General features: G+C 52.7%; 218 protein-coding genes, 2 tRNA genes and 1 riboswitch (2 of these 221 cut by a window edge). Of the genes, 113 read left to right on the top strand and 107 right to left on the bottom strand.

The genetic code is table 11. The features are described from left to right. The 3 genes from V9K95_RS05740 to V9K95_RS05730 form a co-directional block, all read right to left on the bottom strand. Nucleotides 1–909 carry the 5' portion of a WD40 repeat domain-containing protein gene (locus V9K95_RS05740; RefSeq protein WP_336439612.1) on the bottom strand. 66 nt of this gene lie to the left of the window's left edge, so only the first 909 of its 975 coding nucleotides appear in the window; the start codon lies at nt 907–909; its stop codon lies beyond the left edge, outside the window. Next, the gene (locus V9K95_RS05735) at nt 909–2,018 is read right to left on the bottom strand and encodes a CobW family GTP-binding protein (RefSeq protein WP_336439613.1); all 1,110 of its coding nucleotides are present in this window, start codon (nt 2,016–2,018) and stop codon (nt 909–911) included. The genes V9K95_RS05740 and V9K95_RS05735 overlap by 1 nt, the downstream gene beginning before the upstream one ends. Before the next feature lie 105 nt (nt 2,019–2,123). Beyond that, nucleotides 2,124–2,891 (bottom strand): creatininase family protein, encoded by a 768-nt coding sequence (locus V9K95_RS05730; protein ID WP_336440188.1) that lies wholly within the window; start codon nt 2,889–2,891, stop codon nt 2,124–2,126. Nucleotides 2,892–3,188: 297 nt separating this feature from the next. Here V9K95_RS05730 and V9K95_RS05725 point away from each other — a divergent pair, with 297 nt between their 5' ends. Both V9K95_RS05725 and V9K95_RS05720 read left to right on the top strand, forming a co-directional pair. Next, nucleotides 3,189–3,677 (top strand): MarR family winged helix-turn-helix transcriptional regulator, encoded by a 489-nt coding sequence (locus V9K95_RS05725; RefSeq protein WP_115052221.1) that lies wholly within the window; start codon nt 3,189–3,191, stop codon nt 3,675–3,677. 247 nt (nt 3,678–3,924) lie between these two features. Then, nucleotides 3,925–4,944, top strand: a complete 1,020-nt coding sequence (locus V9K95_RS05720; RefSeq protein WP_115052222.1) for a substrate-binding domain-containing protein — start codon at nt 3,925–3,927, stop codon at nt 4,942–4,944. A 38-nt stretch (nt 4,945–4,982) separates the two neighbouring features. Here the strand turns inward: V9K95_RS05720 and V9K95_RS05715 are convergent, their stop codons facing one another. Further along, nucleotides 4,983–5,753 carry a gamma-glutamyl-gamma-aminobutyrate hydrolase family protein gene (locus V9K95_RS05715; protein WP_307279998.1) on the bottom strand — a complete coding sequence of 257 codons (771 nt, stop codon included), beginning with the start codon at nt 5,751–5,753 and terminating at the stop codon, nt 4,983–4,985. 247 nt (nt 5,754–6,000) lie between these two features. On the opposite strand from V9K95_RS05715, the gene V9K95_RS05710 reads away from it, so the two are divergent. Then, on the top strand, nt 6,001–7,110 hold the full coding sequence (locus V9K95_RS05710) for a TRAP transporter substrate-binding protein (protein WP_115052223.1): 1,110 nt from the start codon (nt 6,001–6,003) through the stop codon (nt 7,108–7,110). Between the two features lie 133 nt (nt 7,111–7,243). After that, nucleotides 7,244–7,993: an SDR family NAD(P)-dependent oxidoreductase gene (locus V9K95_RS05705; protein ID WP_115052224.1), complete on the top strand. Its 750-nt coding sequence runs from the start codon at nt 7,244–7,246 to the stop codon at nt 7,991–7,993. 6 nt (nt 7,994–7,999) lie between these two features. Here the strand turns inward: V9K95_RS05705 and V9K95_RS05700 are convergent, their stop codons facing one another. Next, the gene (locus V9K95_RS05700; RefSeq protein ID WP_336439614.1) at nt 8,000–8,899 is read right to left on the bottom strand and encodes a branched-chain amino acid ABC transporter permease; all 900 of its coding nucleotides are present in this window, start codon (nt 8,897–8,899) and stop codon (nt 8,000–8,002) included. A gap of 107 nt (nt 8,900–9,006) precedes the next feature. Here V9K95_RS05700 and V9K95_RS05695 point away from each other — a divergent pair, with 107 nt between their 5' ends. From V9K95_RS05695 to V9K95_RS05665, 7 genes are all read left to right on the top strand, one after another. Beyond that, nucleotides 9,007–9,561, top strand: coding sequence for a CGNR zinc finger domain-containing protein (locus V9K95_RS05695; protein ID WP_162802450.1), 555 nt, complete (start codon nt 9,007–9,009; stop codon nt 9,559–9,561). Beyond that, on the top strand, nt 9,551–10,048 hold the full coding sequence (locus V9K95_RS05690) for a hypothetical protein (RefSeq protein ID WP_336439615.1): 498 nt from the start codon (nt 9,551–9,553) through the stop codon (nt 10,046–10,048). Before V9K95_RS05695 ends, V9K95_RS05690 begins: the two co-directional genes overlap by 11 nt. A gap of 112 nt (nt 10,049–10,160) precedes the next feature. Next, entirely contained in the window at nt 10,161–10,307 is a 147-nt protein-coding gene (locus V9K95_RS05685; RefSeq protein ID WP_008124743.1) for a DUF3096 domain-containing protein, read from the top strand. 121 nt (nt 10,308–10,428) lie between these two features. Next, nucleotides 10,429–10,650 carry an aa3-type cytochrome c oxidase subunit IV gene (locus V9K95_RS05680; protein WP_115052228.1) on the top strand — a complete coding sequence of 74 codons (222 nt, stop codon included), beginning with the start codon at nt 10,429–10,431 and terminating at the stop codon, nt 10,648–10,650. Between the two features lie 155 nt (nt 10,651–10,805). Continuing rightward, a complete protein-coding gene (locus V9K95_RS05675) occupies nt 10,806–12,116 on the top strand; it encodes a Re/Si-specific NAD(P)(+) transhydrogenase subunit alpha (protein WP_336439616.1) in 1,311 nt (436 codons plus the stop codon). Next, nucleotides 12,116–12,526 (top strand): NAD(P) transhydrogenase subunit alpha, encoded by a 411-nt coding sequence (locus V9K95_RS05670; protein ID WP_115052230.1) that lies wholly within the window; start codon nt 12,116–12,118, stop codon nt 12,524–12,526. The genes V9K95_RS05675 and V9K95_RS05670 overlap by 1 nt, the downstream gene beginning before the upstream one ends. A 10-nt stretch (nt 12,527–12,536) precedes the next feature. Beyond that, complete coding sequence (locus tag V9K95_RS05665) at nt 12,537–13,937, top strand: NAD(P)(+) transhydrogenase (Re/Si-specific) subunit beta (protein WP_115052231.1); 1,401 nt, start codon at nt 12,537–12,539, stop codon at nt 13,935–13,937. A gap of 77 nt (nt 13,938–14,014) precedes the next feature. Here V9K95_RS05665 and V9K95_RS05660 read toward each other — a convergent pair whose 3' ends face one another. Both V9K95_RS05660 and rpsU read right to left on the bottom strand, forming a co-directional pair. Next, entirely contained in the window at nt 14,015–14,881 is an 867-nt protein-coding gene (locus tag V9K95_RS05660) for a tetratricopeptide repeat protein (protein WP_115053206.1), read from the bottom strand. Between the two features lie 127 nt (nt 14,882–15,008). Then, nucleotides 15,009–15,260 carry a 30S ribosomal protein S21 gene (gene rpsU, locus V9K95_RS05655; RefSeq protein ID WP_008124734.1) on the bottom strand — a complete coding sequence of 84 codons (252 nt, stop codon included), beginning with the start codon at nt 15,258–15,260 and terminating at the stop codon, nt 15,009–15,011. A gap of 28 nt (nt 15,261–15,288) precedes the next feature. Here rpsU and V9K95_RS05650 point away from each other — a divergent pair, with 28 nt between their 5' ends. The 6 genes from V9K95_RS05650 (at nt 15,289) to V9K95_RS05625 (ending at nt 22,260) form a co-directional block, all read left to right on the top strand. After that, nucleotides 15,289–15,579 carry a hypothetical protein gene (locus V9K95_RS05650; RefSeq protein ID WP_162802448.1) on the top strand — a complete coding sequence of 97 codons (291 nt, stop codon included), beginning with the start codon at nt 15,289–15,291 and terminating at the stop codon, nt 15,577–15,579. A 79-nt stretch (nt 15,580–15,658) separates the two neighbouring features. Continuing rightward, nucleotides 15,659–16,912 carry a sarcosine oxidase subunit beta family protein gene (locus V9K95_RS05645; protein WP_115052232.1) on the top strand — a complete coding sequence of 418 codons (1,254 nt, stop codon included), beginning with the start codon at nt 15,659–15,661 and terminating at the stop codon, nt 16,910–16,912. 21 nt (nt 16,913–16,933) lie between these two features. After that, nucleotides 16,934–17,293 (top strand): sarcosine oxidase subunit delta, encoded by a 360-nt coding sequence (locus tag V9K95_RS05640; RefSeq protein ID WP_115052233.1) that lies wholly within the window; start codon nt 16,934–16,936, stop codon nt 17,291–17,293. 3 nt (nt 17,294–17,296) lie between these two features. After that, complete coding sequence (locus tag V9K95_RS05635) at nt 17,297–20,275, top strand: sarcosine oxidase subunit alpha (RefSeq protein ID WP_336439617.1); 2,979 nt, start codon at nt 17,297–17,299, stop codon at nt 20,273–20,275. Continuing rightward, nucleotides 20,268–20,822, top strand: a complete 555-nt coding sequence (locus V9K95_RS05630) for a sarcosine oxidase subunit gamma (RefSeq protein WP_307279966.1) — start codon at nt 20,268–20,270, stop codon at nt 20,820–20,822. Before V9K95_RS05635 ends, V9K95_RS05630 begins: the two co-directional genes overlap by 8 nt. Nucleotides 20,823–21,084: 262 nt before the next feature. After that, a complete protein-coding gene (locus V9K95_RS05625; protein ID WP_115052236.1) occupies nt 21,085–22,260 on the top strand; it encodes an alpha/beta hydrolase in 1,176 nt (391 codons plus the stop codon). Between the two features lie 5 nt (nt 22,261–22,265). Here V9K95_RS05625 and V9K95_RS05620 read toward each other — a convergent pair whose 3' ends face one another. The 3 genes from V9K95_RS05620 to V9K95_RS05610 all read right to left on the bottom strand — a co-directional run bounded on the left by V9K95_RS05620 (nt 22,266) and on the right by V9K95_RS05610 (nt 25,109). Further along, nucleotides 22,266–22,748 (bottom strand): MaoC family dehydratase, encoded by a 483-nt coding sequence (locus V9K95_RS05620; protein ID WP_115052237.1) that lies wholly within the window; start codon nt 22,746–22,748, stop codon nt 22,266–22,268. Nucleotides 22,749–22,812: 64 nt separating this feature from the next. After that, entirely contained in the window at nt 22,813–24,108 is a 1,296-nt protein-coding gene (locus V9K95_RS05615; protein WP_336439618.1) for an Hsp70 family protein, read from the bottom strand. 92 nt (nt 24,109–24,200) lie between these two features. Beyond that, nucleotides 24,201–25,109, bottom strand: coding sequence for a LysR family transcriptional regulator (locus V9K95_RS05610; RefSeq protein ID WP_336439619.1), 909 nt, complete (start codon nt 25,107–25,109; stop codon nt 24,201–24,203). Between the two features lie 109 nt (nt 25,110–25,218). Here V9K95_RS05610 and V9K95_RS05605 point away from each other — a divergent pair, with 109 nt between their 5' ends. Beyond that, nucleotides 25,219–26,223, top strand: a complete 1,005-nt coding sequence (locus tag V9K95_RS05605) for an aldo/keto reductase (RefSeq protein WP_336439620.1) — start codon at nt 25,219–25,221, stop codon at nt 26,221–26,223. Nucleotides 26,224–26,266: 43 nt separating this feature from the next. Here V9K95_RS05605 and gnd read toward each other — a convergent pair whose 3' ends face one another. From gnd to cpdR, 5 genes are all read right to left on the bottom strand, one after another. After that, nucleotides 26,267–27,298, bottom strand: coding sequence for a phosphogluconate dehydrogenase (NAD(+)-dependent, decarboxylating) (gnd, locus tag V9K95_RS05600; RefSeq protein WP_336439621.1), 1,032 nt, complete (start codon nt 27,296–27,298; stop codon nt 26,267–26,269). 82 nt (nt 27,299–27,380) lie between these two features. Beyond that, nucleotides 27,381–27,983 (bottom strand): DsbA family protein, encoded by a 603-nt coding sequence (locus V9K95_RS05595; RefSeq protein WP_336439622.1) that lies wholly within the window; start codon nt 27,981–27,983, stop codon nt 27,381–27,383. 114 nt (nt 27,984–28,097) lie between these two features. Further along, the gene (locus V9K95_RS05590; RefSeq protein ID WP_336439623.1) at nt 28,098–28,973 is read right to left on the bottom strand and encodes an FkbM family methyltransferase; all 876 of its coding nucleotides are present in this window, start codon (nt 28,971–28,973) and stop codon (nt 28,098–28,100) included. 364 nt (nt 28,974–29,337) lie between these two features. Continuing rightward, nucleotides 29,338–29,412, bottom strand: a tRNA-Val gene (locus V9K95_RS05585). A 100-nt stretch (nt 29,413–29,512) separates the two neighbouring features. After that, nucleotides 29,513–29,875 (bottom strand): cell cycle two-component system response regulator CpdR, encoded by a 363-nt coding sequence (gene cpdR, locus V9K95_RS05580; protein ID WP_115052244.1) that lies wholly within the window; start codon nt 29,873–29,875, stop codon nt 29,513–29,515. Between the two features lie 264 nt (nt 29,876–30,139). Between cpdR and V9K95_RS05575 the strand changes: the two genes are divergently transcribed. Both V9K95_RS05575 and hisN read left to right on the top strand, forming a co-directional pair. Beyond that, nucleotides 30,140–31,030 carry an N-formylglutamate amidohydrolase gene (locus tag V9K95_RS05575; RefSeq protein ID WP_336439624.1) on the top strand — a complete coding sequence of 297 codons (891 nt, stop codon included), beginning with the start codon at nt 30,140–30,142 and terminating at the stop codon, nt 31,028–31,030. Between the two features lie 237 nt (nt 31,031–31,267). Further along, nucleotides 31,268–32,041: a histidinol-phosphatase gene (gene hisN / locus V9K95_RS05570; RefSeq protein WP_115052246.1), complete on the top strand. Its 774-nt coding sequence runs from the start codon at nt 31,268–31,270 to the stop codon at nt 32,039–32,041. Here hisN and V9K95_RS05565 read toward each other — a convergent pair. Then, nucleotides 32,031–33,014: an alpha/beta hydrolase gene (locus V9K95_RS05565; protein ID WP_336439625.1), complete on the bottom strand. Its 984-nt coding sequence runs from the start codon at nt 33,012–33,014 to the stop codon at nt 32,031–32,033. The genes hisN and V9K95_RS05565 overlap by 11 nt on opposite strands. A gap of 184 nt (nt 33,015–33,198) precedes the next feature. Next, nucleotides 33,199–33,621 (bottom strand): hypothetical protein, encoded by a 423-nt coding sequence (locus tag V9K95_RS05560; RefSeq protein ID WP_115052248.1) that lies wholly within the window; start codon nt 33,619–33,621, stop codon nt 33,199–33,201. A gap of 268 nt (nt 33,622–33,889) precedes the next feature. On the opposite strand from V9K95_RS05560, the gene V9K95_RS05555 reads away from it, so the two are divergent. Beyond that, complete coding sequence (locus V9K95_RS05555) at nt 33,890–34,357, top strand: Hsp20 family protein (protein ID WP_115052249.1); 468 nt, start codon at nt 33,890–33,892, stop codon at nt 34,355–34,357. 46 nt (nt 34,358–34,403) lie between these two features. Here V9K95_RS05555 and V9K95_RS05550 read toward each other — a convergent pair whose 3' ends face one another. Beyond that, complete coding sequence (locus V9K95_RS05550) at nt 34,404–35,453, bottom strand: threonine aldolase family protein (protein ID WP_336439626.1); 1,050 nt, start codon at nt 35,451–35,453, stop codon at nt 34,404–34,406. A 428-nt stretch (nt 35,454–35,881) separates the two neighbouring features. Here V9K95_RS05550 and gltB point away from each other — a divergent pair, with 428 nt between their 5' ends. Continuing rightward, a complete protein-coding gene (gene gltB, locus V9K95_RS05545) occupies nt 35,882–40,600 on the top strand; it encodes a glutamate synthase large subunit (RefSeq protein WP_336439627.1) in 4,719 nt (1,572 codons plus the stop codon). Between the two features lie 113 nt (nt 40,601–40,713). Next, entirely contained in the window at nt 40,714–42,168 is a 1,455-nt protein-coding gene (locus V9K95_RS05540; RefSeq protein ID WP_115052251.1) for a glutamate synthase subunit beta, read from the top strand. A 207-nt stretch (nt 42,169–42,375) separates the two neighbouring features. Here V9K95_RS05540 and V9K95_RS05535 read toward each other — a convergent pair whose 3' ends face one another. Further along, nucleotides 42,376–43,680, bottom strand: coding sequence for an SGNH/GDSL hydrolase family protein (locus V9K95_RS05535; protein WP_337345095.1), 1,305 nt, complete (start codon nt 43,678–43,680; stop codon nt 42,376–42,378). A gap of 67 nt (nt 43,681–43,747) precedes the next feature. After that, nucleotides 43,748–44,974, bottom strand: coding sequence for a lytic murein transglycosylase (locus V9K95_RS05530; protein ID WP_115052253.1), 1,227 nt, complete (start codon nt 44,972–44,974; stop codon nt 43,748–43,750). A gap of 296 nt (nt 44,975–45,270) precedes the next feature. Here V9K95_RS05530 and galU point away from each other — a divergent pair, with 296 nt between their 5' ends. Next, the gene (galU, locus tag V9K95_RS05525; protein ID WP_162802453.1) at nt 45,271–46,173 is read left to right on the top strand and encodes a UTP--glucose-1-phosphate uridylyltransferase GalU; all 903 of its coding nucleotides are present in this window, start codon (nt 45,271–45,273) and stop codon (nt 46,171–46,173) included. Between the two features lie 221 nt (nt 46,174–46,394). Here galU and V9K95_RS05520 read toward each other — a convergent pair whose 3' ends face one another. Further along, complete coding sequence (locus tag V9K95_RS05520; RefSeq protein WP_336439629.1) at nt 46,395–48,155, bottom strand: outer membrane beta-barrel protein; 1,761 nt, start codon at nt 48,153–48,155, stop codon at nt 46,395–46,397. Nucleotides 48,156–48,311: 156 nt separating this feature from the next. Between V9K95_RS05520 and V9K95_RS05515 the strand changes: the two genes are divergently transcribed. Next, the gene (locus tag V9K95_RS05515; protein WP_307279922.1) at nt 48,312–49,307 is read left to right on the top strand and encodes a KpsF/GutQ family sugar-phosphate isomerase; all 996 of its coding nucleotides are present in this window, start codon (nt 48,312–48,314) and stop codon (nt 49,305–49,307) included. Between the two features lie 176 nt (nt 49,308–49,483). On the opposite strand, the gene V9K95_RS05510 is transcribed toward V9K95_RS05515, so the two are convergent. From V9K95_RS05510 to hemH, 3 genes are all read right to left on the bottom strand, one after another. Beyond that, complete coding sequence (locus tag V9K95_RS05510) at nt 49,484–49,942, bottom strand: NfeD family protein (protein ID WP_115052256.1); 459 nt, start codon at nt 49,940–49,942, stop codon at nt 49,484–49,486. An 18-nt stretch (nt 49,943–49,960) separates the two neighbouring features. Further along, nucleotides 49,961–50,947, bottom strand: coding sequence for an SPFH domain-containing protein (locus tag V9K95_RS05505; RefSeq protein WP_307279917.1), 987 nt, complete (start codon nt 50,945–50,947; stop codon nt 49,961–49,963). Between the two features lie 103 nt (nt 50,948–51,050). Beyond that, nucleotides 51,051–52,079, bottom strand: coding sequence for a ferrochelatase (hemH, locus tag V9K95_RS05500; RefSeq protein WP_307286215.1), 1,029 nt, complete (start codon nt 52,077–52,079; stop codon nt 51,051–51,053). A gap of 265 nt (nt 52,080–52,344) precedes the next feature. Here hemH and V9K95_RS05495 point away from each other — a divergent pair, with 265 nt between their 5' ends. After that, nucleotides 52,345–53,823, top strand: coding sequence for an NCS1 family nucleobase:cation symporter-1 (locus V9K95_RS05495; protein ID WP_336439630.1), 1,479 nt, complete (start codon nt 52,345–52,347; stop codon nt 53,821–53,823). Between the two features lie 178 nt (nt 53,824–54,001). On the opposite strand, the gene V9K95_RS05490 is transcribed toward V9K95_RS05495, so the two are convergent. Continuing rightward, nucleotides 54,002–55,885 (bottom strand): 5'-nucleotidase C-terminal domain-containing protein, encoded by a 1,884-nt coding sequence (locus tag V9K95_RS05490; protein ID WP_336439631.1) that lies wholly within the window; start codon nt 55,883–55,885, stop codon nt 54,002–54,004. 178 nt (nt 55,886–56,063) lie between these two features. On the opposite strand from V9K95_RS05490, the gene V9K95_RS05485 reads away from it, so the two are divergent. Then, complete coding sequence (locus V9K95_RS05485; RefSeq protein ID WP_336439632.1) at nt 56,064–56,762, top strand: alpha/beta hydrolase; 699 nt, start codon at nt 56,064–56,066, stop codon at nt 56,760–56,762. A gap of 78 nt (nt 56,763–56,840) precedes the next feature. Here V9K95_RS05485 and V9K95_RS05480 read toward each other — a convergent pair whose 3' ends face one another. After that, complete coding sequence (locus V9K95_RS05480; RefSeq protein WP_115052262.1) at nt 56,841–57,221, bottom strand: hypothetical protein; 381 nt, start codon at nt 57,219–57,221, stop codon at nt 56,841–56,843. A gap of 116 nt (nt 57,222–57,337) precedes the next feature. On the opposite strand from V9K95_RS05480, the gene V9K95_RS05475 reads away from it, so the two are divergent. Together V9K95_RS05475 and V9K95_RS05470 are read left to right on the top strand one after the other, a co-directional pair. Beyond that, the gene (locus V9K95_RS05475) at nt 57,338–57,745 is read left to right on the top strand and encodes a VOC family protein (protein ID WP_115052263.1); all 408 of its coding nucleotides are present in this window, start codon (nt 57,338–57,340) and stop codon (nt 57,743–57,745) included. After that, nucleotides 57,742–58,206 (top strand): GNAT family N-acetyltransferase, encoded by a 465-nt coding sequence (locus tag V9K95_RS05470; protein WP_336439633.1) that lies wholly within the window; start codon nt 57,742–57,744, stop codon nt 58,204–58,206. The genes V9K95_RS05475 and V9K95_RS05470 overlap by 4 nt, the downstream gene beginning before the upstream one ends. A 39-nt stretch (nt 58,207–58,245) precedes the next feature. Here the strand turns inward: V9K95_RS05470 and V9K95_RS05465 are convergent, their stop codons facing one another. The 3 genes from V9K95_RS05465 to V9K95_RS05455 form a co-directional block, all read right to left on the bottom strand. After that, the gene (locus tag V9K95_RS05465) at nt 58,246–59,691 is read right to left on the bottom strand and encodes a homospermidine synthase (protein ID WP_115053209.1); all 1,446 of its coding nucleotides are present in this window, start codon (nt 59,689–59,691) and stop codon (nt 58,246–58,248) included. Nucleotides 59,692–59,844: 153 nt separating this feature from the next. Continuing rightward, nucleotides 59,845–60,744, bottom strand: a complete 900-nt coding sequence (locus V9K95_RS05460) for a heme-dependent oxidative N-demethylase family protein (RefSeq protein ID WP_307279903.1) — start codon at nt 60,742–60,744, stop codon at nt 59,845–59,847. Between the two features lie 18 nt (nt 60,745–60,762). Continuing rightward, the gene (locus V9K95_RS05455; protein ID WP_307279900.1) at nt 60,763–62,625 is read right to left on the bottom strand and encodes a M3 family oligoendopeptidase; all 1,863 of its coding nucleotides are present in this window, start codon (nt 62,623–62,625) and stop codon (nt 60,763–60,765) included. A 489-nt stretch (nt 62,626–63,114) separates the two neighbouring features. Here V9K95_RS05455 and V9K95_RS05450 point away from each other — a divergent pair, with 489 nt between their 5' ends. After that, nucleotides 63,115–64,929: a DUF882 domain-containing protein gene (locus tag V9K95_RS05450; RefSeq protein ID WP_115053212.1), complete on the top strand. Its 1,815-nt coding sequence runs from the start codon at nt 63,115–63,117 to the stop codon at nt 64,927–64,929. Between the two features lie 163 nt (nt 64,930–65,092). Next, nucleotides 65,093–65,506, top strand: coding sequence for a DUF559 domain-containing protein (locus tag V9K95_RS05445; RefSeq protein WP_115052266.1), 414 nt, complete (start codon nt 65,093–65,095; stop codon nt 65,504–65,506). On the opposite strand, the gene V9K95_RS05440 is transcribed toward V9K95_RS05445, so the two are convergent. Beyond that, the gene (locus V9K95_RS05440; protein ID WP_336439634.1) at nt 65,490–66,128 is read right to left on the bottom strand and encodes a 2-dehydro-3-deoxy-phosphogluconate aldolase; all 639 of its coding nucleotides are present in this window, start codon (nt 66,126–66,128) and stop codon (nt 65,490–65,492) included. The genes V9K95_RS05445 and V9K95_RS05440 overlap by 17 nt on opposite strands. Nucleotides 66,129–66,284: 156 nt before the next feature. On the opposite strand from V9K95_RS05440, the gene trhO reads away from it, so the two are divergent. Together trhO and V9K95_RS05430 are read left to right on the top strand one after the other, a co-directional pair. Continuing rightward, nucleotides 66,285–67,214 (top strand): oxygen-dependent tRNA uridine(34) hydroxylase TrhO, encoded by a 930-nt coding sequence (gene trhO / locus V9K95_RS05435; protein WP_115053213.1) that lies wholly within the window; start codon nt 66,285–66,287, stop codon nt 67,212–67,214. Between the two features lie 125 nt (nt 67,215–67,339). After that, nucleotides 67,340–68,056 carry a tellurite resistance TerB family protein gene (locus V9K95_RS05430; protein WP_115052268.1) on the top strand — a complete coding sequence of 239 codons (717 nt, stop codon included), beginning with the start codon at nt 67,340–67,342 and terminating at the stop codon, nt 68,054–68,056. Between the two features lie 76 nt (nt 68,057–68,132). On the opposite strand, the gene V9K95_RS05425 is transcribed toward V9K95_RS05430, so the two are convergent. Then, nucleotides 68,133–69,302 (bottom strand): pyridoxal phosphate-dependent aminotransferase, encoded by a 1,170-nt coding sequence (locus V9K95_RS05425; RefSeq protein WP_336439635.1) that lies wholly within the window; start codon nt 69,300–69,302, stop codon nt 68,133–68,135. A 92-nt stretch (nt 69,303–69,394) separates the two neighbouring features. On the opposite strand from V9K95_RS05425, the gene V9K95_RS05420 reads away from it, so the two are divergent. Together V9K95_RS05420 and V9K95_RS05415 are read left to right on the top strand one after the other, a co-directional pair. Then, complete coding sequence (locus tag V9K95_RS05420; protein ID WP_115052270.1) at nt 69,395–70,075, top strand: GNAT family N-acetyltransferase; 681 nt, start codon at nt 69,395–69,397, stop codon at nt 70,073–70,075. Between the two features lie 198 nt (nt 70,076–70,273). Next, entirely contained in the window at nt 70,274–70,483 is a 210-nt protein-coding gene (locus V9K95_RS05415) for a hypothetical protein (RefSeq protein ID WP_115052271.1), read from the top strand. On the opposite strand, the gene V9K95_RS05410 is transcribed toward V9K95_RS05415, so the two are convergent. The 4 genes from V9K95_RS05410 to V9K95_RS05395 form a co-directional block, all read right to left on the bottom strand. Then, entirely contained in the window at nt 70,477–71,526 is a 1,050-nt protein-coding gene (locus V9K95_RS05410; protein ID WP_336440190.1) for a nickel/cobalt transporter, read from the bottom strand. The genes V9K95_RS05415 and V9K95_RS05410 overlap by 7 nt on opposite strands. Before the next feature lie 11 nt (nt 71,527–71,537). Then, nucleotides 71,538–72,197 carry a DUF1007 family protein gene (locus V9K95_RS05405; protein WP_115052273.1) on the bottom strand — a complete coding sequence of 220 codons (660 nt, stop codon included), beginning with the start codon at nt 72,195–72,197 and terminating at the stop codon, nt 71,538–71,540. An 80-nt stretch (nt 72,198–72,277) separates the two neighbouring features. Next, nucleotides 72,278–73,186 carry a LysR substrate-binding domain-containing protein gene (locus tag V9K95_RS05400; RefSeq protein ID WP_115052274.1) on the bottom strand — a complete coding sequence of 303 codons (909 nt, stop codon included), beginning with the start codon at nt 73,184–73,186 and terminating at the stop codon, nt 72,278–72,280. After that, nucleotides 73,186–74,373, bottom strand: coding sequence for an amidase (locus tag V9K95_RS05395; RefSeq protein ID WP_336439636.1), 1,188 nt, complete (start codon nt 74,371–74,373; stop codon nt 73,186–73,188). Before V9K95_RS05395 ends, V9K95_RS05400 begins: the two co-directional genes overlap by 1 nt. Before the next feature lie 539 nt (nt 74,374–74,912). Between V9K95_RS05395 and odc2 the strand changes: the two genes are divergently transcribed. Continuing rightward, the gene (gene odc2 / locus V9K95_RS05390; protein WP_115052276.1) at nt 74,913–76,046 is read left to right on the top strand and encodes an ornithine/lysine decarboxylase; all 1,134 of its coding nucleotides are present in this window, start codon (nt 74,913–74,915) and stop codon (nt 76,044–76,046) included. An 83-nt stretch (nt 76,047–76,129) separates the two neighbouring features. Further along, a complete protein-coding gene (locus tag V9K95_RS05385) occupies nt 76,130–76,741 on the top strand; it encodes a GNAT family N-acetyltransferase (RefSeq protein WP_307279879.1) in 612 nt (203 codons plus the stop codon). Nucleotides 76,742–76,871: 130 nt separating this feature from the next. Here the strand turns inward: V9K95_RS05385 and V9K95_RS05380 are convergent, their stop codons facing one another. Next, nucleotides 76,872–77,480, bottom strand: coding sequence for an alpha/beta hydrolase (locus tag V9K95_RS05380; protein ID WP_336439637.1), 609 nt, complete (start codon nt 77,478–77,480; stop codon nt 76,872–76,874). Nucleotides 77,481–77,723: 243 nt separating this feature from the next. On the opposite strand from V9K95_RS05380, the gene V9K95_RS05375 reads away from it, so the two are divergent. Beyond that, the gene (locus V9K95_RS05375) at nt 77,724–78,287 is read left to right on the top strand and encodes an isochorismatase family protein (protein ID WP_115052279.1); all 564 of its coding nucleotides are present in this window, start codon (nt 77,724–77,726) and stop codon (nt 78,285–78,287) included. Then, entirely contained in the window at nt 78,284–79,279 is a 996-nt protein-coding gene (locus V9K95_RS05370; protein WP_336439638.1) for a GlxA family transcriptional regulator, read from the top strand. Before V9K95_RS05375 ends, V9K95_RS05370 begins: the two co-directional genes overlap by 4 nt. A 201-nt stretch (nt 79,280–79,480) precedes the next feature. Here V9K95_RS05370 and gndA read toward each other — a convergent pair whose 3' ends face one another. Together gndA and V9K95_RS05360 are read right to left on the bottom strand one after the other, a co-directional pair. After that, complete coding sequence (gndA, locus tag V9K95_RS05365) at nt 79,481–80,896, bottom strand: NADP-dependent phosphogluconate dehydrogenase (protein WP_336439639.1); 1,416 nt, start codon at nt 80,894–80,896, stop codon at nt 79,481–79,483. A 138-nt stretch (nt 80,897–81,034) separates the two neighbouring features. Beyond that, on the bottom strand, nt 81,035–81,868 hold the full coding sequence (locus tag V9K95_RS05360; protein WP_115052282.1) for a MurR/RpiR family transcriptional regulator: 834 nt from the start codon (nt 81,866–81,868) through the stop codon (nt 81,035–81,037). Between the two features lie 175 nt (nt 81,869–82,043). On the opposite strand from V9K95_RS05360, the gene V9K95_RS05355 reads away from it, so the two are divergent. The 5 genes from V9K95_RS05355 (at nt 82,044) to V9K95_RS05335 (ending at nt 88,687) form a co-directional block, all read left to right on the top strand. Continuing rightward, nucleotides 82,044–82,793, top strand: coding sequence for an N-formylglutamate amidohydrolase (locus tag V9K95_RS05355; RefSeq protein WP_442958532.1), 750 nt, complete (start codon nt 82,044–82,046; stop codon nt 82,791–82,793). Nucleotides 82,794–82,882: 89 nt separating this feature from the next. Then, nucleotides 82,883–84,436, top strand: a complete 1,554-nt coding sequence (locus tag V9K95_RS05350; protein WP_115052283.1) for an amino acid permease — start codon at nt 82,883–82,885, stop codon at nt 84,434–84,436. 74 nt (nt 84,437–84,510) lie between these two features. Continuing rightward, entirely contained in the window at nt 84,511–85,881 is a 1,371-nt protein-coding gene (locus V9K95_RS05345; protein WP_115052284.1) for a glutamine synthetase family protein, read from the top strand. A gap of 91 nt (nt 85,882–85,972) precedes the next feature. Further along, nucleotides 85,973–87,358: an aldehyde dehydrogenase family protein gene (locus V9K95_RS05340; RefSeq protein ID WP_336439641.1), complete on the top strand. Its 1,386-nt coding sequence runs from the start codon at nt 85,973–85,975 to the stop codon at nt 87,356–87,358. A gap of 162 nt (nt 87,359–87,520) precedes the next feature. Further along, nucleotides 87,521–88,687: an iron-containing alcohol dehydrogenase gene (locus V9K95_RS05335; RefSeq protein ID WP_336439642.1), complete on the top strand. Its 1,167-nt coding sequence runs from the start codon at nt 87,521–87,523 to the stop codon at nt 88,685–88,687. A gap of 552 nt (nt 88,688–89,239) precedes the next feature. On the opposite strand, the gene V9K95_RS05330 is transcribed toward V9K95_RS05335, so the two are convergent. The 6 genes from V9K95_RS05330 to V9K95_RS05305 form a co-directional block, all read right to left on the bottom strand. After that, the gene (locus V9K95_RS05330; protein ID WP_115052288.1) at nt 89,240–90,304 is read right to left on the bottom strand and encodes a polyamine ABC transporter ATP-binding protein; all 1,065 of its coding nucleotides are present in this window, start codon (nt 90,302–90,304) and stop codon (nt 89,240–89,242) included. 15 nt (nt 90,305–90,319) lie between these two features. Next, complete coding sequence (locus V9K95_RS05325; RefSeq protein ID WP_115052289.1) at nt 90,320–91,111, bottom strand: ABC transporter permease; 792 nt, start codon at nt 91,109–91,111, stop codon at nt 90,320–90,322. Then, entirely contained in the window at nt 91,108–92,022 is a 915-nt protein-coding gene (locus tag V9K95_RS05320; protein ID WP_115052290.1) for an ABC transporter permease, read from the bottom strand. The genes V9K95_RS05325 and V9K95_RS05320 overlap by 4 nt, the downstream gene beginning before the upstream one ends. A gap of 160 nt (nt 92,023–92,182) precedes the next feature. Beyond that, entirely contained in the window at nt 92,183–93,286 is a 1,104-nt protein-coding gene (locus V9K95_RS05315; RefSeq protein ID WP_115052291.1) for an ABC transporter substrate-binding protein, read from the bottom strand. Between the two features lie 398 nt (nt 93,287–93,684). Beyond that, the gene (locus tag V9K95_RS05310; protein ID WP_115052292.1) at nt 93,685–95,274 is read right to left on the bottom strand and encodes a DHA2 family efflux MFS transporter permease subunit; all 1,590 of its coding nucleotides are present in this window, start codon (nt 95,272–95,274) and stop codon (nt 93,685–93,687) included. A gap of 32 nt (nt 95,275–95,306) precedes the next feature. Further along, nucleotides 95,307–96,485, bottom strand: a complete 1,179-nt coding sequence (locus tag V9K95_RS05305; protein ID WP_115052293.1) for an HlyD family secretion protein — start codon at nt 96,483–96,485, stop codon at nt 95,307–95,309. Nucleotides 96,486–96,632: 147 nt separating this feature from the next. Between V9K95_RS05305 and V9K95_RS05300 the strand changes: the two genes are divergently transcribed. Beyond that, a complete protein-coding gene (locus V9K95_RS05300; RefSeq protein WP_307279834.1) occupies nt 96,633–97,331 on the top strand; it encodes a TetR/AcrR family transcriptional regulator in 699 nt (232 codons plus the stop codon). A gap of 4 nt (nt 97,332–97,335) precedes the next feature. On the opposite strand, the gene V9K95_RS05295 is transcribed toward V9K95_RS05300, so the two are convergent. Further along, nucleotides 97,336–97,740, bottom strand: a complete 405-nt coding sequence (locus V9K95_RS05295; protein ID WP_307279831.1) for a Fur family transcriptional regulator — start codon at nt 97,738–97,740, stop codon at nt 97,336–97,338. Between the two features lie 187 nt (nt 97,741–97,927). Between V9K95_RS05295 and aztA the strand changes: the two genes are divergently transcribed. The 5 genes from aztA (at nt 97,928) to zigA (ending at nt 103,150) form a co-directional block, all read left to right on the top strand. Continuing rightward, nucleotides 97,928–98,737: a zinc ABC transporter ATP-binding protein AztA gene (gene aztA / locus V9K95_RS05290; RefSeq protein ID WP_336439643.1), complete on the top strand. Its 810-nt coding sequence runs from the start codon at nt 97,928–97,930 to the stop codon at nt 98,735–98,737. Nucleotide 98,738: 1 nt separating this feature from the next. Continuing rightward, on the top strand, nt 98,739–99,605 hold the full coding sequence (gene aztB / locus V9K95_RS05285) for a zinc ABC transporter permease AztB (RefSeq protein WP_307279826.1): 867 nt from the start codon (nt 98,739–98,741) through the stop codon (nt 99,603–99,605). A gap of 17 nt (nt 99,606–99,622) precedes the next feature. Then, complete coding sequence (gene aztC / locus V9K95_RS05280) at nt 99,623–100,588, top strand: zinc ABC transporter substrate-binding protein AztC (protein ID WP_336439644.1); 966 nt, start codon at nt 99,623–99,625, stop codon at nt 100,586–100,588. 79 nt (nt 100,589–100,667) lie between these two features. Next, nucleotides 100,668–101,873 carry a zinc metallochaperone AztD gene (aztD, locus tag V9K95_RS05275; RefSeq protein ID WP_336439645.1) on the top strand — a complete coding sequence of 402 codons (1,206 nt, stop codon included), beginning with the start codon at nt 100,668–100,670 and terminating at the stop codon, nt 101,871–101,873. A 56-nt stretch (nt 101,874–101,929) separates the two neighbouring features. Continuing rightward, nucleotides 101,930–103,150 carry a zinc metallochaperone GTPase ZigA gene (gene zigA / locus V9K95_RS05270; protein ID WP_336439646.1) on the top strand — a complete coding sequence of 407 codons (1,221 nt, stop codon included), beginning with the start codon at nt 101,930–101,932 and terminating at the stop codon, nt 103,148–103,150. A gap of 290 nt (nt 103,151–103,440) precedes the next feature. On the opposite strand, the gene V9K95_RS05265 is transcribed toward zigA, so the two are convergent. From V9K95_RS05265 to V9K95_RS05245, 5 genes are all read right to left on the bottom strand, one after another. Further along, nucleotides 103,441–105,018 (bottom strand): TerC family protein, encoded by a 1,578-nt coding sequence (locus tag V9K95_RS05265; protein WP_115052301.1) that lies wholly within the window; start codon nt 105,016–105,018, stop codon nt 103,441–103,443. A 331-nt stretch (nt 105,019–105,349) separates the two neighbouring features. Next, nucleotides 105,350–105,901 (bottom strand): DUF924 family protein, encoded by a 552-nt coding sequence (locus tag V9K95_RS05260; protein ID WP_307279812.1) that lies wholly within the window; start codon nt 105,899–105,901, stop codon nt 105,350–105,352. A 30-nt stretch (nt 105,902–105,931) separates the two neighbouring features. Continuing rightward, the gene (locus V9K95_RS05255) at nt 105,932–107,767 is read right to left on the bottom strand and encodes a monovalent cation:proton antiporter-2 (CPA2) family protein (RefSeq protein ID WP_115052304.1); all 1,836 of its coding nucleotides are present in this window, start codon (nt 107,765–107,767) and stop codon (nt 105,932–105,934) included. A gap of 104 nt (nt 107,768–107,871) precedes the next feature. Further along, nucleotides 107,872–108,717 (bottom strand): amidohydrolase family protein, encoded by an 846-nt coding sequence (locus V9K95_RS05250; protein WP_336439647.1) that lies wholly within the window; start codon nt 108,715–108,717, stop codon nt 107,872–107,874. A gap of 16 nt (nt 108,718–108,733) precedes the next feature. Further along, the gene (locus tag V9K95_RS05245) at nt 108,734–109,519 is read right to left on the bottom strand and encodes an IclR family transcriptional regulator (protein ID WP_307279806.1); all 786 of its coding nucleotides are present in this window, start codon (nt 109,517–109,519) and stop codon (nt 108,734–108,736) included. Between the two features lie 261 nt (nt 109,520–109,780). On the opposite strand from V9K95_RS05245, the gene V9K95_RS05240 reads away from it, so the two are divergent. From V9K95_RS05240 to iolG, 12 genes are all read left to right on the top strand, one after another. Beyond that, nucleotides 109,781–110,893: a mandelate racemase/muconate lactonizing enzyme family protein gene (locus tag V9K95_RS05240; RefSeq protein ID WP_115052307.1), complete on the top strand. Its 1,113-nt coding sequence runs from the start codon at nt 109,781–109,783 to the stop codon at nt 110,891–110,893. Between the two features lie 83 nt (nt 110,894–110,976). Further along, complete coding sequence (locus V9K95_RS05235; RefSeq protein WP_307279802.1) at nt 110,977–111,711, top strand: SDR family oxidoreductase; 735 nt, start codon at nt 110,977–110,979, stop codon at nt 111,709–111,711. Between the two features lie 8 nt (nt 111,712–111,719). Continuing rightward, nucleotides 111,720–112,997 carry an L-fuconate dehydratase gene (locus V9K95_RS05230; RefSeq protein WP_336439648.1) on the top strand — a complete coding sequence of 426 codons (1,278 nt, stop codon included), beginning with the start codon at nt 111,720–111,722 and terminating at the stop codon, nt 112,995–112,997. Between the two features lie 181 nt (nt 112,998–113,178). Then, a riboswitch (cobalamin riboswitch) is annotated at nt 113,179–113,377 on the top strand. 111 nt (nt 113,378–113,488) lie between these two features. Beyond that, nucleotides 113,489–114,730, top strand: a complete 1,242-nt coding sequence (locus V9K95_RS05225; protein ID WP_336439649.1) for an aromatic ring-hydroxylating oxygenase subunit alpha — start codon at nt 113,489–113,491, stop codon at nt 114,728–114,730. Between the two features lie 5 nt (nt 114,731–114,735). Then, nucleotides 114,736–115,821 carry a hybrid-cluster NAD(P)-dependent oxidoreductase gene (locus V9K95_RS05220; protein ID WP_336439650.1) on the top strand — a complete coding sequence of 362 codons (1,086 nt, stop codon included), beginning with the start codon at nt 114,736–114,738 and terminating at the stop codon, nt 115,819–115,821. 154 nt (nt 115,822–115,975) lie between these two features. Continuing rightward, a complete protein-coding gene (locus V9K95_RS05215; protein ID WP_336439651.1) occupies nt 115,976–116,791 on the top strand; it encodes a TIM barrel protein in 816 nt (271 codons plus the stop codon). An 83-nt stretch (nt 116,792–116,874) separates the two neighbouring features. Beyond that, nucleotides 116,875–117,459 (top strand): carboxymuconolactone decarboxylase family protein, encoded by a 585-nt coding sequence (locus V9K95_RS05210; protein WP_336439652.1) that lies wholly within the window; start codon nt 116,875–116,877, stop codon nt 117,457–117,459. Between the two features lie 182 nt (nt 117,460–117,641). Continuing rightward, nucleotides 117,642–118,115 (top strand): YciE/YciF ferroxidase family protein, encoded by a 474-nt coding sequence (locus tag V9K95_RS05205; protein ID WP_336439653.1) that lies wholly within the window; start codon nt 117,642–117,644, stop codon nt 118,113–118,115. Between the two features lie 347 nt (nt 118,116–118,462). Beyond that, on the top strand, nt 118,463–119,392 hold the full coding sequence (locus V9K95_RS05200; protein WP_115053215.1) for a sugar ABC transporter substrate-binding protein: 930 nt from the start codon (nt 118,463–118,465) through the stop codon (nt 119,390–119,392). 86 nt (nt 119,393–119,478) lie between these two features. Continuing rightward, nucleotides 119,479–121,020 carry a sugar ABC transporter ATP-binding protein gene (locus V9K95_RS05195; protein WP_336439654.1) on the top strand — a complete coding sequence of 514 codons (1,542 nt, stop codon included), beginning with the start codon at nt 119,479–119,481 and terminating at the stop codon, nt 121,018–121,020. Between the two features lie 55 nt (nt 121,021–121,075). Then, entirely contained in the window at nt 121,076–122,089 is a 1,014-nt protein-coding gene (locus V9K95_RS05190) for an ABC transporter permease subunit (RefSeq protein ID WP_115052316.1), read from the top strand. A 52-nt stretch (nt 122,090–122,141) separates the two neighbouring features. After that, nucleotides 122,142–123,131 carry an inositol 2-dehydrogenase gene (gene iolG, locus V9K95_RS05185; protein WP_307279780.1) on the top strand — a complete coding sequence of 330 codons (990 nt, stop codon included), beginning with the start codon at nt 122,142–122,144 and terminating at the stop codon, nt 123,129–123,131. 50 nt (nt 123,132–123,181) lie between these two features. Here iolG and iolB read toward each other — a convergent pair whose 3' ends face one another. From iolB to V9K95_RS05155, 6 genes are all read right to left on the bottom strand, one after another. Further along, entirely contained in the window at nt 123,182–123,979 is a 798-nt protein-coding gene (iolB, locus tag V9K95_RS05180) for a 5-deoxy-glucuronate isomerase (protein ID WP_336439655.1), read from the bottom strand. 3 nt (nt 123,980–123,982) lie between these two features. Then, on the bottom strand, nt 123,983–124,204 hold the full coding sequence (locus tag V9K95_RS05175) for a DUF3329 domain-containing protein (protein ID WP_115052319.1): 222 nt from the start codon (nt 124,202–124,204) through the stop codon (nt 123,983–123,985). Further along, nucleotides 124,201–125,085, bottom strand: a complete 885-nt coding sequence (gene iolE / locus V9K95_RS05170) for a myo-inosose-2 dehydratase (RefSeq protein WP_336439656.1) — start codon at nt 125,083–125,085, stop codon at nt 124,201–124,203. Before iolE ends, V9K95_RS05175 begins: the two co-directional genes overlap by 4 nt. A gap of 31 nt (nt 125,086–125,116) precedes the next feature. Further along, nucleotides 125,117–126,967 carry a 3D-(3,5/4)-trihydroxycyclohexane-1,2-dione acylhydrolase (decyclizing) gene (iolD, locus tag V9K95_RS05165; RefSeq protein WP_336439657.1) on the bottom strand — a complete coding sequence of 617 codons (1,851 nt, stop codon included), beginning with the start codon at nt 126,965–126,967 and terminating at the stop codon, nt 125,117–125,119. A gap of 68 nt (nt 126,968–127,035) precedes the next feature. Further along, a complete protein-coding gene (locus V9K95_RS05160) occupies nt 127,036–128,976 on the bottom strand; it encodes a bifunctional 5-dehydro-2-deoxygluconokinase/5-dehydro-2-deoxyphosphogluconate aldolase (RefSeq protein ID WP_336439658.1) in 1,941 nt (646 codons plus the stop codon). Between the two features lie 121 nt (nt 128,977–129,097). Beyond that, nucleotides 129,098–129,940, bottom strand: coding sequence for a MurR/RpiR family transcriptional regulator (locus V9K95_RS05155; protein WP_115052323.1), 843 nt, complete (start codon nt 129,938–129,940; stop codon nt 129,098–129,100). Between the two features lie 126 nt (nt 129,941–130,066). Here V9K95_RS05155 and V9K95_RS05150 point away from each other — a divergent pair, with 126 nt between their 5' ends. Further along, nucleotides 130,067–131,176, top strand: a complete 1,110-nt coding sequence (locus V9K95_RS05150; RefSeq protein ID WP_336439659.1) for a Gfo/Idh/MocA family protein — start codon at nt 130,067–130,069, stop codon at nt 131,174–131,176. A gap of 6 nt (nt 131,177–131,182) precedes the next feature. Here the strand turns inward: V9K95_RS05150 and V9K95_RS05145 are convergent, their stop codons facing one another. Beyond that, entirely contained in the window at nt 131,183–131,824 is a 642-nt protein-coding gene (locus tag V9K95_RS05145) for a DUF1109 domain-containing protein (RefSeq protein WP_336439660.1), read from the bottom strand. Continuing rightward, complete coding sequence (locus V9K95_RS05140) at nt 131,811–132,365, bottom strand: sigma-70 family RNA polymerase sigma factor (RefSeq protein WP_115052326.1); 555 nt, start codon at nt 132,363–132,365, stop codon at nt 131,811–131,813. Before V9K95_RS05140 ends, V9K95_RS05145 begins: the two co-directional genes overlap by 14 nt. A gap of 274 nt (nt 132,366–132,639) precedes the next feature. On the opposite strand from V9K95_RS05140, the gene V9K95_RS05135 reads away from it, so the two are divergent. The 5 genes from V9K95_RS05135 to V9K95_RS05115 all read left to right on the top strand — a co-directional run bounded on the left by V9K95_RS05135 (nt 132,640) and on the right by V9K95_RS05115 (nt 136,649). Beyond that, nucleotides 132,640–132,933, top strand: a complete 294-nt coding sequence (locus tag V9K95_RS05135) for a pentapeptide MXKDX repeat protein (RefSeq protein WP_336439661.1) — start codon at nt 132,640–132,642, stop codon at nt 132,931–132,933. A gap of 93 nt (nt 132,934–133,026) precedes the next feature. Beyond that, nucleotides 133,027–133,899, top strand: a complete 873-nt coding sequence (locus tag V9K95_RS05130) for a cytochrome b/b6 domain-containing protein (RefSeq protein WP_336439662.1) — start codon at nt 133,027–133,029, stop codon at nt 133,897–133,899. After that, entirely contained in the window at nt 133,896–134,669 is a 774-nt protein-coding gene (locus tag V9K95_RS05125; RefSeq protein WP_307279745.1) for a molybdopterin-binding protein, read from the top strand. The genes V9K95_RS05130 and V9K95_RS05125 overlap by 4 nt, the downstream gene beginning before the upstream one ends. 91 nt (nt 134,670–134,760) lie before the next feature. Further along, nucleotides 134,761–135,429: an HAD family hydrolase gene (locus V9K95_RS05120; protein ID WP_336439663.1), complete on the top strand. Its 669-nt coding sequence runs from the start codon at nt 134,761–134,763 to the stop codon at nt 135,427–135,429. A gap of 143 nt (nt 135,430–135,572) precedes the next feature. After that, nucleotides 135,573–136,649, top strand: a complete 1,077-nt coding sequence (locus tag V9K95_RS05115) for a Tim44 domain-containing protein (protein WP_336439664.1) — start codon at nt 135,573–135,575, stop codon at nt 136,647–136,649. Nucleotides 136,650–136,753: 104 nt separating this feature from the next. Here the strand turns inward: V9K95_RS05115 and V9K95_RS05110 are convergent, their stop codons facing one another. Continuing rightward, nucleotides 136,754–137,386, bottom strand: coding sequence for a LysE family translocator (locus V9K95_RS05110; RefSeq protein WP_336439665.1), 633 nt, complete (start codon nt 137,384–137,386; stop codon nt 136,754–136,756). Between V9K95_RS05110 and V9K95_RS05105 the strand changes: the two genes are divergently transcribed. Next, nucleotides 137,328–138,296, top strand: a complete 969-nt coding sequence (locus tag V9K95_RS05105; RefSeq protein ID WP_336439666.1) for a putative nucleotide-diphospho-sugar transferase — start codon at nt 137,328–137,330, stop codon at nt 138,294–138,296. The two genes, V9K95_RS05110 and V9K95_RS05105, sit on opposite strands and share 59 nt — an antisense overlap. Nucleotides 138,297–138,314: 18 nt before the next feature. Here V9K95_RS05105 and V9K95_RS05100 read toward each other — a convergent pair whose 3' ends face one another. Beyond that, nucleotides 138,315–138,668 (bottom strand): hypothetical protein, encoded by a 354-nt coding sequence (locus tag V9K95_RS05100; RefSeq protein ID WP_115052334.1) that lies wholly within the window; start codon nt 138,666–138,668, stop codon nt 138,315–138,317. Nucleotides 138,669–138,745: 77 nt separating this feature from the next. Beyond that, a complete protein-coding gene (locus tag V9K95_RS05095; RefSeq protein WP_336439667.1) occupies nt 138,746–139,672 on the bottom strand; it encodes a Gfo/Idh/MocA family protein in 927 nt (308 codons plus the stop codon). Nucleotides 139,673–139,893: 221 nt separating this feature from the next. On the opposite strand from V9K95_RS05095, the gene V9K95_RS05090 reads away from it, so the two are divergent. Next, nucleotides 139,894–141,381, top strand: a complete 1,488-nt coding sequence (locus V9K95_RS05090; RefSeq protein WP_336439668.1) for a carboxypeptidase M32 — start codon at nt 139,894–139,896, stop codon at nt 141,379–141,381. A 3-nt stretch (nt 141,382–141,384) separates the two neighbouring features. Here the strand turns inward: V9K95_RS05090 and V9K95_RS05085 are convergent, their stop codons facing one another. From V9K95_RS05085 to V9K95_RS05045, 9 genes are all read right to left on the bottom strand, one after another. Beyond that, on the bottom strand, nt 141,385–142,392 hold the full coding sequence (locus V9K95_RS05085; protein WP_336439669.1) for an FkbM family methyltransferase: 1,008 nt from the start codon (nt 142,390–142,392) through the stop codon (nt 141,385–141,387). Nucleotides 142,393–142,438: 46 nt separating this feature from the next. Next, a complete protein-coding gene (locus V9K95_RS05080) occupies nt 142,439–143,197 on the bottom strand; it encodes a class I SAM-dependent methyltransferase (protein ID WP_115052338.1) in 759 nt (252 codons plus the stop codon). Between the two features lie 89 nt (nt 143,198–143,286). Next, nucleotides 143,287–144,144, bottom strand: coding sequence for a WcbI family polysaccharide biosynthesis putative acetyltransferase (locus tag V9K95_RS05075; protein ID WP_307279727.1), 858 nt, complete (start codon nt 144,142–144,144; stop codon nt 143,287–143,289). Between the two features lie 21 nt (nt 144,145–144,165). Then, a complete protein-coding gene (locus tag V9K95_RS05070; protein ID WP_336439670.1) occupies nt 144,166–145,218 on the bottom strand; it encodes a GSCFA domain-containing protein in 1,053 nt (350 codons plus the stop codon). Beyond that, complete coding sequence (locus tag V9K95_RS05065) at nt 145,215–146,072, bottom strand: WcbI family polysaccharide biosynthesis putative acetyltransferase (protein WP_307279722.1); 858 nt, start codon at nt 146,070–146,072, stop codon at nt 145,215–145,217. The genes V9K95_RS05070 and V9K95_RS05065 overlap by 4 nt, the downstream gene beginning before the upstream one ends. Before the next feature lie 374 nt (nt 146,073–146,446). Then, nucleotides 146,447–146,821 (bottom strand): VOC family protein, encoded by a 375-nt coding sequence (locus tag V9K95_RS05060; RefSeq protein WP_336439671.1) that lies wholly within the window; start codon nt 146,819–146,821, stop codon nt 146,447–146,449. 20 nt (nt 146,822–146,841) lie between these two features. Next, complete coding sequence (locus tag V9K95_RS05055) at nt 146,842–147,246, bottom strand: lysozyme inhibitor LprI family protein (RefSeq protein WP_307279718.1); 405 nt, start codon at nt 147,244–147,246, stop codon at nt 146,842–146,844. A gap of 99 nt (nt 147,247–147,345) precedes the next feature. Then, complete coding sequence (locus V9K95_RS05050; RefSeq protein ID WP_336439672.1) at nt 147,346–148,125, bottom strand: class I SAM-dependent methyltransferase; 780 nt, start codon at nt 148,123–148,125, stop codon at nt 147,346–147,348. Between the two features lie 258 nt (nt 148,126–148,383). After that, complete coding sequence (locus V9K95_RS05045; RefSeq protein WP_336439673.1) at nt 148,384–149,208, bottom strand: alpha/beta fold hydrolase; 825 nt, start codon at nt 149,206–149,208, stop codon at nt 148,384–148,386. A 219-nt stretch (nt 149,209–149,427) separates the two neighbouring features. On the opposite strand from V9K95_RS05045, the gene V9K95_RS05040 reads away from it, so the two are divergent. Then, nucleotides 149,428–149,667: a hypothetical protein gene (locus V9K95_RS05040; RefSeq protein ID WP_336439674.1), complete on the top strand. Its 240-nt coding sequence runs from the start codon at nt 149,428–149,430 to the stop codon at nt 149,665–149,667. A 245-nt stretch (nt 149,668–149,912) separates the two neighbouring features. On the opposite strand, the gene V9K95_RS05035 is transcribed toward V9K95_RS05040, so the two are convergent. After that, nucleotides 149,913–149,989: transfer RNA gene (locus V9K95_RS05035), tRNA-Met, on the bottom strand. 356 nt (nt 149,990–150,345) lie between these two features. Between V9K95_RS05035 and V9K95_RS05030 the strand changes: the two genes are divergently transcribed. After that, nucleotides 150,346–151,308: a Gfo/Idh/MocA family protein gene (locus tag V9K95_RS05030; RefSeq protein WP_115053217.1), complete on the top strand. Its 963-nt coding sequence runs from the start codon at nt 150,346–150,348 to the stop codon at nt 151,306–151,308. 164 nt (nt 151,309–151,472) lie between these two features. After that, the gene (locus V9K95_RS05025) at nt 151,473–152,597 is read left to right on the top strand and encodes a DegT/DnrJ/EryC1/StrS family aminotransferase (protein WP_307286208.1); all 1,125 of its coding nucleotides are present in this window, start codon (nt 151,473–151,475) and stop codon (nt 152,595–152,597) included. 30 nt (nt 152,598–152,627) lie between these two features. Here V9K95_RS05025 and mnmA read toward each other — a convergent pair whose 3' ends face one another. Continuing rightward, complete coding sequence (gene mnmA / locus V9K95_RS05020; RefSeq protein WP_307279708.1) at nt 152,628–153,818, bottom strand: tRNA 2-thiouridine(34) synthase MnmA; 1,191 nt, start codon at nt 153,816–153,818, stop codon at nt 152,628–152,630. A 302-nt stretch (nt 153,819–154,120) separates the two neighbouring features. On the opposite strand from mnmA, the gene sciP reads away from it, so the two are divergent. Further along, complete coding sequence (gene sciP, locus V9K95_RS05015; protein ID WP_008124404.1) at nt 154,121–154,396, top strand: CtrA inhibitor SciP; 276 nt, start codon at nt 154,121–154,123, stop codon at nt 154,394–154,396. 94 nt (nt 154,397–154,490) lie between these two features. Here the strand turns inward: sciP and V9K95_RS05010 are convergent, their stop codons facing one another. Beyond that, nucleotides 154,491–154,943, bottom strand: a complete 453-nt coding sequence (locus tag V9K95_RS05010; protein WP_115052347.1) for a paraquat-inducible protein A — start codon at nt 154,941–154,943, stop codon at nt 154,491–154,493. Between the two features lie 174 nt (nt 154,944–155,117). Here V9K95_RS05010 and V9K95_RS05005 point away from each other — a divergent pair, with 174 nt between their 5' ends. Together V9K95_RS05005 and V9K95_RS05000 are read left to right on the top strand one after the other, a co-directional pair. Further along, nucleotides 155,118–157,235 (top strand): carboxy terminal-processing peptidase, encoded by a 2,118-nt coding sequence (locus V9K95_RS05005; protein WP_336439675.1) that lies wholly within the window; start codon nt 155,118–155,120, stop codon nt 157,233–157,235. 31 nt (nt 157,236–157,266) lie between these two features. Next, the gene (locus V9K95_RS05000; protein WP_115052349.1) at nt 157,267–157,563 is read left to right on the top strand and encodes a GNAT family N-acetyltransferase; all 297 of its coding nucleotides are present in this window, start codon (nt 157,267–157,269) and stop codon (nt 157,561–157,563) included. A 51-nt stretch (nt 157,564–157,614) separates the two neighbouring features. Here the strand turns inward: V9K95_RS05000 and V9K95_RS04995 are convergent, their stop codons facing one another. After that, nucleotides 157,615–158,001 carry a flagellar export protein FliJ gene (locus V9K95_RS04995; RefSeq protein WP_115052350.1) on the bottom strand — a complete coding sequence of 129 codons (387 nt, stop codon included), beginning with the start codon at nt 157,999–158,001 and terminating at the stop codon, nt 157,615–157,617. 489 nt (nt 158,002–158,490) lie between these two features. On the opposite strand from V9K95_RS04995, the gene ctrA reads away from it, so the two are divergent. After that, nucleotides 158,491–159,192, top strand: coding sequence for a response regulator transcription factor CtrA (ctrA, locus tag V9K95_RS04990; RefSeq protein WP_008124398.1), 702 nt, complete (start codon nt 158,491–158,493; stop codon nt 159,190–159,192). 69 nt (nt 159,193–159,261) lie between these two features. Here ctrA and V9K95_RS04985 read toward each other — a convergent pair whose 3' ends face one another. The 4 genes from V9K95_RS04985 to chpT form a co-directional block, all read right to left on the bottom strand. Beyond that, nucleotides 159,262–159,648, bottom strand: coding sequence for a cupin domain-containing protein (locus V9K95_RS04985; protein ID WP_336439676.1), 387 nt, complete (start codon nt 159,646–159,648; stop codon nt 159,262–159,264). 53 nt (nt 159,649–159,701) lie between these two features. Next, the gene (locus tag V9K95_RS04980; RefSeq protein WP_336439677.1) at nt 159,702–160,298 is read right to left on the bottom strand and encodes a YdeI/OmpD-associated family protein; all 597 of its coding nucleotides are present in this window, start codon (nt 160,296–160,298) and stop codon (nt 159,702–159,704) included. Then, nucleotides 160,299–160,667 (bottom strand): response regulator, encoded by a 369-nt coding sequence (locus V9K95_RS04975; protein ID WP_336439678.1) that lies wholly within the window; start codon nt 160,665–160,667, stop codon nt 160,299–160,301. Nucleotides 160,668–160,800: 133 nt separating this feature from the next. Further along, a complete protein-coding gene (gene chpT / locus V9K95_RS04970) occupies nt 160,801–161,430 on the bottom strand; it encodes a histidine phosphotransferase ChpT (RefSeq protein WP_115052354.1) in 630 nt (209 codons plus the stop codon). A gap of 331 nt (nt 161,431–161,761) precedes the next feature. On the opposite strand from chpT, the gene V9K95_RS04965 reads away from it, so the two are divergent. Both V9K95_RS04965 and V9K95_RS04960 read left to right on the top strand, forming a co-directional pair. Further along, entirely contained in the window at nt 161,762–162,295 is a 534-nt protein-coding gene (locus tag V9K95_RS04965; RefSeq protein ID WP_336440191.1) for a DUF1134 domain-containing protein, read from the top strand. Nucleotides 162,296–162,413: 118 nt separating this feature from the next. Further along, nucleotides 162,414–163,463 (top strand): hypothetical protein, encoded by a 1,050-nt coding sequence (locus V9K95_RS04960; RefSeq protein ID WP_336439679.1) that lies wholly within the window; start codon nt 162,414–162,416, stop codon nt 163,461–163,463. Here V9K95_RS04960 and V9K95_RS04955 read toward each other — a convergent pair. From V9K95_RS04955 to V9K95_RS04945, 3 genes are all read right to left on the bottom strand, one after another. After that, entirely contained in the window at nt 163,431–164,243 is an 813-nt protein-coding gene (locus V9K95_RS04955) for a TrmH family RNA methyltransferase (RefSeq protein WP_307286199.1), read from the bottom strand. The two genes, V9K95_RS04960 and V9K95_RS04955, sit on opposite strands and share 33 nt — an antisense overlap. Before the next feature lie 23 nt (nt 164,244–164,266). Next, nucleotides 164,267–165,046 carry a HugZ family pyridoxamine 5'-phosphate oxidase gene (locus V9K95_RS04950; protein WP_115052357.1) on the bottom strand — a complete coding sequence of 260 codons (780 nt, stop codon included), beginning with the start codon at nt 165,044–165,046 and terminating at the stop codon, nt 164,267–164,269. Between the two features lie 95 nt (nt 165,047–165,141). Then, entirely contained in the window at nt 165,142–165,333 is a 192-nt protein-coding gene (locus V9K95_RS04945) for a hypothetical protein (RefSeq protein WP_115052358.1), read from the bottom strand. A 239-nt stretch (nt 165,334–165,572) separates the two neighbouring features. Between V9K95_RS04945 and V9K95_RS04940 the strand changes: the two genes are divergently transcribed. Further along, nucleotides 165,573–166,499, top strand: coding sequence for a cell wall hydrolase (locus V9K95_RS04940; protein WP_115052359.1), 927 nt, complete (start codon nt 165,573–165,575; stop codon nt 166,497–166,499). Nucleotides 166,500–166,555: 56 nt separating this feature from the next. On the opposite strand, the gene V9K95_RS04935 is transcribed toward V9K95_RS04940, so the two are convergent. The 5 genes from V9K95_RS04935 to V9K95_RS04915 form a co-directional block, all read right to left on the bottom strand. Next, on the bottom strand, nt 166,556–166,942 hold the full coding sequence (locus tag V9K95_RS04935; RefSeq protein WP_115052360.1) for a DUF930 domain-containing protein: 387 nt from the start codon (nt 166,940–166,942) through the stop codon (nt 166,556–166,558). 114 nt (nt 166,943–167,056) lie between these two features. Continuing rightward, nucleotides 167,057–167,737 (bottom strand): hypothetical protein, encoded by a 681-nt coding sequence (locus V9K95_RS04930; RefSeq protein WP_337345094.1) that lies wholly within the window; start codon nt 167,735–167,737, stop codon nt 167,057–167,059. Between the two features lie 19 nt (nt 167,738–167,756). Then, the gene (locus V9K95_RS04925; protein WP_336439681.1) at nt 167,757–168,347 is read right to left on the bottom strand and encodes a protein-S-isoprenylcysteine O-methyltransferase; all 591 of its coding nucleotides are present in this window, start codon (nt 168,345–168,347) and stop codon (nt 167,757–167,759) included. Beyond that, nucleotides 168,344–169,540, bottom strand: a complete 1,197-nt coding sequence (locus V9K95_RS04920; protein WP_336439682.1) for a hypothetical protein — start codon at nt 169,538–169,540, stop codon at nt 168,344–168,346. The genes V9K95_RS04925 and V9K95_RS04920 overlap by 4 nt, the downstream gene beginning before the upstream one ends. A 127-nt stretch (nt 169,541–169,667) precedes the next feature. Continuing rightward, on the bottom strand, nt 169,668–170,429 hold the full coding sequence (locus V9K95_RS04915; protein ID WP_115052364.1) for a 3-hydroxyacyl-CoA dehydrogenase: 762 nt from the start codon (nt 170,427–170,429) through the stop codon (nt 169,668–169,670). 314 nt (nt 170,430–170,743) lie between these two features. Between V9K95_RS04915 and V9K95_RS04910 the strand changes: the two genes are divergently transcribed. From V9K95_RS04910 to V9K95_RS04885, 6 genes are all read left to right on the top strand, one after another. Then, a complete protein-coding gene (locus tag V9K95_RS04910) occupies nt 170,744–172,351 on the top strand; it encodes an ABC transporter substrate-binding protein (RefSeq protein ID WP_336439683.1) in 1,608 nt (535 codons plus the stop codon). 115 nt (nt 172,352–172,466) lie between these two features. Continuing rightward, nucleotides 172,467–173,471, top strand: a complete 1,005-nt coding sequence (locus tag V9K95_RS04905; protein WP_115052366.1) for an ABC transporter permease subunit — start codon at nt 172,467–172,469, stop codon at nt 173,469–173,471. An 11-nt stretch (nt 173,472–173,482) separates the two neighbouring features. Next, nucleotides 173,483–174,394 carry an ABC transporter permease subunit gene (locus V9K95_RS04900; protein ID WP_115052367.1) on the top strand — a complete coding sequence of 304 codons (912 nt, stop codon included), beginning with the start codon at nt 173,483–173,485 and terminating at the stop codon, nt 174,392–174,394. A 2-nt stretch (nt 174,395–174,396) separates the two neighbouring features. After that, the gene (locus tag V9K95_RS04895; protein ID WP_115052368.1) at nt 174,397–175,254 is read left to right on the top strand and encodes an ABC transporter ATP-binding protein; all 858 of its coding nucleotides are present in this window, start codon (nt 174,397–174,399) and stop codon (nt 175,252–175,254) included. Beyond that, on the top strand, nt 175,251–176,084 hold the full coding sequence (locus tag V9K95_RS04890; protein WP_115052369.1) for an ABC transporter ATP-binding protein: 834 nt from the start codon (nt 175,251–175,253) through the stop codon (nt 176,082–176,084). Before V9K95_RS04895 ends, V9K95_RS04890 begins: the two co-directional genes overlap by 4 nt. Before the next feature lie 58 nt (nt 176,085–176,142). Then, a complete protein-coding gene (locus tag V9K95_RS04885) occupies nt 176,143–176,406 on the top strand; it encodes a hypothetical protein (RefSeq protein WP_115053220.1) in 264 nt (87 codons plus the stop codon). Between the two features lie 39 nt (nt 176,407–176,445). Here V9K95_RS04885 and choV read toward each other — a convergent pair whose 3' ends face one another. The 3 genes from choV to V9K95_RS04870 form a co-directional block, all read right to left on the bottom strand. Next, nucleotides 176,446–177,486: a choline ABC transporter ATP-binding protein gene (gene choV, locus V9K95_RS04880; protein ID WP_336439684.1), complete on the bottom strand. Its 1,041-nt coding sequence runs from the start codon at nt 177,484–177,486 to the stop codon at nt 176,446–176,448. Then, entirely contained in the window at nt 177,483–178,325 is an 843-nt protein-coding gene (choW, locus tag V9K95_RS04875) for a choline ABC transporter permease subunit (RefSeq protein WP_115052371.1), read from the bottom strand. Before choW ends, choV begins: the two co-directional genes overlap by 4 nt. Nucleotides 178,326–178,419: 94 nt before the next feature. Continuing rightward, the gene (locus V9K95_RS04870) at nt 178,420–179,361 is read right to left on the bottom strand and encodes a choline ABC transporter substrate-binding protein (RefSeq protein WP_336439685.1); all 942 of its coding nucleotides are present in this window, start codon (nt 179,359–179,361) and stop codon (nt 178,420–178,422) included. A gap of 187 nt (nt 179,362–179,548) precedes the next feature. On the opposite strand from V9K95_RS04870, the gene V9K95_RS04865 reads away from it, so the two are divergent. From V9K95_RS04865 to V9K95_RS04840, 6 genes are all read left to right on the top strand, one after another. Continuing rightward, nucleotides 179,549–180,130 carry a thymidine kinase gene (locus V9K95_RS04865; RefSeq protein WP_336439686.1) on the top strand — a complete coding sequence of 194 codons (582 nt, stop codon included), beginning with the start codon at nt 179,549–179,551 and terminating at the stop codon, nt 180,128–180,130. A 149-nt stretch (nt 180,131–180,279) separates the two neighbouring features. Beyond that, entirely contained in the window at nt 180,280–181,368 is a 1,089-nt protein-coding gene (locus tag V9K95_RS04860; protein ID WP_115052374.1) for a hypothetical protein, read from the top strand. A 3-nt stretch (nt 181,369–181,371) separates the two neighbouring features. Beyond that, complete coding sequence (locus V9K95_RS04855) at nt 181,372–182,523, top strand: hypothetical protein (protein ID WP_115052375.1); 1,152 nt, start codon at nt 181,372–181,374, stop codon at nt 182,521–182,523. 13 nt (nt 182,524–182,536) lie between these two features. Beyond that, a complete protein-coding gene (locus V9K95_RS04850) occupies nt 182,537–184,447 on the top strand; it encodes an AAA family ATPase (protein ID WP_336439687.1) in 1,911 nt (636 codons plus the stop codon). Next, nucleotides 184,447–185,733 carry a DUF6638 family protein gene (locus V9K95_RS04845; protein ID WP_336439688.1) on the top strand — a complete coding sequence of 429 codons (1,287 nt, stop codon included), beginning with the start codon at nt 184,447–184,449 and terminating at the stop codon, nt 185,731–185,733. The genes V9K95_RS04850 and V9K95_RS04845 overlap by 1 nt, the downstream gene beginning before the upstream one ends. Nucleotides 185,734–185,743: 10 nt before the next feature. Beyond that, on the top strand, nt 185,744–186,883 hold the full coding sequence (locus tag V9K95_RS04840; protein ID WP_336439689.1) for a DUF2333 family protein: 1,140 nt from the start codon (nt 185,744–185,746) through the stop codon (nt 186,881–186,883). 45 nt (nt 186,884–186,928) lie between these two features. Here the strand turns inward: V9K95_RS04840 and V9K95_RS04835 are convergent, their stop codons facing one another. Next, entirely contained in the window at nt 186,929–187,390 is a 462-nt protein-coding gene (locus V9K95_RS04835; RefSeq protein ID WP_115052381.1) for an Lrp/AsnC ligand binding domain-containing protein, read from the bottom strand. Nucleotides 187,391–187,499: 109 nt separating this feature from the next. Between V9K95_RS04835 and putA the strand changes: the two genes are divergently transcribed. The 8 genes from putA to V9K95_RS04795 all read left to right on the top strand — a co-directional run bounded on the left by putA (nt 187,500) and on the right by V9K95_RS04795 (nt 200,352). Further along, nucleotides 187,500–190,589: a bifunctional proline dehydrogenase/L-glutamate gamma-semialdehyde dehydrogenase PutA gene (putA, locus tag V9K95_RS04830; RefSeq protein WP_336439690.1), complete on the top strand. Its 3,090-nt coding sequence runs from the start codon at nt 187,500–187,502 to the stop codon at nt 190,587–190,589. An 85-nt stretch (nt 190,590–190,674) separates the two neighbouring features. Then, a complete protein-coding gene (locus tag V9K95_RS04825) occupies nt 190,675–192,354 on the top strand; it encodes a formate--tetrahydrofolate ligase (RefSeq protein WP_336439691.1) in 1,680 nt (559 codons plus the stop codon). Between the two features lie 234 nt (nt 192,355–192,588). Continuing rightward, nucleotides 192,589–194,772 (top strand): anthranilate synthase, encoded by a 2,184-nt coding sequence (locus V9K95_RS04820; RefSeq protein ID WP_336439692.1) that lies wholly within the window; start codon nt 192,589–192,591, stop codon nt 194,770–194,772. 15 nt (nt 194,773–194,787) lie between these two features. Continuing rightward, nucleotides 194,788–195,717, top strand: coding sequence for a cation diffusion facilitator family transporter (locus tag V9K95_RS04815; protein WP_115052384.1), 930 nt, complete (start codon nt 194,788–194,790; stop codon nt 195,715–195,717). 24 nt (nt 195,718–195,741) lie between these two features. Further along, nucleotides 195,742–196,323, top strand: coding sequence for an NUDIX domain-containing protein (locus V9K95_RS04810; RefSeq protein ID WP_307279621.1), 582 nt, complete (start codon nt 195,742–195,744; stop codon nt 196,321–196,323). Nucleotides 196,324–196,609: 286 nt separating this feature from the next. Further along, entirely contained in the window at nt 196,610–197,554 is a 945-nt protein-coding gene (locus tag V9K95_RS04805) for an alpha/beta hydrolase (RefSeq protein ID WP_307279618.1), read from the top strand. A 301-nt stretch (nt 197,555–197,855) separates the two neighbouring features. Further along, on the top strand, nt 197,856–199,559 hold the full coding sequence (leuA, locus tag V9K95_RS04800) for a 2-isopropylmalate synthase (RefSeq protein WP_336439693.1): 1,704 nt from the start codon (nt 197,856–197,858) through the stop codon (nt 199,557–199,559). A 178-nt stretch (nt 199,560–199,737) separates the two neighbouring features. Beyond that, nucleotides 199,738–200,352 (top strand): hypothetical protein, encoded by a 615-nt coding sequence (locus V9K95_RS04795; RefSeq protein WP_336439694.1) that lies wholly within the window; start codon nt 199,738–199,740, stop codon nt 200,350–200,352. A gap of 26 nt (nt 200,353–200,378) precedes the next feature. Here V9K95_RS04795 and V9K95_RS04790 read toward each other — a convergent pair whose 3' ends face one another. Further along, nucleotides 200,379–201,290 (bottom strand): metallophosphoesterase, encoded by a 912-nt coding sequence (locus V9K95_RS04790; protein WP_115052388.1) that lies wholly within the window; start codon nt 201,288–201,290, stop codon nt 200,379–200,381. Nucleotides 201,291–201,375: 85 nt separating this feature from the next. Here V9K95_RS04790 and V9K95_RS04785 point away from each other — a divergent pair, with 85 nt between their 5' ends. Next, nucleotides 201,376–201,846, top strand: coding sequence for an NUDIX domain-containing protein (locus V9K95_RS04785; RefSeq protein ID WP_336439695.1), 471 nt, complete (start codon nt 201,376–201,378; stop codon nt 201,844–201,846). A 1-nt stretch (nt 201,847) separates the two neighbouring features. Here V9K95_RS04785 and V9K95_RS04780 read toward each other — a convergent pair whose 3' ends face one another. Further along, a complete protein-coding gene (locus tag V9K95_RS04780; protein WP_336439696.1) occupies nt 201,848–202,828 on the bottom strand; it encodes a glutathione S-transferase family protein in 981 nt (326 codons plus the stop codon). Between the two features lie 372 nt (nt 202,829–203,200). On the opposite strand from V9K95_RS04780, the gene V9K95_RS04775 reads away from it, so the two are divergent. Further along, on the top strand, nt 203,201–203,707 hold the full coding sequence (locus tag V9K95_RS04775) for a GNAT family N-acetyltransferase (RefSeq protein ID WP_115052391.1): 507 nt from the start codon (nt 203,201–203,203) through the stop codon (nt 203,705–203,707). Nucleotides 203,708–203,709: 2 nt separating this feature from the next. Here the strand turns inward: V9K95_RS04775 and V9K95_RS04770 are convergent, their stop codons facing one another. The 4 genes from V9K95_RS04770 to V9K95_RS04755 are packed head-to-tail and all read right to left on the bottom strand — an operon-like array spanning nt 203,710 to nt 210,541. Then, entirely contained in the window at nt 203,710–205,785 is a 2,076-nt protein-coding gene (locus tag V9K95_RS04770; protein ID WP_307286192.1) for a hypothetical protein, read from the bottom strand. A gap of 9 nt (nt 205,786–205,794) precedes the next feature. Further along, nucleotides 205,795–208,623 carry a DUF4159 domain-containing protein gene (locus tag V9K95_RS04765; protein ID WP_336439697.1) on the bottom strand — a complete coding sequence of 943 codons (2,829 nt, stop codon included), beginning with the start codon at nt 208,621–208,623 and terminating at the stop codon, nt 205,795–205,797. Then, the gene (locus V9K95_RS04760; protein WP_336439698.1) at nt 208,620–209,534 is read right to left on the bottom strand and encodes a DUF58 domain-containing protein; all 915 of its coding nucleotides are present in this window, start codon (nt 209,532–209,534) and stop codon (nt 208,620–208,622) included. Before V9K95_RS04760 ends, V9K95_RS04765 begins: the two co-directional genes overlap by 4 nt. Continuing rightward, the gene (locus V9K95_RS04755; protein ID WP_336439699.1) at nt 209,534–210,541 is read right to left on the bottom strand and encodes an AAA family ATPase; all 1,008 of its coding nucleotides are present in this window, start codon (nt 210,539–210,541) and stop codon (nt 209,534–209,536) included. The genes V9K95_RS04760 and V9K95_RS04755 overlap by 1 nt, the downstream gene beginning before the upstream one ends. Nucleotides 210,542–210,664: 123 nt before the next feature. On the opposite strand from V9K95_RS04755, the gene V9K95_RS04750 reads away from it, so the two are divergent. From V9K95_RS04750 to V9K95_RS04740, 3 genes are read left to right on the top strand one after another with little or no spacing between them, the layout of a single operon-like run. Then, a complete protein-coding gene (locus V9K95_RS04750) occupies nt 210,665–211,273 on the top strand; it encodes a DUF1285 domain-containing protein (protein ID WP_336439700.1) in 609 nt (202 codons plus the stop codon). Next, the gene (locus V9K95_RS04745) at nt 211,270–211,911 is read left to right on the top strand and encodes a CoA pyrophosphatase (protein ID WP_336439701.1); all 642 of its coding nucleotides are present in this window, start codon (nt 211,270–211,272) and stop codon (nt 211,909–211,911) included. The genes V9K95_RS04750 and V9K95_RS04745 overlap by 4 nt, the downstream gene beginning before the upstream one ends. Continuing rightward, the gene (locus V9K95_RS04740; RefSeq protein ID WP_336439702.1) at nt 211,908–213,179 is read left to right on the top strand and encodes a CCA tRNA nucleotidyltransferase; all 1,272 of its coding nucleotides are present in this window, start codon (nt 211,908–211,910) and stop codon (nt 213,177–213,179) included. The genes V9K95_RS04745 and V9K95_RS04740 overlap by 4 nt, the downstream gene beginning before the upstream one ends. A 9-nt stretch (nt 213,180–213,188) precedes the next feature. Here the strand turns inward: V9K95_RS04740 and V9K95_RS04735 are convergent, their stop codons facing one another. Both V9K95_RS04735 and hemF read right to left on the bottom strand, forming a co-directional pair. Continuing rightward, on the bottom strand, nt 213,189–213,371 hold the full coding sequence (locus tag V9K95_RS04735) for a DUF1059 domain-containing protein (protein WP_115052399.1): 183 nt from the start codon (nt 213,369–213,371) through the stop codon (nt 213,189–213,191). 96 nt (nt 213,372–213,467) lie between these two features. Then, complete coding sequence (gene hemF / locus V9K95_RS04730; RefSeq protein ID WP_336439703.1) at nt 213,468–214,379, bottom strand: oxygen-dependent coproporphyrinogen oxidase; 912 nt, start codon at nt 214,377–214,379, stop codon at nt 213,468–213,470. 155 nt (nt 214,380–214,534) lie between these two features. Here hemF and V9K95_RS04725 point away from each other — a divergent pair, with 155 nt between their 5' ends. Then, nucleotides 214,535–214,807, top strand: coding sequence for a hypothetical protein (locus V9K95_RS04725; protein WP_115052401.1), 273 nt, complete (start codon nt 214,535–214,537; stop codon nt 214,805–214,807). A gap of 223 nt (nt 214,808–215,030) precedes the next feature. Further along, complete coding sequence (locus V9K95_RS04720; RefSeq protein WP_115052402.1) at nt 215,031–216,134, top strand: ABC transporter substrate-binding protein; 1,104 nt, start codon at nt 215,031–215,033, stop codon at nt 216,132–216,134. A gap of 21 nt (nt 216,135–216,155) precedes the next feature. Here V9K95_RS04720 and V9K95_RS04715 read toward each other — a convergent pair whose 3' ends face one another. Beyond that, nucleotides 216,156–216,632, bottom strand: coding sequence for a tRNA (cytidine(34)-2'-O)-methyltransferase (locus V9K95_RS04715; protein WP_336440192.1), 477 nt, complete (start codon nt 216,630–216,632; stop codon nt 216,156–216,158). A 352-nt stretch (nt 216,633–216,984) separates the two neighbouring features. Here V9K95_RS04715 and V9K95_RS04710 point away from each other — a divergent pair, with 352 nt between their 5' ends. From V9K95_RS04710 to V9K95_RS04685, 6 genes are all read left to right on the top strand, one after another. Continuing rightward, complete coding sequence (locus tag V9K95_RS04710) at nt 216,985–218,817, top strand: ABC transporter ATP-binding protein (protein ID WP_336439704.1); 1,833 nt, start codon at nt 216,985–216,987, stop codon at nt 218,815–218,817. A 146-nt stretch (nt 218,818–218,963) separates the two neighbouring features. Further along, nucleotides 218,964–220,814: an ABC transporter ATP-binding protein gene (locus tag V9K95_RS04705; protein WP_336439705.1), complete on the top strand. Its 1,851-nt coding sequence runs from the start codon at nt 218,964–218,966 to the stop codon at nt 220,812–220,814. Nucleotides 220,815–221,159: 345 nt separating this feature from the next. Then, complete coding sequence (gene petA, locus V9K95_RS04700; RefSeq protein ID WP_115052405.1) at nt 221,160–221,723, top strand: ubiquinol-cytochrome c reductase iron-sulfur subunit; 564 nt, start codon at nt 221,160–221,162, stop codon at nt 221,721–221,723. Nucleotides 221,724–221,744: 21 nt separating this feature from the next. Then, nucleotides 221,745–223,043 carry a cytochrome b gene (locus V9K95_RS04695; RefSeq protein WP_115052406.1) on the top strand — a complete coding sequence of 433 codons (1,299 nt, stop codon included), beginning with the start codon at nt 221,745–221,747 and terminating at the stop codon, nt 223,041–223,043. A 20-nt stretch (nt 223,044–223,063) separates the two neighbouring features. Then, nucleotides 223,064–223,933 carry a cytochrome c1 gene (locus tag V9K95_RS04690; protein WP_115052407.1) on the top strand — a complete coding sequence of 290 codons (870 nt, stop codon included), beginning with the start codon at nt 223,064–223,066 and terminating at the stop codon, nt 223,931–223,933. Nucleotides 223,934–224,016: 83 nt separating this feature from the next. Further along, a complete protein-coding gene (locus V9K95_RS04685) occupies nt 224,017–224,562 on the top strand; it encodes an adenine phosphoribosyltransferase (protein ID WP_115052408.1) in 546 nt (181 codons plus the stop codon). A 24-nt stretch (nt 224,563–224,586) separates the two neighbouring features. Here V9K95_RS04685 and V9K95_RS04680 read toward each other — a convergent pair whose 3' ends face one another. The 8 genes from V9K95_RS04680 to V9K95_RS04645 form a co-directional block, all read right to left on the bottom strand. Then, the gene (locus tag V9K95_RS04680) at nt 224,587–225,060 is read right to left on the bottom strand and encodes a MaoC family dehydratase (RefSeq protein ID WP_162802459.1); all 474 of its coding nucleotides are present in this window, start codon (nt 225,058–225,060) and stop codon (nt 224,587–224,589) included. Beyond that, nucleotides 225,057–225,521, bottom strand: coding sequence for a MaoC family dehydratase (locus V9K95_RS04675; RefSeq protein WP_336439706.1), 465 nt, complete (start codon nt 225,519–225,521; stop codon nt 225,057–225,059). The genes V9K95_RS04680 and V9K95_RS04675 overlap by 4 nt, the downstream gene beginning before the upstream one ends. Before the next feature lie 8 nt (nt 225,522–225,529). Continuing rightward, entirely contained in the window at nt 225,530–226,633 is a 1,104-nt protein-coding gene (gene ychF / locus V9K95_RS04670; protein ID WP_115052410.1) for a redox-regulated ATPase YchF, read from the bottom strand. Nucleotides 226,634–226,645: 12 nt separating this feature from the next. After that, entirely contained in the window at nt 226,646–227,365 is a 720-nt protein-coding gene (gene pth, locus V9K95_RS04665; RefSeq protein ID WP_307279560.1) for an aminoacyl-tRNA hydrolase, read from the bottom strand. 24 nt (nt 227,366–227,389) lie between these two features. Continuing rightward, a complete protein-coding gene (locus V9K95_RS04660; protein WP_115052412.1) occupies nt 227,390–228,028 on the bottom strand; it encodes a 50S ribosomal protein L25/general stress protein Ctc in 639 nt (212 codons plus the stop codon). Nucleotides 228,029–228,242: 214 nt separating this feature from the next. Beyond that, nucleotides 228,243–229,175, bottom strand: a complete 933-nt coding sequence (locus V9K95_RS04655; protein WP_008124277.1) for a ribose-phosphate pyrophosphokinase — start codon at nt 229,173–229,175, stop codon at nt 228,243–228,245. Nucleotides 229,176–229,319: 144 nt separating this feature from the next. Further along, nucleotides 229,320–229,925: a hypothetical protein gene (locus V9K95_RS04650; protein ID WP_336439708.1), complete on the bottom strand. Its 606-nt coding sequence runs from the start codon at nt 229,923–229,925 to the stop codon at nt 229,320–229,322. 62 nt (nt 229,926–229,987) lie between these two features. After that, on the bottom strand, nt 229,988–230,686 hold the 3' portion of the coding sequence (locus tag V9K95_RS04645) for a M24 family metallopeptidase (RefSeq protein ID WP_307279555.1). 453 nt of this gene lie beyond the right edge of the window; the window shows 699 of its 1,152 coding nt (coding positions 454–1,152); its start codon lies off the right edge, out of view; its stop codon occupies nt 229,988–229,990.

The raw sequence follows: 230,686 nt of genomic DNA, 5'->3' as shown, positions 1-230,686 counted from the left end.
AGTATCCCAATTCATGGTGGAAATGGCGCCACTGCCCTGCCGTCGCAATAGCACTTCTTTCTGGTCGCCAAAACGGCCCACAAGGATCATGCCATCGGAATAACCGATCGTGACAATATCCTCGACGGGATGGCAGGCAACGGAAGTCACAAGACTGTCGCCGCGTGTACCGAGTTCTAATGGCCCCTTGCCCATCGGACCGTCCTTGCCTGCAAAAGGCCAGACGATTGCTGCTGGAGCACCGGACGTTGCCAACCATTTGCCCTTCGGGCTCCATGACCAGCTTTTCACTTTGTTGGGATAGCCGGTCATGCGCATGTGACGATTATCATCAAGCCGCCATCCATGCAGTGCGTTCTCTTGCATCGAGGTAACAAGAAAGCGGTTATCTGGCGAGAACATCACCATGACATGCGCGCCCTTCCACTCGAGCTCCGTCGGCGTGCTATTGGTAGCTGGCCAATGCAAGGTCACACCATTATAGCGTGCGATTGCCAAGCGGAGACCCTTTGGGGCAAAGGCCAGACCCTCAACACTGCGCTCATGGGCCAGCTCCTTGAGGCGACCATCAACAGATCGAAACCATGCGGAGCGGCCCGATGCGAATGCTATTGCACCACCCGGTGCCGCAGCAAGAGCTGTTATCCACTTGCGCGGCAGATTGCTTACTTCTGTTGACAGCCCGTTTGAGCCGGTTAAGCAGACTCTGCCATCTTCGCCACCCGTAAGCAAAGCCTTACCATCGCTCGATGGAATCGCACAAAGAAGCCCATCATGGGCCTCCACTGCTTTGTGGCCATTATCGAGACGATGGATAGTTCCATCTGCCAAAGCGAAGAAGGGGATATCTTGAATGAAACGTGCGTCGATACAGTGGCCGACCAAATCCAGTGGAGCTATGGTTGGCATCAGGCAAGACAGCTTTCAAGGCCAGCTTTCAGCGCGGCATGGTCAAGTTCGCGTCCAATGAAAACAAGACGGCTGTCATGCTTTTCGCCATCTTTCCAGGCTCGCTGATGGTCTCCCTCGATAATCATGTGCACGCCTTGGATAACGTAGCGTTCATGATCATCCTTGAATGCAAGGATACCTTTAAGGCGTAAAATATTTGGACCTTGGTCCTGCGTTATCTTTTGGATCCAGGGGAAGAATTTGTCGGCAACCAATTCCCCTGTGCGCAGAGAAACTGACTGCACAGTGACATCGTGGATTGGCGATGCATGACTGTGATCGTGATCATGCGTATGGTCGTGATCGTGATGATGGTGATGATGATGCGCATGACCGTGATCATGGTCACAATCCGGGCCGCAGGCATGATCGGGGTGATCATGGTCGAGAAAATGCGGGTCGTTCTCCAGTGCACGCGTCAAGTCAAATGCCCCGCGATCCAAAACTTTCACAAGATCGATATTGGCGCGTTCAGTGCGGTGAACCACTGCGTGGGGATTGATCGCGCGTATCGTGGCTTCAACAACCGCCAACTCCTCCGGTGTTACCAGATCCGTCTTGTTCAGCAGAACGACATCGGCAAATGCGATCTGGTCTTCTGCCTCCCGGCTGTCTTTCAGGCGTAGCGGCAGATGCTTGGCGTCAACCAGTGCTACCACCGCGTCAAGTGTGGTCTTTTTCCGCACATCCTCATCCATGAAAAAGGTTTGTGCGACAGGGACCGGATCGGCCAAACCCGTCGTTTCAACGATGATCGCATCAAATCTGCCCGGACGGCGCATAAGGCCTTCAACAACGCGGATCAGATCTCCACGAACGGTACAGCAGATACAGCCATTGTTCATCTCGTAAATTTCTTCATCGGACTCAACGATCAGATCGTTATCAATTCCGATTTCACCAAACTCATTGACGATGACTGCATAGCGCTTGCCATGGTTTTCGCTCAAAATGCGGTTGAGCAACGTTGTCTTGCCTGCGCCAAGATATCCGGTCAAAACTGTGACCGGTATTTGGGCGGTCTTGGCAGCGTCGGTTGGCGCGGAAATGGTCTGAGATTCACTCATAGCGTGCCTCTTGTTGAGTATAGACCCTCGATATAGGTGATTAGGTCACCGTTTGCCATATCTGTAGCGAGCAAAAGGATGAGGCAATGCGATTGAGCGGCCGTATCAGGTCTTGAATACAGAAACATCAAACTTCGCAACATCTTCAATCAACTCAATGATGCCCTTCAAGCTATGGCTGATTATTGCCTCGCCGGCCTGCCCAGTGGCCAACAAAGCGTTGCCCGCAACGCCTTGCATGTTCAGATCAGACATTTTCCAGCCAAATGCGTGTGGCCCATAGGCTCGCAGGTGCTTGTAATCTGCGGCAAACTGGCTCTGGTTTGAGGTGAAGTTTTGCGCCTCGTTCATCTGAACAAGTTCAGGATGCAGGGCCAGCATCACCGAGGTTTCGATAAAACCACCATGGATATCGATGGCTTTTTCTTCAGGCGATATCAAACCGTCCGGTAGACCAAAGCGCGTCCAACTGGTCGCGACGGCAAGCATATCAAAGCGAACGCGCAGTTCTGTAGCGACGATTGTCGTAAGCGGGGAGTTGCCCCCGTGTGCGTTAAGCATGACAAGCTTGGATATTCCGCGTTCAGCTAAATTTTCACCGATCGCAATCCAACGATGTACAGCCTCGTCAAAACGTAGCGATGTTGTGCCTTTCACATCCATGTGTTCGATTGAATAGCCAACTGGTTCGGCGGTGAGGAACGTTATATCCAATTCGGGCGGTAGCAAGGGTTTGAGGCGATCGACCAATCCCTTAACAATCAACGTGTCCGTCTCGAATGGAAGGTGGGGTCCATGCTGCTCATGCGCTCCCAGCGGCAATAATGCGATTGTATTGTTTGAAGAGTTAGACATGTCCTGGTCACTTTGCATCGTCGTTATAAAAAGCAATCCTGTAGCCACTGAAACTATGCTTATGCGCCGAGCATTCACAGCCTTAATTTCTGCGTCGCGAGCAATTCGTCGGCAAATTTCATCAGTTTGTCACATAAGAATTGTAACGCGGCACTCAGGCAGTAGTTTAAATGTAACCATTGTCCGGAAACGGGTCGAAAACCCCACAGGGGCCAGACATTTTCCTGACGTCGATTTGTCTGTTAATGAGTTTTGACGCAATTGTGCTAGCCGTCTCACTATCGCGAACGGTTTATAAGCAAAAGAGGAATTGGAATGGTCAAGGATCGTAAGCCTCTTATTCTTCATCGCTTGCAGTCAACTGCAAGATTAACGCGTACCGCTTTGGCGATAAGGCTGCTGGGCCACGGTTTTTATGCTGGACAAGACGCTGTAATGCTCCAACTGGCGCACGAAGATGGGCTATCGCCCAGCGTTCTTGCCAAGAGACTTGGTGTGCGTCCTCCGACGATCACAAAGACGATCTCCCGCCTGCAGACCCAGGGATTTGTGAAAAAAGAGGGATCATCGACGGATCAGCGCCAAGCCCATATTTTCCTGACAGACACAGGAAATGAAGCCATCAAGTCGATTGAAAAATCCATTCGCAAGACCGAAAAAGACGCAATGAAAGGTTTTGACAAAAAGGAGCGTAAAGCTTTTGTCAAAATGCTCACAAGACTTGAAATGAATCTATCGGCTGCGGATCTCTTGCGTCAGACGGGTTCAGATGAGCACGATGATGACGACAATGACGATGAATAATTAACGGGCTCTATTTTGTCAGACATATAGCTTGCCTGCGGTTCTTGCCGCCTGTTCCCAGGCTGAAGACCGCAAGATTGGGCTGCGTGCTCCGATCTTTGCAAGATAGTTTTAGCCTTGAGCGATGGGCACGCAATTTTCCGCGTCAGTTTTGGAGCGGAAAGAACTTTGATTTATTGATCCGCGATGGCATAACCCCAAGAATGATATTCTGTTCAATGAATGGAATCGCGGGGAGAAAGTACTTTTGGCGCAGAAAATTAAGCTATCGACAATTGCCGACGCGTTGAAAGTGTCTACCGCGACGGTGTCGCTTGCCTTGAGAGACAGCCCGCTTGTTGCCGACCAGACCCGGGACAAGATCAAAGAGCATGCGAGAGCAATCGGCTACATCTATAACCGGCGGGCCGCCAGCTTGCGCACTTCGCGGTCGGGAATTGTTGGCGTAGTTGTTCATGACATCATGAACCCGTTTTTTGCCGAAATTTTGCGGGCTATCGAGGGCGAGCTGGATCGTTCTGGCCAAACGTTCATTTTGTCGAATCATTACGATCAAGTGGAGAAGCAACGGACATTCATCGAAACTGTCCTGCAGTTGGGCGGTGATGGTGTAATCATGTCTCCCGCCATAGGCACGCCTGCAGCAGACATTCGCATGGCTGAAGACAACGGTCTTCCAGTCGTACTGATCGCACGTACGGTGCAGGACGCGAATGTTCCGGTTTTCCGTGGAGACGATGCATATGGTATCGGGCTAGCGACCAATCATCTTATATCGCTCGGGCATACGCGCATCGCAATGGTCGGCGGTACTGATCAAACCTCAACTGGCCGTGACAGGTATGAAGGTTATCTGCATGCAATGCAAAAAGCAGGGCTCGATGCGAAACCAGAATGGCGGATTCCCGGGCCTCGGACTAAACAGGCCGGTTTCGATGCCGCGCCGCAATTTCTCGCGCTAAAGGACCATCCCACGGCAGCGGTCTGCTGGAACGATCTTTGCGCAATTGGCATGATGAACGGCATTGCTCGCGCCGGACTCGTCGCTGGCGTGGATATTTCAGTTACAGGTTATGACGATCTGGAAGAAGCCGCGATTGCGACTCCTGCCTTGACTACGGTTTGGAATGGCCAGCGGGAGGTGGGGCAACGTGCGGCGCGCGCTCTGCTTGACCAGTTAAACGGTGCAGACACCCATGCCCGTCAGGAACTTATCAAGCCTGAGTTGCGGATACGGCAGTCAACGTCAAAACCAAAGGAACGCTGATCTGCTTAAGCTAGAACGGCCAAGAGTAGCGATTACTGCTATTCGGCAGCTTGCAATCGCTCGCGGCTTGCTTTGTGCGCACGCACTGCATCGCCAAATGCAGCAAAAATTCTCCGGGAAGAATTATCGGTTTTTACCCAGTATTCGGGGTGCCATTGTACACCGACTGCAAAAGCGCGAGCGTTTTTGACAGAGACAGCCTCGATCGTCCCATCATCGGCCACAGCCTCAATTTCCAGTTGAGGTGCGGGTCTATCTATTGCCTGCCGGTGTACGGAATTTACTTGGATGGCATCACTGTTCATGACTGCCGCCAGACATGAACCCGCCTTGATGTGCACCGGATGGCGAATTGCAAACCGTTCCGCCTGAATTTCGGAAGCAGGAGCCCTGTGGTCCATGCGCCCATCCAACTGCTGGATTTCTGTGGCAAGAGTGCCGCCCAATGCCACGTTCAGTTCTTGAATGCCGCGACAGATTGCCAGAAGCGGGATGCCCCGGTCGATAGCGCGGCGGATCAGCGGAAGCGAGGTGGCATCGCGAGCGGGGTCATATGGCTCATGCGCTTCAGTGGGTTGGGCGCCATAGAGCGCTGGATGCACGTTGGACTTCGATCCCGTAATGAGTACGCCATCTACGCCGTCGAGAATCGCGTCAATATCCAGGCCCTCGCCAATTGAGGGTACAATAAGCGGAATAACATCGGCCGCTTGATAGGCAGCCATCAGATATTGATCGGGCGCTGCATGCCAGGTGTAATTTTCGAAATTTCGCACGTCTGACGATATGGCGACGAGAGGTTGCCGCATGATTTCACTCCAAAGGGTCCTAAATAGAATGTAGTTGAGTTCGAAGCCATTTCCAATGGTCATGACCAACCATATGCGGCGCGGACTATCACGAAGATAGGCAAAATTAGGTAGAACCGCCGTAACCGTCGGCTGGACTAGAACAAACGAGTGTGTATGTTTAGCGCAGGATCGGGAGAACAAGACTGAATGTCTGTTGATCTGGACCGGGAATAGTTCTGGGGTTCAAAGTTTTGGAGGAGAATTAATGGATCGTCGTTCATTCATGACGAAGGCGGGTTTTGCAGGTGTTGGTGCAGCGACAGCGGCAACCACATTGGCAGCACCGGCAATTGCGCAAACATTGCCCAAAATTACATGGCGCTGTGCATCATCATTCCCGAAATCGTTGGAGACGATTTACGGTGGAGCAGTCGACTTGTCAAAATATCTGCGAGAGGCAACGGATGGCAATTTCACTATCCAGCCATTTGCGGCGGGCGAAATTGTTCCGGGCCTTCAGGCGGCTGACGCGACAGCTGCGGGTACAGTCGAACTCTGCCATACGGTCGCTTATTATTATTGGGGCAAAAATCCCACTTGGGCGCTTGGAGCAGCTGTACCTTTCGCGCTCAATGCCCGCGGCATGAATGCTTGGCAGTATCATGGCGGCGGCATTGATTTGATGAACGAATTCTTCAACACCCAAGGACTGCAGGTCTATCCCGGCGGCAACACGGGCGTGCAGATGGGTGGCTGGTTCCGGAAGGAAATCAAGACCATCGAAGATCTCAAAGGTCTGAAAATGCGCGTTGGCGGCTTTGCTGGCAAGGTCCTAGAAACCCTTGGCGTTGTACCCCAGCAATTGCCCGGCGGCGACATTTATCCGGCTCTGGAAAAGGGCACAATTGATGCGGCGGAATGGGTTGGACCTTTCGACGATGAGAAGCTCGGCTTCCAGAAAGTTGCTCCTTATTATTATTATCCAGGTTGGTGGGAAGGTGGCCCAACGGTCAGCTTCATGGTCAACAAGTCAAAATGGGATGCGCTTCCGCCCGCGTACCAGTCATTGTTCCGTACCGCTGCGCAGGCCACGGATGCAAACATGTTGCAGAAGTATGACTATCTTAACCCGGGTGCGATCAAGCGGCTTGTTGCAGGTGGTGCGCAGTTAAGGCCATTCAGCCCAGAAATTTTGAACGCATGTTTCACGGCGGCCAACACTGTTTACGCAGAACTGGAAGCCAGCAACGCTTCGTTCAAGAAGATATGGGATTCGATCAAAGCGTTCCGCAATGAGCATTTCCTCTATTCCCAAGTTGCCGAGTACACATTTGATACTTTCATGATGGTGCAACAGCGCAACGGAAAACTATAAAACCACGATCTAGACGCCAGACCCCGGTTCTCGGAGCCGGGGTCTCGTTTCATTCAGCTTCTTTTGGTTGTCATGCCATGCTGGGCCGTCTATCAGTGAGACCACAATTGGGATGCCCAGCGGTACTTAATCAATGAATATTGATAGATCTATTTCGGTTGCAGGAAAAACCATTGCGGTGACAGGTGGGTCGTCCGGGCTTGGTTTACGGATGATCCAGGTTCTCGCAGCCAACGGAGCCAATGTGGTTTCGATCTCACGGACGCCAACATCCGAGAGCATGGTTCACTCGAATGTCGTCAACATTATCGCTGATATAACGATTGCGGCCGACATAGAGCGGGCATTCGACGAAACGGAACGGCTGTTCGGCCCAGTTTCAGTTGTGTTCAACAATGCTGGCGTCGCTGCCATCGAACGGGCATTGACGACCACCCGCGAGCAATTGCGCCATATCTTCGAGGTCAACGTGGAAGGGGCATTCTTTATTGCTCAGGAAGCCGCCAAACGCATGATTGCCAACAAAATCGGGGGTTCAATAATCAATCTGTCGAGTATTCTTGCCGACGCTCCGATTAAGGGATCTGCCGGCTATGCGATGTCGAAAGCGGCGGTAGCACAAATGACGCGATCGCTCGCGCTTGAATGGGCGCCGCATGGCATCCGCGTCAATGCCATTGCACCTGGCTGGTTTCCAACCAAACTCAACGAAACCATCATGGATGGTCCGGCAAAAGGTTTTCTCAAAGGCAAAAACCCAATGCGCCGCTTGGGAGAGCCTGAAGATATTGATGGTGCAGTGCTCTTGCTTGCTTCCGATGCAAGCAGCTACATCACGGGCACTGTTATCACGATTGATGGCGGCCATAGCCTTCAAGGCTAGAGTCCTTTAGACGCGCTCTTGTTCATCGACATTGGTGCGTATCGCCAATACCAGTACAAGCAATGAAAATATTGCAGCATCGCGCCAGAGCACTGAAAAATATCCGCCCCAGATGGATTCCACCATGCCGATGATGGCCGCTCCGAACGCAGCATGGAGCGGACGCGAAAAGCTCCCGGCGGCAGTTATAAACAGGATCTTGAGCCCAAAAATTATGCCCGTATTGAAGCTCACATTGCCGTAGTAGAGTGCTGCGAGAAATCCGGCGAGCGCACAGATTCCATAAGCGACTAGGATTGCGTTTGTTCGTACAGAGACGGGATCAATTCCGCATAGCGCCGAGGCGGTGGGCTCGTCGCTGACCGCGCGCCAGATGCGACCGGCCAGCGTGCGGTTCATGGTCAGTTCTGCAAGAAGAACAACAGCCAGTGCGATACCAATGTTCACAAGCTGTAATTGGGTAAGGCTTATGTCGGCTGCCTGCCCCAGAATAAAGACAGGCGAGGCCAGCATGGGCGGTAGCCAATAATCTCTTGTATCGGTAGCAATGCGCGACAACTCCATCAGAAAGATGGTTAGCCCCAATGTGGCGACGAGCACCGTATTGCGAGTACCAGCATCCAACGGAGTATAAATAAGCCTAGCGACCAAATAGCCGGCCGCGGTTACGTAAAGGGCCGCAATTATGAAGCCAAATCCCAAAGCGGCTGGCATTGTCATCCAAAGGACGGAAAAGCCAAAAGCTGCTGCAAGAATGAATGTCTGTCCCGAAAACGCGAAAATTGCGCCGAGCGAGAGATCTGTTCGGTGCGTCAATCCATGAATGAGGACATAGCCATAGGCGAGCAGTGCATAGAGCGCCGCATTGTGAATTCCGTTCAACAATAGTTGCAGAAAGTACGACATTCAGCACCATCCCATCACCAACTAGTCTAACTTGCAAAATTGATTTTACCAGTTAGAATTTCGATATGTGGATTGATTGGAATGCTCATAGGTTTAGCGGAGGTGTGTTGGCGCTTGATTTGGCGAATACGATTATCTTTCGCCAAGCCCCTGACCGCGCCCAAGACCGTTTTTCAAACAGTCTGGAGGTTGCAAGGTTTGCATGCGCTGCTGGCATTTTCCGCGCCGGGGAATGGGGCAGTGTTAATTTTATCCCACCGCAGTCGCCGTCTGGGCACTTAAATTTGATAGAATTGCGCGAGGCGATAAATAATCTGTTCCGAACAGCGGTACTGGAGGGAGGCTTTAAAGCCCAATATTTGTCGAATTTTTTGCGACTGGCCTCGGCTGTCATCGGCGATGACCAGAGTGAGCAGGATTTTACCTTGCCGCCATTTGCCCAGCACAGAGAGCTTTTATTATCCGCTGGAGCCGCGCTGTCTGGTCTCAATCTACTCGACCCCGCGCGGCTATCACGAATCAAAATATGTCCGAATTGCCATTGGCTTTACCTGGATGAGAGCCGTAATCGCAGCCGGCGCTGGTGTGACATGACCGTGTGCGGCAATCGCGCAAAAGCAAAACGGCACTATGATCGGAAGGGAAGAGGTCATGGCTTATAGAGTCCGAAGTGCCGGTTTGCTGCTCAGCATGATTATTGTCTTGGCTCTTGGGGCATGCCGCGATCCCGGACAGGGTGATTATCTTAACGTGTCGGGAAAAATCTTCGTGTTTAATTATCGTATCGCGCAGGCGACTTACGTTTTAACGCTCTCAAAAGTCAGGCCCCTTCCAAATGATTCCGTACTGGAGGCAACTTTTGAAAATCCGGCAGGCGGAGATCCTTTCATAGTACGGCAAAAAATCTGGCCGACCATGACAAAAGTGACCGTGGAAAGCCCTCCGGTGAAATGTGTGAAGGCCAATCGCGAGTATAAGGTCAGCATGCGCGTCATAGATGCGAGTGGTCAGCTATTGCAGACTATAGAGCGGAAGATGATCTCTGACGTTGATCAATCTGTCATGCCTGACAAACCGCTTGTTGTTGGTCCGTTTTATGATGCCAATCCCGGTAAAAGTCCTGCCGCGGTGGTGTGCCCCGGCACCTGATGAAGCCGCTATATCCACTGAATCTGCGAGAAAAAGATCGAAATGGATTGCATTCTTACGTGATTTGGTTTGCTCTGGGCATCAGGCACATCATTCAAAGGACGTTGCAAGCATGATTACACAGATCGCCATCGCCCCGTTGGTTGCACTTATAGCGGGCATCCTCATATTGATCGCCCCACGCCTCTTGAACTACGTTGTCGCGCTTTATCTGATTATCATTGGTGTTCTCGGCCTGTTTCCTAACCTTCTCAATTAGATAATCTTCAATCGCCGATAATATTATCTCAATTGAACAGCAGCGAGCGACTATCTGCGCATTGCGCTGATGCGTCGTTTTCGCTATTGCCATTAAGACGTCGATACGAAGAGGTTTGAAGATGGCTGAACATCACGATACCGCCCCTGCGGAACTGGGCGCTCCCATGGACTACAAAGAACATGAGAACACCTACAATCTGTTTCTTACGCTTTCAAAATGGGGTGTGATTTTCTGTGTTGCGCTGTTAGCTGCAATGGCTTTCGGTTTTTTCGCTGGCGGATTCTTCTCCGCTACCATTTTATTCATTGTTATATGTGTGGCTGCCTGGTTTTTGGTTTAGCCTGCTTGTCTTTTCGTTGCATCATTCGGGTGGATGCCCTTTGCAAACCAGTTAGCTGACTGTTTTCACCTTAAGGGTATTGCCCGGTAAAGTCGGACAGGCGTAGGCGATCTTGCTGAGCCTGTAGAGAGTTAACTTGCTTAGGGGGTGAGAGCTTGGCTCAGACACTATTCATACCGAAAGAGGCTGATGCCAGTGAGCCGCGGGTTGGCGGCTCGGCGGAAACGGTCAAAAAACTTATAAGTCTTGGTTTTTCAGTTATCGTTGAAAGCGGCGCGGGCGTTTTGTCCCGTATTCCCGATCGCGAGTTTGAGTCAGCCGGAGCCTCAATTGGCAAGGCAGCAGATGCGAAAAGCGCCGATATTGTTTTAAAGGTGCGCCGACCAAACTCGACCGAGCTTAAATCCTACAAAAAGGGCGCGGTCGTCATTGCTATGCTCGATCCCTATGGCAATGAAACCGCAATCAAAGAACTTGCCGATGCGGGCGTTACTGCTTTTACCATGGAATTCATGCCGCGTATCACGCGTGCTCAGGTCATGGACGTTCTTTCCAGCCAGGCAAACCTTGCCGGTTATCAAGCAGTGGTTGACGCGGCAGAAGAGTATGATCGCGCTTTGCCAATGATGATGACGGCTGCGGGTACCGTTCCTGCTGCAAAGGTTTTCATCATGGGTGTCGGTGTTGCCGGCCTTCAGGCGATCGCGACAGCGCGCCGTCTTGGAGCCGTTGTCACGGCAACGGACGTTCGACCAGCGGTCAAGGAACAGGTTGCTTCGCTTGGTGCGAAATTCCTGGCTGTTGAAGATGAAGAGTTCAAGGCCGCCGAAACAGCCGGTGGCTATGCCAAGGAAATGTCGAAAGAATATCAGGCAAAGCAGGCTGTGCTGGTTGCAGAGCATATCGCCAAACAAGATATTATTATCACAACGGCCCTCATTCCCGGCAGACCAGCACCACGGCTCGTAACGCGCGAGATGTATTCGCGTATGCGACCGGGTTCCGTCATCATTGATCTGGCGGTGGAACGTGGCGGAAACGTAGAGGGTGCTGTTGCCGGAAAGATCGTTGAGGTCGACGGCGTGAAGATCGTCGGGCATCTGAATGTCGCCGGACGGATCGCCGCCACAGCGTCACAGCTTTATGCCAAAAATCTGGTCGCCTTCGTTGAAACCCTGGTCGATAAAGAAGCCAAGGTAATCAAAGTCAATTTCGACGATGAGTTGGTTAAGGCGACTGTATTGACGCATGACGGCAAGGTTGTGCATCCGGCCTTCGCAGGTGGCGCTGCCACATCCTCGGTGCAAACTGCTGCCGCGAAAAAGGTCACGACCGTCAAAGCCACTACTGCCAAGGAGGCACCGGCGAAAGCTCCGGTCAAGAAAGCAGCATCAGCAAAAGCGGCTACACCGAAGAAAGCTGTGACGAAAACTGTTGCCCCCAAAACATCTGAAGGAGAGGCATGATGGCTGACGCAACGCTAGACAAAGCGCTCGAAACGCTTAATCAGGCCACGGAAATGGTGCGGCAGGCTGCCGAAACCATGCCCGACGCGGCTGGTGCTGCTGCACATGCGATTACCGGTGGTGCAGTTGACCCATTCGTTTTCCGCCTCGCGATTTTTGTTCTGTCAATTTTCGTTGGTTATTATGTGGTCTGGTCGGTAACGCCCGCGCTGCATACGCCGCTCATGGCCGTGACCAACGCTATTTCGTCGGTCATCGTTGTCGGTGCGCTGCTTGCTGTGGGCCTGTCCGCAAGTGGGGTGGCCACCGGATTTGGGTTCATCGCGCTCGTTCTTGCAAGCGTCAATATATTTGGCGGCTTCCTCGTCACTCATCGCATGCTTGCCATGTACAAGAAAAAAGAAAAGTGAGATTTGAGCAATGAGCGTTAATTTCGCAGCTTTTCTTTATCTCGTCTCCGGCGTCCTGTTCATCTTGGCGCTGCGCGGCCTGTCACATCCAACCACAAGCCGACAGGGTAATTTCTACGGCATGATCGGTATGGGCATATCGATCATCACGACGCTGACACTGGCCGAGCCTAGTTTTGGCGGTCTTGGCTTGATCGTTCTTGGTCTTGCCATTGGCGGCGGTGTTGGCGCCTATATCGCCAAGCGTATTGCCATGACGGCCATGCCGCAGCTTGTTGCAGCGTTCCACTCTCTCGTTGGTTTTGCCGCCGTGATGGTGGCAGCAGCGGCAGTCTACTCTCCTGAATCATTCGGGATTGGTGAAATCGGATCGATACACGCGCAGGCGCTTGTCGAAATGTCCATTGGTGTTGCTATTGGCGCGATCACCTTCACGGGTTCGATCATAGCGTTTCTTAAATTGGATGGCCGCATGTCGGGTAAGCCGATCATGTTGCCCGGCCGCCATTTCATCAATGCCAGCCTGTTGATCGCAATTGTTGTTCTCGTCATCGCCTTGGTCTTGACGGAAAGCCATGTGGTCTTCTGGCTTATCGTGATTTTGTCGCTCATTTTGGGTGGATTGATCATTGTGCCAATCGGCGGCGCTGATATGCCGGTCGTGGTATCAATGTTGAACTCCTATTCAGGATGGGCAGCAGCAGGTATCGGCTTTACGCTGGGCAATCTGGCATTGATCATCACCGGTGCGCTGGTTGGCTCATCCGGTGCGATCCTGTCTTACATCATGTGTAAGGGCATGAACCGGTCATTCATCTCGGTCATTCTTGGTGGCTTTGGCGGTGAGACTGGCGGTGCTGCTACTGGCGAAGTTGAGCAGCGTCCTGTCAAGCAAGGCTCTGCCGACGATGCCGCCTTTATCATGAAAAATGCTTCCAAGGTCATTATCGTGCCGGGCTATGGCATGGCCGTGGCGCAGGCGCAGCATGCTTTGCGTGAAATGGCGGACAAGCTCAAGGCCGAGGGCGTCGAGGTCAAATACGCCATTCACCCAGTTGCAGGCCGTATGCCAGGTCACATGAACGTTCTATTGGCCGAAGCAAATGTGCCTTACGATGAGGTGTTCGAACTTGAGGATATCAATTCCGAGTTCGCTCAAGCTGATGTCGCCTTTGTTATCGGTGCGAATGACGTGACCAATCCTGCAGCAAAGACTGATCCAAAGTCACCAATCTTTGGTATGCCAATCCTTGACGTGGACAAGGCTGGAACAGTTCTCTTTATCAAGCGGGGCATGGGTTCCGGTTACGCCGGGGTGGAGAATGAACTTTTCTTCCGCGACAATACGATGATGCTGTTTGCCGATGCGAAGAAGATGGTCGAAAACATTGTGAAAGCGCTCGACCACTAATCTGAAGCGCAATTAAATAATAAAAAACCCGCTATCTCGGCGGGTTTTTTATTGGTTTTGTGATCTTTTCTACCGCATCAAGCGCCGCGTGTACGGGCAAGCCCGTCTTTGGCCGGCTTGTAATTCGGATCAAGTTGTACGGCCTTTGCATAGGATTTGGCTGCACGGGCCTTCTCGCCGCGATGCTCATAGATGAGAGCCTGATTTGCCCAGCCTTCTGCGATGTCACCATCGAGCTTGATGGCCGTATTGAAATCGTCAAAGGCATTGTCGTCATCGCCGAGTGCGACATAGGAGATGCCACGACCATTATAAGGTTCTGCGGCATCAGGCTGTAGCGAGATCGCTGTCGAAAAGTCTTCGATAGCCTGTTTGTGCTGGTTGCGAGCCTGATAAATCAGTCCGCGATTATGATAGGCGCGAGCGTCAGTTGTGTTGAGCTGAATAGCTTGCTGGAAATCATTCAGAGCCTGATCGAGTTTGCCCGCCTGCCGGTATAGATTACCGCGGCCAATATATGCCGTATCATATTGCGGGTTGATCTGGATGGCTCTGCTGTAATCCGCTGCAGCTTGGGCTGTGTTGCCCATATTGCGATAGACCAGCGCCCGGTTTGCATAGGCTTGATAGAAGTTTGGGTTCAGCTGAAGGGCTGTGTTGAAATCCTTGATGGCATCATTGCTACGGCCCGCGCGCCCAAAGGCCGATCCGCGCACATTATAGGCTTCGGGATCTTTTGGATTATTGCGGATGACATCATTAAGCGAACTGATGTTTTCGGCAGAGCCTTGAGCTTTGTCGATCCCGGTCATATCTGTCGCAGTGGTGTTGCAGCCTGCAAGCGCTAAAGCCATTACGGATGCCAATAAGAGGCCAGCGATTCTTGTCGATCCCTTGATCGATTCAGGTTTGCGGTATGAAGCCATTTCCATTGAATGTGTCATATTCCAATTGTCCTGTTCAACCAAAGCCTTTGCAAGCGAAAATGTTCCTATTCCGACAAACGAAAAAAGGGCGGTGTGACACAAGCCACTCCACCCCTTGTCGCGTCAAGGCGTCGATAGTTGTCTATTAACGAGCCGCGGAAGCGCGGGCCGGAACTTTCTTAACAGGCATCGGCAAGAGGCCTTCACGCTGAGCCTGCTTACGAGCCAGCTTGCGAGCACGGCTGATTGCTTCTGCCTTCTGGCGAGCACGCTTGATCGACGGCTTTTCGTAATGATCATGCATCTTCATTTCGCGGAACATGCCTTCGCGCTGCATCTTCTTCTTGAGGACGCGGAGGGCCTGATCAACATTATTTTCGCGTACGAGTACCTGCACGGTTTTTCCTGTATCTCTTAGAATTTCGTTGAGCCTGATTTTTGACGCCTGTCCATTGAGCAGGGAACAAAAACCAAACTTCGCGACAGTCATCTATCGCAAACTGGGGTGGCCATTAGCAGAAACTTTTATCGATGTCCATGACAGAGTTGTAAACACCGGTGAGTATTTGTCTCAAAGCGCCAGCAATTATGTAATTTGGGATTATCTAACGCGAAGCGCCAATCTCCGTCGCAAAATGGCAAAAGAGCTTTGGCTGGATGCGATACTGATGCATAAAAGCATGGTTCTGGCTTTTAAAGTCGATGTCGATATTTGAACAGGATCAAGCGACGCCACTCATTAATAATCGCTTTGCAGTGGCTATTTTGCCAAGGCCCAATTGCTAGGAATGGATGATGCGGAAATATTCGGTATTTGCTTTGGCGAGGGAAGCGTTGCGTGCCCATAAGGGCTGGGATCAGCAATGGTCTTCGCCTGAACCCAAGTCAGAATATGACGTTATTATCGTCGGAGCGGGCGGTCACGGACTGGCAACTGCGTACTACCTGGCAAAAGAACATGGCATCACCAACGTGGCCGTTTTGGAAAAGGGTTGGCTGGGCGGTGGCAATACCGGCCGCAACACGACCATTATCCGCTCGAATTATCTATATGACGAATCGGCAGGTATTTACGAACATGCTGTGAAGCTCTGGGAGGGGTTGAGTCAGGATTTGAATTACAATGTGATGTATTCGGCGCGGGGCGTAATGATGCTTGCGCACAATATTCATGATGTTCAGGTCTTCAAACGGCACATCCATGCAAACCGGCTGAACGGCATCGATAATGAGTGGCTGACACCGGAGCAGGTCAAGGAGTTTTGCCCACCGATCAACCTTTCATCGGATGCGCGTTATCCCATCATCGGCGCTGCCTTGCAGCGGCGTGGTGGTACGGCGCGGCATGATGCGGTTGCGTGGGGCTATGCCCGCGCTGCCGCTGACCGAGGTGTTCACATCATCCAAAATTGCGAGGTTACGGGTATTCGTCGCGCTCCAAATGGCGCTGTGCTTGGCGTAGACACCAATCGTGGCCCAATCAATGCCAAGAAAGTTGGTGTTGTCGCCGCCGGTCACACCTCTGTTTTGATGAACATGGCAGGTGTTCGTATGCCGCTCGAGAGCTATCCGCTGCAGGCCCTGGTTTCAGAGCCGGTCAAGCCGCTTATTCCCTGCGTGATCATGTCGAATACGGTCCATGCCTATATCTCGCAGTCGGATAAGGGCGAGATGGTCATTGGCGCTGGTACAGATCAGTACACATCCTATTCGCAGACAGGCGGACTGCACATTATCAACCATACGCTCGATGCGATCTGCGAGATGTTCCCGGTTCTCACGCGCCTGAAAATGCTGCGGTCTTGGGGTGGCATTGTTGATGTGACACCCGATCGTTCTCCCATTCTCGCAAAGACACCTGTGCCAGGGCTTTACGTTAATTGCGGTTGGGGAACAGGCGGTTTTAAAGCCACTCCCGGTTCGGGCAATGTTTTCGCCCATACAATTGCGCGCGACGAGCCGCACAGGATCAATGCGCCGTTCACGCTTGAGCGGTTCACGACCGGGCGTTTGATCGATGAAGCCGCTGCTGCGGCTGTTGCACACTGATTTTCAAGAGAGATAGATATTATGCTTCTCATCAAATGCCCCTATTGCGAAGAAGAGCGTCCGGAACTGGAGTTCCGCAATGCAGGCGAAGCGCATCTTGTGCGCAATTCTTCGATCATTGAACAGTCCGACGAGGATTTCGCGTCTTATCTCTATTTCAGGCAGAACCCCAAAGGTTTGCAATTTGAACGCTGGCGCCACATTCATGGCTGCGGACGATTCTTCAATGCTGTTCGCGATTCAGTGTCGGACAAATTCCTGACCGTTTACAAGGCTGGTGAGCCAAAGCCTGAATTGGACGCACTTCTGTCCGCAAATGCTTCACAAGAAGTGGCATCGGTAAAAAAACGTGCGCCCCGCACAAAGAAAGCGGAGCTTTGATTTATGGCTCAATCCACTCATTCCGGCAGCAATCGCATTGCAGGCATTGGCCGCCTCACTCCTGCAAAAACAGTGCGATTTACCTTTGACGGTCAAAATTTGACAGGACTGGAAGGTGACACACTCGCCTCGGCTCTGCTTGCTAACGGCATCCACCTGGTTGGTCGTTCGTTCAAATATCACCGGCCACGTGGCATTCTTTCCGCAGGCAGCGAAGAGCCGAATGCTCTTGTTGATATCGAGCGGGACAAGTCACGCAAACAGCCAAACGTTCGTGCGACAGTCCAAGAAATCTACGATGGCCTGAAGGCAAAATCGCAAAACCGCTGGCCGTCGCTGACATTCGACATTGGCGCGATCAATGATGTTTTTTCGCCAATGCTGCCAGCTGGCTTTTACTACAAAACTTTCATGTGGCCGAAATTCGCGTGGAAAACGATATATGAACCGAAAATCCGCGCAGCCGCTGGACTCGGTGTCGTACCGGGCGAGCCCGATACGGATCGTTACTCCAATCGCTTTGCGCATTGTGACGTACTGGTAATTGGCGCTGGAGCCGCAGGCCTTGCGGCAGCTTTAAGTGCGGCGTCCACTGGCTTGCAAGTTATTCTTTGCGACGAGCAGCCCGAGGTTGGTGGCGCATTGCGCTATGAAAATGACGTTCAGATTGATGGCATCAGTGGTTACGAATGGGCTGTTGCAGCCTATGCCAAACTGCGCGAAATGAAAAATGTTCGGGTCCTTACCCGCACAACGGCGTTCGGTTACTATGCGCAAAACTTTGTTGGGCTGGTTGAACGACTTAGCGACCATTTAAGCCGCCCTGCTGCTGAAATGCCCCGTGAGCGTCTCTGGCAGGTTCGAGCAAGCAAGGTGGTTCTGGCAACAGGTGCCATTGAACGACATATGGTTTTTGCCAATAATGACCGCCCGGGCATTATGCTCGCATCTGCCGCCCGCCTATTTCTCAACCAGTATGGCGTTGCAGTTGGCCGAAAGGTGGGAGTCTATACCGCCAACGACTCGGCCTACGCAGCAGCGATCGACTTAAAGCGTGCCGGCATTGACGTGCCGGTCATTGTGGATACACGCAATAACCCATCATCCGCCATTATTGATGAGGCGCGCTCACTCGGCATAGAGGTGCTGACCGGCCATGCTGTCTACAGCGCTGGCGGCAAGCGTCGCATTTCCTCCATATCCATCAAGCCAAACGAGGGTGGAATAGAGCGAAAGATCACAGTTGACGCGTTGATCATGTCGGCGGGCTGGACGCCTTCGGTTCACCTCTTTTCGCAGTCGCGTGGCAAGGTGGCTTGGGACGCCGACAATGAGCGCTTCCTGCCGGGAACTTACGCGCAAAATTGCGTGTCCGTCGGTGCATGCAATGGTACCGACAATTTGCAGTCTGCCCTCGATGAGGCCATTGCGGCTGGCGGCGGGCAAGCTGGTACAATAGTTGCAACTGGTGGCACCAATTGGATCGCCGGGATGATCGGATCTGCTCCGGGAGCAGGGGCCGATACGACCGTTAAAGCTTTTGTGGATTTCCAGAATGACGTGACCGCCAAAGACGTCAGGCTGGCGGTTCGCGAAGGCATGCACTCCATAGAGCATATCAAGCGTTTTACTACCAATGGTATGGCGACGGACCAAGGCAAGACATCCAATCTGCATGGTCTGGCTATTGCTGCGGAAGCTTTGGACAAGCCGATTCCATCGGTGGGTCTCACAACGTTCCGGGCGCCATTCACGCCTGTCACTTTTGGCGCGATCGTCAATCATGCCCGCCATGATTTGTTTGATCCGACGCGCCACACACCCATGCATGCCTGGCACGAGGCTCAAGGCGCTCCGTTTGAGGATGTCGGACAGTGGAAACGTGCATGGTATTATCCTCAAGCTGGCGAGGACATGCACGCGGCAGTCAATCGGGAATGTGTTGCTGTACGCAATCAAGCGGGCATTTTTGATGCTTCAACATTGGGCAAGATCGAAGTTGTTGGGCCTGACTCGGCCAAATTTCTCGAACTCCTATATACAAATCCTTGGGAAAAGCTCGGAGTGGGCCGCTGCCGTTATGGCATCATGCTGCGGGAAGATGGTTTTATCTACGATGACGGTGTTGTCGGTCGTCTCGCAGAAGACCGGTTCCATGTGACAACGACAACGGGTGGTGCTCCACGCGTGATGCACCATATGGAGGATTACCTTCAGACTGAATTCCCACATCTGAACGTATGGTTGACCTCGACAACAGAGCAATGGGCTGTAATCGCCGTGCAAGGTCCGAAGGCCCGTGAAATCATTTCGCCGCTCGTGGAAGGAATTGATCTCTCGAACGAAGCCATGCCGCATATGAGTGTGCGGGAGGGTAAAATTTGTGGTGTTCCCACCCGCTTGTTCCGCATGTCGTTTACTGGTGAAGCTGGTTACGAAATCAACGTACCAGCGGACTACGGCAAAGCCGTTTGGGAAGCGGTCTATGAACAGGGTAAGCCGTTTGGCCTTACGCCTTACGGTACTGAAACAATGCACGTCCTGCGTGCGGAAAAGGGTTACATCATTGTCGGCCAGGATACTGACGGAACTGTTACCCCGCAGGATGCCGGTCTGACTTGGGCCATCGGCAAGAATAAAACGGACTATGTTGGTATTCGTGGTCTTCTGCGCCGTGATCTTGTTTCTGATGGGCGCAAACAGCTTGTCGGATTGAAGACAGTCGATCCGAAGATTGTGTTGGAGGAGGGTGCGCAAATCGTGGCCAATCCTAACCAGCCTGTTCCGATGACAATGATCGGCCATGTTACATCTTCCTACTGGTCAGAAAATTGCGGTCGTTCCATTGCACTGGCGCTGGTGATCGACGGAACAAAGCGATTAGGCGAGAGACTTTACGTGCCAATGCCAAATGGTGTGATCGAGGTTGAAGTAACCGGAATGGTCTTCTTCGATGAAAAAGGAGAACGGCTCAATGGTTGAGGTTATCGGCGCAACACGACTGCATCCGTTGCAGGCCGGTCATTCCAGCGCTTTATCCGTTTCGGTAACGCTGGCTGAAAATGCCACTCGCTTATCGCTTCGTGCCCGGGAAGATGCAATTCCTGCGATTTCGAAGGCTCTTGGCCTGTCATTGCCAACGAAGCCCAAGACGTCCACATCCGAGGGCACGAGATCAGCACTATGGTTGGGTCCTGATGAATGGCTCATCATTGATACCGCAGATAGCAGTGTCGTCGCAGATATTGCCAAAGCTAAAGTTCTACATTCTGCGGTAGATATTTCGCATCGCAATATAGGAATTTTGGTTTCCGGCAAGGGGGCCGATGCTGTGGTCAACGGTGGGTGTCCGCAAGATCTTTCACTGGCAGTATTTCCGGTAGGAGCTGCTTCGAGGACAGTCCTCGGCAAGATCGAGATTGTCCTTTGGCGCTTGGCTGAAAATGAGTTCCGCGTGGAATGCTGGCGGTCATTCTCAAACTATGCCTATGCGTTTCTTCAGGAATCTGCTCGAGACGTTGCCGTGTAACTAAGAGATAGGTTCATTTCGGGCCGACAGTAAAATTCGGTTTTCAGATGGATAATGGTAGAGCCTGTGCACTAAGCAAGGTGCCGGCAATCTGAGCGCATGCAAACAAGGACTGCGCTCGCGACATTTGCAATGATGTGCAATTTTCCGGATATGATGTAAACAGGCGCTGACTGCGTCGACAAACACAATTACGCCGTCGTTTTTTATGATGGGATGCGGATGACCACCGATTCGGTGGTCAGCTTGCATAGAGAAGCATATGGCGGTCAAGAAACGTCTGGTTATCAATTTCACCGGTTATGAAGGTTTGCATCCTGATGCAGTGCGTGGGCGTTATCTGAATAGTTCAGGTGACTTCAATAGGTTGTGGAACACAAAAACGATTGCCGGGCCAATGGTGGGCGAGGGGTCTGGTGTTGCTGCCATGCCCATTGAGACTACGGGAGCGAATTGGAGCACCGAAACCGAATTCTGCCAGTATGGCACTGCCGATATTTTCGATATCTATTCTGCACGAGGCGTCATCACCCGTTTTGCGACAGGCCTGATGGCCTTTCTTGATATTCTTTTATCGGGCACCTTCTATCGATACCTGCGCACCAGCTGGCGATTTTGCCTCTTCTTCATGTGGCCCTTTGCTCTTGCCTGCATAATAACGATGGTACTGCTTGGCGTCGGTTTGTCGCCCATCTGGGCAGACTTCAATCCTTGGCATTTGGTATGGAGTGTTCCCCTCGCGCTTGTAGCTTGCCGTATCCTTATTCGTTGGCCGGGAGATAAAATATTCTTTTCCTATCTGCTTGATGATTGGGCTGCGGCGTCTGATCGAATTCATGGTCGCAACAGTGAGTTGCTCCTGCGTCGTCGCGGTTTCGCCGATCACCTGATCAGGAAGCTGGAGGCAAGTGACGCGGATGAGGTCATTATAATTTCCCATAGCCTGGGAACTGTGCCAGCCGTAGAAGCAATCGCTGATGTCTGGCGCGCGCAACCGGAGCTATTGAAAAACAGACCGGTATCGCTGGTTGCAGCGGGCTCGTGTCTCCTGATGATCGCATTGCACCCCCGAGCAATAAGCTTGAAGGAAGATATCCGGATTGTCATGCAGGAAACGCCAGTACTTTGGGTGGAGTTCCAGGCCATTTCCGACATCATACATTTTTATAAGTCAGATCCGGCAGGGGCGCTGGGGATTGAACCGAAGGTAGCGCCCATTATTCGTCGAATAAGATTCAAGAATGTTCACAAGCCAGCGCGGTATGCGCGGGCAAAGAAGAATTTCTTCAAGATGCACCTGTTGTTTCTCAAAGGAGCACAGATACGCAACACCTACGACATGGGCATGTTTGTGCAGGGGCCCTTTATGTTTGCCGAATTGATGACCAAGTATGACGGAGAAGCGGCGCCACTTGATGAGAAGGGTAGGATAGGCTGAAAACCTCAATCCATTTCTGGTGGATGCTCGAGCACTGCAATTGTCAGCCAATTTGCCACTAATGCAGGCTTGATAAGGTTTTCGACGTCCAAAGTGACTTCGTAATTGTTGAGGACACGGCCTGAGGGGCGGATATCAGCATCCACAAGCTTGAAGCGTGCACGCACACGCCTGCCAGTATTGACTGGAGACATGAAGCGCACTTTGTCAAAACCGTAATTGATACCCATTGTGGCACCTTCAATCATCGGTAGTGCTTCATAGGCCAGGGTGGAAAGCAATGAAATCGTCAGGAAGCCATGGGCGATTGTGCCGCCAAACGGAGTTTCTTTTGCAGCACGCTCCGGGTCGACGTGAATGAATTGATGATCGTCGGTAGCGTCGGCAAACAGATTGATCATTTCCTGCGTGACGGTACGCCATTCGGAGCAACCGATTTCAGTCCCGACCGCTGCTTTCAATTGTTTGAGCGTTATCGCTTCTTTCATAATATCGACTTTCCAAACATATGCAGAATGTGGTTTGTTTCGATAGTCGGTTCCGCCCAGATTGTCATCCCTGAACTGTCCATTGAGCAATATCGTCGCGTTCACCGATCAGTGCGAGTCCGTGCGCAATAGAGAGGAGTTCACCCCCGCTCTCGATCCGGCCCTCGTCAAAGCGTTTGGTGAAAATGCTTCGAACAGCAGGGACAAAGGATGTTCCACCCGTCAAGAACACTTTATCGATTGAGGCCGGAGACGTGTTTGTTTTTGTCAGGACTTCATCCAGCGCGCCTTCAATCCTATCCAGATCTTCTGTTATCCAGCTTTCAAAATCTGAACGTTTGATCGTCTTTTTGCCGCCGGACCCGAGAGGGGCAAAATTGAACTCGGCTTCTTCCGCCGATGATAGTGCCATCTTCGTTGCGGACACTGCCTGATAGAGCGGGTATCCTTCGTCATGTTCGACGAGATCAACAAAAGTCTCAAGTTTTTCCGGATCAAAACTACTGCGGACAAGCTTCTTTAACTCGACGAATTCACGTGAGGTTTTGAAGATAGAAAGCTGGTTCCAGCGTCCAAAATTTGCATACCAAGACGAAGGAACTTCCAGCCTTTTGTCAAAACTCTTGAAATATGTTCCCTTGCCAATCTGTGGCGCAACGATCTGGTCTATCATGCGATAGTCGAAATGGTCGCCCGCAACGCCGACACCAGAATGACCGACAGGTGTTGCCTTCAATTTGCCTGCGAAGCTTTCAAACCGAATGATCGAATAGTCAGTCGTGCCGCCGCCGAAGTCAGCTACCAAGACTGTCGCATCTGATTTTAAATGTTGAGCGAAATAAAAGGCAGCAGCGACGGGCTCATAAACGAAGTGCATTTCAGGAAAACCAAAACGCGTGAGCGCCTCGCTATAGCGCTGCATTGCCAGTTCCGGTTTGGGATTGGCTCCCGCGAAATGGACGGGGCGACCGGTTACGATCCGGCTGACCTCGGACGGCCAATTATCGTCCGCATATACCCGCAACCGCTTTATGAAAACCTCCATGAGGTCTTCAAAAGTTTGCCGTTTCGCAAAGATCAATGTGCCTTGAAAGAGGGCACTTGCCGCAAATGTCTTTATGGATTGGAGAAAACGGCATTCGCCAGGATGATCAATGAATTGCCGTATCGCCGCGTGCCCGGCCTCAACCTTCAAAGAGGCAGCACCCGCCAGGGGATCCTTCATGAAAGACAGTGCCGTCCGCATGCTATCGGCTTCGCCAGCCCGACTAGTGAATGTCATTGACCGTGTGGTGGCTCCATCTGCCAATGCCATGACGGAATTGGTTGTGCCAAAGTCAAAACCCAGCGCCTGAGCCATGGCCGCGCTCCTTGTGCTGTTATATTTTGCTATTTTTTGCGCGCTCAATGCGCTTTCGATTTGGGAGGCGCGTCATCGCACATCATTGCGCGCTATGCAAGGGACAGCTTGTGATCGCTCTTTATGAAATCAACGAAAGCGCGTAACGGCGCAGGCATATGATTGCGGCTGGGATAATAGAGCCGAGGGCCGGTAAAACTGAGCCACCAGGATTGCATTACAGGCACAAGTTCACCGCTTTGGAATGCAGGCGTAATCGTTTCTTCGAAAGTGTATATCAAGCCAAGGCCAGCAATCGCCGCTCCGAGCTCAACTTCGATAGAAGATGCGAGCAAAGGACCCTTGGGAGTAACTTTCACAGTTTTTCCATTCTTTTCAAACTCCCATGCAAAGGAGACGCCGCTCGCAAAGCGATGGCGAATGCAGGCATGGTTGATGAGATCGCGCGGGTGCTCTGGCGTGCCGTGAGTGTCAAGGTAATCAGGTGCTGCGGCCAGAACAAACCGCTGCGTGCGCGGCCCGATTGGAATTGCGATCATGTCGCGTTCAATACTCTCATCATAGCGAATACCGGCATCAAAGCCCGCGGCGAGGATATCAATGAATGTATCGCTTGCGAGGATGTCGAGACTGATCCCCGGATGACTAAGAAGGAACCTGTTGACGATAGGTGGCAGGATACTACGGGCGACGATAATCGGCACGTTTAACTTGAGTGTTCCAGTGGGGCTGTCGCGGAAGCTGTTTAAGGCATCCAGCGCGCCAGCGATCTCGCCCATTGCGGGCTTTAAACGCTCCAGCAATTGCGTACAGGCGTCCGTTGGTGTGACGCTTCGTGTGGTCCTGTTCAAAAGGCGGACATTAAGCCGCTCTTCAAGGCGGCGTATTGCATCGCTGAGTGACGATGCGGAAACGCCGCGAACTTTTGCTGCAGCCCGAAAGCTGCGGGTTTCCGTGATCGCGACCAACGCGCTCAAATCAGAAAGGTCTGGTTTATTCATTGTACTCTTTTCCGAACAACCCGTGCATGATAAAGCGGATTATCGCACAAATTGAAATCTTTATAATTGCATTCGACAGCTCGTAAACAGGAAAATACGGAGTTTTAGAATGCAATATCATCAACTTGGTGCAACTGGCCCGAAGGTTTCTGAAATTGGACTCGGTTGCATGGGCATGTCAGGCATGTACGGACCCTCCGATCGTGCCGAGAGCATTGCTACCGTTCATGCCGCTTTGGATGCCGGTGTCAACTTGCTGGATACGGGCGATTTTTACGGTATGGGCCACAATGAAATGCTGATAGCTGAGGCATTGAAGGGCAGAAAGCGTGAAGATGCACTGATAAGCGTTAAATTCGGAGCGCTTCGCGATCCGAGTGCCGGATGGATCGGATTTGATGGAAGACCCGCGGCGGTCAAGTCTTCGCTGGCCTATACGCTTCAACGGCTGAATGTTGATTATATCGATGTTTACCGGCCAGCCCGGCTTGATCCTGATGTGCCAATTGAAGACACAATCGGTGCAATCGCCGATATGGTAAAGGCAGGTTATGTCAAACATATTGGCCTGTCCGAGGTTGGTTCGGCAACGATACGGCGTGCGGCTGCCGTTCACCCGATTGTTGATCTCCAGATTGAGTACTCGTTGATCTCACGCGGCATTGAGGACGGCATTTTGCAAACTTGCCGCGAGCTTGGCATCAGTATCACTGCCTATGGCGTGCTTTCACGCGGACTGATCAGTGGGCATTGGCAGAAGGATGCAGCGGCACCTACCGATTTCCGTGCGTATAGTCCCCGGTTCCAGGGCGAAAATGTCGACAAGAATTTGGCGCTTGTCGAGGCGCTCAAAGCGATTGCTGACAAGAAGGGCGCTTCTGTCGCACAGATCGCCATCGCATGGGTTGCTGCGCAGGGTAAGGATATCATTCTGATTGTGGGCGCTAGGCGTCGTGACAGATTGACTGAATCCTTGGGTTCCCTTGACGTTGCACTCACCGGTGAGGACTTGGAAGCGATCGAAAAAGCTGTGCCAAAAGGCTCGGCAGCGGGCGCCCGTTATGCCGCTGCACAGATGGCGCATCTCGATAGTGAAGTCAGCGCACATGGTTAGATAGATAGGGCCGGTCTGTCAGCCCTATCTAAATAGACACAGATTAGCCTGCGGTTTTGTTCGCGGGCTTTTCTTTATGCCCGCCGAACTCGCTGCGCATGGCGGAGAGAATCTTGTTGGCAAAGTCAGCATTGCCGCGCGATGAGAACCGTTCCTGCAAAGCAGCGCTGAGGACGGGCGTTGGCACAGCTTCATCTATGGCAGCGATGACGGTCCAGCGTCCTTCACCGGAATCGGAAACATGGCCTTCATAGCTCTCCAGGCCGGGATCACCATAAAGGGCATCAGCAGTCAAATCGAGCAACCATGAACTGATAACACTGCCACGACGCCACACTTCGGCGATCTCTGGCAAATCAAGCTTGTATTGATAATGTTCTGGATTTTGCAGTGGCGTGGTTTCCGCGTCAACTACATGCTCACGCATGCCGATGTCCGCATTTCGCAGAATATTCAGACCTTCGGCGTAAGCTGCCATCAACCCATACTCGATGCCATTATGGACCATTTTGACGAAGTGTCCGGCACCGTGCGGTCCACAATGCAGAAACCCCTGATCGGCTGTACTGGCAAGGTCTTTGGGGCGGCTTTCAGTGATCGGCAAGTCACCTTTGCCAGGTGCGAGAGCGGCAAAAATGGGAGAGAGATGCTCAACGGTGGGTTTTTCGCCGCCGATCATGAGACAATAGCCGCGCTCCAGGCCGAATACGCCGCCGCTGGTTCCCACATCAACATAGTGGAGACCTTTTGACTGCAAGGCTCCGCTGCGCCTGATGTCATCATGATAATAGGAATTGCCACCGTCGATCAGGATATCGTCCTTATCCAGCAATGGTACGAGTTGATCCAGAACTTTGTCGACAACAGCAGCGGGAAGCATAAGCCAAACAACCCGTGGTTTGGACAGTTTGGAAACGAAATCCTGCAGAGACGCACTTGCCGTAGCCCCCAGCGCTTCCAATGCAGCCATGCTTTCAGCGCGCGCGTCATAAACAACGCATTCGTGTCCGTGCTGCATCAGCCGTTGGGTCATATTGTTACCCATACGGCCCAATCCAATCATACCGAGTTGCATTTCTAAATCTCCGGGGGAAGGTTGAAAAATATCCTTGAAGGATGGCATTACGGGCCAGGTCGCTATGTTACCGGACGGCAGGCTATCTGCTTCCTGATTTATCAACGGCGGCGCGAAGCGTGTCAATGTCAGTCACCCGCGGATAGAGCTCCCGGCCCACGATGAAGGCGGGTGTGCCGGCTAGCCCTAGTGATTTTGCCTGCGCAGCGTTATGATCCAACCGCTCTTGTATGGTATCGAAATTTTGTTCCAAGGCATCCCTGACCCGGTCAGTGTGGATGCCAGCTGCTCGTAAGGTTTCATCTACCCGTTTCAGCGTGAGCCTGCCCGGCACCTTCATGAGAGCGCCGAATGCTTGTTCGTGTTGACCGCTATACCCAGCGGCCAAAGCCATTCTTGAAGCGTAAACTGAAGTATCTCCGAATATGGGCCAATCTCTCATAATCAGCCGTATCGACTTATTGTCTTTCAGCAGTTCTTCCAGTTGAGGATGAAGCTTTTTGCAATTGGGGCATTGATATTCGAAGAATTCGACGATTGTCACGCTGCCTTTCGGGTTGCCAAATACAGACCAAATAGGATGATCTTCCCGTGGCTGTTCTTTCGCCTCAGCTATCTTAGGTAAAAATACGCTGCTTAAAGCCACAGTCAGAAGATCACGGCGATTCAAAAATGGATTGGTCATCAGTTCCCCGGCCAGCATTATCTGCTCGCCATCATGGCGAAAGGAACGGCATATTTGGGGCGCCGGATTGAGAAAAACGAGTAAAAGCCGGTGGCTTGGATTCGTCCGCTTTTATCAGATCGGCAGCGCAACAATATCGATGTGATCGCTGTCCGCTGTGTGCACATCGTTCATTATCGCCGGAACATCCTGTCCCCGGTCAAGTAATGTGCCCTCTGCAGTGATAATGGAAATTTGATAGCCAAGGTCTATAAGGAATTTCAAATAGGTCTCGGGCGTGACGCTGGATATCCAGCCGATTAGATTTGGGCTGAATTCGCTGACAATAATGGGGCGAAATTTTCTCAATGTATTTATCATGCCGGTAAATGCGCGGTATTCTGCACCCTCGATGTCGATCTTGACGAAATCGACCCGATTCCAGTCATGCAAGACATCATCGAGCCGTACGCAGGGAATCAAGCGTTTGATTTCAAGTGACTGTCCCGATTGAAGCGTAGCGCTGACGCCGTTGGAACCGGATCCATTCAGGGCGAGTACATCGGTTTTATCACCGACCGCGCTCAAAAGAACATTAACGTGGCTGAAGGAATTCGCGTCGCGGCTTGCCACGAGCAAACGACCGTTTTCGACATTCGGCTCTACCGCCAGAACGCGTCCCTGGCTTCCGACCAGTTTCGCACAGAGCATGGTGAAGTAACCAATATTCGCCCCGATATCTATGACGTGCATTCCCGGCTTGACGTATTGTTCGAATACCCTCGTCACATTTGGTTCATAGGCACCACCAATGACATTGATCCCGACATCCGGATCATTTCGATCCGCATAAATCCATGCGTCATTGAGAAAGACCTTTTCGATCTGCCGATCAGGTGCTGGGTCAAGTAAGCGGCGGCTCTGAAACTCAAGTGAGTTGAGATACATGCGAACAATGCTTTCAAGCGGCTGACCTACATAAGTGTAGTGAGATTTTTCAACTTCGTTCATTGTTCGACCCAAAATCAAACGGAACGCATAATCTATGTCAGCGGTAGTCGTGATCATCATTGTTCTGGCACCCGATTATAAAGCGCCTAATCTCTTGAGAGGAGTGCGCGGGGGCAATATTCAACGCTGTGATAATCAAACGCAAGGGCGTTTGTATATTTCAGAACTCAAAGTAAACGCGGAAATTCTTTCATTCCTACTGATAGATAAGAGTAGTTCGAGGGACATGCGAGGGAGCGTAGCTGACCAAACGCTGACTATTCAGAGTCTTCCTTGCTGATGTTACAAGGAAAGGCGCAGTGCAGGGCAAACACGCGCATTACGGCATTCGCCTTAAGTATCAATAATAGAGAGGAAGGTCAGATGGTGGGCGTGACAGGGATTGAACCTGTGACCCCTACGATGTCAACGTAGTGCTCTCCCGCTGAGCTACACGCCCATCTGCCGGGCGCATACACCATATTGAATTGTGTCCGTCAATAGCTGTTAAAGGAACTTATCGGGCTTTCTTGCAGGAATATCGGATTAGCTCGGCGCAATCAGGCTGCGACGAGCATTTTTTCGATTTCATTGACGAGATCGCGCAAGTGAAATGGCTTGGATAGAACCTTGGCATCTTTTGGTGCCTGCGAATCGGCATTTAAAGCCACGGCAGCAAAACCAGTGATAAACATGATCTTCAGGTCCGGATCGATTTCAGATGCCCGGCGGGCCAATTCGATCCCGTCCATTTCCGGCATGACAATATCCGTCAGCAACAAGGAAAATGGCTCTTCACGGAGACGATCATAGGCGCTGGCCCCATTGTCGAAATGCGTGACGTGATAGCCAGCTTTCTCCAGCGCCTTCACCAGGAAGCGCCGCATATCATTGTCGTCTTCTGCAAGAAGTATTCTTTTCATCGGTCCGTCCGAATTATCTAGCGCCGATCATCCCCAGACCAGCGTTCTGTAAAATCTACAAAGCGCTTTTTTGGTAAAGATCACGTGAATGATTTGCTAGAAATAAGGCTGAACGCGCGAAATGTCGAGGTGGTCCGGCGCGGATAGATCATCTTAAGAAAGATCAGCGAATGTTGCTTGCACGATCAATTCCATTACAGGCAAACTTGATCTAGAGTATTCAGGCATTGCCCGCAGGTTCAGCAATAACATTTGAAGTGAATGATGACCGTCAACCGCGATTTCCCCGATAGCTCTCCATTTGAATTGCGGCAGCCATCCGATCAGCGCATTCCATTTGTTTTTAACTCACCCCATAGCGGCCGTTTCTATCCACCGACATTCATCCTGCAATCACAGCTTGATGCGCATACCATCCGCCGCTCGGAAGATTGCTTTGTGGATCAGCTCTTCGCATCAGCCGTAATGCTGGGGGCACCGTTAATGCTGGCGCATTTCCCGCGTGCTTATCTTGACGTCAATCGCGAACCCTATGAACTCGACCCTAAAATGTTTTTGGAGCCACTGCCTTCGTTTGCGAATGGACATTCTGCCAGGGTGGCAGGCGGCCTCGGCACGATTCCGCGGCTTGTTGGGGAAGGGCAGGAAATCTACGCGCAAAAATTTCATATTTCGGAAGCGCTCGGACGCATCGATAGTATCTACAAGCCCTATCATTTAATGCTCGGAAATGTGCTTGCGACGACATGTGCCCGTTTTGGCTATGGCATACTGGTCGATTGCCATTCAATGCCTGCCAGTATCCGCTTTCCAGAAAGCGGAATGCGCCCGGATTTCATCATAGGCGACCGATTTGGCACGAGTTGCGCGCCCGAATTAGCCAGCGCCGCCATACAATTGTTGCGCGAAATGGGTTATGTGGTTGCACACAACAAGCCTTATGCCGGCGGCTACATCACTGAACATTATGGCCGTCCCCTGAAGCATATGCACGCATTGCAGATCGAGGTTAATCGCGGCCTTTATCTGAATGAGAATACTTACGAAAAAAAACCCGGATTTGAGCAGCTCCAACGGGATATCGGACTGTTCCTTGCGGACCTGGTTTCCCTGCCGGATTTTTATTTTCTCGATACGCCCTTGGCGGCAGAATAGGGATCCACACCATATCTCAATAAAAAAGACCGCGCGTGAGCGCGGCCTAAGTCTAGGGAGGAAACGCCCAAGGAGGGCATAGACAGGTCGCCCCGTCCATTTTCTAGTTTATGCTGCGTCGCACAAATGTCAAGGTATTTGAGTGATTTTTTAGCATTCTTATATCATGCCTAAAAAACGCGCATAAATTGCGCGGTTTGATCACAAAAGAGAATAATAAAGTCATCAGGAGCTATTTTGGTCATCGATCTTACCTTTTTAAAGCAAATCGCCGAGGTTGCAGCCCAGCAGACACTGCCGCGTTTTCGCACAGTAGCGCTGGTCGATAATAAATATCAGACAGGGTTTGATCCGGTTACCGAAGCTGACAGGGAAGCCGAGCGAGCCATACGTAGCTTGATAAATGCAACTTTCCCCGAACATGGAATTTTAGGCGAGGAATTTGGTGGAGAGAATTTAGCGCAGCCAAACATTTGGGTCATTGATCCTATTGATGGGACGCGGGCCTTTATCTCCGGCCTGCCGGTATGGGGAACGCTGGCTGGACTGACAATCAATGGCGATGCGGTGGCGGGGGTAATGTCTCAGCCATTCACGCGCGAGCTTTTCATGTGCGATGGCGATGCCTCTTGGTACGAAGGACCTGACGGGGTTCGGCGTTTGCAAACGCGCAAGACCACCGAACTGGCCGAGGCAACATTGTTTACGACTACGCCAGCGCTCTTCAAGGGTGCGCAGCGGGAAGCCTATGACAGGATCGAGTCAACGGCGCGCCTCGCGCGTTACGGTACAGATTGCTACGCTTACGCAATGTTGGCATCAGGATTTGTCGACTTGGTGATCGAAACCGGACTTCACCCATATGATATCGTGGCGTTGATTCCTATCATCGAAAAGGCCGGTGGTGTTATCACAACCTGGGATGGTGGCGCGGCGGAAAAAGCAGGCGACATTGTTGCGGCGGCTACACCGGAACTGCACGCCAAAGCGCTGGCCTTGCTCAATCAGTAAGCTCTGTCTCGTCCGATAATTGCGTTGGTTCGTTGCCTGTTCCTGGAATGAAGGCATCGAATGCTGCAAAAAACTGTTCGCGATAGAAATCAGCCTCCTGCAGAATCTCATGCTTTGCACCATCAATTGTGAGAAGAGTGGTGTTGCGCAGCTGCACAGCATAACGCTCTATCGCCGGGGTTGAGACAATGGTGTCCGCGCCAGCTGCGATAATCAGTAATGGAATGCGTATTTTCTCGATAAATTCAGGGCGATTGACCCTGTTAATCGCTTTTGCGGCAGCAACAATCCAGCTTGCTGTCGGGCCACCAAGAGCGAGTTCCGGCTCTTGTTCGAGTACATCGCATTGGCGCTTGTAGCGGCTGGGATCTGATGTGACCGGGTTGTTTTCAAAAGGCCTGGCCTTGTATGGGCCGCTGAGCATGTAGGTTCTGCCAAGCCCAATGGAGCGCAGCGAGTTTGCGACGATCCTTGCCGTCATTCTTTGCAAGCGCGTCATGGGAATATCAAGCAGGGGTGATGTCAGGACCATGCGATGGATTCGGTTGGACATGGAGGGCGCTGCAAGCAGTGCTATGAGGGCACCGGTGGAGTGAGCCAGAACATAGAACGGGCCCTTGCAATCGGGCAGAAGCACGGTTTCAAAAAACCTTTCGAAGTCGGCAACATAATGTTCAAAGCTTTTTATATGGCCTCGCGCCGCATCGCGTAAAAGACGGCTTGAGGCGCCTTGGCCACGCCAGTCAAATGTGGCCACTGTAAAACCGCGCGCCGCAATATCCCTGGCGGTTTCGAAATATTTTTCGATACATTCGCTACGACCGTGCAAAATAATGACAGTTCCGCGGATCTGGGATGTGCTGGCGGGGATGATTGCATAACGCAGTTGCTTGCGATCCGGCAGATCAAAGCTATCGACACGGGTACCCGCGGGAATAGGGTTGGACGCAATTTCGACGAGTGATCGGATCATGTGCGGTCGGGTGCCTCAAAGAGCAAGTTGCCTCCGTGATAAAGCCGCTCCGACAGAACGTCAAACAATGCCTGAAACGGCAAAGCTAAAAATAAAGATCGACCGGAAACTCTGCCTAAGAGCTTCCGGTCAGTACATTGCAGATGGAAGGGACGTTACATCTGCAATGATTTCGGCTTTTTTATCAGTAGGCCGGATTGATCTCGATGCTGAAGCCGGAGCGGCGATCACGGTCACGTCCCACGCGGCGGGTTTCAAGAATTTCGCCTCTGCGGGACACGACGACAATCACCGGATTGCCGCGGCGAGAAGCTCTTACAAAATAACGGCCACGTTCGAAATCGATATCGCGAACCCGGTAACCGCGACGCTCCAGCATGCGGGCAACATCGCGTGGCCCAAAGCGTTCACGGCGGTCATCGCGCCAGTCAGAACGGTCGCGATCGTAACGGCCACGATCCTGAATGAGATAGCCATCCGACTCGTCCTGCTCCAGATAGATGGCAGGTGAGTTATCGCGATAATAACGTTCCTGAGCAAATGCCGAGGAGGCGAAGCCTGTGATCAAAACGGCGGCTGCAGTAAGAGCGATAAGGGGTCTTTTCATTGTCCTATCCTTTATATGCCGGACCGTATCCGACCTTGGGTGTAGTTATAAAATCATCGAGCTGAACGTATTCCGAAGATGATGTTCATTTTGCGTTCATTGAACGTCGCAGTTTCATACAAATAGACTTGAAACCAGGAATTGCGCTTACCAAATATGGTTTGCAGCCGCCATATCGGGGTTGCTGGTTCAACAGAATTTGCCACATCGGGGATTCTGACGTGAATCAAAAAACGCAAACATTGTCGCTCTAAAGGAGGGCTTACCCATGCGTCACGTTGATTTTTCACCACTCTACCGTTCAACCGTCGGTTTCGACCGGCTTTTCACGATTCTCGACAGTTTGGCTCAGCCGGAAGGTGCCCAAACTTATCCGCCCTATAATATTGAGCGGACAGGCGAGAACACCTACCGCATCACAATGGCCGTTGCCGGGTTCTCTGAGGATGAAATCCAGATTGAAGCCCACCGCAACCAGCTCAAGGTGACGGGCGAAAAAACTGCTGAAAAGTCGGAAGATTCCGAGACATTATATCGCGGTATTGCGTCTCGCGCATTTGAGCGCCGTTTCCATCTTGCCGATTTCGTCGAGGTAAATGGGGCCAGCCTGAAAAACGGCTTGCTGCACATTGATCTCAAGCGCGAAATTCCGGAAGAGATGAAGCCGCGCAAGATTGCGGTTACGGCTTTGTCCGATAACGAAGCCAAGCAGATAGAAGCAAAAGCCACTAACTAAGCGGCTACTGCCATGAGTGGAGAGCGGCGCAGCGATGCGCCGCTTTTTATGCGATCAGATCGCCAAATTGGCGGACTTCTTCTTGCGTCGTAGCAAAGCTAGTTACGAGGCGGATCATTGTTTCGTCATTTGCAAGCAGATTTTCTTCGTTGTGAGGCGGCTTCCACTCATAAAAAATGGCTCCGCTTGCCTGTAGGCTCGCCACAACACTCTTGGAGGCAATCGCAAAGACTTCGTTTGCCTGGGGTTGCCAAGCAAGTCTCATCTTTTTCGAACCAGCAATTTGTTCTGCAAGAAAGCGCGCCATCGTATTGGCGTGGGTCGCGAGCTCCAGCCATAATCCGCCAGCAAAATAGGCTTCGAATTGCGCTGCAACGAAACGCGACTTTGAAAAGAGCTGCGCGGATCTCTTTCGGATAAAGGGCACGTCCTTTGCCTGATCGGGGTTCATGAATATCAATGCTTCTGCACACCAGCAGCCGTTCTTGGTTCCTCCGAACGACAAAATGTCGACACCCTGTTTCCACGTCATATCCGCAGGGCTGCAGCCAAGGGTAATGAGCGCATTGGCAAAGCGAGCGCCATCCATATGGAGTGGCAGGCTATTATCCTTGCACAGTGCTGAAATCGCTGAAATTTCGCCGAGCTCATAGATGGTGCCGATTTCTGTGGATTGGGTAATTGAGACACCCATTGGCTGTCCGGCGTGCACATTGCCGGGGGCGAATCCCCGAATAGCTATTTTAAGATTATTAGTATCAATACGCCCGGTCGGACCGTCTACCGGCTGAAAACGGCCTCCAGCTGAGAGAAAGCCTGGTGCTCCGCCCTCGTCCTCAATCAGATGGGCCTCACGATGAGCGAAGGTTACGCCGCCTGGCCTGCCGATGGCAGCTTGGGCAAGCGAGTTGGCGGCAGTGCCAGTTCCGACGAAGAAAACGGCGACTTCCCGTTCAAAGATTGTGTTGAATGTTTCATCTATTGCGCGGTCGAGCGTGCTGGTGCCGTAAGCCGAGGCAAAGCCATCGGAATGCCGGTTTAAATTCGCGGCAATTTTGGGGTGGGCGCCAGCCCAGTTATCGGACGCAAAGTGCATGAAGCAAACCTCTCTTCAGGATGGATGAGCAGAGGCTTACGCCTTTAGAAGCATAGTGGAAAGCAGCCGTAACTGTTAATAATGGAGGAAGTAACTATTCAGCATTCTATTTTTAGCGGAAACACCTGCTCTCGTAACTAATGCGAGCAAATTGACAATTTGACGCAATCTTCTTTCGTGGAATGATGTTATTTTTTGCTTTTCCATCTTGTTTGTTTGGAATAATTCTGGCATACGCTGATACGACAGCATTGCTGTCCTATTTGCGGAGACTGATAATTGAGGACGGCTGTCAAGTGCTTTCGTCCTTCTTAAGGTGCCCGCAATCTACAATCGGAAGATATGCCGCATGAAGCGGGGCAGGAATTATGCTATTCCGTCCCATATGACTAAGACCGCCCTGTGAGGCTTCAATGGAGGAATTGACGATGTCGGATTTGACGCCATCTGTAACGACTGAACTCGCTCAGGCCGTACAGAATCGTGCGGTCAAAACCAATAAATTGTCGGGTTTCCCCAAAGCCCAAGGCATGTACGATCCCCGTAATGAACATGACGCATGCGGTGTGGGTTTTGTTGCCCACATGAAGGGCGTAAAGTCCCGCAAGATTATCGAAGACGGGCTTTTCATGCTCGAAAACCTGACCCATCGCGGCGCTGTGGGTGCCGATCCATTGATGGGCGACGGTGCTGGCATGCTTGTCCAGATTCCTGACGCGTTTTTTCGCGCGGAATGGGCAGAAAAGGGTGTCGAGCTTCCTCCGGTCAATCAATATGCCGTTGGCTATTTCTTTATGCCGCAGGACCCGGAAGAGCGTGCACATATCGAGCAGGTCGTAGCGGAAGTTATTGCTTCGGAAGGCCAGACACTCATCGGTTTCCGTGACGTGCCCGTTGATAATTCGTCTTTGTCAAAGGCTCCGCATATTGCTGCCACCGAGCCGTTTCATCGTCAGGTCTTCATTGGACGTAACCCGAATATTGAATCCAATGAAGACTTCGAAGGTCGCCTGTTTGTCCTGCGCAAGGTGATTTCAAACCGTATCTATCAAGAGAACGGTGGCAAGGAGAGCGACTTTTACGTTGTCTCAATGTCTGCCCGTACGATTGTCTATAAGGGCATGTTTCTCGCCTATCAGGTGGGTGCCTATTATAAGGATCTGAAGGACCCACGCTTTGTCAGCGCTGTCGCGCTTGTGCATCAGCGGTTTTCGACAAACACGTTCCCTTCCTGGAAGCTGGCGCATCCCTACCGTATGGTTGCGCATAACGGCGAAATCAACACGTTGCGTGGCAACGTCAACTGGATGGCTGCGAGACAGGCTTCGGTTGATTCCGAGTTTTTTGGCAACGACATTTCAAAGCTCTGGCCAATTTCTTATGAAGGCCAGTCGGATACGGCGTGCTTTGATAATGCTTTGGAGTTCCTGTTTCAGGGCGGGTATTCGCTTGCCCATGCAATGATGATGCTGATCCCCGAGGCATGGTCCGGTAACAAGCTGATCGCGGATGATCGAAAAGCATTTTACGAATATCATGCTGCGCTGATGGAGCCGTGGGATGGACCAGCTGCTGTCGCGTTCACGGATGGCCGTCAAATTGGCGCGACCTTGGACCGCAATGGTCTGCGTCCAGCGCGCTATCTCGTGACTGATGATGATTTCGTGGTCATGGCCTCGGAGGCGGGTGTGCTTCCTGTGCCGGAAGAAAAGATCGTCAAGAAGTGGCGGTTGCAGCCCGGTCGCATGCTGCTGATCGATATGGAAAAGGGTGAGATTGTTTCTGATGACACGATCAAATCCGAAATAGCCAATCGCCATCCATACAAGCAGTGGCTCAAGAACACCCAGTTGATCCTGGAAGAATTGAGCCCGGTTGAGCCGCGCGCCTTGCGCAAGGATGTCAGCCTTCTCGATCGCCAGCAGGCATTCGGCTACACGCAGGAAGACACAAGAATCCTGATGTCGCCCATGGCGACGACAGGTCAGGAAGCCATTGGTTCGATGGGTACGGATACGCCAATCTCGGCAATGTCTGACAAGTCGAAGATGCTTTATACCTATTTCAAGCAGAACTTCGCGCAGGTCACCAATCCGCCGATTGATCCGATCCGCGAAGAGCTGGTGATGAGTCTTGTTTCATTCATCGGTCCACGCCCAAATCTTTTCGATCTGGTTGGAACATCGCGCCGCAAGCGGCTGGAAGTACGCCAGCCCATCCTGACCAATGGAGATCTGGAGAAAATTCGCTCCATCGGCCATACGGAAGATCGTTTTGACACCAAGACGCTCGATACGGCCTATAATGTTGAAGAAGGCGCTGCTGGAATGGCCGGTGCCGTGGAGCGGCTTTGTGATCGCGCTGAAGCGGCGGTTCACGGCGGCTACAACATCATCATTCTTTCCGATCGCCAAGTTGGTCCGGACCGGATTCCAATCCCGGCGCTTCTCGCAACCGCGGCCGTTCACCATCATCTGATCCGCAAAGGGCTGCGTACGTCGGTTGGTCTCGTGGTTGAGTCGGGCGAGCCGCGTGAAGTGCATCACTTCTGCTGCCTTGCGGGTTATGGTGCGGAAGCAATTAATCCGTATCTGGCTTTTGATACATTGCTCGATATGCACAAGCGGGGTGAATTTCCGCCGGAAGTGGATTCGAGGGAAGTTGTATCGCGCTACATCAAGTCCATCGGCAAGGGCATCCTCAAGGTCATGTCGAAGATGGGCATTTCGACCTATCAGTCCTATTGCGGTGCTCAGATTTTTGACGCTGTCGGGTTGAAGTCGGAATTTGTTGATCGCTTCTTCTTTGGTACGGCGACGATGATCGAAGGCGTAGGACTTGAGGAAATAGCGGAAGAAACAGTGCGCCGCCATCGTGACGCCTTTGGCAATGATCCTGTTTTGTCCACTACACTCGATGTTGGCGGCGAGTATGCCTATCGCATGCGCGGTGAAGCACATTTGTGGTCGCCGGACGCGGTAGCAAAGCTGCAGCATGCCGTGCGTACGGACTCGGCCAGCACGTTTAAAGAATATTCCGATATGGTGAACAGCCAATCGGCGAGGGCCAAGACCATTCGTGGCCTGTTCAATATCAAAATGGCTGCCGATACCGGCCGCAAGCCAGTTTCGATTGATGATGTCGAGCCTGCCAAGGAAATCGTAAAGCGGTTTTCCACGGGTGCCATGTCGTTCGGCTCGATCAGCCGCGAAGCCCATACAACATTGGCTGTAGCGATGAACCGTATTGGTGGTAAGTCGAATACCGGTGAAGGCGGCGAGGAGCCCGATCGCTTCTACCCACTGCCCGATGGCAAGCCAAATCCGGAACGTTCCGCGATCAAGCAGGTGGCATCCGGGCGCTTTGGTGTCACAACCGAATATCTCGTCAATTCTGACATGATGCAGATCAAGGTTGCTCAGGGCGCAAAGCCCGGTGAGGGTGGTCAGCTTCCCGGACATAAGGTCGATGCGACAGTTGCCAAGACCCGTCACTCGACGCCGGGTGTTGGCCTGATTTCGCCGCCGCCGCATCATGACATCTATTCCATCGAAGATCTGGCCCAGCTGATCTACGATTTGAAGAACGTCAATCCCGAAGCGGATGTGTCGGTTAAGCTTGTTTCGGAAGTTGGGGTGGGCACAGTTGCTGCCGGTGTGGCCAAGGCGCGCGCTGATCATATTACCATTTCCGGTTATGATGGCGGCACAGGTGCATCGCCGCTGACGTCGCTCAAGCATGCCGGTAGCCCATGGGAAATGGGCCTTGCTGAAACCCAGCAAACGCTGGTGCTTAACGGGCTTCGCTCGCGCATAGCCTTGCAGGTCGATGGTGGCCTGCGAACCGGTCGTGACGTCATTGTCGGCGCACTTTTGGGAGCGGACGAGTTTGGCTTCTCTACCGCTCCATTGATAGCGGCAGGGTGCATCATGATGCGCAAGTGCCACTTGAACACCTGTCCCGTTGGCGTTGCAACGCAGGATCCGGTCTTGCGCAAGCGCTTCAAGGGCACGCCTGAGCATGTGATCAACTTCTTCTTCTATATGGCGGAAGAAGTTCGTCAGTTCCTGGCTGAGATGGGTTACACGCGGTTCGAAGAGATCGTCGGCAAGGCCGAACTTCTCGAAAAGCGCGAGGCGATTGATCATTGGAAAGCCAAAGGGCTCGATTTCTCTCGCATATTCCACAAGCCGGAAGCGCCTGAGGAAAAGACACGTTGGACAGAACGACAAAACCATCCAATCTTCGATATTCTCGACCGCAAGCTTATTGAGCAGGCGCTGCCCGCCCTCGAAAGCAAGCAACCGGTCAAGATCGAAATGGGCATCAAGAATGTGGATCGCTCTGTAGGTGCAATGCTTTCTGGTGAAGTTGCCAAGCGTTATCGGCACAAGGGACTAAAAGAAGATACAATCTCGGTGAGATTCACAGGTACGGCCGGGCAATCTTTTGCTGCATTTTTGGCCAGAGGCATCTCCTTCGAGTTGATTGGCGACGGCAATGATTATGTAGGCAAGGGACTTTGCGGTGGCCGCATTGTCATTCGCCCGCCTGAAAATACGAAAATCGTGCCGGAAGATTCAATCATCGTTGGCAATACCGTGCTGTACGGAGCAATTGAAGGCGAGGCTTATTTCCGTGGGGTCGCGGGCGAACGGTTTGCTGTTCGTAATTCCGGAGCAATTGCCGTTGTCGAAGGCACCGGCGATCATGGTTGTGAGTATATGACCGGCGGTGTCGTTGTCGTCATTGGTCAAACGGGCCGAAACTTCGCAGCCGGCATGTCGGGCGGTGTCGCCTATGTACTTGATGAAGCTGGAGATTTTGCCCAGCGTTGCAACATGGCCATGGTTGAGCTGGAGCCTGTTCCAGAAGAAGATGACATCCTTGAGAAGCTTCATCATCATGGCGGTGATCTGGCACATAAGGGGCGTGTTGATGTTTCGGCCAATATGACAAGGCATGATGAAGAACGTCTGGTTCAACTGATTTCGAACCATATGCACTATACGGGTTCTGGCCGCGCGAAAGAAATTCTCGATAATTGGGAGAGTTTCAGGCCGAAATTCGTGAAAGTTATGCCGGTGGAATACCGACGCGCGCTCGAGGATATGGAGCGTATGCGGATGGGTGTCGCAGCCGAATAGTTTCAATGCCTTAGCTTCGAGCGTCGCTGTTGCGATGCTCGGCAAAGGTCCAGTGCTGCCCGTTGATTTAAATCGATATGGGTGGTCCTCCGAGAGGCGAGGGGAGCAGTTTTATGGGTAAGGTTACAGGTTTTCTTGAAATAGACCGGCAGGTTGGCAAGTATCAACCAGCGTCAGATCGTATTCGCCATTTCAGGGAATTCACCATTCCCATGACCGATGGCGAGGTCAAAAAGCAGGCGGCACGCTGCATGGATTGCGGCATTCCGTTTTGTCATGGCCCTACGGGTTGCCCGGTTCACAATCAGATCCCTGACTGGAATGACCTCGTCTACAATGACAATTGGGATGAGGCGATCCGAAACCTGCATTCCACCAATAATTTCCCTGAATTTACAGGCAGAATCTGCCCTGCGCCTTGCGAAGAAGCCTGTACGCTGAACCTTGAAGATGTGCCGGTATCGATCAAGACGGTCGAGCAGGCCATCGCTGACAAGGCCTATGAAACCGGTTTTATCATTCCTCAACCAGCCGCTTCCAAGACCGGCAAGAATGTTGCGATCATCGGTTCGGGTCCGGCAGGGATGGCGGCGGCGCAACAACTTGGCCGCGCAGGACATGAAGTTCATGTTTACGAACGCGAGAGCAAGCCAGGTGGATTGCTGCGATATGGCATTCCGGATTTCAAAATGGAAAAGCATTTCATCGACCGGCGGGTGAGTCAGATGGAAGGTGAGGGCGTCACTTTCTTCTGTGGCGTCAATGTGGGAATTGATAAGCCAATTCAGGAGCTTATCGATAGCTACGATGCCGTTTTATATTGCGGCGGCGCCGAAACGCCGCGCCCTGCAGGCATTCCCGGCGCTGAATTTGAAGGTGTCCACGATGCGATGCACTATCTGGTTCAGCAAAATCGTCGTGTAGGCCGTGAAAACATTGAATCCGTTGCCTGGAAAAGCGACTCGATTGTCGCGTCCGGAAAGCACGTTGTGGTTGTTGGCGGTGGTGATACGGCGTCTGACTGCGTGGGCACGGCATTCCGTCAAGGCGCGGTAAAAGTGACCCAGCTCGACATCCGCCCGCAGCCTCCAGAAAAAGAAGACAAGCTGAGCGTATGGCCTTACTGGGCAACGAAAATGCGTACTTCTTCATCGCAAGCCGAGGGTGCTGCCCGTGAATTTCAGGTGGCAACGCTTGAATTCATTGGAGAAAATGGCGAGCTGACCCATGTGAAATGCTGTGAAGTGGATGAGGCACGCAAGCCTATTGCCGGAACGGAATTCTTCATCAAGGCCGATCTTGCCTTCATCGCCATCGGCTTTTCCGGCCCGTTCGAAGACGGGATTGTCAAAGAGCTTTCCGGTTCGCTGGAAATGAAAGCCGACCGTCGTGGCAACCGCTCGGTTGTAGCGGATGATGTCGATTATCGTACCAGTGTCGACAAGCTTTTCACCGCTGGCGATGTCAGGCGGGGACAGTCTCTGGTGGTCTGGGCGATCCGGGAAGGTCGTCAGGCGGCAGCTTCAATAGATGAGGCTTTAATGGGAAGTTCGGTGCTCCCTCGATAGGTATTTCTACCGCGCGCAACCAAATTGCACGCGGTAGTTACAATTCTTCGGCAAAAATCGACGATTCTTCGGCAATTCCCAGAGAGTTTTCGTTGTTTTTGTATCAGTTCCGGAAATTCTGATTTGAGTTCGCAACTTGTCGGATTATTTTTGCGGAAATCCCGATGACAATCTCATGCACGTGGCGCGGGAGTATCAGTGTCGGTCCTATTTGGCCGGTTTTGGCCAAGAAAAATCATTTGTGCGTCCGGGCTGGCTTGCTGGTGTCACACCCTGTTTGATGAGCAGATCGCGGTCCGATTTTTCGGCAGCGGGGACGGAGCGCGTGGAGGCGCCAAGTAGATCGGTGCCGCCGTCCAGCTCGGGATCATTCAGGCTGATTGGCGCAAGCCTGTCAACTCTGACAGGACCGGATGGGGTTTCCGGCAATGCCTGCACGGGAGCACCCGGTTTGATGGCGGCAATATCGGGCGCGGTGGCTGTACCCAGCATTTGGCGCAATGGCTTTTCGACATAGAAAGCGAGTTTACGCTTGCCGGCAGGGGTCAGGCCGATTCCGTCATTGTTACGCAGGCGCGCCGTTTGCCCCGACATATCGAAGCCGGTAAGCGTAAATGAGCCACTTTGATCAACAAAGCCATCCCACACATCGACGAACGTGCCTTCGGCTTTTTCAGCGGCATTGCGATAGAGTTCATTAAAGGCCAGTACGTCATTGGTCATGCTCTTGGTTTTGAAAGCCGGTTGCCCGACCCAGACGACCGGTTTGCCGGTTTTCTCGACAGCATCTAGAAATGCACCGAGCCGAGCCTGATACTCCTTCGACCATTCTTCACTCAGGAATGGTTTTCCCTTGGCCTCAGACTGAACACCGGTAAATTGCTGCCGGTCATTGGCTCCCGCCATCACCACGACGACTGAAGGTTTTTCCGTTTCAATCAATCCACCTATGGTCATAGGCCAATTGCGATGGTCGTCGCGCACGAACCCGGATGAGCCATCGGCCTTATCAATGACGCGCACGCCGGGGCTATCGATAAAAGCTGCCTCAAGACCCTCTGCCAGACCGCTGGCCATGAAGTCGCCAACGACAAGAACTGTCTTGGCATCAGGCAATTTGTCAGGAATGGTTGGTTCAACCGCTACCGATGGCGCGGGTCCCGATTGCGGTCCTGCCGGAACTGCTTTCGGGCGCGCGGGTTTGGTTGCGCGATTTTTAGGCCGAGGGCGGACCCTCCGGCCATCATCGATCAGGCGGTCGGTATCTTCGCGATAAATTTCACGACGTCCCATCAGCATATCGAGCAGGGTTCGGGCAGCAGTGGTTTCGGTGAAAACGAGTATCCCAGAAAGTCCGAGCGCCATAGCAAAACCTGCCAGCCGTATAATTCTTTGCTCGGGCGCAGTGCGTGGTTCGACTTTCGACAAGCGCTCAGGAAGCTCACCACGAGGAAGCTTCGTGGGTTGCAAAGAAAGTGGCAACCTCTGAGTTTCTTTAGTTTCTGCCGTCAAACCACATTCCTCACGGTGAGCTTGTCGAACCACGCTACACGTTCGCGCAGTGCGACAGACTCTCCCCCTACTTCTTGCGCAGGATCGTCAGCACTTCCTTGCTGGGGTGACCATCAGGGTCCAGGCCCATGCGGGTCTGGAATGCCTGAATGGCATTGCGCGAACCACTGCCGATCTTGCCATCTACCTTGCCGTCATAATAGCCGAGTTCGGTCAAATGATGTTGAAGTTCTTCGCGTTCTTTCATTGTGATGGGCGTAAACGGTCGGTTCCAGTCCTGACGCAGGCCCGTTGAACCGGCAATCTGATCGGCCAAAAGGCCAACGCCCAATGCATACTTATCGGCATTATTGTAGTTTTTCAGCACGAAAAAATTCTTGGTCATGAGGAATGACGGGCCTTGGCGTCCATCCGGTACTTTCAACGTCGCTTTTACGCTGCCATTGGGGAAAGCCTTGCCATTGGCCCGGACGACTCCGAGTTGTTGCCACTCTGCGATGGACTTTGAACCGGCGGGGAATTTGCGCCCGGCAGGCAGCACAACCTCATAACCCCATGTCTGGCCGCTCTGCCATCCATTCTTGCGAAGAAGATTGGCGGCTGTCGCCAAGGCATCAGGCACGGAGTTCCAGATGTCGCGTTTGCCATTGCCATCCATATCCACGGCATAGGCGATATAGCTTGTCGGAATGAACTGCGTATGGCCGAGCGCGCCTGCCCATGAACCGGTAAGGTGACTGCGGTCAATATCGCCGGACTGAAGAATTTTCATGGCGGCAATCAATTGCGTGCGGCCGAATTTGCCCCGGCGCGGGTCAGCATAGGCAAGAGTGGCGAGCGAGCGCACAGCATCGCGCATCACATCATCGCGTTTCATGATCTCGCCGTAGTTGGTTTCCATCGACCAGATTGCGAGAAGAATATTGCGATCAACGCCGAATGATTTCTCAATGGCACCCAGCCAACGGCTGTACTTCTTGGCCATTTCGCGGCCTGTTGCCACCGAGTTTTCATTGACGCGGTTATCAATATAATCCCAGACAGGCGCAGTGAATTCCGGCTGGAATTTCGCCTTCTCCAAGACTTCCGGATCGATCTCCGTGACGCCGGCAAAGGCGCGCTTATAGGTTGCCGCAGAAATGCCGCTGGCCATCGCCGTTGCCCTGAAATCGGCGATCCAAGCCTGGAACTTTGCATCGGCGGAGGCATTGTTGACGTTGAGTGACAGGATAAGACCCGCCGCAGCTGCAATCATGCAAAAACGTTTAGACAATGCCGACGAAGCTTCAATCATGTTATGCCCTCGAAATGTGTTCCCACAGGTTCAGACGATAATATTAGCATGTCAAAGTTAGGAATTAGTTTACCATGCCTTCCTCAGTGCCCACATTAACATCGGCAAAGAATATTTATTTTACAGGCCTGTGCATTTTCGTTCTTTGAGGCCAGATTGTCCAGGATCTAACCAAAAACCAGAATCGGTATTTGGGAATTATATCAAAATTTGAATTGTTACTGCGGCTTTTGTGAGTTCACGACGACAATAGATGCTTTAACAAAGAAATCGCATGCAACACCAACGAGGTACCGATGACGACACTGAAGAAAATTCGCAAGGCCGTCTTTCCCGTTGCGGGTTTTGGAACCCGCGTTCTTCCAGCAACAAAATCCATTCCGAAAGAAATGCTGACAGTCGTCGACAAGCCAGTCATTCAGTATGTGGTCGATGAAGCGCGCGAAGCTGGTATTGAACATTTTATTTTCGTTACGGGCCGCAACAAGGCTGTTATCGAAGATTATTTCGACGCGCAGTACGAGTTATATTCATCGCTGACGGAGCGCGGTAAAACAGCCTTGCTGGAAGAATTGCAGAGCATTCAGCCAAGGCCGGGCACAACCAGCTTTACCCGTCAGCAGGTGCCGATGGGGCTTGGCCACGCCGTCTGGTGCGCACGCGATATCGTCGGCAATGAGCCATTTGCGCTGCTTTTGCCTGACATGATCATGCAGCCGGAAAAGAATGGCTGTCTGGCCGATATGGTGGAGCTATACAATCAATCGGGTGGCAATATCGTTGCGGTGCAGGAATGCGACCCGGCTGAAACACACAAATATGGTATTGTCGGGCAAGGCAAGCCGGTCGGCAATGGGTTTGAGCTGACGGAAATGGTAGAAAAGCCCGCCAAAGGCACTGCGCCTTCAAATCTTTACATTAATGGCCGCTATATTCTCCAGCCGGAGATTTTCAACATTCTGGAAAATCAGGAACGCGGTGCGGGCAATGAAATCCAGCTGACGGATGCCATGCTCAAACTGACCAAAGAACAGGATTTCTTCGGTTATCATTTCAAGGGCCGTACCTATGATACCGGCTCCAAGGAAGGCTTCGTTGAGGCCAATGTGGCCTTCGCACTGTGGCGCGAGGACATCCGCAATGGTGTGTTCGACAATATTGGCAATATGCTGAAGACGATCAAGCCAAAGGGGCAGTGATCTATTTTAGTTGGGAGCGGCCTTGGCTGCTCCCAATGTTTTGCGTGGTTCGACGAGGCTCACCATGAGGAAAGTGAGTTGATTGCAGGGAATCGAAATCCTGCAAAGTTGAAAATCATCATGCAGCCCCTCAGAGTTGTGAGGTAGGACCATGCAATCAACCGACCTTCCTCATGGTGAGCCCGTCGAACCACGCATTAATTCAATGCAATAGCTTAGTATTACCGCTGCAATGTCACGCCGACATACACACTCGTCTCATCGGTATTGCGTGATTCAACGTCGCTGCGGACAAGCTGGTGGCGGGCGCTGACATCCAGCCCGACAAAACGATTAAACCAGTAGGTTGCACCGATCTCGGCACCGAAACCCTTATCCAGTCCCGTATCATCTTTATTGTCGCGCAAAGAAGCGATCAGTTTGGCGTTAAAGTCCAGGTTGGCCCGGACCTGACGTTTGATGCCAACCGTTCCTTCATAATAGACCGAACCGCTTTCTCCGGGGGCGGTTGCGCCTTCGACACGGGTCAAAAGACCGATATCGACATCGGTTCCGCGCTGCGGAGACCATTTGATCGCCGCATCCGCACTGAGGCCTTCGACAGCTTGCAAACGGTCATCGTCAATACCTTGGCGTAAATAGCCAAGTGCGAACTCGCCTGACATTTTTTCCCCGAAATCAATCTCGACGCCGCCGCGAAGCCCTGAACGCACACCGGAACGGCGATAGCCGCTAAAATCGACTTTCTCATCATAAATGAGTTTACCAAACTCGACCTCGACAAAGGGCTTGATGGCAGGCGACATTTCAAAGCCGCCACGCAAGGCGATGCTGGCGAAGGTGTTGTCGCGATCTTTCTGGCTGACAGCGATATTGCCGAATTCGGCATTGCCGTAGGTGGTTCGATTGACCTTGCCTTTGACATCGCCGAAAAATTTGCCGAACTCGTGGCGAAGGCCAAGCATTCCATCAAGCTCTTGCACGCCAGGACGGTTTGATGTGCCTTGAAGCGTTGTTGGCGCGCTTGGATCTTCCTGCCGATAGCGATAGCCCGCTTCACCTTTTACAGTTGTGCGTGCGCCGAGATCCAGTTGAAAGCCAGCACGCAGCCCAATATTGGGCGCTGAATATTCCTCACCGGAAAGGGTCTTGTCATAGGTCCCATCAAAATCCAGCCATGCGGAATGGCGTGACCAATCTGTCGTGGCACGGGCACGCAGCCGGGTTTCCGACAGGATGGCGGATTTGCCATCCGAACTATTATCGGCATTGGTTGTTGCCCGCAGGCCCTGACTGAGGGAGGGGCGCAAAGTTACTGTTCCGGCCCGTATGCCGAGCGGCGCGAAGGGTTCAGGATCGGGACGCGGTATACGGCGCTCAATCGCCGAAACAGGCATATTGTCCTTTTCAGCGCGATTTTCCGCCGGATTGGCTTCCTGACTCTGTTCGATTGCGCCGGTGTCATAAGGATTTTCCGGATCTCGGTCAGTGTTATTTTCGTCTCCGGCCGCGGCTGTGGGGCGTGGCGCTCCTGGCCGTGGTTCCGGTGTTGGCACTGATGCCGTCGGAACTGGCGTCATCTGATCCTCCGGCGAGGGCGGCGGGTTCAGTCCACCGCTATCATCGGCTGGACCGCTCGGAGGGCTGCCGTCGTTTTGAGGTACACCCAACAATCCCAGATTTGAACTATCATCCTCGGCGGGCAGGGCGCCGGGGCTGACAGGCTCATAGGCGCGGGAGGGAATGCCGGAATCGGTTGTAGCTGCGCGCGAATCAGCGGGACGTGTAGTTTGCGTCTGAAGGGTGTTTCCCTGAATAGACCCGCGCAACTGAGAGTTGTCTGGCAGAACAGTTTGCTGAGCCAGAGCAGGGCCGCAAACCATAGACACAGTGCTGCCAAGCAAGATTGCGATGACGCAAAGATTGCTTGAAGCTTTGAAGCGATAACTCGCTTTTGCGCGTGGTTTGGACGAATGAGTCAATAGATTTGCCAAAGGGTTCGAACCTTCAACGATGGTAAAGAAGCATGGTTAATGACTTGATAAGACCGCCGGTTTTGCGCGGTGCTCATGCGGATTTGCGAAGCGGCAATGAACAAAAATTGGACATGAGCCAGCGGAAGCGCTAACGGTTTGCCCATGCAGGCTATAAATGACACCAAACTGGACAGGTCCGCAGCGGTTGACTCCGCAAAACGGACAATTGCAACCGAACAAGACGGGCTAGTTGCGCTAGGCGCAGCGCTGGAAGGTTCGATGGCCGATGCGTTCTGCCGCGCGATTGAGAAAATCGCTGCAATCAAAGGGCGCATCATTGTTACCGGCGTTGGCAAGAGCGGCCATGTCGGCGCCAAGATCGCTGCGACATTTGCCTCGACAGGCACACCGGCCTTTTTCGTACATCCTTCGGAAGCCAATCATGGCGACCTTGGCATGATCGCCGCCGATGACGCTATTCTTGCGCTGTCATGGTCTGGCGATACGGCGGAACTGAAAGGAATAGTCAGCTATTCGCGGCGGTTCCGCATTCCGTTGATTGCGGTGACGGCGGGTGAAAAATCAGCACTGGCAATGGCTGCCGATGTGGTGATCCTGATGCCGCGCGTGGCGGAAGCCTGTCCGCATGGCCTTGCGCCGACGACATCTACGCTGATGCAACTGGCGATGGGCGATGCGATTGCCGTGGCGCTGCTTGAGGCACGCGGCTTTACCCCTGGTGACTTCAAGACATTCCATCCGGGCGGTTCACTCGGTGCCAGCCTCACTCATGTGCGCGAGATCATGCATCGCGACGACCAGATCCCCCTTGTGCCGCTTGGGACGCTGATTCCCGACGCGATGAAGGTTCTGTCCGAAAAACGTTTCGGTTGTATTGCGGTCGAGAATGCCGATGGCACGCTGGCTGGCATTATCACTGACGGCGATCTTTCGCGTAATCTGCACCGCAGTCTGGTGACAATGACCGTCGAAGAGGTCATGACGCGGAACCCGAAGACTGTACCGCCGACTATGCTGGCAAGCGCCGCACTGGCTTTACTCAATGATCACAATATTGGTGCGCTGATCGTGACTGAAGACAATTACCCGGTCGGGATCGTGCATTTCCATGATCTGTTGCGCATCGGCGCTGCATAAGAGCGTTGTAATTCGATTGTGCGTGGTTCGACGGGGGCTCACCATGAGGAAAGGTGGGTTGATTGCAGGGAAACACTCCTGCAGCGCTGGCGAATTAACCCGCAGCCCACTGCCCTTCCTCATGGTGAGCTTGTCGAACCACGCATTTTGTTGTGCAATGAGCTAAAGCGTTTTTGCTAGAGCGCTTCGACCCGCAATGTTCCCTGATCGATCCCGACGATTTTCACTGGCGTTCCGGCGGCAAGGTCCGGACCTGTGACACGCCAGAGACTATCACCGACACGCGCGCGGCCCCGGCCATTTACGGTCGCTTCTTCAAGAGTAACAATCTGGCCAATGAGCTGTTCACCGCGCCGGTTGAGCAAGGGTTCGTCTGACTCCGCATCGGTTGCGCCGACGAGTTTGCGCCCGATGAAAACGGCGATCAGCGAAAGCACCAGAAACAGGATGACCTGCACCTGCCAGCCAAATGGGAAAGCTTCGCCAAGCAGGATGACAAAGCCGCCGACAATGAGCGCGGCGATGCCGAACCAGAGGAAGAAGATTCCCGGCGCGGTCACTTCCAGGATCATCAGCAAAAGGCCAAGTACGATCCAGTTCCAGGGGCCAAGTTCCGCAAAGAGACGTTCCAGCATTTCAAAGCCTCACCCGAATTATGAATTCGTTCCGCTGGTACCTGGAACGGTGCGTCCGCGGGCTGGTGCAGCAGGCGGCGATGCAGGCGCATTATCGCCGAAAACTTCACGAGCAATTGCGCCAATGCCGCCAAGCGAGCCGACAAGGGCGGAGGCTTCCATCGGCATCATGATGATTTTCTGGTTGGGGCTGGAAGCAAACTTGCCGAAGGCTTCGGTGTATTTTTGCGCGACGAAATAGTTAAGCGCCTGAACATTGCCGCTGGTGATGGCGGCTGACACCATTTCGGTTGCCTTTGCTTCAGCTTCCGCAAGACGCTCGCGGCCTTCAGCTTCGCGATAAGAGGCTTCGCGCTTGCCTTCTGCTTCGAGAATTTGCGATTGCTTCAAACCCTCAGCGCGCAAAATCTGCGCCTGACGGGTGCCTTCAGCTTCCAGAATGATGGCGCGCTTGTCACGTTCGGCCTTCATCTGACGGCCCATGGAATCGAGCAAATCCTTCGGTGGATTAATGTCTTTGATCTCCACGCGGGTCATTTTAATACCCCATGAATGCGCGGCCTCGTCGACAACGCGCAGCAGCCGATCATTGATTGTATCACGGTTGGAAAGCAGCTCGTCGAGAACCATGGAGCCCATGACGGTACGGATATTGGTCATGGTCAGGTTCAAAATGGCGTTTTCCAATCCGCTGACCTGATAAGCCGCCTGTGGCGCATTGAGGATCTGATAGAAGGCGATGCCATCCACGGCAATATTGGCATTGTCCTTGGTGATGACTTCCTGGGTAGGAACGGCAAGCACCTGTTCCATCATGTTGAGCTTGGCGCCGATGCGATCGAAGAATGGGACAATGAGGCTCAAGCCCGGCGATAGAGTGCGGGTATATTTGCCGAAACGTTCAATGGTGTAATTATAACCTTGAGGCACGGTTTTTACGCCCGCAAACAGAATTGCCAGTACGAGAATGGCAAGCACTGGTATCGTGAAATCAAAACCGCTCATTGTATCGCCCCCTTGGTCGGCCCTGAGGCCCGAAACTCACACTATCCCGTTTAGCGGGTCAGTGCACGATAGACCATAGTGGCAACATCAAAAAGCAGCGATTCTACACCCAACCCTGTAGTTCGCGGCGGACGAGCTGTTCGATGACCCGCATGCCTTCATCGCTATCATTGAGGCAAGGCACGTGAGTGAAGTTTACGCCGCCGTGCTCGTGGAAGATTTCCTCGCCTTCACCGGCGATTTCCTCAAGCGTTTCAAGGCAATCGGATACAAAGCCGGGGTTGAAGACAGCAACGGATTTCACACCCTCTTTGGCAAGTTTTTCCAGGGTCTTGTCCGTGTAGGGTTGCATCCATTCTTCGGGGCCAAAACGTGACTGGAAGCATGTTATCAGTTTGTCTTCGGCCCAGCCCAGTCTTTCACGCAGGAGCCGGGTGGTTTTCCAGCAATGGCAGGGATAGGGATCGCCGCGCTTGAAATAGCTCTGCGGTATGCCGTGATAGGAAGCGATCAATAGCTCAGGTTCAAAATCAAGCGTGGCATAATGCTTCTCGATCGATGTCGCCAATGCATCAATATAGACGGCCTCGTCCTGATAGGAGGGGACAATGCGGGTTGCCGGCATGAAGCGCATCTTGATCAGCGCTTCGAAAAATTTGTCGTTGACCGTTGCGGTCGTCGTTGCCGAATATTGCGGATAGAGCGGGAACATGAGAATGCGCTTGCAGCCTGCTTTATCCAATCGCTCCAGCGCCTGCTCGATTGAGGGCTGGCCATATCGCATGCCCCAATCGACAACGATTTCCGGGTGCTCGGCCAGAGCTACCCCAAGTTTTTCGCCTTGAGCGCGGGTATAGGTGCGCAACGGCGATTCGTTGCGCTCGCGGTTCCAGATCTTGTCATAGAGCGCGCCGGATTTTTTCGGACGTGTGTTCAGCACAATGCCGTAAAGCACGGGAAGCCAGATAGCGCGGGGCCATTCAATGACACGCTTGTCAGAAAGAAACTCCTTGAGATAACGGCGCATCGAGGTTTTATCAGTGCCATCCGGAGTGCCCAGATTGACGAGCAGAACGCCGATTTTCGACGTCTCAATATGCGGATGGTCTTGGGGTTTTTTAACCGTCGCCATCGGCTCGTCAGAAATTTTCATTGTCGTACTCCGCTTCTGCCGCCAGAAACTAGTGTCCGCCGGTATTATTGCAAGGGCACCAAAGGCCGCATGTTGAGTGCACAGATCAGGATTAAGCCGATTCAGTAAGTTTCGGAATTTGTGGCCGAACCACGCAGTATGCTTGGACATTAGCCCCATAAGTTTTTCGTCGCAGGCTTCCATTTGGCATGGAACTTGCGTTTAATCGGTTGTCTGCGTTCGTCACTCAAAGGAAATGACTGTCATGTCCAGCCACCAGCATGCAACGCCTCCCGTTCTTCTTGTTACCGACGCACATCCTCAGCTCTACAGCGCCGATCTAGCCCCCACCGCTCCTGAGGGACGAACCTGGGGCGCATTCAGCCTTTTTGCCATGTGGATGTCCGATGTCCATTCTGTTGGCGGCTATACATTTGCCGCGAGCCTGTTCTTTCTGGGCCTGACAGGATGGGAAGTTTTGATCGCCATGATCGTTGGCATAACGGCTGTCTATTTCCTGATGAACCTGATCGGTAAGCCGTCGTTGAAGTATGGCGTTCCGTTTCCCGTTGTAGCGCGCATGTCATTCGGTGTTATGGGCGCCAATCTTGCTGCTGTGTTACGTGGTATTGTTGGTATTGTCTGGTATGGCGTGCAAACCTATTTCGCCTCCAAGGCAGTTCAGGCGCTGGCAATTACCCTTGTGCCGAGCACTGTTGAACTGACTCGAAACGACATATTCGGGCTGTCGACGCTCGGCTGGCTCAGCTTTCTTTTCATGTGGGTTTTCCAATTGCTGATTTTCTTGCGCGGCATGGAATCCATCCGCAAGTTCATCGATTTTTGCGGGCCTGTGGTCTATGTGGTGATGTTCGCGCTTGCCATCTGGATATTATCGCAAACCGGCTTTTCCAGCCTGTCGCTGCAGCTTGCGCCACCGGCGGAGGGTTCTTCCCTGTCGCATATGGCGAATGCCTCCATGCTGATCGTTGCCTATTTTGCAGCGCTGCTGCTTAATTTTGGTGATTTCTCGCGTTTCTCGCGAGACGAGAAAGCCATGAAGATCGGCAACTTTCTGGGGCTGCCGGTCAATTTCATCGTGTTTGCCATCATCGTTGTGATCGTGACTGCCGGTACGGTTCAGGTCTTTGGCGAGGCCATTCTTGACCCGGTTGCCATTGTCGAGCGTATCAATAATCCTTGGATTGTCGTTCTTGGCTCGATTACCTTCATCGTCGCAACCATGGGTATCAACATCGTCGCAAACTTTGTCTCTCCGGCCTATGATATTGCCAATCTCTTTCCTGAGAAGATCAATTTCCGTATGGGCGGATTGATCACCTCCATTCTTTCGGTCCTCGTCTGCCCTTGGCTTTTTGTCTCAAGTCCTCAGGCGATCACCATTTTCGTCAGCATATTCGGTGCCGTTCTTGGTCCGATTTTTGGCATTATGATTGCCGACTACTATCTGGTGAAAAAGCAGAATGTTGTGCTTGAAGACCTCTACACAATGTCACCGGAAGGATCGCTTTACTTCGAGCGTGGCTGGAATAGCCGGGCGTTGCTGGCATTGGCGATAGCCAGTGTTATGTCTATCGGATTGTCGGTGCTTGGGGCCACGCAATATATCCGCAATGGTGGCGATTGGGGCTGGCTGCTCGGAGCAGTCATAGGTGGTGGTGTGCACTATCTGCTGATGCGAAATGTGCGTGTGCCTGCGGCAGCTTTGGGGGCAAAAGCCTGAAGCTGGGGTGGTGCGTGCCGATTATCTCTCCCCCCACGCGGGAGAGATAATCGGACGGTGAGGTGTGTATATGGCTCACCGTAAGGGATAGGCTGCTTGCATCTAGGCTGTGCGTGGCTCGCCCTCCTGAGCCTGTCGAAGGGCCAACCACGCACCACGCCATTGCAGCTTGTATATATTACTTGGCAGGCACTTTCATCTCGGCACCAACAGGCAGTTTCATAACTTTCATATCGGGATTTGCTTCAGATAGCTTCTTCCAGGAAAAACCATCGCCGTAGAGCTGTTCGGCAATATCCCAGAAATTATCGCCAGCCTTGATCACGTAGGAAGTCGGGGTTGTCGCAGGAGCTACGGCATCAGCAGGTTTGGCGGCATCGGCAGGTTTGGCAGCGTCTGCTGCCGGTGCTGTGGGCGTCGTTGTTTCGGAGGGAACGGGCACTGCAATCGGACTTGCGGATGTAATGCGGCCGTCCATCACTGGCTTGTATGGGTTGTTTTTAACGAGATAGTCGGCAAGGACTTCTTCAAGGCCGGGACCATAATCATAGGCATTGATCCCATTGGTGGTGAAGATCTTGTAGCCATCGCCGCCGGCGCGCATGTAATTGTTGGACACCACGCCATAGGTTGCAGCAGGATCGATCGGCTTCCAGCTTTCGCCCTGCATAACCTGAACATCGGAAATACGGCTGCCGACAGGCTTGGAAATGTCGAATGTATATTTCAAACCAGCGACCTGCGAAAAGCGGCCCGCGATTTTTTCAATCTGGCTCGCTCCATTCTCCAGAGCCGCAACGACATCCGAGCCGCGCAACTGGAATGTCGCAAGGGTGTTCTGGAAGGGTAGAACAGTCAGAACCTCGCCCATGGTCACTTCACCGGCATCAATTGAGGCGCGCAAGCCGCCGCCATTGATGATGGCAATAGTCACACCTTGCGCCTTGACGCGATCAAGCATTGCGTCGGCGACAAGATTGCCCATGCTGCATTCGCCGATGCGGCAGACTTCACGAGAGCCGTCGATCTCGCCTGCAGTATCGGCGACTTTGCGGGCCTTCAGTTCTTCTATCGGCTTGGCAAGTTCGGCCACGCGGGCAACAAGGGCTGCATCCGGCGTGACTGAAGAGTCGAGCAGGATCGGCGCGCCGGAGCTTGCCGTGACATTGCCGTCATCATCAAAGGTGACTTTGAGCTCGCCCAGATATTTGGAATAGGCCTTGGCCTGAACGATTGGAACCTCACGTCCTGCGGGATTTTTGACGAGGGTGGGGTAGGGGCCGCCAGAGTCAGGATCAGTACTGGAAAGCAGAGTATGGCTATGACCGCCGACGATCACATCAATACCGTCGACCTTGGCCGCAATCTCTTCATCCTCAAAATAGCCGGTATGGTTGAGCGCGATGATCTTGTTGACGCCCTCAGCTTTTAATGTGCCAACGAGCTTTGTCAGGGTCTCGATCTCATCCGCAAATTTGACAGTGGGTCCGGGTGTAGAGATTTCAGCCGTATCGGTCGTCAGGGCGGATATGATTCCGATTTTCTGGCCGCCGATTTCCTTGATCAGATAGGGTTTGAACTTACCCGCGATCAGCGGTTCTGAATCAGCCTGGGTATTGCTGGAAATGATGGGGATTTTGACCTTATCGAGGAATTTACCCAACACTGACGGGCCACCGTCAAATTCATGATTGCCCAGCGCCATGGCATCGTAGCCAATTGCATTCAGAAACTCGGCGGTGTCATCGCCCTTATAGGTTGTGTAAAACAAGGAGCCCTGGAATTCATCGCCAGCGTTGAGCACGATTACATTGCCGCCGTCCTTGGAAAGTGCCGCGCGGCGTTCATCGATCTTGGCTTTTACGCGCGCAATGCCGCCGAAACACTCATTCTTGGTCGTCTCTTCGGGCGAACAGGTGGAATCATATTTGTTGATGGCTTCGATGCGGGAATGCAGGTCGTTAATGTGCAGAATATTGAGCGTATAGTCGGCCATGGCGCTCCCCGCGCTGATGCCGAGGGCGGAGGCAGCTAGAAAAAGCTTGCCGAGAATTCTGGACATGACCTGCTCCGTTCAATTCGATGTGGTAATACATCAGCACCTTGATGTGCTTGTGACAAAAGCCATGGTTTCATCACTTTGCACACGATGCAAGAGAGGAAAACAAGCCTGTGTAAACACGCCAAGGCAATATTTAGTTCGGAAAATTACCTGTTCATTACAACAAGGAGTTTAAAACATGAGTGACAAGCCCACGGTTATTTTGGTGCACGGATTCTGGGGCGGTGCGGCCCATTGGAACAAAGTAATTATTGAACTCACGCGCATGGGGCATACCAATATTCATGCCGTCGAACTGCCCTTGACCTCACTCGGCGATGACGCCGAACGCACGCGCAAAATGGTGGCGCAACAAAGCGGCCCGGTTCTTTTGGTGGGACACTCCTATGGTGGTGCCGTCATTACCGAGGCGGGCAATGCGCCCAATGTGGCCGGTCTGGTCTATATTGCAGCTTTTGCTCCGGATGCAGGGGAAAGCCCTGGTGCTATCACGCAGGAGCACGTGCCACTTGCAGCGGCAAATCTCACACTGGACAGCGATGGCTATCTTTGGGTCAAGCCGGAACTCTTCCATGAAAGCTTCTGTCAGGATTTGACCGAGGAGGAAGGGCTTGTCATGGGGATCACCCAGAAGGCACCCTTGGCAAGCACTTTTGGCGATACAATCACTGCGCCCGCCTGGAAGACAAAACCGTCCTGGTATCAGATTTCCACTGACGACCGGATGATCGCGCCGGAAAACCAGAAACGCATGTCGTCACGTCTTGGTGCGCGGAAAATCATATCTCTTGACGCCAGCCATGCCTCGCTGGCGTCACAGCAGGTGGAAGTTGCATCGTTGATTGATGAAGCAGCAACGGAACTGGCGAAGAACTAGAAGATCGCCTTGCCGAAAGATGTCCATGGGAACCTCCGTGGACATCTGCAAAGTGGCGGCCGAAGTCGAACCGCGATCTTAAGCGGAGCGGCGCGTCAAAGAAAACTGCTGGCCCGAGGAGGACGTGCAGTTCAACTGGCCGCCACTCACGAGCGCACAATTGACCTTGGACTGCGTACCGCGAGCAAGCGAGCGAAGATCGATCTCGACAAGATTTGCAGATACGAACCGGTAATTGCCCTCGGCAAGTTTTTCCTTGGTATCATTGGCACGGGTTTCGAAAACACCGCCATTGAAGTTCGAGAATGCAACACCGGATGTATCGAACCATTGGCCCTGAACGGCGTCAGTGGGGCGTGCGGTCTGTACAGGCCCGCCATCTGATTGCGGCCCGCTCATGCAGCCGGCGAGGACAATGGTCAATGCGGCTGAACCGAGGCCAAGTGATAAACGTTTCATCCAAACAATCTCCCATGGGTGTGGCCCATAAATGACGCTAAAATTAAGCAATAACAAGACTTAAGTTTATTGATAATCTGCGGCAAGCTCAGATTCGTACAGCAAAGAGGGTGGGTATGATAGGATATACGATGGTCGGCACGAATGATCTGCGCAAGGCGGAAGCATTCTATGACCCGCTCATGGTCGAGCTTGGCCTGGAGCGCTGCTTTAGCGATGAGGTTATGTTTTCTTGGGGCAGAAAAACCGATGACGATGTTCCCCGCTTCATGGTGGGCCTGCCTTTTGACGGAGAGGTGGCAAGTGTCGGCAATGGCAACATGACCGCGTTTCGGAGCGAACAAGCTGGTCTTGTCGACAGGCTCTACGCATTGGCTCTTAAGAATGGCGGCAGCAGCGAGGGCGAGCCAGGTTTGCGCCCGCAATATGGGCCGGGATTTTATGCGGCCTATGTCCGCGATCCGGATGGCAATAAGCTCGCCTTCGTTTGCTATGATGCGAAGATTGACGATCAGGAAAAATGAAGGATCATTCTTTCCGGCTGGAGCAGGCATCTGAACAGGATTTTCAAAGATTGTTCGAGTTGCGGCTTCTCACCATGCGTGAAAGCCTTGAGCGGATCGGGCGTTTCGATGAGAGGCGGGCATTTGAGCGGTTCCGCAAGTCATTTCGAGCTGAATATACGCGACTGATTGTGCTTTCGGATGGTTCGCTCGGCGGTTGCGTGGCGCTTGGCCCGTCTGATGATGGATTGCTGCTAGAGCACTTCTACATTTCCCCGGCATTGCAGAATACCGGCTTGGGAACGGCGGTCCTTCAGACGCTTTTGATGGAATCGGATGAACGCGGCTTGGCTGTGCGCTTGAGCGTATTACAGAAGAGCGATGCTGGTCGTTTTTACGGGCGCAACGGATTCACCAATACCGGTGCGGATGAGTGGGACGTCTATTTTGAACGAAGCCCGCAAAAGAAACGGCACCTGTGAGGGTGCCGTTTGCCATTTCAGTATGGTCCAGAGCAAATATCAATGGACGAGAATATTGCGGAACTGCCAAGGATCGCTTTTATCAATGTCTTCCTTGAACAAGCCTGGCCGGTTTTCCAGCGGCGTCCAATCGGTGTAGTGACCTTTTAGCGGGCCGAGATATGGCGTCTGCACTTCGAGGCAGCGACGGAAATCAATCTCGTCCGTTTCCACGATACCCGCTTGCGGGTTTTCGAGAGCCCAAACCATGCCAGCTAGAACAGCGGAAGACACCTGAAGGCCGGTCGCGTTCTGATAGGGAGCAAGCTTGCGGGCTTCCTCAATTGTCAGCTGCGAACCATACCAATAGGCGTTCTTGTCGTGGCCATAGAGCAAAACGCCCAACTCGTCGGCGCCGTCCACAATCTCGGACTCGTCCAGCACATGCAGCTTGGTTTGCGGCTGGCCAGCAGCACCAAACATTTCATCAAGCGACAGGGTTGCCACATTGGATGGATGATAGGCGTAGTGGCATGTCGGCCGGTAGGTTGCCTTGCCCTTCTTGTCGAAAACAGTGAAGAAATCGGCAATCGAGATCGACTCATTATGCGTGACCAAAAGGCCGAACTGCGCGCCCTCTGTCGGGCACCAGGTGCGAATGCGGGTGTCAGCGCCAGGCTGCTCGAGGAAAATGGCGGCCTTGTTGCCCTTCTTCTGCTTACGGGCATTTTTTGGCATCCATTTTTCATGGGTGCCCCAACCAAGCTCAGCAGGCTGCAAGCCTTCTGAGATGAAACCTTCAACGGACCAGGTATTCCAGAAGACGCCGAAAGGCTTTGGATCAACGGCACGCTGCGTATCGCGCTCGGCAATGTGGATGCCTTTGACGCCAACCTGTTTCATCAGCTTGGCCCAGCCATGGCGATCTGAGCGTTCAGGCTCGGTATGTTCAATATTGAGGTCTTTGGCCAGATCAAGCAAAGCACGTTTGACGAACCATGAAACCATGCCGGGATTTGCCCCGCAGCATGAAACCGCGGTCGGACCGCCCGGGTTTTTCTTCTTCTCGGCAAGCAGCGTCTGGCGCAGCGCATAGTTGGTGCGCTCGGCATTGTCGATGCCGCTTGCATAGTAGAAGCCAGCCCATGGCTCGATGACCGTATCGATATAGAGCGCGCCGAGCTTGCGGCAAAGATGCATGATATCGACGGATGAGGTATCTACCGAAAGATTGACGCAAAACCCCTGTCCGCCGCCTTCGGTAAGAAGTGGCTTGAGCAGTGTCTTGTAATTTTCCTGGGTGACTGCTTCCTGAATGTAGCGAATACCGCGTTCATCCAGCAATTTCTTGTTTGCATCGCTCGGGTCAATAACGACCAAGCGGGACTTGTCAAATTTGAAGTGGCGTTCGATGAGGGGCAGGGTACCCCGTCCGATGGACCCGAAACCGATCATCACGATCGGACCAGTAATTTCTCCATGTATAGGCCATTTAGCCTTCGCCATTTTTTCGTTGCTCCTAATTTTGATCTCCATCATTGAGGGCAGCGGGTTGATATACCGCTTCAAAAGCAACCATAGAGCATAGTCATGCTCAAGAGCAAACAACCGCTGGCTGCTTTGAGGTGAATTTTTGCCCTAATGTTAATTAAAACAGGATTACAGACGATTTAGAGTGTCAATCAGCCGCTCGCGGATTGTCATAATACCTTTATAATTGGATTGGGCAGGATTAAGCGCCTCCAATTGGCGGCAAAAAGCTTCTGCGACAGCGCGGCATTGCGGATGTTTCTTCAATGCATTTACGGGGTCGAGATAAATACGGATCGTGAAAAGAATATCCCCGGACATGGGTAATTTACGCAAGGTCTGCCGCTCGACTCGAATATGGCAATGGGTTGCCAGATCATCATCGGTGTAAAGTGCCCCTTTCTGATGGCTGGCGAGCGGGTGATACATCTCATCACCTGGCTGCAAAGACCAATTCATGCGATAGACGGATCGATCAGGGCGCAGATTGTCAAACATGCGGGTTATCAAATCGGCATTGCGGGTGCCTGCATTAAAGTCAGGAACGGGCGCATGAATATCGTCCATGGACCGCCCGAATTTTTCCAGCAATGTCCATGATGAGGGAAAAGACAATGACGCAGCGGCAAGATGCCAGCCGCGTTTCTCGTCTTTGCGCATGAGAACCAGATCTTCCTGAACAAGATTTGCAGCACGGAGCAGCAAAGGCGTTTGTGCCGAGCCCAGCTCAATTTTATCGGGCCAACCGGAAACGGTAATCTCGTCACCATTGCGGGCGTAAAGTTGCGGATATCTGTCAATCAGATGAGCAGCGAGCAGCTCAAGAACTTCTGCTTGCGCGGCTTGCGTCCCCGGTTCCTCGACGAAAATCCGCTCAGCATGCAGACCAAAGAGCCGCCTCTTTTCTGCAAGATAGGCGAGAAGATTCTCGTCTACCTCTATCCAGTCTTTCAAATCCAGCTGTTGCAGCCCGATCGTGAAAGGCTGGCTCGATCCATCATAGGGCGTATGGACAGGCGCTTTATTCATGCTGATGGTGTCCTGACCCTAGTCCTGATCCATGGTCTCCAGCTCGTCGATAATGCCTTCAATAACCGACAGGCCTTTTTGCCAGAAGGCTGGATCTGTTGCATCAAGGCCGAAAGGAGCAAGCAGTTCGGAATGATGCTTGGTGCCACCAGCCTTTAACATGTCAAAGTATTTCTGCTGAAAGCCCGATTCCGCATTCTGATAAACGGCGTAAAGCGAATTCACCAGACAATCGCCAAAGGCGTAGGCGTAAACATAGAAAGGCGAGTGGATAAAATGCGGAATATAGGTCCAGAAATTCTCGTAGCCCGGGCCGAAATGCACCGCATCTCCCAAGCTTTCCTTCTGAATGTCCAGCCAAATCTCGCCGATCCGATCTGACGTCAGCTCACCATTGGACCGCTCGGTGTGAACGCGACGTTCGAACTGATAGAACGCAATCTGCCGCACGACCGTATTGATCATGTCCTCCGCCTTTTGCGCCAGCATCGCCTTGCGTTCGCGCTTATCCCTGGTCTTTTCAAGCAATGAACGGAATGTCAGCATTTCACCGAAAACCGAGGCGGTTTCGGCAAGGGTCAGGGGTGTTGACGCCATGAGCGCGCCCTGATCCCCGGCCAGTACCTGATGCACGCCATGACCAAGCTCATGCGCCAGGGTCATCACGTCGCGTGGCTTGCCCATGTAATTGAGCAGAACATAAGGATGGGCAGAAGGAACAGTCGGATGGGCAAATGCGCCGGGCGACTTGCCCGGACGCGTCGGCGCATCAATCCAATTCCGGTCAAAAAAGCGCTTGGCAATCTCGGCCATTTCGGGGGCAAAGCCATTATAGGCTGAAAGCACGGTTTCGCGCGCTTCGGCCCATGGAATGACCGCTTGTGGTGTTTCCGGAAGGGGCGCGTTGCGGTCCCAGCTATTGAGATAATCGAGGCCGAGCCACTTGGCTTTCAACTTGTAATAACGATGAGAGAGACGCGGATAGGCGGCCTGCACCGCTTCCGCCAACGCGTCGACAACTTCACGCTCAACACGATTGGCCAGATGACGGCTATCGGCGATATCCTCGAAGCCGCGCCAGCGGTCGGAAATTTCCTTGTCTTTCGCCAAAGTATTGGTGATGAGCGTGAAGATGCGCAGATTTTCCTTGAAAGTCTTGGCCAGCGCATCGGAAGCGGTCTTGCGCACTTCCGCATTCGAATCCTGCAGAAGGTTGAGGGTTGGTTCAATCGGCAATTCCTCGCCATTTACCTCGAAACGCAATGATGTCATTGTTTCATCAAAAAGCCGGTTCCAGGCGCCACGACCTGTAATAGACTTCTCGTGAAAGAGTTGTTCCAGCTTGTCATCGAGCTGGTATGGCTTGTCCTTGCGCAGATCGACCAGCCATGGGCGGTAATGGCCGATGGCGGAATTGTCATCCATGGCCTTTTCGATCAGTGCATCTTCAATACGGTTCAGTTCGAGGCCGTAAAAGATCAGATGGGTGCTGGCATCGGTGAGCTTTTGCTGGATATCGCCATAGAGCTTGGCATTTTTCGGATTGGAAGTATCGCTGGCATAGACCAGTCCGGCGTAGGAGCCGATTTTGCCCATCAGATCATCGAGCGCTTCATACTCTGCAATGGACTGAGCAAAATCGCCGCCCTGCGGTTTTGCTATTTCGGCGGCGAGGGTGCCTTTCCATCGTTCTTCAAAGGCGATGGAAAGTTCACCGGCCTTTTGCAGATCAGCCGTAAGTTCACTGCTTTCGGGGGAAGGATACAGATCAGCCAGGTTCCATTCCGGCAATATGCCAAGTGCAGCCTGTTCCTCCTTTACGGCGGCGGCGCCGGATTTTGGGGAAAAAACAGTGGCCTGCAATATGTTGTGTCTGTTCATCTCAAAACTCATTATTGCGCCATAAAATGGCTGGGCGTAGGAGGTCCGGTCGAATCAGACCAGTGGAAATCGGAACACTAAACTTAGTGCAAAGAGACGGCTGTGCAACGATTTGACGCCAATGGCGCAAACATGCTGACAAAGCCAAGTTGCATAGGCAAATGAGATTTTGACCGCTTAGAGGCGATATTTAGGCGCGGACGGGGTGGATTCTTTCGTCAAAACGCCTTATTCCTGTCGTTAACCAACTGTTGACCATGTCACATAACAGTGGATTTCATTCAGGTTTTTGCCATGCTCTCAACGTATTTGATGTTCAATAAGTGACCATTAACCATTAAATTGGATAATCCAGCTATTCGGGGACTTGAGAAAACGATCAAGGTTGGGACGACATTGTCAAACATGGTTCATGCACAGAGCGGTAAATTGACGGCAGGTTTTAACATGCGTGCCGGTTGGTTTGCGTTCCTCATGGTCTTCGCGTCGATGCTTTTTGTATCCGCTCAGGCTCAAGCCGAGACGAGAACTCTCAAGCTTTATTTCATTCACACGAAAGAACGCGCTGAAATCACGTTCAAGAAGAATGGACGCTATCAGCAGGATGGCCTGAACAAGCTGAACAAGTTTTTGCGGGATTGGCGCCGCAATGAACCGACCAAGATGGACCCACGCCTTTTCGATCTGGTCTGGTCGACCTATCAGAAGGTTGGCGGGCGAGACTATATCAATGTGGTTTCGGCCTATCGTTCCCCTACTACCAATTCGATGCTTCGCTCCCGTTCGCGCGGTGTGGCAAAGACAAGCCAGCATATGCTCGGCAAAGCAATGGACTGGTATTTGCCAGGTGTAAAACTTGCAACCTTGCGCAATGCAGCGCTGAAATTTGAAGCTGGTGGCGTTGGCTATTATCCGCGTTCCGGATCGCCCTTCATTCATACTGACGTTGGTAATGTCCGCCATTGGCCGCGCATGAGCCGCAAGGAATTGCTGGCGGTGTTCCCGGACGGCAAGACCATGCACATTCCGACCGATGGTAAGCCATTACCCGGTTATGAACAGGCGGTCGCAGCTTACGAATCCCGTAAGCGCAGTGGAGGTTCGATCCAGGTTGCAAGTTCAAGCTCTTCGCGTCGCGGTGGCAAGACTCTGTTTGGCGTATTGTTTGGCGGTGGCGCGGATGAAGAAGAGGATTCAGGCGAAAGCTCAGTAGCGGTTGCTTCGGCGCCGACACCGGCCCGGGGCACCACACGGCAAGCACCCGCCGCTGCCGCTGAATCCGACGAGGATTCAGGAGCTGCGCCAGCAACCACAGCCGGTAACCTTCCGGGCGTGATGGAACCTGCATTGCCAAACCGTAATGCGCCTGCGCCAGTGGCTGCACCGCGTCCTGAAACGCCGGTTGAGCTGACGCCGGAAGACAATCAGGCTCTTGCTTTTGCTGTGCCTGTGCCGCTGCGCCGTCCGGATTATGCGCCAGCTGTAGCAACGCCGGAGCCCTCAACGCTTAATGCGCTTGCAGCGGATAATTCAACGCAGGATAGTGCTGCAGCGATTGCTCAGATGATCGCAGCCAATCCGGCGCCGGAACCCGCGCCAGCAAATGTGGCGCAGCCGCAAATGGTGAATGCGCTTGTGCCTGTACCATTCGAAAAGCCGCGCACAGCGCCAAAGCAAAACGACATGATGGTCGCCTCCATTGTTCCAACGCAACGTCCGGCGAATATACCAGCTTCCGTTCAGACAGCGGATAACGACGTCATTCCGGTTCCAGACGATGATCTTGAAGCGATCATCAAGCAGTCTGATCCCGAACACAGCACTGTTGTGGCGGCGTCCGATCCTTCGCCGGAACTGCCAACCACTGTCGGCAAGACAGGTGGACGGGTGAAGAAGGTTACCGGCAATGATGCTGCTCAAGTTGCATCTGCCGCTCCCCAGCCTTCATTGCGCAAGACCATGCTTGAAGCCAAGGGCGGTGATCCGGTTGCCATGCTCGACAGCGGTGTGGTGACTACGGCCAAGGCATCCAAGCCACGCCGTCAGGCAGTGCAGGAGGCGCCGAAGGCGATGCAGGTCGCGTCCGATGTACCGGAGCGGGCACTTTCGAATGAGCAGGTCGCCGACACAGCACCGGCAGTTACCCCTGCAGTACTGCGCAATGAAACAATGCGCATGGCCCCGACGACAGTCTATGTCGCCGGATTCCAGCAGAAGTTGCCGGTTGCCGACGCCAACAAGTTTACCGGCAAGGCTGTGACCTTCATGCAGATCGCAAAGTTCAATCCCAGCCACGGCTCGTAAAACAAGACCCCTCCCTGCTGCTTCGCAGCTTCCCTCCCCACAAGGGGGAGGGTAAGGCTGCGGCGTAATAGGCTACCGTTGTAGAAATTTCAGAAATTGGCGCCGTTACCCTCCCCCTTGTGGGGAGGGAGGACGCGTAGCGTCAGGGAGGGGCGAGCGTTTAATGCCACACAGCAATATCCCGCCAAAAGCACGGCAACGTGCTCAAACTCTTCGCCGGGAACTGACCAAGGCGGAATGGCGAATGTGGGATATGTTGCGAAGCTTTCGTAATCGAGGTGCACGGTTCCGCCGCGAAACCCCCATTGGTCCATACATCGCTGATTTTGCTTGGCTATCAGCAAAAATTCTCATTGAAGTAGATGGGGACACGCATGAGACGGACTCTGGCGTCAAACATGACGAAGCCCGCGATATATTCTTGCGCGGGCAAGGTTTTCAGATACTACGATTTGACAATAATGACGTGATTTCTTCGGAAGAGGCCGTATATCAGGAAATTGAGGCGGCGCTGCAATCGAGATTATCGCAACATCCACCTCATAATTTATCAAATCGTGTCAAGCGGCCAACTTGACGGCTTCGGCTGCCAGCTTGGTGATTTCGTCCCACTTGCCTTCCTTGACCAGATTTTCCGGCGCGACCCACGAGCCGCCGACGCAGACAACATTTGGCAGGGAAAGATAGGTTTTTGCATTGGCAATGCCGATACCGCCTGTTGGGCAGAACATCGTTCCGGCCAGCGGCGAGGAAAGCGATTTGAGGAAAGCTGCGCCGCCAGCCTGTTCGGCCGGGAAGAATTTCAGCATTGTATAGCCTTCTTCCCGCAGCGCCATGATCTCGCCGGGGGTGATCGCGCCGGGAAGCAACGGCACCTTGCTGGAGCGGGCAGCCTCAAGCAATTGCGGTGTTACACCGGGGCTGACGATGAAGCGCGAGCCGGCATTGGCCGCCTCTTCATACTGGCGCGCGTTGAGAATGGTGCCGGCGCCTACGATTGCTTCAGGAACCTCATTGGCAACCGCGCGGATGGCGTCGAGCGCGGCGGCGGTGCGCAATGTAATTTCGATGGCGGGCAGGCCACCTGCAGCAAGCGCGCGCGCCAAGGGCACCGCATCGGCAACATTTTGAATGAGGAGGACCGGAATGACCGGCTGGCCCTTGAGGACAGGTAGCAATAAATCGGTCTTCTGGGTCATGACAATCTCCGTCTTTTTGAACTCTAATCGATTTAGTGTTGCTGAACCTTTTTGTCCAATGATTCAAGTCCAGCATCATGCAAGAAATGCGGCCAAAGCACCGCTTGTCGCAAATATCTTGAAATTGACGTTGTGGCACAGTAGTTGAATGCCATCATGACAGATCATTCTTCCAATCTGCCCTTTACAGTGGCTGCACTATATCGGTTTGCCCGGCTGGATCACTACCAGTCATTGCAGGAGCCGCTGGCGAAACTGTGTTGCGCGCAAGGCATAAAGGGCACGCTGCTGCTGGCGGCCGAAGGCATTAACGGCACGGTTGCGGGCTCCGCTGCCGCGATCAAGACGCTGGTCGATTTTCTTGAAGCAGAACCTGCAATTGCAGGAATGGAACTGAAATATTCCCATGCCAGCGAAATGCCGTTCAAGCGTATGAAAGTGCGCTTGAAAAAGGAAATCGTCACCATGGGCGTTGAGGATATCGACCCGCTGCAAAGTGTCGGGACCTATGTCGCTGCGCAAGACTGGAACGCGCTGATTTCGGACCCCGATACGGTAATCATTGATACGCGCAATGATTATGAGACCGCCATCGGCACATTTACGGGCGCGCTTGACCCGCAGACGAAAACATTTCGTGAGTTTCCGCAATGGGTGGAAAACCATCGCGAGGAACTTGAAGGCAAGAAGATTGCCATGTTCTGCACTGGCGGTATTCGTTGCGAAAAGGCTACTGCCTTTGTCAAAGGTCTCGGCTTTGATGAGGTGTTTCATCTCAAGGGTGGCATTCTTAAATATCTGGAAGATGTACCCGCTGAGGAAAGCCGCTGGGAAGGCGAGTGCTTTGTATTTGATGAGCGCGTTTCCGTCGGCCATGGGTTGATTGAAGGGGAGGCAGAACTTTGCCACGCCTGCCGTAATCCTATCGCGCCCGAAGACAAGCTGTCGCCTTTGTTTGCAGAGGGGATTTCCTGTCCCAATTGCTATCATGAGCGCACTGATGAAGACCGCGCCCGCTTCGCGGAACGGCAAAAACAGGTGCGGCTGGCGCGTGAACGTGGGTTGAAAGAGCATATCGGGTCTTGAGCTTGCCGAGGGATGAACCACGTATGTCGTGATTGCGAGCCACAAATCCTTCCCTGTCATTGCAATGCCATGAAGCTGTTCCTAACTAAGACCAGCGAATTCATGCGACCAAGAGGGAGAAATGCATGCTCGATCCGAAGAAGATTTTGAACGATTTCCTGGGAAGCAATATCCCCGGCGTGGGAACCTCGGTACGCGACACAGCCGGAAAGGCGACGCAAATGGCCAAGGACAACCCCCTGGCGGCAGGTGCGCTGGCAGCGATTTTGCTTGGCACGGGTACAGGCCGTGAAGTTGCCGGCGGCGCTTTGAAGCTTGGCGGTCTCGCCGCAGTGGCAGGATTGGCCTACAAGGCCTATCAAAATTATCAATCGGGCAAGGCTCCCGCGGAAACCGCGCAGGCTCCGGCAAATGGCGAATTGCTGCCACCGCCGAGCGATTCAGGTTTCGATCCGCAGACGGCGCCGCAAGGTGAGCACGAATTTGCCCTTGTGCTGGTGCGTGCGATGATTGCTGCTGCCCGCTCCGACGGCATGGTCGATGATGCAGAGCGCGCGCGTATTTTGGAAAAGCTATCGCTCTCCGGCATGAACAGCGACACACAGGAATTCTTGAATGCAGAACTCAGCGCTCCCGTTGATGTGGATGCGCTGGTTGCAGCCGCCGTTACCGACGAGCAGAAGGTTGAGCTTTATACAGCTTCCCGTCTCGCCATTGATCCAAAGACACGCGGCGAACGCGGTTATCTCGATCTGCTCGCCGGTCGTCTCAAGCTGCCGGATAGCCTCATCGATCATATTGAGGCAACGGTAAGTCAGGCGAAGGTCGCTTCGCCCGCCTAAGCTGATGGCGTATCTATAGTGCGTGGTTCGCCCTTCGCAAACTACGCGCTATATGGAGGCGGGCGGCAACGCCCGCTTATTTTGCCAGAAATTTCTCGATGCGTTCGATGGCGCGGATGATATTTTCTTCGGAATTGGCATAGGAGAGGCGGATATAACCTTCGCCGAGAATGCCGAAATCCGGACCGCCGATCAAAGCCACGCCAGCATCATCGAGGAGGGCAGAAGCAAGTTTTTTGGCGGGCCAGCCGGTTTCCTTGACGTTTGGGAAGGCATAGAAGGCTCCTTTGGGCGTGGCGCAGCTAATGCCCGGCAGGCTGTTCAGTCCATCGACAACAATTTTACGGCGATTGTCGAATGCCTTGCACATTTTCTCCACATCATCCTGCGGACCGTCAATGGCAGCTATACCGGCATATTGGCTTGGCGCGTTGACGCAGGACCAGCAATTGACCGCGAGTTTGCGCACCTTGTCATAGAGCTGATCGGGCCAGATGGACCAGCCCATGCGCCAGCCCGTCATCGCCCATGTCTTTGACCAGCCATTCAGCACGATCAGGCGGTCACGGATTTGCGGGAAGGTAAGAAGCGAGCAATGTTCTTCGCCATCATAGGTCATCACATCGTAAATCTCATCTGACATGATGGCGACATGGGGATGGTCTTCCAGACCTTTTACCAGTTTTTCAATTTCTGACTTTGGCGTGACGCCACCAGTCGGGTTGGCAGGTGAGTTGAGAATAAGAAGCCGCGTATTCGGCGTAATCAGCGATAGCGTTTCCTCCGCAGAAAAAGCGAAGCCATTCTCCTCACGAATTGGCACCGGAACGGGTTTGGCACCCGTAAACTCGATCATTGAGCGATAAATGGGAAAGCCGGGATCGGGATAGAGGATTTCCGCGCCGGGTTCGCCGAAAATCATGATCGCGGCAAACATTGTCACCTTGCCGCCCGGCACGATGATAATGTTCTCCGGCGAGACTTCGACGCCCGTCGTGGTCAGCGTGCGTCGTGCAACGGCCTCGCGTGTCGCCAGTAACCCATTGGCTGGCGTGTAGCCATGATGACCGTCTTTAAGCGCCTTGATGGCCGCTTCAACAATATGCGCCGGTGTTTTAAAGTCCGGTTGGCCGATGCCAAGATTGATGATGTCCTTGCCTTGGGCGCTGAGGGCTGTCGCGCGAGCCAGAACAGCAAAGGCATTTTCTTCGCCGATACGGTCGAAGCCCGAAATGGTACGCAGCATTTTCTTGTCTCACATACAATTTTCAACTTCTGCTTTGTGCGGGGACTAGCGTAACAAGTCAAACGTGCTTTGATAAAAATGGGCCGAATTACATGACCGATTTGAAAGACTGGACACCACGACCATTTCCTGCCCCTGAGCCGCTTGAAGGACGCTATGTCCGTCTTGAGCCGATCAATGCGGCAAAGCATGGCGATGGACTCTATGAGGCCTCGACGGTTGCTGATGCAGATGGCCGGTTCCGCTATCTTTTCGAGGACGTGCCTGAGAGTCGCAACGCCATGACGCCATGGCTGGAAAAAGTCGAAGCGAGCAAAGACCCGCTGTTTTACGCGGTCATCGACAAAGCTAGCGGCAAGGTTGCGGGACGTCAGGCGTTGATGCGCATAGACGCTGCCCATGGCTCCATCGAAATCGGCAATATTTACTGGGGGCCGCTGATCGCGCGCAAGCCAGCAGCCACGGAAGCACAATATCTTTTCATGGCATATGCTTTCGATGTGCTGGGCTACCGGCGCTACGAATGGAAATGCAACAATAGCAATGAGCCGTCAAAGCGTGCCGCAGAACGGTTTGGTTTCACATTCGAAGGCATTTTCCGCCAGCATATGGTGCAGAAGGGCCAGAACCGGGATACGGCCTGGTATTCAGTGACCGATCAGGAATGGCCAGCGCTCAAAGCAGCCTATCAGGCTTGGCTTTCACCGGATAATTTTGATGCTGAGGGCCAACAGATCAAGCGGCTGGAAGAGCTTCGGCTTGCTGCAAGATAGTGAGCCCCGTCGAACCACGCACATTATCTATCCAGCTCGATAAAAAACGCCACCGCCAGTTTCTTCGTAGGTGGCGCATTATTTAACTTATGAAAGATCAAGCTTGTCGAACCACGCATATAAAGATTTGCCGGAATACTTGCTTTGCGACCGGATAGGGCTACAACGCCACTTATATCGAACTGAGTGGTGATGTTGATGGACCCCAAAACCCGGAATGCGGCCATAGCGGCCGGTTGTATCATGCTCGGCTTTGGCATTGTCGCCTATCTGATGCCAAGCCTGATGCTGGCAATTGGCGATAAGTCGCCACTAGCCGCTGGTATTTTTGGTGTTATCTTTGTTCTGGGCTTTTTCGTCGTGTTCTGGCTTCGGGCCAGAAGCCAGCGCCGCAATAATAATCAATAGGATAGTGAAGCCGTCAAAAGCAGGGCGCCGGTCAAAACGATGAACAGCGCCCCGCCGATCTCGATAAAATTCTGAACCCGGCCCGAAAGCGCCGTTTCGCCGGATATGCGCAAGGCCACATTCTTGGCGGTGACGGCCAAGGTTGCGAGTATTGCGACCGTTATGAATGTGCCCAAGGCCATGGCGAAAACGGACAAAATTCCCCCAAGCACCAAGCCGTTCAATAGCGAGAACGTCAGAACGATCAGTGCGCCGGAACAGGGGCGCAAACCAACAGCAATGATGGCCGCCCAAGCGGTTTTCCAGTTGAAATCGCCGGAAATCATGGCCGGATCCGGGGCATGGCTATGGCCGCATGTCTCGCAGACATGACCTGCAGCATGGGAATGACCATGACTATGCGCATGGTGATCATGGTGCGTGTGGTCGTGATGCTCGTGACTGTGGTGAGCATGGTCATGATCATGATCATGATGTATGTGGCCCGCATGGGCATGAGCGGCATTTGTCGTGAAAAGCCGTGGCACCTTGCGCCAGAGCAATGACAGGCCGAAGGCCACGATCAGCGCGAAACTTGCCACTTCCATGATATGCGTCGCATCGTCCATGGACACAGTGGTGCCGCGAAGCACAAGAAAAGTCAGGCCAATGATGAAAACGGCTGTGAGAGCCTGCAACATGGACGAGGCGAAGGACAGGAAGACGCCGCGCTTCAGGGTCGTTTCATTGGCAACCATATAGGATGAAATGACAGCCTTGCCATGGCCGGGACCAACAGCGTGCAATATGCCGTAGAGAAAGGACAGGCCAACGAGGATCGAAGCTTGCCACGGATCCTCGCGCATGGCCTTGAGGGCTTTCGTCATGGCCAGATAAAAGGCGCGCTGTTGCATATTGATCCATAAGATGAATTCGGCAAACGGACCGGATGGCTTCATCGCAACTTCATTCATGCCGATGCCAAGCGAAGAGGTTTGCGCTAGAGCATGTCCGCCAAGGAGCGCGAGCGCGAGCAGTGCGCAAAGCCAGATCGATTTCCGCATCATTTATCCTTCTACCCTTGGGAGGGGCATTCTATTTCGAGCCTGGTGGCAAAGATTTTAGTCATGTCAGTGCCAGTGGGATCATTGAAAAAAGCATCGGTCAGCGTTCCCTGATTTTGCGCAATGGCCTCATCGGGGTTGGGGCGCACCACCTTCTGCTTACAGGCTGGCGGCAGTCCCGTCACATGCACATCCGCGTCGTTGACGTAATCGATGGCCGTGTAGAAGGTTGGATCATAGACGCCGAAACTGGTCTTTGTGCCAAGCTTCAGCGGATGTTTAGGGGTGCTCTCAAAGATGATCATCAACTGATTGTTCTGGAAATCGGCAATCAAATGCTTTGGCGCTGCCATGACGATCTTCTTGTCATTGAGCTGGACAGATTGAAAATAGTCGAACTCGGAAATCGAGGCATTGATCGTTTCAGCCAGAGCAGCCAATTCCGCTTCATCCAGCTTCAGATCACCATTCTTGTCGAACTCCACCAGAACGGTGCTGGAAAAGATATCGTCAAAACGCCAGACATGGCCAAGCTTTTGAACAGTTCCATCAGGATTGATCGTGATATCGAGGCGCGCTTCGGCAAAGACGTGCGGATGGACATAGGCGGGGGTGGCGAGGGTCATGCCCAAAGCCAGAGTTGCCATGAAGACCGCGAGTTTCTGCTGCATGAATTGCCCTTTATAGTTGTGGTACAGGACATCCCGAACTTGGCAAAATTGGGACGATATAACATTAACAGTCCATCATTTCAGGCTTTGCGATTGTCCTTTTGGTCCTTGAACCATTTAGTCAGGTAATCGACAAGCACGCGCACCTTGGCGGGCAGATAGCGCCGATGCGGATAGACTGCATAAATACCGGCATCCCGCATGACGAACTCGTCAAGTACAGGCACCAGCCTGCCGCTTGCAACATCCGGCGCTGCGATAAAATCCGGAAGCATGGCAAAGCCCAGCCCTGAAAGAGCGGCGCGGCGCGCGGCAAGCGGGCTATTGATCTCCAGGGGGCCGGACACCTGAACGGAAATGATCGGTCCGCTTTGATTATGAAACTGCCAGCTATTGCGCGAGCGATTATTGGTATCGACGATGCAGGGCAGGGCACTCAGCTGTTCGGGGCGCTGCGGAACGCCCGTCTGTTCGATCAATGCAGGCGAGGCACAGGCGACGACACGGAAAGGAGCAATGCGCTTGGCGATCAGCGATGAGTCCTGCATGCGGGTAATACGGATGGCCAGGTCGAATCCTTCCTCAACCAGATCAACAAAGCGATCGTCAAGCCGAACATCGAGAGTGATTTCAGGCTGATCGGCGCAAAAATCGATGAGACATTGGCCAATATCGGCGTCGGCAAAGGTGCGCGGTGCCGAAATCTTGATCCGCCCCTTGATATCGCTGCTGGTGTCGCGAACCGTTTCCTTCAGGTTTTCGACATCGCGCAGAATTTCGCTAGCGCGCTGGTAATAGGTGTGGCCGGCTTCCGTCAGGGAAAATTGCCGCGTGGTGCGATTGAGAAGCAAAGCACCAAGCTCGTCTTCAAGTTCGCGTACATATTTGGACAAGAGTGCCTTGGAACGCCCGATCTTGCGGGCCGCCGCCGAGAACCCCTCCGCTTCCACGACATCAATATAGGCGCGCATGCGGGTGAGTGTGTCCATCAGTGTGCCTTTGATTGTAAAATGGTGCGGCCAAGGCGGATGAGCGCCATGTCACTGCCTTTCAGTCCAAGCAGCGAAAAGCCAAATGGCGCGCCGTGAACCTGACCAAGCGGCAAGGTGATCTGCGGAAAGCCCGAAAGGCCAGATATCATCAACAGGCGGAGCGCCTGTTCGCGATATGCCTGAATATCCCCAAAAGGCGTTGCAGCCAGTGGGGCTGCACCGGGTACGGTCGGCATAACCAAAACACCATCATCCTGAAGTAAATCTGCAAGCTCGCGGGTGAAAAGCGCCCTGCGCTTTACCTGAGCCTGATAGGTGTCCAGATCAATGGCGGCGGCATATTCGAACCGCTCTTTAACGCCGGGGCCGAGTCCGCGATTCTTCTCGGAAAGCCATGCTCCGTGCGCCGCCCAAGCCTCAAAGCCCTGAATCTGGCGGAAGCAGAGATAAAGATCATCCATGGATGCTGTTGATTGGCGGGCGGAACGGGCATGACCGAGATGGCCTGCGACCAATTTATACATTTGCCGGTAGGCGGCATCCTCCGCTTCGCCGACCAGAAGATGTTCCAGCAGCGGAATGAACAGCGGGCGCTTCAGCTTGAAGTCGCTTATGTCCTGACCAAGCAGGACATTGCCGACTTTCTCGTAAAGCTCGATATCACGGGCAAACCAGCCAAACGTATCGAGGGAGGGCGCCAATGGCATCGTGCCCTCCAGAGAGATGCGCCCATGGCTGATGCGCAAGCCTACCAGACCGCAAAAACTGGCAGGGGCACGGATGGAGCCGCCCGTATCCGTTCCGGTTGCGATGCTGGCCAATCCGCCTGCAACAGCTGACGCTGATCCTGATGATGAGCCGCCTGTGACGCGATCGGGCGCATTCGGGTTTATCGGGTGAGGATAATGGGCATTCTGGCCCATGAGCGAAAAGGCCAGTTCATCGGTCTGGGTCTTGCCGATAAATGTCGCTCCTGCATCGAGCAATTTCTGCACAGCTGGCGCGGTGGTTATGGCATTGGGTGATTCGGCCTGTTTTTGCCTATTTCCGCAACCAGTGGGCAGGCCGGCCACGTCAAATATGTCCTTGACCGCCAAAGTTTCACCACTCAAGGGACCATCGCCCGAGACAAGGTTAACAGACGGTAAATCCAAAAGAGCGTTAAGGGGCTTTGATATGGTCATCGTTCAAAGATTCTACGTGATTTTGCTCTGTTTGTTCAATGAATAAAAAACTTTGTCACAATCGATATTTGTCATTGATTGGACACATATTCCGCCTTATATCGCCCTTGCCCAAAGTCGCACGTGCCCATGGGTGTCCGCCGATCTTCATTATGGTGAGGAAACGGTATGGTACCTGGAACTAACCCCTCCAGTCAGCTTAGCAGCCAACTGCCAAAGTTGAGGACATCTGAAGCAACGACGGTGCGGGCCTAGTCGGTCTCTTTCGGCTGTCCAAAAGCCGAGAATTACTGAAGAGGCACACCTTCATTGCCGGTAGTGCGGATGGGAACATCCAAACCAAGGCAGACAAAGCGGATCGACGCCAGTTGGCGCAGGTCCACCGCCGCATGAACTTGTCCGTGTTTTCAGCATCTCCAAAGGCTGGCTTCGCGGGGGATGGATTCATGCACTTTGTCCTCAGCAGTTTCGATGGGCGCGGCCCGAGAAATTGCACTGCTTGAGCGGCCATACCAGCCGCTATGGAATTGGAGCATAACATGGCTACGCAGCGCATTATCGACTTCATCAATACCCGACGCCCGAACGGCCCTTGCATGGTGCTCGATCTTGATGTCGTGCGTGAAAATTTCCACAATTTCGAAATGGCCTTGCCAGAGTCGAAGATTTTCTATGCGGTGAAGGCAAATCCTGCGCCGGAAATTCTGCGCCTGCTCGCTTCGCTCGGTTCCAGCTTCGATACGGCATCGGTTGCCGAAGTCGAGATGGCGCTTGATGCGGGGGCAACTGCGGATCGTATTTCCTTTGGCAACACGATCAAGAAAGAGCGCGATATTGCCCGCGCCTTCGAACTCGGTATTCGCCTCTTTGCCGTTGATTGCGTCGAAGAAGTTGAGAAAGTCGCCCGTGCTGCGCCTGGCGCACGCGTGTTCTGCCGTGTCCTCACTGACGGTGCTGGCGCCGAATGGCCCCTGTCGCGCAAGTTTGGCTGTGTTCCTGCCATGGCGGTTGACGTGCTTCGCTCCGCCCAGCAGCTTGGCCTCGACAGCTATGGCGTGTCTTTCCATGTGGGTTCCCAGCAGACAGATCTTGCTGCATGGGATCGTGCGCTCGGCGATGCAAAGCAGGTATTCGACGCGCTTGCCAAGGAAGGCATTACACTGAAAATGGTCAATATGGGCGGTGGTTTCCCAACCCGTTACCTCAAGGATGTGCCAACTGCACAGGCCTATGGTCAGGCTATTTTCCAGGCGCTGAGCAAGCATTTCGGCAATCGTCTGCCTGAGACAATCATTGAGCCCGGTCGTGGCATGGTTGGCAATGCAGGCGTCATCAAGGCCGAGGTCGTGCTCGTGTCCAAGAAGGCCGCCAACGACAATGTACGCTGGGTTTACCTCGATATCGGCAAGTTCGGCGGTCTGGCCGAGACGATGGACGAGGCAATCCGCTATCAGATTACAACGCCGCGCGATGGCGATGTTTCCGAGCCATGCGTTCTTGCTGGCCCAACCTGCGACAGTGCCGATGTAATGTATGAAAAGAACCCCTATCCGCTACCGATCTCGCTGACTATTGGCGACGAAGTGCTGATCGAGGGAACTGGCGCTTATACCACGACCTACTCGGCAGTTGCTTTCAATGGCTTTGAACCGCTCCGATCATACGTAATTTAAGGGCTGTTGCCCGGTGATGGACTGCTGTCCGGCTTCACGGCCGGACGGCGCTGACGCACCCTTATGATCGATTGGTCAAGACAATGAACGCAGTAGAATATATCGAACAAAATTTGCATCCGGATGGATTGCAGGCTTTCACTATCCGCAATGAAACCGCACAGGATGAACAAGCCCGTGAGGCCCTGCTCGACCGTGCCATGGGTGAGGGACGCCGCCGCAAGTCTTCTGAAAAACTGCGGCGCGGGCGCTTGCCTGCGCAAGGGCTGGCCTTTGTTGCACGCAGCAATGATGGCGCCTTGCTGGGAACAGTGCGGCTTTGGGACATTCAGGCCGGACATGATGCATCAGGAAAGTCCGTGCGCGCCTTGTTGCTGGGGCCATTGGCTGTCGAGCCGACGCTGAAGGGACACGGTATTGGTGCTGCATTGATGCGTCACGCGACAGCAGAAGCCGCACGCCTTGGCCATGGCGCGATTCTTCTGGTCGGCGATCCGGAATATTATGCACGTTTCGGATTTGACGGCACGAAGACAGCCGGTCTTGCAATGCCGGGCCCCGTTGAGCGCCATCGCTTTTTGGCGCTGGAGCTAAAGGCCGGACATCTGGACGGTGCGCATGGCCTGTTGACGCCAAAGGGCAAGCGCTCATCGGCTATCAGGATATTGCCGGTGGCTATGCGGTTTTCAAGGTAAACACCAATCCCGCTTATCTTCACTTGGTGGAATAAGCGGGGTTTTTACATTTGCAGCAAAACCCTGCGTGGTTCGCCCTTCTGAGCTAGCCGAAGGGCGAACCACGCACAAATGACAATGCCAGCGGGATTTACGATCCAAAAAACCGCTGAATCGCGGCGATCTCGCTCTGCTGGATTTCATGACCGCCCGTGTGCCAGGCAAGATCAGTTTCTACACCTTGCCCAATCAGATAATCGGCAAAATCCTGCGTCAATGAGGGTGGGCAGATAGGGTCACGCTGGCCTGCGGTGATCAGTACACGCTTGCCGGCAAGGCCGGGTTGAGCGTCTGGTTGCCAAGGGATAAGCGGGTGCATCAGCACGGCTTCGTTGAACAGGCCAGGATGTTTCAGCATGACGGAGGCAAGAATATTCGCGCCGTTGGAATAGCCAAGACCAATGGTCCTGGACGGCCGTGCTTCGATTTTGCGGGCACGGATGAAGTCCGCCATGGCATCCGTGCGCAAGGCAAGATCTTCCATGTCGTAAACGCCTTCGCCGGTTCGGCGGAAAAACCGCAATGCGCCATGTTCCGATACATTGCCGCGTGGTGAAATAATGCCGGCATCGGGCAGCAATTGCCGGCCGAAATCGAAAAACTGATTTTCATCGCCGCCGGTGCCATGAAAAACAAACAGCAGCGGCTGGCCCTGCATTGCGGCAAGATGCGTGCGATTTTGATAGTTGTCGGCTGACATTGTGGCCTTTCCGTCCGGCCCTTCTGCTGTCCGGATCGTTTGATGACTTTTATTGCCCCAATATGGGTGCTTGGCCAAGGAAAAGAAGGCCCGGCTATTGGATGGATTGTCTACTATTTGAAGACAGTGCGCCACATTTGTCAGGTGTTGGCTTTTATTGTCCGCTTTTCGTCTGGCACATGCGTATCGCGCTGTCATATCTGGCGCTAATCTCCTAATATCAACACATAGGAGAGTTCAAAAATGTCCGCAGACACAGCGCTCATCGTTATTGACGTACAAGAATCATTTCGCCAGCGTGGCTATTGGAATGAAGCAGAAGCACAACCCTTTATCGCAAACATCCAGCGATTGATTGATGGTGCTAAAGCCAAGGGCCTGCCCGTGGTGCGGATTTTCCATGTGGATGGAGATGGTCCATTTGCCATGGAGTCGGGCTTTATCAAGCCTCTCGCTCCAGTCTCGTTCAGCGCCGATGCCGTTTTCAACAAATCCCGGCACAGCGCGCTAGTCGGTAGCGGGCTTGACGTCTGGTTGACCGAAAACGGCATCCGCAAAGTGTTGGTATCCGGAATCCGTACCGAGCAATGCTGTGAAACGACAACGCGCCATGCGTCAGATTTGGGTTACGAGGTGGAGTTTGTCTCCGAAGCAACGCTGACCTTTGCCATGACACATGCTGATGGCCGTACATTCAGCGCCGATGAGATCAAGGCCCGTACCGAACTGGTGCTCGCCGGACGCTTTGCGCGAATTGTGACGGTTGACGAAGCATTGAGCGGAGTCGAACGCGCGATGGCCGCATGAGTGTAATGGAACCGAGAAATATCGATGTTCTGGTGGTGGTGCCCGCAAGGGCACTGCTGCTGGACATTGCCGGGCCGGTGGAAGTGTTGCGCAAGGCAAATTTCGAGCAGGACGTGGTGCGCTTTAATGTGCGCTATGTCGGCCCGCTGGCAAATGTAACTACATCCATCGGATTGACGATCAGCGGCATAGAGCCATTGCCCGGCAATGTCCCGGCGGATGCCATGATTATAATTTCGGGAGACGCGACAGAGCTGCTGGATACACCGGCTTCAGCCCATGCGGAAGCGCAGGGCCATGGTGACACGGCGATTATCGACTGGCTTCGGACCCATGTCGGCGAGACACAGAAACTGGTGTCGATCTGCTCAGGTTCCTTGCTGGCGGGACGCGCGGGCCTGCTTGATGGATATGCCTGCACCACCCATTTCGGTTCGATCGAAGAATTGCGTGAAAATGTGCCGACGGCACGGATTTTTGACAACCGGCTTTATGTCGAAGATGGCAATCGTTACTCAAGTGCTGGGATTACGGCGGGCATTGATCTGATGCTCCATCTTGTCAGCCAGATTGCAGGGCCGGCATGTGCTGTGGCTGTTGCACGATATCTGGTGGTTTATCTGCGGCGCAGTGGCTCTGATCCGCAATGGTCGCCCTGGCTTGATGGGCGCAATCACATCCATCCTGCAATTCACCGTGTTCAGGACAGGCTTGCCTCTGATCCGGCGCAGAATTGGACCTTGCAGTCGCTGTCTGACATTGCAGCCACAAGTCCACGCCACCTCTCACGCCTTTTCAACGAGCATACGGGAATGAGCATTCCCGACTATCTTAACCGTCTGCGGATCGCTTTGGCGCGGGAGATATTGAGCAATACGCGGCTGGATATGGAAGGGGTGGCGGATCGCGCGGGGTTTGCATCCGCAAGGCAATTGCGCCGAGCTTGGGGGCGGATTCATGCCGCTCCGCCCAGCAGTGCAAGATTGCCGTGATGGCGCTTATTTACGCTTGCAGCATGGTTAGTGCGTGGTTCGACGAGGCTCACCATGAGGAAGGTAGTGGTTTGCAAGATTATCTTCTGGCCTTGCAGAAATAGCTCCCCGCAATACACAAATCTTCCCCATGGTGAGCTTGTCGAACCACGTACAACGCCAATGCAATCAAGTTAGCACACGTCGTTGTATCGAGCTTGATTAAGCATCAGACCAAGGCCCGTGGAAATCACCCTCTTCGCCAAGGCGTTTAAATCCATGAGCGCCAAAGAAATCACGCTGCGCCTGAATGAGATTTGCTGTGCCGCGAGCCTGGCGGAATCCATCAAAATAGTTGAGAGCGGCAGAGAGTGCCGGAACTGGCAGACCTGCTAGCGAGGCTTCGGCAACGATCCTGCGCAAGGATTTCGAGCCTGACTGCATGCGCTCGACAAAGGCCGGTACAAGAAGGAGATTTGTGCCTTCGCTACCTTCAAATGCCGCTGCAATCTGATCGAGGAACTGCGAGCGAATGATGCAGCCGGCGCGCCAGATACGGGCGGTCGTTGCAAGGGGGATGTTCCAGCCGCGCTCCTTCGATGCGCCTGCCATGACGTCAAAGCCTTGCGCATAGGCCGCAATCTTACCCGCAAGCAGACCCTGTTCGAGCGCGTCGATAAATGCCTGGCTGCCATCGGAGAGTTTGGCGGTGCCAAGATCGCCATAGGCCTTTGCCGCTTCGCTGCGCTGCTTGACCATGGACGAGATCGAACGGGCAGCAACAGCAGCCTCGATGCCGGTCGCAGGAATGCCGAGCATCTGCGCTTCGATAGCGGCCCAGCGGCCAGTGCCTTTCTGGCCTGCGCTGTCGAGAATGACATCGACGGCAGGCTTGCCAGTCTTCTTGTCACTGGCAAGCAGAACCTTGGCGGTGATTTCTATGAGATAGGAATTCAGCGGGCCTTCATTCCATTTTTGGAAAATCCTGCCAATGGCTTCGGAGGTGAGGCCAAGACCATCACGCAATACGCCGTAAACTTCGGCAATCATCTGCATATCGGCATATTCAATGCCATTATGGATCGTCTTGACGAAATGACCTGCTCCGTCAGGCCCAAGCAGGGCTGAACAGGATTCGCCTTCGTACTTGGCGGAAATTGCTGTCAGCACAGGCTCGATACGGGCATAGGATTCGGGCGTGCCGCCAACCATGATCGAAGGGCCATGGCGCGCGCCTTCTTCCCCACCGGAAACGCCCATGCCGACAAATGTCGGATCATTCGCCCCCAGTTCCGCTAGGCGGCGCACCGTATCGTGAAAATTCGCATTGCCAGCGTCGATGATGATGTCGTCCTTGGCAAGGAATGGTTTGAGCGCGGCAATCTGCTCGTCGACGGCCTCGCCGGCCTTCACCATGAGAATGATAGGACGCGGCGCGCGGATGTTTTTGGCCAGATCCTCAAGCGTCTCGCACGCGATGATCTTGTCCTGCAGCGCACCTGCTTCGGCGTAAAATTCATTTGTCTTGGCAACGGTTCTGTTGAAAACCGCAACGCGATAACCGTTCTCAGCGATGTTCAGCGCCAGATTGGCACCCATGACGCCGAGGCCGATCAATCCGATGTCAGCTTGCTGCATGATTTTGGTCCTTACACATTCAATAGGGGCATAATGCGATAATTTCATCCGGATGAATGGCACCGAGCCTTTTTCGAGTCCGAGACAGCATTAGTATATTAATGAGCGTTGGCGGCAATGGCATGGCCGGGAGAAAATCTAATTATCCCGCAATTGCTCCAGATCACGGATGCGATCGGCACTGCTTTGTTCAAGCTTGCGCGTGACTTCGGCAATCAGTGTTTCCGCAATGAGAAAGAGTGCGGCAGACGAATCCCAAGGGGAGGGAACGGCGGTTCGGCCAGCGATGACATGGCGGGCGAAACGCGCGATGGGAGAGAGCCATTGGTCGGTGACAAGCACGATTTCAACGCCGCGGGCCTGCGCCTTTTCTGCAAACCGCAACAGGCTATCCTGATAGCGGCGTATATCGAAAACCAGCAGCACATCCTTTTTGCCCATATCGATCAGCTGGTCACGCCAATGGCTTTCCTGCCCTGCCAGATGGGTGACGCCGGAGCGTACAATCTTGAGATGCGCGGCCATATAGGTTGCGATGGGATCGGTGAAGCGTCCGCCGAGGAGATAGAGACGGGCACGATTGCGGCTCAGCGCATCCGTTACGTCTCCAAGCTGCTGCGCTGAAAGGTGCTGGAATGTTTCGCGGATATTCTCAATGGCGGCTTCCATGAGCGGGAAGGTGGCCCCGTCCTTTGGCCGCTGGATGGTTGCAGCACGATTCCATGGCGACTGTACCTGTGCGGCGAGTTCCTCCTGCAGGGCGCTTTGGAACTCCGGATAGCTTTGGAAGCCGAGACGGGAGACGAAGCGCAAGATGGTCGGCGAGGATACACCTGCCTGACCGGAAAATTCAGCAACCGTTCTCAGGCCGATCAGCGGGTAATTTGCGATAAGCGTTTGAGCCGCCCTGCGTTCCGAGGCAGGCATCGCGTCTATCTTTTCTGCGATCAGCTCGGAAATGCTTGTGCTCATTTGGCTGTCTCCCCCGGTCCGAATTTTGAAACGTAAATTTCGGATTTGACAATTTTGATTGTTATGTATCAAATCATACGAGAGTGGAAATAAAAACATAAAATGTAACGTAAAGTACAGTTTGCCGAAAAGGGCAAAAATGGGCCGGACCATAGCGAGCGGTGCGCCGCAGGTAATGACAAAAGAATGGACTCCCGTTCGGATAACAAATCCGGATGGCGCGGGACCATGCATCATTCTTTGTGATCACGCCTCCAATTTTGTGCCGGACGGTTTTGGCACGCTCGGCCTGAACGATAGCGACCTTCAAAAACATATCGCCTGGGATCCGGGTGCGCTTGGTGTCAGTGCTGTCATGAGCAGATTGCTTGATGCACCGCTTATCGAATCCTGTGTGTCCCGCCTGATGATTGACTGCAATCGCCCGCTGAGTGCGCCGGACCTCGTGCCCTCGGTAAGCGAGGTAACGGTCATTCCGGCCAATGAGAATTTGAGCGAGGCAGCGCGACAGGAACGTATCAAACTTTCGCACAGGCCATATCATGCCGCCATTGAAGCGCTCGTCGAGAAGCGAAAGGCGGCGGGCAAGCCTGAGCCGGTATTTGTCGCAATCCATTCCTATACGCCGGTCTATCGCGGTGTCGAGCGGCCTTGGCATATCGGCATTATTCATGACGCGGACGAGCGCGTTGCTGCGCCGCTTATTGCAGGCTTGCAGGCGCTGGGGCGTTACAACGTTGGGATCAACGAACCTTATTCACCGGCAGATCGCGTTTATTATACGCTGGAGCGACACGCTTCTGCCCATGGAATGCCGGCTGTAATGATCGAGATTCGCAACGATCTTGTGACGACAGCTCAAGAGGAGGAGGGCTGGGGGGAACTGCTTTCAGCTCTTTTGAATAATATAACAAAAGGCCTTTGATGGGCATTGCGGGGACGACAAACAAGGAATTCTAGAAACTGACGCTGCTATCGACGTTGCAACTCTTTCAATAATAACAGGGGAACGTGATGACACACCAGGACTACACAGACACAGACAAGCTGGAGGACGTAAAAGTTCTTCACGGCATGGGCTATGCCCAGGAGCTGGAACGGCGAATGAGCCGTTTCTCGAACTTTGCAATTTCTTTCTCGATTATCTGTATTCTATCCGGCGGTATCAATTCGCTGGCGCAGGCAACCTCCGGTGCGGGTGGCGCTGCAATCGGCATTGGCTGGCCCCTCGGCTGCCTTGTCTCAGCAGTGTTTGCCATTGCCATGGCGCAGATCAGCTCCGCCTATCCTACAGCTGGCGGGCTTTATCACTGGGGCTCAATCCTCGGTAATCGCGGCACGGGCTGGCTCACCGCCTGGTTCAATCTGCTGGGTCTCATCACGGTGCTCGGCGCCATCAATGTCGGCACTTATTATTTCTTTATCGGGGCATTCGGCGAATATCTTGGTATTGCCGATTCGACGACTGTCCGCGTGGTATTTCTGGTAATTTTGACCGGCGCGCAGGCGCTGATCAACCATATGGGTATTGGTCTTACTGCCAAACTGACGGACTTTTCCGGTTATCTGATCTTTGTGACGGCCATTGCTCTTTCAGTCGTTTGTCTGGCCGTCGCTGATGGCTATGATTTTGCCCGTCTGTTTACATTCTCCAACTATTCCGGCGAAGCTGGTGGAAATGTGTGGCCAACGACGTCAAGCGCTTGGGTCTTTCTGCTCGGCCTGTTGCTGCCTATTTACACGATCACAGGCTATGATGCCTCGGCACATACATCGGAGGAAACCGTTCGTGCGGCGCATTCTGTGCCGCGGGGCATGATCTCATCCGTGCTCTGGTCGGCAGTTTTCGGCTACATCATGCTCTGCTCATTCGTATTGATGATTCCAAACATGGATGCAGCTGCAGCGCAGGGCTGGAATGTTTTCTTCTGGGCGATGAACGAGCAAGTCAATCCGCTGGTAAAGGACATCCTCTACTTCCTGATCTTCATCTGCCAATTCCTTTGCGGACTTGCGACAGTGACCTCGGTTTCGCGCATGATCTTCGCTTTTGCCCGTGATCGGGGGCTTCCGGCATCAAAGGCACTTTCTAAAGTCAGCCCCAAATATCGTACGCCGGTTTCCGCGATCTGGACGGGTTCAACCCTTGCTGTTCTCTTCGTCTGGGGATCCTCGCTGGTGTCGATCGGCGAAACGCCGGTTTATACAATCGTGGTATCTTGCACGGTCATCTTCCTCTTCTTCTCATTCGCTATTCCAATTGCACTGGGTCTGTTGGCCTGGGGCACGCCAAAATGGAACAAGATGGGGCCTTGGGATATGGGCGAAGGCAAGTTCAAGTTCTTTGCTGTGCTGTCGATATTGGCAATGGCATTGATCTTCGTGCTCGGCATCCAACCGCCAAATGAATGGGCGCTTTACATCACTGTCGGCTTTTTGGTGGTTACGGCAATCGTATGGTTTGGCTTTGAACGCCGCCGCTTCCGTGGCCCTCCAATTGGCGACGAAGTAGCGCGCCGCTCGGCGGAAATTGCAGCTGCTGAACGCGCAGTCGGCGAAAAAGCCTGATTTCAACAAAGAGGCGACCGGCACCAAGCCGGTCGCCTCTTCTTTGACCCAGTTGACGTTTTTGAGGATGGACTATGCCCGGACATTGGAGTTTCGACGAACTGAAAAGCCGCGTAAGCAGCGGTGAAATCGATACAATTCTGGCCTGTTTCGTCGATATGCAGGGCCGATTGATAGGCAAGCGATTCCACGCGAGCTTCTTTGTTGAATCCGCACATGACGAGACGCATGGCTGCAACTATCTGCTCGCCAATGATATCGATATGGAGCCGGTTCCGGGCTATAAGGCGGCGAGCTGGAAACAGGGCTATGGCGATTTCGTCATCAAGCCTGACCTTACGACCATTCGCCATATTCCCTGGCTGGAAAAATGCGCGCTGGTATTGTGCGATATTCTCGATCACCATCATCACGAAGACCTTTCGCATTCGCCGCGCGCTATTCTCAAACGGCAGCTCGCCCGGCTGAAGGATCGCGGCTATCTGGCCTATTTCGCCTCGGAACTTGAGTTTTATCTTTTCGATGAGACTTATGAGAGCGCGAGAGCCAAGCACTGGAAGGGCATGACAACCGCATCGCCCTATATTCAGGACTATGTGATCCAGATGACCACCAAGGAAGACGCGGTAATGCGCGCCATCCGCAATGGCCTGTTTGATGCGGGTATTCCGGTTGAAAATTCCAAGGGCGAATGGGGTCCGGGTCAGGAAGAAATCAATGTGCGCTATGCCGAAGCGCTGGAAATGGCCGACCGCCATGTGGTTATGAAAAATGGCTGCAAGGAAATCGCCACCCAGATGGGCAAGGCGATCACCTTCATGGCGAAGTATGATTATTCGCTTGCCGGCAGTTCAAGCCACGTCCACAATTCATTGTGGAGCGCAGACGGCAAGACCCCGCTCTTCTATGATAAGAACGCGGAATATACGATGTCGCCTTTGATGCGACAGTGGGTGGCGGGGCAGCTTAAATATGCCGATGATTTCACCTATTTCCTCGCGCCCTATATCAATTCCTATAAGCGGTTTCAGGCCGGTACATTCGCGCCGACGAAAAATGTCTGGAGCCTTGACAACCGCACGGCAGGTTTTCGCCTTTGCGGCGAAGGTTCCAAGGCTATCCGTATAGAGTGCCGCATTGGCGGGGCTGACCTCAACCCATATCTCGCTTTTGCAGGGTTGATTGCTTCCGGTCTTGCCGGCATTGATGAGAAGCTGGAACTCGGCAAGCCATTCCAGGGCGATGCCTATGGCGGGGCAAAACTACGCGAAATCCCGAAAACCCTGCGTGAGGCGACAGACACGCTGGCACGTTCAAAAATGCTCAAAGAGGCACTGGGTGAGGACGTCGTTGAACATTATGTTCACACGGCCAAATGGGAACAGTTTGAATATGATCGCCGTGTGACCGATTGGGAGTTGCATCGCGGCTTCGAACGGTATTGAAGAACTGAAAATAGAGAAATACCCCTCCCTGCTGCGATGCAGCCTGCCTTTGTGGGGAGGGGCTATAAAAACGAAAGCACGAGGTTTTGACATGGCCGAAACGGTCAAACTGATTACGCCCATTGATGGCACTGTTTATGCGGAACGCCCAATTGCCAGCGACAAGGCGATTGATACAGCGGTCGAATCCGCGAAACAGGCGCAAGCGGATTGGGCACAGACCAGCATTGCAGAGCGCGGTCGTCTATGTCTTGCAGCGCTTGACGCATTACTGGCCATGAACGATGAAATCGTGCCGGAAATTGCATGGCAGATGGGCCGGCCAGTACGTTACGGTGGTGAAAAAGGCGGCGTTGAAGAACGTACGCGCTATATGGTCAAAATTGCCGAACAGGCGCTTGCGCCCATTTTGGAGGATGACAGGCCGGGTTTCCGTCGTTACATCAAGCATGTGCCGCTCGGCGTTGTCATGGTCATTGCGCCATGGAATTATCCCTATCTTACGGCGGTCAATACCATCATTCCTGCCCTGATGGCGGGCAACAGCGTCATTCTGAAACATGCGGCCCAGACCTTGCTGGTCGGAGAACGATTTGCGCAGGCTTTCGAAAAGGCAGGTCTGCCTAAGGGCGTATTTCAGAACATCGTGCTTGGTCATGCCCAGACAGAAAAGTTGCTTGGCTCCGGTCGCATTGATCACGTGAATTTCACGGGGTCAGTGGGTGGCGGACGCGCCATTGAAAAGGCGGCGGCAGGCACATTCATGACCTTGGGGCTGGAACTTGGCGGCAAGGACCCGGCCTATGTGTTGCCGGATGTTAATCTCGATCATGCGGTTGCCAATCTTGTTGACGGGGCATTTTTCAATTCCGGTCAATGTTGCTGCGGTATTGAGCGCATTTATGTGCATGAGAAGGTTTATGACCGTTTTGTCGACGGCTTCGTTGACCTGACCAAGCAATATGTTGTCGGTAACCCGCTGGAAGAGGCGACCACGATGGGCCCGATGGCGCAGACCCGCTTTGCCGAACTGATCCGTGAACAAAAGGCCGAAGCACTGCGCAAGGGCGCGAAAGCTCACGTGAACATGAATGTTGCCAATGACAAGGCTGGTTCTCCCTATCTTGCTCCCGAAGTGCTGACCAATGTCGATCATCAAATGAGCGTCATGCGCGAAGAAAGCTTTGGGCCAATCGTCGGCATCATGAAAGTGCGCAATGACGAGGAGGCCGTGGCCTTGATGAATGACAGCCCATACGGCCTGACTGCCTCGCTATGGACCACTGATACCGATCACGCGGCTTTGATCGGGGACCAAATTGAAACCGGCACTGTGTTCATGAACCGCTGCGATTATATCGATCCCGCGCTGGTCTGGACGGGTGTCAAAGACACGGGCAAGGGTGCGGCCATGTCAGCCATCGGATATGGCAATTTGACAAGACCAAAATCTTACCACCTGCGCGAAGAGATTTAACAAGCATTGGAATTGTGCGTGGTTCGACAAGCTCACCATGAGGGTCGTGAGTGGGCTACAATAGAACAAGGCAGAGTTGCCTATCTTTGCAAGCAATCCATCATCCTCATGGTGAGCTTGTCGAACCACGCACAACAGATATGCCAAACGTAGAGACATGATATGAGCCAGCTTATTTCCAAATGGAACTATCCAACCACGGTGCGTTTTGGCGCAGGACGCATCAAGGAATTGCCGGAAGTTCTGGAAGCGACCGGAATCAAAAATCCGCTTTTCGTTACTGATCCCGGCTTGGCGAAACTGCCAGTGGTTGCGAGCACACTGAAAATTCTGGACGATGCCAAGATTCCCTACGGCGTATTTTCAGATGTGAAGCCCAACCCGGTGGATTCAAATCTGACCGCAGGCATTGCAGTGTTCAAACAAGGCAAGCATGATGGCGTCATCGCATTTGGTGGCGGCTCGGCGCTGGACCTTGGCAAGCTTATTGCGTTTCAGGCAGGGCAGACCCGGCCAATCTGGGATTTCGAAGATATTGGTGACTGGTGGACCCGTGCCAATAGCGAGGTGATCGCGCCGATTATTGCCGTGCCAACCACTGCTGGAACCGGCTCGGAAGTTGGCCGCGCGGGCGTTATCACCAATGAAGCAACCCACACTAAAAAGGTGATTTTTCACCCGAAGCTCCTGCCGGCAATCGTTATCGCTGATCCTGAGCTATCTGTGGGCATGCCAGCATTTATTACTGCGGGCACGGGCATGGATGCGCTCGCCCATTGCCTCGAAGCCTATTGCGCTCCGGGCTATCACCCAATGGCTGATGGTATTGCTGTTGAAGGCATCCGGCTCGTCTTCGAGAACCTGCCCAAAGCCTATGCCAATGGCAATGATCTGACAGCGCGCGCGCATATGATGAGCGCGGCGGCCATGGGGGCGACCGCCTTCCAGAAGGGGCTCGGCGCGATCCATTCACTATCTCATCCAATTGGCGCGCTTTATGACACGCATCACGGCATGACCAACGCCGTATTCATGCCCTATGTGCTTGCCTTTAATCGCGGCGCTATTGAAGAGCGCATCGTAAGGCTTGCCAATTATATCGGCATCAAGGGCGGATTTGATGGATTTGCCAAGGCAATTCTTGATTTGCGAACCGAGCTGAAAGTACCGCATGCCTTGCCAGGTTTGATCAAGGATCTGGACATGGATGATGCGCGCAAGGAGTTGATTGCCGAGATGGCAATCGTCGACCCAACGGCGGGAGGCAACCCCGTCGAACTGACCAAACAAGCAGCACTCAAGCTGCTGAACGAGGCGATCAAAGGATAGCCGAAAGGCGAGCTTTGAAAGTCAAATTTAAAAGGGCGCTGGAGACAGCGCCCTTTTTGCATTTTGTCTGGGCTTGCCTGCGGCCATGGCAGTTTGGTTTTCTAAGAGCGGTGATTCCGGTAGTCTTGTTCTGCTCAGGACCCTTGCTTCCATAATTTAGGCTGTTTGGGTAATTGGCTTAGGCAGAGGAAATATGCCGACTTCGAAATTTGTCGGATCGTCATTTTCTGAGATTTTGACATTTTGGTTTGTCGAGAGCCTCGTCATGTCGGCTTGGCTCACAATTATTTTGTGGCAACCTGATAAGCCTATTCAAGCATCGCTATGGACGTTCGGTGTCCAGTTGACGATCTTTTTTGACATGATGACTCTATTCAATTATTTGCGCTATAAGACTGCTGACCAAGAGAATTGCGCAAAATTATCGGATTAGTCTGCGTCTGAACCCTATTGGCGATGAAATTGCCACAGTAGCGGCAATTTCCGATAGGCTGTGTCGCAACAGCTAATAACGATCCGGATCGTCTGCAATCCCGATCAATGCGATATTGTCTATTGCCCCAAGAGCAACATGTCCTTTGCCGCCAGGCTGACCTTCACGTTTTCTCCCGGTGAGGGCGGAGGTGCGCTTGGATTGTTGAATGTGTCGAAGGAAACGGTATTTTCGCCGAGCGAAGCGCGAATGCGGATGACCGAGCCAAGGAAGTGCACGCTGTTGATCTTGCCATCCAGCGTTGTCTCGCGCTTGTCGGTTGCTTCACCGAGACTGACAGCCTCCGGCCGTACCGCGAGAGAAATCTTATCACCAACCTTGTGATTGGTGATCTTCTGGCCGATCATCACATCCTTGCCATCAATTGCAATAATACCGGCAGCGGCATCGCGAACTGTCGCATCGAGCGTGTTCAACGTGCCAACGAAGGACGCGACGAAACGCGATGATGGTTGATTGTAAATCTCGAATGGCGCGCCGACCTGTTCAGCCTTGCCTTCATACATGACGACTATACGATCCGAGATCGATAGCGCTTCTTCCTGGTCATGTGTCACGAAGATGGTGGTGATGCCAAGCTTGCGCTGAATGGCGCGGATTTCCTCACGCAGCGAAACGCGAATCTTGGCGTCGAGCGCTGAAAGCGGTTCGTCCAGCAGGAGAACCTGTGGCTTGGTAGCCAGCGCGCGGGCTAGAGCCACGCGCTGCTGTTGGCCGCCTGAAAGCTGATAAGGATAACGATCCGCCAAGTGATCCAGTTTGATCAATGAGAGCATTTCATGAACGGTTGCGTTAATTTCCGCTTGCGGTTTCTTTGCGACCTTCAATCCGAAAGCGACATTCTGAGCGACGGTCATGTTGGGGAATAGCGCATAGGCCTGAAAGACCATGCCGATATTGCGCTGGTTCGGTTTCAGGTTCACCACGTCCTGACCGCCAATGCTGATCTTGCCGGATGTGGGCGTTTCAAAGCCGGCTACCATACGCAGCACTGTGGTCTTGCCGCAGCCGCTGGGTCCGAGAAAAGAAACGAACTCACCCTTCTCGATATTCAGATTGAAGTCATGAACGACAGTGGTCGCTCCGAAACTCTTTTTCAAATGGCTGATTGTGAGAAATGACATTGTTTCTATCCGGTCTTAGCGCTTGGTGGCAGCGAGGGATTTATTGAGACGGGTGACAACCTGAATAAGACCCATGCAAACCCAGGTGATTGCAAAGGAAATGACTGCCAGAGCCGCAGGCTCATAGGCGCGGTTTGCACCGATAAGCTGCAGGAATGGTCCAAATGCGGGCCGGTTGAGCAGCGCCGCCATGGTAAATTCGCCGATGACGATGGCGAAGGTCAGGAAGGCGCCGGAAAGCACGGCAACCAGAACATTGGGAAGGATGACACTCCACATGATCTTTAACCGGCTTGCACCAAGACTTTCCGCAGCTTCGGTCATGGTGCGGATATCGATAGCGCCAAGGCCCGTATCCACGGCGCGATACATATAGGGCAATGCCAGCATCGTATAGCCAAAGACCAGCAGCAGGTTGGTGCCCATGGCGGAGCCGGTCAAGGGCAGAAATGACGATGTATTGTAGAGGCGGATATAGCCGAACACGACAACAATTGCCGGAATGACCAGCGGTAGCAGCGTGATGAATTCAAGGAATGGACGCCAGCCGGGGAGCCGCAAGCGCACCCAATAGGCAGTGGGAACAACCAGCACGATACCGACAATAATTGTCACCAGCGCCATAACGATGGAGTAGCCGAATGTTGCCTGAAAGCGTGGATCGCTGAGGATGACCCAATAGGCATCGAAGGAATATACGCCGCGGCGCATGCGTAGCGAAAATTCCAGAGTGCCGATAAGCGGCACCACGAAATATATGATGCCAAAAGCAAGTGCGATCCAAGACCAGAAACGATTGGTTTTCATTTAAGCCACCGTTCGCTGCGGGCGCGCATCCAGATATAAATACCGTTGGAAACGCCGGTGATAACAATCATACCGAATGCCAGCGCATAACCGAGGTGAGGGTCTTGCAAGACGTCGCCGCGAATCTGCGCGAAGAGCACGATAGGAACAATGCTGAGCGATGAACCGGTGAGTGCATAAGCGGTCGCAATTGCGCCGAACGAGTTAGCAAACAATAGGAGAATCGTGCCCAGCAGTGCAGGCCAGAGAATGGGAAATGCGACCATGCGCCAATATTGCGGTCCGGTTGCGCCAAGAATGAGCGCTGCTTCCTTCCATTCCTTCTTCAGCCCATCCAAAGCTGGCGTAATAATGAGGATCATCAGCGGAATTTGAAAGTAGAGATAGGTGATCGTCAGGCCCCAGAAACTGAGCAGATTGAAGCCGTGGCCATAAAGATTGAAGCCGAAAACATTATAGAGGAACGTCGTGACAAGCCCTGTTCGCCCCAGCGTCGCCAAAAAAGCAAAGGCGAGCGGCACGCCGGCAAAGTTGGAAGCGACGCCCGAAAAGGTCATTAGCGGCGAGCGTATCCAGGCCGGCAAACCGCCAAGTGTGACAGCGGCAGCGACGCAAAACCCTATGGCTGCACCGAGAATGGCCGAAGCAAGGGAAATTTTTATGGATATCCAGTAGGCATCCATGATGGATGGCTGGAACAGATTCACAATGTTTGTGAGTGTCAGATTACCCTGACTGTCCTGAAAGGCTCCGGCAATCAGATAGATTGTCGGCCATATCAAAAACAGCACGGCAAAGATGATGAAGGGCATGACCCCAAGCCAGTCGAGCGACAGGCGTTTGCGCTCATTCGCTATTGGCGCCGCCGGTGGAGCTGGTGATGAAACGTCTTGTTCTGAAACTGCACTCATGAGTGTTTGGGACCACTTGATAAAGTAATATTCAGCCGCGCCAGAGTAATGCAAAGGCAAGGCAGCCAGGATACCGACCCATCGGATATTCAGGGCCGACGCTGGCCCTCACATGATGGAAAAATCCCCGCGGCGGACCCGCGGGGATTTTTATCCTGTATTACTTGACGTTGGCGCCTACGATCTTGTCCCATCCCTTGGTGATGACTTCCTTGGCGGCAGCCTGTTCATCGAGAGTCGGGAAAATTGCCTTTTCATAGGCGGCAGCAGGAGGCAGCTTGTCGAGCAGGTCCTTGGGGATCTTGTTGTTCTTGGCAAGATCGTTGAAACGGATCGGATGGCAATAGCCCTTGAGCCATGTCAGCTGACCTTCGTCGGAATAGAGATATTCCATCCAGAGCTTGGCAGCATTTGGATGAGGTGCGTAAGCGCTGATGGCCTGAACATACACACCAGCAACAACGCCGGAAGCCGGAACAACAACTTCTACAGGCGGATTGCCCTTGAGAGTGTCGCGGCCGGAAAGCGCGTTATAATCCCAGTTGATGATGATCGGTGTTGCGCCCTGAGCCAATGTACCGGACTTGCCGATAACTGGAACGAAGTTGCCAGCCTTGTTGAGGTCAGCAAAATACTTAAGACCTGCTTCACCTGCCGCAGCGCCATAAGTGCCGCCTGTGGAAACGCCAGCGGCGCCTACAGCAAGGATAGCCTGGTTGGAAGCGCGCGGATCGCCAGCAAGAGCAACGGCATTTGCATATTCAGGCTTCAAAAGGTCAGCCCAATCTTTCGGGACTTCCTTGACGATGTCGGTGTTTACCTGGAAGGAAAGAACGCCGTAATAGTCGCCATACCAGTGACCTTCAGCATCTTTTACATTGTCAGGAATGGAGTCCCAGGTGGAGACTTTATAAGGCTGGGTTAGGCCGTCTTTCTTTGCGGATGGACCAAAAGCAAAGCCGACATCGATGACGTCAGGAGCCTGCGGGCCCTTATTGTCCTTGTTGGCCTTGATGGCTTCGATTTCGTCGCCCGAGCCTGCGTCCGGATTCAGTTCGTTGACTTCAATGCCATATTTGGCCTTGAAACCAGCGATCACATCGCCATAGGCGCACCAGTCATGCGGCAAGGCGATTGTGGTCAGCGTGCCTTCCTTTTTTGCAGCCGCAACCAAATCTGCCGGTGCGTCGGCAAAGGAAACTGCCGTACTGGCAAATAGCACAGCAGTCGACAGCGCTACCGCGCGTTTTGTATAACCTACCATTTTTAGACCCCTGTTTGAGCGATACGTCATTGGCTCTTTATCCGACGTCCGGCACCCGATACAGGTCTCTCATGTCAGTTGGATGACAGACCCGTGACGTGCCGGTGAACAGACTTTCCCTGAGCAGTAAGGATAAGTGAACCACTTTTTCGGCGGCTTAGCAATTCGGCGAAAGCCTAAATTTATGGGGTATTCCCAATCGTTTCAAAATTACTTCAATAACGACAAAAACATTGTTGGAGACGCCAATTCGGGCAGGGAAAAGGGGCGAATTGGCCACAATATGACAGCTTCAGCATCAGGACTGAACGCCAGAGCCGGCGAAACAACTTAGGAGACTAAGTTAATTTTCCCATTTGCCGGAGCAGGGGGATGCCGGGCGGATGGAAGGGGCGACTCTAATGTCCGCCGCCTCCGGATGCCGGTGCCCCTGGCTTGCGCATCAGGATTGCGAAAACCGCCAGCGATACAAAGAGCATTGTCAGGATATAGAAGACATCCATGAAAGACAGCAGCGAGGCCTGCTGATGAACCATGCCGGAGATTCTGCTCAGAGCGGTCGTGGTTCCATCCAGTCCATGTGAAGCAAAATTCTTCGACATGGAATTCATCAAATCTTCTGCTTCCGGATTGCCCCAGCGAACATTTTCGGAAAGCTGGGCGTAGTGCAGCGCACCGCGATCAGTGAGTATCTGGTTAATCACTGCCAGCCCGACCGCGCCGCCAAGATTACGCATCAGATTAAACAAGCCGGAAGCGTTTTTCAGGCGAGCCAGCGGCAAAGTGCCAAGCGCAAGATTATTGATCGGCACCATGCACAGCATGAGCGAACAGCCGCGCAGGATCTGCGGCACAAGCAATTCGTAGAAATCCCAGTCCGCAGTAAGATGCGTCATGGTCCAGGTGCCCGCGCCAAAACCGATAAAGCCGATCATGATCATAATACGCGGGTCCATCCTGCCGGACAGGAAACCGGCTATTGGCGCGGTCATGAACATGGCAAGCCCGCTGACAAACAGCGCTTCCCCGATCATCAACGCGTCATAGCCGCGAATCTGCCCCAAATAGACCGGGTAGATATAGGTAAGGCCATAGAGGCCAATACCGAGGACGAACGAGAAGGCTGATCCAAAGGCAAAGTTCAGATTTTTGAAGGCGAAAAGATCGACGATGGGCTGTTCGGCGGTAAAGGCCCGATAGAAGAAGATGATGCCACCAATGACCATGACGATGCTGCAATAGTAGACGGCGTGATCCTGCAACCAATCATTGCGTGGGCCTTCCTCAAGCACATATTCGAGCGAACCGAGGAATGCTGCCATACCGGCGAGGCCCCACCAGTCGAATTTGCTCAACAGGGACCGGTCGCCCTTGTCGAAGTCGATCAGGTTCCACGCAGCGATCGCAACGGCGATACCGGGGATGACGTTGACAAGAAAGAGCCAATGCCACGAAAAAGCATGGCTCAGATAACCACCGACCGTCGGCCCGATCGTTGGGGCCAATGTCGCCACGAGGCCGATCATGGGGGAAACAATGGAGCGTTTGGAGGGCGGGAAAATTGTAAAGGCAGCCGCAAACACACTTGGGATCATACCACCGCCGATAAAGCCCTGGATGGCGCGGTAGACGATCATCTGGTCAATATTCGTCGCAGTGGCGCAAAGCACGCTGGCGGCGGTGAAACCTGCGGCAGATACCGAGAAAAGAATCCGCGTTGAAACCAGCCGTCCCAGAAAACCTGACAGCGGGATCATGATAACTTCGGCGATCAGGTAAGAGGTCTGGACCCATGAAATCTCATCAGCGCTGGCGCTGAGGCCTGCCTGAATTTCGGCCAGGGATGCCGAGACGATCTGAATGTCCAGAATCGCCATGAACATTCCGAAGACCATCGCCAGAAAGGCGATGGCTTTTTTGGGATCGATTTTATCTTCCGGAATGGCTGGAGCGCCCGGACCGCCGGCTGCTGTTGTTGCATTTGCCATAATCGTCGCCCTTTCCGATTCCGGAACCGGATTTACTTGGCTGGAGTCGTCCGCGTGTCGACATCGACAACGACGCTGAGGCCCGCCTGCAACTTGCCGCTGGCCAAGGCGTCACCCGGCAAGGCAATGCGAACAGGAACACGTTGCACAACCTTGGTGAAGTTACCCGTGGCATTTTCCGGAGGAAGAAGGGAGAAGACGGCGCCGGAGGCCGGTGCAATCGAAGCAACCGTGCCTTCAAACGTATCGCCATCCAGCGCATCGACCCGAATGTGGACTTTCTGGCCCACATTTATGTCACGAAGCTGCGTTTCCTTGTAATTTGCATCGATATAGAGCGCATTAACAGGAACGAGTGCAGCCAAACGCTGGCCGGGACTGACAAGGTCGCCCTTCTTGGCGGCAAGATTGCCAATGACGCCATCCACTGGTGCACGGATGACGGTAAAGCTCAGATCGCGCGCTGCCTTGTCTTTCGACAATTCGAGCGAGGCAATGGTGCCTTCAGCTTCCTTGTACTGTGCCTCAAGAACGCCGACATTGGCGGCTGCGCTGGCGATCTTTGCATCAGCAGATGCAAGATTGGCCTTTGCCTGATCCAATGCAGCGGTTGCATCATCAAGCGTTGACTGCGAAGCAAACCGCGTTGCATGCAACTGATTGGCCCGTACCGAACCGGCTTGCGCATTGGTCAGCACTGCCTGTGCGCTCAATTTTCCAGCCTGCGCCTCGGTCAGCGAAGCCCTTGCGGCCTCGGTCTGCGCCTTGATACGGTCAAGCGAAAGCTTCTGCGTGGCAATCTGTGCTTCGGCCTGTTCCTCAGCGAGCGTGTAATCGCCATTATCAAGCGTGATCAATGGATCACCCGCCTTGACGCGCTGGTTGGCAACAACATTGATCGTATCGATATAGCCGGTCACCTTGGGAGCGATGGCAGTAATATCGCCCTGGATATAGGCGTCATCGGTGGAAACCATAAAACGGCCCGTCGTCCAATATCCGTAACCGAAATATGCACCACCGGCGAGCGCCGCCACCAAAATAGTCGTCAGGATCAGCCGTTTGCGGGAGCGCTTGGGAGGCTCGGCTTTCTTTACGTCAGCGGCAACATCATGTTGCGGCGCTTCCGTAGTTGCGGGCATCTCGGATTTTGAAACTGGAGCCGGGAACTGACGGATGTCAGCCTCATTCTTTGCTTTGGACGCAGGCATTTGGGGTTTCTTTCTACGGATGTTCAGCCATAAAACTGATTGAACCATTCGGTTCGATCGTTGACATAGCGCAATTGAGAGCGCATATCAAGGGGATCGAACCGCTTGGTTCGAAAAAAGAACAACAAACGAGGAAACAGAACGAGAATGTCATCTAAAAAGGCCTATTCGACATCATTGTCCACCGCTAACGCGCTGGAAGCAGCGCTATCGGGCGATGAGCGGCAGGGCCGTTTAGCTGCCGGGCAAGATCCGGCAAAGCGTCAGCAAATATTGGAGGGTGCGGACCGGGTATTTTCCACGATGGGCTTTGATGCAGCCAGCATGAATGACATTACGCGCGAGGCTGGTGTCTCCAAAGGCACGATCTATGTCTATTTCGATAGCAAGGAGGAGCTTTTTCTCGAACTTTGCATCAGTTATCGCGAAAGGCTTTTCAGCGGTATTTATTCCGCCTTTGAGGGCGACTATGATTTGCGTGATGCACTTATCGCATTCGGTAAGGCGCTTTCGATCAAGGTGACGTCCGATGTGGTCATTCGTGCGCAGCGTGTTGTTATCGGTGTGGCCGAACGCATGCCCTCAATGAGCCGGAGCTTTTACGAGCAGGGCCCGAAAAAGGGGCAGGCGATGATGAAGGCATTTCTGGACAAGCATGTTGCCGCGGGCGATCTGGAAATTGAAGATACCGAACTTGCCACCTATCAACTGTCAGATCTTGTGATGACGGGCCTCTTCAAACGCCGGCTGTTTGGCTGCATGGATGAGGCACCGACGGAAGAACAAATCAACAAGACGGTTACTGCGGGTGTCGATGTGTTTCTGAGAGCCTATGGCAAGCGCTGAATATTCAGGCTGTGCCACAGCTGGCGCAGATGCCGCGAATTTCGATGGTCGTTTTGGAAGGTTTAAACCCATTACCCTTTGTCCATTCACGGACACGGGCAGTGATAACGTCATCTGAAAACTCGGTAACCTGGCCGCATTTCTCGCAGATCGCGAAGGCGATCATGCCATGGTTATGGCTATGATCATGAGGATGAGAGCAGGCAACAAAGGCATTTATGCTTTCAAGCCGGTGGATCATCCCGTAATCGAGAAGTTTATCCAGCGCACGATAGACCTGTAAGGGCGCGCGGAAACCATTTTCACGCAATTGGTCCAAAATAGTGTAGGCGCTCAACGGCCCGTCGGCGCGTGTCAAAGCGTCGAAAACCAGTGACTGGTTCTTGGTGAGTTCCTGAGTGGCCGCCATATTCGCTTGTTCCTTTTATCTGCTTACTAGATAAGAAATTTTTTCACGAACCGCCAGTGCGTCATCTCTTTTCCACTGATCTCAAATTTGCCATTGTTGACTAATGTAATAACATCACATACGAAGACGTCAAGAATTTGCCGAGAAGGCTTTCAGTAAATCCGGCTTTTCCGCGAGTTTTACCTTTATGACTGAACCAAGTCTGACATTTCGTGATCTTACGTTGGGTTACCACAGCCATCCAGCTGTGCATCACCTTAGCGGCGTTGTCGCGCGGGGATCTTTGACAGCCGTTGTCGGATCAAATGGTTCAGGCAAGTCCACGCTGATGAAGGGTATTGTCGGTGTGTTGAAGCCCATGTCCGGCTCATGCACAGTCGAGAAGGGCATGCGGATCGCCTATCTGCCGCAGCAATCGGAACTTGACCGGTCTTTCCCGGCACGTGTGGTCGATCTGGTGTCACTTGGCCTGTGGCCAAGACGGGGATTACTGGGCCGTTTCAGCAAAGAAGACCGGGCAAGCGTTTCACAGGCATTGATGGCTGTGGGGCTTGGCGGCTTTGAAAAGCGCGGCATTGACACCCTGTCCGGCGGACAATTGCAGCGGGCATTGTTTGCGCGCGTTCTTGTGCAGGACGCTGACATCATTCTGCTGGACGAGCCCTTCAATGCGATCGATGCCAAGACCGTTGCTGATCTCGTCGGCCTCATCAAGCGCTGGCATGGCGAAAGCCGGACCGTCATGGTTGTCGTGCATGATCTGGAACTGGTGAAGGAACATTTCCCGGAAACCCTGCTTCTGGCCCGCAAGCCAATTGCCTGGGGTTCATCCCGCGATACGTTGCGGCCGGAAAATCTTCTCCACGCCCGCCAGTTCCACGAAGCATGGGAAGAAGGCGCTGCATGGTGCGAGGATGACCAGTTGCATGATCACGATCACACGCACGCCCACAATCACAGCGGACCCCATGACCATATGAAAAAGGGGGCTGCATAGCATGTATGATTTTCTGATTGCTCCCTTCGTCGATTATAGCTTCATGCAGCGTGCATTGCTGGGTTCGCTGGCTTTGGCACTTGGATCATGTCCGGTCGGTGTATTTTTGATGCTGCGTCGTATGAGCCTGACCGGTGATGCGATGGCGCATGCGATCCTGCCCGGCGCTGCGGTCGGTTTCCTTCTCTATGGTTTGCAGATCGTGCCGATGACAATTGGCGGGCTGGTTGCCGGTGTCATTGTTGCCTTGGGGGCGGGGGCGGTTTCCCGCTTTACCATCCAGAAGGAGGACGCTTCAATGGCGGCTTTCTATCTCATATCGCTGGCGCTGGGTGTTTTGATTGTTTCGCTGCGCGGATCGAATGTTGATCTCATGCATGTGCTGTTCGGCACGGTACTCGCGCTCAATAATGATGCGCTTGGCCTGATTGGTCTTATCTCCGCAATCAGTGTCGTGACACTGGCAATCTTCTGGCGGGGATTGGTGGCGGAGTGTCTTGATCCGTTATTTCTGCGCTCTGTCAGCCGCATCGGTACGCCGGTCCATTTCATATTTCTCGGCCTGGTGGTGATAAATCTCGTCGGCGGTTTTCAGGCGCTTGGCACATTGCTTGCTGTCGGGCTGATGATGCTTCCGGCTGCTGCTGCGCGTTTCTGGACTGCTCGTGTCGGGCCGATGTGCGCCGTGGCCATAGCAATCGGCTTTGCCTCATGTGTCGGGGGACTGTTGATCTCCTATCATTTTTCGGTGCCATCAGGACCGGCTATTATTCTCTCTGCCGGTGCAGTTTATCTTTGCTCCATCATAATGGGCTCGAGCGGAATTCTACAAAGCCGCCTTCGCCCTCATCGTCACAGAACCGCATAAAATCAAGGAAAGAGACCATGATCAAAACCCTCAAACTTGCCAGTGCTTTAAATGTTATACTATTACTGAGTGCAGCCTATAGTTCTGCTTCTGCCGAAAACCTGAAAGTTGTTTCGAGTTTTTCGATCATCTCTGACTTCGCCAAGAATGTCGGTGGCGACAAGATCGATCTGACGACGCTGGTTGGCCCGGATGGCGACGCGCATGTTTATGAGCCAAAGCCATCTGATGCCGCAGCTGTTGCCAAAGCTGATGTTGTGTTGGTCAATGGTTTGAACTTCGAGGGATTTCTGCCGCGGCTTGTAGAAGCAAGCGCCACAAAGGCACCAATCGTTGAATTGACCAAGGGTGTTGAGCCGTTGAAAAGCGGCGAAGAAGAGCATGATCATGCGAGTGGAGAAGAGCACAAGCATGAACCCGAAGCGCATGCCCATGAAGGACACGATCACGGTGCCTATGATCCGCATGCTTTTCAGTCCATCAGCAACGCAAAGATTTATGTGAAGAATATCGCCGACGCCTTCTGCACGGCTGATGCTGCAAATTGCGATACCTACAAGACCAATGCTGCCGACTACACCAAGAAGCTCGACGCGACGGAAGCAGATGTGAAGGCCGCAATTGCGTCAATTCCGGAAAGCAAGCGCCTCGTCATCACGTCGCACGATGCATTTGGCTATTTTGAACATGAATATGGCCTGAAATTCCTGGCGCCAGAAGGCATTTCGACGGATTCGGAAGCCTCTGCTGCCGATATTGTTGCCCTCATCAAGCAGATCAAGGAAGACAAGGCCTCGGCAATCTTTGTCGAGAATATCACCAACCCGCGTTTGATCGAACAGATTGCCAGCGAAACGAAACTGAACGTCGGCGGCACGCTGTTCTCGGATGCTCTATCCAAGCCTGAGGATGGTGCCGGGACCTATGTCGAAATGATGCAGCACAATATCACTACATTCAAGAAAGCCATTCTCGGCAGTTAATACGGCACGCCGGAAAGCGGAGCAGGACTCCGCTTTTCTTTTACCCAGAAATGTTATGTTATTACATTAGGAGAAAACCATGACACGGCACCTACTTGTGTTCTCGTCTCTCGCCATCACAGCTGGTTTGCTAATGACCCCCGCCTTGGCAGAGGGAAAAACGGCATGGCGGCTATTCGTCGCCGATCAGGCCGATCCCGTAATACGCGCTCTGGATGCCAAGACCGGCGAGGTGCTGGACACGTTCAAGATGAAAGCACCAGCCAGCCTTTCGAGGAGCGAAAGTGGTCGCCTGGTATTCGCCAACGAGCGTGATGCTGGCCAATTCTCAGTCATTTCAAGTGGCATTTCCGTTGATGATCATGGAGATCACGGGGATCTGAAAGTTGAAAAGCCTACGCTGCTCAATTTGAATTTTGCGGGAAAGAAACCGTCGCACTTTGTCGACCACCATGGGCAGATTGCCTTGTTCTTTGATGGGGACGGGGCGGTCAAAATTGTTAAAGAGTCTGACGTTCTGGGCGAGAGGGCCGATGCAAGGGAAGTGAAAGTTGCCTCGCCGCATCATGGCGTTGCGGTCGCTTTCGGTGAGAAGGTTCTCGTGTCCGAACCGCACCCGACAGAGCCAGTCAAGGAGCTGCCCATCGGCGTGCGTATTGCCGGAGCGAATAATAAAGTTTCGGGAGAATTGTATGATTGCCCGGATCTCCACGGCGAAGCGGCCTCAGGCAGTATCGTCGCCATAGCCTGTAAATCGGGTCTGCTTCTGGTGAAATCGGCGAATGACGAGCTGGAGATCAATCATCTTGATTATTCAAAATCGCTTCCAGAGGGCAAGTCCTCAACTTTGGTTGGTGGCAAGGGGCTACAGTATTTTCTGGGCAATTACGGGCCGCAGGCGGTGGTTCTGATTGATCCAACCGCTGAAGATGCATTCCGTCTGATCGAGCTTCCCGCACGCCGCGTTCATTTTGCTGTCGATTCTGTGCGCCCGCGCTTTGCCTATATCTTTACCGAGGATGGTCAACTGCACCAGCTGGACGTCATCACCGGCAAGATTGAAAAATCGCTACAGCTTACAGAGCCTTACAGCATGGACGGCCATTGGAACCTGCCGCGGCCTCGAATTGCCGTCGCAGGCGATGACATCATACTTACCGACCCTCTGAAAAGCCGGTTGCAGGTCATTGACGCAGCCCGTTTCGAAAAGTCCCGCGATATTCCAGTTGAAGGCACTCCTTACAATGTTGTGGCCATAGGCGGGTCGGGCGAAGTTCACGAGTAATCTTATGCCCGCGCGCCTGAACAGCGCGTGGGCTTCTTTTTGGAAAGGCTAAAGCCATGCAAAACACAGCAACAGCCAAGCGCCTGCCCGTGACAGTGCTTTCGGGTTTTCTCGGAGCGGGCAAAACCACACTCCTCAATCATATTCTCAACAATCGTGAGGGCCGCCGTGTCGCGGTTATCGTCAATGATATGAGCGAGGTTAATATTGATGCCGCGCTTATCCGCGACGGCGGTGCGAACTTGTCGCGGATGGAAGAGCAATTGGTAGAGATGACCAATGGTTGCATCTGCTGCACCTTGCGCGACGATCTTCTTGCAGAAGTGCGGCAATTGGCAAGTCAGGGCCGGTTTGACCATCTGTTGATAGAGTCGACAGGCATATCAGAGCCGCTGCCGGTGGCATCCACCTTTGATTTTCGTGATGAAAACGGCATGAGCCTGTCGGATATCTCATGCCTCGACACAATGGTGACTGTCGTTGATGCGGCAAATCTTTTGAAGGATTATGCCTCCAGCGACTTTCTCAAGGATCGTGGCGAGTCACTGGGTGATGGTGATAACCGTACATTGGTCGATCTTCTCGTCGATCAAATCGAATTTGCCGATGTCATCATCCTGAACAAGATATCGTCGGCCTCCATGTATGACCGCGATATCGCACGAAAAATCATTCGTGCCCTGAATCCAGATGCCAAGGTAATCGAAACGGATTTTGCCAAGGTCAATCTTACCGACGTTCTGGACACGGGCCTTTTCGATTTCGACAAGGCGCAAGAAAACCCGCTTTGGTACAAGGAACTGAACAATTTTGCCGATCACATACCTGAAACGGAAGAATATGGTGTTCGCTCATTTGTCTATCGTGAACGGCGCCCGTTCGATCCGCAAAAGTTCCAGGATTTCATCAACTCAAACTGGACCGGTGTCATCCGTGCCAAAGGCTTTTTCTGGCTTGCGACACGGCCGGACCATGTCGGCGAGCTTAGCCAGGCGGGTGCATTGGTCAGGTCAGAAAAGCGCGGTCTTTGGTGGTCATCGGTTTCGAAAAGCCGTTGGCCGGATAGTCCGGAGTGGTTGAATGCCATGAAGCCATATCTTCATCCGATTTGGGGTGATCGGCGCCAGGAACTGGTCTTCATCGGTGTCGATCCCATGGATGAAGCTGAAATCCGCGCGCAACTCGACGCCTGTCTCTTGGATACGGATGAATTCACGCCGCATAAATGGGAGGCGTTGCTGGACCCCTTTCCAAGCTGGATGAGGCAGGCTTCCTGAGAGCCGGCAAATGAGATTGCGCTTGGGGACCATGCAGAATCTGGCATCGAAACTCCTGGGTTTTGATGTCTCAGACGAGCGGGCAAAGCCTGTTCAAACAAAAAGCTTCAATTGCGATAGTCCTTCCCTTTTGGGGGAAGGACATCAGTGCCCGGAAGAGGTCATGACTTGCGATTGCGAAAAAGCTTCTAGAGCATTTCCAATAAAAACGGAGTCACCGTAATGCTCTATCTCTTTGTTTTTACGCATTATCCAACGCAAAGCCGCTTCACACTTTTGCTGGAAATGCTCTAAATGAAAAGCGCCGAAGCCAAGGTTGAACTGATGCGCACCTTGCCAATATTTCGGCCATCCATTTCTACGATTTCATACTCGTAGTCATCGACGGTCAGTTTTTCGCCTGTGGTCGGGATGTGTCCGAGATTCCACAGAATATAACCGGCGAGCGTGGTGTAACGGTCGCCGTCATCGACCAAATCCCGATCGATGAGGCTGCCCAAACGGCGGATGTCGATATAGGCATCCACCACCATGCTGCCATCTTCGGACCGCTCGAGGATCGGACTTTCTTCACCCTCTTCAGGAAAATCACCGGCAATCGCTTCGAGAATATCGGTTGGCGTCACCACACCCTCAAACGAACCATGCTCGTCGAGGATAACGCCCATCTGAACAGTTGAACCGCGAAGCTGTTCCATCACGCGCAGAACATTGGCGTTCTCATGCAAGATGAGTGGTTGGCGTGTCACCTTTTCCCAATCGATCTTGCCGCCATCCAAAATTGCGAACAGCAAATCCTTGGTGAGCGCGACACCAACAAAATCATCCACGCGCCCTCGGGCAAGCACAACGCGGCTATGGGCGAGCGTGCGGATTTCCGCGAGCAATTCCTCATTGGTTTCATCCAGATCAAGCCACTCCACTTCGTTGCGTGGCGACATGATCGAGCGCACCGGCCGCTCGACCAGGTCGAGGACGCCGCGGATCATTTCCTTTTCTTCCGGATGGAAAACATCTGATGCAGCAGAATGTTCTGCTATGGCATCCAGCGTGTCCGAGTGAGGCGCATCGCTGCCGCGACCACCGCCGAGAAGGCGCAGAACGGCACCAGCCGTGCGATCGCGCAAGTCCATTGTGGTGATGCGTTTTTCGCGATTGTGGCGACCAAACTGATTTGCAGCTTCCACGAGAACCGAAAAGCCAATGGCCGCGTAGAGATAGCCCTTTGGGATATGAAAGCCGAAGCCTTCGATAATGAGACTGAAACCTATCATCATCAGAAATCCGAGGCAGAGGATAACCACTGTCGGATGACGATTAACGAAGCTCATCAATGGCTTTGCGGCGAGCATCATCACGCCGACGGCGACAATGACCGCAATCATCATCACTTCAAGGTGCTTGACCATGCCAACGGCGGTGATCACGCTATCCAATGAGAACACGGCATCCAGAACGACAATCTGCGCGATGACCTGCCAAAATACGGCGTGGACAGCATTGCTTTCCTTGGCTGCAAGACTTCCCTCCAGCCGCTCATGTAACTCCATCGTCCCCTTGAACAGAAGGAAAACGCCGCCCACGATCAAAATGAGATCGCGGCCGGAGAAAGCAAATCCTGCAACACTGAAAAGCGGTTCCGTGAGGGTAACGACCCAGGAGATAGAGGCGAGCAAGGCAAGCCGCATGACCAATGCCAGAGACAGGCCGACAAGTCGTGCCCGGTTACGCTGGTGCGGCGGAAGTTTGTCGGCAAGAATGGCAATGAAAACAAGATTGTCGATACCAAGCACGATCTCCAGAACGACGAGCGTCGCAAGACCGATCCAGGCATTGGGGTCGGCAATCCATTGAAATGTCAGATCCATTGGAAGTCGGGTCCTGTTAGCGGATAAAATGAGAGCATGACTTTGCGGGCGGACCGGCTGTCAAAAACAGCACAAATCCACCAGCATAGCGGGCAAATTCAGGATAAGGGAGAATGGCGGGTTTTCGGTGCTGACGCTGCGAGTGCAGAGTCAGCATGCTTCGCAAGTCCGGCTCTTCAGATTGATCGTCCGGCATTGATGCGCGCGGTCAGTCCCTGTGTCACTGGCTGAAATTGTGAAATGTATCGGTGCCAGATGCGCATATAATGGCAGTCCCGCCGCTTTGGTTCAAGTGGCGGACAATAACAAAGCCGATACCGCGATAGATATTTCAGCCGGCAAACCCGCCTGCATCAAGGAATGCGCGTTCTTCCTCGGTGGTATCGCGGCCCAATATTATGTTGCGATGGGGAAAACGTCCGAAACGTTGAATAATGTCATAGTGGTCATTGGCATATTCGACATTTGCTGGAGAACCGTGACTGCAAAGCTCTACACAACGGCGCTGGTCGTCCACATCTTCCGAATGCATGAATGGCAGATAGAAGAATGCGCGCAGTTCCGGCGCGACAGAAATGTCATGGCCTTGTTCCAGCGCCCGATTTGCGTAATAGCGCGCCAGTTCATCGGTCGCGTACATATGACCGGTATTGCGGAAACAATTGCGGGGAAACTGATCGAGCAGGATCATGAGTGCCAGCGCACCCTCAGCCGTGTCGACCCAAGTTTCATATTCCCGTCTTGCGGCGGCGAAATGTTCGTCAAGAAATGTCTTGTGAAAAACAGTGTCGAAGGCTTCGTCCTTCTTGAACCATTTTTCCGGTCCGGCCTCACGCCAGAAGTCAGTGACTTCCTTGATTACCGACGATTGTTCCTTTGACATATTCTATCCTCTTTAGTCTGACCGACCCACTCAGTTTGCGTCCGCAGATGCGGCAATGGGCAAGACACTTGCAGTTTCTTCGCTCAAGGGGCGTCCGGGCTGGCGTGGTTTGATCAAAGGTCCGGGAACCGGCATATTGCCCTTCATGAGATCATTGCCTGCATGTATGCCGCCAGCCAGTTGAAGATCGAGACGCTCGTCATCGCGCTGGCGGATGTCGCGGATGATCTCGGCTGCTTCTTCGGGATCAACGCCAAGTCCGATCAAGGTTGTTTGCCCGAACATGAGCGCGGATTCAAAGGTTTCGCGGAGTTGGTACTCGACGCCGATCTTGATCAGTTCAATCGTATTGCCACGATCAAATGACCGCGCATAAATCTGCACCAGCGGAAATTCGGCCTTGATGAGATGGGCGATTGAAAGAATTGTTTCTGCCTTATCGACGCAGATCAACACTGCCTGGGCGCGACCAGCACCGGCTGCGTGCAGAATATCCAGACGCGTACCATCGCCATAATAGACCTTGAAGCCGAACTGCGCGGCTGCCTGGATCATTTCTATATCATTATCAATGATCGATACGTCGACATCGCGAAGCAGCAGCGGTTGGCTGGAAATCTGGCCGAAACGGCCAAAACCGATAACCAATACCCTGCCGGTCAATCCTTCCGCTATATCAACATCCTTCAGCGCCTGCGTCTCGGCTGGCAAGATATATCGCATGCCGATAATGGCGAGAGGCGTAAGAACCATGGAGATAATGATGATTGCCGTCAGGATCGCATTGGATTCGCCATCCAGAATGCCCACTGCCGTCGCCGTGGAATAAAGCACGAAGGCAAATTCGCCGCCCTGAGCCATTACAATGGCGCGTTCCAGCGATTCGCGATGGGATGATTTCAGCATGCGAGCCACAATGTAGATCGCGATTGCTTTGACGATCATGAAGGCGGCGACGTAGAAGACGACCATCTGCCAGTTGGCGGCAACGACAGCCAGATTAAGGGACATGCCGACTGCGAGGAAGAAAAGCCCAAGCAATATGCCGCGGAATGGTTCGACATCTGCCTCCAACTGATGGCGGAAGGTGGATTCAGACAGGAGTACGCCTGCAAGGAAAGCGCCCATGGCCATGGAAAGGCCGCTGACCTGCATGACAAGCGCGGCCCCTAGCACAACCAGCAAAGCGGCAGCAGTCATAACCTCCCGGGCTCTCGTCATGGCGAGCAGGCTGAACAGGGGATTGAGCAGGTAGCGCCCCGCAATGATAAGGCCCGCGACAGCGCCAATCCCGATGCCAATATCAAGCCAACGCAATCCGCCCGCCTCGGTGGTGCTGATGGGTGCAAGAAAAGCGACCAGCGCCAGCAGCGGTACGATTGCCAGGTCTTCGAAAAGCAGGATCGATACCATGCGCTGGCCTTTGGCCGAGGCAATTTCGCCGCGCTCTTCCAGCAATTGCATGACGATGGCCGTCGAGGTCAGAACAAAGCCTGCGCCTGACACGAAAGACACAGCAACGGGAAAGCCGGTTGCGATGCCAACGCCAGTCAGCAGCAGAGCACAGACGATGACCTGTAATGCACCGAGGCCGAAAATCTCATTGCGCATGCCCCAAAGTTTCGTCGGCTGCATTTCCAGTCCGATAATGAACAGGAACATGACAACGCCAAGTTCAGCCACATGCAAAATGGTTTCAGGGTCAGAAAAGAAGCCAAGACCAAAGGGACCAATGACCAGTCCGGCGGCAAGATAGCCAAGCACCGATCCTAGCCCGAGCCTCTTGAACAGGGGGACAGCGACCACGCCTGCACCCAGCAGGACGACAACACTTAATAGATCGGGGCCACTTGCTTCCGCTGCCATTGTCTCTCCTGCGATGCGCAATTGCTCTGATTTTCACAGGTAAAGCGGTGGTGCCCAGCAGGCAAGCTAAAATGGACGAGATGTCCTCTACAATAAATTGAAGATTACAGCTTCCAGATCCGCTTGGCGTTTTCCGAGAAAAGTTTTGCCTTCTCATCCTCGCTACAGCCGGCAACAAGCGCATGCGTGGCAGCAACCCATGTGGCGAGGCCTCCACCCAACGTACATACCGGCCAGTCGCTTCCCCAAACCAGGCGATCAAAACCAAAACTGGCAATGACGTGGTTCACATAAGGGGCCAAAGTCTCAACATTCCAGGTCTGCGCATCGGCATAGGCAACCACGCCGGATATCTTCGCCGTAACATTGGCGCGCTTTGCGATTTCGGTGATGCCTGCCTGCCATGGCTTGAATGCCCCGCCCTTGATATCGGGTACGCCGCAATGATCAAGAATGAACTGAACGTCGGGGGCAAGGTCGGCAAGGGTGATCGCTTTTTCGATCTGTTTGGGCAGAACGCACAGGTCAAAAGATAGCCCCGTGCCTCCAAGCTTCTTTAAATTCTCGCGAAATAATGGCTGCGCAGAAAGCTCGTCGGGCATGACGTGGAGAACGCGTCGAAAGCCCTTGACCAGTGGATTTGCGAGTTGCCGCTCAAGAAAGGCAGCAAAACCCTCATCTTCCGGACGGCAGGAAGAGATCGCCCCCGCAATCAAGTTTCCTTCGCGTGCGGATAATTTGGCGACGTTGGTCGTTTCGCGCTCAATATCAGAGGCTGCGACGTCAACTTCCATATGCAATGCGCGGGTAATGCCGACGCGAAGTGCTTGCTGGGCATATTCTTCGTAGAGGAAATCACGGTTCAGCGCTTCCACACTGGATAGCCAAGGATAGGACAAGACGGATTGGTCAATGAGGTGCAGGTGCGTATCAATCAATTCACTGGCCATTATTTGATTTCTCCAATCAGGCCTTACCTACGTCGGCGCCGGAAAGTTCCGACAGTTTTTTCGCTGTCGCAACTATCATCTGACAGACCTGATCAACGCTAGGTGCTTCAGGAACATTAAGGACCTGAATATAGGGGCAGGTGATTGCAGCAATCGCACGGCCATCCGGCCCGAGCACTGGAGCAGAAACGTTGAAAACCCCTCCCGTCTGGGCACTGGGCATGACCTCGTAGCCGCGTTCGCGTATCATATTCAGCCGATCACGATAGTCGTCCGGTTGTGAATTATCATCAACGTGGCGTTCATACTCGGCGATCATCAGGCTACGCTCTTCAGGCGAACGGAATGCCATCAATACATGACCGGAGCCGGTATTGAGCAAACTCATATGCGAGCCGACCCGAATTGAGATTCCCCAATATTCAGGCGCTTCCTGCTGGGCAACGACCACGACCGCCCCGCGATCAAACACGCATAAATGATTTGCCTGCTTCGATTGAACCGCAAGATCGCGCATCAAGGGCGTTGCGTAAGCCGCCAACCGCCGAACAGGGGCGTGGAGCTGTGCAAGGCCGAAAAGCTTGAGCGTCAATGAATAGCGATCGCCTTCGAGCCTAGTTACATAGCCTCGGCGCACCAAGCGATCCAGCATCCGGTAAAACTCGTTGGGGCTGCGGCCAAGGCGCTTGGCTATCTCCGCCTGTGTTACGCCGCCATCAATGCCGGCAAGCAGCTCCAATATATCAAGACCTTTGTCGAGTGCGGGCGCGCGATAGCGGTCACTGTCGTCTTCATCAGTCATATGCGAATACCCCCTGGAGCGCTTCTGCAATCTTTGAATCGCCTGCGCCCTGACTGTTTATTTTAGCGCAATTCCGAATAGAAAACCGGTTCCCATTTTCCTGGAATTCCTCTCATCTAGGCTTATACGAAGAACATGAGCAGATGGAAGCGGTTTCATCGCTTGACGATATGTGGCGCAAATGTTTGTATATGAATGAAGTTCCCATATATGGGTATATAATATATAAGGGCAATATACAAAGCCCGACGGGAGGATAATTTGGCTAAGATCCAGCGCGTGGAACTGCGGATGGTTGACCTGCCGCCAAAGGTGCTGCGGACGGATGCAATTCAGAGTTTTGTCAGCCAGGAAACGCCAATCGTTACAATTACCGATAGCGATGGCGCTGTGGGCACGGGTTATAGTTATACGATCGGAACGGGCGGATCGTCGGTAATGCGACTTCTTTCCGATCATCTGGCACCCAGACTGCTTGGCAAGGATGCAGACCAGATCGAAGCCATCTGGCATGATCTTGAATTTGCTACACATGCAACCACCATCGGCGCAATTACTGCGATTGCGCTTGCAGCCATTGACATCGCTCTGTGGGATTTACGGGCCAAGAAGCAGAATCTGCCTTTATGGAAACTTGCTGGCGGCGCAAAGGATCGCTGCCCGCTTTATACAACTGAAGGTGGCTGGCTGCATATTGAAAAGCAGGCTCTGGTCGATGACGCGCTGCAAGCCAAGGCAAAGGGTTTTAAAGGTGCCAAGGTCAAGATCGGCCGTCCGCATGGATCGGAAGATCTTGATCGCCTGTCGGCCGTTCGCGCTGCCGTCGGTTCCGGATTTGAGATCATGACGGATGCAAATCAGGGTTTTTCACTTGATGAAGCCATTCGGCGCTCGCACGTGTTGCGGGATATTGATCTGGCGTGGCTGGAAGAGCCGCTGCCAGCGGATGATATTGATGGGCATGTGCGCCTGTCAGCTTCTACACAAACGCCCGTGGCGGTTGGAGAATCGCTCTATTCGATCCGGCATTTCCGCGAATATATGCAAAAGGGAGCCTGCTCCATCGTTCAGGTCGATGTTGGCCGTATTGGCGGGATCACTCCCTGGCTGAAAGTGGCTCACGCAGCGGAAGCCTTCAATATTCCCGTATGTCCACACTTCCTGATGGAACTCCATGTCAGTCTGACATGCGCGGTTCAGAACGGCAAATATGTTGAGTATATTCCCCAGCTTGATGATCTGACCAAGACTCAAATGCGGATCGAGAATGGCTATGCTTTGGCACCGATGGAACCAGGTATCGGAATTGACTGGGACTGGGATGCCGTCAAAGCGCGCAGCGTGGAAGAGTTCACCACTGAAATTCGCGTTTGATGGCTGACTTAACGAGAAATGATTGCCCTGTTCAGGGCTGAAGTGCATGACTGGCATCATAAGATGCCCAATGGAGATATGAGATGACAGGCAAGCTTGAAGGCAAACGCGTTCTTATCACGGCAGCTGGACAAGGCATTGGTCGGGCTTCGGTGCTGGCTTTCGCACGCGAAGGTGCAATCGTGCATGCAACCGATATCAATCAGCAACTGCTCGATGCTTTGCCGAAGGAAGCCAATATCAAGCCGCGCAAGCTCGACGTGCTCAAGGCAGAAGAAGTGACGCAGGTCATTGGCGAAATCGGCGCTATCGATGTGCTGTTTAATTGCGCTGGTTTTGTCCATGGCGGTTCAATTCTCGATATGCCGGACGCCGATCTGGATTTTGCACTTGATCTCAATGTTCGCGCCATGATCCGCACGATCAGGGCGGTACTACCGGGTATGATCGAACGTAAGGACGGTGCTATCGTCAATATGTCTTCAGTCGCCAGTAGCGTGAAAGGTGTCCCGAACCGTTTTGCCTATGGCGTAACCAAGGCTGCCGTATTGGGAATAACCAAATCGGTAGCCGCGGATTATATTACGCAGGGTATTCGCTGCAATGCGATCTGCCCCGGCACGGTGGAAAGTCCTTCGCTTGAGCAACGCATGCGCGCTGGTGGCGACTATGATGCCACGCGGGCGGCATTTATCGCGCGCCAGCCCATGGGGCGTCTGGGCCTCCCGGAAGAAATCGCTGACCTTGCCGTCTATCTTGCTGGTGCTACCTACACCACGGGACAGGCCTACAATATTGATGGCGGCTGGACAGTTTAGGAAAGACCATGACCATCATCACTGATCTTCGCGTTTTCGATATCCGTTTCCCGACCTCGCAAAGTCTGGACGGATCGGATGCCATGAATCCTGACCCGGACTATTCGGCTGCCTATGTTGTGCTGGATACGGATGCAGGGCTTTCCGGCCACGGCCTTACCTTTACCATCGGGCGCGGCAATGAGATCTGCTGCCTTGCCATTGAGGCCATGAAACACCTTGTTATCGGCCTTGAACTTGATTGGATAAAGGAAAACCCGGGCAGATTCTGGCATTTTATCACCGGTGACAGCCAGTTACGCTGGATCGGCCCTGATAAGGGTGCAATGCATCTGGCCACGGGCGCGGTAGTGAACGCCGTTTGGGATTTGCTGGCCAAGGAAGCGAAGAAGCCTGTCTGGCAACTGGTCGGTGAAATGACGCCGGAAGAGATCGTCAAAATCGTGGACTTCCGCTATCTCACAGACGTGCTGACGCCTGAAGAGGCGCTGGAAATTCTGCGTAGAGCAGAGGTCGGTAAGAAAGAGCGTATTGAAACGCTAAAAGCAGATGGGTATCCCTGCTATACGACATCGGCAGGCTGGCTGGGCTATTCCGATGAAAAGCTCCGTCGCCTTTGTCAGGAGGCCGTGGATGCGGGCTTCAACCACATTAAGATGAAAGTCGGCCGCGATCTCGAAGATGATATCCGACGTCTTACCATCGCGCGTGAAGTGATCGGCCCTGACCGCATTCTCATGATCGATGCCAATCAGGTCTGGGAAGTGAATGAAGCCATTGATTGGGTGAACAAGCTTGCCTTCGTCAAGCCGTTCTTCATTGAAGAGCCAACGAGCCCCGACGACGTTGCGGGCCATCGCAAAATTCGGCAGGCTATCCATCCGGTGAAAGTCGCGACCGGTGAGATGTGTCAGAACCGCATCATGTTCAAACAGTTCATCGCCGAAGGCGCTATCGATGTCGTGCAGATCGATAGTTGCCGCATGGGTGGACTGAACGAAGTGCTGGCGGTGCTGCTTATCGCCGCAAAGTATGAGCTACCAGTCTGGCCGCATGCGGGCGGTGTTGGTCTGTGTGAATATGTCCAGCATCTGTCAATGATTGATTATATCGCCGTTTCAGGGACGAAAGAGGGCAGGGTTATCGAGTATGTCGATCATCTGCACGAGCATTTTGTTGATCCCTGCAACATTCAGGATGCGGCCTATATGCCACCCTCGCTGCCGGGCTTTTCAATTGAGATGAAACCGGAATCGATCAAGCAGTATTTGCATCACGGTCTTTAAAGCCTTTCCGCCCGGTAAATGAACCATCGCCGTCTCTGGTGATATTCATTGCTGACATGGAAAGGGTATTGTGCCGCCATTCTGACGTGCCGGAGTGGCGGCATTTTCTGTTTTTTCGGTCGTGTCGTCTTGTGTAAATGCGATGTCGTTTCCGCACCTATTCTTTTTATCATCCGGATGCTTTTATCAGGCTACTTGAGGTGCCGCTTTCTAGGGAAGGTGGAGAATTGGGAAGCCGGTTTAATCCCGGCGCTGCCCCCGCAACGGTAGTGGAGTGAAACGCGGCAAAATAGCCACTGGAGCATGGTTCCGGGAAGGCGCCGTGAGGCTCGCAAGAGCAACTCCAGAGCCCGGAAACCAGCCGCAAGCGATAACACCGACTGATCGCGGTGGGCGATCAAGGAGCATTGTTTTGTATGGGCAGCCATACGGACGGTCTTCTCCGTCACCACCAGTCAGTTCTTTCGCAAATGAGATGGCGAGGACACGACATGGACGCACATAGTGAACTACTCCGGAACCTGAAACACCGGAAACCTGGCTATGGCCTTGAGCAGGCTTTCTACAATGATCCGGAGTATTTCCGGTTGGATATGGAAAATATCTTCTACCGCGACTGGCTGTTTATCGGTCATGATTGCGAAGTGGCGCGACCGGGCAATTATTTTACCGTGCAGATTGGCGATTATCCGGTCGTTATCGTCCGGGACCGCGAGAAGAAAATACGCGCGTTTCATAACTCATGCCGCCATCGCGGGTCGCGCGTTTGTGCTTCTGAACGGGGCACCTCGGCGAAGCTTGTTTGCCCCTATCATCAGTGGACTTATGAACTGGATGGCCGTCTATTATTCGCGCGCCAGATGGGCGACGATTTCGATGCCAGCCAGCACAGCCTGAAGACGGTGCATTGCGAAAGCGTTGGCGGCTATATCTTCGTCTGCCTTGCGCCGATTGCGCCGGATTTTGCCGCTACGCGTGCCATGATCGATCCTTATCTTGCACCGCATCGCCTCAGCGAAACCAAAGTCGCCTTTCAAAGCTCGATCGTGGAGAAGGGTAATTGGAAGCTGGTGTGGGAAAACAACCGCGAATGCTACCATTGCGCCGCCAATCATCCGGAACTCTGTAAGACGTTTCCTGAAGCACCAAGCGTGACTGGCATACAAGGCTCAAAGGATGATCCGGAAATCGTGGCGCATTGGGACAAATGCGAAGCCGCAGGTCTTCCGAGCGTGTTCCGTATCGATGAAAATGGCCAGTACCGCGCAACACGCGTGCCGCTGCTTCACGAAGCCGAGAGCTATACCATGTCGGGCAAACGTGCTGTAGCGCGTCAGCTTAGCGATGATGTGAATGCACGGCAGATCGGTTCGCTATTGCTCTATCATTATCCGACGACGTGGAATCACATTCTGGGGGATCATGCCCTTTCTTTCCGCGTTCTCCCGCTTAGCCCGACCGAAACCCAGGTCACGACCAAGTGGCTGGTGCACAAGGACGCGGTGGAAGGCGTCGATTACACCATTGAGGAACTCACGCATGTCTGGCTCGAAACCAATGATCAGGACCGCCAGATCGTTGAAGAAAATGCTTTTGGCATTCGCTCTCCTGCCTATGAGCCGGGCCCTTATTCGGTAGAGCATGAAGGCGGTGTTCTGCAATTCCTTGAATGGTATTCCAACACGATGGAAACGCGCCTTTCCGGCGACAAGCGACTGAGCAAGGTAGCGTAGTGAATATGGGCATTCCTCAAAAGTACCCGCATCTCGATCAGATGCAGCCATGGAACGACCGGCTGCATCTGCTGGAGTGCCTGTCTGTCATTGAGGAAGCGCCCAATGTGAAGACATTCACATTTCGTTCCGACAATCAAAACTGGTTCCGGTATGAGCCCGGCCAGTTCATGACGTTTGAATTGGGTACGCAACCGGATGCGGTCCTGCGTACCTACACTCTCTCTTCCAGCCCCTCGCGGCCATTTACGATTGCAATCACGGTCAAAGCGCAGGATGGCAGCATCGGCACCCGCTGGATGCTGGACCACCTCACGCCGGGCGCGCGGCTGAAAGCATTTGGGCCGCTGGGTGACTTTTCGATCTCAAAACATCCCGGCGAAAAATATCTGTTTATTTCTGCCGGATCAGGCATCACGCCTATGATGTCAATGACGCGCTGGATGCAGGATTGTGCACCACAAAGCGATATTAGTTTTGTCAGTTGCGCACGCCGCCCGAGCGACATCATCTTTCGCAAGGAACTCGAATATCTGACCAGTTGCATGCCAAATCTCAAATTGTCCTTTCTGATCAAGGAACATGAAATGGGGCAGCTCTGGACGGGTATCAGAGGCAGGCTCGAAGCGCCGAAGCTTTCGCTATTGTCGCCCGACTTCAAGGAACGGACGGTTTTCTGCTGCGGTCCTGACGGATTCATGCGCGATGTTCGGGCCATGCTGGAAGAGTCCGGCTTCGATATGGCCAATTACCATCAGGAAAGCTTCGGTTCCGCCGCCGAACCTGTGCTTCCGGTAATGGACGATATTTCTACGGAGGTGTCTGAAACTGCCGCGATCGTCACTTTCTCCATGGCCGGCAAGGATGTGCACTGCGTCGCAGGCGATACAATCCTCAAGGCTGCCCGTGGTGCTGGCATTCGAATTGCCGCGGCCTGTGAATCCGGATTGTGCGGCACCTGCAAGGTCATGAAAATTTCCGGCAATGTCGATATGAACCATAATGGCGGGATTCTCGACGAGGAAATTGATGAAGGCTATATCCTGGCCTGTTGTTCCAAACCGTTGGGCAATGTCGAAGTGGAAGCCTAGCGCAAATTTTGCTCCAGCTCCCAAGCGCATTTTCGTGTTGTCGATCTCAATCCCCTTGCTTTTCCCGATGCATTGCTTGACGAAGCTCGTGTATTGCCAAAGGCCGAGATTCGCATAGAGCAGGCCGGCTCAAAGCTGTGGGGAGGAACCCAAAATGGCTGCACCAATTTTTGCTATCAATCATGTCGCTGCCCCGAATCTTCGCCCTGCCGCGTTTTTTCAATTGGCGGTGGCGCTTGGCTTGCGCGATGTTGAGATCCGTAATGACCTTGGCGGCAATGCGATTATTGACGGCACAGCTGCAACTGAAATGAAGGCGCTATCGAAAGCAGCCGGCGTGCGCATTGCCACGATCAATGCCTTGCAGCGCTTTAACGAGTGGACTCCGGAACGTGAGCACGAGGCTATTGAGCTTGCGGATTATGCGCGAGACGCTGGCGCAGCGGCACTTGTTCTGGTTCCTGTCAATGATGGCACGGGTCAGGAAGAGGGTGAGCGGCAGACTAATTTGCGAAAGGCGCTGACGGCGCTAAAGCCCATTCTTGAGAGCCGCGGACTGTTGGGTTTTGTCGAACCGCTGGGCTTTGAAATTTGCTCGCTTCGTTCAAAGGGCGAGGCAGCGCATGCCATTGAGGCTATCGGGGGTAAGGCTTGTTTCAAGCTTGTCCATGACACTTTCCATCATCATCTTGCCGGAGAGCCAGAATTTTTTCCGGATTTGACAGGGCTCGTCCATATTTCCGGCGTGACGGATCCTCATGTGAGCATTGATGATATGCGTGATCCGCACAGGGTTCTGGTTGATGAGAATGATCGCCTAGGCAATGTCGATCAGATCCGCGCACTTTTGAATCAGGGCTACAAGGGCTTGTTTTCATTTGAGCCTTTTGCAGAAGAAGTCCAGAAAATGGCTGACCCGGCACGTGCCATTTCTGCCAGTATGGCATGGATTAATACCCGATTGGGCTGAACGCCGCTTCGCTCTAAAGGCCTATATCCCATGGCGTCCTGCTTTCTGATAAGGTAGGTGCGACTATTGTTGGGAGAATGGCGATGTTCCTGCAAACGATTGACGATGAAAGCGCGACGGACGAAGTGGCCGAAATTTATGCCAGGCACAAAGCCCAGCTTGGCTTCGTCATGGACGCGACGCGCTGCTTTACGGCGCGCCCTGATCTTTTGCCCGCCTATACAGATTTCATGGATAAAATACGGGCAGGCTTTTCGCTCGGCATGCGAGAATGGCGGCTGATCACGCTCATTGCGGCAAAGCACATCCCTTCGACCTATTGCTCGCATGTTTATGCGAAACAACTGATCGGCGATCTTGGGTCAAAGGAAATGGTACTCGCTGTCCATAGCGATTTTCGAACTGCCGGGCTTTCTGCTGCGGATGTGGAAATGCTGGCCTATGCGGAAAAGATTACGCGGGATGCTTCCAAAGTTGAACAAGAAGATATTAATCGGCTACGCGCGGCGGGCTTCACGGATGTCCAGATATGCGACATCGCCCTATGTGCCTCATTCCGTTGTTTTGTCAGCCGTTTCTTTGATGCGACAGGCGCTGCGCCAGAAGCAATATTTCTTGATCCAGATATCAATTTTCAAACGGCGATGACTGTCGGAAAACGTTTCTAAACTGATGAGGCACTGCGCCGTTCTACAGGTTTCGTTGCGATAGGCTATGGCGCTATTTCAGAATCTCTTTGGCATTGACCCAAGACACTCGGTTGATTGTGATGTGATTTCGTCTTGGGTGCGACGGAACATTATCGCTCCCCCAAGGTTCCTGTATCCCAATCGACAGGAGGAAAATCATAATGAAGACACTAGCTGAGATTTTTGAACACACATTGCATGACGTCTATTATGCCGAGAATGCGCTCGTCAAAGCTCTACCAAAAGTTGCGAGCGCTTCCAAAGACGCCAAACTCAAAAAGGCAGTAGAAGAGCATCTTGAAGAGACGAAGGGTCAGGTAAAGACGCTGGACCAGGTTTTCAAATCGCTGGGTCTTAAGCCGAAAGCCGAAAAATGCGATGCCATTGAAGGTTTGATCAAGGAGACGGATGGTCTTATTGAAGAGGCTTCCGGCACCGCGCTGAATGCGGGCTTGCTTGCCGCTGCGCAAGCCGTGGAGCATTATGAGATTGCCCGCTACGGCTCATTGCGGGAATGGGCTAAAACACTCGGCCATGACGAAGCTCACAAGCTGCTCAGTGAAATTCTCGATCAGGAGAAGGCAGCCAATAACAAGCTGACCAACATCGCTGTTGAGAGCGTCAACAAGCCTTAACAGGCCCTTCTATCGGACAAATTGAGCGGGTCTGGCAAGTTTGCCGGGCCCGTTTTCATGTTGGATGGACAGCGAACCATTTTGCGCAGCTGTGCAACTAATTACTTCGTCTAACTATAATCGAGAGTTGAATCGGACTTGACGATGAAGCCTTAAAATGGAATAAATATTTCAGAAACTAGCGTGGCGGTCTGTACATTCCGAAAACGCGCCAGGATCGAGTTGCGCGAGAGATACGCGCTTTCCATAACTTCGTCGCTTACCGGTCAGGGGTAGTGGCCACAAGGACGAAGTGGAAGATTCCGGATAGAAAGGTGTTGCCGGGCACCATTGTGGAGGAGAAAAAAGTGAAAAAGTTTCTATTGGGAGTGGCTGTTTCAGCGTTGATGAGCAGTTCGGCGCTGGCCGCCAATATAGGCGTGTCGATGGCGCAGTTTGATGACAATTTTCTCAACGTTTTGCGCACGGGGATGGAAGACTATGCCAAGACGCTTGATGGCGTGACTTTGCAGGTTGAAGATGCGCAGAATGACGTGGCGAAACAGCAGAGCCAGATTCAGAATTTCATCGCCTCAAAAGTAGATGCGATTATTGTCAATGCGGTGGACACGGATGCCACTGCGGCCATGTCGAAAATTGCTGCCGATGCCGGTATCCCACTGGTTTACGTTAATCGCCAGCCAGCAAATGTCGACGAATTGCCTGAGAAGCAGGCTTTTGTCGCCTCCAATGAAACTGAAGCGGGCACACTTGAAACAACGGAAGTCTGCCGGTTGCTCAAGGGGCAGGGCAAGGTCGTCGTCATGATGGGCGAGTTGTCCAATCAGGGTGCGCGGGCACGCACAAAGGCCGTGCATGATGTGATTGCGACCGATGCATGCAAGGGAATCTCCATTGTTGAAGAGCAGACCGCCAACTGGTCGCGCACACAGGGCGCGGATTTGATGACAAACTGGCTCTCGGCTGGCTTGGAGTTTGACGCTGTAATTTCGAACAATGACGAGATGGCAATCGGGGCTATCCAGGCGCTTAAGGCTGCGGGCCGTGCCCCGGACAGTGTCGTTGTTGCCGGTGTTGACGCCACACAAGACGCTTTGGCGGCAATGACTGCCGGTGATCTTGATGTAACCGTATTCCAGGATGCGGCAGGGCAAGGCAAGGGTGCTGTCGATGCGGCACTCAAGATTTCCAAAGGCGAGAAGATTGAAAGCAAGGTCTATATTCCTTTCGAGCTCGTAACGCCTGAAAACCTGTCGAAATATCAGTCAAAAAACTAAGCAATAAGTCGTTGCCGGTCTCTCCCCGCCTGGGGAGAGACCGCATTGGTATTTAAAGCAGCCAAACTCTCTGGGAGGAGAAGAGCATGACACTCAGCCCTTCAACCATGGCGGCAGTTCGTGCCAGCGGTGCGGTGCCGCAGGCGGAATATCTTTTGAATGTTGAAAATGTCCGCAAGGAATTTCCAGGTGTTTTGGCGCTGGATGGTGTGCAGTTCCGGCTGAAGCGCGGGACAGTTCATGCGCTGATGGGTGAAAATGGCGCCGGTAAATCCACTCTGATGAAGATACTTGCTGGAATATATATTCCAGATGAGGGCGAGGTTTATCTCAAAGGCCTGCCCATTCGCCTGAAATCGCCATTGGACGCGCTCGAAAATGGCATAGCGATGATTCATCAGGAATTGAACCTGATGCCATTCATGACTGTAGCCGAGAATATATGGATTCGCCGTGAACCGAAGAATGCTTTCGGCTTTGTTGATCATGGCAAAATGTACGATATGACGGCCGAGCTTTTTCAGCGGCTGAATATCAGGCTCGATCCTGATAGCCAGGTGCGGGATCTCTCGGTCGCCAACCGCCAGATGGTCGAAATTGCCAAGGCGGTTTCCTATGAATCCGATGTGCTGATTATGGATGAGCCGACCTCTGCGCTGACTGAGCGCGAGGTGGAACATCTCTTCGCGATCATACGTGATCTGCGTTCGCAAGGGATCGGCATTGTCTACATCACGCACAAGATGAATGAACTGTTCGAGATTGCCGATGAGTTTTCGGTATTTCGGGACGGCCGTTACATCGGCACACATGCCTCAACTGATGTAACCCGTGATGACATCATCAAAATGATGGTTGGCCGTGAGATCACCCAGATGTTCCCGAAGGAAACTGTGCCTATCGGCGATGTCGTGCTTTCGGTGAAGGATTTATCGCTGAAGAATGTATTTCACAACATTTCTTTTGATGTTCGCGCGGGTGAAATCCTGGGTATTGCCGGACTCGTCGGCTCTGGTCGCTCAAATGTGGCTGAAACCATTTTCGGTGTTACTCCAGCCACGACAGGAACCATTGCCATTAATGGCAAGGAGGTAAAGGTCACCACGCCCAACCAAGCCATCAATATGGGCATGGCCTTCCTGACAGAAGATCGCAAGGATACGGGCTGCCTGTTGATCCTCGATATTCTTGAAAACATGCAGATCGCTGTGCTGCAGGATCGCTTTACCAAATTTGGTTTTGTGCAGGAGAAGCAGATTACGGCTGTTTGCCAAAAGATGAGCGAAACCTTGCGGGTGAAGACGCCCAATCTTGAAGAAAAGATCGAAAATCTATCCGGTGGCAACCAGCAGAAGGTTCTCATTGGTAGGTGGTTGCTTACCAATCCTAAAATTCTCATTCTGGATGAGCCGACCCGCGGCATTGATGTTGGTGCCAAGGCAGAAATCCATCGCCTCGTCACGCAGCTCGCAAGGCAGGGCGTTGCGGTCATCATGATCTCATCGGAAATGCCTGAGGTGCTTGGCATGAGCGATCGCGTGATGGTGATGCATGAGGGGCGCGTAACGGGTTTTCTGGATAGGGCTGAAGCGACGCAAGTCAAGGTAATGGAGCTGGCGTCAAAATAATCCGGTCAAATTTTTTAGATCGGACGACGCTACTGGGGTATTGGGAGAAACTATAATGACAAGCGAAAAAGCAACTGCAACGCTTACGTCTCGCCGAAGCCGGCGGCTACCGCCAGAAGTCAACATTCTTCTGGTGTTGATCGGGATTGCGCTGGTGTTCGAAATCCTTGGCTGGATACTTGCAGGCCAGAGCTTTCTGATGAACACACAGCGCCTGCGGATCATCATTCTGCAGGTTTCAGTGATCGGCATTATCGCTGTTGGTGTCACCCAAGTGATTATCACGGGCGGTGTTGATCTCTCGTCAGGCTCGGTTGTAGGCATGACCGCGATGATTGCCGCGAGTTTTGCGCAATCCTCCACCTGGGCGCGACCGGTTTATCCCGGTCTTACCGACTTGCCGTTCGTCATACCGATCGCTATCGGGCTGGGTGTCGGGCTCCTGGCCGGGATCATCAATGGCTGGCTGATAGCTCAAACCAAAATTCCCCCCTTCATTGCCACGCTGGGCATGATGGTTTCTGCTCGTGGCATTGCAAAATGGTACACAAAGGGCTCGCCCATCTCCGGCTTGACTGATCAATTCAATTTCATTGGAACCAGTATCTGGCCGGTCATTGTTTTTCTCCTCGTGGCTCTCATTTTCCACATAGCCTTGCGATATACGCGCTATGGAAAGTTCACCTATGCCATCGGTGCCAATGCACAGGCGGCGCGGGTTTCGGGTATCAATATCGAACGGCATCTCATCAAGGTCTATGCCATTGCCGGTCTGCTGGCGGGGCTTGCCGGTATTGTCACCGCTGCTCGGGCACAGACGGCACAATCGGGCATGGGCGTGACCTATGAGCTCGATGCGATTGCAGCGGCCGTCATTGGCGGGACATCGCTGACAGGTGGTATAGGCCGCATCACCGGCACGGTTATCGGCGCCATTATTCTGGGCGTCATGATTTCAGGTTTCACCTTTCTTCGGGTGGACGCCTACTATCAAGAGATCATCAAAGGCATCATTATCGTTGCAGCGGTGGTCATCGACGTATATCGCCAGAAAAAGAGAAAAGTCTGAGTTTTGTAACGCCCGGGAATCATCCCGGGCCATTCTTCCATGAGGTAATGAAATGACTGTACGTTTTGGTCTGCTGGGCGCAGGCCGTATCGGCAAGGTTCACGCCAAGGCAATCGGCTCCAATGCACGGGCAGAGCTTGTTGCAGTGGCCGATGCGTTCGAACAGGCTGCCACGGATCTATCTGCTGCCTATGGCTGCGAAGTGCGCACCATTGATGAGATCGAGAGTGCCGGCGATATCGACGCCGTTATCATCTGTACTCCGACTGATACGCATGCGGATCTCATCGAACGTTTTGCGCGTGCAGGAAAGGCCATCTTTTGCGAGAAGCCGATCGACCTTGACGTAAAGCGGGTTGAAGAGTGCCTTGCAGTGGTAAGGCAGACAAAGGCGACATTGATGGTAGGCTTCAACCGTAGGTTCGACCCGCATTTCGCCGCAGTACGCAAGGCAATCGACGATGGCGCGATTGGCGACGTGGAAATGGTCACCATAACCTCGCGTGACCCCGGTGCGCCACCTGCCGAGTACATTACCCGCTCGGGTGGCATTTTCCGCGATATGACTATCCATGATTTTGATATGGCGCGCTTCCTGCTTGGCGAAGAGCCTGTGTCTGTCGCTGCACATGCTTCTGTACTTGTGGACAAGAAGATTGGCGAGCTTGGCGATTACGATAGTGTCAGCGTCATTCTTTCGACGGCTTCGGGGAAGCAATGCGTGATTTCAAACTCGCGCCGTGCAACCTATGGCTATGATCAGCGCATTGAAGTGCATGGTTCCAAGGGAATGGTCGCAGCGGAAAATCAGCGTGCCGTTTCAATCGAAATTGCCAATGGCAATGGCTATACGCGCCCGCCACTGCACGACTTCTTCATGACGCGTTATACGGAGGCCTATGCCAACGAAATCGCGGCCTTTATCGACGGTATTGCCACCGGCACGCAAGCTGCCCCCAGCGGCGAAGATGGGCTGATCGCATTGGCACTTGCCGATGCTGCCTTGCGTTCGGTGAAAGAAGGCAAGACGATTACGGTGTAAATTTCAAATTGCAGCTTCATCGTTTTTTCGGTGAAGCTGCAATTGAAAGCTTATAGCTTTGTCAGCCATTCATGCTCGGCAGCATTGTGGAATTTCCACGTGCGCTTTGGACCGGCCATCACGTTGAGATAATAGAGGTCATAGCCGTGGCAGGCCGCGCAGGGATGGTATCCTTTGGGCACCATGACCACGTCGCCATCCTCAATCGCCATGGCTTCATCAAGCGAGCGATCATCCGTATAGACACGCTGGAACCCAAAACCTTGCGGCGGGTTAAAGCGATGGTAGTAGGTTTCTTCCAGATAGGATTCGGCCGGAAGATTATCCTGATCATGTTTATGCGGAGGATAGCTGGAAGTATGTCCTCCCGGCGTAATCACCTCAACCACCAGAAGTGAGTCCGCAGGCTCGTTTTCAGGAAGAATATTGGTGACATAGCGGGTATTGGTGCCTTTGCCGCGCGTTTCCTGGCCAAGATCATCCGGCGATATGATGCGCACAGGTAGCCCGCCATTGAGGCTGGGTGCGGAGCAGACGGCAAGTTCGACGCCAGTCTCGGCTGAAATGGACCAATCCGAACCTTCAGGCAGGTAGACAGACCATGGCTTGCCATCAAATGGCGACATGCGTTTGCCGAGAAGGCCAAGGTCTTCGCCATTGGCAGTTACATTGCCCTTGCCGGTTACAAAGACGAGGCAGACCTCTTTGTCCTCGGTTTTTCCACACAATGACTGCCCGGCTTCCAGCCTGTGCAGGTCAAAGCCTACATAAGTCCAACCAGCACTTTCAGGTGTGATATTGGCAATATGGCCAATACCATCCACGGCCTTGATCAAAAGTTTCGACATGGATCATTCCTTCTCGGCATTAACGTCCGCCGGCGGCACTGGTTCCGACGCGTCGTAGACGATGATGAATTGCCAAACGCCATAGCCTGCGAAGCCTAGTGCGATGATGCCCCAGAATGGTGTTCCCGTGGCAAATTCGAAAATTGCCCAAGCAACGCAGAACGCCACGACGGCAATTCTGCGCCACAGGGGACGGAAGAATGGATGGTTGGAGTCTTTAGTCACGCAAGCCCTGCTTCCTTTATGAAGCGGCTTAGATTGGCATGCCCAAGCTTGGAATAGGTTGCCGGATCAGCTTTCGTCGGATCCTGCTCAGCTTCGACAACCACCCAGCCGCTATAGCCTTTGAGTTCCTTAAGTACTCGAACATAGTCGATCATACCGTCGCCGGGAACAGTGTAAACACCGGCGAGAACGCTATCAAGGAATGACCAGTCTTCGCGGTTTGATGCCCACATGACGTATTCGCGAATATCCTTGCAATGGACATGGCCGATGCGTGCTTTGTAATGCCGTGCCAGACGCGCCGGATCTCCGCCACCCCAAGTCGCATGCCCCGTGTCGAGCAGAAGATTTACCGAATCGCCAGTGACTTCCATGAAGCGGTCAATCTCGGATTCCGTCTGAACGACAGTACCCATATGGTGGTGATAGACCAGTTGCAGGCCATAGGTCTGCTTAATGGCTTGTGCAAAGCGGGTATAGCGCTCACCGAAGACTTTCCAGGCCGATTTCAGCAAGACGGGGCGGGCGGAAAGTGGCAGCTCCTTATTGGAATGGATGGCATTTGATGTTTCCGCTGCAATCAGAACGGTGCAGCCCATGTCTTTCAACAATGTGGCGTGATCTTTAACAGCTTCAAGTTCCGCATCCACATCGCGGACCAGCAACTCGGTTGAATACCATCCGCTGACAAGGCTGTGCCCATAAGCGTCGAGAATAGGACGCAATTTTTCGGCAGTGCGCGGAAATTTATTGCCAAGTTCCATGCCGGTAAATCCGGCTGCCTTTGCTTGCTCAAGACAGGTTTCCAGTGGAATATCGCCACCGATTTCCAGCATGTCGTCATTCGACCAGCCGATTGGGTTCGCCCCGATACGGATCATTCTTCAGTTCCTTTGGTTAGCAGTAAACAGCTTAGTCACCGACGCGCTGTAATTTCAATTTTTGTTCATATTCCTTGCGTGCCGCAGTGACCTGGCTGCGCTGGCTTACCTCCGGCACCGCCACATCCCACCAGGTGCCGCCTTCTTCCGTCGAAATCAGTGGGTCGGTATCAATGACAATAACTGTTGTGCGATCGTTGTCTTTTGCCCTTGCAAGCGCTGTTTCCAGCTCAGCAATTGAAGCGACTTTTTCTGAGATTGCACCGAGGCTATGGGCATGAGCAGCGAAATCGATATCGGGCAAGACTTCGTGCTTCGAATCCTTCAGAAGATTATTGAAGTTGGCCCCACCCGTTCCCATTTGCAGCCGGTTGATGCAGCCATAGCCGCGATTGTCGAGCAGCACGACGGTGATACGCTGACCCAGCATGACTGAGGTGGCAAGTTCCGAATTCAACATCAGATAGGAGCCATCGCCAATCATCACAACGACTTCATCGTCAGGCTTGGCCATCTTCGCACCCAGCCCGCCAGCAATCTCGTAGCCCATGCAAGAAAAGCCATATTCGGCATGGTAGGAGCCGGGAGCACCTGCCTGCCATAATTTGTGCATTTCGCCCGGCAGTCCGCCTGCAGCATGAAGTACCGTCGCCTCAGCGCCAAATGTACGTTGCACGGCACCGATAACCTGTGCATCCGAAGGCAGCGAAGCATTGGTAGGGCCGGTAACCTTTGCAGCGGCTTTTTGCCATTCGGCTTTTCCGGACTTTGCATTTTCTGTCCAGCTTGCAGGCGCCTTATATCCCTGCAAAGCGGCCGTGAGCTCCAGCAACCCTTCTTTCGCGTCAGCAACCAGTGGCAGCGCCCGATGTTTTGCAGCATCAAAAGTCTGGACGTTAAGGCCGATGAAAGTCTTGGCAGAATTCTGGAAGAGTGACCACGAACCCGTCGTAAAGTCCTGCAAGCGTGTACCCACCGCAATGATCACGTCGGCCTCTTGCGCCAGCCGGTTTGCAGCAGAAGTGCCGGTTACCCCGACAGCTGCCATGTTGAGTGGATGGCTATCGGGCAGCGAAGACTTGCCGCCTTGCGTTTCACAGACAGGGATACCCGCAGCCTCGACAAAATCAGTAAGTTCCTTTGAAGCTTGCGAAAAAAGGACACCGCCACCGGCAATGACCAAAGGCTTTTTGGCGGATTGCAAGGCTGCAACAGCGGCTGAAAGCTCATTACGGTCAGGACGCGGGCGTCGAACTGACCAGACGCGCTTATCTAAAAAGCTCTCCGGATAATCGTAAGCTTCCGCCTGCACATCCTGACAGAGAGCCAGAGTGACCGGGCCGCACTCCGCCGGATCGGTCAGCACTGTCATGGCGCGGGCGAGGGCGGGAATGATCTGTTCAGGGCGCGTGATACGATCGAAGTAACGGGACACGGGCTTGAAGCAGTCATTGGCGGAAATGGTGCCGTCGGCAAAGGATTCAACCTGTTGCAGAACTGGGTCGGGAATACGGTTTGCAAAAACATCGCCGGGAAGCAGGAGGAGGGGCAGGCGATTGACATGGGCAAGGGCGGCGGCGGTGACCATATTGGTTGCGCCAGGTCCCACCGAACTCGTTACGGCCATCATGCGCTGGCGGAAACTCGCCTTCGCAAAGGCGATTGCGGCATGGGCCATCGCTTGTTCATTATGCGCGCGATAGGTCGGCAGTTCATCGCGGACTTGATAGAGTGCCTCCCCAATACCAGCCACGTTGCCATGGCCGAAAATCGCCCAGACACCGGCGAAAATCGGCATTTCCTTGCCGTCTATCGTGGTCATCTGTGCCGCGAGAAAGCGTGTCAGTGCCTGCGCCATCGTCAGACGTACTGTATTGCTCATATCAATCTCCTCCCCGGTCCTATTCTCCGTATAACGGATGGAAAACCGGCTCCACTATTCGTAATTATCTAGTTCGACAATATATCGCGACTGGACAGCCATGCCTTGGTCAATTTCTCGAAACGACCAGCCATATCACCAACCGCTTCCTCGTCAGAAAGTTTACCCGAAAGCCAAGCTTCCGCAGCCTCCATGAAGAGTGTCCGGCCCACAGCAAAGCCCTTCACGATAGGAGCCTTGGCGGTGGCGGCGAAAGCAGCCTCCAACTCATCTTGCGGTGCTTCCAAACCAAGCAATACAACACCGCGGCACCAAGGATCATTCTTTTCAACGATCTGCTCGATATTTTTCCAAGCTGTTGCCGAGGCCTGCGGCTCAAGCTTCCACCAGTCGGGCTTGATGCCGAGTGCGTAAAGCTCTTCCAGTGCGCGTGGAATAGTGTTGTCATCCAGAATGCCGTGTTTTCCCGCGATAATCTCGATTAGCAATTCCCGGCCCACTTTGCGTGCTGCCTCAAAAAGCGTGCGCAATTTTTGCTGCTGTTCAAGCTTGAGGTCAGCAGGGTCGTCGGGGTGATAAAAGCACAAGCACTTTATGCAATGATCGACTGGCCACTCAACAAGCTGGGAGCCAATATCCTGCGAGAACTCAAACCGTAGCGGACGGGAACCTGGCAGTTCTACCGGACGTCCAAGCCAGTCAAAACTATGGCGTGCAAATTCGAACATGGCTTCACGACCGAACTTCTCATCCAGCAGCATTCCATATCCACCATGACCATCGGCAACTTTTGCAGCGGCTTTGACCGCCAATTCCTTGAATTCACCGATCTTTGATGTATTCGCACCCAGCTTTTGACAAAGATCTTCAAGCTGGACCCTGTGATCAATGGCGAAGGTCATCATTGAAGGAATTTCGCGCCGACGCGTTGTTGCCCAATGGATATGGTTGATGGCCTCGTCCTTGCGCAGAGCATGATGCTTGCTGCCATGTTCGAGGAAATATTGCAGCTCTGCGAAGGTTGGTATTTCCGGTGAGCAAAGCAAGCGCGAAACGGCAAATGCGCCGCAAGCATTTGCCCATGTTGCGGCAGTTGCCAGAGACTCGCCGCCGAGCCATCCGCGCAGCAGGCCGGACATGAAGGCGTCGCCCGCTCCAAGGACGTTGAACACTTCGATGGGAAAGCCCTTGCCGACAATGCCATCTTCGAGATCGTCGGAGATGGGTCCCTCGTAAACAATGCAACCCATGGGTCCGCGTTTGAGGACAATTGTTCCTTTTGATAGAGCGCGAATGGTCTTGAGAGCGCTCAGAAGGTCATCTTCCCCGGAAGCGATCAAAACTTCTTCTTCGGTGCCAACAATCAAATCGCAATCAGGCAATACGGTTTTAAGGTGGTTGGAAACGGCATCGGATGCGATATAGCGGCTGTCGCCATCACCGTGACCGGCAAGGCCCCAAAGGTTAGGACGATAGTCGATATCGAACACGACTTTTCCGCCAGCTTCTTTCATCAGGCGAATGGCTTTGCGCTGTGCAGCGTCCGGCTTTGGTTTGGAGAAATGCGTACCCGTGACAACGACCGCGCGGGCTGAAGCGATGAAATCCGCGTCAATATCGCTTTCTTCCAATGCCATGTCGGCACAGTCTTCGCGATAGAAAATCAGTGGGAAGCTTTTATCATTCTCCACAGACAGAATAACCAGTGCAGAAAGACGCTGCGGGTCAGTAATAACGCCCGTTGTCGCGACGCCTTCCCGTACCATTTGTTCGCGGATAAAACGGCCCATCTGCTCATCACCGACACGGGAGAGCAGGGCAGAACGCAAACCAAGCCGCGCAGTGCCAATGGCAATGTTGGCCGGGCAGCCACCCACTGATTTTGCAAACGACGTGATGTCTTCGAGACGTGAGCCGATTTGCTGGCCGTAAAGATCAACTGACGAGCGCCCAATGGTTATGACATCAAGCGGCTTGCCAAGGGGCTTGGCGCTATCAGTTCTATCCATGTCGTTCTCCCGATATTCTGATTAAGTGTCCCATTTCGGACAGCAGGTTCTCGTCTATATGAAATAATAATTCTATCAAATCGTCAACATGGAATGTATATTCTTTTTAGGTTTTTGACATTCACAGTTTGCGGCGCCGTTCGGCAACGCTGACGGTCAAAGCCATGGCAAGCGCCATTGTGCCGGACAGTGAGCGGAAGCCTGAGAAATCGCCTTCCGCCGCCTCGAACCAGACTTTTGCCGACTGAGCGAGCGGCGAAAATGCGCTGTCAGTGATTGCAACGACAGGAACGTTGCGAGCAGCGAGCGTGGCGGCATGCTCAATTGTGGCTGATGCGTAGGGAGAAAAGCTGATGGCAATGGCTGCATCTGCCGGTGTTGCAAATGACAAAATCTCAGGATCAATCCCGGCTGTTGATTCAATCAACTGATTGCGAATTTTCAATTTGCCGAAGGCGTAGGCCATATAGGCGGTAATTGGATATGAACGTCGGCGGGCGAGAAGAAAGATGGTCTCGGCACCCGCCAGAATATCGACTGCCCGGTCCAGTACATCATCTTCGAGCTGCCGGGAGATCGTCTCCACAGATTGGCTGGCCGCAGCCAGAAACCCGTTGAGAATTGCGCGATTTTGGGAAAGACCATCCGTATTTCCATGCAGTGCGGAAAGGCGCTCTTCATAAGAGATTTGCCGCTCGCGCAGACGTTCGCGAAAAACAGATTGCAGGCTGGTGAAACCATCGAATCCGAGGTGCTGAGCAAACCGGATGAGGGTTGAAGGTTGCACGCCTGCCGTATTGGCTATGCTGGCGGCGGTACCAAAGGCAATTTCGTCGGGATTGCTGAGGGCATAGGCTGCGATCTGGGCCAAACGTTTCGGCAGGATATCTCGCCGCTCCAGGATGAGATTGCGCAATGCATCGAAGTCCCGCGGCAACTCCGCTCCATTGTCCATAGTACCCATCCGAATCATTGCCCCAATGACTACATCTTACAAAGCAAAATATTTATATCAAAGTGGATCAGTTATTCCATTTTCATCTGTTATAGATTATTTCATTCGTTATTCGCAAGCGCTGGAGAAGAGTCGATGCTGGGTGTTGGGCTGATCGGAACAGGTTTTATGGGCAAATGCCACGCTCTGGCGTGGAATTCGGTACGCGCCGTCTTTGGTGACGGCCCCGACATTTCCCTGGTTCATCTTGGCGAAGCCAATGAAAATCTTGCGGTAGAACGTGCAAGCGAGTTCGGTTTTCGAAGGGCATCCGGTGATTGGCGCGAAGTCATCAACGATCCACAGGTTGATGTTGTATCGATTACAACGCCGAACCAGTTCCACCCTGAAATGGCAATTGCAGCTCTTAAGGCTGGCAAACATGTCTGGTGCGAGAAGCCGATGGCACCTGGCTTTGCAGAGGCAGAAGCAATGGCTGCTGCTGCAGGTCAGTCCGGAAAAGTAGCTGCGCTTGGATATAATTATACGCAAGGGCCAGCGATCCGTCATATCCGCAAGCTTCTGGATGAGAAGATTATCGGCGAGGTAAATCACCTGCGCATTGAAATGGATGAGGATTTCATGGCCGATCCTGATGCGCTTTTCTACTGGAAGCATGAAGCGACCTCGGGCTATGGGGCGCTTGACGATTTCGCCGTACATCCTTTGTCACTGTTGTTCACACTGTTCGGGCGCGTGTCGCGAGTGATGTGCGACATGGCGAAACCCTATGCGAGCCGCAAGACCCGAGATGGCACCAGCCGGGCTGTCGAAACCTATGACAGTGCCAGCGTTTTGATGCATATGGAAAACGGCGTGGCAGGTACATTGCAGGTGAACCGTTCTGCATGGGGACGCAAGGGCCGCATCGCGTTGCAGATATTCGGTTCAAAGGGCTCCATCCTGTTTGATCAGGAGCGCGCCAATGAATTTCAGCTCTATGTGACATCGGATCGCCCTACAGAGCAGGGCTATCGCACCATTTTAACGGCACCGCATCACGAGCCCTATGGCCGGTTCATTCCAGCGCCGGGCCATGGGCTTGGTTTCAACGATCTAAAAATCATTGAATGCCATGAGCTGATCAAGCGTATCGAAGGCCAAGCGGCGCATCTGATCGAGTTTGCAGATGGCCTGGAAATCGAGCGCACCGTTCATGCCATGGCTCGCTCTTTCAAGGATCAGCGCTGGGTGGATGTCAGGTAGCTATTTCTACCATCTGAGAAAGAAACGCCCGGCCACAGCACCAATGAGGCCGGGTATCAATACGCCGAGCGTATACCAGACAGCGACAAACGGCATGGCGCTTTCCGTGCAGTGGAAAGAATAGATAACCGAGCCTATCGCGCCCGCTGCAATGCCGGCCGCAGCCCCCGCCATGGTGAGGCGAGTGGGTGCCATACCACGCAAAACCCAGAATGCGCCGATCAGCAGTGGCATGGACAGCACAACAATATTGAATGTGCATACGGCCAGCGATTTGCCGGTCAGCATCGTCATGTGCGCTTCGGGCGGTGCCATGGCGAATATCCCCGCAGCCAATATTCCGAATGCAAACAGTGCGACTGCCATCAAGACAAGATTGATGATGATGCTGCCAAGTGGATAAGCGATCCGCTTGACTGCCCATGCACCGATAACGGCGAGAAGAAGCGTATAAGCGAGCTTTCCCCAGAAGGGCATTGTGGCAGAAGCTTCCATGAGATCTGGCCGCATGCCCAACCACCAGACCATCAAAAGCCAGGATGCGGCAAAGCCCAAGCCAAGACCTATGGCAAGCCGCTTGGCGACGCTGCTGCGCTGTATAGGCTTCAGATCGCGCGTGAGACGTGCAATCAAGTCATCCGTTGCCATGTGCACGTCCTTTCAATTTTGCGGCAATCGCCTTGATGCCTCTATGTATACCAACCTTCACCGCTGATTCCGAAAGTCCGGTGCTCGTCGCGACCTCTGCTATTGATTGCCCTTCAATTTTTGTGCGGTAGATCAACTCCCGTGATTTCTCCGGGACTGACTGTAACAGGCTTTCCACATCTATCCGGTCCGCAGTTGCATCGGAATAATCCGCCGGTATCAAATCTTCAGCATTATCCAAAGGTATAGTTGCGCGAATTTTGTTGCGGCGGAAATGATCTATCAATTTATATCGCGCGATAGCGTGCAGCCAGGCGGTGAACGGGCGATCGGTTTCGTAGGTTGCCCGTTTGGTATGCAGCGCCATCAACGTCTCCTGCACGAGATCGTCAGCGTCACCCTTATGGGCTTCAGAGAGCCGTCGCAAAAAATAAGAACGCAAATGCTTTGCCACGTCATTCAGAAGAATGGCATAGCTGCGCGCATCACCTGCAAGACTAGCAAGCATCAGTTCTTTCAGTCGCGTTTCGACAGAATGCACTCCGGTTTAATTCCTTATTCGCAGCGGCGGCAGAAAGGTTACAGCATGAGGTGCAAGATGGCGGAACGTCAATGAGCGACACGCAAATCGGATGCAAATGTTGGAATCAGACCACCCGCCCATCACCAATCCGTGATCCTCGTAACTAATTTCCTGTCCGATCCGTATTGCTTCATGTCACTGGCGACAACGCGCCGAAGCAATGTGGGTGTCAGAGGCACTCGAAACTTATGGGCACGTTTATCGTATCTGAATTAACTCAAGGAGAATGACCATGAACGTTTTCACACGTAGTATAGTCCTTTCGGCTTTCGCACTTACCGCTGGTTTGGCCAGTGTGAATCTGGCCGCTGCTGAAGATGCCATGAAGGCACAACCGGTGAAAAAGCAAGATGCGATGAAACATGACGCAATGAAACCAGATGCAATGAAAGCCGACCCGATGAAGGGCGATGCGATGAAAGCGGATGCCATGAAGCCGGACGCCATGAAAAAAGACGCGATGAAGGGCGATGCCATGAAGCCTGTCAAGAAAAAGCCGGATGCAATGGCTCCAGCAGCCAATTAGCATTGGCAAAGGTTATAATTGTGATCTCTCCTCGAAACTGGGGAGGGATACACAGTTGGAATAGATGCGATAATGGGCGGGTGGAGGCTTAAAATGACAAGTGTAACGACTGGCACTGCATTGAAGGAAAAGCCAAAAAGAGCTGTGGTCTACCGCCATTCCCTGGCGGTGCGGATTACCCATTGGCTGAATGTTTTGTGCCTTAGCTTCCTTTTGATGAGCGGTTTGCAAATATTCAACGCCCATCCGCATCTTTACTGGGGACAATATGGTGCCGATGCTCTGCCTGATCCGGCATTTGTTTCCATCGAGGCATATCCCGATGGGGACAGCATGAAAGGCGTGACCAGCATTGGGTCCTTTCAGTTTACAACAACTGGAGTGCTTGGCGCATCGAAGGTCGATGGAGAATTAACCCCGCGCGCCTTTCCGGCGTGGGCGACAATCCCAAGCTATCAGGATCTCGCCACAGGACGACGCTGGCATTTCTTTTTTGCCTGGTTCTTTGTCATTAACGGGTTCGTCTATATGCTTTACGGGCTTGTCTCCCGGCATTTTCGCCGCGATCTGCTGCCGAAAAAAGGTGAGTTGACCCCCAGGCATCTCGCTCACGAGATTGCCGATCACGCACGTCTGCGTTTTCCGAAAGGTGAGAGCGCCCGCCGCTACAACTCTTTGCAGAAGCTTGCCTATATCGGGGTAGGTTTCATCTTGTTGCCACTGATGGTGCTGACGGGCCTCACCATGTCTCCCGGCTTCAATGCAATTTTTCCGTGGTTGCTGGATGTATTTGGCGGCCGTCAGTCGGCACGAACAATTCATTTCATCACGGCCTCGCTGATCATTGTCTTCGTATTCTTACACATTGCCATGGTTCTCTTATCCGGCGTCTGGAACAATATGCGCTCAATGATTACCGGCTATTACGCTTTAAAGCCTGAAGCAGATAAGGAGATAACCAAATGAGTATTGATCTCACACGGCGTCGTTTCCTGATTGGTTCAGGCATTGCAGCCACAGGCATTTTGACGGGCTGTGATGCGCTGGTTCAAAGCCCAAGCGTCAATGCCGTTCTTGAGAAAGGTGAGTGGCTTTCAATGAACGCTCAGCGTCTGCTTTTGGGCAACCAGCAACTGGCTCGTGAATATAGCGAGGCGGATTTATCACCTGTATTCAAGGCAAATGGAACGCAAATGCCTGAGACAGATGTCTATAAGCAGCTTGTTGACAGTAATTTTGCCAATTGGCGACTTCAGGTTGGTGGCATGGTCAAGACGGCCAAGAGCTTCTCCATGGCGGATTTGAAAGCCATGCCGTCGCGCACACAAATTACCCGCCATGATTGCGTCGAGGGCTGGAGCGCAATCGGCAAATGGACCGGCGTCCCGCTCGGACTGGTTTTGGAACAGGTTGGTCTTGCGCCCGGAGCACGTTATGCGGTGTTCTATTGTGCAGACGATTATGAGCAATCACTCGACGGCAGCGGTCTTTACTATGAAAGCATCGATCTGGTGGATGCCTGGCATCCGCAAACAATCCTTTCCTATGGTATGAACGGCAAAGATCTGGAGATCGCCCATGGCGCACCCTTGCGCCTGCGGGTTGAGCGGCAGATCGGATATAAACATGCCAAATATCTGATGCGAATTGAGCTTGTCGACAGTTTCAAGAACATCGGTTCCGGCAAAGGCGGATTCTGGGAAGATCGGGGATATGAATGGTACGCCGGTATTTGAGTACGCCCCTCCAAAAAGTAGGCGCTGGTCTTTGCCATATTCGGATCATCTGACATAAGAGGCGACACAATCCGCTAAAGAGAGATTTTTCGTGTCCGCAACTTTCGTCTTCGATAAAACTTATGCAGCCTTCCTCTTTGACATGGATGGCACGATTCTCAACTCCACCGTTGCTGCAGAGCGCGTCTGGAGCAAATGGGCCGAGTCTCACGGGCTTGATGTGGCGGCATTCATGCCAACCATGCATGGCGTGCGGGCGATTGATACTATTCGCCGTTTGGGATTGCCTGGTGTTGATCCCGAGGTTGAAGCTGCCAAGATAACGGAAGATGAAATAAACGACGTAGCTGGCGTGATGGCGCTGCCGGGAGCGGCGGGTTTTTTGGAAAGCCTGCCACCTGAAAAATGGGCGATTGTGACGTCCTCGCCGCTTGAGCTGGCCAAACGGCGCCTTGCCGCAGCGGGAATTCCCGTGCCGCGCACATTGGTGACAGCCGAAGACGTCAAGATCGGCAAACCAAACCCGGATTGCTATCTGTTGGGCGCACGCAAACTGGGCTTTGACGCTTCAGATTGTCTCGTCTTTGAGGACGCTATTCCCGGTATTCTGGCTGGAGATGCCGCCAAAGCCGATGTTATGGTGATTACGGCAACCCATAAACATCCAGTTGAAACGACACACGCGACAATAGCGGATTATGAGAACGTGGTTGCGCGGATTGATCTGAACGGAAGACTATCTGTTGTTAAAAGCAATTGATCGGCAGAACATTATTGGCTTTGCCGAGCAAACGCAAAATTGATCAATCTCCCTCACACAATTTGCGGCTCGTCCTTTTAATCCCTGCAGTTCTTCCCCATATGTAGCGCGAACGTCACGTGACGCATATTGAGGAGATTTGCATGCCGCTCGTACTATTCAAGCTGAGTTGGGCCACCCTTAGCAGGATTGCCGCGATACTCGTTATTGGACTGGCTGTAAGCTTTAGCGCAGTCTATGAGGCTGATGCACGTCGTGGCGGCGGCGGATTTGGTAGCCGTGGCTCGCGAACATTCGATGCGCCGGCACCGACACGCACCGCACCGACCAATGCAGCGCCTATTGAACGTACAATGACACCGCGCCAGCAGACTCAGCCCGGTGCAGCTCAGACGCAAGCTACGCAGCAGCGCCCCGGCGGTTTGTTCGGCGGAATGGGCCGCTCGTTGATCGGAGGCCTCTTGGTTGGCGGCCTTATCGGAGCATTTCTCGGGAACGGGTTTGGCGGAATGGCCGGGCTATTCGGCATGCTGATCCAGATTGCCCTGGTCGTCGGCGTCGTGATGCTGGCTCTACGCTTTTTCCGCTCTCGCCAGACATCTTCAATGGCTCCCGCTGGCGCTGCTGGTCAGGCGTTCGGTCGAAATGCATTTAACGACCAGCCAGCCTCGTCTTCGTCAATGCGCGTTCCAACAATTGGTTCAGGATCAAGACAAAACGATACGGCGAGCAACGGTTTTGGCTCGGGCAGTGCTGCCAGTAGTGCTGCAGGCAATGCTAAACAGCAGCCGGGAAAGCTGGTCCCAGAAGATGAAATTGGTCTGACCCAAAACGATCTTGATCGTTTTGAAGCCCTGCTGACTGAAGTGCAAACTGCGTATGGCAAAGAAGACTATGCAACCTTGCGCAAGATCACGACGCCGGAAGCCATGTCGTATCTTGCCGAGGAACTTGGTCAAAATGCCACCGATGGACTGCGTAACAGCGTGACCGATGTCAAGCTCGTCCAGAGCGACATTGCTGAAGCATGGGCCGAGGGTGACAGGGATTATGCGACAGCCGCGCTGCGCTATTCCAGCATTGATGCCATGCTCGACCGCAACACAGGGCGCGTGGTCAATGGCGACGAAGGCGTACCAAGCCAGACAACGGAAATTTGGACATTTGTGCGCGAGAGCGGTCAAGAATGGAAGCTCGCCGCCATTCAGGACGCGGCCTGATCAAATCTGAACGAAATGCGGCCCGGTTCCACTCCACGTGGACCGGGCCTTTTTTTGCCCAGCCCGACACATCCCAAGCAAGATCATCTCGATAAGCCTTGCTTCTAGCTTTTTTGCAAAGCGAGATGTGCGCCAAGGCCCACAAGAATGGCACCACCAGCACGTTGCATGAGCTTTTGAGCCCGGCTGGAGCGTTGCAATCGGCTGAGCATTGCACCCGCAAGAAACACGCACAAAAGGTCTGCGGACGAAAACACCATGTTGACGATTGTTCCAAGGAGAACGAACTGCACCCAGACAGGAAATGCAGCAGAGGGATCGATAAATTGAGGCAGGAACGCAAGAAAGAAAATTGCCGTTTTTGGATTGAGGACCTCAACGGTTATGCTTTCGAGAAAGGCGCGCTTGCCAGACTTTTGTTCAATGGGAGCCGACGCGATTTCACTGTGTGTTTTGGTGCGGAAAAGTGAAATTCCCAGCCAGATCAAATAAATTGCGCCAGCAAATTTAACCACCATGTAGATCAGGGGAACGGCGTGAAAAAGCACGGAAAGGCCCGCTGCTGCCGCGATGACATGAATATATCCACCAAGATGAATCCCGAGCGATGCCATAAGCCCTGACCAGCGGCCACGGGCTATTGTTTGCGCAGCCGCGTAAAGCATTGCCGGGCCGGGGATGAAAGCAAAGACGGCAGTGGTTACCAGAAAAGCAATTAAAGTATCCAGAGGAGGCATGACCAAGTCCTTTAGGAGGAATATTTATGGAATCGAATCGGCTTGCAATGATAGTCAGACAAATGTCTTGTTTCTGATCTCTAAAGCTGACGAGAACCCCAGGAAAGAAAAATTTGTGATCACCAGATTGATAAATAGATTTCGAGCTTCGTCATCAGCCCATCGGGCAATGCTCGTTCATTTTCCTGACAGCAAGGAAGCGGCAATTCGTGCCGCAAGCACCAAGCAAAGCAATAATTTGGTTGTGGCCTTTTACACGCGGGATTCATTTTACGAGCGGGAAGCTCAACGTATGTCGGCCTCGGCAATCCGGCTGGGGTTATCCGTGGCTATGACGGCGGTGGACAGTGCCGGGAGCTGGGTGCGGAACGCTTCCATGAAAGCGGAGTTTTTGTTCAACGAACGTCGCGCAAGACGAGGTCCTTTGCTTTATGTCGACGTCGATGCTGTATTTCACCGCGATCCATGGCCAGCCCTGGAAGAATATATGGGAGATGTTGCAGTACATTATGATCCGCGTGTCAAAAAGCTGATCGCAGCAACCATTCTGATCAATGATACGCCGGCAGCTTTGATTCTGATGGAGATGTGGAAGGATCGTTGCAATGCCAATCCAGATATCTGGGATCAGGTAGTATTGGAGCAAATCATAGCAGAAGATGCCGCTGCAGATGCTCCGCAATTCGACGTCCGGCATATTCCAGTGGCTTTTTGTTGGATATTTGATCGTTTGTCGAATGTTCCGGTAGACGCAGTTTACATAGAGCAGCTTCAGGCAAGTCGTGAGGCGCGCAACAAGCCCAGATGGTTTGGCTTTGTCGGCAAACGCCTCCAACGTCGCAGAGATCGCGTAGAGATGATTGACCGTATTTTGATGCAAGAAAAAGACTCGGATCGAACCAAGTCATAGGGTCCGGACCCTAAGGCTCTAATTCGGCAAAATGCGCACTTTATAGCGGCCGACTTTTGGCGATGTTCCCATTATCTTCAATTCGCTATTCTCAAACTTGATAATGGATGTAGTCATGCGGAATTCCGTATGAACGAAGACTGGATTGAGTTGACCGGCTTCACTGAAGCGAATCGCCGAGACATCATCATCGCGAAAGCTGATATGGACCCGCGTCTGTTCATCTACATTTCTGTCGCTGCGAAATGAAACCAACGCATCAAAACGGCAACGTTGCCCGCGATCAATGTTAATGCCCGACTCCTCGATGAAATTGGTCAATGCCTCCCAGTTCGCATCTTCGTCAATCTGTTCCGGTTCGGTCGGTTCCATCGGGAGCTTTCATTGCTTTCAGAATGTCGTCAGTTATTTATACATCAAATCGCGGTTGTGGCGCGATGCTTGAATTTTCAATCGTGAAAGGGCTCTACAAAGGCGCGCTCACCCATCATGAATGCGTCTGCCACATGACGTAACGGGGCGATGTCGACATCGGATTTGCCATTCTTTACCAGATTGGCAAAGCGCCGGTAAAGCTCAGGATATTCGGCTTCTTCCGGCAAGGTAACAGCCTTGCCGCCAATGGTAAGCTTCGATCCTCCATCAATCAGGATCATCTGGCCAGCAGATGTTTCGGCTATGATATCCCATGTCTGCTTGCCAGTTTGGCGCCAGTCGAATTCTGCATGAACAGGCGTCCCAATAGCACTGGTCATTTTCAGATCGGCAGCAATCGGCGCTTGCCGGTTCTCTGGAAATTCCAGTGTCGCGCTTCTGATGAATACCGGGTTTGGCATGATATGGGTAAGGATCGACAGGGCATTAATGCCCGGATCAAAAACGCCAAGGCCGCCAGCCTGCCAGATCCAGTCCTGGTTGGGGTGCCAATGCCGGACATCCTCCTTCCAGACGATGTGAACACTTTGGAGCGTATTGGAGCCAAGGAAGGATTTCGCTGCTTCGACACCGGGAGCATAGCGGGAGTGCCAACTGGCAAAGAGCGAAACGCCTTTTTCATTTGCCAAAGATGCCAGGCTCTCAACTTCGCTCAACGTCGCCCCCGGCGGCTTCTCAAGAAAGACGTGCTTGCCCGCTAGAATGGCTTCGTAAGCGGCGTCGTAACGAAACTGCGGCGGCATGCATAAGGACACAGCGTCGATAGTCGGGACGGCCTCGAACATGGCCTTCATGGTGGTAAAATTGGGGATGCCGTCTACAGTGCCGTTGCGGCTTGCTGCGGCCACCAGCGTGAAGTCAGCATTTCTCTCTATGGAAGGCAGGTGTTGATCCCGGGCAATTTTGCCAACGCCGACGATTGCCAGATTGATTGTGGGCATAGCGACGTTCCTCTTTTTCCGTCATCGCATCAAGCGATTGAAGTGCACTGATTTTTCAGCAGAGGTAATGCGGAAATCGCGCAGCGGCAAGTGGGGCACGCGATAAACTGTGTATCAACGGCATGGTGCTCAACACCCACATGGGTGAGTTCAATCTTGCACTTGGAAGAAAATTGGAGTCCTGTCCGATATTGAGTTGAATCAGTTATGCGAGAAACAGAATGTCCTTCCAGAAAATCGACGATCATGGCCGCAAGCTCGAAGCGCTTGAGCATGCGCTGGCAATTCTGGGGGCCGATGAGGCCACGCACATGGCCGTCGGAGGTGGTGAAAAACGTGCCGAAGCAATGGCAGCGCTTGCGGGAATGTATCACAGACAAGCAACAGCTCCAGAAATCGCCGATTGGATTGCTGATGCTGAAGCGCAAACGCTTGGTGATGAACAGCTTGCCGCCGTGCGTGAGTTCCGGCGCCATTACACAAATCTGACTTGCCTGCCTGTTGAGTTTGTCGAGCGTCAGACAAATGCGCGGATGCGCTGTGAACAATTATGGCGGGACCTGCGGGCAAAAAACGATTGGGCTGGTTTTGTGCCCGCGCTCGACGGCGTTATTGCACTGGCCCGTGAGGAGGCGGCTCTGCGTGCACAGGCGTTAGGACTTACGCCTTATGATGCAATGATCGAGCAACATGATCCGGGTGCCCGTACCGCCACGATTGGTCCGGTTTTCTCGGAGTTGAAAAATTTCCTGAAAGATTTTGTTTCCGAGGCATTGGCTGTTCAGGAGGAGAGGGCGGCCAAACGCCCCGTAAAAGCTTTGTCCGGAGTTTATCCCGTCGAAAAACAGCGAGAGCTCGGACTGGCAATCATGGCGGCAACCGGCTTTGATTTGGCGCACGGAAGTCTTTCAGTTTCACATCATCCGTTTTGTGGCGGCGTGCCAAGCGATGTGCGTATCACCACGCGTTACAAGACAAGCGAATTCCTTTCAGCGCTCATGGGCGTCCTGCACGAGACAGGTCATGCGCTTTACGAGCAGAATCTACCGAAAGAATGGTCGCATTGGCCGCTCGGCAGAGCACGGGGAATGGCAATGCATGAGAGTCAAAGCCTTTTCGTGGAGAAACAGATAGGCCGCAATCCGGCATTTTGGCGGTGGGCACTCCCGGTTATTGCCCAATATCTGAATGAGACATGGTCTTTGGAAGACATCCTTCCGCATGTGCATCATGTAGGGCGCGGGTTGATCCGCGTCGATGCGGACGAAGTGACTTATCCGCTTCACGTTATCCTGCGATATGAGCTGGAAGAAGAGATTATTGCGGGCAAACTGCAAACCATCGATCTTCCGGAAGCGTGGGACGCGAAAATGCGTGAATATCTGGGTCTATCCACGATTGATACACCGGGGGATGGACCGATGCAGGATGTGCATTGGCCCGCGGGTGCTTTTGGTTATTTCCCCTCATACACGCTCGGCGCAATGATGGCAGCACAGCAATGGGCCGCGCTGATACGCGACTACCCGACAGCGAACAACGATCTTGCGGAAGGCAACTTCACGAAGATCAATGATTGGCGACGTGAGAAAATCTGGTCGCAAGGCTCACGCTGGTCCACGCCGGAGCTGCTTGAGCGGGCTACTGGTGAAAAGTTGGATGCCAGCCACTTCATAGGGCATCTGCGCAGCAGATATGGGGCTGCCTGAATATTATAGCTTCAGCGATAGTTTGGCCAACTGCCTGGCTACTTCTTTCTTGCGGCTTGGATGAATGGCCAGAATATTGGCAACCCGTCCGGATGGAAAAGCGAAATCGATTGCCTGAACGTCGGGCAATCGATTGATCCTCCCATTCAGAACTTCCCATATCTGATAATCCCAACCTATCAGCCTGTCGTAAATTCCGCCGGGCGTCGTCTTTGACAAATTGGCAAGAACGTCGCGGTTTATCTCGATGAGCATTGTGGGACTGTATGCCGGGATCGTGTTTGTTGCGCCATCCAAAAACAGGCCCTCTGCGCCTTCAATATCGACCTTGATGGAATCCGGCTTTAGCCCTTTTGCCATCACGTCCAGTGTCTCCACCTTTGTGCTCCGCTCGGATTTTGTATTGCCTGACCCCGCTACCAGACTTGTCGCTCCGGCATTGACCGAATATTCCGCTGTGTTGAGTTCCATCTCGCCAGGCTGATCTGCGAGAGCCAGTTGATATACTTTGACCGTTTTCGAAAGCTTGTTTGCAAGGATCGACTTGCTGAAAAGATTCCATAGATGAGGTAGCGGTTCAAACGAGACCACTTTCCCGTTGAACCCCGGCTTTGTAGCAATCGAAAGCGAGTAATAGCCGACATTGCCGCCTACATCGAAAAATGTACCATTGTCCGGTGTGACAGCTTTCATGATGTCGATGTCAAACTTCTCATATCCGCCGCTGAAAATACCAAACGTCATGTGATACTGACGCAGATCGAGATATATCTTGAAACTGTTGGTCGTCTCGAACAGCAACTCGACGCTTTTGGGCACAAAATTGTTGAATATGATCTCGGCATGGCGCTGATGAAATTCGGATGAGGCGAAGAAGTTTCTGCGGTGCTGCTCAAGGGAAATCGTGCAAAGAGAGGACAGATTGTCCGATATTTTCAATTTCTCCTCGACGTTGGCATCACGTCCGAGGATGAATTTATAACAATTCAGAATATCGCCAAGATCAGTCATGTTGCCATCACGTTACTTCAGAAATCAGTGACCAAGGCTCACAGGATCAGGCTCGCCGGGCTATGAAATAATAAGCGTGAATTCCCGTCGTTGAACGGTCATGGATCAGATGTACATCGGTCATCTGGTTCTTGTGAAACAGCGCCATCACCGTGTTCGCGTCGTAATCATACATTTGAATATCAGGGTGATCATAATTATCCCTGTCGATGAAAACGGTTTCATTTTTGTAGTAATCATTGCGGAAATACATCATCCGGTCGTTATAATACTCGGCGCGGTTTGCGGTTTTGAACAGCGGAACGTGCAGCGAAGCAACGCCGCCACTCTTCACACATTGCAAAAGATCATTGATGATAAAATAGCCACGGCGCGGTTCAATGTGTTGCAAAACAATATAGCTATTGAGCCAATCGACTTTGACACCTTCCTTGACAAGGACCTCGGGTGACTCGACGCAGCGCACGTTTTTCAACCCGCGATTGGCGCAATTTTTCAGCGCAATATTTCGCATCGTTTCAGAAATATCGATGCCAATGGCATTTTTTGACTGCTCGGCGAGGGGGATCAGCAATCTTCCTACCCCACAGCCAAAATCAATGATCGATTCAGTGGGAACCTCAAATTCCGGAACCAGACTTTTAATAAGCTTGGACAAATTGGCGATATCAGTCTGACCTGTGGCGAAGAATTCAGTTGCATCTTTTTTTGTCAATTTTTTCGACTTGAACTGGTCTTCTGTCAATACGGCCCAATAGGCATTGTCTTGAGCCAGTTTCTCCCAGTCTTCATTTGTATTGCGCATGGAGTTCCCCTCGATCCAGTCAACTCATTTCAGGCAATTAAAAGTATTTTACATATATCTCAGCAAAGTATTCTCAGTATTAAATGGCATCAATGCAGCGCCTCCATAAGAACTGATTTTACCAAGTTGTGGCGGTTGGTGTACTGAACTTCGGGAAGAAATGGGTCCGGCGCCAATCTGGAGTATATTCCGAAGCTCTGTTCGATGAATTGCTCCAGGGAAATTTGTTTATATTCCTGGGGCACCTTGAACATGTAAGAGCCTCTCACGCCGAAAACTTCTCCTATTTCCGGGTAGACCGGATAGCATGCTCCTGAAGTCATCACGTCTGCTGGCACAAGATCTGTGCAATTGGGTTCGATGCCGCATTTTTCAAGAAATAATTGCGCGATATCGTGTATCGGACGCGCCTTGGAGTGATTGATTCCGTACATGAAGCAATCGCCGCGTGTCCAAACCCTGAATTTGCCCGAAATATCGAGCCCGTGATTCATGAAGGTTTTCAGAAGCTGATCTCGCTCGATTTCCCATCGTGTGAAATAACCGCATCGTTCAAATACGTCGCGACGAAAGAGCGCCGTTGTTGTTTGAACATCGTATCCGGCTTGATAGGCGGCAAGCACAATCATTGAATGGAATGGCCCCAAGGGGCTATCCAACATTGCTCCCCGCGCTACCACCGTGCAAAGGTCCGGGTGATAAGCATCAAACTTTATGGACGGTATCTTGCTGAGATTGTCCAATGCTGAAAAATCATAGGCGAGGCCATTAATGTCGGGGTGAATGATTACTTTCGCATATTGGGACAGCGTTTGTTTATAGTCATCAAGCTTGTTGCGGAACGACCAATAGTCGGCGTGATCGATCTTGATGCCATTGGTGAGCAATCGCAATGAGTTCGCGAGTCCGAATGTATTGCAGTTGGAAACGAGTAGCCAATTATCCATGACAGGTTCTCGAGTTCGGGGTTACGGGCGCATCATCTCGATCTCGCGTTCATCGCAAATGACATTGCGTTGCGGTGCTTCCGGAAGGGGCAACATTGTCGCCGCCGTCTTTTCTTCTTCCGGTTGAGACACATAATTTTTGACGAAGCAGCGCATGGCATGCGCCACACCGATTGAGTTTACCTCTCGATAATCGTCCTCATAATACAAGCCGCCCGCATAGCTGCCGGTTATGATCTCGTAGGAGGGAAAATAGTCCACCCAATCAAAACGCGCCAACATCTGTTCGGCAACTACCCGCAAAACGGATTTACTATAGGTGGTGGAAACAAGGACACTTCGGTCTTCATAGGTAGCGACTAGCGGTACTGGAGAGACAGTGAGCAGCACCTTAACGCGAGGATTGACCGCTTTCAGCTTTTCCAGAAAAAGAGTCATATCCATATCAACGTCAGCAACGTTGAAATTGATGAACTCGTATTTTTCAGCATCGTAAGCACCAGCGCTGACGCCAGGTGCCAGCGGAAAAACAGAGCCATCGGATCTCGATCGCCATGCTTCGGTCAGACCGAGCGTGAAAACGAAAACATCTGAATCGAGAAATACGGATTTAACTGCTTTAAGATGGGCGCGGCGTGCTTCCCTGACGGCTTCTTCCGTCTCATAGCCGTCCGGCTCAATGAGCGGACGAAATGGATCGACAAATTTGCCGTCCTTACGCCGCCAGGCGGTTTCCAGTGGTGTTCTTCCCTCAAAAACTTCCTCAAAAAGTTGCAAGAGCTGGCGGGCAGTATAGAGATTTCCGTAACGCGCAGAAAACACCCCGAAATTGCGGGAAATACGCTCCTGAGGGGGCAGGTCTTCACCGGATTCTGCAATCAGATAATGGAAACCTATCCGCTGCATCTGACGAGAGATATGTTGGGCGAAACAGCTTCCGGCCGTGGCAATTTTCATTGCACTGTCGATTTTGTACCGGGGATTTTCAACCGGATCAAAAAGATGGGTTTCCACTCGCGCAACCGAACGCCGCCACAACTGATAATCCTTGATTCCGACGTAGGGGTTGGTCATTTGTCCGCCTCCGCTATGATATTTTTGACGTGATTGTATCGGTCAGCAAAGAAATATTCGGCTGCAACTTCGCCCGGTGCCCATTTGGAATAGACCTCAAAACTTTTTTGAATGAACTCTTCCAGTGACATCAATCGGTATTCGCCCAGAACCTTGAACATGCGCGATCCGCGAAAGCCGAATGTTTCCGCAATTTCCGGGTAGACTGGAAGGCATATGCCGTCGACCAAGGTGTCGTGGGGTACAAGGTCAGATTTGTTTGTCTCAATGCCGATCGATTCAAGAAATACTCTCGCAACATCGTGAATTGGCCCAGCCTTTGGGTGACCGAGGCCATACATGAAGGACTGGCCGCGAGACCATGATCTGAAGGGCGCTGCTATATCGAGATTGAAGAATGAAAAAACTTTCATAAGCCGGTCCCGTTCCGGCTCCCATCGTGAAAGAAATCCGCACTGCTCGAATATTTCCCGCCGAAATAGTCGCTCGGTTTTCTCGACACTATAGCCCGCTTCAAAAGCGGCAAAAACCAGCATGGAATGATAGCCGGCCGTCGGGCCATAAATGCGCTGTCCGTCCGCAAAAAGATAACAAAGATCCGGATGATAGGCATCAAAGTCGATACCGGGAATTCGGCTGACGTTTTTCAGAAGAGAAAAATCATATTCTACGAATTGAATGGCAGGATTTATAATAACCCTATCATATCCCGGCATGGTTTCCTTGTACTTTTCGAGATTTTTCATCAGTTCGAAGACATCGAAACAGTCCAAGGTGAAACTGTTACTGAGAAGCTTTAAGGAGTTTGCCAATCCATATGTATTGCAGTTCGAAATCAGCAACCATTTTTCCAAGGGACGCTCTCTTCAAAGTGACTGTTACACAACGCTATATTCGATAGCTGCGGAATGGTTCCATTGCTTACAAAACTCGTCGGAATTCTCATGAACGGCTGTAAATCATTGCCAAATTACGACGTTGATCCGAGATAAGCCTTTTGGAGACTTATAAATCTATACAGATTGCGTCTTGACGCGTCATAATACGACCGTCGTACATTATCCTTTGAAGACTTGGTAAATGGCCGCTGGCATAAGCGCGGCAGTGCCCAACCTACGGCTGACGCAGAAGTTTTCGTCGCATCGTTTCGCAACAGCGAACTATCAGATGACGTTTAAAGCGTGAAGTTTAAGCGACCCCGGTATCCGGTGATACCGGGTTATGAGCGTTATGCCTCCGGCGCGTGGCAAACGGCCTCGATATTATGTCCGTCAGGGTCGATGACAAAGGCAGCATAATAATTGACGTGATAATGGGGGCGAAGACCAGGCGCACCATTATCTTTGCCTCCAGCTTCCAAAGCTGCATGATAAAACGCGTCGACTTCCTGGCGGGTTTTTGCCGCGAAAGCCAAATGAATATGCGCTGGCTTTTCCTGGGTTTCGAACAGACACAATGAAGCCTCGCTCCCAGCGCTAAGCTCAATACCGTATGAAGGCTCGCCCTCGGCGACGATAGTTACTCCCAGCGGTTTTAATGCCTCGACAAAAAATGCCCTGCTCGCAGCATAATCGCTAACGCCGAATTTGACATGATCAAACATTGGACCTCCTTGTTGCCTCGCTATTTTGCTGGAACAGGACAGTCCATGTCTCCATCCGTGCATTTGAGGTATAGTTTCAATTCCTGAATACGGGATCGAGTTTTATTATAGAGGCAAGAATTCGAGATAAAAGGGTATGCTGTTCCACCTTGAACAGTCGAACTTGAGAAGTTGCATTCCGCGTCTCGAAATCCAATCCAGGCTTTTTGTGCAGCCACCAAGAGTTTTGCGGTGTCCGGATCACCCTTTAATCGTCCTGCAATCTGCTTGTAGACCGAATTGAGTTCTCCGTCAGCTTTGGAATAAGCTTGCCCGGCACAAATATTCATGTCGGTCTGATTGGTCTTATCGCCACAGTTTTGCTGAGAATGTGCGAGTGAAATTCCTCCGAGAAATATGGCTGACGCCATAAACAGAACCTTCATTGCTTCTCTCTCCCTCTGAACAACGGACCAACGCCGACTCGGCAGTCATATCAAACTGAAACAGGATTGTTGAGCCAATCGGCCGGCGCAAAATTTGCTCTAGGCGAAACAAAGCACCGTATGCTCGCCGATCTGTGCATATCGCCATTTGTTCGTATGAACCTCATGCATCAGATCGCGATCAATTAGCTTACGGAACTTGGCCAATAGTTGAGGGTGCTCAGAATAGGTGGTTAGAAAGAGCTTGTTCTGAAAAATCAGAAATGGTGCAAGGCGGCGGTTTGCAACGCGCATATATTCAAAGAAGCCTTCCGAAACACTAGGCCAATGTGGACCGAGGAAATCATCAAGCAGGATGACGCCGCCGGGTACGATCATTTCCTGAGCGAGCGTCATATCATTGATTACATGCTTGACCGTATGACCGCCATCGACCGAAAAAAGTCGCACACCAGAGCTTTTTAGCCGTTGTCGGATGGTTGCCGGTGTAAATGACATGCTGTCAGCCGAAATTGCTGTGACCTGCCGCTTCAGGTGGGAAAAATAACTGTCGAGATGCTGGTTAAACATCGACAATGACCCTTTCCCGCTATGATCAAGATTTTTCTCCTGGTCGTCAAAAAGGTCGATGGCAATGCATTTCTCATTCGGTCTTGCTGTGGAAGCCATAAGGAAAAATAGTTTGCCGTGGTGCACACCGATTTCCACGATATCGCCAACGACATTATCTTCCAGCTGAATCTCCCTGATGAGCTTCAGAACATGGGGTACCCGGCTGCCTACCCAACCTTGGATGTTTATCCAAACATCTTTTAACGCGGTTCCAATTGGGTCGCTGTCATTTTCTACCGGAGTGTCGATGAATTCATCCCCCTGCAATATGAAACTCCTGGAAACCTAGGAGCAATGATTGGGGGCAACAATACAAATCACGCCAGAAAAGCCCGGATGCAACGATTCCGGCGGAGCACGAAGATGCCATGGACAATTTTCCGGGAATTCGCCTATGTCGATCGTGCCTGCGGCATCCGAGGGCGATGGTTCATGATGATCGTCGTTCCCAAGCGGGATGGCCCATTACCCAGAGCAAAAGGTTGGAGGTGGCAGGGCCGATTAGTTGGTCGGCCCTATCGCGCATCATGACCGAAAAAATGCCAGAAGATCCGAGTTTATGATCTCGGCGTGTGTCGTCGGCATCCCGTGCGGAAAGCCTTCGTAGGTCTTCAGCGTCCCGTTCTTCAAAAGCTTTGCCGACAATGGTGCTGAATCAGCATAGGGCACAATCTGATCATCGTCGCCGTGCATCACAAGCACGGGAACCGTGATTTTCTTGAGGTCTTCGGTGAAATCGGTTTGCGAGAAAGCAACAATTCCATCGTAATGTGCCTTGGCACCACCCATCATTCCCTGACGCCACCAATTATTGATCACTGCATCCGAAGGTTTGGCGTTTGGCCGATTGTAGCCATAGAAGGGGCCCGCAGCCACGGCATGATAGAATTCACTACGGCCCGCAGCGAGCTGTGCTTGAAAACCATCAAATACATCTTTCGGCAAGCCATCCGGATTGGCATCGGTTTTCACCATGAGCGGTGGTACGGCACTTAGAATGGCTGCCTTTGCTACCCGGGATTCGCCGTGGCGCGCGATATAGTGTACCACCTCACCGCCGCCAGTCGAATGCCCGACGTGAATGGCGTTTCTAAGGTCAAGTTTTTCCGTCAGTGCGGCAAGGTCATCGGCGTAGTGATCCATGTCGTGACCATCACCGACCTGAGCGGAGCGGCCGTGTCCGCGCCTATCATGTGCAATGACGCGAAAGCCATGATTCACGAAGAATATCATCTGTGCATCCCAGTCATCGGCCGTGAGTGGCCAACCGTGACTGAAGACAATAGGTTGGCCGGTGCCCCAGTCCTTATAGAATATCTCGACGCCGTCATTGGTGGTGATTGTAGACATTTGCTCTCCTTGACAAGGTTGGACGATCTCATGCTGTACTTCGCAATCTCGGTTGCGTTTGCCTACCCGCTGGCCGCACTCCCCAAAGTATTTTCATTGAGCGTAACATCAAACATACCGTCAGAAAATATTGCTCAAATAAGCATATTTGCTAAGTCAATTCAGCAAGATGAAGGTCATAACCTCAGTCATGCAGGCGGCGGAGTTCATTGTGAACGAGTGTCCGGGCACAGATACCGAAAGCTGGATATAGCCAAGCACACGCTCGTCAAATGTTATGATGGCAAAATGTCCCCCGGCGTTGCTCGCATGGCCTTTATTGAGGGGCCAAGGAAGCGGGCATTTACGTCGAAACGGCAGGCCGCCCGCCGCCTACCGGTAAGCTGGAAAAGTGGCGCAGAGCTTAGCCATGCCTTCCCCGCCTATGTTGGCGGTTTTGAGAACTGCTCCGATGGATGATTGAGGGCTGGAAGCTGCAAATCAGGTCACCCTACAGTGGCGACAAAAACATAGCCCGTTGCGATCTGTGAGAATCAAAGATGCTTTGAAGGGCCTTTAAGGAGAACTTTAAGGCCCTTCAAAAAAAGCGTCTGTTCTAAAATCGGGTGGCAAAAAATCAGAAACGCGCGGCGCGCTACAGCTACAGCGTGGCGTGCTACAGTCATTTCACTATAACGTATTGAAATACCTACTCTTTAGGGGAATGGTAGCGAAGGAGGGATTCGAACCCCCGACACAAGGATTATGATTCCTCTGCTCTAACCTACTGAGCTACTTCGCCCCATATGTCTTGCGACCCGTAAATGGCTGCCTCATAAAGCTGACCTGGGAGCGCACTGTCATTCGCCGAAGACGGGCGACAGGGACGTGGGCGGATATATGTGGGTGGAATGGGCCTGTCAAGCAATCTTCTCTGCCAGCAAGTCCAGAAATTGTCCGAAAACCGATTCATCACAGTTACCGTCTATGAAAAACCGGGAAAACTTATCCAATCGCGTTCCTTTTCGCCGTTGGACACAACAATATTTACCATGCTTGTCCACTGTATGGGTTGAATTCTTTGGTAGCCATGTTTGCAACACTTGTGTTCGTTAGTTGCTCCAGATATTGCATGCGGACATGAACAAGGCTGAAAAGATGGCTCCACGAATTGCAGTACTCGGTTGTGGTTATTGGGGCAGCAATCATATCCGTACGTTGAAAAGCCTCGGCGCGCTTTACGCCGTGGCTGATCAAAATAGCGATCGCGCTGCGGGCTTTGCTGCCGAGCAGGGTGTATTGCATATTGAGGTCGAAGACCTTTTCACTCATCCTGACGTTGATGCCATCGTCATGGCACTGCCGCCGCAGTTTCACGCTGCAGCCGCAATACGCGCCGTAAACAACGGTAAAGACGTTCTTGTCGAAAAGCCGATTGCCTTGACCGTGCCTGATGCGGAGGCAGCCGTGAAGGCTGCCCGCGATAATAATCGCATCTTCATGGTTGGCCATGTTCTTCGTTTTCATCCGGCCTTTGAGAAGTTGCTGGAATTGATCAAGGTCGGCGATCTTGGTGATGTTCGCTATATCCACTCGCACAGACTGGGTCTTGGAAAATTTCATACGGAAAATGATGCGCTATGGGATCTTGCGCCGCATGACTTGTCGATGATTCTTGCAATCACCGGTACGGAGCCATTGGAAGTGCGGGGCGAGGGTGCAGCGGTTCTGGATCATTTGAGTGATTTCGCCCATCTTCATCTGCGCTTTCCAAATAATGTGCGGGGACATCTGTTTGCCTCGCGGCTTAATCCCTATCGTGAGCGCCGCTTGACGGTGGTCGGGACCAAGGCCATGGCAGTTTTCGACGATATGGAGCCGTGGGACCGCAAGCTGGCTGTCTACAAACATTCGATCTGGCAGGATAATGGCCAGTGGGCTTCGACCACGGAAGAGCCGAGCTATATCAAGGTCGCGCAAGGAATGCCGCTGACGCGCGAATGCCAAAGCTTCATTCACAGCATTCAAACGCGTGAAGAGCCGAAAACCGATGGCGAAGAGGCCGTTCGCGTCTTGCGTATCCTGACGGCAGGCACCGTGGCTCACAACAAGGCCGGCTAACCTTCCTTGCCCTCCGGGATCGGCGTTGTTAGAACGCCCACGCCTTGTTACAAGAAGAGGCAAACTTTGAACGGCAACATCTGGCGGTTGTCGATCCGCCCTTTTAAAGAGTTGCCTAGATCTCGCCCGCAATGGATTCGCGGGAAACTTTTATTGGAGCAATGATGCAGTTCATCGATCTCGGCGCACAGCGTGAACGGATTAGCGGCAAACTTGACGCGGCCATCGCTAAAGTGGTGCGTGAAGGCAAATATATTCTCGGTCCGGAAGTCGCCGAATTTGAGAAACGCCTGGCCGATTATATCGGCGTTGAACACGTCGTTGCCTGCGCTAACGGCACGGATGCGCTGCAAATTCCGCTGATGGCCAAGGGCATTGGTCCTGGCGATGCGGTGTTTGTTCCAAGCTTTACCTTTGCTGCAACAGCCGAAGTTGTTGCATTGGTCGGTGCGGAGCCGGTGTTTATCGATGTCGATCCCGACACCTACAACATTAATGTTGAGCAATTGCAGGCAGCGGTTGATGCGGTCCGGGCCGAAGGCCGGTTGCAGCCTAAGGCGGTTATTCCCGTTGACTTGTTTGGCCTGGCTGCGAATTACACCTCCATTTCGGCAGTCGCCGCCAAAGAAGGCCTGTTTGTTATCGAGGATGCTGCGCAGTCTATTGGCGGCAAACGTGACAATGCCATGTGCGGTGCCTTTGGAGACGTCGGCGCAACCAGTTTCTATCCGGCAAAGCCACTTGGTTGCTATGGCGATGGCGGCGCGATGTTTACCAATAATGGCGAGTTGGCCGAAATAATGCGGTCCGTGCTTTTCCACGGCAAAGGCGAAACCCAATATGACAATGTGCGCATCGGCCTGAACTCGCGACTGGATACGATTCAAGCGGCGATCCTCATCGAAAAACTGGCAATTCTTGAAGATGAGATGGAAACGCGGCAGGTTGTTGCCAAGCGCTATGCTGCAGGCTTGAAGGATATTGCGAAGGTTGCTGTCATGCCGGAAGGTTCGCGTTCAGCCTGGGCACAATATGCTATCGAAACTGAAAACCGTGATGGGCTGAAAGCACATCTGCAAGCGAACGGCATTCCTTCGGTTATTTATTACGTGAAGCCTCTGCATTTGCAGGATGCATATAAGCATTATGGCCGCGCACCGGGCGGGCTTCCGGTTTCAGAAACTTTGCCGAAGAATATACTCTGCCTGCCGATGCATCCTTATCTCAGCGCGGATGATCAAGACAGGATCATTGCTACAATCCGGGACTTTCATGAAAAAGGGGCCTGAGGCCCCAATTTCTCAAATATGATGATGTGATCAGGCGTGCAGACTGCTCTGTGCGGCCAGCTTCTTGAGCATGGCTTCGGCCTGTGGAGCGCGTTCCGAACGGCCGATGAAGCCGCCGCCATAAACGCGGGCTGTGTTGCTGTCGTCGGAATAAAGAACACAGGCCTGGCCCGGTGCAATACCGCTTTCGCCATCAACCAGTTCCACCCATGTTTCACCAGCCTGATGATGTAGAACTGCAGGGCGGGGCGGGCGTGTTGAACGCACTTTGGCATAAATTTCGACACCGTTTTCCGAGATGTCGGTCAATGCTTCATCGCCGAGCCAATTGACGTCGCGCAAATAGACTTTTCGGGTCTCAAGCGCTTCGCGTGGCCCAACGACCACGCGCGCATTGGCAGCGTCGAGATGCACGACATACAATGGATCGCCTGTGGCGACGCCAATTCCGCGACGCTGACCGATAGTGTAATGGACAATACCCTCATGCCGCCCAAGCACGCGGCCATCTATATGGACAATGTCGCCGGGATTTGCCGCTTCCGGCTTTAATTTCGAGATAATGTCGGAATATTTGCCTTGCGGGACAAAGCAGATGTCTTGGCTATCCTGCTTATTGGCAACGGTCAGGCCAAGTTCTTCGGCGATGGCACGCGTCTCCGCCTTGGTCAGTCCACCGAGTGGAAAGCGCAAATAATCGATTTGTTCCTGCGTTGTGGCGAACAGAAAATAGCTCTGGTCTTTATCGGTGTCTACGGGACGGAACAGCGAGCGGTGCGCACCATTTGCACGGCTGCGAATATAATGACCCGTTGCAAGGGCGTCGGCACCGAGGTCACGGGCTGTTTGCAACAGATCGGCAAACTTCACGGTCTGATTGCAGGACACGCATGGAATCGGCGTTTCGCCGCTAACATAGCTGGCAGCGAAGGGATCAATGACTGCTTCACGAAAGCGCGCTTCGTAATCGAGTACGTAGTGGGGGATGCCAATGCGCTCGGAAACCCTGCGCGCGTCTTCGATATCCTGGCCGGCACAACAGGAACCAGCACGGTGAGTCGAGGCGCCATGATCATAAAGTTGCAAGGTCACGCCAACAACGTCATAGCCCTGGCGTTTAAGAATGCCTGCGACAACAGAGGAATCCACGCCGCCGGACATGGCAACGACGATACGAGTGTCTTCCGGCCGAGCCGGTAGATCGAGACTGTTCAGTGTCATAAGCAATTCCAATTGGATGCAGCGGCATAAAAGCGCATGGCTGATGTCCGCTCTATATAGGTGAAATGGGAGAGCCTGCCAACAAGAACCGGCATCACAACTATTTTTTCCCGCGAAGTCTGTTTCGCCTGCTTGTCCGGAACTTTGATCAGCTGCTTGGCGGGTTCGGCTAAAGTTTAACAAAAACAATATGATTCCATTAACCGAAGTTACCAGAGAGTGACTACGTGTTTAGTCAATTATTAAAGCCCTGCATGTATTGTCAGCTGCGATAGGTCTTGAAGTTAAGTGTAGAGAGTACAATGACCGATCTTGTTCGACCGAGAGTAAAATATGTAATCGGCCCGGATGGCAGCCCGCTGACCATCGCCGATCTTCCACCCGCTAGCACGCGGCGTTGGGTAATTCGCCGCAAGGCCGAGGTGGTTGCCGCTGTACGCGGCGGTCTTCTCAGTCTTGAGGAAGCCTGCCAACGCTATACACTAACGGTGGAAGAGTTCCTGTCCTGGCAGTCGTCGATCTCGGATCACGGCTTGGCAGGTCTTCGAACGACCCGGATACAGCAATATCGTCATTAGATGATGGTGCCTATAAACGTGGAAAAGGCTGGTCTTCGGATCGGCCTTTTCCTTTTTGACCGGTTTGCTTGTGTATCGTAGGGGCAGTCAGTCGCTAGTTTTCGGCATCCTTGCGCACAACGAAATGGGTGGCAACAGCCGAAAGTATGGCGGATATGGTGAAAAACCACAGGCCAGGTTGAGCAATCGCAGTGGCGAGGCCGCTGGTCTTGGCGCCGAAAATCACCAAAGCCACCAATAACACGTCCAACATTGACCATTTCGACAGGAACGCAACGGAATGGCGCCATTTGTGTCTTGCGGGGGTGGTCTGCAGAGCCGTCATTTGAGCCACTCCAAGCTTTGTGATTGGCAAAACGACGGAAAAGAGTGCGACAATTATTGCGAGCAGTTGATCGCCGCCGCCCCATAGGGATTGTATGATACCGAGCAGTGACGGGTTTTCTTCAAAGAAATACAGTTTACTGACATTCATCAGGGGCATGGTCAGACCGAGTGCCAATGTGAATGTAGCAATAAACAGAAGTAACGGAACAATTGATCGCATTGACAACAGAGTTTCCAGTTAGCCTGTCAGGGCTATGGCACAGGATGGTTGCATCTATCCAGAGCAAAGCAATTTTTGGTAACGCCTGCGCCTTTAATTTCTGGCCGGACGTGAACAAACGCGATACAGACGTAATACAGTCTCGATAAGCACAGATATTGGATAGAAAATCATATGCGTACTAAAATCGGCTTTTTTCTGGTTTTCATTGGATTGGCAACCTCTGCCTTTGCTCTGGAGAGCGGTGCGCCACCGGTACTGAAGCCTTTGACTGAGCAGGCGCAAGCTGCGCATTTAAGCGCGCAATTTCTTATCCAATATCACTATAAGACTGTGCCACTGGGCGACGAGCTTTCCGAGAAAATCCTCAATCGCTATATCAAATCGCTTGATCCGGAGAAGTTTTTCTTCTCGCAAGCGGATATTGATGTCTTCAATGCCGATAAAGACAAGCTGGATGACGGTATTTATGGTGAGGATCTGACGATCCCTTTTACCATTTTCAACCTTTACGAACAGCGCGTGGTGGAACGTCTCAACTATGCTCGCGACTTGCTGAAGCAAAATTTCGATTTCAGCACCAAGGAAGATTTTCCAATTGTTCGTGACGATGAGGCATGGCCGAAGACCGAAGCAGAAAGTCGCGATCTATGGCGCAAGCGCGTCAAGAATGATTGGCTGCGTTTGAAGTTGGCTGGAAATGATGATGCAACCATCCGCAAAACGCTCGAAAAGCGTTACGCCAATTCGCTTTCCCGCGCCTACAAATACAAAAGTGAAGATGTTTTCCAGATATTCATGAATGCCTATACAAACTCGATAGAGCCTCATACGGACTATTTTGGACCTACGGCGGCGTCGGATTTTGATATTTCCATGCGTCTTTCGCTGGTAGGAATCGGCGCTGTCCTACAGGAGCGCGAAGAGTACACAACCATTCGCGAGCTGGTCGCAGGTGGTCCAGCTCAGCTATCCGGGCAATTGGGCGTGGGTGACAGAATCGTTGGCGTTGCACAGGGCAAGGACGGCGAAATGGTCGACGTTGTCGGAACGCCGCTTCCAGATGTGGTAAAACTCATCCGGGGCACAAAAGACACGGTGGTTCGTCTCAGCATATTTCCATCCGACGCCGGACCTGATGGCAAACATCGCGAGATCAGCCTTGTTCGCAATACCATTAACCTGGAGAAGCAGGCTGCGAAGAAGACCGTATTGCAGGTAAAGAATGGTGATGTGACCAATAAGGTAGGCGTCATTACCCTACCGACTTTCTACGAAGATTTCGATGCCCGCCGCAGAGGTGACAAGGATTACCGTAGCGCCAGCCGAGATGTTTCCAGACTGTTGACTGAACTGAAGAAAGAGCAGGTCGATAGTGTGATTATCGATTTGCGTAATAATGGCGGTGGGTCGCTGCCGCAAGCAATCGAGTTGACAGGGCTTTTTGTCGGCAAGGGGCCAGTCCTTCAGCAGCGCAACCATGAAGGCCAGATCAAGGTGAATGGTTCCGACGCGCGTTCAGCAGCCTGGACAGGCCCGCTTGGCGTTCTGATCAATCGCGGATCGGCCTCGGCGTCGGAAATCTTCGCAGCAGCAATACAGGATTATGGCCGTGGCATCATTATTGGTGAGCCTAGCTTTGGCAAAGGCACTGTACAAACCGTGGTCAATCTTGACGAAGAGGCCAACAATCCCAAGCCCGAATTCGGTGAATTGAAAATGACGGTCGCCCAGTTCTTTCGCATAAATGGCGGCACCACGCAGCTAAGGGGCGTCGTACCCGATATTAGTTTGCCGGGTTTTTCCGATCTCGAAAATTTGGGGGAGGCGAGCTATGACAATGCTCTGCCATGGCTTCAGATTAAAAAGGCTGATTATAAGCAGCTCGGTGACATTAAGGACCTGCTGCCCCAGGTGCAGACGTTACATAATGAGCGCGTGACAAAGGATAAGGATTTCCAACGTCTCGTGGAAGATGCGGCTGAACTCGAACGTCGTCGGAAACAAAAAGCGATCTCGCTGAACGAAACAGAACGACGTAATGAGCGCGAGCAGCAGTTGAGCCGTATCAAAGCCCGCGAGAAGGCTGATGGTGTGACACCGCTCGACGCGGCCTTTCAGGAAGACGGACTTCAGGCTAATGAGCGCAGCCTGAGCGCTGACATTGCAAGTGAGAAAGCATTGAAAAATGCCAAGGACGTGTTGCTCGAAGAATCTGCTCACATACTCGTGGACGTGACGGCGCTTACGAATGGCTCGTCAAGCACGGCAGGAAAAGCGGTAAAGCAATAGGTGCGCTCGCTCGAGACCATCGGAGATTTGAATGTCTGAAAATATCAAGATTGAAAAGAAAGAGGCTGGAAGCGGCGGGCGCTATGTAGCCACACTGTCCGGCCATGAAGCGGAAATGGCCTATTCGCGGGCAAGTCCCAAGCTCATCATTATCGACCATACGGCCGTGCCCGATGCACTGCGTGGTCAGGGCGTGGGGCAGGCTTTGGCTTTACACGCAGTTGAAGATGCAAGGGCTGGCGGCTGGAAGATCATTCCGCTATGCCCATTCATGCGCGCCCAGTCGCTTAGGCACGAAGAATGGGCTGATGTCATTCAGCAAAAATGAGACGTTTTGATAGATTCGCGCGGGCTGCCGAATTCTATCAAAATGTCCCCGTCAACCGATCATTGCACGGCGGTCGGGCACGACAACTTCTTCGGCTTCTCTTGGCTTGCCATCACGCTGCTCGAGCGCTTCGGCCTTTGCCAATTCTTTTTCCGATTCCACAAGCGCAGCTTCCGCCTCATCTTTCTGATTCTTCAGGTCTCTGATCGATACAAAAAGATTATCGCGACGCTGACGTGCAGCTTTTGCGAAGGTCGGGTAGGCAAAATGCGTTGTGTCGGTGATGCCGGCTTTCGTCTCCTCAGACGTTATCTGTGCGTCTAGTTCGGCAGCCATACGTTCGAATTCACCCATCATCAGGTCGAGTTGGCCGAGTTGGCGGCGCTTCTCCTTAACCTGAAACAGCTTCAATCGTACTAAACCTTCATGCGACTTCATATTTACTACCCCCGTAACGCTTCACCAAAAGCTGGTACTCTGAGTGCTGTGAAACCCTTCCTGGCGCTCATCCAGCCCCATTCGACCCGAATCACTTGGGTAAAATGAAACAAAAACTTAAAGACAGGCCCGCTTGGTAACCTTTCCTTTACGTTCAGCATTAATCATACGCCTTAAGACTTAAAGCTCTGTAAACTGATGCATCAAGTTTTGAAGCGGCAAGTTTATTGAGTCGAATGAATCGCTTAGGTGGAAAACCTGATGCTTTGGCTGATGGTATTTTGGCGGCGAGTTGACCTTATGAATCAATGCAGTGTCTGCGATTTTTAATTTATGAGTCAAAGACACTTGCAAAGCGGAATTAGATTTTGTTAACCATTCGGTGGCAATCTTAACGTTATGGAAACGGCTTGTTTCGCGACCTGACTCGGGATTGCCTGACCTAGGGTTTTGGGCAACCCATTTCAGCGGCGGGAAAAGGGGAATGATATGCGGGTTCTTTTAATCGAAGATGATAGTGCAACGGCCCAGAGCATCGAATTGATGCTCAAGTCGGAAAGCTTCAATGTTTATACGACGGATCTGGGCGAAGAGGGTGTCGATCTCGGCAAGCTCTACGACTATGACATTATCCTCCTCGACCTCAATCTGCCGGACATGTCCGGTTATGAAGTCCTGAGGACCCTGCGTCTGTCGAAGGTAAAAACACCAATCCTTATCCTTTCCGGTATGGCTGGTATTGAGGACAAGGTGCGTGGTCTCGGCTTCGGCGCTGACGACTATATGACCAAGCCATTCCACAAGGATGAGCTGGTTGCTCGTATCCATGCAATCGTGCGCCGCTCAAAGGGCCATGCTCAATCGGTTATCACAACAGGTGATCTGATCGTAAACCTGGATGCAAAGACTGTAGAAGTCACAGGCCAGCGCGTTCACCTGACTGGTAAGGAGTACCAGATGCTGGAGCTTCTTTCGCTCCGCAAGGGTACGACACTTACCAAGGAAATGTTTCTCAACCATCTCTATGGCGGTATGGACGAGCCGGAATTAAAGATCATCGACGTCTTCATCTGCAAGCTGCGCAAGAAGCTCGACAACGCCTCAGGTGGTATCAATTACATCGAAACGGTCTGGGGTCGCGGTTATGTTCTTCGTGAACCGGATGCCGCTGATCTTCGCGAAATCGCCTGATCACTATAATTTAAAAAAGGGGCTCCGCGAAAAGCGGAGCCCTTTTATTTTTGATGCGCGCTCAATCTATTAAATCCAAACGTCATTCTGCGCTGTGCGCTGGCTGTCCAGGTCGCCGGTGTTGAGCACGCCGCGCGGTTCGATCAGCATCAGTTTCACTTCTTTGTCCGCGTAGGGTTTATGCTCTACGCCTTTTGGGACAACATACATCTCGCCCGCTCGCAATGTGACTGCGCCGTCGCGAAAATCGATGCGTAGCTCGCCTTCAAGCACGATGAACGTTTCATCGGTATCTTTATGATCGTGCCAGATAAAATCTCCTTCCAGCCGGGCGATTTTGAACTGGTAATCATTCATTTCAGCAATGACTTTGGGTTGCCACTGTTCGGAAAACAGCTCGAACTTGTGACTGAAGTTGATTGCTTGGCGGGATTGTAATGAAGTGTCATTGCTCATGGTGGAGGCTCTCTGGCTGACGGGACATTATCGTAGCGCGTTTCCGGCGTTGGTCAGATCTTCGCCTTGGACGGATAAATAGTTTCTCCCCGTTCTAACATGTCGACGAATTTTTCAATCCTGCTGGCACGTGTCTTTGCTTGTTTTGCGGTAAATATCCGGTGAAGAATGGCGTAGCGATTGGTTTTGTTGATCCGTTCGAAGAACTCCTTTGCAACCGGATTCAGATCAAGGGCCAATTGGAGGTCGTCCGGGACTTGTGCAGTGCTTGGGGGAGCATAGGCGGCGTCCCATCGGCCATCGGCTTTTGCCCGTTCAACTTCGGCCAATCCTGCTGACGTCATCCTGCCTTGTTCGATCAGCTCGGTGGCTTTTGAGCAGTTGCGTTGAGACCATTTGCTTTGAGCTTTGCGCGGCGTATAGCGCAAAAGCCAGAAATCGTCGTCGAATTTGTCGCTCTGACTGTCGATCCATCCATGACATAATGCGCTATCAATAGACTCCGCATGGGAAATGCTCGCCATACCGGCGTTCTTCTTGGCAAGCTTGAGCCAAAGCCCTTGCGAGGTACGTGGCTGTTCACTCAGCCAAGCTTCAAACTGTGCAGCTGAGTCAAACTGAATTATCGGAAGCTCAGATTTCGCTGGCATTTAGGTTCCAACTTCAATCGGCGGCATGATTTCTGCAAGCGATGCGCGGTTGAACGGTTTCAGCAAGTATCCTGCTGCTCCAGCGCGTTTTGCACGCATGATTCTGGTGATATCCATTTCCGGCAGGCAGAGATAGATTTTCGTGCTGTCGCCGCCAGGCAGTGCTCGAATTGTTTGGATTATTTCTGTTGCGGGCATATCGATGAGCCCGTCATCCAAAATGATCATGTCCGGCATTTCGACACTGCATGCGGCCACGGTCTGGTAACCAGTATCAGCTGTCGTCACAACGACTTTGTGGCTGGAGATCAGACGGCCAGCGACTTTTCGCACCACAGGTGAGCCGTCAACGATCATACAACGCAGCATAAGTTCCCCCGAACCAGACAGCCATCTCAGCGATTCCGGTGGTGAACCTATAGGCCGCCCGTGAATAAACAGGCAAGCGGAATGGTAAATATTGAAATACCGCCGGAGTTACCGGCGGTAACCCGTATGAGACTTAAGCGGCGGTAAAGATAATTTCTTCCGGTGTCGCATGGATGGAAATGGTCATGCCGGATTCTTGCGCCAACAAAAGCGTATAATAAGGTTGAACCGCGTGCGCATCGATTGCTTCTTCAGGAACTTTGCCGCTGTGAAGCTCAAGAAACTTTGGTGGCACACGCAGCATCGGTCCCCGCGAGGTCAGGACAAAGCGCGGTTCGGTTTCCGGCGTCTGCAGGGAAACCGACAAGGTACCACCGCGTGGCAGAGCCGCATTGGCGATCAGGATGAGATTCAGCAGCAACTTAACTTTGTTCTTGGGCAAAAGAACGCGATTGCCCTCCCAGCTCAGTTCCGCTTTTTCGCCCTTCATATATTGTTCCGCAACATTGTGAGCGTCGCCTGTATCGATTTGTACTCCTGCCGATCCGGCAGCACCAAAAGCGATGCGGGCAAATTGCAGACGGGCAGAGGCACTGCGTGCGCTGGACTTGATAAGGTTCATCGCATCTTCGTCTGCGCCACCCTCTTCGAGCAACTCAAGACCGTTGTTTATGGCTCCAACGGGCGAAATAATGTCGTGGCATATCCGGCTGGAAAGGAGCGCTCCAAGGTCAGTTGCCGAAAGGATGACGGGCAATGTCATAAGGGGTCTCCTGAAAATGAGCTTTATGGTTCTAAGTTCCCCGCGAATCAAAGCCGCGAATCACTTGGTTCTCGTGCTCTTCTGGATATAGAGGGCGGTGCGGATGGGCAAGAACGTCATGCAGCAGGATGAAAATGCCTAAAAAATGCAATTTTAACGAGCCATTGAAATGCCAAGATCAATTCATAAACTTTTATACAAGGTTTGCTGTCTTAAATAGGGTTAACGCAAACACAGATTTGCGAATCAGGCGTCGGACAATGAGCGAACACCAAAAGGAATTATTATGGCGTCTCTACTCTTGTCTTTGAATCGTGGCTTTCTCCTTCTCATGACCATGGTGTCATTGTTTTTTGTGCAAGCGCAAGCAGCGCATGCTCAGAATACTTATACGATGGACGAAATCGTCAATTCCGGTCAGAGATTTTTCGGTTCGACCTCTGGCGGTCTGGCGACGGCCGTCGAGAAGGTTTTTCAAAGTTATGGTCTGCCGAATGGCTATGTCCTCGGCGAAGAAGGTTCAGGAGCCATTATCGGCGGTCTGACCTATGGCGAAGGCTCGCTCTATACGAAGAACGCAGGTGACCACAAAACCTTCTGGCAAGGTCCCTCCATCGGTTGGGATTTTGGTGGTCAGGGATCGCGCGTCATGATGCTTGTCTATAATCTTGACGATGTGCAAAGTCTCTATGGACGTTTCGTTGGCGTGGCCGGCTCTGCCTATCTCTTTGCAGGTGTCGGGTTCAATGTTCTTAAGCGCAATCAGGTCTTGCTGGTACCGATCCGGACCGGTGTTGGAGCGCGCCTGGGTGTCAATGTCGGCTATTTGAAGATTACCCCTTCAGCGACGTGGAACCCGTTTTGATTTCTTGAAAACGGCGTTTTGAAAGCCAAGGCGCGGGCAACCCAGTTCGCGCCTTTGTATTTTAAACACCTGACTGATAATAAGATTGTGTCGAGAAGACCTCTGACAGGACCCTATAGTGATCCAGACCGCGCTTTATTTTGCTCTTGGATTTCTGGCTGCCGTATTATTGGCATTGCTGGTAGTTCCGCCAATCTGGCGCCGTGCAACTTACTTAACTCGCAGACGCGTTGAAGCTGAAATACCCCTTACCCTGAATGAAATACAGGCGCAGCATGATGGTTTGCGGGCTGAACACGCACTGGCTAACCGCAAGCTTGAACTTATGCTGGAGAACGCCAAGGAAAAGGCGGGACGGCTGCTTGCGGATGTGAGCGAAAAGGACAGGCTCGCAGCAAAGTTTGCGCAGGAGCTGGAGCAGCGCGAACAACGAATTTCCGAGCTAGAGGCGATATTGGCTTCGGATAGGGAAAACCTCAATAAATTGACAGCAGCAAGCGCGGCACAAGAAAAACTGCTGGAACAGCGTGCGGCGGAATTGGAACTGTTGCATCGCCGGTTGGCTGGTCTTGCGACGAATGCGGATAGTCTCAAGATAGATTTGGCCGCTCAATCGGCCCGTATCGATAATCTTTCTGATGACCTCAAGACCGCACGCAAAGACAAACGAGAAAGCGACGAACAGAAACGTAAGGCTGAAACAGAATTGAAAGCGCTACGCAGCTCGCTTGAGCAGGAAATCAGGCAAAGGTCTGAACTGGATAAACAAGCCAGCGCTCTTTTGCGGCAGCTTACAGATAGTGAAGCCAAACTTGCGCGACGTGAAAAAGATATCGAGCGTGTAAATGAGCGTTTGCGCAAGGTCCTTGCGGCAGAGAGAAAGCAGCCTGCCGTAACGGGCGAGGTGGCCCGGGGCAAACAGGCCTTTGTCCAGGCGCAAGAAGGCGATGTCTTGCGGGACCAGATGAACGATCTGGCTGCGCAAGTTATAGCAATGACTGCGAAGCTTGAGGGCTCAGAGTCGCTGATTAACGACTTGCTGGGTACGAGCAGCAATGGTTCGGAAGTGCGTGATGCGGATGGCAAGATTATTGTAAGTCTTGGCGATCGTATACGCGCGCTTCAGCAGGCCGCGTCACAAGCTGGCAAAGCGGCTGAGCCGCGATAAGGCAATCCCCGATGCGGTTGCAACATTAAGACTGTCGAAATCCGAAGACATGGGGATTCTGGCTGTTTGCAGTTGTTGCAAAAGGGCAGGAGGAAGACCTTCGCCTTCAGTCCCGAGCAAAAGCGCTGTTCTTTGTGCCGGCTGGACAGAGTTAATGCTGGTTAATCCGGAAGGACTGAGGCCAAAAAGTGTAAAGCCGGCATCCTGCAATGTCTCAATGATCGCCTCAATAGGGCCCTGCTGCGCGAAAGGAACCTTGAGTGTTGCCCCGACCGACACTCTTATCGCCTTGCGATAAAGCGGGTCGCAGCTGGTCTCGTCCATTATGACGCAATCTGCTTCAAAGGCTGCCGCGTTGCGGAAAATCGAACCCATATTATCGTGATTGGATATGCCACAGAGCACAACGACCAAAGCCGTTGGGGAAAGCGTATCTATAAGGGCCTGCACGGATAGCGGGTTCATTCGCCTGCCAACAGCCAAGATTCCCCTGTGCATGGGGAAACCCGCAATCGCATCAATCGTTGTGCGAGAGACGCAATAAATCGGCACATCTGCTGGACATAAGCGGATTTGGTCTTTGAGGCCCGCCAACCTGTTTTCAATGATCAGCAGAGATTCAATGGCGAACGACCTGTTGGCCAAGAGCACATTGAGGACGACCTTACCCTCTGCAATAAAGCGCCCCTCACGCCCCACCAGATCACGTTCCCTGACATTTCTATAGGGCGCAAGCCGCTCGTCCTCAGGACCAGCAATGCGGGTAATCCGCTGCTCCAGCCAAACGTCCGGATTAGCGTCGTTCACACCGGGGCCTGTTCCGCTGCTAGACCGGCGCGTGCCTGGCCAGCCATGCGCACCAATGTCATATGCATATCTTTTGCAGATTCCAGCGGCTTTTCAAAAAATATACGAGCCACTTCATCGCCATCCGCAATGTCAAACCCATCCGCATCAATACCTGTTATCCGCCATTTGCCATCCGGTAGCTTGGCATAATAACGGGCATATAAAGCGATCGCTTCAGCATGATCCTCGTTCATGTGATCGACAGCGTTCTTTTCTGCTTCAGCAAGTTCTGGGTTGACAGGGCTTAAGCTCAACCAATCCTTTGCTTCCAGTTGGTAAGCGCGTCCGAAACCACCATTCAATTTGGTATTTTCCGGTTCCAGCCGGAAAAACCGGAAATCGCCAAGGCCGACATAGAGTTTCGATTTGGGCAGGTGTGAAAGGTAGCGCCATTCAATACGGGCGTGTTCAGGAGTGCCTTTGACTATTTCCCGCGCTTTTGCAGAAATTGTCATCCGCGGATAGGCGAGGGGATCTCCCTTGCCAAGTTCACCAACCAAGAGCGAGCATCGCGGGTCGGCCAGCAAAGCAGGCGTATGAGCAGCAAGGGCAGAAACCAGGGTAATTGGAGTGCCGTCATGGTCTGTGGAAATGCCGATACGTGTTGCGATGGGGTTGCCGGTGTTTGGTTCCAGCGTTGCAATGACTGCATGTCGGGCGCTTCGCATCAAACGGCGTATAAGCCGGATCGCGCTGTCATCCATCTCACGCAAAACGTCCATCTTTTCGCTCACGTCATATCCTCAATCAGTCAGGAGCAAGTTTTTGCTCTGGGAATATCTGATTGATAAGAGGTGCAGCGAATTGGGACAAGTCCCGAAGTCTTATATCAGGCGGCGATTGCCTGATTATCATTGATCCCTGCATCTCTCATGCAGTCGGCAAGCAGATCAAGATCGACCGGTCCGATCGTGCAAAGGACTGGCGCGACATCCTCGGCTGCCACCTGCAATGACATCAATTCGCGCAGTGCGTCCATGAGTGATTCGCGCGTATCATATCGTGGTGGAGGAGAACGCATGAGCTTGCCCTTCGGACCTCATTTAGTTGCCCAAGATTAACTCGATAGTGGTAAACAAATTCTTAATTATGCCATTATTAGGATTTTCGTGCTATTGCATTGGATAAAATAAACGCATAATTTCAATTAGATAGATGTTGGATGTCCAGAATTGTATTTTGTTGCCATTGTTTGGCCCCAAATGACATCATTCTGTGCTCAACTTCACCAGCAGGAAAAACAGCGATGAGAATTGCTTCGTGATCGGCGGTAAGTGGAAAATCCACTCTGTAGCGGGAATTGTAACGGCGGCGGCGCTCATCAGCGGTTGCACAACACAGAACGCGCAGACCAGCAAGATCAAGCCGCAAGCGGCAACCTCGCAGACTACATCCGGTAATTACGCCTATACGCCCAAGGACAAAGAATGCCTTGAACGGGCAATGTTCTTTGAGTCCAACCGTTCAAGCCAAGATGGTCTGGTGGCCGTTGGAACAGTGGTTATGAACAGACTTGATGCGGGCAAATGGGGAAACTCCATATGCAGCGTTGTTGGACAGAAGGGACAGTTCGCCCCGGGCGTCTTGTCTCGTCCGATGACGTCATCGGCACTGCCGGACGTTCAGGCTGCGGCAGACGCTGTTCTGAAGGGCAAGCGTAACCCTCAGGTCAAGAACGCAATGTATTTTCACACTGCCGGTTTGCGGTTCCCTTACAAGAACATGCATTACACCGTCGTTGCTGGCGGAAATGCGTTTTACGAAAAGCGCGATCGTTATAATTCGGCAGAAATTGCTTCCAAGGAAGCAAGCCAAGCCATTGCCAATGCATATATTGCAAGCATGAGAACCTCCGGCGCAGGCAATGCTACGCAAGTGGCAAGCGCAGCGACGACCACCTCCACACCGACCTCTGGTCGCGTTGTGGCTACGCAGCAACCCGTACTGGTTGCGCAGGCTGACATCGCTCCACCGCAAATGGCGTTTGCTAGCGAGAAGGTTGCTGTTCCTGTTGATCCGCCTGTTGGGGCCATGGAGCACACATTGCAGGCACAGCAGCAGGCCGCACAGACGACACCAGGCGCCGCTCCGGCTGGAATATTGGCCTATGAGGCTCCGACCAGCAAAAGCGTAGATGCTATTGGTCAAATGCTCCTGGCTCAGGACAGACCTAACGCCTTGAACTAATAAAAAAGCACGCTCCGGCGTGCTTTTTTATTATTGTACCCTGCTACAATAGCTCTTCAGGGTACCAGAAAATGATGGTCCCACTCGTTGTGGGGAACCAACTGCCCAATCGCATACTGAAATGTCAGAATGGTCATATGATCGGGCGATGTCGAGCATGTGTATGACAGGTGATACCATTCGCCCTTACTGCGAAAGGCCGCACCCGTGGAGCGAATCTTGTCGCCGCTGATCTTGGGCTCGGCAAAAGCATAGGCCACCAATTCATCCGGAACCATTTTGGCCGGATCCTTGTGGATACGTTCCATTGCTTCCAGATCACAGCGCTGCTCAAGCCTTGTTTGCGGGTCCAGCCTTTCTAGCTCGTCGGCTGCGCTTTTATCCATTGCTGCGGCTGGAGCGGAAACCGCAATGGCAAGCAGAAAAGCACCAATAATTTTCATCAATTTGCTTTCCGGCGTAATCGCATGGCCCGTTGCGGGTCAAAGTTCTGTGAGATACCGCTGCATTTAAGACGGAATTGTGGAAATCAAAACCATTGGAACATTACAATTTTTTCATGAAGTGGGGGATTTTCGTCCCTTGTCTCCATTCGCTTCTATAAAGGAATAGATATAGGAGAAAGATGGTTGAGCGCGATTTGCCGGCTCAACCAAGCCTGCAACGCTGCCCAGCGAGGCTGCATAATTGTTGCAATTAAAGCCGAACATTCTCCAGAGCGGTGGATTGGCGAGATTGTAACGTACTTTGCCCAGTAATTGTTGATACTGGCTTTCAGTCAATGAAACGCGATAAGCGGCGCCGGTTGAAAAATGGCAGTCCGCATAGCTTGGCTTCAGTTCGGCCGGCATCGGAATGATTGCTCCGCCGTAAAGCCCGATCAAGCTGCCTTTTGGAAACAGCCCATTATACTGGCGTGTTACCGGGTTGCCTTGCGCGTCAAGACGTCCAAAGACCACATAAAGGTGGCCGCTCGGTATTCCCGGCGAAAGACGTTGGCGAAACTCGATATAGGCGGGATCACCGGTCTTGGTGCGATTGGCAGTGAGCTTCACAGCGTTGCCATTGACGCTGCCATGCGCAGCACAGGTCAATTGCGGTATCTCTGCAGCATATGCCGACACATTGCTTGCAGCAGTCGGCTGCGGTGACGATTGACACGCCGCAAGCGACAGTGAGAGCACCAGAACCGGCAGTGTTTTTGCGAGTGACGAACAGGACAGCTTGATTTTACGCACGATGAAAACTTTCAGCCAATCAATAGATGTAGGGCAAGACACGCCAGGTGCGTGCACGATAGACGTCGTATTCTTCTGCAAAGGCTTCACTCATCATCGTTTCCTCTGGACCCACCCGTGAGAAGAACAGATAGCCAAATCCAACAATCCCTGCAAATCCTGCAATATAGTTAGGCAAGAGCAGTGCTTGTGCAATGGCAAGGCACCAGAATGCCGTATACATCGGATGCCTGACGTGTTTGTAGATTCCTGTTGTGATGAGTTTGTGATCCTGTTTCAGTTGCAATGATACTGACCACATTTTTCCGAGCGCTTTATGCGTAAGCCTGAAAAGCACAAGCGCGATTATCCCAACGATGATGCCGAGTGCAAGCAGCATTGGATGCCCAGGATAGGATGCAAATCTCGGGAATCCGGTAACAAGGTATATGCCTGGTATGATGCCAAGTCCCGTCAGCGATATGGCCATCCGCAGGGTATCTGCTCCCGGCCGGCGATCAACGGTGAGCCGGCTTCGGCGAGCGCGGCGATCAAAGGGCCGGCGCAACAAATACCAACCAACGACCAGAAACGCCCACAGAGCCTTTCCAGCTAAAGCAAGGCTTATCATGTAATGGCAGGCCCCACGATCTTGAGGCTGTCCTTGGAACAGAGAGTTTTCTCGCAGGGCAATCCGCCGCGGGCGGCGATATCTGCAAAACGTTGAGGCCCACAAAGAATTGCATGCCAGGAATAATGTGTCCGTTTATCTACACCAAATACGAACTGGCGGTGCACGCGGAAAAAGTCGCGCCGGATTGCCTTGTAAGTCTCGTCGCAAAGCTGGTGTCTGAAACGCACTTGCATAAGAACAGGTGATTTTCCTTTTGCAATATCGAGATCTCTGATCGGATCAGATTTGTAAAAGTTCATTGGGTCAGTCAGCGATTGGGCATCAATCCAGGTCGTATTGCTTTGTGCGACATTGGCCACACAATCTCGCAAGCGTGATGCAGCAGGATGTAGTGCGACTTTGAGCAGGCTGGAGCCCACGGTAAGTAGTCCGTAGCGTCGCGATTTATTGCGCTTCACCGCTTCATCTATAATCGGGAGTGCGCAAATTGCGCCCAAGCTATGGGCGGCAATAATAACCTCGGTATCGCTTGGAGCTTCACTGATCAATGACGCGGCATGACCGACGACTTTTTCCATCTTCGTCATAACGTCTGAGCGCTTTCCGCGTGCCATGTCGCGAGCAAATGTCCAGTCGTCCATGAGCAGCAAAAGATGTAATTTTGCAGCAGAAAACCACAGTAGACATATCCCAGCCAAAAGACTTGTCCCTGCCAAAACAAATGGGCTGTTCGGAAAGGCATCGTCGACCAAGTATCCCATGCCAATAGATGTAATCACAATGGCTGCAAGCACGAGCAGTGGATAAACAAAGAACAGCGCATAGCGCCAGCTTGTCATGATGAAGCGGAAAAATGTGCCACTGACGATAAAGTCGAGCAGTGCAAGCAGTCCGCTCAGCAGGCGGACGACTGGATTTCTGGAGGCGTAAAACAGCGTGATATCGCCAAGCCCGTAAAGCACGAAATCGGTATGAGCCGCCCAGTCATCACCCTTGGCATGCAAACTGAAGCGACCCATGGCAACGCCGTCTTCGACAGCGCTGACAGATAGGGGAGAAGGCTCCGAGACGGTCATGTCGTAAACAGGCGCAGTTTTGCCTGCCTCGCGGACAAAGCGCCGATGGTGAGCCTCTACAGGCATATGCTCAAAGCCTGGCAGTAAAATCACCAGACGCTTGACGATCGTCATCCGCATCCTTTCCTCATCGCTTACCGATGATTGCGATCTACCTTACTTCGCTAACAAGGATTTTAGATGATCAGCGTTAACAGAACGTCGTCAGCGATAAGAAGTTGCAATAATTGGTAATGCAACTTCATTTTGGTGCCATGCGAATAGCTCCGTCAAGCCGGATCGTTTCTCCGTTTAGCATTGGGTTCTCGATAATATGCACAGCGAGCGATGCATACTCCTCTGGCTTACCAAGTCTTGAAGGGAAGGGAATGGATGCTGCAAGTGAATCCTGAACCTCCTGCGGCATTGCCAGCAGCATTGGCGTTGCGAAAATACCAGGAGCGATAGCCATAACGCGAATACCGAAGCGAGCAAGTTCCCGCGCTGCTGGCAGGGTAAGGCCTGCAATGCCGGCCTTGGAAGAGGCGTAGGCAGCCTGTCCGATTTGACCGTCGAATGCAGCGACCGAAGCGGTAGAGATAATCACACCGCGCTCGCCTGTTTCCAAGGGATCAAGCTTGGCGGCTGCATCTCCCACCAAGCGCAGCATATTGAACGAGCCGATAAGATTGACCTCGATCACGCGCCGGTAAAGCTCCAGATCATGCGGGCCATCTCGTCCGACAATACGTCCGGCATTTGCTATGCCAGCGCAATTGACGAGAACACGCGGTGTGCCAAATTTTTCGGTGACCTGACGCACTGCGCCTTCTGCATCGCTTGCACTGGAAACGTTGCAGCCGAGTGCAATGCCGCCGATTTCTTGCGCAACTTTCTGGGCAGCATCCAAATTAATGTCGAAAAGTGCCACCTTGGCGCCCTTTTCCGCAAAAAGCCGGGCCGTCGCTGCTCCAAGTCCAGATCCCCCGCCTGTTACAATAGCGGTATGTCCTTCAAGATTCATAATTTGCTCCCTTCCAGTGCAACGATTTCCTCAGCCGCTTACCATGGCAAGTGTGACGCCGATAGTCGCGCACTTTGCTCATGTACGTAACTATGTGCCTTTGACTGTCAGAAATGTGAATGGACGGTTTTGTAGTGAAATTCACTATTTTTGCATTTATGTGGTCGAGTTTCCCCAGAATCGTGGATTATGGTTCTCCGGATGGGTTGACTGCGAATAAATCTGCTTGCATTGCGACATGGCAAAGGCTTCCATGCAGCTTCGGTTGCAGGCAAGGGGGCCGGCAACAAAAAAACCTCTGAAGGTGGAAAAACATGAAGACCTACAATAAACTCATTGCGGCGACAGCGCTTGCAATGTTGACGGGTGGGCTGATGGCAGGTGGAGCCGCAGCTAAAACTTTCGTTTATTGCTCGGAAGCATCGCCGGAAGGCTTTGATCCCGGCCTCTATACGGGCGGTAACACCTATGATGCTTCGGCGCATACGGTTTATAATCGCCTTTTGGAATTCAAGGCTGGTACGACAGAAACCCAACCAGGTCTGGCCGAAAGCTGGACAATTTCTGATGATGGTTTGCAGTACACGTTCAAGATTCGTCCGGGCGTAAAGTTCCAGACTACAGAATTCTTCACGCCGACACGTGAACTCAACGCTGACGACGTGATTTTCTCCTATGAGCGCCAGTGGAAAGAAGACAGTCCCTGGAACAAGTATGTAACAGGTACTTCGTGGGAATATTTTGCCGGCATGGGCTTCCCTGAGCTCCTGCAGTCGATTGAAAAAGTCGACGACATGACAGTGAAGTTCACACTGAAGCGCAAAGAGGCTCCGTTCCTCGCAAACGTTGCAATGCCATTCGCTTCGATCATGTCGAAGGAATATGCCGACAAGCTCCAGGCTGAAGGCAAGATGAACCAGCTGAACCAGATGCCTCTCGGCACCGGTCCTTTCTCGTTTGTCGCCTACCAGCAGGATGCCGTTATCCGTTTCAAGGCAAATCCTGACTACTGGAATGGCAAGCAGAAGATCGACGATCTGGTTTTCGCCATCACGACCGATGCTTCGGTTCGCTATCAGAAGCTCAAGGCTGGTGAATGCCATTTGATGCCTTATCCAAACCCAAGCGATGTGGCCGCGATGAAAGCGGATCCAGAGTTGAAGGTGATGGAGCAGGAAGGCTTGAACGTTGCCTACCTCGCGTACAACACGCTGATTGCACCGTTCGACAAGGTTGAAGTACGCCACGCGCTCAACATGGCCATCAATAAGAAGGCAATCGTTGACGGCGTATTCCAGGGTCTGGCAACACCTGCCAAAAACCCGATCCCACCGACAATGTGGTCCTATAATGACGCCATTGAGGACGACAAGTACGATCCTGAAGCAGCCAAGAAAATGCTTGCAGATGCCGGTGTAAAGGATCTTTCCATGAAGATCTGGGCGATGCCAGTTTCACGCCCTTATATGCTCAACGCTCGCCGCGCTGCGGAATTGATGCAGTCTGATCTTGCAAAGATCGGCGTCAAGGCCGAGATCGTGTCTTATGAGTGGGCCGAATATTTGAACAAGTCCAAGGCAAAAGACCGCGACGGTGCTGCTATTCTCGGCTGGACCGGTGACAATGGCGATCCAGACAACTTCCTTGATACATTGCTTGGTTGCGAAGCCGTCGGCGGCAACAATCGTGCGCAATGGTGCAACAAGGAATTTGATGCCCTGGTGAAGAAAGCCAAGGTTACAACAGACGTTGCAGAGCGCACAAAGCTCTATGAAGAGGCGCAGGTCGTGTTCAAAAAGGAAGCTCCTTGGAATACGCTTGACCACTCTCTGTCGATCGTACCGATGCGCAAGGGTGTTGAAGGCTTCCATCAGAGCCCGCTTGGTGACTTCGCCTTCGACGGCGTAGACATCACCGAGTAAGAGCTGAAAACTTGTAGGAAGGGCGTCCGTCAGGCGGGCGCCCTTTTTTCTTCCGAGCAAAAATGCGTTAAGGCAGCCGGAAGCACCGCCACCGATTGTGGCTGGAAGGTTCGATATGTTCAGATTTATTATGGGACGCGTGGCGGTTATGGCCCTGACTTTTGTCGGTGTATCCATCATCGCTTTTTCCTTTATTCGCATGCTTCCGGGCGATCCGGTTGCGTTGCTTTCAGGCGAACGTGTCATGTCGCCAGAACGTCATGCAGCTATTTCGCGCGATCTTGGCTTCGACCAGCCGATCATCGTTCAATATTTCGACTATCTTCGGGGTATTCTGCACGGTGATTTCGGGACATCGATTGTAACCAAGCAGCCGGTTGTCGAACAGTTTTTCAATCTGTTTCCAGCAACGCTTGAGCTTTCAATTTGCGCAATTCTTTTTGCGGTTTTGCTTGGCATTCCAGCTGGTGTTTTCGCAGCGATCAAGCGCGGTTCCTTTCTCGATCAGTCAATCATGGGAACTGCCCTGATAGGCTTCTCGATGCCCATCTTCTGGTGGGGTCTGCTGCTGATCATGCTCGTATCCAACACATTGCACTGGACGCCTGTATCTGGCCGCATCTCACTGATGTTCTTTTTCCCGCCAGTGACCGGATTCATGCTGATCGATTCACTGATTTCTGGACAGTCAGGTGCTTTCAAATCAGCCGTCAGCCACTTGATCCTGCCAACGATTGTGCTCGGCACTATTCCGCTGGCGGTTATCGCGCGTCAAACGCGTTCCGCAATGCTCGAAGTATTGTCCGAGGATTATGTGCGCACCGCTCGTGCCAAAGGCCTGGCTCCATTGCGCGTTATCGGTATTCACGCGCTGCGAAATGCCATGATCCCGGTTGTTACAACCATCGGTCTCCAAGTTGGCGTCATGCTGGCCGGAGCAATCCTGACAGAGACGATTTTCTCTTGGCCGGGTATCGGAAAATGGTTGGTCGATTCCGTCAGCCGCCGCGACTATGCGGTAATTCAGGGCGCTTTGCTCATCATCGCCGCCACCATCATGTTGGTCAATCTCGCTGTCGACTTGCTCTACGGCCTGATCAATCCGCGCATTCGACATTGAGGGGATAGATCATGGCCCAGACAAATATTCAAAGTGGAACCTCCACCGATTCATCTCTCCGACGGCAGCTTGCCGAGTTTTGGTATTATTTCTCGGAAAATCGTGGTGCCGTCATCGGCCTGGCAGTTTTCATATTGCTGATTATAACGGCTATTTTTGCACCATGGATTGCCCCGCACGGCCCGGCAGATCAGTACCGCGATGCTGTACTCCTGCCACCAATCTTCCAGGAAGGCGGACGTGCAGGCTATCTGCTTGGAACAGATGCCGTTGGTCGAGATATTCTCTCGCGTCTGATTTACGGCGCGCGCTATTCACTGTTTATCGGCATTGTCGTCACCTGTATCGCGCTTGTCGGCGGTATTTTTCTAGGTGTTATCGCTGGCTATTTCCGCGGTTGGGTCGATACAGTTATTATGCGCCTGATGGATGTCATCCTGGCCTTTCCATCATTGTTGCTTGCTCTGGTTCTGGTAGCAATTATCGGGCCGGGATTGACCGGGGCAATGATCTCCATCGCGCTGGTGTATCAACCGCATTTCGTGCGTTTGACCCGCGCTGCGGTGATGGCCGAAAAGACGCGTGATTATGTGGTGGCCGCAAAGGTTGCCGGTGCTGGTCCGCTGCGGTTAATGTTCAAGACGATCCTGCCTAACTGCATGGCACCGCTGATTGTTCAGGCGACGCTCTCATTTTCCAATGCGATTCTTGACGCTGCAGCACTGGGCTTCCTGGGTTACGGTGCTCAGCCACCGGCATCGGAATGGGGAACAATGCTGGCTGATGCACGTGAATTTATCGCAAGCGGTCAATGGTGGGTGGTAACGCTGCCCGGTCTCGCAATTCTGATTACAGTGCTTGCTATCAATCTCGTCGGTGACGGATTGCGCGATGCGCTTGATCCAAAACTGAAGAGGAGCTGAATATGAGCAAGCTACTCGAAATCAAAAATCTTTCTGTCGGGTTCGATACTAGCAATGGCATGTTTATGGCCGTCCAAGGCATTGATTTATCGGTCGAAGCTCGCGAAGTCCTGGCAATTGTCGGTGAATCCGGTTCTGGAAAATCCGTTGCGATGCTGGCTGTTATGGGGCTACTGCCCAAATCAGCAACAGTGACTGCCGATAGCATGACATTTGATGGTCACGACATGCTGACAATGACGAGCAAACGTCGGCGTGAAATCATCGGGCGCGACGTTGCGATGATCTTTCAAGAGCCTATGGCGAGCCTTAATCCGTGTTTCACTGTTGGATTCCAGCTGGAAGAAGTTCTGCGGGTTCATATGAAACTCGACAAAAAGGCAAGGCGAGCCCGTGCCATAGAGCTCTTTAAACAGGTCGGTATCCCGACCCCGGAAGAGCGGCTCAACTCTTATCCGCATCAGATGTCGGGCGGGCAGTGCCAGCGCGTCATGATCGCTATCGCGATTGCGTGCAATCCAAAGCTGCTGATCGCAGATGAGCCAACGACCGCGCTTGACGTTACCATCCAAAAGCAAATTCTCGATTTGCTTGTTCGTCTTCAAGCCGAGCATGGCATGGGATTGATTATGATCACGCATGATATGGGCGTAGTGGCTGAAACTGCTGATCGTGTAATCGTTCAGTATAAGGGCACCAAGATGGAAGAGGCCGATGTGCTGACGCTTTTTGAGGCGCCCAAGAGCCCATATACCCGCGCATTGCTTTCCGCTCTTCCCGAAAATGCGACCGGCGATCGACTTTCGACCGTGGCTGATTTCATGAAAAACGAAGCAGCCAATGCAGGAGCTGCATCATGAGCGAGATTGTACTCGAAGGCCGCAATATCGTACGCGAGTATCACGTTGGCGGTGGCCTGTTTGGAAAGGCAAAGACTGTTCAGGCTGTAAAGGGCGTGAACTTCACTGTTGAGAAGGGCAAGACGCTTGCAATAGTGGGCGAAAGCGGATGCGGAAAATCGACACTTGGTCGTATTCTGACGCTGATCGATCCGCAGACATCTGGCGAATTGCTCATTGACGGCAAGCCTATCAATATTGCCAAAGACAAGGTGACGACCGAAATGCGCCGCAAGGTGCAGATCATTTTTCAGAATCCTTATGGTTCGCTGAATCCACGTCAGAAGATTGGTGAAGTTCTAGGCGAACCATTGCTGCTGAATACCAAGAAGACCGCTGCAGAGCGGCGCGAACTTGCCATGCAGATGCTGGTAAAAGTAGGCCTTGGCCCTGAACACTATAATCGCTACCCGCATATGTTCTCCGGCGGCCAGCGTCAGCGTATCGCCATAGCGCGCGCACTGATGTTGAGCCCAAGCCTGCTTGTTCTGGACGAGCCGGTTTCTGCGCTCGATCTTTCGGTGCAGGCGCAGGTTCTCAATCTACTTGCGGATCTGCAGGATGAGTTCAACTTGACTTATGTTTTCATCAGTCATGATCTGTCGGTGGTTCGTTATATCGCCGATGACGTTATGGTCATGTATTATGGTGAGGTGGTTGAATACGGTACGCGCGACGAGGTGTTTTCAAACCCGCAACACAGCTATACCAAGACGCTGTTTGCGGCGACGCCGAAATCTGACGTGGAGAGCATCCGAGCGCGTATTGCAAAGAAAAAAGCTGCTGCTTGAGTGAAGCCCGATTTGCAATCGGGCATTTACTCATTGAGCTTCAACAGGAGGAATGTCCGTGAGCAAAAAGCAGTCGATTTCATCTGCCCCGACAGATGGCAGCAAGGTGCAGATTTTCTGGACAGATGAAGATGGGCAGGAAAACCAATCCATCGGGCAGTATCGTTCGTTGGATCGCCTCAAAGTTACCGGCGGTCAGTGGGATGAGACCGATGCCGGATGGTGGGTATTTACCGATTCCAGCACGCAGAAAAAGGTAACGCCAACGGGATGGATGCCTGCTGGCAAATCGGATGAGTCCGAAGAAAACGAAGAAGAATAGCAAGAGCGGCGCTAAGTCCGGAAGTTAGGACGGACCTGACTATTTCTTCTGATGTTTGAGCAGACCGCGAACAATATCGTCAGCGGAAATCATGCCAAGAATAGCGCCTTTTTCGACAACGCCGACATCACCGCTATTCTTGGCCACTGCCTGCATCACATCCCGCACAGGTGTATCGGGCCGGGCAGTGGCCGCGAATGGCCGGTCACCGCGTGAACGGTCAAGTGGAACCATGATGTCGGCCGCTGTAAGCACTCCAAGTGGATTCATATTGGCAACGAAATCCGCCACATAATCATCTGCCGGGTTTAGAAGAATATCCTGCGCTGTTCCGCACTGAATTATGCGGCCACCTTCCATGATGGCAATGCGATTGCCGATTTTCATCGCTTCATCAAGGTCGTGACTGACAAACACGATTGTCTTCTTCAGTCGATCCTGCAAGCTCAGAAGCTCGTCTTGCAGCCTGTTGCGAATGAGAGGATCAAGGGCGGAAAACGGTTCGTCCATTAACAGGATTGGAGCTGCGGTCGCAAATGCGCGGGCAAGGCCCACACGTTGTTGCATGCCGCCCGAGAGCTCTCCAACCTTTCGCTTGGCCCAGTCTTTCAAATTGACCAGTTCAAGTTGCTGTTGAACGGCGCGCGCGCGCTCTTCCTTCGGCACTCCGGAAAGCTCCAGTCCGAAACCGACATTCTCCTCAACGGTACGCCAAGGCAAAAGTCCAAACTGCTGGAAGACCATCGACACCAGATGTTTGCGCAGGTTGCGCAAAGTCGTCTTGTCCGCCTTGCCTACGTCGATTGACTGCCCGTCATTATGAACGACGACTGAACCACGTGAAATAGGGTTGAGACGGTTGATAGCGCGCAGCAATGTGGACTTGCCAGAACCGGATAGGCCCATAAGGACCAGTATTTCGCCTTCGGCAATGGTCAGCGAACAGTTGTGAACGCCCAGAACATGACCGGTTTCAGCCTGAATCTCCGACCTGCTTTTTCCCTGGTCAGCCAAGGCCAGTGACGCGTCGGTCCGTTTGCCGAAAATAATGCAGACTTGATCAAGTGTAATCGCAGTCATTCACCTTGCTCCTTGCCGGGGCGGAAAATGCGGTCAAGCACGATGGCAACGACCACGATGACGAGACCGGCTTCAAAGCCAAGAGCGGTATTGACCGAATTAAGGGCACGGACAACCGGAACGCCAAGACCGTCGGCGCCAACCAGCGCGGCGATAACAACCATGGAAAGCGACAGCATAATGGTCTGGGTGAGGCCTGCCAGAATCTGCGGCATGGCATAGGGCAATTCAATCTTCCACAATAGTTGCCGCGACGAAGCGCCAAAGGCTTCCCCAGCTTCGACCAAATGCAGCGGGGTCGATGAGACGCCAAGATGAGTCAGGCGAATGGGGGCAGGTAGTACAAAGATTGCCGTGGCAAGCAAGCCCGGCACCATGCCAATGCCGAAGAACACGATGGCGGGAATAAGATAGACGAAGGTTGGCAATGTCTGCATCAAGTCCAGCACAGGGCGAATTGCCGAATAAAATTTGGGTCGATGCGCGGCAATGATGCCAATAGGGACACCGATACCCATGCAAAGGATGCAGGAAGAAAGCACCAGGGTGAGGGTTTCCATCGTTTCGTCCCAGTAGCCCTGGTTAACAATGAAGAGAAATCCCACAATCGTAAGAATGGTGACCGCAATTGAACGCCGCAAGGCATAGGCAACGGCAGCAAATATGGCGATCATAACCAAAGGGTGAGGGTATTTCAGCACGAACATAAGTCCGTCAATGAAACTTTGCATCACCATTGCAAGTCCGTCAAAGAACCCGGCAAAGTTGGTGGTGAGCCAATCGACGACGGCCTTAGCCGTCTTGCCGACGGGAATCTTGTCTTGTGTCAGCCAGTCCAACCGAACTATCCCTCTGTCGTTCCATCAATAAGCGGAAAAAGCCTCCCGGCCGGTTGGCCGGGCGGCACTTGTTTCATGCTCTTGTTGCACCGGCTTAAAGGCCGAGCTCTGCCTTGACAGCGGGGAGACCATCTTTGCCGTCATAGGTAGTGACACCAGCCAACCACGCATCGAGAACACCCGGATTGGCTTTCAACCATTCCGTTGCAGCGTCGGCAGCATCTTCCCCGTCATCCAGGATTTTGCCCATGATCTCGTTTTCCATGGGTAGCGTAAATTTGAGATTGGCAAGCAGTTTGCCAACATTCGGACATTCGGTTGTGTAGCCGGTGCGAACATTGGTATGGACTTCAGCGCCACCAAAATTAGGGCCAAATACGTCGTCGCCACCAGAGAGATAGGCGAGCTTGAAGTTGGCATTCATTGGATGCGGTTCCCAGCCGAGGAACACCACAGGCTTTTCGGACTTGGTATCTTTCGCAACTTGGGCGAGCATGCCCTGCTCGGATGACTCGGCAAGCTGGAAACCCTTCAGGCCAAACTGGTCTTTCGAAATCATGTCAAGGATGAGGCGATTGCCGTCATTGCCAGGCTCGATACCATAGATCTTGCCGCCGAGATCATCCTTGAATTTGGCGATATCCTTGAAATCCTTCAGGCCTTTGTCATAAAGATATTGTGGCACGGCAAGCGTATATTTCGCGCCGGTCAGGTTCGAACCGAGGTCCTCAACGGTCTTGTTCTCAATATAGGGTTTGATATCAGCTGATTGCGTTGGCATCCAATTGCCAAGAAAAATATCAATGTCTTTTTTGCCGAGGGAGGCATAGGTCACAGGCACCGACAGGACTTTTATGTCGGTGCTGTAGCCAAGCGCCTTAAGCACTTCGGCTGTTGTTGCGGTTGTGGCGGTCACATCAGTCCAGCCGACATCGGCAAAGCGTACGTTTTTACAGCTCTCAGGTTCGGCAGCCAAAGCGGTGCCCGCCGAAAGCACCAAAGCCAAGGTAACAGTCAATTTGGACAGAGTTTTCATATTTGTTTTCCCCTTCCGGCTTTTCCCGGCATTCAATCTGCTGAACCAAGCATCAAACGGGCAGCCATTCAAGCATAGGCGCGCATAAATCCGGTCAAATAGCGACAGTTGTTGATATTCCACAAAAAGTGAACGCTGTACTCATGCTGTGGCTTCAAGCCAGAACGCAAGTCTGGTTAAAGCGGTTATGGCAAAATTATACTTCAGTTATTCGGCAATGAATGCCGGTAAATCGACACTTCTCCTGCAGGCTTCTCACAACTATCGAGAGCAGGGTATGCGAACCATACTGTTCACTGCCGGTCATTATGCAGAAAATGGTGTGGGGAGAATAACATCAAGGCTTGGCGTCAGTGCACCTGCCGAACTTTATTGGGACGATGACGATCTGCTTGCACGAATCAAGGATGCGAATGATGAAGCTCCGCTCAGTTGCGCATTTGTTGATGAGGCGCAATTTCTGACCAAGGAACAAGTGTGGCAGCTTGCCCGCGTAGCTGACAGATTGAACATTCCAGTTATGTGTTTTGGTCTTCGTACCGACTTTCAGGGAAAGCTCTTTCCTGGTTCCTCTGAACTCCTCGCGATTGCCGATACATTGCGTGAAATCCGGACAATCTGCCATTGCGGAGCCAAGGCCACCATGGTGGTGCGTAAGGACCAAACCGGCAAGGCGCTCACTGAAGGAAATCAGGTTGCCATCGAAAAGTCTGTCTATGTTTCGCTCTGCCGTAAACATTGGGAAGATGAAACCGGACATTCTTTATAGGGCAACCGTATAATTAGCCGATATTCTTCGCTTGCAAGTCCGCTCCCGCCGTTGTCATCTGGCTGCAGGCATTGTTTGACAAGATGTAATTGCTATATGCAATCGGGATCATGGTTGATATTTCAATTACGCAATAGGGGAGATTTATAATGGCGAGTTTGCAAGATTTCGACGCTGAGATTGAAAAGACCAAAACAATGGTCAACGACATGCGTGCGAAGATTGATCAGTCCAGCGTTGTTCTCGATAAATTCGCCAAAGCAGATGCAAAGATTGGCGCCGCCGACTTTGACATCGAGAATGCGCGCATCGACGACGTGTTGCGCCAGCAAAAGGCAATGGAAGGCAATATTGCCGAGTTGATTATCGGCTTGGAGGATGCCACCAACATTTTCGGTACAGAATTCGAAAGTATGAAGGGCTATTCGGGCTGGGAAAAATTTATTGGCGTGTTTTCAAAAGACAAGATGCAGCGTCTGCGCTCCGATAGGGTGCGCAACATGTCGCTCGCGGGCAATCTTCAGGAGCTTCTTACCAAATCAGATCGCATCGTCGGTATTTTGAAAGAGCAAAAAGTTGTTCTCGATGCCCGGTACAAAACCTCGGAAAACAGCCTGGCAACAGTGATTGAGCGCCGCAAGACCACTATTGCTACGCTTGAAGCGACTCAAAAGCGTATCGAAGAACTTAATCCGCTATTGCTTGACATCGAAAACCGCATTGCCGCGTCGACCGATCAAGGGACACGGGCGCAACTTGAGGGAGAGCGCTCCAAGCTTGCCACCGAGTATAATGAGCGTCAGGCCAAGGAACAGGAACTGCTGGCTGAGAGCCAGACTCTTGAACGCTATACCTCGATGTTCCAGACATTTGTTGACTCGCTCAACAATCAGATCGCCGCTCAAAGCACGCTGATCAACAAGCTGGCTATCGATACCGAACAGCGCATTGTGCTTTATAAGGCTCTGGAGGACTCTCTCAAGACTGCGGCTCAACAGGACGTTGCCCACAAGATCAACACGCTTGGCAGTCAGGTGGACAAGGCGGCCGAGGAAACCATGGCTGGTGTTGGTGCCGCTGCACAAAAACACATTGGCGATCTTCTTGAGATGCACGAAAAGAATATGGTCAGTTCACAAGATATTCAGCGCCGCAAGAAGCTTGCAGATGATGCATTTGCCCGCAGGTTCTCTGAAGTGCTCAAAAAACATAATTCTGCCGATTACGTTCAGAGTTAATTCATGGCGGAGAATGCAGATCTGGCGGCGGCGGAACGTTACTTCGGTGCAATCCGTGCAGCATTGGATGGGCTTGAAGTTTTCCTGAACAATCAAGACTCGCCGCTTTACAAGCATGATCTGGTTGCTCAGACCGTTGCAGAATATCTCGAGCGGCTGGACGCATCATTTGAGTGCTGGCGTAACAGGCTTGGCTTTACAGAGCGCTTCCGCATATCCAAGGCGGAAAGCGGCTTTCCTGTATTCCAGAACGTGCTGGAACTGGAAAATGACAAGAAAGAAGCAAAGGGACGACTTGCTGCCATATCGCCGGTGGAAACATTGCGCAGCGAGATGGTGGATTTCATCCTGCGCCACCGCGAGTTTCCGCGTGATTTACAAAAATCCATAGCTGAGCGCATCTATCTGGAGACAGTTTTGAAAGGCGAGGTTTTTTCGCCATTCGTACTTCCCACAACGATCCGTGTTTCAGTAAATCCAAAGACAATGCGCCCGTTTTACGTCGTGCATTGGGGAGCCTTCGATGGTGCTTCGAACCTCCCCCTGATCTATATGGCAGTCATTGAGGATTCTTCGGAAGACATCGTCGAAACACTGGTCCAGAAGGATGGAAAGCTCAATCCCAAAGTCAAAATTCCACTTCCAGTGGGTGGTTTGCTGAACCCCGATCTGGCAAGCCGTTTCGATGATTTTGCGGCAAAAAATTCCGCCTATTCACTATCCCCCGTAACAATCGCGATGAGCCTAGACAAGGATTTCCCAGAATTGCACCCCAAGCAATTGCGCCGAATTGTTCTAGGCCCATTCTATACGGCGGGGATCACAGAGCATAACCAGAAAGTTGCAGATGTGCTTGAGCGTGTCCGTCGGCCTGAAGACGCGTGGCTGTTGACCTGGACTATGCAGGAAGTGTTCTCGACAGCCGAGAAACCGGGAAAACGCGGCATCTGGTCTTCAGAACCGTCTCGCGAAGAATTTCACATTAATACTGACGATCTGGAAGCCACCCGACAGGGTGTAAGTTACTACGAGCAGCACGCTCTGGTTCCTCATGAAGCATATCAGGCGCTCTACGCCTCTGGGGAAGCATCGCGGATTTTTACCGGCTTTGAAACGCATATCCTGTCGAATGGGCAGGTTATCAGCGGCATTTAAAAGGACTGAGTTCATGGATGTCGGCCTGACGACGATTGAAGAAAAAGATATCGACAAACACCTTCCGGTTGCGAACGCAATGGTGACGCGATTTGTTTCGCTTGAAACCAGCGAGGGGCAGTCGGGCACCGAGATCGCGGGCACTGGCCGTCGTTTCGTTTCGACAGTCTCAACTGGCGGGCTACGCAAGACGCGTGAGGTCGAATTTGACAAAACTGTGCAATCTGTGCGGGCGGATGACCCGATGTTGTCGATCGCCCAGCACACATTGTTGTTCAGAGCGCGACGCGGCGTCGCTATTGCTCTTGCCGTAGCGGATGTCTTTGGAAGGCAGAGCGACTTTGAAAGCCTGATGGCGCGCAATGCCTCTGCGCCGCTGCAAGGTGAGGAGGCCAGCCATTTCAAACGTCTCCTATCAGCGGCATCCTACATTGCGGCATTTTCTCTGTCTGCCTATCTGGCCCAATTAATCGAAGCGGACGGGGAGCCCGCAAATGATATTGCCGAGCCGGATTTCCTGTTTGACACGTCGCAGGATGCATTGAAGTCAGTAATCGCTGGACTGGATCGCGCCATAAGCGGGGTAAAGGACGAACAGACAATGCTGGCACGAGCCAAGGCTTTTGCAGCGCTCAGTATTGACGGGCTTTTGCAGCGAAAGGGTCGATTTGAAGGGCTGGGCAGTTTTGATGACATGCACCTGCGGCTGGATAGCGACGATTTCACATTGGATGGCTTCGACGTAGCGCCGTCAAAAAAACGCACGCCGCTGGTCATGACGTTCAGAAAGCCGAGCGAAGTTGTCGGCAATCACATCGCCAAATATCAGGCGTTAAAATTATCCAAAATGCTGATGGCTTATGATTTTGACAGACAGCTCAACCCGTTCGTGGAACTCGGTGGATTCCTGTTCACATTCATTGGCGACGGCGCGCCGGGGACGGGTAAAACAACACTGATCCAGATGATAGCAGGACTCGTCAATGATTACTGTCAGGTTGCTGGCTATGCCTTTCATTACGAAAACTTTGGTGTAGACCAGATATCCTCATATCAAGGCAAATCGGGTCAGAACTGTAAGCAGTTCGTTACCAATGTTCTCAATCCGCGTACCATCGGTTTCGGTACGATCGACGATATTGATCAGGTCGCCGCCAAGCGCTCGGATGACCGGGCTTCATCGGGCCAGCATGAGATAACCGGCGTTCTGATGGAAGCTTTTGCAGGTGCTTCGACTGTTGTGAGAGGCAACTGCTCTTTCGGCATGTTCTCCAACTATCCGGAGAATGTCGATGATGCTCTGCGCCAGCGCGCTGGTGCGCGTTGGCTGGTTGATGGTCCGCAGACACGCGACGACTATATTGACATCTTTGCGCTGCTGGCAGGTAAGAACCACAAGATTCCGCTTGGGGACCATAAGCTCTATGAAGCACAGCAAATTCAACGTGCGGTGGAGACTGCATATGAGGAATTGTCGAAGCCACAAGAAGATGGGCTGAAAGTCGTCTACGACCGTTTCATAAAGGATAATGGCCAACCCGAAACATTGTCCGATGTTGGCACATATCTCCATATGATCAAAGAGCGCGAACCGCGTTTCACGGGACGTGCGATCAAAAACGTCACCGATGCAATCAAGATGCGGGCAATGGATGTCGAGCTGCCGGACGAGTGGTTTGAAAAACCCGAAACGTTCATGCACAAGAATTATGATGATAAGAAAGCGATGATTGAGGCGCTGCGTAAACCGTTCACGATGGATATGGTGTTACAGGAAATCAATCGTTATGCGGATTCGGAATTCCGCTATGCCGACAAGTCCGACGATGCCGCCATCGACAAAATGGTGCGTGATGCAAGGCTGCGCGAGCGTGCCGTCAAGGAAGTCGAGGCGTTGAAAGCCAAGGGGCAATGGGAAGCCTGATGGAACTGCTCTACCAGAATGATCTGATCTATGGGCGGTTGTTGAAAATTGACCAGCCGCACCTTGTTGAGCGGTACAATAAAGCGCTTCAATCCTTTGGCTTTCCAGCTAGCAAGCTGAATGAGTTCGACATTGACAGGACAGGATTCTCGCCACAGATCGCCGAAGAACTGAAGGATCCCGCTTATCTTGATCCGAATGGCGTGAACAGGCGCTTTATTATCCTCACGCCGTCGCAAGCCGACTTGCCTGTTGTTCACACGCAATTCTCCAATACGTCGCAATTGATGTACGAGTTTTTTTCGAGCAATGCCCGGGCGATCAATGCGCTGACTATCAAGGATGTCCTTTACGGCGAGATCGAAGATTCGGTTTCGGTTGTCTCTGATATCGAAGATCTGCTTTCCATTAATCAGGTCGAGTTTCGCGTGCTTTCAGCGCAAAACGTTATGGCGCAGGCGTCTGAGCTGCGCTTGCTGGCCGACCGCCTCAAAGATGAGCCTGACGCATGGCGCGACAATGCAATGCTGGAGCGTATGGTCGAGCTTGCCAAAGTCACGGGTGATATCCGCGAAAACTCGCTGGTTCCCGACAAGGTGCTTTTCAGGCATAGCGCCTTTTGGACCAGTCATTTTGGCGGGGTCTATATTTTTGTCGATGACAATACGACCACTGTTATCGGGAATCCTGAGGCACCGGGTTTCCGGCGCTCGCGTCCCTGGCAGGTCAATTATATTTCGATCAAGGATGCCGAGCAGGTTTTCCAGTTCCTGAGCACGACGTCGCGTATTGAATTGCCGCGTGCATCGTGGATTGAGCAATCGGGTTATCTGGAAAATCGCGGCGAGATGATTATTCGTCACCTGATCCAAACGCTGGAGCCAGAGCGTGATTTAAAGAATATTGACCGGATTTGGCTGCAAACATGGATCCATGCCAATGCTAGCCTGATCAATCATGATGGCACATGGCCATTTCTCAACGCAGTGAAGCGGGAGATCGGACAATCCGGCCAGTTAAATATATCTGAAACTGATCCGTCGCGGCGATTTCTTGTTGTCCGAGCGTTGCCCAAGCATCCTGATGCATGGTTGGTGAATCAGCTGATCAGTGATTTTGTGCCTTGGGATTTTCTGTCGCGCTATGTGTTTAACAAGCCCGGTTTTTATGCCGATTATCAACGCTGGAGCCTTCCTTATCAGGAACACGTTGTCGATATTCTCAAAACAACCTATTTGAAGGACAAGGAAGGGCTGCGAAAGCGGCTCTATGGACTTGACCAGTGAAGGAAACAGGATGCTCGAGCCCGTAGTTAATTTTTTCAGCCGAATATTCACCTATATCGGACGTGGTATCGGGTTTATTGTCGGTCTCCTCCTGTGGCCGTTCATGTGGGCGGGCAGCTGGTATACTCAGAGGGGTTTTATTCTCAAGATTGTGGTGGGTCTTGCTCTTCTCCTCTGGCTGGGTCTTTACGGTTATTTCTTTTACAACACGCAGGCCTGGACCAATTTTAATCCGGATTATGTTGCGTCCTACAATTTCAAGAATCAGACAGCGCCTGCTGGCGAGCCATTGGCTGCGCCCGCTGCAGCTGCGACGACGGGCACAAATGTTGCCAAGACCTGTGCTCGTTCCGCAATTGTAACGGTCACTGCGGATTTGACGGATTTCAACGTCAACCAGAATGCCTGGATCTCCTCGATGCTGCTCTACAAGCTCGGATTTTTCGGTATGGATTGGGACAGGACGCCATTTCTTGATAACAAGGCATCCTTTCAACGAGGTATCAATTCAGCCGTCCGCCGAACGGGCATAGAGTTGGTCGATACGTTGGGGCGCGTTCGCGGCACCTCACAGATCGATGGCGACCTGCAAAAGGCTCGCGGTAATCTGCAGTTCACCGAGGATGCATGGTATTTCGGCCTCAATCCATTTGGTCCGAAAACGCCGACGCCAAGCTATTACCGCTCGGCTGTGAATGATCTGCGCACATTCAATACAAAGCTGGAAAACTGCAACGCGATCTTCGACGCGCGTGCGGATAATCTGATTCAGTTTATCGATCGTATCGCCAATGATATCGGTGCCACATCAGCTATCCTGAAAGATCGTTCCGAAAATCACAATAATGGCTGGTTCGATACGCGTGCCGATGATCGTTTCTGGTTCGCTTATGGTCAGCTCTACGCTTATTACGGCTTGATGAATGCTGCACAGGTCGATTTCAGGCAGGTGCTGGATGAAAAGCATCTCACGCCGCTATGGGATGGTATGGACGGCCAATTGCGCTCTGCTCTGGCTATTCAGCCCTGGATCATCGCCAATGGCAGTGAAGGGGGCTGGCTGTTGCCAAACCACCTAACGACCATGGGTTTCTATATTTTGCGCGTCCGCTCGAACCTGATCGATATCAAGCAGGTGCTGCAACAATAAGCGGGCTTTGATAGGTGAGGCGGGCTTAGCCCCGCCTCTTCTCAATCAAACCGGCAGGGCCGATGTTTCCTTAACTTCTTCCATGACCGCATAAGTATGGGTTTCGCGAACGCCCGGTAGCGAAAGCAGCGCATCGGAAAGAAAACGCCGGTAATGCTCCATATCGGCGACACGGGCTTTGATCAAATAGTCGAACCCGCCGGCGACCATATGACATTCCATCACGTCCGGGTTACGGCGCGTTGCAGCGGCGAAAGTTGCGAAAACGTCCGGTGTGGTGCGATCCAGCTTGATCTCGACAAAAACCAGCATTGCGCGATCAAGCTTTTTCGGCGACAATTTTGCTGTGTACCCAAGTATATAGCCGTCACGGGAGAGCCGTTTCACCCGTTCGGTTGTCGCTGTTTGGGAAAGGCTGATACGTTCGGATAATTCAGTATTGGATAGCCTTCCATCTTTTTGCAGCTCGCGCAGAATTCTGCGATCGAGACTGTCCAAACTCTTCATCTCTAAAAAATTCCCCATTTTAGTTTTTTACTCTGATTAGGCTGTTTTTATTGGTGAGAATAACCAGCTGGAATAGATTATATGGAAAAAATCAATAAGGGGAAGCCTGATGACTAACCATTCGCCATCCACCCAAGATTTTTCCGCGCCCTATGCTGTCGATGATCAGCAATTGGTTGCTGATTTGCTGCACACCATTGCGCTTTCCGAACCGGTAAACCGGCGTATCGACGAGCGTGCCAGTAAATATATCGCGACGATCCGTAAAGAAGCGAATGGCATTGGCGGTGTCGAAGACTTTCTTCGCGAGTACGGACTTTCGACGCGTGAAGGCTTGGCCTTGATGGTGCTTGCCGAAGCGCTCTTGCGCGTGCCGGATGCTGCCACACAAGACAAGTTGATTGAGGACAAACTCAAGCAGGGCCACTGGTCCGAGCATGAGCCGAGCGGTGATACGTGGTTCGTTTCTGCCTCAGCTTGGGCACTTGGCCTTTCCGCTAAAGTTATCAAGCCAGGTGAAACGCCGGAGGGTGTATTATCGTCACTGGTCAAGCGGATCGGGCTGCCAACTGTTCGCACCGCCACCAAACAGGCTATGCGTTATCTTGGTCATCACTTTGTACTGGGCGAAACCATCAAGGACGCCTTGAAACGTGCCGGTACAAACGAAGCCAAGGGCTATCGCCATTCCTTCGATATGCTGGGGGAAGGCGCGCGGACACGTAAGGATGCGCAGGGCTATTTCAAATCCTATTCAGACGCGATTGATGCCATTGGCCGCGCTACGGGTAATAAGAAGTTGCCGGATCGTATGGGGATTTCTGTCAAACTGTCAGCGCTGCATCCGCGTTATCTTGCAACACACCATGATCAGGTCATGGCTGAATTGGTGCCTGATCTTTTGGCTCTGGCGCAAAAGGCGAAGTCCTATGATTTGAACTTCACGGTTGACGCGGAAGAGGCGGACCGGCTTGAGCTGTCTCTGGATGTGATTGACCGCGTTTTTGCTGATCCGTCACTGCATGGTTGGGACGGGTTCGGCCTTGCCATTCAGGCTTATCAGAAGCGTGCTCTCGCGGTCATCGATCACGTTGACAAGCTTGCCGCCCGCCATGACCGCAAGATGATGGTGCGGTTGGTCAAGGGCGCCTATTGGGATACTGAAGTGAAGCGAGCCCAGGAGCGCGGTCTCGCCGACTATCCAGTATTTACGCGCAAGCCTGCGACTGACGCTTCTTATATGGCCTGCGCCAAGCGTATGCTTGATGCTCGACCGCGGATTTTTCCTCAGTTTGCGACCCATAATGCGTTAACAGTCGCAATGATTCTGGAAATGGCCGGAGACGACAAGACTGGTTTTGAGTTTCAGCGCCTGCATGGCATGGGTGAAAGTCTTTATAAGCAGATCACCGAAAAGAATGACAAGATTGCTTGCCGCATATACGCGCCAGTAGGTGGATATCGCGATCTTCTAGCCTATCTCGTGCGCCGTCTGCTTGAGAACGGGGCAAATTCCTCATTTGTTTCGGTGGTTGGCGACAATAATGTGCCGATTGCCGATCTTCTGGTTCGTCCTACCGAGAAGCTGAATGACGGCAAGGGCTATCGTCATCCCAACATTCCGATGCCTCTGAAACTTTACGGCAAACGCACAAATTCGGCCGGTGTCGAACTTGGCGACAGGAAAGCATTGGCAGGTTTGTTATCGGGCATTGCCAAGGCATCGAAAAGCGTCAAGGCCGTTCCATTGATTGACGGAAAACCATCGGGAAAAATGCAGGACGTGATTTCTCCCGTTAATGGTGCAACGATCGGTTCGGTTGTTTTTGCAACCGTCGAAGAGGCAGCGAAGGCTGTCGGCATTGCACGCAAGGGCTTTGTTTCATGGTCTCGCACTGCGGTTGAAACACGCGCAAAAGCACTGGAAAAGGCGGCTGATCTGCTTGAAGGCAATCGTGATCAAATGCTTGATCTTTTGTCGCGGGAGGCTGGCAAAACTCTTGATGATGGCATTGCAGAAATCCGTGAAGCAGTCGATTTTTGTCGATACTATGCTGCTGAGGCCCGCCGCCAGTTCGCAGCGGACAAAATAATGCCTGGTCCGACGGGCGAAGATAATAAGCTTCGCCACCGGGGACGCGGTGCATTTGTGTGTATCAGCCCGTGGAATTTCCCCCTGGCAATTTTTCTGGGACAGGTAACGGCTGCGCTTGCTGCAGGTAACAGTGTGCTTGCCAAGCCGGCGGAGCAGACGCCGCTTATAGCCTATGAGGCGATCAGAATCCTGCACGAAGCGGGCATTCCGAAAGATGCACTTCTGTTCGTACCGGGTGATGGTTCGGTTGGTGCGGCACTGACTTCTCATGTGGACATTGCCGGGGTTGCCTTCACGGGCTCTACTGACACGGCTTGGGCTATCAACCGCACGCTGGCTGCAAAGAAGGGACCCATTGTACCGCTCATTGCAGAGACAGGGGGTCTCAATGCTATGATCGTTGACGCAACGGCTCTGTCAGAGCAAGTGGCTGATGATGTCGTCATGTCAGCTTTCCGTTCGGCAGGCCAACGCTGTTCAGCGCTGCGTATTCTCTACCTTCAGGAGGATATTGCGGACAATATGCTCCATATGATCGAGGGAGCTGCAAAAGAGCTGGTTCTCGGTGACCCGGCATTGGCATCTACTGATGTTGGACCAATTATCGACCGCGACCAACGCAACATGTTGCGCGATCACATCGAGGCAATGCGCAAAACTCAGAAGGTTCGTTTTGCAGGCGAGGCGCCGAGCGATGGCTTGTTCTTTGCGCCACATATTGTTGAACTGGATAGAGCCGATGCCTTGCAGCGCGAGGTATTCGGCCCCGTTCTGCATGTCGTCCGCTGGAAAGCAAAGGATCTGGATAAGGTGCTCGACCAGATTGCGTCGACCGGTTATGGCCTGACCTTCGGGCTGCACACACGTATCGAAGCAACGGTCGCGAAAGTCATCGACAGGCTCGACATTGGAAATATCTACGTGAACCGCAATACGATTGGCGCTGTTGTAGGAACTCAGCCTTTCGGCGGATCGGGTCTTTCCGGCACCGGGCCGAAAGCTGGTGGGCCGTCCTATTTAACGCGGTTTGCACTTGAGCAAGTCGTTTCCGTTAACACGGCTGCTGCTGGTGGAAATGCCAGCCTTATTGCCATGGGGGAATAGCAGCAAATGGGGATAGGCGTGTTCGGCCTATCCCCATTTCATGTACAGAATGCTATTGACGTTGTTAAACATTGGGGAAACGTCAATGGCCACCGTCAAGTCCGATATTGAGATTGCTCGCTCCGCTACCAAAAAAACGATTTTAGAGATTGGTGCAACGATCGGCATTCCGCCGGAACATCTAGTGCCCTACGGCCATGACAAGGCCAAACTGTCGGCAGAGTTTATCCGCTCCAAGAAGGAGGGGAAGAATGGCAAGCTCATTCTTGTAACCGCCGTTAGCCCAACGCCCGCTGGCGAGGGAAAAACCACCACCACCGTTGGTCTTGGCGATGGCCTTAACCGCATAGGCAAAAAAGCGATCGTCTGTATCCGTGAAGCTTCGCTCGGTCCGTGTTTTGGTACCAAAGGGGGCGCAGCAGGCGGTGGCTATGCGCAAGTTATCCCAATGGAAGATATCAATCTGCATTTCACTGGCGATTTCCATGCCATAACTTCCGCGCATAATTTGCTCGCGGCAATGATCGACAATCATATCTATTGGGGCAATGACCTCAATATTGATACGCGCCGGATCACGTGGCGCCGGGTGATGGATATGAATGACCGCGCCCTGCGCGGCATTGCATCATCCTTGGGCGGTGTAGCCAACGGCTTTCCTCGCGAATCCGGCTTTGATATCACTGTTGCTTCGGAAGTTATGGCAATCCTATGTCTTGCCGTTGATCTTGCCGATCTTGAGAAGCGTCTTGGCGATATCATCATCGGCTACAGATTTGATCGAAGCCCTGTATATGCTCGGGATCTGAAGGCGGACAAGGCTATGGCCGTTCTGCTAAAAGATGCGATACAGCCCAATCTTGTGCAAACGCTTGAGAATAATCCAGCTTTCGTGCACGGCGGTCCGTTCGCAAATATTGCGCATGGCTGCAATTCGGTTGTTGCAACGACAACGGCTCTAAAACTGGCTGATTTTGTTGTCACAGAAGCAGGGTTCGGCGCGGATCTGGGCGCTGAAAAATTCTTTGACATCAAGTGCCGCAAAGCTGGCTTGAAGCCTGCCGCTGCCGTTATTGTCGCCACGGTTCGGGCGATGAAAATGCATGGCGGCGTTGCCAAAGTCGATCTGGGGGAAGAGAATGTCGTGGCGGTTAAATCCGGCTGTGCCAATCTCGGGCGTCATATGGAAAACGTCCGGCAGTTTGGCGTGCCGGTGATCGTTGCGATCAATCATTTTACTGCGGATACCGAGGCTGAAATCGAGGCGGTCAAAGCTTTTGTGGCTGCTCACGGTGCGGAAGCAGTGTTGTGTAAGCATTGGGCGCATGGTTCGGCAGGCATAGAGGAACTCGCGCAGAAAGTTTCGGCACTGGCAGAAGGCGGATCGGCACAATTTTCGCCACTCTACGAAGATGAGCTTTCCTTGTTTGATAAAATCGAAACAATTGTAAAACGGATCTATCGCGGGGCAGAAGCAGACGCCGATGCCAGCGTTCGTGACCAACTGCGCCGCTGGGAGGAGGCAGGTTACGGCCATCTTCCGGTTTGTATGGCAAAAACGCAATATTCGTTTTCAACAAACCCTGATTTACGCGGTGCGCCAGTCAATCATGTTGTGCATGTGCGCGAGGTGCGGCTCTCGGCTGGAGCGGGCTTCGTCGTGGCAATATGCGGTGAAATCATGACTATGCCAGGCCTGCCAAAGTCTCCATCGGCGGAGCGTATTCATCTCAACGCTGATGGCTTGATCGAGGGCCTATTTTAGACCTTAGGCGCACAAGTGATTTTTGCAGTTGCAAGCGGCCCAATGTAACGATAACAATCGTCGCTATGAACACATGCATTTTCTCAACTGGCTGGTGGTGGGCTCGCTTTTAGCGGCCGCGCAGCCTTTTGCATGTTTGTGAAAAAGGACAGGGCCGCAACGGGTTTTCCGGGCGGCCTTTTTGTTTGACCGCTTGAATTGCCCTGAATGCCGAATGCAACAAAGGATTTGACGATGCATAGAATTGAGGGCCAGTTGGAAATATTCGATACAAAGGGCGGGGTGACAATCACCCGTTCGCGGGTGGCAACAGCCTATGCCAGCGCTATTGATAGCTATATTGATGCGTTGGACGAGCGCCGTGGCGCGGTCTTTTCCTCCAATTATGAATATCCGGGCCGCTATACGCGGTGGGATACAGCGATCATCGATCCTCCTGTTGTAATCACCTCAAATGGACGGCACATGACCATTGAGGCGCTGAACAAGCGCGGTGAAGTGCTTCTTCTGCCCATTAAGCAAGCCATGGAAAAGCTTGAGGAAATAACAATCAGCTCGACCAGCGAGACGAAGCTGGAGCTGGAGATTGCGTTGCCGACGCGCGCATTTACCGAGGAAGAGCGCTCACGCATTCCTTCGGTGTTCACCGTTCTACGCGGCATTGTTGCGCTGTTCTTTACCGAAGATGATGCAAATCTCGGTCTTTATGGTGCTTTCGGCTATGATCTGGCTTTTCAGTTTGACCCGATCGAGTACAAGCTGAAACGACCGGATGATCAGCGCGATATCGTGCTTTATTTGCCCGATGAGATTTTGGTCGTTGATCACCATGCTGCCAAGGCTTGGCTGGACCGTTACGACTATGCTTATGAAGGAAAATCGACGGAGGGGCTGCCACGCGACACTGCCAAAAAGCCGTTTGAACCTACCGACATTATTCCAGGCAGGGGCGACCATAATCCGGGCGTCTATGCCGAATTGGTCAAGAAGGCCAAGGAAAGTTTCATGCGCGGCGATCTTTTTGAGGTCGTGCCGGGACAGACTTTCTATGAGCGTTGCGAAACCAAGCCATCGGTAATTTCGCGAAGGCTGAAGGCGATCAATCCCTCGCCTTATTCGTTCTACATCAATCTAGGTGACAACGAATATCTCGTCGGAGCCTCGCCTGAAATGTTTGTTCGGGTTGTCGGCCGCCGCATTGAGACTTGCCCGATTTCCGGGACTATCAAACGTGGTGAAGATGCCATCGCTGATGCCGAGCAAATCATCAAACTGCTGAACTCCAAGAAAGACGAATCCGAACTTACCATGTGCTCGGATGTCGATCGCAACGATAAAAGCCGTGTCTGTGAGCCGGGCTCTGTTCGCGTTATTGGCCGCCGCCAGATCGAAATGTATTCGCGCCTGATTCACACTGTTGATCATATTGAAGGCCGTCTGCGCGAGGACATGGACGCTTTCGATGGGTTCCTTTCCCATGCATGGGCAGTTACCGTTACCGGAGCGCCAAAGCTATGGGCGATGCGATTTATTGAGGAAAATGAACGCAGCCCGCGCGCATGGTATGGCGGTGCCATTGGCATGGTCAATTTCAACGGTGATATGAACACCGGCCTGACGCTGCGGACCATCCGCATCAAAGACGGCATCGCACAGGTGCGGGCAGGCGCGACATTGCTGTATGATTCAATACCGGAAGAGGAAGAGGCTGAAACCGAACTGAAAGCATCGGCGATGATAACAGCCGTGCGTGACGCCCATAAGAGCAATATCATTCCTGAAGAGCGTGCTGTCGCTCGCGTCGGTGAAGGATTGCAGATTTTGCTGGTCGATCACGAGGATTCTTTCGTGCACACCTTGGCGAACTATTTCAGACAGACCGGAGCCATTGTTACCACTGTCAGAACGCCCGTGCCGGAAGAGATATTTGACCGCATCAAGCCAGATCTTGTGGTTTTATCACCTGGCCCAGGGACGCCGACCGACTTCGACTGCAAGGCGACAATCAAGAAAGCTCGTGCACGCAACTTGCCAATATTCGGCGTTTGTCTTGGATTGCAGGCTTTAACTGAAGCCTATGGCGGAAGTCTGAGGCAGCTTCACGTGCCTGTGCATGGAAAACCCTCGCGCATTCGCATCACCAAACAAGGCAGGATTTTCTCGGGGCTGCCCAAGGAAGTGACGGTGGGCCGTTACCACTCAATTTTTGCCGATCCGGTACGTCTCCCGGATGATTTCATCGTGACAGCTGAAACAGAAGATGGTGTCATCATGGCTATCGAGCATAAGCACGAACCCATTGCAGCGGTGCAATTCCATCCGGAATCGATCATGACACTGGGGCACAATGCTGGTATGCGCATGATTGAAAACGTCGTGGCTCATTTACCGCGCCGTGCGAAGGAACGAGCGGCTTAGAGCGAGAAATTCAGCATGATAGATACACGCTCGGCAGTTAACGGCGAGACGACAGTTCGCCGGTTGGCATTCTGGTCGATTTTTATCGGCATCGCCGTGCTCGGTCTGAAATATGCCGCCTATCATGTTACGGGATCGGTAGCGCTTTATTCTGACGCATTGGAATCGATTGTAAATGTGGTTGCCGCTTTGGCAGCATTCTGGGCAATTCTGCTTAGCCATAAGCCTGCTGACCAGAATCACCCCTATGGTCATCACAAAGCGGAATATTTTTCAGCCGTTATCGAAGGGGTGCTGATTATTCTGGCTGCCTTGCTCATCTTGCGTGAAGTTTGGGTGGCTTGGGAAACACCCAGAAGTTTGGATGAACCTTGGCTAGGTCTTGCCATCAATGGCGGAGCCTCACTGATCAATGCGATTTGGGCTTCGCTGCTACTTAGAAGCGGGCGCAAGCATCGCTCCCCGGCGCTGATTGCTGACGGCAAGCATATTATGACGGATGTGGTGACATCGCTTGGTGTGTTCATTGGTCTCGTTGGTGCGGTTGCGACCGGATGGACAATCCTCGATCCGCTGTTGGCGGTTATTGTTGCCGTGAACATTCTCTGGCAGGGCTGGCGCGTGATCAGCAATTCCGTCCAAGGATTGATGGATGGCGGGGTGTCTACGGATGAAACCATGCGCATCCGCGATATCATATCGGCAAATGCTGGAGGTGCCTTGGAGGTTCATGATTTGAAGGCCCGCGTGGCCGGGCGTATGACCTTCATTGAGTTCCATCTTGTCGTGGACGCAAACATGTCTGTTCGAGATGCGCACATTATTTGCGACCGTATAGAAAACGCTTTGATGCACCACATTCCTGAAGCCAGCGTCGTGATCCATGTCGAGCCAGAAGATGAGGCAAAACTGCCCATCGGCACGGCTGCCGTTCCTTTTGCCTGATCCGTTGAAAGGATTGAAATTCTCATGAATGCACCCCGGGTTCACGTTAAATCGACCGAGCTTCTTTCAGATAATTGGGGAACTCTCACCAAATATACGTATAATTTTTTACGTCGTGACGGGCTTGTCGAAACACAAACTCGCGAAGTTTATGATCGTGGCAATGGGGCGGTGGTTTTGCCCTATGATCCGGTACGAGGAACAATTTTGCTGACAAGGCAATTTCGGCTGCCAGCTTTCGTGGTCCATCAGGAGCCGATGCTGATTGAAGCCTGTGCTGGCCTGCTTGATGACAATGATGCTGAAACCACTGCCCGCAAGGAAACAGAAGAGGAACTGGGCTACCGGCTTCGCGATATTGAGCGTGTCTTCGATCTGTTTATGAGTCCGGGCAGCGTGACCGAGCGTCTGGCATTCTTTATCGCAATCTATAATCCTACCGATAAAGTTTCCGCCGGTGGCGGCCATGAACACGAGGGCGAGGACATTGAGGTCCTAGAGGTGACGCTTGATGAAGCCATGACGATGATTGCCGAACAGCGTATCGTCGATGCCAAGACAATCATCCTGCTCCAGCATCTCAAATTGAAGCAATTATCGCGCTGACCGGCTCTTTTTGGTGCAGTCGCGCAACATTGCGTCACGTAATATTTCAGGCCGTCATGATTTTGTTACAATTATATTGACATAGAAGACGCGCTGGTTGAAACCTCGTCCAGCAATGCGAATTCTCCGAACAGGATCAAGCGTAAAAGCGCGAAGTTGGGGACAAGTTCATTTGGTAAAGCGTCAGTTCCGAGGCTGGAACTGATAGCCAACACGCATGGCAGTGCCAGCGGACGACCGCGGCTGTTTACAAATTTAGTTAACCTTTAAACACTAGGATTAGCTTATGGGTAAACCTTATTTCTATGCACTTGTTGCTGGTCTATCGATGATCGTTCTGGCACAGCCTTCCTATGCACGTAGCACTGCTGATTGCGACAAGCTGCAATCGGGCAAGCCCGAAATTTTATCTGCAAATATTGATAACCAGCCTGATGCGGGCAAGAATGTTGTCGCGGATGCCTGCCCAACAAAGGGCAAGGTTGTCTCCCAGGCTCCGGAAAAATTGAAGCCCATCAACATCTTAGCAACTGGTGGTACAGGTATTTTGAAAAAGGCAGTGAAAGGCGAACTTCAATTTCAGAACGAAGGTTCGCTTCATGAGGATATGTCCTTTAAATATCGTATCTACCGCCCGGAAACGCCGAGCGGCGATACTATGGTGCTTTTGCACGGCTCGGGTCAGGATGAAACCAGCCTGGTATCATTCGCCTCCAAAATTGCACCGGACGCTTTGTTGCTCGCCGTTCGCGGCCGTGTCGTCCAAGATGGGTCAAATCGCTGGTATCGCCGATTGTCGCCAGTGAGCTTCGACCAGACGGATATTCGTTCAGAAGCCGAAGCCTTTGCTGGTTTCTTCACGCAAGCTGCATCAAAATATAAGATCGACATCAACCGCACCACGTTTCTTGGTTACTCAAACGGTGCAAATCTCGTCAATTCGGTCATGATGCTCTATCCGGACCTGGTGAAGCAGGCAGTGCTATTGCGTTCAATGCCGGTCTTGACGGGCTCTATAGATGCCAATCTGGGCAAGGCCCGGGTGCTGACGGTATCTGGCGCATCCGATCAGCTTTATGCCCCTTATGCTCCTGCGCTGGAAGACATGTTGCGCTCGCACGGTGCTCGTGTGGAGGCGCGCTCGATCAAGTCTGACCATGGCCTTGGCAAGGATGACGTGAAAGTTGTCAGCGAGTGGCTTTCTGGTGCAACGGCTTCGCTAAAAAAATAACGGCTTTCTTAAGAGCTCTTGCATCCGAGCCGACACTCGTTTAGGTGTTTGCTCATGAAAATGCGCCCGACACAGATGTCCAATGCTCAGTCTGCCTTTGCAGGGCTGGCCAATCGCGCCTTTCTTCTACCGCTTCTACTCGACCTTATTGGCGATCGCCGGGCTCGTTGAAGGAGCGTCCGGCGGTCGAAACCGCCATGTGGCTCTCGCTCCTTATCCATTTACAACTTTAGCTCCAAGCCTAAAATAGTGCCATGATTGCGCCAGTTCAGCTGCGCACTTGGCCGGAAACGAGAAGCAGATGACTGACATTATAACATCCCGACCTGTCGCAGGAATGCCTGACGCAGCCAAGAAATATGAACCATATGCCTTCGTCGATCTCAAAGATCGTCAATGGCCATCCAAACGCATCGAAAAGGCACCGATCTGGTGTTCTGTGGATCTGCGAGACGGCAATCAGGCGCTTGTTGATCCAATGGGGCATGATCGCAAGGTGCGCATGTTTGCGCTGTTGCTTGATATGGGTTTCAAGGAAATCGAGATCGGATTTCCGTCAGCATCGCAGACAGATTTCGATTTTGCACGCTGGTGTGTGGAAGAAGGTAAGCCCGGAGCGGATGTCTCGTTACAGGTGCTCGTCCAGTGCCGTCCGGAATTGATTACGCGTACATTTGAATCGCTGCAGGGTGCGCATAAACCCATCATCCATTTTTATAATTCCACCAGTGAATTGCAGCGCCGCGTGGTTTTCAACAAAGATGTAAATGGCATCAAGGCTATCGCAACCGATGCCGCAAAGATGATTACTGACATGGCAGCCAAAGCGGGTGGTGGCTTCCGGTTCGAATATTCGCCGGAAAGTTTCACTGGCACTGAACTCGAAGTGGCCTTGGAAATCTGCAATGCCGTAACCGAGATCGTCAAACCGACGCCGGACAACAAGTTGATTATCAATCTGCCGTCTACGGTCGAGATGTCGACACCCAATATCTACGCCGATCGTATCGAGTGGATGTGCCGTCAGCTGGATAACCGTGAAAATCTGATTGTTTCATTGCATCCGCACAATGATCGCGGAACTGGCATCGCGGCAACGGAGCTCGGCCTGATGGCCGGAGCAGACCGTGTTGAGGGTACTTTGTTCGGCAATGGCGAACGTACTGGCAATGTTGATATCGTCACATTGGCACTGAACATGTTTACGCAAGGCCTGGATCCGGAAATTGACTGTTCCGACATTAATCGCATGAAGGAAGTCTATGAATATTCCAACCAATTGGTGATTCCGGAACGGCATCCCTATGTTGGAGAGTTGGTCTACACGGCCTTTTCGGGCTCCCATCAGGATGCGATCAACAAGGGCATGAAGGCCATTAAACAAGCCAATAAAAGCTTGTGGGAAGTGCCGTATTTGCCGATTGACCCGCAAGACGTCGGGCGCAGCTACGAAGCGATTATTCGCATCAATTCGCAATCGGGCAAGGGTGGCATCGCCTATATCTTGCAGGCGGATTACGGGTTGAACCTGCCACGCGGCATGCAAGTGGAGTTCCGTGAAGATATTCAAAACATCACGGACGGCGAAGGCAAGGAAATGCCTTCCAAGCGTATTTATGATCGCTTTCAGGAACTCTATGTCGATCAGCCCAACGCCAGACTCAAGTTCGTCGATCACCACACCTATCCGGACACGGAAAGAAAGGGTGTTCGCATTCTTTCAGCTGAGATAACCGACAATGGTGAAACCAAGCGTATCGAGGGCAGGGGAACCGGACCTGTTGATGGCTTCATCGATGCTCTTTCGCATTATCTCGGTTTCAAAATGTCGGTGGTGAACTATTCTGAACATTCGCTGCAGCATGGCTCAGATGCGGCGGCTATCAGCTACATGGAAATCGAGCATCCAGCAGGAAAAATCTTTGGGGCCGGTATCAATAAGAACATTGTGACGGCTTCGCTGGAAGGCATTGTTTCTGCAGCAAATCGCATTATTGCAAAATAGCAGAACAGAGCCTTTTCGGCTTAATTTTATCAGCTAATGAATTCGGGCCAATCCTTTGCTTAAGTCAAAGGGTTGGCCTTGTTTTGACAAGTTTCAGGTGCATTGGCGTGGCATGATTGCTAATAATTGAGCCCGGATTTTGTTCACACGCCGATCGATTTTCAGCTTGAAGGAATTGATGAAAGAGAATTCGAATCCACGCGACAGGTTGAGCCTTTCAGAAGCAGTGCGTGGCGCGCAGCTTGCGTCTGCGGATAGGAACGATGTTCTAACCGATACGAAAGAAGCTGATCTTGCCCGGATTGAAGTTCTTGCCCAGGATTTGCAGGAGGTTTTCGACGAAGTGCCAGTTGATGATCCGCAGTGGCAATTTGCTGTTTCAAAAGGCCAGCAGCCGCGCTTATGGATCGACGTCACGTCGCATGTCACCATGGCCCGGGATCGACGTACATATCGCTTTGTTCGCGATACGAGGAATGGCCGAATTCTCGTTGCAGAGTCCACCGAGGTAAGACCTGTCGCCGATGCGGTAACGCGTTATATTGCCGAGCGAATTGTCGAGAGACGGCAAATGATGGAAGGCAGCCGGGTCGGGTTGATCGAGCCGAAACCTGTAAAAGAAACACGGCAGATCGAACAATCCATACAGCCTGCGGTAACCATTCCTGCTATCAAACAACCATCTCGTCTGAGTTCATTTATTACAGCGGCATACTGGTTCCTTATTGGAGCAGCCATTGGATCAGGAGCATTCGTGGTGTTTTTTTGGGACCGCGTTTCGAACTACTTCTAGTTCAACCCAGTCAACCCCATTTGAAACTAGCTTCCTGCTAACAAGTCATCGTCACGTATAGTTTGGATCGTCATCTGGGCATCGATAACGCTTCGTTGTTTCATGTGGCATGACCAGCCTACATTGGTTTTTTCGATCGTAAACAGATTATATGCAGCTGGTGGCTTATGGCTGCCGGCGAAGCTCTGGCTTGCCGAAGGGACACATATGACGGGAACGGTCCAGCTTGGCCCGTTAATTTCGTAACGAGTGGCAAGATGGGTATGGCCATGTAAAACAAGTTCGGCGCCGTGCTGACGGACAATGCGCTGGAAAAGGCCGATTCCAAGCAATCTCTTATGGGAAGGGGCCGCGCCGCGAATAGGCGGATGATGGATCATGATGACACGAAACAGACCACGCTGACCCGTTTCTGTAAGAATTTCGGCCAGTTTCGTTGCCTGTTTTGATCTCAGATCGCCCGTTGCCATGAAGGGGGCGGTAGCGCGTGCGGAAGATACGCCGATAAGCGCGACGTCGCCGCGCACGCGTAGGTAAGGAAATTCGACAGGCAGGTTTTCGGCCGCTTGCTTGTCGCCTCGCATCCATGCTTCCCAGTAGCGGCGCGTCTTTTTCAACGCACCTGGAACATATGCGTCATGATTACCGGGAACTACAGAAACGTCCTCCGGCCGACCCAGTGTTTTGAGCCAACGCTGTGCTGTTTCGAGTTCTTCATCCAAGGCAAGATTGACCAAGTCACCAGTGACGGCGATATGGTCCGGGTGCTGTGTCAGGAGGTCATCTGTCAGCGCCTCCAAGGTGCCACCTGTCATCATGCCTTTGCGATTTGAGCGCCAGTTGATATAGCCGGTGATACGTTTTGAAATCAGCTCACGCAGGGTAAGCGCGGGCAGGGGTGACAGATGGATATCGGAGATATGTGCAAGACGGAACATCATTCCAGCTTTATGAGACTATTAGACAGGAATCCAGTGATAGAACCGTCGCACGGACTGACAGTCTCATTGAAAACCGGATGGCATGGCACAAAAACACTTTAGATGGCGGCTCCGCCTCTTTCACACCTATTTTTTATTTCGCCGCCCCATGACGCTGGGCGCGCGGGGAGTCGTTTTCGATGAGGCAACCAACTCAGTTTTCCTTATCCGCCATACTTATGTTGCAGGCTGGCAATTTCCAGGTGGCGGCGTTGAAACCGGCCATACGGTTGAGCAAACCCTCGCCAAGGAGCTTATGGAGGAAGGCAATATCGAGCTGACGGGACGCCCCGAGCTTTTTGCCATTTATCATAATGCTCATGCCTCAAAGCGCGATCATGTCGCGCTTTATGTTTGCCGGTCATTTCGGCAGGCGACGCCCTTCCTCGCCAATCGTGAAATTGCCGAGGCAGGGTTTTTTAAGCTTGATGATTTGCCGCAAGACACTACGCCCTCGACACGACAAAGGCTCGCAGAAATATTTGACGGCTTGGAGCCGCCCCTGCTCTGGTAGTTCAGGCCATCTGATTGCGATTATGTGGTGCCGCATAGTCAATTTCAGGCCCAAGCGGGACGATACCCGTCGGATTTATTGTATTATGGCTCCTGTAATAATGCCCTTTTATGTGCTCCATATTGACCGTCTGTGCGACGCCGGGAACCTGATAGAGTTCACGTGTGTAATTTGAGAGATTGGGATAATCGGCAATCCGTTGTCGATTGCATTTGAAGTGGCCGACATAAACCGGATCAAAGCGTAGAAGCGTTGTAAATAACCGCCAGTCAGCTTCGGTCAGGCGATTGCCAGCGAGATAGCGCTGCTTTGAGAGTTTGACCTCTATTTTGTCCAGTGCACCAAACAACTGAGCGAATGCTTCTTCATATGCTTCTTGTGTTGTGGCAAATCCGGCTCGATAGACGCCATTATTGATGTTGGGGTAAACAATCGCATTGATGGCATCGATCTCGCCGCGTAATTCTTCCGGATAGAAATCAGAATCCGGATCACCATACTCATTGAAAGCAGAATTGAGCATGCGGATAATTTCAGAGGACTCGTTCGAGACGATTGTGTTCTGTTTTTTGTCCCATAGCACGGGCACAGTAACGCGTCCGGAGTAATTGATATCCGCGCGCGTATAGACTTCGTGAAGACGCCTGTAGCCGAAAAGGTGGTCGGCCGTGGCTCCGTCTTTTTCGGAGAATGTCCAGCCTTCGCTGCCCATGTAGTAATCCACAACAGAAACAGAAATGACGTCCTGCAATTTCTTCAAGGCGCGAAAGATCAGAGTGCGATGGGCCCAAGGGCACGCATATGAAACATAGAGATGATAACGGCCACGCTCGGCTTGGAATCCTGCTTCGCCGGTTGGGCCCGCACTGCCATCAGGCGTTACCCAGTTGCGAAACTGGGACTCCGAGCGGATGAAGCGACCTCCGCTTTCCTTGGTGTCATACCATTGATCATGCCAAACGCCGTCAATTAACAAACCCATCTCGTTCATCCTTTAAGGTTGCCCGTAACGACACGGGATATTCGCATTATGATGCTTACCTAGGCATTTTTTACCGTGCAACCAGAACGATGAATGTAAACAGTGTGTCGCTAATGCATGGAACGGATATTCGCATTCCTCTGGCGATCGCTAGGGACGGGAAAGTCACAATCGGCCAATAGCCGGAAACCATGACACTTTTCCGGTTTACGCCGCCCCGGTTTAATGTTAGCGAGGAAAAATGGAGACAATTGTGACAGGTACTTTGTTCATCCGACGATGAAACCCTGACCGGCGCTAATAGCGGCGGACGTCCTGTCTTGCCTTCTAAACATGAAGGTTCTGTCCCACTCCCATATGAAGATGCCCAGAATGCTGTCCCATGTCGTCACCTACGCGCCGGAAGAACCGGAGCATGACACTGCCATTGAAGACATCAACAAAGAAGCCTTCGGCCCCGGACGCTTTACTCGTGCCGCTTATCGTATTCGCGAGGGTGGCCCGCATGATCGCAGCCTTTCTTTTGTCGCCACAAGTGGCGGGCACGTCGTGGGTTCGGTACGGCTCACTCCCATTCTGATTGGGCAAACCAAGGCTATGTTGCTTGGCCCGCTTGCAGTGCGTCCTGCCTGGAAAAAGCAAGGCATCGGTGCGGCCTTGATGCGCACAAGCATGGAGGCTGCACGGCGTGCCGGTCACAAGTTGGTAATTCTGGTCGGAGACGAGCCCTATTATGCGCCCTTTGGTTTCAGGCGGATCGAAGGCCATCAAATTGTTATGCCCGCGCCGGTTGAGCCGTCACGCTTTTTAGCATGTGAACTTGTTCCGCACGCATTGAAAGACGTGCAGGGAAGGGTCAGGCATGCTTCGGTGGCCTGACGCTACTTTCCCTCGCGATACCACATTCCGCCGAGCAGAAATATCATTGCAGCAAGTCCAAGAAATCCGGAAAACAGCGGTAGCCGGTCTACGCTTTTAAGAACTGTTTCATTGGTTGGGCGAAGTCCGATCCAGTTATCACCGCTGGCACTGGCTGCGCCGCGAGATGCGACAATGTTCGGAATTTCGATTGACGCTTGATCCGCGCTCTCACGCAGACGGCGAGCGCCACCACCAGTTTCGCGGGTCAGCGGATCAAGTTTGGCTGTTGTGGACACGTTGTCTGCAAATTCAGGGGCGTCGACGGGGCCGACATGCGCAAGTGTTGTCAGATCACCATTGGCCACCTGGTAAAGCCCAATTTCCTCCATGGGCACAGATGCGGTGAAAACGCCCGGTTCTGTTTCGGCCAAAGGCACAGACTGGGTCTTGCCCGAAGGAGTGATAATACTGGCGGGATCGGCTGTTTTTGCCATTGTCTGGCGGCGAATCTCCAAATTGCGCCCAGAGCCCTTTGCCGTCAGCGCTTCCTCTTCCAACTCGGGTTCTTTCATCAGCCAATGGGCGATACGCCGGTAAAGCGCCGCGTGAGGCCCGCCACCTTCAAAGCCGCGCGCCCAAAGCCAGCCTTGATCGGAAAGGAACATGCCGACACGCCCTTCGCCTAATCGGTTCAACACGAGGAGTGGCCGGTCGCCAGCATTCATCACCACTTCGCCCTCGGGCTTATTCACGTCGATAACGCGGAACCAGCGACTCCAGTTTGGTGGCTCTTGCGTGCTGCCTTCAAGCCCCCTTGTTACGGGGTGACGTTTTCCTTGTTCACTGAGACGAGGATAGAATGCTCTTTCCTCAATATTGCCGGTTGGAACAGCTGGAAGAACTGAAAGCAGCGGTGTATTGGCGATAGACATGTTGCCGGCATATTCTGGCCCGGCTGCAATCAGGAGCGCGCCGCCGCGCTGAACATAATCATTGATATAATCGTAATAGAGCAGCGGCAGCACATCGCGATGCTGATAGCGGTCGAAAATAATCAAATCAAAATCAGTGATACGTTCAACAAACAGCTCACGCGTCGGGAAAGCTATCAGGGATAGTTCGTTGATCGGCGTCGAGTCCTGCTTTTCCGGGGGACGCAGGATGGTAAAATGCACCAGATCCACCGATGCATCTGACTTGAGCAAATTACGCCACGTGCGCTCGCCATTGTGCGGTTCGCCCGAAACGAGCAAAACGCGAAGGTTCTCGCGAATACCATCAATCATTGCTACAGCGCGATTATTGACCTCGGTCAGCTCCCCCGGAACGGTATCGACGATGATTTCGACGATATTGACGCCAGCACGGGGAAGCGTGACTTCCAACGGCATATCTTCGCCAATAATCGCGTCCTGGCTGCTTACTTCTGTTCCATTGACGCGCACACGCACACCTGCGCGACCGCCCAGAGGCTCACCGGCGCCAGTTACCTTATAGGTAATCTGTTGAGGCTTTCCGGTAAGTCCAAAACGCGGAGCGCGTACAAATTGAATGCGCCTATCGATCTCATTGGGCGTACCGGTAATCAAACCATGCACGGGAGCATTAAAACCGAGACCGCTTTTGTTGGCTGGAATATCATGGATTTGCCCGTCGGTAATCATTATCGCGCCACCGATGCGGGCAGGCGGTACATCGCGGAATGCGCCGTTCAAGGCTCCAAAAAGACGCGTCGATGTGGCATCATCATTCTCAGCAGAGCGTCCGGATTCGACCGTGCGGACTTCAAATTGCGGTAGTCTCGCCAATGCTGCCTGCACTTGAGCAAGCGCAGCGTCGGTGTCGGCGGATCTAACGCCGATATCCTGACTTTGGCTTCGGTCCGCAATGACCGCCACCACGCTTTTAAGCGGCTCGCGTTCCTCGTTGACTACGATCGGATTAAAAAGGGCTGCTATCAGAGCGGCTACCGCCAAACTCCGGATCAGACTTCCGCGCTGGCGAAAGAATATGCCCGCCAAAGCCAGCGCTACAAGTGGCACGATGAGGAGGATGAGTAGAGTATTGGAGACGAGTGGCTGGAAATCGACTGAAATATACATTGCCTAATTCCCCAGTCGCAGGAGGAGGTCTGGCACATGTACCTGGTCGGATTTATAGTTCCCGGTCAGCATATACATGACAATGTTAATGCCGGTCCGAAAAGCATGCACACGCTGCACAGGATCGTTTGGAATCGTTGGCAATAAAGGCGCGCCATTAGCATCAATTGCCCAAGCTCCGGCAAAATCATTACCGGTGATGATAATGGGCGATACGCCGTCACCAGCGCGGACAGGCCGGTCGGAACGCCGATCCTCATTAAGCGATGCCTGGACCCAAAGAGGGCTACCGCGGTAACGTCCGGGAAAATCCTGCAAAATGTAGAATGTTTTGGTCAAAACATGATCACCGGGCACGGGTTCCAGTGGCGGTATATTCAGGCCTGAGAGAATGTCCCGCAGCCTCTGGGTGGACGGCGTCGTTGAGTTATCGAGATTGAATGCAGCCGCGTCCTGATCGCGCGTGTCAAACAGGACAGTACCGCCTTGCTGCATGTAAGCATTGATTTTAGCGATTGCCTCAGAGGAAGGCATGTTAGCGTCGGCATCGACAGGCCAGTAAATCAATGGATAGACAGCAAGCTCGTCTCGGGCAGGATCAACACCGATGGGATCGCCGGGTTCCAATGCCGTACTGTCAGCCAGAGCCTTGGAAAGACCAAGCAAGCCCGCCTTGCTGATGTCGTCGGTCGGCCCATCTCCGGTAATGACGTAGGCCAGGTGCGTTACATTGATAGCATCAAGGATGGCTTGGTCACCTGGCTTACTGTCATTTTGTTGAGCCTGCGCAGGCGAAGGTGCAAAGGCAATAAGAGCGGGGAGCAAGAGGATTGCCAGTGACGCGGCAGCGGTTGTGCGAAGTCGGCGGCGCAAATGTCCCCCGAGCCAGATTATGGCCAGAGCATCAAGCGCCAACAGAGCTGCGGCAAGAGCAAAAAGTGGTCCGCGCAAGGGTATGGATTCATCGACAGCATAGCGTGCAGTCGTGACGGGAAAGTTAAGTTCCGGACGAGCGAGCGGATTGATCTCGCTGTCAGGTTTGAAAAGGTTGAGCGCAGTCATTGCGTCTTCCACACCGTAGAAGCCCGGCGGATTTTCAAATGTCACCGACAGATTTGAACCCGATGTAATGAGCGGCTTGGTGTCCTGATTTGGAGGCATCAACGCACCATCGCCATTGAGCGTCAAATAAGGTGGCAAAGCTCGAGCGCTGTTCGCGCCACTATCCTGTGCGATGGTACCGGCGTTTGACGAAAGAGAGACAATCCTGTGCAACATATCTACAAAGCTGCCGCTAATGGGAAGATTGGACCAAGTTGCTTCGGGAGTAACGTGAAAAAGAACAAGCTGTCCACGTCCTCGTGTTTCCCCCGTAACGAGTGGCGTTCCATCGGCAAGATTGGCCCAGCTTTTTTCAAAGAGGTCGGAAGATGGATCGGCGAGCACCTGCCGCGACACGGTTACGTCTTGTGGTGTAGGCAAACCGGCGAAAGGACCATTTGACGGAAAAGATGCGACAGGCTGAGCCTCTTTCCACGATAATGCGCCGCCCAAGGAGCGTTCGCCCTTGCGCAGCCTGACTGGGAGCAGCGGGTCTTCTTCGCTTCCACCAGCAAGGCGCGGACCGGCAAAGCGGATCAGCGTGCCGCCCTTGTTCACCCAGTCTGACAAGGTCTGTTCAGTTTCAGCCGGGAGCTTGCCAATATCAGCCATTATAATCACAGAAGGCTTCTGTTCCAGCAATTCCGGCACAGCGCGGATCAGCTCGGAATTTCGCGGCCGAAGCAGATCGGCAAATGGCTCAAGCGCGCGAGAGATATAATAAAGCGGTGATAACAAGGGCTGCGACAGGTCTGCTTCAGATCCAGAAAGTAACGCAACCCGGCGACGCTTATTGTTATCGTCGATCAGATAAGTAGCCCCAGCCTGTGCAGTGCCATCGATCCTCAAGCTATGAAAATCATTTCGTAGCTCATAAGGCGCAGCTATTACGCCTTCGGCAGCAGTTTCACCTGCGTTGAATGCGATTCCGGTGTCGGCAATGCGCCGGCCTTTTTCGTCAAATGCTCCAACGGTAACCACATTGCGGCTAGTATCAATGCTTGAACGGACAATACGGACGGTGAGGCCATTTGCATTATTCGTCGCTTGCCTTATCGCAACAAGGGAAGCTATCGATGGTTGATACCAGATCATGGAAGCAATGCCGGAGCCTTCAAGTGACTTGATTGCTTCTGCCGCTCGCGGTTCATCCACACCATCATTAAGATATGCCAGCCGTGTCCCTTTGGTATCTGCCAAAACTGCCTTAAGCCGGGCAAAAGCTTGTGAGCGATCAACGGGGATAGGCCGCACAGTCAAGGCACGAAGCCGCTCCAAGGCAGTATTGGCATCAAAGGGGCCGATATCGGTATTCGCTTTTTCAGCCGTCCCAACGATATAGATCAGTGCGCCATCGCTTTGTGTATCGGAAATCAGTCTTTCAGCAGTCTCCTTGCGGGCAATCCATTCCTCATTTGAAGACCAGCCATTATCAAGCACAATGGCAACAGGTTCCTTTCCTGACATGGTCTCAAGCCGTGGGTTCCATACGGGTTCGGAGAGTGCCAGAATAATGAATGCGGCAAGCAAAAGACGCAAAAGCGTCATCCACCAAGGGCTTTTGTTGGGCGTTTCTTCTTTTTGCTTTAGCTGTGCGAGTATCTTTAGCGGTGGAAATATTTCCAGGACCGGACGCGGCGGCGTCACCCGTAACAGCCACCAGATAACAGGAAGAACCAAGAGGCCAGCCAGAAGGTACGGCGCGCCAAAAGCCAAGGGAAGCGCATTCATGATGCCCCCCCTTGATAGCCCACATTGGCAGTCATATTCATATGGACTGATACGAGTGCTTCGGATGCCAGCCTGTCTGTGCGATTGGTAGTATAGCTCCAGCCAATGCGCTTGCAAAAATCGCTTAATGCTGCGCGTCGGGCAAAAAACAGGCGGCGGTATCCGTCGGCATAATCCTCTGCTCTGCCAAATATCAGTGAGGACCCCGTTTCTGGATCGACGAATTCGGTTCTGCGCCGATAAGGAAAATCCTCTTCGGCAGGATCATAAACTTCGATCAAATGAGCACGTGCACCTGAATGAGCCAGCTTTTCCAGAGTAGCGATTGTTTCATCGACAGGATCAAGAAAATCGCTGACGAGCACGACTTCCGAAAAGCGTTTGATACGACTGAGATCTGGTTTGGCGCTGAGATTACCCGCATGCGCAAGGGAGGTGGCCAAACGTTCAGCGCCGTTTCGTGCGGAAGTCGGGTCAGTCACACCCGGAAAGCCGATCCGCTCGCCGCTGCGTGACAACAGCTCCGCCAGAGCCAATATCATGACAAGCGCACGCGATTCTTTTGATGCTTGAGCCTGCTCGGATTTGAACAGCATCGAAGGTGAGGGGTCTGCCCACAACCAAACCGTATGGGCTGCTTCCCATTCCTGATCACGAATGTAAGTGCGGTCATCACGAGCTGAGCGGCGCCAGTCGATGCGCGATATGGCTTCTCCTTCCGTATAGGGCCGGAATTGCCAGAAGCTTTCACCAACCCCGCTCTTGCGACGGCCATGCCATCCAGTATTGACGGTATTGAGAATCCGGCGGGCTTCAACCAGCAGATCAGGCAGAAGCGCGGCGCGCTGACGGGCGCGCGCAAGCGCATCGCCCGTGCCAGTCTTTTGGACCTGCGCGCCAATTGCTGCCATCAGAGCGTGGCCTTTGTCAGGTTTCCAATGACGTCCCGGACATTCATACCATCGGCGCGGGCGGCAAAGGTCAGCGCCATGCGATGCTGTAGTACTGGCTCAGCCAGCGCCTTTACATCATCAACCGACGGCGCAAGACGACCATCGTAAAGGGCCCGTGCTCTTGCACAGAGCATCAAGGCCTGGCTCGCACGAGGGCCGGGACCCCACGAGATGAATTTCTTTGCTATCTCATTATCCGCACCCGGGCGTGCGGCCCGAACGAGAGTGAGGATTGCATTGACCACGCCTTCGGGAACCGGCATCCGCCGAATAAGGTTTTGCATGGCGCGGAGGCGCTCGGCATCAATGATTTTGGCCGCAACAGCTTCCGTTGTGCCGGTTGTCGCGAGAAGGATTTGCCTCTCAGCCTCAAGTTCCGGATAAAGAATATCGATTTGCATGAGGAACCGATCGAGCTGAGCTTCCGGAAGCGGATAGGTGCCTTCCTGCTCCAATGGGTTCTGCGTTGCCAGCACATGAAAAGGTTGCGGCAAGTTATAGCGTTCGCCTGCAATCGTTACATGATATTCCTGCATCGCTTGCAGCAGCGCAGATTGCGTTCGTGGTGATGCGCGATTGATTTCATCTGCCATGAGCAATTGCGCAAAAACTGGACCTTTAACATAGCGGAAAGTCCGCTTGCCGTGCTCGTCCTGTTCCATGATTTCTGAACCAAGAATATCAGAAGGCATGAGGTCTGGTGTGAATTGAATGCGGCGCTCGTCAAGTCCAAGCACAGTGCCCAATGTCTCGACCAATTTTGTTTTTGCGAGGCCCGGCACCCCGACAAGAAGAGCATGTCCACCGGCCAAAAGCGCAACAAGTGTTCGTTCGATGACGCTTTCCTGCCCGAATATGACTTTGCCAATACCCGCTTTTACGCTGGCGATATCTGCGAGCGCCTTTTCAGCCTCTGCGACCATCTCTTTCGGGTCGACCGATACCTCAGGTTTAATCACACTCATGGGGTCACCTCTTAACTGGTATCTGCTCAGACTCTTTCTTAAATGAATCTAAATCACTATGACATGCTGACAAGCGGTCCAACGTTGACTATTTCGTGACGTATACAGAAAAAAGGTCCGGCCATGGCAAAATCTACGAACCTACCGGGAGACGCTGCAGGGCTCGAAGCTTTGATCTCGCGTGCGGCGGTTTCAGAAAAGGGACTGCCACCCGTTGACAAATGGAACCCGGATTTTTGCGGCGATCTTGACATGGAGATAAAGGCCGATGGGACGTGGTTCTATTTGGGGACGCCTATTGGAAGGCAACCGCTCGTCCGGTTGTTTTCTACAGTTTTGCGCAAAGATGAAGATGGCAAAACCTATCTCGTTACCCCTGTAGAGAAGGTTGGCATTCGCGTTGAGGATGCACATTTTCTCGCGGTTGAACTGAATGTGGCGAGCGCAGCGGGCGCTCAAATCATGACGTTCCGCACCAATGTCGGCGATGTAGTGGAGGCTGGCCCGAACAATCCGCTTCGCTTTGTTATCGATGAGGATAATGGTGGGTTGAAACCCTATTTGCTTGTGCGGGGGCGCCTTGAGGCGCTGCTTGCGCGGCCTGTAATGTACGAATTGGTGAATTATGGCGAAGAGATCGAAATTGACGGCAAGACCATGTTTGCAGTTCGTTCGAACGGCGCAGTCTTCCCCATCATGCCTGCCGATGAACTTGAGAAACAAAGCCTATGACTGAACAAACGGCTTTTATTGAAGGGTTTTCAGCGCAGTCGTTTGCACAGCGCGTGGGTCTCAAGGGCAATCAGGATGTGAACGTCGACCATGGCGACCATATTCTCAATCCCGAACTTGATGTGCTGATTGCTGCCAATCCGTTGCGGGATGCGGCAGTGCTTGTGCCGATTGTCGATCGCGGTGCGGAGGCCAATGTTATTCTGACATTGCGAAATGCAAATATGCGAAAACACTCCGGACAGGTCGCGTTTCCGGGAGGAGCAATCGACCCGGAAGACAATTATGAAGCAGAGACGGCGGCGTTGCGCGAGGCCCAAGAAGAAATTGGATTGGAACGCCGCAACGTGGAGTTGATAGGTCGTCTTCCCCGTTATTTGACCACGACAGGCTATTCGATCACGCCTGTAATCGGGTTGGTCTATCCGCCCTTTGACCTCATTCCCAACCCGGATGAAGTGGCGGATGTTTTCGAGGTACCTTTGTCATTCTTGATGAACCCTGCCAATCATCGCCGTGAGAGCCGAATGTTGCAGGGCAAGGAACGCTATTACTATACAATGCCGTTTGGAGACCGCTTTATATGGGGCGTGACCGCAGGTATTATTAGAACGCTTTATGAAAGGCTCTATGCGTGAGCAAGATGATTTCCATCGCCGGTAAGGCAGATTGGCTGAATGAACCTTCATTGCAATCATTGCTGGCTGTGCTGTCTTCCGGTGGCGAAGAAGCGCGCATTGTTGGTGGCGCTGTGCGTAACACCCTGCTCAATCAAACCGTATCCGATATTGACATTGCGACGACATGTTTACCGCAAATGACGATTGAACGAGCAACGAGTGCAGGCTTCAAAGCGATCCCAACCGGCATTGATCACGGAACGATAACGGTTGTAAGTCACGGCAAGCCCTATGAAGTGACAAGTCTGCGCGCCGACGTGAGTACGAATGGGCGACATGCCGAGGTAGCGTTTGGTCGCGACTGGCTCGTAGATGCCCAGCGCCGTGATTTCAGCATCAACGCGCTTTATGCTGACGCCGACGGCACAATTACAGATTTGGTGGGCGGTATTGCAGATATAGAAAGCCAGACGCTTCGTTTTATCGGGGATCCTGAGCAACGTATCCGCGAGGACTATCTCCGTATATTACGGTTTTTCCGTTTCTTTGCGTGGTATGGAAAAGGTCGTCCTGAAAGCGAAGGATTGAAAGCCTGTGCGCGTTTGAAGGATGGCCTCGCACAATTGTCGGCTGAGCGAACCTGGTCAGAACTCAAGAAACTTTTTGCGGCTCCGGATCCCTCGCGGGCTTTATTGTGGATGCGGCAGGCCGGTGTTTTGACGGCGGTGCTACCGGAAAGTGAGAAATGGGGCATTGATACGATCCACGGCCTTGTTGATACCGAGCAGGATTTGCGGTGGGAGGTCGATCCTATATTGCGCCTAGCCAGCATTGTTCCGCCAGATGCGGGCCGTATAGCCGAGATGGCAGCAAGGCTTAAGCTGTCAAATAGCGAGCGTGAGCGGCTCGAAAACTGGGCAGATACGAGCCTGCCTGCTGCGGAAATATCTGAAACCGGTTTTGCCAAAAAACTGTATCGCAGCAACGTCCAAGGCATGGAAGACAGGCTGCGCTTGGCAATCGTCAGCGCACGTGCTCAAGCAATGGCAGATAACGGCGCAATGATGCGCGCTGGGCTATTGTCCAAACAGCTCGATTATATTGCGGACTATAATCGGCCTAAATTTCCGCTCTCCGGCGGGGACATTGTTGCTGCAAGCGGACTCAAGGGACCGGCAATTGGTCAAATTCAACGGCAGCTCGAAGAAGAATGGGTCAACTCCGGCTTCGCGCTGGACCGCGACGCACTTTTAGCACGCATACCGGAGATTGCCGCTACAGAGTAAGCAAGATGGTCAGGCCGCCTTGCCCTTTTCAGGCTGGATATTGGCTTTGATTGTTTCCAGCATAGACTCGCGAATGGTTGTCTCACCATGGGTTTCGCGCAGATGGTCAGTGGTTCGACGTATGATTTCAGCATCCGTGTCGTGACGTGTGTGCCACTGGCAGCCGGGAACAATACAATGAAGTTCTTTCATGGCTTCTCTCCCTATTGCGAGTGCCCACAAGCACTCTTTTCACAACGGTGAGGACTATAACGCATCAAAACCCGAATTGATCCCCCAAAATTCCTATTATGGCCATTTCACCGTTGGGGGCATGGATGAAAGAATAGAGTCGACATTACCTCCGGTCTTCAATCCAAAGATTGTTCCGCGATCATAAAGCAGATTGAACTCGACATAGCGACCACGCCGGACAAGTTGCTCCTGACGATCAGCATCAGTCCAATCCTGATTGAAGTTTTGCCTTACGAGATAGGGATAAACAACCGAGAATGCCCGGCCAACATCGCGCGTGAAATTGAAGTCCGCGTCCCATCCGCCGTTCTCGTCGGATGAATGCAACCAGTCATAGAAAATGCCACCGGTGCCACGGGGTTCGTTACGGTGCGGCAGGTAGAAATACTCGTCACACCAGGATTTGAATTTTTCATGGTCGGCGACTGCGGAATGCTTGTCGCAAACAAATTTCATCGCTTTGTGAAACGCCACAGTGTCAGAATCATCTGACTGCCGCTTACGTTCCAGAACAGGCGTCAGATCGGCCCCTCCACCGAACCATTGGCGGGTGGTCACTACCATTCTCGTGTTCATGTGCACGGCAGGCACGAGAGGACTTTGCGGATGGGCAATCAATGAAATTCCCGACGCCCAAAAACGTGGGTCCTCGTCAGCGCCCGGGATTTGTTTGCGGAATTCTTGACTGAATTCGCCATGAACTGTTGAAATATGAACGCCGACCTTTTCGAAAACACGGCCATGCATGACCGACATGGTTCCGCCGCCGCCATCGCCTTCACGCTTCCAGGGCGTTTGTTTAAAGCGGCCAGGCGCACGATCGGACAGGGGGCCCTGTAACTCGTCTTCCAACAGCTCAAAACTCGCGCAAATCTTGTCGCGTAGTTCGGTAAACCAGGCCGTTGCTGCAGTTTTCTTCTCTTCGAGCTTTTCGGGAAGGATGGCGGGTATGTCGGGACGGTCCATGAGATGAGAATCCTTGTTTGCCCGAACAATAGCACAACAGATTACAGCCAAAAGACAAAGCCGTTTACCCAATTCGCAAATGCACAAAAAATGACTCGTTTTTCGGCGGCCCTCCACTTAATCTATCAGGTGTAGGGCTCAGTGAGGATACGAGTATGGTTTCCAGAGCACCCAAATCGCAGTTTCCGAAACCGCCTCTCGACGGGCTGCGCAAGAGATTGAGGCAAAGCCGTGAAGATGTTGGGTTGCAGCGCGGTGCGTTCGTTCGCGAGAGTTTTAAGCTTCCGCGACTGGCAGCGCGCGAAAAAGCGAAGGAGTGGTTCGCTCAATATCCAAAGGCTGCATATTGGACCGAGATCGAAAGCTGGTATGAGCGTCCGGGAGATATAATTGAGTTTACCATGCGGCGACTGCCGAATGCTGACTAAGTCACATTTTGGCATTTTTGCCCCAAACAACAATAAAATTGATGGATTCTTCAATAAATTGATCGGGTTTTGACCAAAATCATCCGTATTTTCAAATTATTTCGAGTTTTTAGGCGATTTCTCGCTAATTCCAATGAATCGTGCTGACAGTCTATTTTAAAGCCAGTAGAACTTTTTCCAGCACCGGAGAATCTTCCGGGACGCACAATAATTGGAGGATAATATGCGTTTATCATTAATCTCTGGAGTGGCTCTGGCAGCCGTGATGGCAATGACATCATTTGCCCGCGCTGACATCATTGTGGGTATCATCGCGCCGGTCACGGGCCCCGTTGCCGCTTACGGTTTGCAGGTCAAAAATGGCGTTGAGAGCGCGGCCGAGGCAATCAACGCGGCTGGCGGCATCAAGGGTGAAAAGATTGTAACCAAGGTGTTTGATGACGCAGGCGAGCCGAAGCAGGGTGTTTCTGTGGCCAACCAGGTGGTGGGTGAAGGCATCAAGTTTGTTGTTGGTCCGGTAACATCCGGCGTGGCAATGCCCGTATCCGATGTGCTGGCCGAAAATGGCATTGTGATGGTTACACCGACTGCTACGACGCCGGAACTGACAACCCGTGGTTTGGAGACCGTATTCCGTACCTGCGGACGGGATGATCAGCAGGCCGATGTCGCTGGCAAATACATTCTCGACAACTTCAAAGACAAGCGCATTGCCATTATCTATGACAAGACGCCTTACGGCACTGGTATTGGCAACGGTCTGAAGGCTGTTCTCAATAAAGGCGGTGTAACCGAGGTCGTTTTCGAAGGCATCAATGCCGGTGAGAAGGACTACAGCGCACTCATTACCCGTATCAAGTCTGAGAAAGCCGATGTGATTTACTTCGGTGGTTATCACGCGGAAGGCGGTCTGATTGCCCGCCAGTTGTCGGATCAGGGCATCAAAGCACAGCTCATTGGCCCCGATGGCCTCTCAAACACTGAATATTGGGCCATTGGCGGTGAGGCTGCTGCTGGTACACTATTCACGAATAGTGCTGATCCAACAAAGAATCCTGCCGCCGCAAAAATTGTAGAAGCACTTACAGCCAAGAATATCCCGGCTGAAGCATTCACGCTCAACGCCTATGCTGCCTTGCAGGTTATAGCTGCTGGCATTGAAAAGGCAGGTTCGTCAGAACCAACGGAAGTTGCTGCCAAGATAAAGTCGGGCGAAGCACTGCCGACAGTTGTTGGCGATCTTGCCTACTCGGCAACTGGCGATCTGACAACACCAGCTTTTGTTTTCTACAAGTGGGAAGGCGGTAAGCCGGTTCAGCTGGATTAATCTCTGAGTAAACCGCCGGTCTTAGTGACCGGCGGTTTTCAATCCGGACTGTAATTGCCGGAGCGCTTCACTTGTAGCAATTGCGGCAGACAATGCGAGGTTCAACGACCGAGCGCCTTCAACCATGGGAATTATCAGTCGCGAATTTGCCGCTTGGTGAACCTCATCCGGGACACCCGATGATTCTCGCCCCAGCAGCAGAATGTCACCGGGTTGAAATAAAAATTCTGTGTAGGGCGTGGCCGCTTTGGTCGAGAATAGAAGCAATCGGCGATTTTCACCCAGCCGCCATTCTTGAAATGCCTGCCAGTTCGAGTGGCGGGTCAGAGCTGCCTGTTCCAGATAATCCATACCTGCGCGTTTGAGTGAACGGTCGGAAATGTCAAAGCCTGCAGGCTCGATCACGTCAACGCCGATGCCAAAACAAGCGGCCATCCGCAATATGGTACCGGTATTACCGGGAATGTCAGGCTGATAGAGCGCTACTCGCAGGTTCAAACTATTATCGGTCAAGTGTGGCGTGCTCCATGGGCAACAATTGGCTGAACGAAGTGCCGTTACGCAGATTGGCCTCTCGCTTTTGACGTTCATAATCGCTATAGGGGTTGCACCGCAACGCTTGAGCAAAATTTGGAGGTGTCGATGACCGAATTTTTCCGACTTCTTCCAAGCCGGATAGTTTCACCAATGGGAGCTGTGGCCGGTTTCGCAGGCGGCGTGGGGTCAATTTATACGATCTAGTTTTTAAGACACAAACCGCATTCGTTCTCATGGTTGGCGATTTACTGACCAATCAGCTCCGGCAATTCATGCCGTATAATTTCTTGCCGATCCCAAAAGAGGTCCGACAATGTTCCGCTGGTTTGAAGACAGGCTTGAGCCATTTCCCGCTGCTGAGCCGAGTGAGCCGCCCAAAACACTAATTGCGTTCTGTCTGCACTACACACGTGGTGTCTGGCCATGGCTTGCCGTTATGGCGGTGTGCACATCGCTGATCGCCGTTCTCGAAGTGTCCATGTACGCATTTCTGGGCAACATCGTCGATTGGTTGTCGAATCATTCGCGGGAAACATTCATCGCGGATGAGGGGTGGAAACTCGCATTGCTTGCGGGTGTTGTGCTTATAGCAATGCCAGGTATCGTACTTCTGGATTCGCTGGTTATTCATCAGACCCTTTTGAGCAACTATCCAATGCGAATCCGGTGGATGGTGCACCGCTATGTGGTTCGCCAATCAATGACTTTTTTTCAGGATGAGTTTGCTGGACGTATTTCGACCAAGCTGATGCAGACCTCTCTGGCGGTCCGTGAAGCGGTGATGAAACTGCTCGATGTGCTTAATTATGTAATCGTCTACTTCACCGGGACCCTCATTATTGCCGCTGCGGCTGACTTGCGTCTGATGGTGCCGTTTCTACTCTGGTTGATGGCCTATATAGGCCTGATGTGGTATTTCATCCCAAAATTGCAGGTTGCATCTAAAGCACAAGCAGATTCCCGTTCGTCAATGACGGGCCGGATTGTCGACAGTTATACCAATATTGCGACGGTCAAGCTTTTCTCCCATTCCAAACGGGAGGAAAGCTATGCCCGCGAAGGGATGCAGGATTTTCTGTCGACAGCTTATCGCCAGATGCGCATGGTGACCGGCTTTCATGTGACTCTGTATGCGATGAACTGCCTGTTATTGTTCTCCGTAAGCGCCATAGCGATCTGGCTTTGGCTTGGGGCAGCGATCACAGTCGGTGCTGTGGCAGTGGGTATAGGTCTTGTGCTTCGCCTTAACGGCATGTCGCAGTGGATCATGTGGGAAATGTCGGCACTGTTCGAAAACATCGGCACGGTGGAAGACGGTATTACGTCCATATCGCTCCCACGATTGGTCATGGACGTGCTTGATGCTCCCAACCTTGATGTACGAGCCGGCGCTATCACCTTTGATAAAATCGGTTTCCACTATGGCAAGGGAGCCGGCGTTATTGATCGGCTGTCTCTTGATATCAAGCCAGGTGAGAAAATCGGATTGGTCGGACGTTCCGGCGCGGGCAAGTCCACGCTCGTCAATCTCCTGTTGCGATTCTACGATCTTGAAAGCGGCAGAATCACGATTGATGGGCAGGATATTTCGAAAGTCCGACAAGATTCGCTGCGCGAACATATCGGGATGATCACTCAGGACACATCATTGCTGCATCGCTCAATCAGAGACAATGTGCTTTACGGAAGACCAGATGCTTCGGAAGAACTGATGAGGCAAGCGGTCAGGAACGCGCAGGCAGATTCGTTTATTGAAGCGGCTTCCGATCCGAAGGGGCGTCGTGGTTTCGACGCTCATGTGGGCGAGCGCGGCGTCAAGCTTTCTGGCGGACAGCGTCAGCGCATTGCAATTGCCCGCGTAATGCTCAAAGACGCACCTATCCTTATCATGGACGAGGCGACATCGGCTCTTGATTCAGAAGTGGAAGCCGCAATTCAGGACAATCTCTATCGCCTGATGCAGGGCAAGACAGTTATTGCCATCGCGCATAGGCTTTCTACCATTGCAGCACTCGACCGTCTCGTTGTCATGGACAAAGGGCAGATTGTAGAAAGCGGCAGTCATGATGAGCTTATCGCAGCTGGCGGTATTTATGCCGATCTGTGGGCGCGCCAGTCCGGAGGCTTCCTGGGAATGGATGATTAGAGCAAATTCGCTCTGGCAGACAGTAGAGTGAACCAAGTTTAATTTGACGACCGCCGGGACTCAACGGAAAGTACTCCGCCGGTCGTCATTTGTTACGGCTGTTTGGTTTTAACAAACCGCAAGGATTCCAAACTGATGTGGTTTGCATGAAGCGTCTGTTCGCCCTTTTCGAAAGCTGGGTTGATCCCTACGCCAAAGCTCCGGCGGACCGTGTTCCAAACCACACATTGGCATTTATGTGGTTCTACGTCCGGCAGCAGAAATATGTGTTTCTTGCGATGCTTGTCTGTGGCGGGCTTATCGCCTTTTTTGAAGCAGGGCTTTTCTGGTTTGTCGGCAAAATCATCGATATCCTCTCTTCGGCCGATCGCGTTGAAGGATGGGACGGATTAATCGACAAACATGGGATAGCGCTTCTTCTCATGCTTTTGGCGGTGTTGATTGGTCGTACGCTGGTACTTTCACTTGCGGCGCTTGTTGAGGAGCAGGCAATTGTTCCCGGCTTCAATAATCTCGTGAGGTGGCAAGCTCACAGCATTGTCTACCGTCAGAGCCTGTCGTTTTTCCAGAATGATTTTTCCGGTCGTATTGTTACGAAGGTCTGGGCTACCGGGCAGGCGCTTGGCGATTTCATGGTGACGCTGCTCCAAGCCGTCTGGTTCAGCGTGGTCTACTGCGCCACTACGCTCTTTCTGATCGGGCGGCTGGATTGGCGCCTTGCATCTGTGGTGATCGCATGGCTTGCTGTTTTTGGTTTGACCGCGCGTTATTTCCTGCCGCGTGTGCGCCGGGCGGCCCGTGAAACGGCGGAAAGCAGCTCAGTTGCGATGGGTCAACTCGTGGATGGTTATAGCAATATCCAGACATTGAAACTGTTTGGTACTGCAAGCCGCGACGATGCCTATATCCGTCAGGGCATGGATCGTTGGTTACAGGCTATCACCACGCTGACGCGTGGCTTGAGCGGCATTCGCATTTCATTGGCCTCTACCAGCGGAATTATGATCTGCACAGTTGCCTATGTGTCGATAGACCTGTGGCTGGCCGGGGAAATCTCATCGGGCGAAGTGGCTTTTACTCTGGGGCTGGTGCTGCGCCTGAGCATGTTGCTGACCCGGATGATGGCTAATCTGAATGGCCTTTTGCGCAACTACGGCACGATACAAAATTCCAAAGAGCTACTGGCAAAGCCTGTGACTGTGCTCGACAAACAAGATGCACAAGAATTGGTGGTGCCGCAAGGTTCGATTAACTTCGAAAATATCCGGTTTCACTATGACAGCGCCAGATCGGTCATTAATGACCTGTCACTGTCCATTCGACCGGGTGAGAAAGTGGGGCTGGTAGGGCGCTCGGGAGCGGGAAAGTCCACGCTCGTTAATTTGCTTTTGCGTTTTTATGATCTCGAAGGCGGTAAAATTATCGTTGACGGGCAGGACATAGCGAACATTACGCAGGATTCCCTGCGCGCCAATATCGGTATGGTCACGCAAGACACATCGCTACTGCATCGTTCCGTGCGAGACAATATTCTGTATGGCAGGCCGGACGCATCCGAAGAGCTTTTGCAAAAGGCAGTTAAAAATGCACAAGCCGATATTTTCATTGATGATTTAAGTGACCAGAAGGGTCGAAAGGGTCTGGACGCACATGTTGGAGAGCGTGGCGTGAAGCTTTCCGGCGGGCAACGGCAGCGCATCGCAATTGCGCGTGTCATGCTGAAGGACGCTCCCATTTTGGTGCTGGACGAGGCCACCTCCGCGCTTGATTCCGAGGTTGAGGCGGCCATTCAGGAGAGTCTTTACCAATTGATGCAGGGAAAAACGGTCATCGCTATCGCCCATAGACTCTCGACCATTGCCGCATTGGATCGCTTGGTCGTGATGGACGAGGGGCGCATTGTGGAAACAGGCAAGCACGAAGAACTCATCGCGGCGAATGGGATTTATGCCAGTCTCTGGGCGCGGCAGTCAGGCGGGTTTATCGCTCATGATTAACGCTTGTGGGATGAATTTGATATTTGCATCCGGTACAGCTGCAAACTCCGGTGCGAATATCAAATCACTCTACTGGAATCATATGCTTATCGGTGGTCTTGCCGATTCCAACATTCGCAACAAGCATGATCGAAATGAGATGCGAATGTTAGAATAAGACCACCAAGCTTATCCCTGCGACATCCTGCCCTTGTGGCTTTGTCAGGCTGGACAAGCCCCTGCGACACGCTTAGAAACCACCCGATATGTTGGGGATTCCGCGAGGCTCATTAATATGGGCCAGTCTGCTATTGTTGATAAAGCGGGGGCTCCAGCTGCGTTGTTATTCGGAAAGGACCAGGCCCCGTGAGCGCACACGATACGACCGAGCCGACACGGCGTGACTTCCTCTATATTGCGACAGGTATGGCCGGTGCGGTCGGTGTAGGCGCCTTTGCTTGGCCCTTTATCGACCAGATGCGCCCGGACGCCTCCACGCTGGCAGTCTCGTCCATCGAAGTTGATGTTTCAGCCTTAACGCCGGGTATGTCGCTGACAGTAAAATGGCGCGGCAAGCCGATCTTCATTCGTAATCGTACGCCCAAGGAAGTCGAAGAGGCCAAAGCTGTACAGCTCAGCGAGCTTAAGGATCCAATTGCGCGCAACGCCAATCTGCCGAGTGACGCACAGGCGACAGATGCTGATCGTACTGCAGTCAAGGAAAAGGAAAACTGGCTGGTGATGGTGGGGGTTTGCACCCATCTCGGCTGTATTCCACTTGGCCAGCAGGGCGACTTTGGTGGATGGTTCTGCCCATGCCATGGTTCGCACTACGACACGGCCGGACGTATCCGTAAGGGCCCTGCGCCGGAGAACCTGCCGGTTCCGCCGCTTTCATTCATTTCCGACACCGTCATCAAAATCGGCTAAGGTTTTACGGGGAGACACGACATGAGCGGTGGACATTCATCCTATACGCCTAACACCGGTATCGAAAAATGGTTTGATGCGCGACTGCCGTTGCCGCGTCTGCTTTATGATAGCTTTGTAGCTTACCCGGTTCCGCGCAATCTCAACTATGCTTATGCCTTTGGCGGTATTCTGGCATTGATGCTGGTATCGCAGATCATTACAGGCATCGTGCTGGCCATGCATTATGCCGCAGATACGGGGCTTGCGTTCAACTCCGTTGAAAAGATCATGCGCGATGTCAATTCTGGCTGGCTTCTGCGCTATCTGCATTCGAACGGCGCTTCGATGTTCTTTCTTGCGGTGTTCATTCATATATTTCGCGGTCTTTACTACGGGTCTTACAAGGCTCCGCGCGAGCTATTGTGGATACTTGGTGTCATCATCCTGCTTTTGATGATGGCAACAGCTTTCATGGGGTATGTTCTACCCTGGGGGCAGATGTCGTTCTGGGGTGCTACGGTTATCACCGGCTTCTTCACGGCTTTCCCGGTTATCGGCAATCCTATTCAGGAGCTGCTGCTTGGTGGTTTTGCTGTCGATAACCCTACACTGAACCGGTTTTTCTCACTGCATTACCTTCTGCCGTTCATGATTGCCGGTGTAGTCGTTCTGCACGTATGGGCGCTGCATGTTACCGGTCAGACGAACCCCACGGGTATCGAAGTCAAGTCAAAGACCGATACAGTCGCGTTCACGCCATATGCGACGGTCAAGGATGCTTTCGGTCTTTGCATCTTCTTTATCCTCTTCGCTTACTTCGTATTCTACATGCCTAACTATCTCGGTCATCCGGATAATTACATTCCAGCGGACTCGTTGAAGACGCCTGCGCATATCGTTCCTGAGTGGTACTTCCTGCCATTCTACGCGATGCTTCGTGCCATCACCTTCAACATCGGACCAATCGACTCGAAGCTCGGCGGCGTGTTGACCATGTTCGGTTCCATTGCGATCCTGTTCCTGGTGCCTTGGCTGGATACGTCTAAAGTTCGCTCTGCTGTCTACCGTCCTTGGTACAAGCTATTCTTCTGGCTGTTCGTCATTGACGCAATCATTCTCGGCTGGCTCGGTTCACGTCCTGCTGAAGGCCTCTATACGGTCTTCTCACAGATCGGAACGGCATACTACTTTGGCTTCTTCATCATCATCATGCCTTTGCTGGGGTTGATTGAGACGCCGCGCCGCTTGCCGAATTCAATTACGGAAGCCGTACTTGCCAAAACCAAGAGTGGTGAGCAGCTAGCTGGTGCAACCACTGCTTCGGAAACCAGGGCCTGAGAATCGTGAAGGACTCAACCATGAAAAAAATCCTCCTCGGTCTTGCCGCTGCCGGTCTCGGTACAATGCTGGCTTTCAGTGGTGCGAAGGCGGCAGAAGAAGCTAACCACGCAGCGGAGCCAACGCATTTCCCGATCAAGCATCCGGAAGAAATGAAGTGGACCTTTTCCGGCCCCTTTGGATATTATGACAAGCAGCAACTGCAGCGCGGCTTGAAAATATATAAGGAAGTTTGCTCGGCCTGCCATTCCATGAGCTTGGTTCCATTCCGCGCTTTGGAAGAGTTGGGTTACAACGAAGCTCAGGTAAAAGCCTTCGCTGCCGAATATGAAGTGCCGGATGCACCGAATGCCGATGGTGAGATTGTTAACCGCAAGGCCATTCCTGCCGACCATTTTCCATCGCCATTTCCAAATGTTCAAGCTGCCGCCGCCGCTAATGGTGGCGCTGCTCCGCCCGATTTTTCGCTGATCGCAAAGGCCCGTTCAGTTGAACGCGGTTTCCCGCAATTCCTGTATGACATCGCACCGTGGGTTCAATATCAGGAAGGTGGTCCGGATTATATCCACGCGCTTTTGACGGGTTATGGTCAGACGCCGCCGGAAGGCATGCAGATTCCAGAGGGAACGCACTATAATCCCTACTTCATTGCCGCCAAATCGCTTGCAATGGCACAGCCTCTGCAAGACGGACAGGTGACCTATGATGATGGTTCGCCAGCGACCTTGTCGCAATATTCACAAGATATCGCAGCGTTCCTCATGTGGGCTGCTGAGCCGCATCTGGAAGAGCGCAAGAAGACCGGCTTCCGCGTCATGATCTTTCTGATCTTGTTTGCGGGTCTGGTTTATCTGGCCAAGCGCCGGATTTGGTCTGACGTTCCGCATTGAGCGGTTGATAGTATTGATCGTGGAAGGGGCGCAATGCGCCCTTTTCTTTTGTGGGTATGGCAAAGAAGCAAAGGAATCATGAGATGGATTCAAGTCTGAAGCAGACCTTGGTCAATTCCATCCGGAACATTCCGGACTATCCAAAACAGGGTGTCATGTTTCGTGACATTACAACCCTCCTTGGCAATGCGCGAGCCTTCCGCCGCGCCGTTGATGAATTGGTCCATCCCTATGCCGGCGGCAAAGTCGACAAGATTGCAGGCATCGAAGCGCGGGGCTTCATCATAGGCGGGGCGATGGCGCATCAGTTATCAGCTGGCTTCGTACCTATCCGCAAGAAGGGCAAGCTGCCCCATGATACTGTGCGCATTGCCTATAGCCTTGAATATGGGCTGGACGAGATGGAAATGCACAGGGACGCCATTATCCCCGGCGAAAAAGTTTTGCTTGTCGATGATCTCATTGCAACCGGCGGCACCGCAGAAGCGGCAGTAAAGCTCTTGCAACAACTGGGCGCCGATATCGTCGCTGCCTGTTTTGTTATTGATCTGCCGGAGCTGGGCGGCCGAAAGAAACTAGAGGCGCTTGGCGTAAACGTTCGCACATTGATCGATTTTGACGGCCACTAACAAAAGTCTTATGTTGGTGGCGAATTAGTCAGGCAGGGCAATAAGAGCGGCGCTGTCGAATTCCATCACGCGGATGCCATTCTGATTATAGGCCGCTGAGGACATCTGCATCATCGACCAGCCGGGACGTGATTGAAGTGTACGCACGCTGTTCACGGTTCGGGTAAAACGGATTGTGTCTCCGGCATAGACCGGCTTCAACCATTTCAGGTTCTCAAATCCGGGCGAGGGGCCGAATGTTGGCGGTTGTTCGCCGCGCTTCATAGCCTCTTTAATAAGGGCTTTCATGCTCTCCACGTTAAGCCGCATCCAGATGGCTGTCGTGTGCCAACCTGATGCACAAAGCGCGCCGAAATTGCTATGCTTGGCAGCTTCGGGATCAACGTGAAATCGCTGCGGATCGTATTTTTTGGCAAAGGTAATAATTTCTTCCGCACCGAATGTATGGCTGCCCAGGTCCATTTCGACACCGATGTGGGCTTCAATGTCGTTGCTCATGATGCCAATGGCTCCCGCAAGGAAAACATGCCGGTGTTTTGCAGTTCACACACGAGCACGCCATCCTGATTGAAAACTTCATGGTGTAAAACCACAAAGCCAAGTGAAGGCTTGGACTTGGATACCCGGCTTTCGATGACGGTTGTCTTGCCGGTCAGCGTGTCACCGGCAAGTACTGGTGCACGCCATCTCGCATAGTCTATTCCTGGTGCTCCTTGCGAGGTCGAGTCGAGGAGATAGGCGTCACACATCATACGCATGAACATTGAGACTGTATGCCAACCCGACGCTGCAAGGCCGCCTAAGATGCTTGCTTTGCCTGCTGCTTCGTCCAAATGGAATGGTTGAGGATCGAACTGGCTGGCAAAATCGATGATCTCGCCAGCTTCGACTATCTTTGAACCCAGCGGCCATTCGCTGCCAACAGCAAAATCTTCAAATGCGTAGCGGGGTTCACTCATCATTGCCTCTATGTGTTGAAGCGGAACAGCATGATGTCGCCGTCCTGCACGATATATTCCTTACCTTCGTCACGGGCTTTACCGGCTTCCTTGGCTGCGACTTCGCCACCAAGCGTCACATAGTCATTATAGGCGATCGTCTGCGCGCGAATGAAGCCCCGCTCGAAATCCGTGTGGATGACGCCAGCCGCTTGAGGCGCTTTGGAACCGCGTTCAACGGTCCAGGCACGCGCTTCCTTTGGACCAACTGTGAAATAGGTAATGAGATGCAAAAGCTTGTAGCCGGCCCGGATAAGGCGGTCCAAGCCAGGCTCATCAAGGTTCATAGCGTCCAGATATTCCTTGGCCTCTTCCTCGGGAAGTTGAGCGACTTCTGCTTCAATGGCTGCGGATATGACGACGGTTTCTGCGCCCTGCGCAGTGGCCATCTCTTCGACCGCTTCGGTGTGTTCATTGCCAGTGGCCGCGTCTTCCTCGGCTACGTTACAAACATAAAGCACTGGCTTGGACGTGAGGAGATTCAGGCCCTGCAATATTTCAAGGTCTTCGGCAGCTATGCCATTCAGCATGAAACGGACGGGTTTGCCATCCTGAAGCAATGCGAGCGCCTCTTCCATCACGGGAAGCAATGTCATTGCTTCCTTATCTTTGCTGCTCGCGCGCTTCCTGAATTGGACGATGCGGCGCTCAAGGCTTTCGAGATCCGAGAGCATCAGTTCTGTTTCGACAGTTTCCGCATCGGAAACGGGATCAATGCGGCCTTCAACATGCGTAATATCGTCATCTTCGAAACAACGCAGCACGTGCACGACCGCATCGACTTCGCGGATATTGGCGAGGAATTGATTGCCAAGTCCTTCACCCTTGGAAGCACCACGCACGAGGCCTGCAATATCTACAAAGCTGATACGAGTTGGTACTATATTCGCTGACTTGCCAATCTTGGCGATTGCTTGCAGGCGCGGGTCCGGCACAGCAACTTCACCCGTGTTGGGTTCGATGGTGCAGAAGGGATAATTCGCAGCCTGGGCAGCGGCGGTCTTTGTCAGCGCGTTGAAAAGCGTGGATTTGCCAACATTTGGCAGGCCAACGATGCCGCATTTGAAACCCATAATGTGCGATCCTTATTCTTTCTTGCCGAAGAGCTTGTTCAGCATGTCGGCCATAGGGCCGGATTTTGGAATGTTAACTGTCGGTTTTTGAACCCGAGCCTGCCGGATATGGCTTTGACTGGCCGGTTTTGCAACAGACTTTTCAACTTGTGTTTTCTCAGGCTTTCCGCCGGTGGCCAGAGCAACGCGATTCATAAAGCCAGCATCGTCTTTTTTGACGATATAGTCTGCATTGACAGCAATCGCATCGAGCACTGGCTCCAGCCACTCGGAGTCCGACTTCACAAAATTGCCAAGCACGTGATGTGTGACCAGTTCCTTGACACCCGGATGATCTATACCAATACGAACGCGGCGATAATCTTTGCCAATATGTGCATCAATGGACTTTATTCCATTGTGTCCGCCAGAACCGCCCCCAACCTTCACACGAACTTTCCCGGCGGCGAGATCAAGTTCGTCATAAATAACGGTAAGATCGCCAAGGCCAAGTTTGTAGAAGCGCATGGCTTCACCAATCGACTGACCGGAAAGATTCATGAAGGTTTGCGGTTTGATCAGAATTATCTTTTCGCCGTCGATCATGCCGTCGGCGATGAGTGCCTGAAACTTTTTCGCCCAAGGCGAAAAATTATGGCGGCGGTGTATTTCATCCGCCGCCATAAAACCAATATTATGCCTGTTATAGGCATATTGAGAGCCGGGATTGCCAAGACCTGCAATGAGCAGCACGCGACCAGCTCCCTGTAAAGGCGATTATTCGCCTTCTTTTTCTTCTGCTTCAGTGCTTTCAACTGCGGCTTCCGTTGTCTCGTCTTCAGCAGCGAGAACGGCAGGAGCAGCAATGGTAGCAATGGTGAAGTCACGATCCTGAATAACCGGTGTCACACCCTTTGGCAGGGTAACATCAGAAATGTGAATCGAATCGCCGATAACCTTGCCGGTCAAATCAATTTCGATTGCTTCCGGAATGGCATTGGCTGGCGCATGAAGCTCAACGTCGTGACGAACGATGTTGAGAACGCCGCCGCGCTTAATGCCAGGCGAAAGCTCGTCATTAAGAAAGTGAATCGGTACATGTACGTTTACGACCGATTTGGCCGATACACGCAGGAAGTCAACGTGAACTGGTTTGTCGCTGACCGGATCAAGCTGGTAGTCCTTTGGCAGGACCTGGATCGACTTGCCGTCAAGAATGATGTTGGCAATGGTGGTTTTGAAACCGCCGCCATGGATCTTGTAGTACAGCGTCTTGTAGTCGAGGGTAATCGAGATTGGCGCCTTTTTGTCACCATAGATGACTGCTGGCACTTTACCGTTGCGGCGAATTTCTCGGGCGGACCCCTTACCAACCCGTTCGCGCGCCTCGGCCTTGAGCTCGTATGCTTCGCTCATGGCATTTCCTTTCGAGGTTCAAATCTGGAGTGTTCCTGCAAGGTCAAATGAATGACAATCCAAAAAACATGAAGCGGCCCAAAGGCCATCCCAACGAGAGATCCCGTAACAGATGATTGGCCGCCTCATTCCGCGTTGCCTCCAAGGGTGTCTACGCGGATGGCGGCTCTATAACGGAAAGATCACGATTGTGCAAGTTATGAGCGTAGCAACCTCAATCAAACAGGCTGGAAACCGACTCTTCCGATGCGGTACGTGCAATTGCTTCGCCGATCAGATCAGAAATGGGCAATACACGGATATTATGGGCAGCATTGACGGCAGGGGTTGGCTGAATGGAATCAGTTATAACCAGTTCCTTCAGCTTGGAGCCGGTGATGCGGGCAACCGCGCCGCCTGAAAGTACGCCATGCGTTATATAAGCAGTAACGCTTGTTGCGCCTTTTGCGAGTAGCGCTTCGGCAGCGTTGCAAAGCGTGCCGCCCGAATCAACAATATCGTCGAACAGCAGGCAGTCCTTGCCGCTGACATCACCAATGACATTCATCACTTCGGATTCGCCCGGACGATCGCGGCGCTTGTCAACAATAGCCAACTGCGCATCAATGCGCTTTGCCAATGAGCGGGCGCGGACCACACCGCCGACATCAGGAGATACGACCATCACGTTTGAAGTGCCGTAGTGGGAGCGAACATCACGGGCAATAACTGGTACGGCGTAAAGATTGTCAGTCGGGATATCGAAGAAGCCCTGGATCTGGCCAGCATGCAGATCAAGCGTCAGAACTCTATTTGCACCAGCTTCGGTGATCAGATTAGCCACGAGCTTCGCGGAGATTGGCGTGCGCGGACCGGGTTTACGGTCTTGGCGGGCATAACCGAAATAGGGGAGAACCGCCGTGATACGTTTTGCCGACGAACGACGGAAGGCATCGATCATGATGAGCAGTTCCATCAGATGATCATTTGCCGGGTAGGACGTGGATTGCATGACGAAGACATCTTCGCCTCGAACATTCTCTTGAATCTCGACGAAAATCTCTTCATCGGCGAAACGCCGTACACTTGCTTTGCCGAGTGGAATATTAAGATACTTGGCTACAGATTCAGCGAGAACGCGATTGGAATTGCCCGCGAAGAGTTTCATGCTGTATTTCCTCACGTCTTTTTCAGAGCGTCAGCCAAAATAAGGGTATGGCGCGCCTTTTACTGTGACTGACGCACATTGCAAGCGGGCAGAGTCGATTCATGCACAGTTGGACAAGGTTAAGCCCTCAAACGTGTAAATATGTCACGTCTTGGAGCCTGAAACCCACGATAGATAGCCGCCGATTGCTTTGTCAGCTATGCCTTCCATCGTTGCTGCTGGCACGGAACTCCATGGATCAGCCGCACCGCCGGGCACTTTTTCTTGCCCTTGTATGCGATGAAGGCGTGTTCCCGCCGGATCAAGGATGTCCCACACGTAGATTATCGTGGTCAGATTGCCATCGGGCAGGGCAGAGAAATAGCCCTTCATAATGTGGGTATTGTCCGTATCGCCAGCGGTGCCCAAAACGATACCTTTTTGCTTGGCAAGTGCCGAGAGGCGTTGGGACAGTGGTGTAGCAGCGGCAATAGGTGCGCCAACAATAGGCGCAAAACGCAGTTTAGCGGTCTGCGACACCCCTGTAGGCATTGCAGTTCCGGTGGCGGCCGGAGCCGTACCTGTGGTTGGCGTATTGCCTGGCACAGGAGCCGCTGCCGGATCAGTTCCCGGCGCTCCTGTTGCACCACCTTGCGTCGGTGGCAGATCGGATTTGGTGACGCCCAAGGTATTTTCAGAGCTGTTGCACCCACTCAAAACGATCATCATGAAAGCGGTGACGGTGCAAGTCAGTGCGTTACGCAACTTCATCTTCACTCAAACCCCATTAAGCAACCGCAAAAGCGGCTTGATAAGCAAAGCTGACAAAAGTTTTATTTCACGATCAAGTCAAGAGGTTGGCGTGAAAGCGTTTCCGCCTTGCCATTGGTTGTAAGGTAGGTCTGGCCCAATGTCATGGCCGTATTGCTGTCGGAGTCCATGATAATCATATGGGCGAACAAGGTCATATCCGGCTGGATGCGTTCAGGGTTGCCCGAATAGAACATGGGCATGTCCATCCAAGACGGCGTGAAGCGGGCGCCGACTGAATAGCCGCATGCATTGAGGCGGTGGCGGGTCAGCTCGTGCTCTTCCATTACCTTGGCATGCGCATCAAACACATCACCAAAGGTGGAATCCGGCGTCATGGCCGCTTCAACAGCCTGCAGCGCTTCGAGTGCAGCGTCGTAAAGCTCCTGGTGGCGTTTCGATGCCTTGCCCGTCAGGACGGTGCGCATCATTGGCGCATGATAATGTCGATAGACACCCGACCATTCGAGCGTCAGCTGGTCGTTTTTGGTAAGCTTGCGCCTGCCAGCCTTATAACGGCAGAGCAATGCATCATCGCCCGAACCGATGATGAATTCGTTGGCCGGATAATCGCCGCCGCCAGCAAAAATTGCTCCCTGCATGGCAGCTAGAATGGCGCCTTCATCCGCGCCTGCCTTTATTAGGTTCAAAGCTGCGGTGAGAGCATCGTCGCCGAGTTCGGCAGCCTTGCGGCTATAGACGATTTCAGCTGGACTCTTGAG

This window comes from Phyllobacterium sp. CCNWLW183, from assembly GCF_037203775.1.
Classification (GTDB): domain Bacteria; phylum Pseudomonadota; class Alphaproteobacteria; order Rhizobiales; family Rhizobiaceae; genus Phyllobacterium; species Phyllobacterium ifriqiyense.
This window is presented reverse-complemented; position numbering and strand designations above follow the sequence as displayed.

Excerpts from the sequence above, each read along its gene's own strand:
- gltB (WP_336439627.1), top strand. The coding sequence starts at position 35,882 with ATGTCGGATTTGACGCCATCTGTAACGACTGAACTCGCTCAGGCCGTA.
- trhO (WP_115053213.1), top strand. The coding sequence starts at position 66,285 with ATGACAGATCATTCTTCCAATCTGCCCTTTACAGTGGCTGCACTATAT.
- V9K95_RS04675 (WP_336439706.1), bottom strand. The coding sequence starts at position 225,521 with ATGAGTGAACCCCGCTACGCATTTGAAGATTTTGCTGTTGGCAGCGAA.
- V9K95_RS05250 (WP_336439647.1), bottom strand. The coding sequence starts at position 108,717 with ATGGCCAGTGAATTGATTGATACGCACCTGCACCTCATTGACCAATCC.
- V9K95_RS05670 (WP_115052230.1), top strand. The coding sequence starts at position 12,116 with ATGGCTGACGCAACGCTAGACAAAGCGCTCGAAACGCTTAATCAGGCC.
- aztD (WP_336439645.1), top strand. The coding sequence starts at position 100,668 with ATGACACGGCACCTACTTGTGTTCTCGTCTCTCGCCATCACAGCTGGT.
- V9K95_RS05565 (WP_336439625.1), bottom strand. The coding sequence starts at position 33,014 with ATGATCCGATCACTCGTCGAAATTGCGTCCAACCCTATTCCCGCGGGT.
- V9K95_RS05575 (WP_336439624.1), top strand. The coding sequence starts at position 30,140 with ATGACCGTCAACCGCGATTTCCCCGATAGCTCTCCATTTGAATTGCGG.
- V9K95_RS04655 (WP_008124277.1), bottom strand. The coding sequence starts at position 229,175 with ATGAAACTCTTCGCGGGCAATTCCAATCGCGTTCTCGCTGAATCTGTA.
- V9K95_RS04895 (WP_115052368.1), top strand. The coding sequence starts at position 174,397 with ATGAGCAAGCTACTCGAAATCAAAAATCTTTCTGTCGGGTTCGATACT.
- V9K95_RS04870 (WP_336439685.1), bottom strand. The coding sequence starts at position 179,361 with ATGAAAACTCTGTCCAAATTGACTGTTACCTTGGCTTTGGTGCTTTCG.
- V9K95_RS04785 (WP_336439695.1), top strand. The coding sequence starts at position 201,376 with ATGGCACAAAAACACTTTAGATGGCGGCTCCGCCTCTTTCACACCTAT.
- V9K95_RS05425 (WP_336439635.1), bottom strand. The coding sequence starts at position 69,302 with ATGCTGCGTACCATTTCGGGCTTCGACCGTATCGGCGAAGAAAATGCC.
- V9K95_RS05405 (WP_115052273.1), bottom strand. The coding sequence starts at position 72,197 with ATGCAGCAGAAACTCGCGGTCTTCATGGCAACTCTGGCTTTGGGCATG.
- V9K95_RS04810 (WP_307279621.1), top strand. The coding sequence starts at position 195,742 with ATGAATGCACCCCGGGTTCACGTTAAATCGACCGAGCTTCTTTCAGAT.
- V9K95_RS05540 (WP_115052251.1), top strand. The coding sequence starts at position 40,714 with ATGGGTAAGGTTACAGGTTTTCTTGAAATAGACCGGCAGGTTGGCAAG.
- V9K95_RS05260 (WP_307279812.1), bottom strand. The coding sequence starts at position 105,901 with ATGTCAAAGGAACAATCGTCGGTAATCAAGGAAGTCACTGACTTCTGG.
- V9K95_RS05315 (WP_115052291.1), bottom strand. The coding sequence starts at position 93,286 with ATGGTAGGTTATACAAAACGCGCGGTAGCGCTGTCGACTGCTGTGCTA.
- V9K95_RS04760 (WP_336439698.1), bottom strand. The coding sequence starts at position 209,534 with ATGGCAGCAATTGGCGCGCAGGTCCAAAAGACTGGCACGGGCGATGCG.
- V9K95_RS04975 (WP_336439678.1), bottom strand. The coding sequence starts at position 160,667 with ATGCTGCGTTGTATGATCGTTGACGGCTCACCTGTGGTGCGAAAAGTC.
- V9K95_RS05505 (WP_307279917.1), bottom strand. The coding sequence starts at position 50,947 with ATGAGCGGTTTTGATTTCACGATACCAGTGCTTGCCATTCTCGTACTG.
- V9K95_RS05225 (WP_336439649.1), top strand. The coding sequence starts at position 113,489 with ATGGACGCACATAGTGAACTACTCCGGAACCTGAAACACCGGAAACCT.
- V9K95_RS04865 (WP_336439686.1), top strand. The coding sequence starts at position 179,549 with ATGGCAAAATTATACTTCAGTTATTCGGCAATGAATGCCGGTAAATCG.
- V9K95_RS05625 (WP_115052236.1), top strand. The coding sequence starts at position 21,085 with ATGGCGGTCAAGAAACGTCTGGTTATCAATTTCACCGGTTATGAAGGT.
- V9K95_RS05295 (WP_307279831.1), bottom strand. The coding sequence starts at position 97,740 with ATGGCGGCCACTCAGGAACTCACCAAGAACCAGTCACTGGTTTTCGAC.
- V9K95_RS05460 (WP_307279903.1), bottom strand. The coding sequence starts at position 60,744 with ATGAATAAAGCGCCTGTCCATACGCCCTATGATGGATCGAGCCAGCCT.
- V9K95_RS04910 (WP_336439683.1), top strand. The coding sequence starts at position 170,744 with ATGAAGACCTACAATAAACTCATTGCGGCGACAGCGCTTGCAATGTTG.
- V9K95_RS04755 (WP_336439699.1), bottom strand. The coding sequence starts at position 210,541 with ATGAGTGTGATTAAACCTGAGGTATCGGTCGACCCGAAAGAGATGGTC.
- V9K95_RS04985 (WP_336439676.1), bottom strand. The coding sequence starts at position 159,648 with ATGAGCAATGACACTTCATTACAATCCCGCCAAGCAATCAACTTCAGT.
- V9K95_RS04745 (WP_336439701.1), top strand. The coding sequence starts at position 211,270 with ATGACTGAACAAACGGCTTTTATTGAAGGGTTTTCAGCGCAGTCGTTT.
- V9K95_RS05005 (WP_336439675.1), top strand. The coding sequence starts at position 155,118 with ATGCGTACTAAAATCGGCTTTTTTCTGGTTTTCATTGGATTGGCAACC.
- V9K95_RS04860 (WP_115052374.1), top strand. The coding sequence starts at position 180,280 with ATGGCGAGTTTGCAAGATTTCGACGCTGAGATTGAAAAGACCAAAACA.
- V9K95_RS05530 (WP_115052253.1), bottom strand. The coding sequence starts at position 44,974 with ATGATTGAAGCTTCGTCGGCATTGTCTAAACGTTTTTGCATGATTGCA.
- V9K95_RS05190 (WP_115052316.1), top strand. The coding sequence starts at position 121,076 with ATGACAAGCGAAAAAGCAACTGCAACGCTTACGTCTCGCCGAAGCCGG.
- V9K95_RS05610 (WP_336439619.1), bottom strand. The coding sequence starts at position 25,109 with ATGAATAAACCAGACCTTTCTGATTTGAGCGCGTTGGTCGCGATCACG.
- iolG (WP_307279780.1), top strand. The coding sequence starts at position 122,142 with ATGACTGTACGTTTTGGTCTGCTGGGCGCAGGCCGTATCGGCAAGGTT.
- V9K95_RS05360 (WP_115052282.1), bottom strand. The coding sequence starts at position 81,868 with ATGAGCACAAGCATTTCCGAGCTGATCGCAGAAAAGATAGACGCGATG.
- V9K95_RS05685 (WP_008124743.1), top strand. The coding sequence starts at position 10,161 with ATGATTACACAGATCGCCATCGCCCCGTTGGTTGCACTTATAGCGGGC.
- V9K95_RS05445 (WP_115052266.1), top strand. The coding sequence starts at position 65,093 with ATGCCACACAGCAATATCCCGCCAAAAGCACGGCAACGTGCTCAAACT.
- galU (WP_162802453.1), top strand. The coding sequence starts at position 45,271 with ATGACGACACTGAAGAAAATTCGCAAGGCCGTCTTTCCCGTTGCGGGT.
- V9K95_RS05265 (WP_115052301.1), bottom strand. The coding sequence starts at position 105,018 with ATGGATCTGACATTTCAATGGATTGCCGACCCCAATGCCTGGATCGGT.
- V9K95_RS05665 (WP_115052231.1), top strand. The coding sequence starts at position 12,537 with ATGAGCGTTAATTTCGCAGCTTTTCTTTATCTCGTCTCCGGCGTCCTG.
- V9K95_RS05135 (WP_336439661.1), top strand. The coding sequence starts at position 132,640 with ATGAACGTTTTCACACGTAGTATAGTCCTTTCGGCTTTCGCACTTACC.
- V9K95_RS05430 (WP_115052268.1), top strand. The coding sequence starts at position 67,340 with ATGCTCGATCCGAAGAAGATTTTGAACGATTTCCTGGGAAGCAATATC.
- V9K95_RS05245 (WP_307279806.1), bottom strand. The coding sequence starts at position 109,519 with ATGACTGATGAAGACGACAGTGACCGCTATCGCGCGCCCGCACTCGAC.
- V9K95_RS05595 (WP_336439622.1), bottom strand. The coding sequence starts at position 27,983 with ATGACCAATCCATTTTTGAATCGCCGTGATCTTCTGACTGTGGCTTTA.
- V9K95_RS05455 (WP_307279900.1), bottom strand. The coding sequence starts at position 62,625 with ATGAACAGACACAACATATTGCAGGCCACTGTTTTTTCCCCAAAATCC.
- aztA (WP_336439643.1), top strand. The coding sequence starts at position 97,928 with ATGACTGAACCAAGTCTGACATTTCGTGATCTTACGTTGGGTTACCAC.
- cpdR (WP_115052244.1), bottom strand. The coding sequence starts at position 29,875 with ATGAAAAGAATACTTCTTGCAGAAGACGACAATGATATGCGGCGCTTC.
- V9K95_RS05400 (WP_115052274.1), bottom strand. The coding sequence starts at position 73,186 with ATGGACACACTCACCCGCATGCGCGCCTATATTGATGTCGTGGAAGCG.
- V9K95_RS04690 (WP_115052407.1), top strand. The coding sequence starts at position 223,064 with ATGAAAAAAATCCTCCTCGGTCTTGCCGCTGCCGGTCTCGGTACAATG.
- zigA (WP_336439646.1), top strand. The coding sequence starts at position 101,930 with ATGCAAAACACAGCAACAGCCAAGCGCCTGCCCGTGACAGTGCTTTCG.
- sciP (WP_008124404.1), top strand. The coding sequence starts at position 154,121 with ATGACCGATCTTGTTCGACCGAGAGTAAAATATGTAATCGGCCCGGAT.
- V9K95_RS05440 (WP_336439634.1), bottom strand. The coding sequence starts at position 66,128 with ATGACCCAGAAGACCGATTTATTGCTACCTGTCCTCAAGGGCCAGCCG.
- V9K95_RS04685 (WP_115052408.1), top strand. The coding sequence starts at position 224,017 with ATGGATTCAAGTCTGAAGCAGACCTTGGTCAATTCCATCCGGAACATT.
- V9K95_RS05255 (WP_115052304.1), bottom strand. The coding sequence starts at position 107,767 with ATGGCAGCGGAAGCAAGTGGCCCCGATCTATTAAGTGTTGTCGTCCTG.
- V9K95_RS05000 (WP_115052349.1), top strand. The coding sequence starts at position 157,267 with ATGTCTGAAAATATCAAGATTGAAAAGAAAGAGGCTGGAAGCGGCGGG.
- V9K95_RS05620 (WP_115052237.1), bottom strand. The coding sequence starts at position 22,748 with ATGAAAGAAGCGATAACGCTCAAACAATTGAAAGCAGCGGTCGGGACT.
- V9K95_RS04980 (WP_336439677.1), bottom strand. The coding sequence starts at position 160,298 with ATGCCAGCGAAATCTGAGCTTCCGATAATTCAGTTTGACTCAGCTGCA.
- V9K95_RS05380 (WP_336439637.1), bottom strand. The coding sequence starts at position 77,480 with ATGTCAGCCGACAACTATCAAAATCGCACGCATCTTGCCGCAATGCAG.
- V9K95_RS04900 (WP_115052367.1), top strand. The coding sequence starts at position 173,483 with ATGGCCCAGACAAATATTCAAAGTGGAACCTCCACCGATTCATCTCTC.
- V9K95_RS05230 (WP_336439648.1), top strand. The coding sequence starts at position 111,720 with ATGACCATCATCACTGATCTTCGCGTTTTCGATATCCGTTTCCCGACC.
- hemH (WP_307286215.1), bottom strand. The coding sequence starts at position 52,079 with ATGGCGACGGTTAAAAAACCCCAAGACCATCCGCATATTGAGACGTCG.
- V9K95_RS04820 (WP_336439692.1), top strand. The coding sequence starts at position 192,589 with ATGCATAGAATTGAGGGCCAGTTGGAAATATTCGATACAAAGGGCGGG.
- V9K95_RS05150 (WP_336439659.1), top strand. The coding sequence starts at position 130,067 with ATGCTGGGTGTTGGGCTGATCGGAACAGGTTTTATGGGCAAATGCCAC.
- V9K95_RS05320 (WP_115052290.1), bottom strand. The coding sequence starts at position 92,022 with ATGAGTGCAGTTTCAGAACAAGACGTTTCATCACCAGCTCCACCGGCG.
- chpT (WP_115052354.1), bottom strand. The coding sequence starts at position 161,430 with ATGACATTGCCCGTCATCCTTTCGGCAACTGACCTTGGAGCGCTCCTT.
- V9K95_RS05355 (WP_442958532.1), top strand. The coding sequence starts at position 82,044 with ATGACAAAAGAATGGACTCCCGTTCGGATAACAAATCCGGATGGCGCG.
- V9K95_RS04795 (WP_336439694.1), top strand. The coding sequence starts at position 199,738 with ATGAAAGAGAATTCGAATCCACGCGACAGGTTGAGCCTTTCAGAAGCA.
- V9K95_RS05330 (WP_115052288.1), bottom strand. The coding sequence starts at position 90,304 with ATGTCATTTCTCACAATCAGCCATTTGAAAAAGAGTTTCGGAGCGACC.
- V9K95_RS04925 (WP_336439681.1), bottom strand. The coding sequence starts at position 168,347 with ATGATAAGCCTTGCTTTAGCTGGAAAGGCTCTGTGGGCGTTTCTGGTC.
- V9K95_RS04995 (WP_115052350.1), bottom strand. The coding sequence starts at position 158,001 with ATGAAGTCGCATGAAGGTTTAGTACGATTGAAGCTGTTTCAGGTTAAG.
- V9K95_RS04710 (WP_336439704.1), top strand. The coding sequence starts at position 216,985 with ATGTTCCGCTGGTTTGAAGACAGGCTTGAGCCATTTCCCGCTGCTGAG.
- V9K95_RS05725 (WP_115052221.1), top strand. The coding sequence starts at position 3,189 with ATGGTCAAGGATCGTAAGCCTCTTATTCTTCATCGCTTGCAGTCAACT.
- V9K95_RS05370 (WP_336439638.1), top strand. The coding sequence starts at position 78,284 with ATGAGTGTAATGGAACCGAGAAATATCGATGTTCTGGTGGTGGTGCCC.
- V9K95_RS05415 (WP_115052271.1), top strand. The coding sequence starts at position 70,274 with ATGGACCCCAAAACCCGGAATGCGGCCATAGCGGCCGGTTGTATCATG.
- aztC (WP_336439644.1), top strand. The coding sequence starts at position 99,623 with ATGATCAAAACCCTCAAACTTGCCAGTGCTTTAAATGTTATACTATTA.
- V9K95_RS04845 (WP_336439688.1), top strand. The coding sequence starts at position 184,447 with ATGGAACTGCTCTACCAGAATGATCTGATCTATGGGCGGTTGTTGAAA.
- V9K95_RS05450 (WP_115053212.1), top strand. The coding sequence starts at position 63,115 with ATGCTTTTTGTATCCGCTCAGGCTCAAGCCGAGACGAGAACTCTCAAG.
- V9K95_RS05335 (WP_336439642.1), top strand. The coding sequence starts at position 87,521 with ATGAGCCAGCTTATTTCCAAATGGAACTATCCAACCACGGTGCGTTTT.
- V9K95_RS05470 (WP_336439633.1), top strand. The coding sequence starts at position 57,742 with ATGAAGGATCATTCTTTCCGGCTGGAGCAGGCATCTGAACAGGATTTT.
- V9K95_RS04935 (WP_115052360.1), bottom strand. The coding sequence starts at position 166,942 with ATGAAAATTATTGGTGCTTTTCTGCTTGCCATTGCGGTTTCCGCTCCA.
- V9K95_RS05485 (WP_336439632.1), top strand. The coding sequence starts at position 56,064 with ATGAGTGACAAGCCCACGGTTATTTTGGTGCACGGATTCTGGGGCGGT.
- V9K95_RS05465 (WP_115053209.1), bottom strand. The coding sequence starts at position 59,691 with ATGGCGAAGGCTAAATGGCCTATACATGGAGAAATTACTGGTCCGATC.
- gndA (WP_336439639.1), bottom strand. The coding sequence starts at position 80,896 with ATGCAGCAAGCTGACATCGGATTGATCGGCCTCGGCGTCATGGGTGCC.
- V9K95_RS05300 (WP_307279834.1), top strand. The coding sequence starts at position 96,633 with ATGTCATCTAAAAAGGCCTATTCGACATCATTGTCCACCGCTAACGCG.
- V9K95_RS05025 (WP_307286208.1), top strand. The coding sequence starts at position 151,473 with ATGCAGTTCATCGATCTCGGCGCACAGCGTGAACGGATTAGCGGCAAA.
- V9K95_RS05125 (WP_307279745.1), top strand. The coding sequence starts at position 133,896 with ATGAGTATTGATCTCACACGGCGTCGTTTCCTGATTGGTTCAGGCATT.
- V9K95_RS05345 (WP_115052284.1), top strand. The coding sequence starts at position 84,511 with ATGCCCGGACATTGGAGTTTCGACGAACTGAAAAGCCGCGTAAGCAGC.
- V9K95_RS04805 (WP_307279618.1), top strand. The coding sequence starts at position 196,610 with ATGGGTAAACCTTATTTCTATGCACTTGTTGCTGGTCTATCGATGATC.
- V9K95_RS05155 (WP_115052323.1), bottom strand. The coding sequence starts at position 129,940 with ATGGGTACTATGGACAATGGAGCGGAGTTGCCGCGGGACTTCGATGCA.
- V9K95_RS05730 (WP_336440188.1), bottom strand. The coding sequence starts at position 2,891 with ATGCAAAGTGACCAGGACATGTCTAACTCTTCAAACAATACAATCGCA.
- V9K95_RS04855 (WP_115052375.1), top strand. The coding sequence starts at position 181,372 with ATGGCGGAGAATGCAGATCTGGCGGCGGCGGAACGTTACTTCGGTGCA.
- V9K95_RS05145 (WP_336439660.1), bottom strand. The coding sequence starts at position 131,824 with ATGGCAACGGATGACTTGATTGCACGTCTCACGCGCGATCTGAAGCCT.
- V9K95_RS05325 (WP_115052289.1), bottom strand. The coding sequence starts at position 91,111 with ATGAAAACCAATCGTTTCTGGTCTTGGATCGCACTTGCTTTTGGCATC.
- V9K95_RS05030 (WP_115053217.1), top strand. The coding sequence starts at position 150,346 with ATGGCTCCACGAATTGCAGTACTCGGTTGTGGTTATTGGGGCAGCAAT.
- V9K95_RS05090 (WP_336439668.1), top strand. The coding sequence starts at position 139,894 with ATGTCCTTCCAGAAAATCGACGATCATGGCCGCAAGCTCGAAGCGCTT.
- V9K95_RS04660 (WP_115052412.1), bottom strand. The coding sequence starts at position 228,028 with ATGAGCGAAGCATACGAGCTCAAGGCCGAGGCGCGCGAACGGGTTGGT.
- V9K95_RS04650 (WP_336439708.1), bottom strand. The coding sequence starts at position 229,925 with ATGAAGTTGCGTAACGCACTGACTTGCACCGTCACCGCTTTCATGATG.
- choV (WP_336439684.1), bottom strand. The coding sequence starts at position 177,486 with ATGACTGCGATTACACTTGATCAAGTCTGCATTATTTTCGGCAAACGG.
- V9K95_RS05220 (WP_336439650.1), top strand. The coding sequence starts at position 114,736 with ATGGGCATTCCTCAAAAGTACCCGCATCTCGATCAGATGCAGCCATGG.
- V9K95_RS05310 (WP_115052292.1), bottom strand. The coding sequence starts at position 95,274 with ATGGCAAATGCAACAACAGCAGCCGGCGGTCCGGGCGCTCCAGCCATT.
- V9K95_RS05375 (WP_115052279.1), top strand. The coding sequence starts at position 77,724 with ATGTCCGCAGACACAGCGCTCATCGTTATTGACGTACAAGAATCATTT.
- V9K95_RS05100 (WP_115052334.1), bottom strand. The coding sequence starts at position 138,668 with ATGGAACCGACCGAACCGGAACAGATTGACGAAGATGCGAACTGGGAG.
- V9K95_RS04705 (WP_336439705.1), top strand. The coding sequence starts at position 218,964 with ATGAAGCGTCTGTTCGCCCTTTTCGAAAGCTGGGTTGATCCCTACGCC.
- odc2 (WP_115052276.1), top strand. The coding sequence starts at position 74,913 with ATGGCTACGCAGCGCATTATCGACTTCATCAATACCCGACGCCCGAAC.
- V9K95_RS04765 (WP_336439697.1), bottom strand. The coding sequence starts at position 208,623 with ATGAATGCGCTTCCCTTGGCTTTTGGCGCGCCGTACCTTCTGGCTGGC.
- V9K95_RS05210 (WP_336439652.1), top strand. The coding sequence starts at position 116,875 with ATGTTCCTGCAAACGATTGACGATGAAAGCGCGACGGACGAAGTGGCC.
- V9K95_RS05630 (WP_307279966.1), top strand. The coding sequence starts at position 20,268 with ATGGTTGAGGTTATCGGCGCAACACGACTGCATCCGTTGCAGGCCGGT.
- V9K95_RS04965 (WP_336440191.1), top strand. The coding sequence starts at position 161,762 with ATGACCATGGTGTCATTGTTTTTTGTGCAAGCGCAAGCAGCGCATGCT.
- aztB (WP_307279826.1), top strand. The coding sequence starts at position 98,739 with ATGTATGATTTTCTGATTGCTCCCTTCGTCGATTATAGCTTCATGCAG.
- V9K95_RS05075 (WP_307279727.1), bottom strand. The coding sequence starts at position 144,144 with ATGGATAATTGGCTACTCGTTTCCAACTGCAATACATTCGGACTCGCG.
- ctrA (WP_008124398.1), top strand. The coding sequence starts at position 158,491 with ATGCGGGTTCTTTTAATCGAAGATGATAGTGCAACGGCCCAGAGCATC.
- V9K95_RS05635 (WP_336439617.1), top strand. The coding sequence starts at position 17,297 with ATGGCTCAATCCACTCATTCCGGCAGCAATCGCATTGCAGGCATTGGC.
- V9K95_RS04835 (WP_115052381.1), bottom strand. The coding sequence starts at position 187,390 with ATGAAGAGTTTGGACAGTCTCGATCGCAGAATTCTGCGCGAGCTGCAA.
- V9K95_RS04945 (WP_115052358.1), bottom strand. The coding sequence starts at position 165,333 with ATGCGTTCTCCTCCACCACGATATGATACGCGCGAATCACTCATGGAC.
- V9K95_RS05070 (WP_336439670.1), bottom strand. The coding sequence starts at position 145,218 with ATGACCAACCCCTACGTCGGAATCAAGGATTATCAGTTGTGGCGGCGT.
- V9K95_RS05205 (WP_336439653.1), top strand. The coding sequence starts at position 117,642 with ATGAAGACACTAGCTGAGATTTTTGAACACACATTGCATGACGTCTAT.
- V9K95_RS05105 (WP_336439666.1), top strand. The coding sequence starts at position 137,328 with ATGAAAGCAAAGACGGCAGTGGTTACCAGAAAAGCAATTAAAGTATCC.
- V9K95_RS04850 (WP_336439687.1), top strand. The coding sequence starts at position 182,537 with ATGGATGTCGGCCTGACGACGATTGAAGAAAAAGATATCGACAAACAC.
- V9K95_RS05605 (WP_336439620.1), top strand. The coding sequence starts at position 25,219 with ATGCAATATCATCAACTTGGTGCAACTGGCCCGAAGGTTTCTGAAATT.
- V9K95_RS04695 (WP_115052406.1), top strand. The coding sequence starts at position 221,745 with ATGAGCGGTGGACATTCATCCTATACGCCTAACACCGGTATCGAAAAA.
- V9K95_RS05010 (WP_115052347.1), bottom strand. The coding sequence starts at position 154,943 with ATGCGATCAATTGTTCCGTTACTTCTGTTTATTGCTACATTCACATTG.
- V9K95_RS04725 (WP_115052401.1), top strand. The coding sequence starts at position 214,535 with ATGGTTTCCAGAGCACCCAAATCGCAGTTTCCGAAACCGCCTCTCGAC.
- V9K95_RS05490 (WP_336439631.1), bottom strand. The coding sequence starts at position 55,885 with ATGTCCAGAATTCTCGGCAAGCTTTTTCTAGCTGCCTCCGCCCTCGGC.
- V9K95_RS05130 (WP_336439662.1), top strand. The coding sequence starts at position 133,027 with ATGACAAGTGTAACGACTGGCACTGCATTGAAGGAAAAGCCAAAAAGA.
- V9K95_RS04720 (WP_115052402.1), top strand. The coding sequence starts at position 215,031 with ATGCGTTTATCATTAATCTCTGGAGTGGCTCTGGCAGCCGTGATGGCA.
- hemF (WP_336439703.1), bottom strand. The coding sequence starts at position 214,379 with ATGGACCGTCCCGACATACCCGCCATCCTTCCCGAAAAGCTCGAAGAG.
- V9K95_RS05095 (WP_336439667.1), bottom strand. The coding sequence starts at position 139,672 with ATGCCCACAATCAATCTGGCAATCGTCGGCGTTGGCAAAATTGCCCGG.
- V9K95_RS05735 (WP_336439613.1), bottom strand. The coding sequence starts at position 2,018 with ATGAGTGAATCTCAGACCATTTCCGCGCCAACCGACGCTGCCAAGACC.
- V9K95_RS05195 (WP_336439654.1), top strand. The coding sequence starts at position 119,479 with ATGACACTCAGCCCTTCAACCATGGCGGCAGTTCGTGCCAGCGGTGCG.
- V9K95_RS05590 (WP_336439623.1), bottom strand. The coding sequence starts at position 28,973 with ATGAACGAAGTTGAAAAATCTCACTACACTTATGTAGGTCAGCCGCTT.
- leuA (WP_336439693.1), top strand. The coding sequence starts at position 197,856 with ATGACTGACATTATAACATCCCGACCTGTCGCAGGAATGCCTGACGCA.
- V9K95_RS05510 (WP_115052256.1), bottom strand. The coding sequence starts at position 49,942 with ATGCTGGAACGTCTCTTTGCGGAACTTGGCCCCTGGAACTGGATCGTA.
- V9K95_RS05340 (WP_336439641.1), top strand. The coding sequence starts at position 85,973 with ATGGCCGAAACGGTCAAACTGATTACGCCCATTGATGGCACTGTTTAT.
- iolD (WP_336439657.1), bottom strand. The coding sequence starts at position 126,967 with ATGAGCAATACAGTACGTCTGACGATGGCGCAGGCACTGACACGCTTT.
- V9K95_RS05350 (WP_115052283.1), top strand. The coding sequence starts at position 82,883 with ATGACACACCAGGACTACACAGACACAGACAAGCTGGAGGACGTAAAA.
- V9K95_RS05060 (WP_336439671.1), bottom strand. The coding sequence starts at position 146,821 with ATGTTTGATCATGTCAAATTCGGCGTTAGCGATTATGCTGCGAGCAGG.
- V9K95_RS04735 (WP_115052399.1), bottom strand. The coding sequence starts at position 213,371 with ATGAAAGAACTTCATTGTATTGTTCCCGGCTGCCAGTGGCACACACGT.
- V9K95_RS05395 (WP_336439636.1), bottom strand. The coding sequence starts at position 74,373 with ATGACCATATCAAAGCCCCTTAACGCTCTTTTGGATTTACCGTCTGTT.
- V9K95_RS04905 (WP_115052366.1), top strand. The coding sequence starts at position 172,467 with ATGTTCAGATTTATTATGGGACGCGTGGCGGTTATGGCCCTGACTTTT.
- gnd (WP_336439621.1), bottom strand. The coding sequence starts at position 27,298 with ATGCAACTCGGTATGATTGGATTGGGCCGTATGGGTAACAATATGACC.
- ychF (WP_115052410.1), bottom strand. The coding sequence starts at position 226,633 with ATGGGTTTCAAATGCGGCATCGTTGGCCTGCCAAATGTTGGCAAATCC.
- V9K95_RS04815 (WP_115052384.1), top strand. The coding sequence starts at position 194,788 with ATGATAGATACACGCTCGGCAGTTAACGGCGAGACGACAGTTCGCCGG.
- V9K95_RS04775 (WP_115052391.1), top strand. The coding sequence starts at position 203,201 with ATGCTGTCCCATGTCGTCACCTACGCGCCGGAAGAACCGGAGCATGAC.
- V9K95_RS04920 (WP_336439682.1), bottom strand. The coding sequence starts at position 169,540 with ATGACGATCGTCAAGCGTCTGGTGATTTTACTGCCAGGCTTTGAGCAT.
- V9K95_RS04915 (WP_115052364.1), bottom strand. The coding sequence starts at position 170,429 with ATGAATCTTGAAGGACATACCGCTATTGTAACAGGCGGGGGATCTGGA.
- V9K95_RS05715 (WP_307279998.1), bottom strand. The coding sequence starts at position 5,753 with ATGCGGCAACCTCTCGTCGCCATATCGTCAGACGTGCGAAATTTCGAA.
- V9K95_RS05305 (WP_115052293.1), bottom strand. The coding sequence starts at position 96,485 with ATGCCTGCGTCCAAAGCAAAGAATGAGGCTGACATCCGTCAGTTCCCG.
- V9K95_RS05640 (WP_115052233.1), top strand. The coding sequence starts at position 16,934 with ATGCTTCTCATCAAATGCCCCTATTGCGAAGAAGAGCGTCCGGAACTG.
- V9K95_RS05215 (WP_336439651.1), top strand. The coding sequence starts at position 115,976 with ATGGCTGCACCAATTTTTGCTATCAATCATGTCGCTGCCCCGAATCTT.
- V9K95_RS04825 (WP_336439691.1), top strand. The coding sequence starts at position 190,675 with ATGGCCACCGTCAAGTCCGATATTGAGATTGCTCGCTCCGCTACCAAA.
- V9K95_RS04890 (WP_115052369.1), top strand. The coding sequence starts at position 175,251 with ATGAGCGAGATTGTACTCGAAGGCCGCAATATCGTACGCGAGTATCAC.
- V9K95_RS05420 (WP_115052270.1), top strand. The coding sequence starts at position 69,395 with ATGACCGATTTGAAAGACTGGACACCACGACCATTTCCTGCCCCTGAG.
- V9K95_RS05385 (WP_307279879.1), top strand. The coding sequence starts at position 76,130 with ATGAACGCAGTAGAATATATCGAACAAAATTTGCATCCGGATGGATTG.
- V9K95_RS05555 (WP_115052249.1), top strand. The coding sequence starts at position 33,890 with ATGCGTCACGTTGATTTTTCACCACTCTACCGTTCAACCGTCGGTTTC.
- V9K95_RS05645 (WP_115052232.1), top strand. The coding sequence starts at position 15,659 with ATGCGGAAATATTCGGTATTTGCTTTGGCGAGGGAAGCGTTGCGTGCC.
- V9K95_RS04840 (WP_336439689.1), top strand. The coding sequence starts at position 185,744 with ATGCTCGAGCCCGTAGTTAATTTTTTCAGCCGAATATTCACCTATATC.
- V9K95_RS05705 (WP_115052224.1), top strand. The coding sequence starts at position 7,244 with ATGAATATTGATAGATCTATTTCGGTTGCAGGAAAAACCATTGCGGTG.
- V9K95_RS05410 (WP_336440190.1), bottom strand. The coding sequence starts at position 71,526 with ATGCGGAAATCGATCTGGCTTTGCGCACTGCTCGCGCTCGCGCTCCTT.
- V9K95_RS05515 (WP_307279922.1), top strand. The coding sequence starts at position 48,312 with ATGCAGGCTATAAATGACACCAAACTGGACAGGTCCGCAGCGGTTGAC.
- iolE (WP_336439656.1), bottom strand. The coding sequence starts at position 125,085 with ATGATCCGTATCGGGGCGAACCCAATCGGCTGGTCGAATGACGACATG.
- putA (WP_336439690.1), top strand. The coding sequence starts at position 187,500 with ATGACTAACCATTCGCCATCCACCCAAGATTTTTCCGCGCCCTATGCT.
- V9K95_RS05055 (WP_307279718.1), bottom strand. The coding sequence starts at position 147,246 with ATGAAGGTTCTGTTTATGGCGTCAGCCATATTTCTCGGAGGAATTTCA.
- V9K95_RS04750 (WP_336439700.1), top strand. The coding sequence starts at position 210,665 with ATGGCAAAATCTACGAACCTACCGGGAGACGCTGCAGGGCTCGAAGCT.
- V9K95_RS05615 (WP_336439618.1), bottom strand. The coding sequence starts at position 24,108 with ATGGCTCAGGCGCTGGGTTTTGACTTTGGCACAACCAATTCCGTCATG.
- V9K95_RS05680 (WP_115052228.1), top strand. The coding sequence starts at position 10,429 with ATGGCTGAACATCACGATACCGCCCCTGCGGAACTGGGCGCTCCCATG.
- V9K95_RS04680 (WP_162802459.1), bottom strand. The coding sequence starts at position 225,060 with ATGAGCAACGACATTGAAGCCCACATCGGTGTCGAAATGGACCTGGGC.
- V9K95_RS04790 (WP_115052388.1), bottom strand. The coding sequence starts at position 201,290 with ATGTTCCGTCTTGCACATATCTCCGATATCCATCTGTCACCCCTGCCC.
- V9K95_RS05115 (WP_336439664.1), top strand. The coding sequence starts at position 135,573 with ATGCCGCTCGTACTATTCAAGCTGAGTTGGGCCACCCTTAGCAGGATT.
- V9K95_RS05700 (WP_336439614.1), bottom strand. The coding sequence starts at position 8,899 with ATGTCGTACTTTCTGCAACTATTGTTGAACGGAATTCACAATGCGGCG.
- mnmA (WP_307279708.1), bottom strand. The coding sequence starts at position 153,818 with ATGACACTGAACAGTCTCGATCTACCGGCTCGGCCGGAAGACACTCGT.
- V9K95_RS05710 (WP_115052223.1), top strand. The coding sequence starts at position 6,001 with ATGGATCGTCGTTCATTCATGACGAAGGCGGGTTTTGCAGGTGTTGGT.
- V9K95_RS05480 (WP_115052262.1), bottom strand. The coding sequence starts at position 57,221 with ATGAAACGTTTATCACTTGGCCTCGGTTCAGCCGCATTGACCATTGTC.
- V9K95_RS05690 (WP_336439615.1), top strand. The coding sequence starts at position 9,551 with ATGGCTTATAGAGTCCGAAGTGCCGGTTTGCTGCTCAGCATGATTATT.
- V9K95_RS05080 (WP_115052338.1), bottom strand. The coding sequence starts at position 143,197 with ATGCGCAATACAAATGAAGACTGGGAGAAACTGGCTCAAGACAATGCC.
- V9K95_RS05110 (WP_336439665.1), bottom strand. The coding sequence starts at position 137,386 with ATGCCTCCTCTGGATACTTTAATTGCTTTTCTGGTAACCACTGCCGTC.
- V9K95_RS05495 (WP_336439630.1), top strand. The coding sequence starts at position 52,345 with ATGTCCAGCCACCAGCATGCAACGCCTCCCGTTCTTCTTGTTACCGAC.
- V9K95_RS05045 (WP_336439673.1), bottom strand. The coding sequence starts at position 149,208 with ATGTCTACAATCACCACCAATGACGGCGTCGAGATATTCTATAAGGAC.
- V9K95_RS05560 (WP_115052248.1), bottom strand. The coding sequence starts at position 33,621 with ATGAAAAGACCCCTTATCGCTCTTACTGCAGCCGCCGTTTTGATCACA.
- V9K95_RS05660 (WP_115053206.1), bottom strand. The coding sequence starts at position 14,881 with ATGACACATTCAATGGAAATGGCTTCATACCGCAAACCTGAATCGATC.
- V9K95_RS05475 (WP_115052263.1), top strand. The coding sequence starts at position 57,338 with ATGATAGGATATACGATGGTCGGCACGAATGATCTGCGCAAGGCGGAA.
- iolB (WP_336439655.1), bottom strand. The coding sequence starts at position 123,979 with ATGTCGAAACTTTTGATCAAGGCCGTGGATGGTATTGGCCATATTGCC.
- V9K95_RS05160 (WP_336439658.1), bottom strand. The coding sequence starts at position 128,976 with ATGGATAGAACTGATAGCGCCAAGCCCCTTGGCAAGCCGCTTGATGTC.
- V9K95_RS05550 (WP_336439626.1), bottom strand. The coding sequence starts at position 35,453 with ATGCACTTTGCGTCCGATAACTGGGCTGGCGCCCACCCCAAAATTGCC.
- V9K95_RS05085 (WP_336439669.1), bottom strand. The coding sequence starts at position 142,392 with ATGACTGATCTTGGCGATATTCTGAATTGTTATAAATTCATCCTCGGA.
- V9K95_RS05235 (WP_307279802.1), top strand. The coding sequence starts at position 110,977 with ATGACAGGCAAGCTTGAAGGCAAACGCGTTCTTATCACGGCAGCTGGA.
- V9K95_RS04780 (WP_336439696.1), bottom strand. The coding sequence starts at position 202,828 with ATGGGTTTGTTAATTGACGGCGTTTGGCATGATCAATGGTATGACACC.